This window comes from Martinezella lusitana, assembly GCF_014207095.1.
GTDB classification, from domain to species: domain Bacteria; phylum Pseudomonadota; class Alphaproteobacteria; order Rhizobiales; family Rhizobiaceae; genus Rhizobium; species Rhizobium lusitanum_B.
The window spans coordinates 170,760-401,445 of the sequence record NZ_JACHBG010000003.1 but is presented as its reverse complement, the minus strand read 5'-3'; the positions used below and the strand labels follow the sequence as shown (position 1 = coordinate 401,445).

General features: G+C 59.7%; 199 protein-coding genes, 2 pseudogenes and 2 riboswitches (2 of these 203 only partly in view). Of the genes and pseudogenes, 85 read left to right on the top strand and 116 right to left on the bottom strand.

What is annotated here, in order from left to right:
• A protein-coding gene (locus GGD46_RS09900; protein WP_184703574.1) for an ROK family protein crosses the window boundary here: on the top strand, window positions 1–277 show its 3' portion. It extends 443 nt beyond the left edge of the window; the window shows 277 of its 720 coding nt (coding positions 444–720); its start codon lies off the left edge, out of view; it ends in the stop codon at window positions 275–277.
• Between the two features lie 174 nt (window positions 278–451).
• Here GGD46_RS09900 and GGD46_RS09895 read toward each other — a convergent pair whose 3' ends face one another.
• From GGD46_RS09895 to GGD46_RS09835, 13 genes are all read right to left on the bottom strand, one after another.
• Window positions 452–898 carry a hypothetical protein gene (locus GGD46_RS09895; RefSeq protein WP_184703573.1) on the bottom strand — a complete coding sequence of 149 codons (447 nt, stop codon included), beginning with the start codon at window positions 896–898 and terminating at the stop codon, window positions 452–454.
• A gap of 46 nt (window positions 899–944) precedes the next feature.
• Window positions 945–2,735 carry an ABC transporter ATP-binding protein gene (locus GGD46_RS09890; RefSeq protein ID WP_184703572.1) on the bottom strand — a complete coding sequence of 597 codons (1,791 nt, stop codon included), beginning with the start codon at window positions 2,733–2,735 and terminating at the stop codon, window positions 945–947.
• Window positions 2,732–3,613 carry an ABC transporter permease gene (locus GGD46_RS09885; RefSeq protein WP_184703571.1) on the bottom strand — a complete coding sequence of 294 codons (882 nt, stop codon included), beginning with the start codon at window positions 3,611–3,613 and terminating at the stop codon, window positions 2,732–2,734. The genes GGD46_RS09890 and GGD46_RS09885 overlap by 4 nt, the downstream gene beginning before the upstream one ends.
• The gene (locus GGD46_RS09880) at window positions 3,610–4,623 is read right to left on the bottom strand and encodes an ABC transporter permease (protein WP_184703570.1); all 1,014 of its coding nucleotides are present in this window, start codon (window positions 4,621–4,623) and stop codon (window positions 3,610–3,612) included. The genes GGD46_RS09885 and GGD46_RS09880 overlap by 4 nt, the downstream gene beginning before the upstream one ends.
• A 133-nt stretch (window positions 4,624–4,756) precedes the next feature.
• Window positions 4,757–6,253 (bottom strand): ABC transporter substrate-binding protein, encoded by a 1,497-nt coding sequence (locus GGD46_RS09875; RefSeq protein WP_184703569.1) that lies wholly within the window; start codon window positions 6,251–6,253, stop codon window positions 4,757–4,759.
• A 266-nt stretch (window positions 6,254–6,519) separates the two neighbouring features.
• Complete coding sequence (locus GGD46_RS09870; RefSeq protein ID WP_184703568.1) at window positions 6,520–7,503, bottom strand: helix-turn-helix domain-containing protein; 984 nt, start codon at window positions 7,501–7,503, stop codon at window positions 6,520–6,522.
• 285 nt (window positions 7,504–7,788) lie between these two features.
• A complete protein-coding gene (locus GGD46_RS09865; RefSeq protein WP_184703567.1) occupies window positions 7,789–8,391 on the bottom strand; it encodes an alkylhydroperoxidase domain protein in 603 nt (200 codons plus the stop codon).
• 19 nt (window positions 8,392–8,410) lie between these two features.
• Complete coding sequence (locus GGD46_RS09860) at window positions 8,411–9,034, bottom strand: CMD domain protein (RefSeq protein ID WP_184703566.1); 624 nt, start codon at window positions 9,032–9,034, stop codon at window positions 8,411–8,413.
• A gap of 30 nt (window positions 9,035–9,064) precedes the next feature.
• Window positions 9,065–10,114 (bottom strand): putative FMN-dependent luciferase-like monooxygenase, encoded by a 1,050-nt coding sequence (locus GGD46_RS09855; protein WP_184703565.1) that lies wholly within the window; start codon window positions 10,112–10,114, stop codon window positions 9,065–9,067.
• 4 nt (window positions 10,115–10,118) lie between these two features.
• Window positions 10,119–11,804, bottom strand: a complete 1,686-nt coding sequence (locus GGD46_RS09850; protein WP_184703564.1) for an ABC transporter ATP-binding protein — start codon at window positions 11,802–11,804, stop codon at window positions 10,119–10,121.
• Window positions 11,801–12,712, bottom strand: coding sequence for an ABC transporter permease (locus tag GGD46_RS09845; RefSeq protein ID WP_184703563.1), 912 nt, complete (start codon window positions 12,710–12,712; stop codon window positions 11,801–11,803). The genes GGD46_RS09850 and GGD46_RS09845 overlap by 4 nt, the downstream gene beginning before the upstream one ends.
• A complete protein-coding gene (locus GGD46_RS09840; protein ID WP_184703562.1) occupies window positions 12,712–13,653 on the bottom strand; it encodes an ABC transporter permease in 942 nt (313 codons plus the stop codon). Before GGD46_RS09840 ends, GGD46_RS09845 begins: the two co-directional genes overlap by 1 nt.
• Before the next feature lie 59 nt (window positions 13,654–13,712).
• Complete coding sequence (locus tag GGD46_RS09835; RefSeq protein WP_184703561.1) at window positions 13,713–15,347, bottom strand: TIGR04028 family ABC transporter substrate-binding protein; 1,635 nt, start codon at window positions 15,345–15,347, stop codon at window positions 13,713–13,715.
• Window positions 15,348–15,826: 479 nt separating this feature from the next.
• Between GGD46_RS09835 and GGD46_RS09830 the strand changes: the two genes are divergently transcribed.
• From GGD46_RS09830 to GGD46_RS09805, 6 genes are all read left to right on the top strand, one after another.
• A complete protein-coding gene (locus GGD46_RS09830) occupies window positions 15,827–16,621 on the top strand; it encodes an MBL fold metallo-hydrolase (RefSeq protein WP_184703560.1) in 795 nt (264 codons plus the stop codon).
• Entirely contained in the window at window positions 16,615–17,469 is an 855-nt protein-coding gene (locus GGD46_RS09825; RefSeq protein ID WP_184703559.1) for an ABC transporter permease subunit, read from the top strand. Before GGD46_RS09830 ends, GGD46_RS09825 begins: the two co-directional genes overlap by 7 nt.
• Window positions 17,466–18,314: an ABC transporter permease gene (locus GGD46_RS09820; protein ID WP_184703558.1), complete on the top strand. Its 849-nt coding sequence runs from the start codon at window positions 17,466–17,468 to the stop codon at window positions 18,312–18,314. Before GGD46_RS09825 ends, GGD46_RS09820 begins: the two co-directional genes overlap by 4 nt.
• Window position 18,315: 1 nt before the next feature.
• The gene (locus tag GGD46_RS09815) at window positions 18,316–19,365 is read left to right on the top strand and encodes an extracellular solute-binding protein (RefSeq protein WP_184703557.1); all 1,050 of its coding nucleotides are present in this window, start codon (window positions 18,316–18,318) and stop codon (window positions 19,363–19,365) included.
• A 246-nt stretch (window positions 19,366–19,611) separates the two neighbouring features.
• Entirely contained in the window at window positions 19,612–19,992 is a 381-nt protein-coding gene (locus GGD46_RS09810; RefSeq protein WP_184703556.1) for a pore-forming ESAT-6 family protein, read from the top strand.
• 591 nt (window positions 19,993–20,583) lie between these two features.
• Window positions 20,584–22,755 carry a methyl-accepting chemotaxis protein gene (locus tag GGD46_RS09805; protein ID WP_246806255.1) on the top strand — a complete coding sequence of 724 codons (2,172 nt, stop codon included), beginning with the start codon at window positions 20,584–20,586 and terminating at the stop codon, window positions 22,753–22,755.
• A 393-nt stretch (window positions 22,756–23,148) separates the two neighbouring features.
• On the opposite strand, the gene GGD46_RS09800 is transcribed toward GGD46_RS09805, so the two are convergent.
• Complete coding sequence (locus GGD46_RS09800; protein ID WP_246806254.1) at window positions 23,149–24,051, bottom strand: LysR family transcriptional regulator; 903 nt, start codon at window positions 24,049–24,051, stop codon at window positions 23,149–23,151.
• Between the two features lie 110 nt (window positions 24,052–24,161).
• Here GGD46_RS09800 and GGD46_RS09795 point away from each other — a divergent pair, with 110 nt between their 5' ends.
• Together GGD46_RS09795 and GGD46_RS09790 are read left to right on the top strand one after the other, a co-directional pair.
• A complete protein-coding gene (locus GGD46_RS09795; RefSeq protein WP_184703555.1) occupies window positions 24,162–24,914 on the top strand; it encodes an SDR family NAD(P)-dependent oxidoreductase in 753 nt (250 codons plus the stop codon).
• Window positions 24,915–24,942: 28 nt separating this feature from the next.
• Window positions 24,943–25,317 (top strand): nuclear transport factor 2 family protein, encoded by a 375-nt coding sequence (locus GGD46_RS09790; protein WP_184703554.1) that lies wholly within the window; start codon window positions 24,943–24,945, stop codon window positions 25,315–25,317.
• A gap of 129 nt (window positions 25,318–25,446) precedes the next feature.
• Here GGD46_RS09790 and GGD46_RS09785 read toward each other — a convergent pair whose 3' ends face one another.
• From GGD46_RS09785 to GGD46_RS09770, 4 genes are all read right to left on the bottom strand, one after another.
• Window positions 25,447–26,334: a branched-chain amino acid ABC transporter permease gene (locus tag GGD46_RS09785; RefSeq protein WP_184703553.1), complete on the bottom strand. Its 888-nt coding sequence runs from the start codon at window positions 26,332–26,334 to the stop codon at window positions 25,447–25,449.
• Window positions 26,335–26,355: 21 nt separating this feature from the next.
• Window positions 26,356–27,093, bottom strand: coding sequence for an ABC transporter ATP-binding protein (locus tag GGD46_RS09780; RefSeq protein ID WP_246806253.1), 738 nt, complete (start codon window positions 27,091–27,093; stop codon window positions 26,356–26,358).
• A 97-nt stretch (window positions 27,094–27,190) separates the two neighbouring features.
• On the bottom strand, window positions 27,191–28,345 hold the full coding sequence (locus tag GGD46_RS09775; RefSeq protein WP_184703552.1) for an ABC transporter substrate-binding protein: 1,155 nt from the start codon (window positions 28,343–28,345) through the stop codon (window positions 27,191–27,193).
• A 20-nt stretch (window positions 28,346–28,365) separates the two neighbouring features.
• Complete coding sequence (locus tag GGD46_RS09770; protein WP_184703551.1) at window positions 28,366–30,246, bottom strand: branched-chain amino acid ABC transporter ATP-binding protein/permease; 1,881 nt, start codon at window positions 30,244–30,246, stop codon at window positions 28,366–28,368.
• Window positions 30,247–30,414: 168 nt separating this feature from the next.
• Between GGD46_RS09770 and GGD46_RS34395 the strand changes: the two genes are divergently transcribed.
• The 11 genes from GGD46_RS34395 (at window position 30,415) to GGD46_RS09715 (ending at window position 42,917) form a co-directional block, all read left to right on the top strand.
• Window positions 30,415–31,296: a MurR/RpiR family transcriptional regulator gene (locus GGD46_RS34395; RefSeq protein WP_184703550.1), complete on the top strand. Its 882-nt coding sequence runs from the start codon at window positions 30,415–30,417 to the stop codon at window positions 31,294–31,296.
• A 45-nt stretch (window positions 31,297–31,341) separates the two neighbouring features.
• Window positions 31,342–32,004: an isochorismatase family cysteine hydrolase gene (locus tag GGD46_RS09760; RefSeq protein ID WP_184703549.1), complete on the top strand. Its 663-nt coding sequence runs from the start codon at window positions 31,342–31,344 to the stop codon at window positions 32,002–32,004.
• A gap of 47 nt (window positions 32,005–32,051) precedes the next feature.
• Entirely contained in the window at window positions 32,052–33,398 is a 1,347-nt protein-coding gene (locus GGD46_RS09755; RefSeq protein WP_184703548.1) for a glutamine synthetase family protein, read from the top strand.
• 10 nt (window positions 33,399–33,408) lie between these two features.
• Complete coding sequence (locus GGD46_RS09750) at window positions 33,409–34,230, top strand: N-formylglutamate amidohydrolase (RefSeq protein ID WP_184703547.1); 822 nt, start codon at window positions 33,409–33,411, stop codon at window positions 34,228–34,230.
• Window positions 34,227–35,543, top strand: coding sequence for an aspartate aminotransferase family protein (locus GGD46_RS09745; RefSeq protein ID WP_184703546.1), 1,317 nt, complete (start codon window positions 34,227–34,229; stop codon window positions 35,541–35,543). The genes GGD46_RS09750 and GGD46_RS09745 overlap by 4 nt, the downstream gene beginning before the upstream one ends.
• Before the next feature lie 440 nt (window positions 35,544–35,983).
• On the top strand, window positions 35,984–40,003 hold the full coding sequence (locus GGD46_RS09740) for a Pls/PosA family non-ribosomal peptide synthetase (RefSeq protein ID WP_184703545.1): 4,020 nt from the start codon (window positions 35,984–35,986) through the stop codon (window positions 40,001–40,003).
• Window positions 40,000–40,650 (top strand): 4'-phosphopantetheinyl transferase, encoded by a 651-nt coding sequence (locus tag GGD46_RS09735; RefSeq protein WP_184703544.1) that lies wholly within the window; start codon window positions 40,000–40,002, stop codon window positions 40,648–40,650. The genes GGD46_RS09740 and GGD46_RS09735 overlap by 4 nt, the downstream gene beginning before the upstream one ends.
• A gap of 306 nt (window positions 40,651–40,956) precedes the next feature.
• Entirely contained in the window at window positions 40,957–41,442 is a 486-nt protein-coding gene (locus tag GGD46_RS09730) for a GNAT family N-acetyltransferase (protein WP_184703543.1), read from the top strand.
• 183 nt (window positions 41,443–41,625) lie between these two features.
• Complete coding sequence (locus tag GGD46_RS09725) at window positions 41,626–42,138, top strand: SRPBCC family protein (RefSeq protein ID WP_184703542.1); 513 nt, start codon at window positions 41,626–41,628, stop codon at window positions 42,136–42,138.
• The gene (locus GGD46_RS09720; RefSeq protein WP_184703541.1) at window positions 42,122–42,451 is read left to right on the top strand and encodes a helix-turn-helix transcriptional regulator; all 330 of its coding nucleotides are present in this window, start codon (window positions 42,122–42,124) and stop codon (window positions 42,449–42,451) included. The genes GGD46_RS09725 and GGD46_RS09720 overlap by 17 nt, the downstream gene beginning before the upstream one ends.
• A 61-nt stretch (window positions 42,452–42,512) precedes the next feature.
• Window positions 42,513–42,917, top strand: a complete 405-nt coding sequence (locus tag GGD46_RS09715; protein ID WP_184703540.1) for a VOC family protein — start codon at window positions 42,513–42,515, stop codon at window positions 42,915–42,917.
• A gap of 131 nt (window positions 42,918–43,048) precedes the next feature.
• Here GGD46_RS09715 and metE read toward each other — a convergent pair whose 3' ends face one another.
• The 6 genes from metE to GGD46_RS09685 all read right to left on the bottom strand — a co-directional run bounded on the left by metE (window position 43,049) and on the right by GGD46_RS09685 (window position 50,963).
• Window positions 43,049–45,394, bottom strand: coding sequence for a 5-methyltetrahydropteroyltriglutamate--homocysteine S-methyltransferase (gene metE / locus GGD46_RS09710; RefSeq protein ID WP_184703539.1), 2,346 nt, complete (start codon window positions 45,392–45,394; stop codon window positions 43,049–43,051).
• Between the two features lie 94 nt (window positions 45,395–45,488).
• A riboswitch (cobalamin riboswitch) is annotated at window positions 45,489–45,705 on the bottom strand.
• A gap of 54 nt (window positions 45,706–45,759) precedes the next feature.
• Window positions 45,760–46,539, bottom strand: coding sequence for a class I SAM-dependent methyltransferase (locus GGD46_RS09705; RefSeq protein WP_184703675.1), 780 nt, complete (start codon window positions 46,537–46,539; stop codon window positions 45,760–45,762).
• Window positions 46,540–46,543: 4 nt separating this feature from the next.
• Complete coding sequence (locus GGD46_RS09700; RefSeq protein WP_184703538.1) at window positions 46,544–47,308, bottom strand: ABC transporter ATP-binding protein; 765 nt, start codon at window positions 47,306–47,308, stop codon at window positions 46,544–46,546.
• Window positions 47,305–48,342, bottom strand: a complete 1,038-nt coding sequence (locus GGD46_RS09695; protein ID WP_184703537.1) for a FecCD family ABC transporter permease — start codon at window positions 48,340–48,342, stop codon at window positions 47,305–47,307. The genes GGD46_RS09700 and GGD46_RS09695 overlap by 4 nt, the downstream gene beginning before the upstream one ends.
• A gap of 2 nt (window positions 48,343–48,344) precedes the next feature.
• Window positions 48,345–49,361 carry an ABC transporter substrate-binding protein gene (locus GGD46_RS09690; RefSeq protein ID WP_184703536.1) on the bottom strand — a complete coding sequence of 339 codons (1,017 nt, stop codon included), beginning with the start codon at window positions 49,359–49,361 and terminating at the stop codon, window positions 48,345–48,347.
• A 159-nt stretch (window positions 49,362–49,520) separates the two neighbouring features.
• A riboswitch (cobalamin riboswitch) is annotated at window positions 49,521–49,778 on the bottom strand.
• Window positions 49,779–49,868: 90 nt separating this feature from the next.
• Window positions 49,869–50,963, bottom strand: a complete 1,095-nt coding sequence (locus GGD46_RS09685; RefSeq protein ID WP_184703535.1) for a GGDEF domain-containing protein — start codon at window positions 50,961–50,963, stop codon at window positions 49,869–49,871.
• Window positions 50,964–51,660: 697 nt separating this feature from the next.
• On the opposite strand from GGD46_RS09685, the gene GGD46_RS09680 reads away from it, so the two are divergent.
• From GGD46_RS09680 to GGD46_RS09660, 5 genes are all read left to right on the top strand, one after another.
• Window positions 51,661–52,641 carry an HlyD family secretion protein gene (locus GGD46_RS09680; protein ID WP_184703534.1) on the top strand — a complete coding sequence of 327 codons (981 nt, stop codon included), beginning with the start codon at window positions 51,661–51,663 and terminating at the stop codon, window positions 52,639–52,641.
• Between the two features lies 1 nt (window position 52,642).
• Complete coding sequence (locus GGD46_RS09675; protein WP_184703533.1) at window positions 52,643–53,875, top strand: ABC transporter permease; 1,233 nt, start codon at window positions 52,643–52,645, stop codon at window positions 53,873–53,875.
• Complete coding sequence (locus GGD46_RS09670) at window positions 53,872–55,026, top strand: ABC transporter permease (RefSeq protein ID WP_184703532.1); 1,155 nt, start codon at window positions 53,872–53,874, stop codon at window positions 55,024–55,026. The genes GGD46_RS09675 and GGD46_RS09670 overlap by 4 nt, the downstream gene beginning before the upstream one ends.
• A gap of 130 nt (window positions 55,027–55,156) precedes the next feature.
• Window positions 55,157–55,480 (top strand): TOBE domain-containing protein, encoded by a 324-nt coding sequence (locus GGD46_RS09665; RefSeq protein WP_210325508.1) that lies wholly within the window; start codon window positions 55,157–55,159, stop codon window positions 55,478–55,480.
• 37 nt (window positions 55,481–55,517) lie between these two features.
• Window positions 55,518–56,210: a bifunctional 2-polyprenyl-6-hydroxyphenol methylase/3-demethylubiquinol 3-O-methyltransferase UbiG gene (locus GGD46_RS09660; protein WP_184703531.1), complete on the top strand. Its 693-nt coding sequence runs from the start codon at window positions 55,518–55,520 to the stop codon at window positions 56,208–56,210.
• Here GGD46_RS09660 and GGD46_RS09655 read toward each other — a convergent pair.
• The 12 genes from GGD46_RS09655 to hppD all read right to left on the bottom strand — a co-directional run bounded on the left by GGD46_RS09655 (window position 56,191) and on the right by hppD (window position 68,916).
• On the bottom strand, window positions 56,191–56,988 hold the full coding sequence (locus GGD46_RS09655; RefSeq protein WP_184703530.1) for an ABC transporter ATP-binding protein: 798 nt from the start codon (window positions 56,986–56,988) through the stop codon (window positions 56,191–56,193). The two genes, GGD46_RS09660 and GGD46_RS09655, sit on opposite strands and share 20 nt — an antisense overlap.
• Before the next feature lie 8 nt (window positions 56,989–56,996).
• A complete protein-coding gene (locus GGD46_RS09650) occupies window positions 56,997–58,004 on the bottom strand; it encodes a FecCD family ABC transporter permease (RefSeq protein ID WP_246806268.1) in 1,008 nt (335 codons plus the stop codon).
• 23 nt (window positions 58,005–58,027) lie between these two features.
• Window positions 58,028–59,032, bottom strand: coding sequence for a FecCD family ABC transporter permease (locus GGD46_RS09645; RefSeq protein WP_184703673.1), 1,005 nt, complete (start codon window positions 59,030–59,032; stop codon window positions 58,028–58,030).
• Window positions 59,033–59,054: 22 nt separating this feature from the next.
• On the bottom strand, window positions 59,055–60,023 hold the full coding sequence (locus GGD46_RS09640; RefSeq protein ID WP_184703528.1) for an ABC transporter substrate-binding protein: 969 nt from the start codon (window positions 60,021–60,023) through the stop codon (window positions 59,055–59,057).
• 114 nt (window positions 60,024–60,137) lie between these two features.
• Complete coding sequence (locus GGD46_RS09635; RefSeq protein WP_184703527.1) at window positions 60,138–61,415, bottom strand: ABC transporter permease; 1,278 nt, start codon at window positions 61,413–61,415, stop codon at window positions 60,138–60,140.
• The gene (locus tag GGD46_RS09630; RefSeq protein WP_184703526.1) at window positions 61,412–62,098 is read right to left on the bottom strand and encodes an ABC transporter ATP-binding protein; all 687 of its coding nucleotides are present in this window, start codon (window positions 62,096–62,098) and stop codon (window positions 61,412–61,414) included. Before GGD46_RS09630 ends, GGD46_RS09635 begins: the two co-directional genes overlap by 4 nt.
• A gap of 5 nt (window positions 62,099–62,103) precedes the next feature.
• Entirely contained in the window at window positions 62,104–62,568 is a 465-nt protein-coding gene (locus GGD46_RS09625; protein WP_409527670.1) for a hypothetical protein, read from the bottom strand.
• Window positions 62,569–62,641: 73 nt separating this feature from the next.
• Window positions 62,642–64,399 carry an alkaline phosphatase gene (locus GGD46_RS09620; protein ID WP_184703524.1) on the bottom strand — a complete coding sequence of 586 codons (1,758 nt, stop codon included), beginning with the start codon at window positions 64,397–64,399 and terminating at the stop codon, window positions 62,642–62,644.
• Window positions 64,400–64,606: 207 nt separating this feature from the next.
• The gene (gene maiA / locus GGD46_RS09615; protein ID WP_184703523.1) at window positions 64,607–65,242 is read right to left on the bottom strand and encodes a maleylacetoacetate isomerase; all 636 of its coding nucleotides are present in this window, start codon (window positions 65,240–65,242) and stop codon (window positions 64,607–64,609) included.
• Window positions 65,239–66,264 carry a fumarylacetoacetate hydrolase family protein gene (locus GGD46_RS09610; protein WP_184703522.1) on the bottom strand — a complete coding sequence of 342 codons (1,026 nt, stop codon included), beginning with the start codon at window positions 66,262–66,264 and terminating at the stop codon, window positions 65,239–65,241. The genes maiA and GGD46_RS09610 overlap by 4 nt, the downstream gene beginning before the upstream one ends.
• A gap of 122 nt (window positions 66,265–66,386) precedes the next feature.
• Window positions 66,387–67,748 (bottom strand): homogentisate 1,2-dioxygenase, encoded by a 1,362-nt coding sequence (gene hmgA, locus GGD46_RS09605; protein WP_184703521.1) that lies wholly within the window; start codon window positions 67,746–67,748, stop codon window positions 66,387–66,389.
• 58 nt (window positions 67,749–67,806) lie between these two features.
• A complete protein-coding gene (hppD, locus tag GGD46_RS09600) occupies window positions 67,807–68,916 on the bottom strand; it encodes a 4-hydroxyphenylpyruvate dioxygenase (protein WP_184703520.1) in 1,110 nt (369 codons plus the stop codon).
• A gap of 130 nt (window positions 68,917–69,046) precedes the next feature.
• Here hppD and GGD46_RS09595 point away from each other — a divergent pair, with 130 nt between their 5' ends.
• From GGD46_RS09595 to GGD46_RS09575, 5 genes are all read left to right on the top strand, one after another.
• Window positions 69,047–69,550, top strand: a complete 504-nt coding sequence (locus GGD46_RS09595) for an Lrp/AsnC family transcriptional regulator (RefSeq protein WP_184703519.1) — start codon at window positions 69,047–69,049, stop codon at window positions 69,548–69,550.
• A gap of 234 nt (window positions 69,551–69,784) precedes the next feature.
• Window positions 69,785–70,435 carry a methyltransferase domain-containing protein gene (locus tag GGD46_RS09590; protein ID WP_313206293.1) on the top strand — a complete coding sequence of 217 codons (651 nt, stop codon included), beginning with the start codon at window positions 69,785–69,787 and terminating at the stop codon, window positions 70,433–70,435.
• A 235-nt stretch (window positions 70,436–70,670) separates the two neighbouring features.
• A complete protein-coding gene (locus GGD46_RS09585; protein ID WP_184703517.1) occupies window positions 70,671–71,384 on the top strand; it encodes a hypothetical protein in 714 nt (237 codons plus the stop codon).
• 156 nt (window positions 71,385–71,540) lie between these two features.
• Window positions 71,541–72,845: a flagellar hook protein FlgE gene (locus GGD46_RS09580; protein ID WP_184703516.1), complete on the top strand. Its 1,305-nt coding sequence runs from the start codon at window positions 71,541–71,543 to the stop codon at window positions 72,843–72,845.
• 1,011 nt (window positions 72,846–73,856) lie between these two features.
• On the top strand, window positions 73,857–74,849 hold the full coding sequence (locus GGD46_RS09575) for a murein L,D-transpeptidase catalytic domain family protein (RefSeq protein ID WP_184703515.1): 993 nt from the start codon (window positions 73,857–73,859) through the stop codon (window positions 74,847–74,849).
• Between the two features lie 498 nt (window positions 74,850–75,347).
• On the opposite strand, the gene GGD46_RS09570 is transcribed toward GGD46_RS09575, so the two are convergent.
• Window positions 75,348–75,683 carry a hypothetical protein gene (locus GGD46_RS09570; protein WP_184703514.1) on the bottom strand — a complete coding sequence of 112 codons (336 nt, stop codon included), beginning with the start codon at window positions 75,681–75,683 and terminating at the stop codon, window positions 75,348–75,350.
• Between the two features lie 103 nt (window positions 75,684–75,786).
• Between GGD46_RS09570 and GGD46_RS09565 the strand changes: the two are divergent.
• Window positions 75,787–76,598, top strand: a pseudogene (locus tag GGD46_RS09565) (IS5 family transposase).
• Here GGD46_RS09565 and repC read toward each other — a convergent pair.
• The 4 genes from repC to GGD46_RS09545 all read right to left on the bottom strand — a co-directional run bounded on the left by repC (window position 76,595) and on the right by GGD46_RS09545 (window position 81,159).
• The gene (gene repC, locus GGD46_RS09560) at window positions 76,595–77,908 is read right to left on the bottom strand and encodes a plasmid replication protein RepC (protein ID WP_184703513.1); all 1,314 of its coding nucleotides are present in this window, start codon (window positions 77,906–77,908) and stop codon (window positions 76,595–76,597) included. The pseudogene GGD46_RS09565 and the gene repC sit on opposite strands and share 4 nt — an antisense overlap.
• Before the next feature lie 154 nt (window positions 77,909–78,062).
• Complete coding sequence (repB, locus tag GGD46_RS09555) at window positions 78,063–79,064, bottom strand: plasmid partitioning protein RepB (protein ID WP_184703512.1); 1,002 nt, start codon at window positions 79,062–79,064, stop codon at window positions 78,063–78,065.
• Window positions 79,065–79,069: 5 nt separating this feature from the next.
• On the bottom strand, window positions 79,070–80,263 hold the full coding sequence (repA, locus tag GGD46_RS09550; protein ID WP_184703511.1) for a plasmid partitioning protein RepA: 1,194 nt from the start codon (window positions 80,261–80,263) through the stop codon (window positions 79,070–79,072).
• 407 nt (window positions 80,264–80,670) lie between these two features.
• Window positions 80,671–81,159, bottom strand: coding sequence for a ProQ/FINO family protein (locus tag GGD46_RS09545; protein WP_184703510.1), 489 nt, complete (start codon window positions 81,157–81,159; stop codon window positions 80,671–80,673).
• Window positions 81,160–81,870: 711 nt separating this feature from the next.
• Here GGD46_RS09545 and GGD46_RS09540 point away from each other — a divergent pair.
• Window positions 81,871–82,401 (top strand): hypothetical protein, encoded by a 531-nt coding sequence (locus GGD46_RS09540; protein WP_184703509.1) that lies wholly within the window; start codon window positions 81,871–81,873, stop codon window positions 82,399–82,401.
• Between the two features lie 478 nt (window positions 82,402–82,879).
• Here the strand turns inward: GGD46_RS09540 and GGD46_RS09535 are convergent, their stop codons facing one another.
• The 15 genes and pseudogenes from GGD46_RS09535 to GGD46_RS09470 all read right to left on the bottom strand — a co-directional run bounded on the left by GGD46_RS09535 (window position 82,880) and on the right by GGD46_RS09470 (window position 99,440).
• The gene (locus tag GGD46_RS09535; protein ID WP_184703508.1) at window positions 82,880–83,893 is read right to left on the bottom strand and encodes a methyltransferase; all 1,014 of its coding nucleotides are present in this window, start codon (window positions 83,891–83,893) and stop codon (window positions 82,880–82,882) included.
• 156 nt (window positions 83,894–84,049) lie between these two features.
• Window positions 84,050–84,222, bottom strand: a pseudogene (locus GGD46_RS33745) (GNAT family N-acetyltransferase); the annotation flags it as partial.
• A gap of 617 nt (window positions 84,223–84,839) precedes the next feature.
• Window positions 84,840–85,028 carry a hypothetical protein gene (locus GGD46_RS09530; RefSeq protein WP_184703507.1) on the bottom strand — a complete coding sequence of 63 codons (189 nt, stop codon included), beginning with the start codon at window positions 85,026–85,028 and terminating at the stop codon, window positions 84,840–84,842.
• A 38-nt stretch (window positions 85,029–85,066) separates the two neighbouring features.
• A complete protein-coding gene (locus GGD46_RS09525; RefSeq protein ID WP_184703506.1) occupies window positions 85,067–85,864 on the bottom strand; it encodes a class I SAM-dependent methyltransferase in 798 nt (265 codons plus the stop codon).
• A 209-nt stretch (window positions 85,865–86,073) separates the two neighbouring features.
• Window positions 86,074–86,946: an NAD(P)H-binding protein gene (locus GGD46_RS09520; RefSeq protein WP_184703505.1), complete on the bottom strand. Its 873-nt coding sequence runs from the start codon at window positions 86,944–86,946 to the stop codon at window positions 86,074–86,076.
• A 100-nt stretch (window positions 86,947–87,046) separates the two neighbouring features.
• Complete coding sequence (locus tag GGD46_RS09515; protein ID WP_184703504.1) at window positions 87,047–87,904, bottom strand: AraC family transcriptional regulator; 858 nt, start codon at window positions 87,902–87,904, stop codon at window positions 87,047–87,049.
• Window positions 87,905–88,168: 264 nt separating this feature from the next.
• Window positions 88,169–90,289, bottom strand: a complete 2,121-nt coding sequence (locus tag GGD46_RS09510) for a carboxy terminal-processing peptidase (protein ID WP_184703503.1) — start codon at window positions 90,287–90,289, stop codon at window positions 88,169–88,171.
• 494 nt (window positions 90,290–90,783) lie between these two features.
• Window positions 90,784–92,016, bottom strand: a complete 1,233-nt coding sequence (locus GGD46_RS09505) for a cyanate transporter (RefSeq protein ID WP_184703502.1) — start codon at window positions 92,014–92,016, stop codon at window positions 90,784–90,786.
• 3 nt (window positions 92,017–92,019) lie between these two features.
• Complete coding sequence (locus tag GGD46_RS09500) at window positions 92,020–92,493, bottom strand: nucleoside deaminase (RefSeq protein ID WP_184703501.1); 474 nt, start codon at window positions 92,491–92,493, stop codon at window positions 92,020–92,022.
• Window positions 92,494–92,519: 26 nt separating this feature from the next.
• Window positions 92,520–93,164: a flavin reductase family protein gene (locus tag GGD46_RS09495; RefSeq protein WP_184703500.1), complete on the bottom strand. Its 645-nt coding sequence runs from the start codon at window positions 93,162–93,164 to the stop codon at window positions 92,520–92,522.
• Between the two features lie 10 nt (window positions 93,165–93,174).
• Window positions 93,175–94,329: a M24 family metallopeptidase gene (locus GGD46_RS09490; RefSeq protein WP_184703499.1), complete on the bottom strand. Its 1,155-nt coding sequence runs from the start codon at window positions 94,327–94,329 to the stop codon at window positions 93,175–93,177.
• Between the two features lie 68 nt (window positions 94,330–94,397).
• Window positions 94,398–95,987: an ABC transporter substrate-binding protein gene (locus GGD46_RS09485; protein WP_184703498.1), complete on the bottom strand. Its 1,590-nt coding sequence runs from the start codon at window positions 95,985–95,987 to the stop codon at window positions 94,398–94,400.
• Between the two features lie 31 nt (window positions 95,988–96,018).
• Complete coding sequence (locus GGD46_RS09480; RefSeq protein ID WP_246806252.1) at window positions 96,019–97,623, bottom strand: dipeptide ABC transporter ATP-binding protein; 1,605 nt, start codon at window positions 97,621–97,623, stop codon at window positions 96,019–96,021.
• 3 nt (window positions 97,624–97,626) lie between these two features.
• Window positions 97,627–98,499, bottom strand: a complete 873-nt coding sequence (locus tag GGD46_RS09475) for an ABC transporter permease (protein ID WP_184703497.1) — start codon at window positions 98,497–98,499, stop codon at window positions 97,627–97,629.
• Window positions 98,499–99,440: an ABC transporter permease gene (locus GGD46_RS09470; protein ID WP_184703496.1), complete on the bottom strand. Its 942-nt coding sequence runs from the start codon at window positions 99,438–99,440 to the stop codon at window positions 98,499–98,501. The genes GGD46_RS09475 and GGD46_RS09470 overlap by 1 nt, the downstream gene beginning before the upstream one ends.
• A 228-nt stretch (window positions 99,441–99,668) precedes the next feature.
• On the opposite strand from GGD46_RS09470, the gene GGD46_RS09465 reads away from it, so the two are divergent.
• Window positions 99,669–100,367, top strand: coding sequence for a GntR family transcriptional regulator (locus GGD46_RS09465; RefSeq protein ID WP_184703495.1), 699 nt, complete (start codon window positions 99,669–99,671; stop codon window positions 100,365–100,367).
• Window positions 100,368–100,399: 32 nt separating this feature from the next.
• On the opposite strand, the gene GGD46_RS09460 is transcribed toward GGD46_RS09465, so the two are convergent.
• Window positions 100,400–101,164, bottom strand: coding sequence for an AraC family transcriptional regulator (locus GGD46_RS09460; protein WP_184703494.1), 765 nt, complete (start codon window positions 101,162–101,164; stop codon window positions 100,400–100,402).
• A gap of 96 nt (window positions 101,165–101,260) precedes the next feature.
• Here GGD46_RS09460 and GGD46_RS09455 point away from each other — a divergent pair, with 96 nt between their 5' ends.
• The 4 genes from GGD46_RS09455 (at window position 101,261) to GGD46_RS09440 (ending at window position 108,173) form a co-directional block, all read left to right on the top strand.
• Window positions 101,261–102,391: an MFS transporter gene (locus GGD46_RS09455; RefSeq protein ID WP_184703493.1), complete on the top strand. Its 1,131-nt coding sequence runs from the start codon at window positions 101,261–101,263 to the stop codon at window positions 102,389–102,391.
• 437 nt (window positions 102,392–102,828) lie between these two features.
• Complete coding sequence (locus GGD46_RS09450; RefSeq protein ID WP_246806251.1) at window positions 102,829–104,847, top strand: methyl-accepting chemotaxis protein; 2,019 nt, start codon at window positions 102,829–102,831, stop codon at window positions 104,845–104,847.
• A gap of 311 nt (window positions 104,848–105,158) precedes the next feature.
• Window positions 105,159–106,337: a M20 aminoacylase family protein gene (locus GGD46_RS09445; protein ID WP_184703670.1), complete on the top strand. Its 1,179-nt coding sequence runs from the start codon at window positions 105,159–105,161 to the stop codon at window positions 106,335–106,337.
• Between the two features lie 1,080 nt (window positions 106,338–107,417).
• Entirely contained in the window at window positions 107,418–108,173 is a 756-nt protein-coding gene (locus tag GGD46_RS09440) for a BPL-N domain-containing protein (RefSeq protein ID WP_184703492.1), read from the top strand.
• Window positions 108,174–108,267: 94 nt separating this feature from the next.
• On the opposite strand, the gene GGD46_RS09435 is transcribed toward GGD46_RS09440, so the two are convergent.
• The 14 genes from GGD46_RS09435 to GGD46_RS09370 all read right to left on the bottom strand — a co-directional run bounded on the left by GGD46_RS09435 (window position 108,268) and on the right by GGD46_RS09370 (window position 122,389).
• Window positions 108,268–109,068: an ABC transporter permease gene (locus GGD46_RS09435; RefSeq protein WP_184703491.1), complete on the bottom strand. Its 801-nt coding sequence runs from the start codon at window positions 109,066–109,068 to the stop codon at window positions 108,268–108,270.
• A complete protein-coding gene (locus GGD46_RS09430; protein ID WP_184703490.1) occupies window positions 109,065–109,919 on the bottom strand; it encodes an ABC transporter permease in 855 nt (284 codons plus the stop codon). Before GGD46_RS09430 ends, GGD46_RS09435 begins: the two co-directional genes overlap by 4 nt.
• The gene (locus tag GGD46_RS09425) at window positions 109,916–111,007 is read right to left on the bottom strand and encodes an ABC transporter ATP-binding protein (protein WP_184703489.1); all 1,092 of its coding nucleotides are present in this window, start codon (window positions 111,005–111,007) and stop codon (window positions 109,916–109,918) included. Before GGD46_RS09425 ends, GGD46_RS09430 begins: the two co-directional genes overlap by 4 nt.
• 74 nt (window positions 111,008–111,081) lie before the next feature.
• Window positions 111,082–112,107 carry an ABC transporter substrate-binding protein gene (locus tag GGD46_RS09420; RefSeq protein ID WP_184703488.1) on the bottom strand — a complete coding sequence of 342 codons (1,026 nt, stop codon included), beginning with the start codon at window positions 112,105–112,107 and terminating at the stop codon, window positions 111,082–111,084.
• A gap of 51 nt (window positions 112,108–112,158) precedes the next feature.
• A complete protein-coding gene (araD1, locus tag GGD46_RS09415) occupies window positions 112,159–113,157 on the bottom strand; it encodes an AraD1 family protein (RefSeq protein ID WP_184703669.1) in 999 nt (332 codons plus the stop codon).
• A gap of 32 nt (window positions 113,158–113,189) precedes the next feature.
• A complete protein-coding gene (locus GGD46_RS09410; protein ID WP_184703487.1) occupies window positions 113,190–113,969 on the bottom strand; it encodes an SDR family NAD(P)-dependent oxidoreductase in 780 nt (259 codons plus the stop codon).
• 12 nt (window positions 113,970–113,981) lie between these two features.
• Window positions 113,982–115,709 (bottom strand): IlvD/Edd family dehydratase, encoded by a 1,728-nt coding sequence (locus tag GGD46_RS09405; protein ID WP_184703486.1) that lies wholly within the window; start codon window positions 115,707–115,709, stop codon window positions 113,982–113,984.
• Window positions 115,706–116,422, bottom strand: coding sequence for a FadR/GntR family transcriptional regulator (locus GGD46_RS09400; protein ID WP_246806250.1), 717 nt, complete (start codon window positions 116,420–116,422; stop codon window positions 115,706–115,708). The genes GGD46_RS09405 and GGD46_RS09400 overlap by 4 nt, the downstream gene beginning before the upstream one ends.
• A gap of 489 nt (window positions 116,423–116,911) precedes the next feature.
• Window positions 116,912–117,838, bottom strand: a complete 927-nt coding sequence (locus GGD46_RS09395; RefSeq protein WP_184703484.1) for an HlyD family secretion protein — start codon at window positions 117,836–117,838, stop codon at window positions 116,912–116,914.
• Complete coding sequence (locus GGD46_RS09390; protein ID WP_184703483.1) at window positions 117,831–118,559, bottom strand: ABC transporter ATP-binding protein; 729 nt, start codon at window positions 118,557–118,559, stop codon at window positions 117,831–117,833. The genes GGD46_RS09395 and GGD46_RS09390 overlap by 8 nt, the downstream gene beginning before the upstream one ends.
• Window positions 118,560–118,563: 4 nt before the next feature.
• The gene (locus tag GGD46_RS09385; RefSeq protein ID WP_184703482.1) at window positions 118,564–119,700 is read right to left on the bottom strand and encodes an FtsX-like permease family protein; all 1,137 of its coding nucleotides are present in this window, start codon (window positions 119,698–119,700) and stop codon (window positions 118,564–118,566) included.
• Window positions 119,701–119,702: 2 nt separating this feature from the next.
• Entirely contained in the window at window positions 119,703–120,968 is a 1,266-nt protein-coding gene (locus tag GGD46_RS09380) for a TolC family protein (protein WP_246806249.1), read from the bottom strand.
• Window positions 120,969–121,350: 382 nt separating this feature from the next.
• Window positions 121,351–121,761, bottom strand: a complete 411-nt coding sequence (locus GGD46_RS09375; protein WP_184703481.1) for an SH3 domain-containing protein — start codon at window positions 121,759–121,761, stop codon at window positions 121,351–121,353.
• Window positions 121,762–122,218: 457 nt separating this feature from the next.
• Window positions 122,219–122,389 (bottom strand): hypothetical protein, encoded by a 171-nt coding sequence (locus GGD46_RS09370; protein WP_184703480.1) that lies wholly within the window; start codon window positions 122,387–122,389, stop codon window positions 122,219–122,221.
• A 450-nt stretch (window positions 122,390–122,839) separates the two neighbouring features.
• Between GGD46_RS09370 and GGD46_RS09365 the strand changes: the two genes are divergently transcribed.
• The 3 genes from GGD46_RS09365 (at window position 122,840) to GGD46_RS34480 (ending at window position 125,337) form a co-directional block, all read left to right on the top strand.
• Window positions 122,840–123,745 carry a LysR substrate-binding domain-containing protein gene (locus GGD46_RS09365; protein ID WP_184703479.1) on the top strand — a complete coding sequence of 302 codons (906 nt, stop codon included), beginning with the start codon at window positions 122,840–122,842 and terminating at the stop codon, window positions 123,743–123,745.
• Between the two features lie 54 nt (window positions 123,746–123,799).
• Entirely contained in the window at window positions 123,800–124,912 is a 1,113-nt protein-coding gene (locus GGD46_RS09360; protein WP_184703478.1) for an HPP family protein, read from the top strand.
• A gap of 122 nt (window positions 124,913–125,034) precedes the next feature.
• On the top strand, window positions 125,035–125,337 hold the full coding sequence (locus tag GGD46_RS34480) for a hypothetical protein (RefSeq protein WP_409527669.1): 303 nt from the start codon (window positions 125,035–125,037) through the stop codon (window positions 125,335–125,337).
• A gap of 96 nt (window positions 125,338–125,433) precedes the next feature.
• Here the strand turns inward: GGD46_RS34480 and GGD46_RS09350 are convergent, their stop codons facing one another.
• Window positions 125,434–126,354 (bottom strand): LysR family transcriptional regulator, encoded by a 921-nt coding sequence (locus tag GGD46_RS09350; protein ID WP_184703477.1) that lies wholly within the window; start codon window positions 126,352–126,354, stop codon window positions 125,434–125,436.
• 115 nt (window positions 126,355–126,469) lie between these two features.
• On the opposite strand from GGD46_RS09350, the gene lysA reads away from it, so the two are divergent.
• The 8 genes from lysA to GGD46_RS09310 all read left to right on the top strand — a co-directional run bounded on the left by lysA (window position 126,470) and on the right by GGD46_RS09310 (window position 135,568).
• A complete protein-coding gene (gene lysA, locus GGD46_RS09345) occupies window positions 126,470–127,801 on the top strand; it encodes a diaminopimelate decarboxylase (protein ID WP_184703476.1) in 1,332 nt (443 codons plus the stop codon).
• Window positions 127,802–127,933: 132 nt separating this feature from the next.
• On the top strand, window positions 127,934–129,505 hold the full coding sequence (locus tag GGD46_RS09340) for an ABC transporter substrate-binding protein (protein ID WP_210325507.1): 1,572 nt from the start codon (window positions 127,934–127,936) through the stop codon (window positions 129,503–129,505).
• Between the two features lie 158 nt (window positions 129,506–129,663).
• On the top strand, window positions 129,664–130,599 hold the full coding sequence (locus GGD46_RS09335) for an ABC transporter permease (protein ID WP_184703474.1): 936 nt from the start codon (window positions 129,664–129,666) through the stop codon (window positions 130,597–130,599).
• Window positions 130,599–131,495, top strand: coding sequence for an ABC transporter permease (locus GGD46_RS09330; protein WP_184703473.1), 897 nt, complete (start codon window positions 130,599–130,601; stop codon window positions 131,493–131,495). Before GGD46_RS09335 ends, GGD46_RS09330 begins: the two co-directional genes overlap by 1 nt.
• 4 nt (window positions 131,496–131,499) lie before the next feature.
• Window positions 131,500–132,513 (top strand): ABC transporter ATP-binding protein, encoded by a 1,014-nt coding sequence (locus GGD46_RS09325; RefSeq protein WP_184703472.1) that lies wholly within the window; start codon window positions 131,500–131,502, stop codon window positions 132,511–132,513.
• The gene (locus GGD46_RS09320; RefSeq protein ID WP_184703471.1) at window positions 132,510–133,484 is read left to right on the top strand and encodes an ABC transporter ATP-binding protein; all 975 of its coding nucleotides are present in this window, start codon (window positions 132,510–132,512) and stop codon (window positions 133,482–133,484) included. The genes GGD46_RS09325 and GGD46_RS09320 overlap by 4 nt, the downstream gene beginning before the upstream one ends.
• A gap of 11 nt (window positions 133,485–133,495) precedes the next feature.
• Complete coding sequence (locus GGD46_RS09315) at window positions 133,496–134,005, top strand: L,D-transpeptidase (RefSeq protein WP_184703470.1); 510 nt, start codon at window positions 133,496–133,498, stop codon at window positions 134,003–134,005.
• Window positions 134,006–134,008: 3 nt separating this feature from the next.
• Window positions 134,009–135,568, top strand: a complete 1,560-nt coding sequence (locus tag GGD46_RS09310) for a D-aminopeptidase (protein WP_184703469.1) — start codon at window positions 134,009–134,011, stop codon at window positions 135,566–135,568.
• A 96-nt stretch (window positions 135,569–135,664) separates the two neighbouring features.
• Here GGD46_RS09310 and GGD46_RS09305 read toward each other — a convergent pair whose 3' ends face one another.
• The 4 genes from GGD46_RS09305 to GGD46_RS09290 form a co-directional block, all read right to left on the bottom strand.
• Window positions 135,665–137,116: a HAMP domain-containing sensor histidine kinase gene (locus tag GGD46_RS09305; RefSeq protein WP_184703468.1), complete on the bottom strand. Its 1,452-nt coding sequence runs from the start codon at window positions 137,114–137,116 to the stop codon at window positions 135,665–135,667.
• The gene (locus GGD46_RS09300) at window positions 137,113–137,787 is read right to left on the bottom strand and encodes a response regulator transcription factor (protein WP_184703467.1); all 675 of its coding nucleotides are present in this window, start codon (window positions 137,785–137,787) and stop codon (window positions 137,113–137,115) included. Before GGD46_RS09300 ends, GGD46_RS09305 begins: the two co-directional genes overlap by 4 nt.
• A 68-nt stretch (window positions 137,788–137,855) precedes the next feature.
• Complete coding sequence (locus GGD46_RS09295) at window positions 137,856–138,203, bottom strand: hypothetical protein (RefSeq protein WP_184703466.1); 348 nt, start codon at window positions 138,201–138,203, stop codon at window positions 137,856–137,858.
• 203 nt (window positions 138,204–138,406) lie between these two features.
• A complete protein-coding gene (locus GGD46_RS09290) occupies window positions 138,407–139,711 on the bottom strand; it encodes a DUF882 domain-containing protein (protein ID WP_184703667.1) in 1,305 nt (434 codons plus the stop codon).
• A gap of 446 nt (window positions 139,712–140,157) precedes the next feature.
• On the opposite strand from GGD46_RS09290, the gene GGD46_RS09285 reads away from it, so the two are divergent.
• From GGD46_RS09285 to GGD46_RS09235, 11 genes are all read left to right on the top strand, one after another.
• Window positions 140,158–142,758, top strand: coding sequence for a LuxR C-terminal-related transcriptional regulator (locus tag GGD46_RS09285; protein WP_246806248.1), 2,601 nt, complete (start codon window positions 140,158–140,160; stop codon window positions 142,756–142,758).
• Between the two features lie 112 nt (window positions 142,759–142,870).
• Entirely contained in the window at window positions 142,871–144,550 is a 1,680-nt protein-coding gene (locus GGD46_RS09280; protein ID WP_184703464.1) for a hydantoinase B/oxoprolinase family protein, read from the top strand.
• Entirely contained in the window at window positions 144,547–146,610 is a 2,064-nt protein-coding gene (locus GGD46_RS09275) for a hydantoinase/oxoprolinase family protein (protein ID WP_184703463.1), read from the top strand. The genes GGD46_RS09280 and GGD46_RS09275 overlap by 4 nt, the downstream gene beginning before the upstream one ends.
• Window position 146,611: 1 nt before the next feature.
• Window positions 146,612–147,709, top strand: coding sequence for an ABC transporter ATP-binding protein (locus tag GGD46_RS09270; protein ID WP_184703462.1), 1,098 nt, complete (start codon window positions 146,612–146,614; stop codon window positions 147,707–147,709).
• A gap of 47 nt (window positions 147,710–147,756) precedes the next feature.
• A complete protein-coding gene (locus GGD46_RS09265) occupies window positions 147,757–148,929 on the top strand; it encodes a PotD/PotF family extracellular solute-binding protein (protein WP_184703461.1) in 1,173 nt (390 codons plus the stop codon).
• 92 nt (window positions 148,930–149,021) lie between these two features.
• A complete protein-coding gene (locus tag GGD46_RS09260; protein WP_184703460.1) occupies window positions 149,022–149,876 on the top strand; it encodes an ABC transporter permease in 855 nt (284 codons plus the stop codon).
• Window positions 149,873–150,673, top strand: coding sequence for an ABC transporter permease (locus GGD46_RS09255; protein ID WP_184703459.1), 801 nt, complete (start codon window positions 149,873–149,875; stop codon window positions 150,671–150,673). Before GGD46_RS09260 ends, GGD46_RS09255 begins: the two co-directional genes overlap by 4 nt.
• 73 nt (window positions 150,674–150,746) lie before the next feature.
• The gene (locus tag GGD46_RS09250; RefSeq protein ID WP_184703458.1) at window positions 150,747–150,956 is read left to right on the top strand and encodes a hypothetical protein; all 210 of its coding nucleotides are present in this window, start codon (window positions 150,747–150,749) and stop codon (window positions 150,954–150,956) included.
• A gap of 580 nt (window positions 150,957–151,536) precedes the next feature.
• A complete protein-coding gene (locus tag GGD46_RS09245) occupies window positions 151,537–151,959 on the top strand; it encodes a TadE/TadG family type IV pilus assembly protein (RefSeq protein WP_184703457.1) in 423 nt (140 codons plus the stop codon).
• Complete coding sequence (locus tag GGD46_RS09240; RefSeq protein WP_184703456.1) at window positions 151,959–153,695, top strand: pilus assembly protein TadG-related protein; 1,737 nt, start codon at window positions 151,959–151,961, stop codon at window positions 153,693–153,695. Before GGD46_RS09245 ends, GGD46_RS09240 begins: the two co-directional genes overlap by 1 nt.
• Window positions 153,696–153,910: 215 nt before the next feature.
• Entirely contained in the window at window positions 153,911–156,115 is a 2,205-nt protein-coding gene (locus GGD46_RS09235; protein ID WP_184703455.1) for a DUF1217 domain-containing protein, read from the top strand.
• Window positions 156,116–156,190: 75 nt separating this feature from the next.
• Here GGD46_RS09235 and GGD46_RS09230 read toward each other — a convergent pair whose 3' ends face one another.
• Complete coding sequence (locus GGD46_RS09230) at window positions 156,191–156,964, bottom strand: SDR family oxidoreductase (protein WP_184703454.1); 774 nt, start codon at window positions 156,962–156,964, stop codon at window positions 156,191–156,193.
• A gap of 135 nt (window positions 156,965–157,099) precedes the next feature.
• Between GGD46_RS09230 and GGD46_RS09225 the strand changes: the two genes are divergently transcribed.
• A complete protein-coding gene (locus tag GGD46_RS09225; protein WP_184703453.1) occupies window positions 157,100–158,038 on the top strand; it encodes a LysR family transcriptional regulator in 939 nt (312 codons plus the stop codon).
• A 106-nt stretch (window positions 158,039–158,144) separates the two neighbouring features.
• On the opposite strand, the gene GGD46_RS09220 is transcribed toward GGD46_RS09225, so the two are convergent.
• The 4 genes from GGD46_RS09220 to GGD46_RS09205 are packed head-to-tail and all read right to left on the bottom strand — an operon-like array spanning window position 158,145 to window position 162,126.
• Window positions 158,145–159,290 carry a P1 family peptidase gene (locus tag GGD46_RS09220; protein WP_184703452.1) on the bottom strand — a complete coding sequence of 382 codons (1,146 nt, stop codon included), beginning with the start codon at window positions 159,288–159,290 and terminating at the stop codon, window positions 158,145–158,147.
• Window position 159,291: 1 nt separating this feature from the next.
• Entirely contained in the window at window positions 159,292–160,122 is an 831-nt protein-coding gene (locus GGD46_RS09215) for an ABC transporter permease (protein WP_184703451.1), read from the bottom strand.
• Window positions 160,123–160,132: 10 nt separating this feature from the next.
• A complete protein-coding gene (locus tag GGD46_RS09210; protein ID WP_184703450.1) occupies window positions 160,133–161,032 on the bottom strand; it encodes an ABC transporter permease in 900 nt (299 codons plus the stop codon).
• Window positions 161,032–162,126: an ABC transporter ATP-binding protein gene (locus GGD46_RS09205; protein WP_184703449.1), complete on the bottom strand. Its 1,095-nt coding sequence runs from the start codon at window positions 162,124–162,126 to the stop codon at window positions 161,032–161,034. The genes GGD46_RS09210 and GGD46_RS09205 overlap by 1 nt, the downstream gene beginning before the upstream one ends.
• A gap of 163 nt (window positions 162,127–162,289) precedes the next feature.
• Between GGD46_RS09205 and GGD46_RS09200 the strand changes: the two genes are divergently transcribed.
• A complete protein-coding gene (locus GGD46_RS09200; protein ID WP_184703448.1) occupies window positions 162,290–163,333 on the top strand; it encodes a spermidine/putrescine ABC transporter substrate-binding protein in 1,044 nt (347 codons plus the stop codon).
• A 54-nt stretch (window positions 163,334–163,387) separates the two neighbouring features.
• Window positions 163,388–164,245 (top strand): MurR/RpiR family transcriptional regulator, encoded by an 858-nt coding sequence (locus GGD46_RS09195; RefSeq protein ID WP_184703447.1) that lies wholly within the window; start codon window positions 163,388–163,390, stop codon window positions 164,243–164,245.
• Between the two features lie 221 nt (window positions 164,246–164,466).
• Here GGD46_RS09195 and GGD46_RS09190 read toward each other — a convergent pair whose 3' ends face one another.
• The 3 genes from GGD46_RS09190 to GGD46_RS09180 form a co-directional block, all read right to left on the bottom strand.
• Window positions 164,467–165,750, bottom strand: a complete 1,284-nt coding sequence (locus tag GGD46_RS09190) for a cystathionine gamma-synthase family protein (RefSeq protein ID WP_184703446.1) — start codon at window positions 165,748–165,750, stop codon at window positions 164,467–164,469.
• Between the two features lie 126 nt (window positions 165,751–165,876).
• Entirely contained in the window at window positions 165,877–166,791 is a 915-nt protein-coding gene (ppk2, locus tag GGD46_RS09185; RefSeq protein WP_184703445.1) for a polyphosphate kinase 2, read from the bottom strand.
• A 99-nt stretch (window positions 166,792–166,890) separates the two neighbouring features.
• Window positions 166,891–167,679: a 3-hydroxybutyrate dehydrogenase gene (locus GGD46_RS09180; RefSeq protein ID WP_184703444.1), complete on the bottom strand. Its 789-nt coding sequence runs from the start codon at window positions 167,677–167,679 to the stop codon at window positions 166,891–166,893.
• A 317-nt stretch (window positions 167,680–167,996) separates the two neighbouring features.
• Between GGD46_RS09180 and GGD46_RS09175 the strand changes: the two genes are divergently transcribed.
• Window positions 167,997–168,743: an acetoacetate decarboxylase gene (locus GGD46_RS09175; protein ID WP_184703443.1), complete on the top strand. Its 747-nt coding sequence runs from the start codon at window positions 167,997–167,999 to the stop codon at window positions 168,741–168,743.
• A gap of 35 nt (window positions 168,744–168,778) precedes the next feature.
• The gene (locus GGD46_RS09170; RefSeq protein WP_184703442.1) at window positions 168,779–169,936 is read left to right on the top strand and encodes a patatin-like phospholipase family protein; all 1,158 of its coding nucleotides are present in this window, start codon (window positions 168,779–168,781) and stop codon (window positions 169,934–169,936) included.
• A 99-nt stretch (window positions 169,937–170,035) separates the two neighbouring features.
• Here the strand turns inward: GGD46_RS09170 and GGD46_RS09165 are convergent, their stop codons facing one another.
• From GGD46_RS09165 to GGD46_RS09105, 13 genes are all read right to left on the bottom strand, one after another.
• Window positions 170,036–170,929 (bottom strand): hypothetical protein, encoded by an 894-nt coding sequence (locus tag GGD46_RS09165; RefSeq protein WP_184703441.1) that lies wholly within the window; start codon window positions 170,927–170,929, stop codon window positions 170,036–170,038.
• A gap of 131 nt (window positions 170,930–171,060) precedes the next feature.
• Window positions 171,061–171,780, bottom strand: coding sequence for a ParA family protein (locus GGD46_RS09160; protein ID WP_184703440.1), 720 nt, complete (start codon window positions 171,778–171,780; stop codon window positions 171,061–171,063).
• Between the two features lie 143 nt (window positions 171,781–171,923).
• Window positions 171,924–173,006 (bottom strand): chemotaxis response regulator protein-glutamate methylesterase, encoded by a 1,083-nt coding sequence (locus GGD46_RS09155; protein WP_184703439.1) that lies wholly within the window; start codon window positions 173,004–173,006, stop codon window positions 171,924–171,926.
• 5 nt (window positions 173,007–173,011) lie between these two features.
• Window positions 173,012–173,875 carry a protein-glutamate O-methyltransferase CheR gene (locus GGD46_RS09150; protein WP_210325506.1) on the bottom strand — a complete coding sequence of 288 codons (864 nt, stop codon included), beginning with the start codon at window positions 173,873–173,875 and terminating at the stop codon, window positions 173,012–173,014.
• Window positions 173,876–174,385, bottom strand: coding sequence for a chemotaxis protein CheW (locus GGD46_RS09145; RefSeq protein WP_184703438.1), 510 nt, complete (start codon window positions 174,383–174,385; stop codon window positions 173,876–173,878).
• The gene (locus GGD46_RS09140; RefSeq protein ID WP_184703437.1) at window positions 174,386–176,218 is read right to left on the bottom strand and encodes a methyl-accepting chemotaxis protein; all 1,833 of its coding nucleotides are present in this window, start codon (window positions 176,216–176,218) and stop codon (window positions 174,386–174,388) included. It abuts the gene before it with no gap.
• Between the two features lie 199 nt (window positions 176,219–176,417).
• The gene (locus GGD46_RS09135; RefSeq protein ID WP_184703436.1) at window positions 176,418–178,130 is read right to left on the bottom strand and encodes a methyl-accepting chemotaxis protein; all 1,713 of its coding nucleotides are present in this window, start codon (window positions 178,128–178,130) and stop codon (window positions 176,418–176,420) included.
• A gap of 25 nt (window positions 178,131–178,155) precedes the next feature.
• Entirely contained in the window at window positions 178,156–178,668 is a 513-nt protein-coding gene (locus tag GGD46_RS09130) for a chemotaxis protein CheW (protein WP_184703435.1), read from the bottom strand.
• Window positions 178,665–180,689, bottom strand: a complete 2,025-nt coding sequence (locus GGD46_RS09125) for a chemotaxis protein CheA (protein WP_184703434.1) — start codon at window positions 180,687–180,689, stop codon at window positions 178,665–178,667. The genes GGD46_RS09130 and GGD46_RS09125 overlap by 4 nt, the downstream gene beginning before the upstream one ends.
• A complete protein-coding gene (locus GGD46_RS09120) occupies window positions 180,686–181,054 on the bottom strand; it encodes a response regulator (protein ID WP_184703433.1) in 369 nt (122 codons plus the stop codon). The genes GGD46_RS09125 and GGD46_RS09120 overlap by 4 nt, the downstream gene beginning before the upstream one ends.
• On the bottom strand, window positions 181,051–181,377 hold the full coding sequence (locus tag GGD46_RS09115; protein ID WP_184703432.1) for an STAS domain-containing protein: 327 nt from the start codon (window positions 181,375–181,377) through the stop codon (window positions 181,051–181,053). Before GGD46_RS09115 ends, GGD46_RS09120 begins: the two co-directional genes overlap by 4 nt.
• Window positions 181,374–182,453, bottom strand: a complete 1,080-nt coding sequence (locus GGD46_RS09110) for an HD domain-containing phosphohydrolase (RefSeq protein ID WP_184703431.1) — start codon at window positions 182,451–182,453, stop codon at window positions 181,374–181,376. Before GGD46_RS09110 ends, GGD46_RS09115 begins: the two co-directional genes overlap by 4 nt.
• A gap of 224 nt (window positions 182,454–182,677) precedes the next feature.
• Window positions 182,678–183,661 carry a helix-turn-helix domain-containing protein gene (locus GGD46_RS09105; RefSeq protein WP_246806265.1) on the bottom strand — a complete coding sequence of 328 codons (984 nt, stop codon included), beginning with the start codon at window positions 183,659–183,661 and terminating at the stop codon, window positions 182,678–182,680.
• A gap of 246 nt (window positions 183,662–183,907) precedes the next feature.
• Between GGD46_RS09105 and GGD46_RS09100 the strand changes: the two genes are divergently transcribed.
• Complete coding sequence (locus tag GGD46_RS09100; RefSeq protein WP_184703429.1) at window positions 183,908–185,641, top strand: hypothetical protein; 1,734 nt, start codon at window positions 183,908–183,910, stop codon at window positions 185,639–185,641.
• A 289-nt stretch (window positions 185,642–185,930) separates the two neighbouring features.
• Entirely contained in the window at window positions 185,931–186,881 is a 951-nt protein-coding gene (locus tag GGD46_RS09095; RefSeq protein ID WP_184703428.1) for a DUF535 family protein, read from the top strand.
• Between the two features lie 148 nt (window positions 186,882–187,029).
• Here GGD46_RS09095 and GGD46_RS09090 read toward each other — a convergent pair whose 3' ends face one another.
• Together GGD46_RS09090 and GGD46_RS09085 are read right to left on the bottom strand one after the other, a co-directional pair.
• The gene (locus GGD46_RS09090; protein ID WP_184703427.1) at window positions 187,030–188,202 is read right to left on the bottom strand and encodes an ATP-binding protein; all 1,173 of its coding nucleotides are present in this window, start codon (window positions 188,200–188,202) and stop codon (window positions 187,030–187,032) included.
• The gene (locus GGD46_RS09085) at window positions 188,199–188,891 is read right to left on the bottom strand and encodes a response regulator (RefSeq protein WP_184703426.1); all 693 of its coding nucleotides are present in this window, start codon (window positions 188,889–188,891) and stop codon (window positions 188,199–188,201) included. Before GGD46_RS09085 ends, GGD46_RS09090 begins: the two co-directional genes overlap by 4 nt.
• Window positions 188,892–189,198: 307 nt before the next feature.
• Here GGD46_RS09085 and GGD46_RS09080 point away from each other — a divergent pair, with 307 nt between their 5' ends.
• The 3 genes from GGD46_RS09080 to GGD46_RS09070 all read left to right on the top strand — a co-directional run bounded on the left by GGD46_RS09080 (window position 189,199) and on the right by GGD46_RS09070 (window position 192,431).
• On the top strand, window positions 189,199–189,861 hold the full coding sequence (locus tag GGD46_RS09080) for a phosphatase PAP2 family protein (protein ID WP_246806247.1): 663 nt from the start codon (window positions 189,199–189,201) through the stop codon (window positions 189,859–189,861).
• A gap of 519 nt (window positions 189,862–190,380) precedes the next feature.
• Window positions 190,381–191,010 (top strand): ParB-like protein, encoded by a 630-nt coding sequence (locus GGD46_RS09075; RefSeq protein WP_184703424.1) that lies wholly within the window; start codon window positions 190,381–190,383, stop codon window positions 191,008–191,010.
• A gap of 233 nt (window positions 191,011–191,243) precedes the next feature.
• On the top strand, window positions 191,244–192,431 hold the full coding sequence (locus GGD46_RS09070; RefSeq protein ID WP_184703423.1) for an arabinose transporter: 1,188 nt from the start codon (window positions 191,244–191,246) through the stop codon (window positions 192,429–192,431).
• A gap of 48 nt (window positions 192,432–192,479) precedes the next feature.
• On the opposite strand, the gene GGD46_RS09065 is transcribed toward GGD46_RS09070, so the two are convergent.
• From GGD46_RS09065 to GGD46_RS09055, 3 genes are all read right to left on the bottom strand, one after another.
• Window positions 192,480–193,130, bottom strand: a complete 651-nt coding sequence (locus tag GGD46_RS09065) for a hypothetical protein (protein ID WP_184703422.1) — start codon at window positions 193,128–193,130, stop codon at window positions 192,480–192,482.
• A gap of 244 nt (window positions 193,131–193,374) precedes the next feature.
• On the bottom strand, window positions 193,375–194,742 hold the full coding sequence (locus GGD46_RS09060; protein WP_184703421.1) for a HAMP domain-containing sensor histidine kinase: 1,368 nt from the start codon (window positions 194,740–194,742) through the stop codon (window positions 193,375–193,377).
• The gene (locus GGD46_RS09055; RefSeq protein WP_184703420.1) at window positions 194,729–195,406 is read right to left on the bottom strand and encodes a winged helix-turn-helix domain-containing protein; all 678 of its coding nucleotides are present in this window, start codon (window positions 195,404–195,406) and stop codon (window positions 194,729–194,731) included. The genes GGD46_RS09060 and GGD46_RS09055 overlap by 14 nt, the downstream gene beginning before the upstream one ends.
• A 248-nt stretch (window positions 195,407–195,654) precedes the next feature.
• Here GGD46_RS09055 and GGD46_RS09050 point away from each other — a divergent pair, with 248 nt between their 5' ends.
• Entirely contained in the window at window positions 195,655–195,924 is a 270-nt protein-coding gene (locus tag GGD46_RS09050) for a hypothetical protein (protein WP_184703419.1), read from the top strand.
• Window positions 195,925–195,949: 25 nt separating this feature from the next.
• Window positions 195,950–196,729, top strand: a complete 780-nt coding sequence (locus GGD46_RS09045) for a hypothetical protein (RefSeq protein WP_184703418.1) — start codon at window positions 195,950–195,952, stop codon at window positions 196,727–196,729.
• 47 nt (window positions 196,730–196,776) lie between these two features.
• On the opposite strand, the gene GGD46_RS09040 is transcribed toward GGD46_RS09045, so the two are convergent.
• The gene (locus tag GGD46_RS09040) at window positions 196,777–198,177 is read right to left on the bottom strand and encodes a M20/M25/M40 family metallo-hydrolase (protein ID WP_184703417.1); all 1,401 of its coding nucleotides are present in this window, start codon (window positions 198,175–198,177) and stop codon (window positions 196,777–196,779) included.
• 107 nt (window positions 198,178–198,284) lie between these two features.
• The gene (locus GGD46_RS09035; RefSeq protein ID WP_184703416.1) at window positions 198,285–199,004 is read right to left on the bottom strand and encodes a CDP-diacylglycerol diphosphatase; all 720 of its coding nucleotides are present in this window, start codon (window positions 199,002–199,004) and stop codon (window positions 198,285–198,287) included.
• A gap of 342 nt (window positions 199,005–199,346) precedes the next feature.
• On the opposite strand from GGD46_RS09035, the gene GGD46_RS09030 reads away from it, so the two are divergent.
• Window positions 199,347–199,550: a hypothetical protein gene (locus GGD46_RS09030; RefSeq protein WP_184703415.1), complete on the top strand. Its 204-nt coding sequence runs from the start codon at window positions 199,347–199,349 to the stop codon at window positions 199,548–199,550.
• A 91-nt stretch (window positions 199,551–199,641) separates the two neighbouring features.
• Here GGD46_RS09030 and GGD46_RS09025 read toward each other — a convergent pair whose 3' ends face one another.
• Window positions 199,642–200,310, bottom strand: a complete 669-nt coding sequence (locus GGD46_RS09025; protein WP_184703414.1) for a Type 1 glutamine amidotransferase-like domain-containing protein — start codon at window positions 200,308–200,310, stop codon at window positions 199,642–199,644.
• 420 nt (window positions 200,311–200,730) lie between these two features.
• Between GGD46_RS09025 and GGD46_RS09020 the strand changes: the two genes are divergently transcribed.
• Genes GGD46_RS09020 through GGD46_RS09010 form a run of 3 tightly spaced genes read left to right on the top strand, consistent with a single transcriptional unit; the run spans window position 200,731 to window position 204,472 of the window.
• Window positions 200,731–201,204: a (2Fe-2S)-binding protein gene (locus tag GGD46_RS09020; protein ID WP_184703413.1), complete on the top strand. Its 474-nt coding sequence runs from the start codon at window positions 200,731–200,733 to the stop codon at window positions 201,202–201,204.
• A complete protein-coding gene (locus GGD46_RS09015; RefSeq protein WP_184703412.1) occupies window positions 201,204–202,187 on the top strand; it encodes a xanthine dehydrogenase family protein subunit M in 984 nt (327 codons plus the stop codon). Before GGD46_RS09020 ends, GGD46_RS09015 begins: the two co-directional genes overlap by 1 nt.
• The gene (locus tag GGD46_RS09010) at window positions 202,184–204,472 is read left to right on the top strand and encodes a xanthine dehydrogenase family protein molybdopterin-binding subunit (protein ID WP_184703411.1); all 2,289 of its coding nucleotides are present in this window, start codon (window positions 202,184–202,186) and stop codon (window positions 204,470–204,472) included. Before GGD46_RS09015 ends, GGD46_RS09010 begins: the two co-directional genes overlap by 4 nt.
• A gap of 89 nt (window positions 204,473–204,561) precedes the next feature.
• Here the strand turns inward: GGD46_RS09010 and GGD46_RS09005 are convergent, their stop codons facing one another.
• The gene (locus GGD46_RS09005) at window positions 204,562–205,647 is read right to left on the bottom strand and encodes a DJ-1/PfpI family protein (RefSeq protein WP_184703410.1); all 1,086 of its coding nucleotides are present in this window, start codon (window positions 205,645–205,647) and stop codon (window positions 204,562–204,564) included.
• Between the two features lie 63 nt (window positions 205,648–205,710).
• On the opposite strand from GGD46_RS09005, the gene GGD46_RS09000 reads away from it, so the two are divergent.
• Together GGD46_RS09000 and mgrA are read left to right on the top strand one after the other, a co-directional pair.
• Window positions 205,711–206,736: a GlxA family transcriptional regulator gene (locus GGD46_RS09000; protein ID WP_246806246.1), complete on the top strand. Its 1,026-nt coding sequence runs from the start codon at window positions 205,711–205,713 to the stop codon at window positions 206,734–206,736.
• A gap of 235 nt (window positions 206,737–206,971) precedes the next feature.
• Window positions 206,972–208,015: an L-glyceraldehyde 3-phosphate reductase gene (mgrA, locus tag GGD46_RS08995; RefSeq protein ID WP_184703409.1), complete on the top strand. Its 1,044-nt coding sequence runs from the start codon at window positions 206,972–206,974 to the stop codon at window positions 208,013–208,015.
• Between the two features lie 63 nt (window positions 208,016–208,078).
• On the opposite strand, the gene GGD46_RS08990 is transcribed toward mgrA, so the two are convergent.
• The 6 genes from GGD46_RS08990 to GGD46_RS08965 form a co-directional block, all read right to left on the bottom strand.
• Window positions 208,079–209,332 carry an LVIVD repeat-containing protein gene (locus GGD46_RS08990; protein WP_184703408.1) on the bottom strand — a complete coding sequence of 418 codons (1,254 nt, stop codon included), beginning with the start codon at window positions 209,330–209,332 and terminating at the stop codon, window positions 208,079–208,081.
• 82 nt (window positions 209,333–209,414) lie between these two features.
• The gene (locus tag GGD46_RS08985; RefSeq protein ID WP_184703407.1) at window positions 209,415–210,458 is read right to left on the bottom strand and encodes a substrate-binding domain-containing protein; all 1,044 of its coding nucleotides are present in this window, start codon (window positions 210,456–210,458) and stop codon (window positions 209,415–209,417) included.
• Between the two features lie 46 nt (window positions 210,459–210,504).
• Entirely contained in the window at window positions 210,505–211,539 is a 1,035-nt protein-coding gene (locus GGD46_RS08980) for an ABC transporter permease (RefSeq protein ID WP_184703406.1), read from the bottom strand.
• The gene (locus GGD46_RS08975; RefSeq protein WP_184703664.1) at window positions 211,536–213,020 is read right to left on the bottom strand and encodes a sugar ABC transporter ATP-binding protein; all 1,485 of its coding nucleotides are present in this window, start codon (window positions 213,018–213,020) and stop codon (window positions 211,536–211,538) included. The genes GGD46_RS08980 and GGD46_RS08975 overlap by 4 nt, the downstream gene beginning before the upstream one ends.
• Window positions 213,021–213,315: 295 nt before the next feature.
• Window positions 213,316–215,199 carry an MFS transporter gene (locus GGD46_RS08970; RefSeq protein WP_184703405.1) on the bottom strand — a complete coding sequence of 628 codons (1,884 nt, stop codon included), beginning with the start codon at window positions 215,197–215,199 and terminating at the stop codon, window positions 213,316–213,318.
• A gap of 369 nt (window positions 215,200–215,568) precedes the next feature.
• On the bottom strand, window positions 215,569–216,768 hold the full coding sequence (locus GGD46_RS08965; RefSeq protein WP_184703404.1) for an MFS transporter: 1,200 nt from the start codon (window positions 216,766–216,768) through the stop codon (window positions 215,569–215,571).
• Between the two features lie 317 nt (window positions 216,769–217,085).
• Here GGD46_RS08965 and GGD46_RS08960 point away from each other — a divergent pair, with 317 nt between their 5' ends.
• The 6 genes from GGD46_RS08960 to GGD46_RS08935 all read left to right on the top strand — a co-directional run bounded on the left by GGD46_RS08960 (window position 217,086) and on the right by GGD46_RS08935 (window position 223,013).
• Window positions 217,086–218,645 carry a DUF4070 domain-containing protein gene (locus GGD46_RS08960; protein WP_184703403.1) on the top strand — a complete coding sequence of 520 codons (1,560 nt, stop codon included), beginning with the start codon at window positions 217,086–217,088 and terminating at the stop codon, window positions 218,643–218,645.
• Window positions 218,646–219,102: 457 nt separating this feature from the next.
• Entirely contained in the window at window positions 219,103–219,345 is a 243-nt protein-coding gene (locus tag GGD46_RS08955) for a DUF1127 domain-containing protein (RefSeq protein ID WP_184703402.1), read from the top strand.
• A gap of 326 nt (window positions 219,346–219,671) precedes the next feature.
• Window positions 219,672–220,346: a response regulator transcription factor gene (locus GGD46_RS08950; protein WP_184703401.1), complete on the top strand. Its 675-nt coding sequence runs from the start codon at window positions 219,672–219,674 to the stop codon at window positions 220,344–220,346.
• A complete protein-coding gene (locus GGD46_RS08945) occupies window positions 220,343–221,698 on the top strand; it encodes a HAMP domain-containing sensor histidine kinase (protein ID WP_184703400.1) in 1,356 nt (451 codons plus the stop codon). The genes GGD46_RS08950 and GGD46_RS08945 overlap by 4 nt, the downstream gene beginning before the upstream one ends.
• Before the next feature lie 101 nt (window positions 221,699–221,799).
• On the top strand, window positions 221,800–222,390 hold the full coding sequence (locus tag GGD46_RS08940; protein WP_184703399.1) for a class I SAM-dependent methyltransferase: 591 nt from the start codon (window positions 221,800–221,802) through the stop codon (window positions 222,388–222,390).
• Window positions 222,387–223,013 carry a DedA family protein gene (locus GGD46_RS08935; protein ID WP_184703398.1) on the top strand — a complete coding sequence of 209 codons (627 nt, stop codon included), beginning with the start codon at window positions 222,387–222,389 and terminating at the stop codon, window positions 223,011–223,013. The genes GGD46_RS08940 and GGD46_RS08935 overlap by 4 nt, the downstream gene beginning before the upstream one ends.
• 17 nt (window positions 223,014–223,030) lie before the next feature.
• Here GGD46_RS08935 and GGD46_RS08930 read toward each other — a convergent pair whose 3' ends face one another.
• Window positions 223,031–224,062: a class I SAM-dependent methyltransferase gene (locus GGD46_RS08930; RefSeq protein WP_184703397.1), complete on the bottom strand. Its 1,032-nt coding sequence runs from the start codon at window positions 224,060–224,062 to the stop codon at window positions 223,031–223,033.
• 274 nt (window positions 224,063–224,336) lie between these two features.
• Between GGD46_RS08930 and GGD46_RS08925 the strand changes: the two genes are divergently transcribed.
• Both GGD46_RS08925 and GGD46_RS08920 read left to right on the top strand, forming a co-directional pair.
• The gene (locus GGD46_RS08925; protein ID WP_246806245.1) at window positions 224,337–226,259 is read left to right on the top strand and encodes a putative bifunctional diguanylate cyclase/phosphodiesterase; all 1,923 of its coding nucleotides are present in this window, start codon (window positions 224,337–224,339) and stop codon (window positions 226,257–226,259) included.
• 39 nt (window positions 226,260–226,298) lie between these two features.
• Window positions 226,299–226,694, top strand: a complete 396-nt coding sequence (locus tag GGD46_RS08920) for an ester cyclase (RefSeq protein WP_184703395.1) — start codon at window positions 226,299–226,301, stop codon at window positions 226,692–226,694.
• A 65-nt stretch (window positions 226,695–226,759) separates the two neighbouring features.
• On the opposite strand, the gene GGD46_RS08915 is transcribed toward GGD46_RS08920, so the two are convergent.
• The 3 genes from GGD46_RS08915 to GGD46_RS08905 form a co-directional block, all read right to left on the bottom strand.
• Window positions 226,760–229,099 carry a cation:proton antiporter gene (locus tag GGD46_RS08915; protein WP_184703394.1) on the bottom strand — a complete coding sequence of 780 codons (2,340 nt, stop codon included), beginning with the start codon at window positions 229,097–229,099 and terminating at the stop codon, window positions 226,760–226,762.
• A 155-nt stretch (window positions 229,100–229,254) separates the two neighbouring features.
• Window positions 229,255–230,460, bottom strand: coding sequence for a 3-oxoadipyl-CoA thiolase (gene pcaF, locus GGD46_RS08910; RefSeq protein ID WP_184703393.1), 1,206 nt, complete (start codon window positions 230,458–230,460; stop codon window positions 229,255–229,257).
• A protein-coding gene (locus tag GGD46_RS08905; RefSeq protein ID WP_184703392.1) for a CoA-transferase subunit beta crosses the window boundary here: on the bottom strand, window positions 230,460–230,686 show its 3' portion. Its footprint extends 544 nt past the window's final position; 227 of the gene's 771 nt are visible here — the last part of the coding sequence; the start codon falls outside the window, past its right edge; it ends in the stop codon at window positions 230,460–230,462. Before GGD46_RS08905 ends, pcaF begins: the two co-directional genes overlap by 1 nt.

Sequence of the window (230,686 nt, the reverse complement as noted above, 5' to 3'; positions counted from 1 at the left end):
CATGGAGCTTGCGCATCTGCCCTACAAGAAGGATGGCACGTTCGAGGATTATGTCGGCGAGCGCGGCCTGGAAAAATACGGCAAGAAGAAATGGCGCAAGTCGGTCGAGAAAGTGGTGGCCAAATTGCAGGCGGCGCTACTGCCGCATGAGATCGTCATCGGTGGCGGCAATGTCGACAAGTTGGATGAGTTGCCCGATGGCTGCCGCGCCGGCGACAACGAGAATGCGTTTCTCGGCGGCTTCCGTCTCTGGAAGGATGAAGACCTACGGTTCTAGAGCATGATGCCGAAAAGTGTAAGCGGTTTTCGGACGACATCATGCTCTACCTCTTTGATTCTAGAGCGGATTCAAATTTTAGGTCGACTCGACCTAAAATCATCCGGCTCTAGGTCAATGCGGAAGGCCCCGTCGGCAGAAGCACCACCGACGGAAGCTTATGCTTGATGCCGATCAAACTTTCGCCTTGTAGGTCGAGGCCAGCGACAGGGCATGGAAGGTAAACGGCCGCCAGACGCGATTGATGCCGAGCGGGCAATGCTTGACGCCGGCCGGAATGAAGATCGAGCCGGAGGCGGTGATCGTGCGCCGCTCCCCCTCGATGTCGATATAGATTTCGGCGCCCAGATCGCGCGGATTGTTCGGGTCGCTGCCGGTCCAGATCAGAACCTCATCATAGTCATGGACGTGTTCCGAGACCCAATGGATCGGCTGTTCGGTTTCAGTAATCCAGATATGCGTCATATGGATCGGAGACTTCGGTTGCACGAGGCTGCCGACGAGTTCGAAGCCGCCTGTATTCGGCGGATCCTGCAGATCGGCCAGCGCCCCTTCGGCCGTGAAATCGACTTCCAGCAGCGGCATCGTTTCGTTCAATAGTCCGTCAAAGTGACTTGCCATCGTTTTCTCCTCTTGTTGGATGGACAGTGTGTGAACTGATCGCGGCCTATCTTGCCGCAGCGGGCTTCATGCTCGGGCAGCCGGCATCGGTCGGCAGCTGCAAGGTGTTTGCGAGCAGAGAGCGTGTGTAGGGATGTTGCGGCGCCTGCAGCACGGCGCTCGTCGCGCCACGCTCGACCACCCGGCCGCCGGCCAGAACGACGACCTCGTCGGCAATGTTGCGAACCACGGCCAGGTCGTGCGTGACGAACAGCATGCCGAGACCATCGTCGAGCAGACTGCGGAGCAATTCGATGACGGACGCCTGTACCGAAACGTCGAGCGAGGAGGTCACCTCATCGCATAAGAGCACGGCTGGTTTGGCGACGAGGGCACGGGCAATCGCAACGCGCTGCCGCTGGCCCCCGGACAGTTCGGACGGGAAACGCGATGCGAGGTCGACGGAGATGCCCACGCGGTCGAGCGCCTCGGCGATGATGGCCTTGGCCCTGCCGCTCCGCCTGTCGACATCGTCGAAAATCGCCGCTTCCAGGCTCCCGCCGATCGTGCGGCGGGGGTTCAGAGAGGCATTCGGGTTCTGAAAGATATATTGCAGCTGCCGCCGGGCATTCTGGTCACGCTTGCCCACCGTTATAGGCAAGGATGCGCCGTCGAGGCTCAATTGCCCGGTTGCATTGTCGTGCAACCCGATCAGGCAGCGCGACAGGGTCGTCTTGCCGCTTCCGGACTCGCCGACCACGGCGAGACAGCGACCCGGCTCCACGCGAAGATCGACGTCATGCAACACCTGCCAACTACCGTAGAAGGCATTAAGTCCCGTCGCCGTCAGCATAGGCGGAGCTTTAACAACCGTTGCCTTCTCCAGGTGGTCGGAACCTCTTGAAAGTCCGGTGAGGCAGTGCGCCAGTTCGGGGCGCCAACAGCGCACGAGACTACCGCCCGCCAATTTCAGCCCAGGCCGAACCCGGCATTCCTCGATCGCATGATCGCACCTGTCCGAGAAAATGCAGCCGCTCGGCCCTTCGCCGACGGCCGGCACGCGCCCTCGGATCGGGCGCAGCGCCTGCCGCAACTGGACTGAGGGAACGGCATCGAGCAGTGCGCGAGTATAGGGGTGGCGTGGGGTCGCCAGAACATCTCGCATCCGTCCCTGTTCGACGACCTGGCCGCCATACATGACTGTCACGTGATCGGCCACATTGGCAATGACGGCAAGATCGTGGCTGACGTAGATCGCCGTCAGATTGTCGGAGACACAAAGCTGCCGGATCAGCTCCAGCACCTTGCTCCGCGTCAGGACGTCGAGGCCCGTTGTGGGTTCGTCTAGGATGATGAGCTTGGGTCTGGCAATCACCGCCATTGCGATTGCAATGCGCTGCTGCTGGCCGCCCGACAATTGGCGAGGTCGCCGCTCAAGGAACTTGTCGTCGCCGGGTAAGCCGACCTTGCGCAATATTTCCCGCGCCCGTTCGGTCTTCTCCGCGCTGGTGCCGCTCAAACCCTCCGTCAGCAGCGTGCCGAGCTTTAGCATCGGATTGAGCGCCGCACCCGGATCCTGGGCGACATAGGCGACGAGGCCACTGCGCGCCGTGCGTAGCGCGGCCTTATCCAGCTCCAGCATTTCCGTATCCGCTATGCGCACCGAACCCGCTCCGATACGGACGCCATGGCGCGCATGGCCGAGAAGCGCCAGCGCCAAAGTCGACTTTCCAGAGCCGGATTCGCCGACGACACCCATCACCTCGCCGACTTCAAGGGCAAGCGAAACATCTTCGATGATCGACGCGCCGTCGCTGCGCTCTACGGTCAATCCAGAAACATTCAGTACCGGCATCATGCTTTGCCTTCAGTTCGGGCGACCACGCGAGCGGCGCCTTCGGCAACGAGAGCGCCGCCAATGGTGTAGAGAACGATCATCGCGATGGGAGCGAGTGCTGCGAAGGGTTGGGTGCCGAGGCCTCCGCCGTTTTCGTTGACCATCAGCCCCCAATCGGCAGCCGGCGGCTGAATGCCGTAGCCGATGAAGCTCATCGACGAGAGAATCCCGACTGACCAGCTGAGCCTCAACCCAAGCTCGACGAGCAAGGGCGAGGACACATTGGGTAAGAGCTCCCGCAGGATGATATTGTGTGCGGGTTTGCCTACGGCCTTCGCCCACAGCACATATTCCTGATTGAGAAGCGGTAGGGCAGCACCGCGGATGACTCGTGCCACGCCTGGCATCAAGCTCAGTGTCACCAGCCCAACCAGCAGAGCCGGCTCAGGCCCGAATACCGAAACGCAGAGAAGCGTCAGCAGAACGCCCGGGAATGCGAGCAGGACATCCAGGGAGCGCATCAGCAGAAGGTCCGTCCAACCGCCGTAATAGGCTGTGACAAGTGCGATGGCGGCACCGACCGCAACACTCAGTAACGCCGAAATCGGCGCCATCCAGGCCAGATAGGTGCCCCCCGAAAGCACGCGGGAGAAAACGTCACGCCCGAGATTGTCCGTGCCCAAAAAGGCCATAGCAGACGGCATGGCATAGGGTTTGCCGACAGGTGCCGCCGGATCGTACGGCGCCAGAAGCGGGCCGATTGCGATCAACACCGTCATGGCAACCAGCAGCGTGACGCCCCATCGCACCTGTGCCGATGTCCAGAGACGCCGCCAACCAGCCGGACGAGGGCGAGATCGACGCGGTGTCGCAGCATTTAGGTCCACATCGATACTCATGCGCTGAGCCTCCTTTGCCGGTCCGGTGCGCCATTTCTGCGGGCGAGTGTATCGGCGACGAGATTGAGGATAAAATAGGCCGATGCGATCACGAGGACATTCGCCTGAATGACGGGCAGATCGCGGTTGGTGACGGCATCGACCAAAGCGCTTCCGACACCGGGATAGGCAAACAGGTATTCGACCACGACCACGCCGCCGACGGTAAACGCCGCCACCATGCTTGCTGCCGGAATGATCGGAGCCACGGCATTCGGCAAGGCATGGCGAAAGAGGATTCGGCTCGGAGACAGTCCCTTCAGAATCGCCGTCTGAATGTATTCGGTCGCCATCACATCGATCACGGCGACGCGGACCAGCCTTGAGAGATACATGACGCCGGGGATGATGACTGTCGATGCCGGCAGCACCAGCGCAATTGGATAGGAGAAGGGCGAGCCGCCAGGCGGAATGAAGGAGACCGCCGGCAGGACATGCAGCACAGTTGTCGCAAAGAGCGCCACCAGCACAGTCCCGGTGACGAAATCCGGAACAGCATTGGCAATCATCGACATGCCGAGAAAAAGCTTGTCCATGAAGCCGTCGCGAAACTGCGCGGCCAGCACCCCGAGCAGCACAGATAGCGGCAACATCACCGCAAGCGCAACGCCGCTCAGGGCTGCGGAATTGCGTACCGCAAGCGCGAGGATATCGGCGACCGGCTGTCCATTTGCAAGCGAGACACCCCAGTCTCCGCGCAGGATACCGCCGAGCCACGACAGATATTGCCACCACAGCGGCTGATCGAGACCTAGATCCGAGCGAAGTGAAACGAGCTGTTCCGGCGTCGCGCTCTGGCCGAGGATCATATTGGCGACATCACCGGGCAACGCTCTCGCAGCGAGAAAGATCAGGAGTGATACGGCAAGTAGGGTAAGGATGCCCTGCAACAGCATTGCGAACAAAGGCTGTAGCCTGGAAAGCCACCCGATCACAATAGGGTCATTATGGTTCTGGCTATCGGCAGTCATGGAAATACTTCTTCCTGCTATGCGGCCTGCTAGGGCGCTTCCGCTTTCCTTCGGATCGCGGAAAGCGCCCTATTTTCTTGTTCAGTTCCGCATTCCGGGCGGAAAGTCGCTCCGCACTTTTCCCGGAATTGCTCTATTTCTTGACGGTAACGCCGGCATATTGGATCGGCGTACGGCCATAGAAATCCGGCTTCAATCCGCTGACGGTATCCCGATAGACGGTGATGTTCTCCGGATAGGCCGGCACGATGTGGCCGCTGCGCTTGTATTCGACTTCCTGCATCTGCGTGACCAGCTTGCACTGCGCGGCTAGATCACTCGTGCTTTCCAGGCGCTTGGCGAGATCGTTATACTCGGCATCGTCGAAATGCGTCGCGTTCTCGCCCTGATCCGGCAGCAGGGCTGCAAGAGTCCCGGTTTCATAGGGTCCGCTCGCCAGACTGACGAGGAACGGCCATTCCCGCCAGCGGTTGAGGAAGGTTGCAGGATCGAGGCGGCGCACCTTGACCGTAATGCCGGCTTGTGCAGCCTGCTGGGCGAAAAGCTGCGCCATTTCCATCATGCCGGAATAGGCGCCGTCGGTCACGACTTCGAGGCGAAGATTGGCTTTCCCGGCCTCGGCCAGCAGCTGTTTCGCCTTGGCAATATCCTGCACGCGCTGCGCCACGGATGGAACCGGGCAGGCTGTGTTGTTACCGAGATAATCGTTGGCGATCGTCGCGTAACCGCTGAATGCATTGTCGACAATCTGCTGACGATCAACGACCAGCTTCAGCGCCTCAAGGACCCGAGGATCCTTGAAGGGCTCTGTGTCCACCCTGACGGCCAGCATGGGATAGGTCGTCGTACCGCTCATCACGGTCTTCAGCTTCGGATCCTTCGTCAGCGCCGGTACGTCCGTATAGGGCACCGAATAGGCGATATCGATCTGGCCGCCGCGCAAAGCATTGGTGACCGCCTGCTGATCGCGGAAACCGATGATGCGAAGCTTGTCGAAACCGGGCTTCTCGCCCCAATAGTCTTCGAACCGGGTCATACGGGTTTCCTGACCAGGCGTGAAGGAATCGAGTGTGAACGGCCCCGTGCCGACCACGGAGCCATCGGCGGCGATAGCGCGCATCCTGAAGTGGTCGTCTGCGAAGGCATTGGCAAACAGACCGAAGGGACGATTGAGTGTGAACTCCACAGTCAGATCGTCGACCTTGCGGATCTTGGCGGGATCGACGAAGTCGATCTGGCTGGAGACGACGAAATGATTGGCCTTGTCCAACATGTAACGGATGCTTGCGATCACATCATCTGCGGTAAACGGCTTTCCGTCGTGGCGCTTGACGTTCGGACGAAGCTTGACGGTCCAGACATCCATGGCCGCATTCGGGGTCATGGACTCCGCAAGGCGCATGACGACGCCACCCTTGGAATCGTGGCTGGTTAGGCCGTCATACAGCTGATCGTACATGGAATCTGCGGATACAGAGTCCGTGGGTGAGTATGGCTGCACCATATCCTTACTGTTGCCGATGACCCCGAGGACAAGCTCCTGCGCCTGTGCAACGGAAAAGCCGACCAGAGCCGTTGTCGCCGTCAGCAGGCCGAACGCCACTACGCGCCTGAAGTTCACTGAATTCATAGTCTTCGTTCCTCCTCCAATACGCCGGCCTGCGTTCCGTCCTCGAGAAACTCGGGCGGATTTTCTTTTGCGACCGCGTCTGCACAAACGAACACGCGCCATGAAAGCCTGTCTTGGAGCGAAACGAATCTGAGATGAAGTCGAGCCGATTCCATTTGCTCGACCGACTAACGACCAATTGGATTAGGTCTGTTGCCGCTCGGTGGGCGACCACCGCAGCTCAACGGACGCAGCGAACATGTAGGAAGGTAAGCGCCGGGGCTGATCTAGTTTGCGAGGCTGCGATCTGTCGATCTCAGAAGATCGGTCGGCGTGCAGGCAAAGAGGTCTTTAAAACAGCGATTGAAATAGGACAAATCATTGAAGCCGACCGAATAAGCCACATCCGCTATGGTCTGCGCATCGTGCTGAAACCGGAGCTGTTTGATCTTTTCCCGTGCGAAACGCAGACGCTTGTCGCGAATGAGGGTGGTGCAGGTCATTCCCATATCCTGAAAATGCAGCTGAAGCACCCGCATCGACACACCGATACGCTTTGCCAGCCATTTCGCTGACAGGTAGGACCGGGTCAGATGCTGATCGATCAGAACGTCGACCATCTGCAGCCGGCTGGATCCCAGATCATTCAGAGAATCGAAGGACATCAAGCTCTCGAGATCGGATACAAACGCCTGTCGGGTTGCATCGAGCATCGTCTGTCGCAGGTCCGGCGCCTGGGCGTCGCTCTCTGAGGTCGAAAGGATCTTGGCAACCAGTGCCCGCAGGGTCACGGCCATTGGATTTGCGGCTTCCAATGTGCGCGCCACGTTGAGCTTGTCACTGTCATGGAAATAGATGAGCTGTCCCGGGACGTTGAGGGACAGATGGTTGCTGTATTTCCCATGGAAATGAAACGTCGTGGGTTTGGTGGAGTCCACCAGTATGCAATCGCCGACATTCAGTGCGCTTTGCCGGCCAGAGTGCTCCACGCCGCAAGAGCCTTCCAACTGAACGATCAGAAAGAGCTGCTCGACCGCGTCACGGCGCACGTCGTCCCAGTCGCGATGAATGCGATCGAGATCGTTCGAGATATGGGAAAATTCCATGCCACATGCATTGATGCGCCGGGCCTCACCGTGAATGTCGAGACTTGTATCCATGCTACTGGGACGGAAACTACCGCAAATGTCGTGCAGATCGTCGACCCAGCGATTGAAGGGCGTCCGTATGCGGTCCTTGCGGAGCAGATCCAGAGAGCTCAACAGTTCCAACGTTGCCTCACATCCATGCACGACACTTAGCTTGTTAAGTATCAAACTTTGGCTGCCGTAGCAAGCGCGGGCACCTCGTTCGCAGCCGAGACCCGTACCGTGTCGGCTCGGTTCCGGGCATGGTTCAAAGACCGCGTTTTCGGGTGGTTTTCATGGCCACGACAACAGAAGCGTTTCGGAAAATATCAAGCAAGAATTTACCCTGGCGCACCCCATGCTTTGGAGTGCGCCGGGCAAGATATGAAGGTCCCCCGCGCATCGACATCTAGGGCCGGCTCGGCCAGATCACTGGGCCGGCAAAGGTTCGCCAAGCGACAGCATCAAGCGGTTTGCCCAATTAAAGAAAGCCGCACCATGGATGACGTCGGCGATCTCAAGATCGCTCAAGCCTTCCTTGCGCAGCTCTGCGATTTCGCTGGCCCCAAATTCCGACGGCGTCGTCGTCAACGCGACCGATGATGCCACAATGGCATTCCAGCGGCTGCCGAGATCGGTGCCGGTGCCTTCATCGAGCAGGCGCTGGACGTCGTCGTTGCGCTTCGAATGATGCGAGGCAAAGCGGGAGTGAACCGAAGCGCAGAAAATGCAGCCGTTGGTGCGCGACGCTGCCGTTGCGGCAAGCTCGCGGTCGGCGCGCGGCAACCCGCCCTCGACATTGTAGAAGATGTCCTTGTCGGTTTTCGTCCGCGCCTCGAGGATTTCCGGATCGCGGGCCAGCAGCATGAAATAGGGCGACTTGGCGCGCGACGCGTCGACAAGTCCTCGCCAGTGACGCTCGGTCAGCTCTTCTTCGGGAAGCGGGTTTAACCAGGGCGTCCAGCCGATTTCCTTCTGCGTAAAGACATTCGGCCGATCTTCGATCGTGGGATGGATAACGGTCTCGGTCATGGGAACTGTCCTTCTGCAGTTAGGCGGAGACGGTCTGCTGGGCGCTGGCGGCATTCAATGCGCTCAGCCCGGCGACCACCCGGATTTGGAACGAAAGAAAGGCAACGATCTGAGACAGCGTCACCACGCCCGTCGTCGTCCAACCGGCATTCAAGAGCCGCTGCAGCGCCTCGGCACTCGCTTCGCGCGGGCGATAGACGAGAAGGTGGGCATGTTCCAATGCCGCCGAAAGTTTGCTGCCAAGAACCGGCCGCCCCGCTTCGGAGACATGATAGACAAGTCCATCGCGATCTTCGGCGGAAAGCGATCCTGCCGGATAATGCCCATAGGGGCCGACGGTACGGCCGCCATTGGTCTCGGTCTTGACGGCATCGATGAGCCCACGCTCGCTTTCCGCCTTCTCCAGTGCAGCCAGATAAAACTGGGTGACGTTATCGGCCGCATGCAGGCCCGCCACGAACGATGCCAAGGCAAAGCGTTCGCCGCGGCTTACCTCACCCTCATGCGCAGGCTCGAACAGAGCTTCATAGCTTCTTTGAGCATTGTCCCGCGTTTGTGGCCTTGCCGCTCTCAAGGCATGCAGCGAAGATCCCTCGCGGATGCCGGCCAGCAGATCGATGACGTCAGTTGTCGACGAGGTCATGGATATACCTTCTCTTTCTCTGTTCTTGTTTCAGGCCGAGGCAGCAAGTTGCGGACCTTTGTTGGCGAATATCTGCTTCGACCAGCCGAGTGCCGGCGCAACCTTCTGCGAAATCAGCTCGAGGGAGCGCAGGATGTAGTCGTGCGGCGGGTCGATGGAATGCACCTGAAAGACCAGATCCGTCACCCGTTCGAGAGCCGTATCTGCGCGCAGTGAGGCGATGACATCTTCGGGTGTACCGACATGCACATCGAATGCCTTGATGAGATCAGCCGTCGTTTCGCCGCGAACCTTGAAACCGCTGACGGCAAAGCGCTCGGCACTCCGACGCAGGCCGATATCGGCAAGGCGAAGCGCCTCCTTGCGATCATCGGCAACGAAAAGGCTGCGTGATCCCAGTATCCGCGGTGCTCGGCCCTTCGGCAGAGCCGCGAAATAGGCATCGATAATGGGATTTTGCAGATCCCAAAGCTCGGCATCCGGCGTCTCGTCCGGGCGCGGCTGCGTGCGAGACAGCATCAGGCCGTCACCATCCTTGCCAGCGCGTTCGCCGCCGCCCACGGAGAAGGTTGCCTGCCAAATCCTGTCTATGAGGTGTGGCGCAACCGGGTAAAGATGGTTGCCACCGGCAAGCTCCCGCCCGGCCCACGCATCGCGAATAAGCGCCAAATACTTGCCGTAGATCGGGCCGCGATCGGCGCTTTCTATGCCGAAGGGGAGAAAGGCCTGTGGTGTGCCGCCTGTGCCAAAGCCAACCTCCAAACGACCTTGCAGGAGAAGGTCGAGCACAGCGGTATCTTCCGCGACGCGCACCGGGTTTTCCATCGGCAGCGTGATGACGCCCGTCCCCAATCGAATGCGCGACGTGCGCGGGGCAAGACCGGCGAGGAAAACCAGCGGCGCCGGCAGACCGCCCTCATCGCCATTGAAATGATGCTGCGCCACCCAGGCACTGTCAAAACCCTGCGCTTCCGCGTGAATGATCTGCTCGCTCACGAGCCGATAGCGCTCGGCAGCGTCTGCCTGATCGAGGACACGGCTGAAAAAGCCCAGTCGTTTGGGAGAAACTGACGTGCTCATGGAATTATCCTGCATTGCTTTGGGGCTGATGGTGAGCGATCGAGTATTTCTTGCCGGGAATGGCGTCGATCAGCTCGCGTGTATAGTCGCTGCTGGGATTGCCAAAGACCTCTTCGACCGGGCCGTCTTCGACCAGCTTGCCGTTATGAAGAACCGAGACCGTGTCGGCGATCTGACGGACCACGGCGAGATCATGCGACACGAACAGATAGGTCAGGCCGAGCTCGCGCTGGAGACTGTCGAGCAGTGAGAGGATCTGCGCCTGAACCGTTACGTCGAGCGCCGAAACGGCTTCATCCAGCACCAGGATCTGCGGATCGAGCACCAGCGCGCGGGCGATAGCGACACGCTGACGCTGACCGCCGGAAAGCGCATGCGGCCGCCGCTGCAGGACATCGGCAGGCAGGCCGACCTTCTCGATGACAGCAGCGACTTTTTTCAATCGCTGCGCCCTCGGCAGCGGATCGAAGTTCAGCAACGGCTCCTCGACAATAGTAGAAATCGTCTGGCGCGGATCGAGCGAGCCGAAAGGATTTTGATAGACAAGCTGGATCTTCTTGCGGAAGAGCCGCAGCGTTTCGCCGCGCAACGACGCCAGATCAAGCCCGTCGATAATGACCCTTCCTGCCGTCGGGCGCTGGAACGCGGAGACAATGCGGATGGTCGTCGTCTTGCCGGAACCGGACTCGCCGACGATCGCATGGGTCGTGCCGCGCTTGACGCGAAACGATAAGTCATCGACCGCCTTCAGTCCACCGTCCTTGCCGCCGATCCCGAACTCCTGCACCAACCCTTCGACCACGACAATATCATCGCCCGGCTCGACCTTCGCATCGACGGGATGCGCGGGAGAGTGCGACTGAGCGACATTCAGCGACGGGGCGTCGGCCAGCAGCCGGCGCGTATAGGCGCTTTGCGGGTTCTTCAAAAGCTCTGCGGTCCGCCCTTGCTCCTGAATGCGGCCATTCTGCAGGACAACCAGCCTGTCAGCACGATCGGCAGCGACACCGAGATCATGCGTGACCAGCAGAACGGCTGCCCCATATTCCCGTCTGAGATCGTCGATCAAATCGAGAATGTGCCTCTGCACAGTCACGTCAAGCGCACTGGTCGGCTCGTCTGCGATGATCAACGAAGGCTTGAGCGCAATGGCGATGGCGATCAGCACGCGCTGCCGCATTCCTCCCGAAAGCTCGTGCGGATATTGGCGCGCACGAAGCTCGGGTTGACTAAGGCCGACGCGGCCCAGCAGCTCGACCGCCTGCGGATAGGCCGCCGCACGAGGCGCCCTGCGGTGAATGACCAGAACCTCGGCGACCTGCTCGCCGATCGTCCTGACAGGATTGAGGGAATTGCCGGGGTCCTGCGGCACCAAGCTGATGACGGAGCCGCGGATCGCGTCCAGCCGCTTCTGCGGCCAGCCGGCAATATCCTGGCCATTGAGCCTGATCCGGCCGCCTTCGAGATGGCCGTTCTGCGGGAGCAAGCCGATAATGGCCTGAGCCGTCGAGCTCTTGCCCGAGCCTGATTCACCGACGAGCGCGACGACCTCGCCGGCATTCACGGTGAAGTCGATGCCATGAACCGCCGTGCGAGAGCCGCTGCGATCGCGATAGGCGATCTTCAGGCCGGAAACATCCAGCACCGGCACGGCAGACCCGTTTGCTTTGTCGGATGTCGTATGGCTCATTTGCCAATCTCCGCAATCGAACGGCTGATGCGGTTGATCGAGATCACCACGAGCACGACGACGAGGCCGGGCGCCGTCGTCAGCCACCAGGCAGTCGCGATGTAGTTGCGCCCCTCCGCGATCAGCAGACCCCATTCCGGTGTCGGCGGCGGCGCCCCATAGCCAAGAAATCCGAGCGTCGACAGCTGGAGGATGGCCCAGCCGGATTGCAGTGCGGCGAAGGCGATCACTGACGTCAGCGAGTTCGGAAGAATATGGCGCCACAGCACGCGGACAAACGTGCCGCCGCTGCCGAACGCAGCCTCGACATAGTCGCTTCGCCGAATCGTGACGACTTCCGAGCGAACCAGGCGCGCAAACTTGGCAATCAGGGTGCAGCCGACGGCGATGGCGGCATTGACGGTACCGAAGCCGAGAAGAACGATGATGCTGAGCGACAACAGCAGATCGGGGATCGACAGCATCACATCGACGATGCGCATGATCACCGTTTCGATCCGGCCGTCGAGCGATCCCGCCAGTACGCCCAGCACCGTACCGATGACGAGCGCGATGCCCACAGCCGCGAGTGCTCCGGACAGGGAGTGGATGGAGCCATAGACGATGCGAGCAAATAGATCGCGGCCAAGCGCATCGGTACCGAGAATATGGGCGGCGCTTGGCGCCTTCAGATGTTGGCCGGGCAGGCCTTCCACCGGACTGTAACTCGTGAAGACGCCGGGAAAAAGCGCCCACAGGACGGCCACAGTCAATATGAATATGGCAAGAAGCAAGCTCGGCCGGAAAGGAAGCGAAAAGCGGCGCGCAAGCGGCCGGGCGTCTTCGCGGGCCGGCTGCGCCGACAGGCTTTCCAGAGCATCGGCATGTTCGAGCGGGCGATGGAGATCCGCTGTATAGAAATTCGTCATCAGTTGGCTCCAAGCCTTGCTTTCAGGCGCGGATCGAGGATCGGATATAGCAAGTCGACGATCAGGTTGATCGTGACGAAGGCGGCCGCCGAAATCACAACGATCGCCTGCAGCACAGCGACGTCCTGTGCATCGACCGCATGTTTTGTCAGATTGCCGATGCCGTTCAGCCCGAAGACCGTTTCGGTAACGACCGCCCCAGCGATCAGCTCGCCGAACAACAGGCCCGCGACCGTTAGCACCGGAAGCAGCGTATTCTTGGCGACATGACGCCACAGCACCTGTCCATGCGAAGCACCTTTGGCACGCGCCACGGAAATAAACGGGCGCGTCAGAACCTCATCAATGTTTCGCAGGATGATCTGCGCAAGCGGCGCGGAGATCGGCACGGCAACCGTCAAGATCGGCAGGATCAGTCCCTGCCATGGACCGGGATCGATAACCGGCACCAGCCTTAGGCGAAACGAAAAGATCTGAATGAACATGATGCCGAGCCAGAATGTCGGCACGGATATGAACAGTGACGGCAGTGATTGCATGAAACCACGCAGCCAGCCGAAGCCCGATAGATTGGCCAGGATGGCGATGACGACGGCAAGGACTGCAGCGAGCAGAAAGCTGAAGCCGGCAAGCAGCAAGGTGGACGGCAGGCTGACGGCAAGCTGCGAACTTACGGAAACACCCGCCTGCAACGAGTAGCCGAAGTTTCCAGACAGGAAGCTCCACACCGTATGGATATATTGCTGCAGCATAGATCCATCGGCTCCATAGGCAGCCCTGATGTCGGCAAGCTGCTCGGGGCTCAGCCCATAGTCGGGACTCTGAAACTTGATCAGGATCGCATCGCCCGGCATCGATTGCAGCAGCACGAACGAAACGGTGAAGGCCGCCCACAAAACCAGTAGCGACTGTCCGATCCTTGTTAAGATGTATTTCGTCATGCGAGTGGCCTGTCGTTACGAAAATGCAGCCCGGCCTGTGGACGGGCTGCAGGAGATACTCAGTGTGCGGCAAGCCAGACATTGTAGAAGGACGGCCGGCCGACGGCTTCGAAGGCCACACCCTTGACGTAGGGAGCACCGGCAAAAACCTGCGGCTCCTCGAAGAAGGGGATGACATAGGCGGCATCCAGCAGATAGGCTTGCGCGGCCTTCGCCGCCGCCAGACGCTTGTCGCTATCCGTCTCCGAGGCGATGGCTTCCAGAAGGCCGTTCAGCTTGTCGTCAGAGAAGGTTGCCTTGGCGTTGAGGCCGCCTTTCTGGAGAAGCGCGTCGCGGTTCTTCGGATAGAACTGGCTCTTGATGACGTCGGGATCGGCGCGGCCGACTTCGGCGACGACCAGCGGCGTCTTTGCCGGATCGACATTGTCCGTGACCAGATTGCCCGAGGTGCCGGCAAGCACCTGAAGCTTGACGCCAACCTTGGCCCATTGCTGGGCGACGAGCTGCAGGACCGCCTTGTTTTGCGGCTGCGGCAGCGATTCATAGACGGCGAGCGACAGCGGCTTTCCGTCCTTCTGTCGCACACCGCCTGTACCCTTCGTCCAGCCTGCTTCATCGAGCAGCTTCTCGGCGAGCGCCTGGTCGTGCGTCAGCTTGGAGGACAGATCTTCGTATCCGGCAGCTGCCGACGATATCACCGACTTCGCCTGCGGATAATTGGCCGAAAACAGCGTGTCGACGATCTCCTTGCTGTCGGTGGCGTGCAGCAGTGCCTGACGCACCTTGAGGTCGGCAACAAGCGGATTATCCGGCCGAAAAGCAACGCTATCGTTCACCCCGCGCGTGGGCGCGGCATAGATTGCAAAGCTCTGATCGCTGACCTGCTTTTCGTCATAGGCCTGAAGCTGGCGGATGAAATCGGCCTGGCCGGAAAGCAACGCACCAATACGTACGCTGTCTTCGCCGGTGATGATATATTTGATGCCGTCGAGATAGGCGCGGCCCTGATGCTCGAACCTGGCTGGACCCCAGTTGTAGTCGGCGCGCGCCTTCAGCGAGAGCTGCTTGCCGAGCGTCTCGCTCTCGACAACGAAGGGACCGGAGCCGATGATTTTCGTCGCATCGCCCAGCTGGTCGAAAGGCAAGGCAAGCGTTTTCAACGAGACGAGCCCAGAACCGATGACCGACGTTCCCTGAAGGAAGCCGGGCGACGACTTCTTGAAGTAGAACTTGACGGTGTATGGGTCGACGACCTCGCTGCGATCGTAATTGTTGATCACCTCGGAAACCGGCTGCTTCAGATCCTTGTTGCCGAGACCGAACGTATCGTAGTTCTTGGCGACGGCATTGGCATCGACGGGTGTTCCATCGGAAAAGGTCACGCCCTTGCGGATCTTGAAGGTATATTCCGTGGCCCTGTCGTTTACAGTCCAGGATTCGGCAACCCAGGGCTCGATCTGCAGCGTCTTCGGGTTCTGATAGGTCAGCTTGTCAGTGATCTGGTTCAGAATGCCGCCGTTCGGGTAGAAGCCGCCGGCTGGCGGATAGAGATTGGTATGGGCCTGCTGCTCCAGGTAAATCAGCGTGCCGCCCTGTACCGGCTTGCTCTCATCGGCAGAAAACGCGACCGATGAGGCAAGCAAGGAAAGGCCGGCAGCCAGAGTAAACGCCTTGAAATTGGCTGCGATCGTCATTGAAATCCCTCGAAAACCGAATGCCGCTCAAGGCTATAGAAGCCACCCGACCAATCCAATATAGACTATGGAATTAGTCTTCTATTTTTCGCGAGACCGTTGAAATAACATCCGCAAACTTTCGTTTAGTCAGCAACTTGATGTCTCGCCGGCCTAACACCTGATCCAGCCACCTCGCCGGCTAAGTGACCTGGCCCGTACGTGGGATCACACGAATATGCGGCGCCCGGAATGCCCCCATACCCGATCGCGATTGAGAAGCGGCGATGCGCTCTTGCGCCGGGTTTCGCGCGTTGCATCGGGTAGATCGACCCGCTGACTTCCGTCATTTTTCAAGGGTCTCCGATGTTCGCCTCAAGCGGACACGCGCATCGGCGATGTTCTAAAACCTAAATAGTATGAATAATATTATTATTGTCACCTGCCTGTCACTCTCGCGTGGTTAAACGCCCCTGCTTTCAAAAATGGGTTGAAGAGGCATGACAGAGACAAGCCACGCGAGCGTATCGCGCAACGATCACACATTGAAGCTTACTGTCGCTGGAGCGGGAACAATTCTGCCGGCGCGCGGGCTGAGCACGTCCTGCCACGCGCTTGAGATCGCGGACAGAACTGTCGTGTTCGATATGGGTCCGGGTGCGCTTGCTCGTCTCGCCTTGGCCGGACTGGATTATCGCGACCTACAGACGATCTTTATTTCGCATCTGCATCCGGACCACACGCTCGATCTTGTGACGCTGTTGCAGGCGCTTGAGGCAACACCGGGATGGAGCCGCACGCAAACGCTGACCATCGCCGGCTGCCGCGGCCTGAAAGCCTTCATCACCGAGTTGCTTGCGATCTTCAGAGACGCCGTGCCGCAAACCTATGCGGTCGAGGTTATCGAGCTTGAGGTCGGCCGGCACGAGATTGCCGGACTGACGGTGGAAACCTGCCTCACTGGACACACGTCAAACAGCCTGGCCTTCCGCCTCGAAACCGAGAACGGCGTATTCGTCTATTCCGGCGATGCCGCCGATATGGATGCGATGATCAAGATCGCGCGTCAGGCGGACATGTTCCTTTGCGAATGCTCCTTCGAAAAGGGATACCCTACGACAGACCACTTCACCTCGGATGCGGTCGGGCGCATTGCCGCAGCGGCAGGTGTCAGGCACCTCATTGTCACACACACCTATCCCACGACAGATCATGACAGGATCCGAGCTGATATCGGCGCGCATTATGCCGGCCTGGTGACCATCGCCGTCGACGGAACGGTGGCGCAATGCTGAGGTCGGGCGGCGACCGGCGGCTATCCTGGGCATGGCTTGGGCTGGCACCCTTTCTGGCTTTCATAGTTGCCTTCGAAATCGCTCCGCTGATGATGCTGGTGAAATCGGCGCTGACGACGAAGGATGTCATCTCGCTCGACAATTTCGCCAGGGCCTTGAACCCGGCCATTGTCGCCGCCTTCGTCAACAGCATCGGGCTGTCGCTCGCAACGGCTGCGGCCGGTACGATCGCTGGCGCCGTTGTTGCCCATCTGATCGTCAACAGCCGCAGCCCGCTGGTGAAGAACAGCCTTACCGCGCTTGCCGATGTAACTGCCAATTTCGGCGGGGCGCCGCTTGCCTTCGCGTTCGTCATAACGCTCGGCTCGACTGGGATTGTCACGCTGCTGCTGAAGCAGATCGGCATCGACCTTTATCCCGGCTTCCGCATCTATTCGCTGGGCGGCCTCGTCGTCGCCTATCTCTATTTTCAGATACCGCTGGCGATCCTGTTGCTGATCCCTTCCTTCCAGGGCTTGCGCCAGGAATGGGCGGAGGCTGCGGCCATTCTCGGAGCCAAACCTATTCTCTACTGGCGCATGGTCGCGCTTCCGATCTTGTCGCCAAGCCTCGTCAGCAGCTTCTTTCTGCTCTTTGCCAATGCGTTCGGCGCCTATGCGACGGCGTGGACCCTGACCGGCTCGTCGATCAATCTCGTCACCATCCAGATTGCTGCGCTCATTCGCGGAGAAGTGCAGCTGGAGCCGGCGCTGGCTGACGCCATTGCCGTTCTTTCGCTACTGATCATGGCGCTGTGCGTCGCTGCCCACCAGCTTCTGGTGCGCAATGCGAGGAAGATCGCATCATGAGCACGCCGAACGCGACCAACAGGGTCAGTGCGTCGTCGCTGGCGCAGATCACCGTGATCACCCTCTTCCTGCTGTTCATGATCGTGCCGATCCTGGCAACAGCCCTGTTTTCGATTTCCGTGCGCTGGGATCGCTCGATCTGGCCGGAAGGCTTCACCCTGGATTGGTGGAGCAAAGTCACGGCAAAGACGGCTTTCAGAACCTCCCTGTTCAACTCGGTCTATATCTCCGGCGCCAGCGTTCTAGCTTCCCTCGCCCTCGTGGTCCCTACCGCCTACTGGGTTCACGCGAAGCTGCCGCGCGCAAAGGCTCTGATGGAAATATTGACCATCATCCCGTTCGGCTTCCCGGCGGCAGTCCTTGCCTTAGGTCTGATCAGGCTCTATGGCGCAGCACCCCTGTCGCTTGCCAGCTCGCCTGTTCTTCTGGTCTTCGCCTATGTCGTGATCACTCTGCCCTTCATGTACCGGCCAGTCATGAATGCCCTTGAGGCGATCGATACCCGCACGCTTTCGGAAGCGGCAAACAGCCTGGGCGCCGGCCAGACCTGGACATTTCTGTCCGTTATTCTGCCGAATATCCGCAGCGGCGTGGTCAACGGAAGCCTGCTGGTCTTTTCCGCGGCCTTTGTCGAGTTCGCGCTTGCCAGTCTGCTCATCGGCACGCGGTTCAAGACATTCCCGATCTACCTCGTCGAATTCACCCGCTTCGACGCGCGCCAGGCGAGCGCGCTGGCCCTCATCAGTTTCGCATGTGCCTGGCTCATCTCGCTCGGCATTCTCACGACGTCCGCTCATCGCTCGGAACGTCCCCGTCTCACTACCTCCAAAGCAAAGGACCAATAGCGTGATTGCAAAAGCCGTAAAATATACTCTCAGCGTCGCCCTGCTCTGCACCAGCGCAAGCTTCGCTCTCGCCGAGAGCGCGCCAGCCGTCGTTGCCGGTGCCAAACAGGAAGGCAAGCTCGTCTCCTATGGAATGTCGGACGATTGGGTCAACCTGGGCACCATCTTCACGGAAATCGAAAAGAAGTATGGCGTCGAACATGTCGATACCGACATGACATCGGGCGAACAGATCACCCATCTGCTGGCTGAAAAGAGCGCTCCCGTCATGGATATCGCCGATATCGGCTATGATTTCGTCGGTCGGCTGCTCGATGAGAAGCTGGCAGGCAGCTACAAGAACGCCAATTGGGATCGCATCAAGCCGCAGTTCAAGGATCCGGAAGGTCATTGGGCTGCATCCTACTGGGGCGCGATCGCATTTCTCGTCAATACCGATCAGGTCAAGACGGCGCCGGCATCGTGGAATGACCTGCTGAAGCCCGAATACAAGGACATGGTTTGCAGCCGCGATCCGCGCGTCTCCACCTATGCAACGGCCTCGGTTCTTGCTGCAGCACTCGCCAATGGCGGCAGCGAAGCGAATATTCAGCCCGGTCTCGACTGGTTCAAGCAGCTGCGCGACAGCGGCAACCTGCGCAAGGGCGTCGTCCTCAACGTCGCATCGATCCAGAAGGGCGAATGCCCGATATCGCTGGTTTACGATTTCGACGGCCAGGCCAAGCGCGACGCAACCGGCTTGCCGCTGAAGGTCATCATCCCGACAGACGGAACGGTCGGCATGCTCTTCGCCCAATATATGAGCGCCGTCGCCCCGCACCCGAACGCCGCCAAGGGCGCGCTCGACTTCCTGTTCTCCGATGAAGGTCAGATCCTGCTTGCCAAGGGCCATGCACATCCGACCCGCGATGTCGAACTGCCCAAGGACGTCGCGGGCGCGATGCTGCCGAAGGAGAGCTATGCCAAGGTGCATTTCCCGACGGACGTGAAGAGCTTCTCGACTGCCATCAAGGCCATCGTCGACGGCTGGAATGTGATCGAAACCAAGTAAAACCGCAACGAAGCGAGGAGGCCTGCCCTCCTCGCTTCCGGCACCACGTATGACGCCGTGCAAGCCGAACCGCTCGCGAACGCCAATGCAACCTCAGTGGGGTGTCCGATCTCGCCAAGATCCGATCCGAGTATCCTCAAAAAAACGCACAGGTTGCTGAAAGCGGAACTTTTTTGTTCGTGGGTGCCTTGCCTTCGGGGTGATCGAGGATAAATCCCCGCATATTGAAGCAATCAGGAGTTTTATATGCGAAAGATCATTCTGACCGGCATTGCAACCCTTGGATTTGCCGCGCCGGTATTTGCGCAGGCGACAAGCGACCAGATGGAAATGGCGTACAATTCCGCACGCAACCAGCTCGGCATCCTGAAATATTGCCAGACCAGCGGCCATATAGATGGCTCAGCGATCGCGATCCAGACAAAGATGGTCGCCCTCATCCCCGCACCTTCGGACACGGCGAAGGGCGATGCAGCAGAAGCAGAGGGTGCAAAGGGCAAGATTTCCGCCATGGGCATAAGTCAGGATCTCCCCGCCTCGGCGAAGGCGCAGAACGTGACCGAAAAGCAGTTCTGCGAAACCATCGCGAACGCTGTGAACCAGGCCGGCGCGCAGCTTCCGAAATAACGGACAAAGCCGTGGCCGCTCTGGCTGCCACGGCTTCGTCGACATGGCAGCATAACATGCTCTGCCAGACCGGCGGTCGGCTTCGCTATCCAGCCTCAGCCCGATAAAAGCCCACTTATCTTCCTGGAGCAACGAGATGTGTTGTTCCTGTCCAGCGACAAATCCAGCATAGTTCTCCACAACGGCTTGCCCGGGATCGGCCAATAGTTTTGTGAGATTGATTCCAGTGCGAAGGCGTCTATCTCGCGCCGACGACATGCTGCCCCTCCAATACCATCGCATCGGGTTATGCCCGGCTTGAAGACCTGGCCCAAGTCTTTCCTGATGAAGCATCGATCTCGCGTCACTGGCGCTCAGACATCGGGGTGACCAAAGCGGCACCATCGGTCACCGATGAAGATAGATCGTCTTCGCCAGAGTGCAGCAAATGCAATTTCCTGCCAAATGCAATGGTTCGCGATGGATTGTGACGATCTAAATGTTATCACAATACCATATTAGCCAATTGTTACTTTCGATAACGCACAATTAAGGATGTTCTTCTATCGATACATTATTCTCCAATAGGTAGTAAGCAGAAAGTGGTTCGGAATGTCCAAGTTCTCGTTGCAACAACTCCTTTACCTCATCGCCGCCGCGCCGCTTCTCGCCTTCCTTTGGCTGGGCATGCAGGTCGTGTCGCAGGCCTATGACAAATACTCCGTCATCGAGCGCCAGACGGTGGTGCAGCATCTGGCGGAAGCCGGCCGCAAGATTGCGCAGGCACTGCCGGCCGAAGATTTTTCGACGCCAGAAACGCGAGCGCGCCAGCGGGCCGTGACGGATGAGGCGCTTGGCAGCCTTCTTGCGGCTTTCGGAGCTTGGAGATCCGCAGGCAACACCGACAAGACGATCGAAAACGACATCGGGATCATCCGCTCGAAATTGGCGGGACTTCCGGAATACCGCCGTCACGTGGACGCGAACGGTGAAGTGGACAGCAGCGAGGCGCTGACCGTGTTGCAGCCAGCCTCCGCCGCCGGGCTCGACCTCGTGCGCCGCTCCGCCGCGACCATCGACGACCTTGGGCTTGCCCGGCTGATCGACGGCTATCACGCCCTGTTGCAGGTGGGCGACGCCGGTCAGATCGAGATCAATTTTGGCAAGCAGTTCCTCGGCGGAACGCCGTTGACACAGGATGACCTTGCCTTCCTGCTGCATGCGCGCAACTTGCGCGACACCTACAGCCAGAAGATCGAAGAATTTCTTCCACGGACCCAGGTGGAAAAACTCTCCGCCTTCCATGCTGGCCCGCAAGGTCTCTTCCTGGAAAAGACGATGCAGGCCATGTACAGGAACGAGACCGTGACGGCGGATGCCAGGGCAGTCGCTGAATGGCTTTCGGCCACCAATGCGCAGACAGATATTGTGAACACCGTTGTCGACGAGACCTCGGCTCTTCTCGAACGCCTGACCAGCGAACGGATCGCCCATCTCAAGTGGCAGCTGGAATCCGTATTGATGCTTTCAATAGGCATCTTCCTCGCCGCGATGGCCCTTTGCCTGTCGACCGCTCGCGTCGTTTCGAAGATGGTGCGCTCCATCTGCCATCGCATGATGCGCCTTGCGCAGGGCGAAACGGCAGAATCGGTTCCCTTCGTGCAGCGCCGCGATCTCGTCGGGGAGATGGCTCGTTGCGTCGATGTCTTCCGTGACGCCGCGAAGCGCAATGCAGCATTGGAAACGGAGGCAGAGGAAAGCCGCCGCAACGCCGACATGGAGCGCCAGCGCATCGAGCGCGAGGCCGCCGAACAAGCGGAAAGCCGCCTGCAGGCGGCAACGGGCTCGCTCGCCGCCGGCCTCAATCGTCTCGCCTCCGGCGATCTCCTATGCGAAATCTCCGATAGATTTGCTCCGCAATTCGAGCCGCTGCGCCACGATTTCAATGGTTCCGTTCGTCAGTTGCGGACAGCGTTGTCGACCGTGGGCCAAGCGGTGAAAGTCGTGCATAGTGGCAGCAGCGAGATTTCCGCCGCTTCCGACAATCTTGCCAAGCGCACCGAGGCACAGGCCGCCTCGCTGGAGGAGACAGCAGCCGCACTGGAGGAAATCAGCGCCAATGTCCGCGCCACCTCGCAGCGCACCGGCGAGGTTCGCGACCTCGTCAGCGAGACCCGCGGCAATGCCCGTAAATTCAGCACGGTGGCTGAAGATGCGATCCGGGCAATGCAGGGCATCGAAACCTCGTCGCAGCAGATCGGCCAGATCATCGCCGTCATCGACGAGATCGCCTTTCAGACCAACCTCCTCGCCCTCAATGCCGGCGTGGAAGCGGCGCGGGCGGGCGATGCAGGCAGAGGCTTCGCAGTCGTTGCCCATGAGGTTCGCGAGCTGGCGCAGCGCGCCGCAACCGCCGCCAAGGAGATCAAGACGCTGATCAACGCCTCGCGCGAGCGGGTGGTGGATGGCGTAAAGCTCGTTGGCGCGACCGGTGAAGGCCTGGGCGCAATTTCCGAACTCGTCCAATCTATCCATGACCACATGGATGCCATCGCGATGGCCGCCAAGGAACAATCCAGCGGGCTGCAGCAGGTCAACACCGCGGTCAACATCATGGACCAGGCCACGCAAAGCAACGCAGCAATGGTTGAAGAGATGACGGCTTCTGCCACATGTCTCGTTCAGGAGGCTCAAGGCCTGTCGTCGATGCTGGAGAAGTTCGTGACGGCTGCCGATACCGGCCGGGATCACCGTATCGCAAATCGGAGCACACGCGCAGCCTAAAGCGTTTCCGGGAAGAGTGCGTAACGGCCCTCCATCCGCAATGCACAAGAAATCAGGATGCGGAGCGCTTCTGCGATTCAAGGGAAAAGCGGAAGCGCTCAACTTACGACTGCTGAGCGTTCAACGGGGGCCGACAGATCCTCATTATGGGTGCTTCCACTCGGTTGATGTTCAAACTCCAGTAAGCGATTGCCCTAGCCCAAGCCAAAAACTTCGCGGCTACAAGCATGGACGGGCCTCGACAATCACTTTCGATCAAGGCTGCCTATACTGTACCACTCTGCCCGGCGATGAAGGACGCTGGTCAGACTAATGTACCTTCAGAGGTATGTCGGAGGCGGCGAAATCCTCCAATCAGCGCCACCAGCGAGTTTCAAAGAGGATGACGAAGATCTACCGCGTCAAGGCATCGCGCGGAAATCCGGCGGCGAGGCAGTCGATGAACTTTCGAACGGCAGGGGGAAGGCCGCGTCGCGTGGTGAAGACCAGATGCACCTGGCCCCGCATTCCCCTCCATGCAGGTAGCACCCGGACCAACGAACCTGCCTCAAGCGCCTGCCGGCATGTGTGGTCCGGGAGGAGCGCGACACCCAGCCCTGCGACCGCCGCGGACCGCACCGCCGAAAAATCGGCACAGCCAACCCGCGGCGCATGGCGAAGAACATGTGCGCGGCCGTCATCCGTCGCCAGATGCCAATCGATATCCGCGTGATCGTCGCTGGTCGCCAGCGTCGGAAAACGCCCGAGATCCTCGACATCGGCGATCCTGCTGGCAAGCTGCGGCGTGGCCACGAGAATACGAATGGATTCTCCGAGCGAACGCATGGTGAGCGATGCATCGCTGTCGAGCGAGGTCCGAACACGCAACGCTACGTCGATCCGTTCTTCGATGAGATCGACCGGCCGATCGATAGCTACAAGTTGCAGGCGAACCTTGGGATAACGATCCAGAAACTGTGCGACAAGCGTTGAGATCGCCTCGATGAGCCCCGTTGGGCAACTCATACGCACGACGCCGTACGGCTCCGATTGCGCCTCGGCCACCAGTGCTTCCGCACGATCTGCCTCCATCTGCATGGCCTTGCAGCGCTCATAGAAACTTTGACCGATGTCCGTCACCCTGAAACGGCGGCTCGATCGCTCGATCAGACGGACGCCAAGCCGCGCCTCCAGCGCGGCGACGCGGCGGCTCAGCTTCGATTTTGGCTCGCGCAGCGCGCGGCCCGCCGCGGCAAAGCCGCCATGCGCAACCACTTCGGCAAAGTAAGCCAGATCATTCAAGTCAGCCCGCATCATCGTTCCTTTTTCAGAACGCTAAGTATCATGATTGCCGGCTGTTTGCATCATCGTTCTACTGGCATGCTCTTTTTCGACGGCCGAACACGCCGCTACAAAGGAGAAACGCAATGACAAACAGGTTCGTAAACAAAGTTGTGGTGATATCGGGCGGTACGAGCGGCATCGGTCTCGCCACCGCGAAAGCTTTTTCTGCCGAAGGCGCCTCGGTTTTCATCACCGGTCGCCGTAAGGAAACGCTAGACGCCGCCGTCCGGGAAATCGGCGGCCGCATCACCGGCATACAGGGCGACATGAGTCGTCTCGCCGATATCGATCGCCTCTACGACGCCGTACAGCAGAAGCATTCCAGCATCGACATTGTTTTTGCCAATGCGGGGGGCGGCGAATTCGCTCCGCTCGGGGCAATCTCGGAAGACCACTATCAGAAGACCTTCGACACCAACGTGAAGGGAACCCTGTTCACCGTTCAGAAGGCGCTGCCGTTGTTACGCGACGGCGCATCAATCATCCTTACCTCCTCGACAACAAGCATCTCCGGCACTCCGGCGTTCAGCGTTTATTCCGCGACCAAGGCAGCGATCCGCAGCTTCGCCCGCAACTGGATCCTCGACCTGAAAGACCGCCGCATCCGGGTCAATGCGATCAGCCCCGGCGTCACAGAAACCGCGGGCCTCAATGAACTCTTCGGCGGCGGCGATCAGGCTGAGGGGACGAAGAACTATCTCGCCGGGCAAATCCCCATCGGCCGCATCGGTAAGCCCGAAGAAATTGCCAAGGCAGTGCTCTTCTTGGCCTCCGAAGACGCAAGCTTCATCAACGGCATCGAACTCTTCGTCGATGGCGGCCACGCGCAGATCTGACCGCCCATTCTTTCATTGGAGAAAAACCATGTCCTATGATATCGCCACTCTGCTTACCCGCAATCTCCACGAGATTTTCGGCGAAGGTGACGACGCCCGTCGTCGTGCGGCGGCACAAGAAATCTTCACGGGAGATGCCGTATTCTACGAACCAAACGGCGTCACGCGCGGACGCGACGAGATTGTGCGCATTGCCGGCGTGATCCGTGCCATGCATCCGGACTTTCAGTACACAGTCTTGCGAGCCCCCGAAGTTCTTCACGGGCGATCCGGGCGCGTCCAATGGGTTTCCGGCCCGCCCGGCGCGCCGCCGGCATATGCTGGCACGGATGTCGTTATCGCGACCGATGGCAGAATTGCCGAAATCCACCTATTCTTTGACGCATTGCCGGCGACTCCGTGAATAGGGACCTCAGCCGTTCGTAAGGTATGCGCCTCATCGGCTGAGGAAGAAGAACACGAGGTTGGCGGCGCACCGCCTTCGACGGCGCGCGGAGCGGCCTATCGGCGAAGCGAAGCTCCGATCTTTCGATCAGAGCTTCACAATCGTCTTGCGGGCAAGCAGCCCCTGCGGCGCGAACAGCAGAACCGCGATCACGAGCAGGATGGTGAGAGCATCGCGATAACTCAGCAGACTATCGGGCAGATAGGCCTGGAGAAACACCTCGATAAAACCGAGTAGGAAGCCACCTGCAACAGCACCCGAAAGGCTGCCAAGGCCGCCGATGATCGCGGCGATGAAGGCCTTGAGCACCGGCAGGAAGCCCATCAGCGGATCGACGCTGCCGCGCTGCGCCACCCAGAGAATGCCGGCAACGCCGGCCAGAAGACCCGAAATCGCAAAGGCAGTGGCGACGACCGCATTGGCGCGGATACCCATGAGCCGCACGATGGCGAAATCCTCAGAGGCCGCGCGCATGGCCCGGCCAAGCACAGTGGTCCGCAAGAAAAGGTTCAGCCCCGCCAACATGATGAAGGTCACCAGGATCGAAATGCCCTGGATGATACCGATATGCAGCCCGGCAATCTCGATCGTACCGGAAAGGCTCATCGGCATCGGAACCGGCTTCGGGCGAGCCGAAACGAAATTCTGGAAGAGCACGCGCAGGATGGCGCTGACCGCAAAGCTGGTCAGAAGCAGGGTGGTGCCGCTCGCCCCGCGAACCGGCCGAAAGGCTGCGCGCTCCATGAGGAGCACAAGCACGATCGCGACCGCCAGGGCCACAATGATTGCCACGCCGAAAGGTAGGCCGACGATCAACGCAAAGCAGAGACCATACCCGGCTGCCGTCATAAGCTCGCCATGGGCGAAGTTGATCAGGCCCATGATCGAGAAGACGACGGCAAGACCCAGTGCCAGAAGCGCATAAGTGCCGCCGAGGCTGAGCGCGTTGACCAGCTGCTGCAGAAACATGTCCATGAGATGAAGTCCCTTTGCCGGTCAGGCGCCCAGGTAGGCGCCCTGGATTTCAGTGGAATTGCGAAGGTCGGCCGCAGAGCCCGATAGTACGATCCTGCCATTGGCCATCACGTAACCGGCATCGGCGATCTCGAGCGAGAGAGAGACGTTCTGCTCCACAAGCAGGATCGTCAGCCCGCGCTCGCGCAGGCCCGAGATGAGTTCGAAGATCTGGTCGACGATCTGCGGGGCAAGACCGAGCGACGGCTCGTCCAGCAGCAGAAGATCAGGCGAAGACATCATCGAGCGGGCAATGGCCAGCATCTGCTGCTCGCCGCCGGACAGCGAGCCCGCCTTCTGATGCAAACGCTCTTTCAGGATCGGGAAACGCGACAGCATGTCTTCGCGCACGGCATCGATGGCCCCTCGCCCCTTATGCATGGCGCCGCCGAGAAGAAGATGCTCGTCGACGCTGAGGCTTGGAAAGATGCGTCGGCCTTCCGGCGTCAGCGTCATGCCCATACGGACGATCGTCTCAGGCGGAAGTGCGGAAATGTCCTTGCCGCCGAATGTCACCTTGCCGGCCTTCTTGGCGGCGAGGCCAACAAGCGCATTGAGGGTCGAACTCTTGCCGGCGCCGTTTGCGCCAAGCAAGGTTACGATCTGCCCTTTACGGACCTGGAGATCGACACTCTTCAGAGCCTCGACGGGGCCATAGGCAACCTTCAGCCCGCTCACTTCAAGCAAGGGGTCCTGGTCGGAAATTCTACTCATCATCATCGGGCAAATCCTTGCCGCAGCCGCTGCGCCTGAGCCGTTGAACGAATTCGTTTCGGTGACGTGCCCCCGGCAAAACTCCGAGGACACGTCATCCAGATCACGGGGAAGGAACGTCCGCGGCGTTCGGAACACCCTGGCTCACCAGCGAACGCTTGCCGCCATCGATGCGGACCAGCGAGACCGAGCGCAGCGGCATTCCCTTGGTGCCGACATAGGTAATAGCGCCGGTCACGCCCTTTACGCCTTCGAGAGAGGCGACCGCATCGCGGATTGCCGTCGGCTCGACGCTGCCGGCCTTGGTAACGGCCGCTTCGATGACCTTGCCCAGATCATAGCCATTGGCGATGTAGACCGTATCCGGGTCCTGTCCGAACTTCGCCTTGTATTTCGCGTTGAAGGCGGCGAGCGGACTGCCGTCGACAGCAAAGCCGGCGGTGGTGAAGACGACACCGTCGACAAGTGCGCCAAGGCCGAATGTCGTAGGTGAATCGATTCCATCGCTGCCGAGGATCGGCGTGTTGACGCCTGCACCACGCAGCTGACGGATGAAGGCCGGGAAATCTGGCTCATAGGCAGCCGTCATGATGACGTCGGGTGCCGGGTTCAGAGCCTTGATCTTCGTCACCTCGGCGCTGAAGTCCTGCTGGCCCATGGCGAAAGTGCCCTCGCCAACCAGCTCGCCACCCTTTGCCTTGAAGCTCGTGGCGAAATATTCCGGCAGTTTCAGCGTATAGGCAGTGTCGGGAGACTTCAGAATATAGGCCTTCTTGAAGCCCTTATCCTTGGCGTAGCCGGCGAGAACGGCGGCCTGCACGTTATCCGCGGGATAGTTTCCGAACATGTAGTCGCCGACCGCCAGCGGCATGGTCGGTGTCGTCGCACAGAACGAGAAGGCTGGGATATGTGCCGCCTGGGTGATCTGGCCGGCTGCGATCGAAGGATCGGCATCGCAAGGCGTGATCAGGATGCCGATGCCCTGATCGACAAGTTCCTGCGCAACGAGAGCGGTCTGCCCGGCATCCGAGCGTGTGTCCTTGGCGACGAGCTTGATCGGAAACTTGCCCGCGATACCGCCCGCCGCATTGATCTCGTCAACCGCCATCTGCAGACCCTTGAGCGACGGCTGGTCGTAAGGGGCGAGAGTGCCGGTCTGCGCCGTAGCCAGGCCGACCACGAGATCGTCTGCCAAAGCCGGAACAGCCATGGCGCCAAGCGCGCTTGACAGGAAAAGAACCTTCAATGTCGACTTCATTATTATTCTCCTCTGGATTGTTATGCTGTCTTGCCGCTCGTATGCGGATCGAGATTGAGTAAAGGTGCCTCGGCTTTGGGTAGCTCGTGCTTTGCCGTTGAGCGGCGGCGGCCGATATAGGCCTCGATGACAGCGGGATTCGACTGGATCTCGGCTGGCGTACCGATGGCGATCTGCTGCCCCTTGTTCAGGACCACGACGACATCGCACAGGCGCATGATGAGCTTGAGGTCGTGCTCGACCACGAGGAGGCCGAGGCGATATTTCGTGCGGATCCGGTCCAGCACAGCCATCAATTCCATCGTCTCCGCAGGGTTCATGCCGGCGGCCGGCTCGTCGAGCAGCAGATAGCGGGGCTTCAGCGCCAGGGCGCGGGCGATTTCGAGACGGCGCTGCGCACCATAAGAGAGTGTCCCCGCCAGCTGGTCGGCGACGTCGCCGAGGCCAACCTCGAAAAGCGCATCGCGGGCAAGATCGACGGGATCCGCGCCATCGCGCGCGACAGCGCTTGCGGCAACCGTGACATTTTCCAGCGCCGTCAGGTTCTTGAAGAGGCGGATATTCTGGAAGGTACGCGCAAGGCCGGCGATCGGCACGCGATGAACCGGCAGCGAGGCGACATCGACGCCGCCGACGGTCACCCGTCCGGTCGATGGCGGCACGACGCCAGAGATGCTGTTGATCAGTGTCGATTTGCCGGCGCCGTTCGGGCCGATCAGGCCGGTGACGAGGCCCGGACGAACTTCGAAATTGGCATCCTCGAGCGCAACGAGCCCGGAAAACCGCTTGCCGACATTTTCCACCCGCAGCACGTCGCCTTCAATGCTGGCTGCTTCCGTTGTGTCGGGCTTCGCAGACGACTGCGCCTTCCCGGCAGCCAGGCGTTTTAAGAACGGCAGCTGCTCGTCGATCTCGCGCACCCCGAGAAGACCGTCCTGCAGGCGATACATCACAAGCAGGATCGCCAAACCAATGCCGATATCGGTCAGGCCGAAGACAGTCGGCAAGGAAAAGAAGCCAAGATCGACACCGCCTTCGAGCTTCCTGAGCAATTCGACGATCACCATGATGACCGCAGTACCGATGACAGCACCGGAAACGGTGGTGATGCCGCCGAGGATCAACATGGCGAGCAACAGGAAGGTCAGGTTGAAGTAGAAATCTTTCGGCGAGAAGGCACCGATGAAATGACCGAGCAGCACCCCGGCCGCGCCGGACAGAACGGCGCCGAGAACCCAGGCAAGGAAACGATGCAGCCGCACATTCACGCCGACAGCGGTGGAGGCGATTTCGTCTTCACGCGAAGCGCGCAGCTTCATGCCCGCACTTGAATCGCGGTAGATGCGCGCAATCGCCACGGCAACGATCGCAAAGGGCAACGCCATCCAGATATTTACCGCACGCGGTATGCCGAAGAAGGTCTGGCTGCCGCGGGTGAAATCGCTCGACGCGACAAGCACGACATGGACGATCACCAGAAAGCCGAGCGTGCAGATCGAGGCAGACGATCCGGCAAGCCGCGCCACTGGAATACCAATCGCAATCGCCACCAGCGCCACGACGACGAGAGCGACGAGAAGGGCTGGAATGAACGGTAGACCCCATCCCGTCAGCCAAACCGGCAGATGCGGCAGGGCCGTTTTCTGTATGATCGGGCTGATGGTCAGTAGCCCGGCAGCATAGGCGCCTATCGCCATGAAGCCGGTATTGCCGAACGAGATGATACCGGAATTGCCGCTATAGACGGATGTACCAATCACGGCGACGACGTAGATCAGGAACAGCGTTACCAGCCGTTCGCCGCCTCCCGGAAAGAGGCCTGCCGCCACGAGGGTCGCAATGACCAGAGGGAGCACCGTCGCAATGATCCCGGCGACGGTCCCACGCCTTATGCGCACCATCAGAATTCTCCCGATTTTTTAGACCCAGGTTTTTTGGGCCGTTCCCGCAACAAACGTTAGTCGAGAAAATCAATATGTCAATCTTGTTTCAATTTCTGTTGACTGATAGCAATAATGTAACAAAATGAAGATCAGCGGACCAACGCCGATCGCAGGGGGAGATAGGAAGTGACCATTCGAGATCGCCTCACCGAAGGGGGCATCGATTTTACCCGCGCCGAACTCAAGATCGTCCGGCAGCTGCTGTCGAACTATCCGGCGGCGGCCCTCAACACCGTGGCCAATCTCGCCACGGCAGCCGACGTCAGCAACCCGACGGTTGTGCGTTTCGCCAACAAGCTGGGGTATGAGGGCTATGCGGAATTCCAGGCCGCGTTGCTCGACGAAGTGCAGGAACGCATGAGTTCGCCGCTGTCCATGCTCGACACCCGCAAGCCCTCGCTCGAACAGGAAAATTTCTATCAGTATTTCTTGCGCGCCAGCGTTCACGCGCTGGAATCCTCGATGCATATGCTGCCGCCTGACGATTTCGAGGCAGCAATCGATGCCGCCGCCGATCTCAATCTCAGGGTTCACTGTCTCGGCGGCCGCTTCAGCGGCTTCATGGCCGGCCTTCTCTGGTCCCACATGAAGCAACTACGTCCGGACACTCGCTGGATCAACGGTTCACAGGCCGATCAGGTCGACCACCTGGTCGACTTCGGCAAGCGCGACGTCCTCTTCGTTTACGACTATCGGCGCTATCAGAACGATACGATCCGTTTTGCCCGGCAGGCGGCAAAACAGGGTGCAAAGATCGTGCTGTTCACCGATCGATGGCTCTCGCCCATTGGGCAGTTCGCCTCCGTCACTCTGACGTCGACCGTCGACACGGTGTCGCCCTACGACACGATGGTCCCGGCTATCGCGCAGACCGAAGCCTTGATTGCCGGCCTTACCGCGCGGCTTGCAACGCAATCCCGCCAGCGGATCGAACGCATGGAAGAGTTGCGCCGCAGCTACGCCATTACCGAAGACGCCTACACCACAGCAGTCGGCAGCGGGACGTGAGATCCCGCGACAACGACGAAACGAGATTTCCTCTGGAGGACAGACATGGGCATGATTGAAGTACAGTACGGCAAGGATCTGCTGCGGCGCGACAGCGCCTACGAACCCGGCACGACTAGCGTGCTTTTTGTCGATATGCAGCGCATCTGGTGCGAGCCGAACCTTGATCCGACGCATCCACAGGATGCCGACAGCTACTATCACCGTCGCCTGCGCGATACGGTGATCCCGAACCAGGTTCGTATCCTCGAAGCAGCGCGCACGGCCGGCTGCAACGTACTGCATACGATCATCGAGAGCCTGACGCTCGACGGCCGCGACCGTTCGCTCGATCACAAGCTTTCCGACATGCACGTACCGAAGGGCTCGCCGGAAGGCCAGGTAATCGACGCACTGAAGCCGATCGACAACGAGATCATCCTGCCGAAGACATCCTCCGGTGTCTTCAATTCGACCAACATCGACTACGTGCTGCGCAACCTCAACACCCGCTATCTTATCATTGCCGGCGTCGTGACAGATCAGTGCGTCGACATGGCCGTGCGCGATGCTGCCGACCGCGGCTATCTGGTGACCGTGGTCGCGGATGCCTGCGCCACCTACAGCCAGGAACGCCATGAAGGCGCTCTTCGCGCCTATTCCGGCTATTGCTGGACCACAGATACCGAAACCGTTGTCGACCGCCTGAAAGGCCTCGCCGCAGCGTGATCTCCGCCGGCGCAGCTCCATAGGCAGACACGAAACAAGGGGAACTCATGAGCGACAACAGCAACGGCAAGGCAACCTCCGACCTGATGGAGCTTGCCACCTTCGTCACAACCGATATCGCCGGCATCACAAGAGGCCGCAGCTTCGCCGCATCCGAAATCGACAGCTACCTGCGCAAAGGGGTCGGCTGGGTGCCCGCCAACCTGGCACTGACGCCATTCGACCTGATTGCCGATCCCAACCCATGGGGCTCATCCGGCGACCTCAGGCTGATAGCGGATCCCGACAGCAAGGCGCGCGTCACCTGCCTGCCCGACGTCACACCGTTGCATTTTTATCACTCCGATATCACCAATCTGAAGGGCGAGCCCTGGGAATGCTGCGTGCGCAGTTTCCTCAAGGCAACGATTTCGGAATTCGAACGCGAGGCGGGGCTCAAGGTCGTCGCGGCAGTCGAACAGGAGTTCCAGCTTCTTGGCGTCGACTGGCCGGCCGCTCCCTCCTTCGGTCTGCGCGCGCAGCGCCGCGCCGAACCCTTCGGCCCGCTGCTGATGACAGCGCTGAAGGAAGCCGGCGCGGAGCCGGAAATGTTCCTGCCGGAATATGGCAAGGATCAATTCGAAATCACCTGCCGCCCTGCACCCGCGCTCGCCGCCGCCGACAGGGGCGCGACCATTCGCGCCGTCACCAAGGAAGTGGCAGCGCTCTTCGGCTGGAATGCGAGCTTCGCGCCGAAAACCGACCCGAACGGCGTCGGCAACGGCGTGCACCTGCATGTGAGCTTCACCGACCTTGAGGGCAAGCCTGTCACTTTCGATGCGTCACGACCTGGCCGGCTTTCCAAGGTGGCCGGCTCGTTTGCCGCCGGCGTCATCAAGCATCTGCCGGCACTTGCGGCATTTACGGCGCCCTCAGTGCTCTCCTATATGCGCCTCGTGCCGCATCACTGGAGCGCCGCCTTTACCTGCCTCGGCGAAAAGAACCGCGAGGCCACCCTGCGCATCTGCCCGACACTGGACCTGCCGGGAAGCGATCCGGCCAGGCAATTCAACATGGAGTATCGCGCCGCAGACGCCTGCGCCAGTCCGCACCTATCCCTGGCCGTCGTCCTCAAGGCCGGCCTCGAGGGCATAAGGGCGGGGCTCGAGCAGCCGCCATTGATCAATTCGGACCCTTCGAACTTCTCGGCGGAAGAACAGGTAAAACTTGGTGTTCACCGCCTGCCGTCGAGCCTTTCCGAGGCCCTCGACACGCTTGCCGCGGACAAAACCGTGACAGGCTGGTTCTCCAAGGACTTCCTCGATTGCTACTTTGCCATGAAGCGCAAGGAGATCGAGATCGTCGCAGACCTTTCTCCCGAAGTGCTCTGCGCCCGTTACGCCTCCGTATATTGATGGATGGATCATGACTTCGACCACAGCCATCAAACGCCCGGAAAACCGGTGGCGACACGACCCGCAGCTGCCATTGCTTGCGATCGACGAGCCGCCGCCTTATGCGGTCGTCAACCCTGACGGCCGCTCGCCCTACCTGCTTTTGTGCGAACACGCATCCAATCGCATCCCCCGGGCGCTCGGTGACCTCGGCCTGCCGGAAAGCGAGCGCCGGCGTCATATTGCCTGGGACATCGGCGTCTCAGCTCTTGCTCAATATTTGAGCCGGAGACTCGACGCCCCCCTGTTCATGGCCAACTACTCGCGCCTTGTGATCGATTGCAATCGCCCCCTGGGCGCACCCACCGCCATTCCGGAGGTCAGCGAGACCACCATGGTGCCGGGCAATCTCGATCTGAGCGACGCCGAGAAGGCAAATCGCGTCGACAGCCTGTTCAAGCCCTTCGCCGATGCGATTTCCAGGCGGCTGGATCTGAGGCAGGCCGAAGGCAGGCGCACCCTGGTCGTCGGCATCCACAGCTTCACGCCGGTCTACTTCGGCAACACGCGCCCCTGGCAGGCTGGTATCCTCTATCGGGATGCCGAAGCCTTCGCCCGGTCGCTGATCCGCTCGCTGAGCGCGGATCCCGATCTCACCATCGGCGACAATGAGCCCTATAACATTCATCCGGACGAAGACTACACGGTGCCGGTGCATGCGGATGGGCGGGGGCTCCCCGGAGCTTTGATCGAAGTGCGCCACGATCTGATCGACACGCTCGCCGGCGTAAATCATTGGGGAGCCTGCCTCACCCGCTGCCTTGAAACCGCGCTGGAGGAGTGCCCGGAATGACGGAAGCGCTCTACGAGCGCGATGGCAAGGCCATCGGCTCCTTGCAGAAGCTACGCTTTTTTCCTCTCGCTGTCGCGGGCGGCAAAGGCGCGACGCTGATCGAGGAAAGCGGTCGGGAACTCATCGATTTTTCCGGAGCATGGGGCGCAGCAAGTCTTGGTTACGGTCACCCTGCGATTGTCGAAGCGGTCTCCCGCGCAGTTGCCAATCCCGCAGGCGCCAGCATTCTGTCGGCTTCGAACGAGCCGGCTGTGGCGCTGGCCGAAAAGCTGCTGGCGTCCTTTCCTGGCAAGGGCACACATAAGATTTGGTTCGGCCACTCCGGTTCGGACGCCAACGAAGCAGTCTCTCGGGCCGTGATGGAGGCGACCGGCCGCACCGGCCTCGTCTCCTTCACCGGTGCCTATCACGGCTGCACCATCGGCTCTATGGCATTTTCCGGCCATACCGTGCAGGCGGGAGCCGCAAAGGCAGAAGGTTTGCTGCAGCTTCCTTACCCTGATCCCTATCGCCCCTACCGCGACGACCCGAGCGGTGATGCGGTTCTCAAGCTTTTCCGAGCGAAGCTGAGGGAGGCCGAGCCCAAATCCTTTGCTGCGGCCTTCATCGAACCGATCCTCTCGGATGGCGGCGTGATCGTGCCGCCCGAGGGCTTCCTCCAAAAATTTGCAGCCCTATGCCGGGAACACGATATCCTCGTTGTCTGCGACGAGGTGAAGGTCGGCCTCGGCCGCAGCGGCAAGCTGCATTGCTTCGAGCATGAGGGCTTCGTTCCGGACATTCTGGTCCTTGGCAAAGGTCTGGGTGGAGGTCTGCCGCTATCGGCGGTGATCGCTCCAAAAAGGATCCTGGACTGTGCAAGCGCCTTTGCCATGCAGACCCTGCAAGGAAATCCCATCTGCGCGGCGGCCGGTCTTGCCGTCCTCGACACGATCGAGAAAGAAGGCCTTTCCGACGCGGCCGGGCAGAAGGGGCAAGTCCTGCACCGAAAATTGTTGCAGCTTGCCGACAAGCACGCTCTCATCGGTGATGTTCGGGGCCGCGGGCTCGCCTGCGGCGTCGAGCTCGTTAAGCAGGGAGGAAGCCGCGTTCCGGTAAAGCGCGAAACGGCAAAGCTCATCTATCGCGCCTACGAGCTGGGGCTCGTGCTCTACTACGTCGGGATGAGCGGCAATGTTCTCGAAATCACGCCGCCGCTGACGATTACCGAAGACGAAATCGACCGGGCGATCAATATCCTCGATCAGGCTTTTGCCGACATCTCCAATGGACTCGTCCCGGATTCGATCACCGAGGGCTTTGCCGCCTGGTAGTTCCCGATGGGATTGCAAAATCCAAACATTTTGCGTAGCGCGCGTCGGAAAAGCGATCGCGTTCTCGTTTTGCTTGACGATGGGCCGAAAACGCCAGATTGTATCGGGTGCCTGCACGATCCCAATCTAAGTTAGGTTGCGGTGGGGAAAGTATCGTCGCGGGCACTAGGATCCGGGAACCTGAACGATGAGCGACATGGTCCTCAGCGGTAGATTTATACCCACGCGATGGCCGCAAAGAGCCGGTCCTGCGCGCCTGCCCGAAGCGTTCGCGCCACTACACGGCACAAAAGGTTACTTTTTTTTAATATGCCGCAAAATCCACTTTCCTTTTGCCTGGGTAGCTCGTAAGCCGCCTGCGCGGCAACTGCAGCTGCCTTTGGCACCGCCGAAAACGGCAAGCAGACGCAATTTTGGAAATCAGTGAATCAGGGACCGAAATGCACGGCCAGGCTCAGGACGTTATTGAAATAGTCGGGAAAGGCCGCGCGCCGCAGATCCTGCGCGGCCCCGATTCAATCCTTAAAGGCCGCCCCGACGAGCGGCTCTCCCGCGTCTTCGAAATGCTGGTCGATGTCCATGGCCCTTCTCCTGCCGTCATCGACAATGGCCGCGTCTGGACCTATCGGGAAATGGACGCTCAAGCCAACCGTTTCGCTCGACTGATCATCGAACGTGGCGTCAAGCCGGGCGACCGCGTGGCGCTGCTTCTCGATCGTTCCGCCGAGACCTATATTACCATCCTGGCCGTAATGAAGGCCGGCGCCGCCTTCGTGCCGCTTGCGCCCGCCTTCCCGGAAGAGCGCATGGCGCTGATCGTCGAGGATGCAGGCGTCAGCCTCGTCATCACCGTTCCCGACTATGCAACGCGCGCGGCGGGACTTTCCGTGCCGCACGTCGTCATCGACGGGAACTATTCCGAGATCGCCGGATATGCCGACACGTTACCGGACGTGGCAGCGACGGACGACGAAACCTGCTATATCCTCTATACCTCGGGTACGACCGGCCGGCCGAAGGGCGTTGCCGTACGCCACCAGAGCATCTGCAACTTCGTGCGCATCGCCGCAGAGGCCTATGGCTACCGTCCGGGTGACCGTGTCTATCAGGGCATGACCATCGCCTTCGACTTCTCGACCGAGGAGATATGGGTACCTTTCGCCGCAGGCGCTACCGTGGTGCCTGCGCCTGGTCGCATGACCCTGGTTGGCGAGGAGCTGGGAGATTTCCTGCGCGCAAATGCCATCACCTGCATGGCCTGTTCGCCAACGCTGCTGTCTTCGATCGAAAGCGACGTGCCGACGCTCCGCGCCATCCTCGTGGGTGGTGAGGCCTGTCCGCACAATCTCGTGACGCGCTGGTCGAAAGAAGGGCGGCAGATCCTCAACACCTATGGCCCGACGGAAGCAACCGTTACTGCGACCATGGGATACCTGACGCCGGAGCGCCCGGTGACCATCGGCGCGCCATTGCCGACCTACTCCATCGTCATTCTCGACGCGCAGTCGCCAAAGCTTTCGGAACCAGGTGAACTCGGCGAGATCGGCATCGCCGGCATCGGCCTTGCCGTCGGCTATCTCAACCGCCCCGATCTGACCGAACAGAAATTCATCCCTGACTTCGTCGGCCTGCCCAACAATCCCTCGCAGCGGATCTACCGCACCGGTGATCTCGGCCGTATCAACAGCGACGGGGAAATCGAATATCACGGCCGCATCGACACGCAGGTCAAGATCCGCGGCTACCGCATCGAGCTCGGCGAGATCGAGGCGGTTCTGCTCGACCAGCCCGGCATTGCCCAGGCCGCAGTCACCACGTGGGAGATCGAGCCCGGTCGCGTTGAGCTCGTCGGCTACTATGCGCTGAAGATCGGCGCCGATGCGATCGCCCGCGGCGATCTTGCCAGGGAACTGCGCCGCCGCCTGCCCGACTATATGGTCCCTTCGTTCCTGGAAGAGTTGCCGGCGCTGCCGATGACGGTTTCCGACAAGGTGGACACGCGCAAGCTTCCGAAGCCCGCCAGCCTGAGGCTCGGCACGGAACGCAATGAAATTCTGCCGTCAACCGACGACCAGCGTTTCATGACGGACGCGCTTCGAGAAGTTCTGAAGATAGACGACATCTATGTCGAAGATCACTTCTTCGACGATCTCGGCGCCAATTCGCTGCTGATGGCCCGCTTCTGCGCCAAATTGCGCACGCGCAAGGAGTGGGCAACCACCTCGATGCGCGACATCTATATGCATCCAACTGTCGCGGCCCTCGCGCAGCATCTGCACGGGCCCGAGGAAGAAGTGGTGGCCGTCGAAGAGACATGCCTCACGCATCGCGCCTCGAACTTCGCCTATTGGACCTGCGGCATAGGGCAGCTCGCCTTCTATGGCCTCTACAGCTATTTCAGCCTTTGGCTGCTGAATTACGGTCTCAACTGGGTCTACGAGATGCTCGACGATCCGGTGCAACTCTATCTGCGCTGCGCGATCCTATCGGCTGCCGTCTTCTTCGGCATGTCCGGCTTTGCCGTGCTCATGAAATGGCTGCTGATCGGGCGCTGGAAGGCGGAGAGCTTCCCGATCTGGGGCTTGCGCTATTATCGCTTCTGGGTGGTACAGACGCTTATCCGCACGGCACCGGTGGTGCTGTTCCGCGGCAGCCCGCTCTACAGCCTCTATCTGCGTATGCTCGGCGCGCGGCTGGGCCGCAACACCACCATCGAATGCCGCACCATTCCGGTTTGCACCGACCTGATCTCGGTCGGCGAGAACTCGATCCTGCGCAAGGAATCGACGCTTCTCGGCTACCACGCCCAAGCCGGCTATATCCACACCGGTTCGATCGCCATCGGCCGCGATGCTTTCGTCGGCCTCGGCTGCGTCATCGATATCGACACGTCGATCGGTGATCGTGCCCAGCTCGGTCACGCCTCGTCGCTGCGGCGCGGCCAGCATATTCCCGACGACGACCACTGGCACGGCTCGCCCGCGGTCTCGACCTCGGCGGACTATTGCAAGGTTCATGGCGTCACGCTTTCGAGAACGCGTCGTATTCTCTACGATACCGTGCAGCTCATCACCATGTTCGCGCTCGTCACGCCATTTCCGTTGCTGTTCCAGACCTATTGGCAGAATGTCAGCGACGACTACCAGGAAACGATCGGTATCGTCGCCATCGGCACGACCATCACGCTCTTCGGCGCCATCGCGCTGGCAATCATAGCCGCGCTGGCTGTGCCGCGTCTGTTCAGCCTCGTCCTTAAGCCCGGACGCACCTACAGGCTCTATGGCTTCCATTTCTGGCTGCAGTCGATCGTCGAAGTGTGCACCAACATACGCCTCGTCAACTTGCTGTTCGGCGACAGTTCGGCTGTCGTCCACTATATCCGGGCGCTCGGCTGGAATCTCAATGAAGTCGTGCAGACAGGCTCGAACTTCGGCAGCAACCAGCAGCAGGACAATCCGTTGATGTGCGAGATCGGTAGCGGCACGATGGTGTCGGACGGCCTCTACATGATCAACATCCACAAATCGGCCTCCACGTTCCGGCTGGAACACACCAAGGTCGGCGAACGCAACTATTTCGGCAACAATATCTTCTATCCGCCGGATGGCAAGACCGGCGAGAACTGCCTGCTCGGCACGAAGGTCATGGTGCCCGTCGACGGCGTGCTGCGCGAAAATGTCGGCCTGCTCGGCTCCCCGCCCTTCGAGATTCCGCGTATGGTCAAGCGCGATATGGAACTGATCCAGGGGGTCAGTGACGAGGATCGCCGCGCTCGTCTGCCCCACAAGAATCGCCACAATTTCGCGACCGCGCTGATGTTCGTCGCCACCCAGTGGGTAGCGCTGTTTGTGACGCTGACGATCTGGGACCGGGCGCTGAATTACTATACGGAATGGGCACAGACGGCGCTCTTCGTCGCAGTCGTGCTGACGGCGAGCCTGACGATACCCTTCTATATTTTTGTGGAATGGGCGAGCCTTGGCTTCCGTCGCCTTCGGCCGCAGATGACGACCATCTATGACATCACCTTCTGGCGGCACGAGCGCCATTGGAAGCTGGCCGATTCCCCGATCGTGCGCCTGTTTGCCGGCACGCCTTTCCGCCCGATGATCCTGCGCGCGCTCGGCGTCAAGGTCGGCCGGCGCGTCTATGACGGCGGCTCAAACCTGACGGAACGCTCGCTGGTGGAAATCGGCGACGATGCGACGCTCAACGAAGGCTGCGTCATCCAGGCGCATTCCTTGGAGGAAGGCGCCTTCAAGTCGGACTACATCCGCATCGGCAACGGCTGCACGCTCAGCCCCGCCGCCTTCATCCACTATGGCGTGACCATGGGTGACGGCTCGATCGCCGATGTCGACTGCTTCGTCATGAAGGGCGAAATCCTCGAGCCGTACTCGATCTGGCGCGGCAACCCTGCCAAGCTGCATTCCTTCGTCAGGCCGGTCGCCGACGCATGAGCGGCGAAGCGCCCCTCCGCGCGGCGGAAGTGGCGCTGCTCGTAGAACTGACGAAGCTGGCACCATCTGGCGTCAGCATCGGTTGCCGTTCGATCCGAAACGGCGATGAAAATCTGCTGCTGCCGGAGGAGTCGCGCAGCATCCTGTCGCGCCAACTTGAAGCGCGACGTGCGAGCGGCGCTGCACGCGTGATTGCCCGACAATTGCTGGCGCAAGAGGGGATCGAGAACGCCGTCATCAAGCGCGCGACTTCGGGCGCGCCCCTCTGGCCGCCCGGTTTCGTCGGCTCCCTCGCCCATGACGACGTGATTGCCGTCGCTGCAGTGGGGCGAAGGACCGAGGTTCTCTCGCTTGGGATCGATGTCGAGCCCGCAGAACCCCTGCCCGAGGAGGTCGCCGCGATCGTGCAGACCGCTGATGACGCCCTTGTCGGCGTCGATGAGCGCCTTGCGTCTCGCCTGCTGTTCAGTGTCAAGGAGGCCGTCTACAAAGCCAGCTATCCGCTTGATCGCATCGTTCTCGGCTATGAGCATATCGCCGTCGACCTCAAGGCCCGCAATGCGGTCACCACGAGCGGCCGCAAGGTGCGGTTTTCGTTCTGCCTTTTCCCCCGGATCGTCGTTCTTGCCGACGTGCCGCTTCCATAGCAGGAGCCGACGATCGCTCCATTCCCGATGTCATGAACTGGCAGCACTGGGATGGCATGATCGCCAGAACATTGAATAGGATTGGAGAGGCTTGGGGCTCGGCTCGGAAAGCCGCCACCTACTGCGGAGAGGTTGAACTTTTGGATCGGCCCAATATAGCGCCGCAATTTCGCCTTACGGTTTTATTTCAATAATGATGCTCGCTAGCGCGATTGTCGGGTCCCGGAAGTGGCTCTCAGATCGCCAGCGAACGAGACGAACTACGGCGCTATTGCCGGATCAGCTATCGCAAATTGGAAAACGATCATGACCGAACAGCCAACTTCGGCCTCAGAAATCTCCCTGCGCCGCGTTACCATGGCAACCGTCGGCGATATCTGCGACTTGAGCCTGACGCTGACTGCAGTCCAGCGCGACAAGGTCGCGGACAACAGCGTCTCCATCGCTGAAGCGCATTTCTCCGAAAATGCCTGGTTCCGCGCAATCTACGCGGATGACACGCCGGTGGGCTTCGTGATGCTGCATATCGGCTCGGACTACGATGTCATCGATTGTCCAGGCGCTTTCCTTTGGCGCCTGATGATCGCCGGACCTTATCAGCGCATGGGCTTCGGCGAAAAGGCGATCGCACTTGTCGTGCGCGAGATGAAAGCGCGCGGATTTGCCGAATTGTTCACCTGTTATGTCGTCGGCGAAGACAGCCCTGAAGGCTTCTACAAGCGTCTCGGCTTCGTGCCGACAGGCGAGGTTTTTGAAGATGAGATCGAATTGGTGCTGAAATTCGCTGCATAAGCCATGCGCCGCCTTGTATCCGCGAAGGTGATCAGCTCGATGCTTGGCGGCACGCCCCCATCAGAAGGGCAGCGACTTTCCGCAGACGCTTTTGAAGACACAACGTGCAACTGAATTGTTGCACGTTGTGTCTTCTCAATGTTATGCTGTCTCCGACAATTGCCCAAAAGGAGACATGTCAGCATGTTTGACCGCATCGAGAAACAGGTCGTGCTGCGTGCGCCGATCGAGCGTGTCTGGCGCGCCATCACCGATATCGAAGAATTTTCGCAATGGTTCGGCGTCAAGCTGAACGAGCCCTTTGTTCCCGGACGGGCCATAACGGGCACCTTCGAAGGAGAGTTCGACGAGCAGGCCCTGCGGCAATATCAGGCCTCGCTTGGCCTAGAACCTACCGGCATCCGGCAGATGCCGCGGAATATCGTCTTCTGCACCGTCGAACAAATGGAGGTACCCCGATCCTTCAGCTTCCGCTGGATCCCCTACGGTATCGATATCGACTGCGATCCGGCAAAGGAAACGCCGACGCTGGTTGAGTTCCGGCTGGAGCCCGTAACTGAAGGAACCCGGCTGACGATCACCGAATCCGGCTTCGAGGGCATACCAGCCCATCGGCGCCAACGCGCCTTCCTGATGAACGACGGAGGCTGGGCCGCACAGGCCGAAAACCTGAAGCGCCATGTCGAACGGGCGTGAGCGCGAACTGGCCGATGTCTTTGCTGCATTGGGGGATACCACACGGCTCGCCCTCGTGATGCATCTTCTCGCCGTCGGCGCGCTGTCGGCCACCAATCTGGCGGAAGGACAGGCGATCAGCCGGCAGGCGATCGTGAAGCATCTGCAGGTGCTGGAAGCAGCCGCGCTGGTGATGCACCAACGCCGGGGCAAGGAAGTGCTTTACGCACTCGATGGCAGCCGTATCGCCGAGGCGCGAGCGTTCCTCGATGCGATTTCGTCCGGTTGGGACCAGGCGCTCGGCCGCCTCAAGTCACTAGTCGAGTCAACATGAGCTCGCCTCCCCGGACCACATGAAAGACTGAAAACCGTACACCAGCTAATGGAGACCGACCTTGAAGGATATCCTTACCTTCCTCATGTTTTCGGGTGACAATCACGGTCAGGCGAGGGCGGCGATCGATTTCTATGTTTCGCTCTTTCCCCAATCCCACATCGAGCGGCTCGACCTCTACGGTCCGGGCAAAGGCCAGCCGGAAGGCGCGGTCAAGACCGTGTGGTTCACCCTGAATGGACGCCGCTACATGGCGATCGATAGCGCTGCGCCGCATGCCTTCAATTTCACGCCGTCGATGTCGCTCTTCGTCGAATGCGAGACGGAGCAGGAAATCGACCAGTTGCACGCCGCCTTGTCGGACGGTGGGCAGGAGTTGATGCCGCCTGGCGACTATGGCTTCAGCCGCCGCTTCTGCTGGTTGAACGACCGCTACGGCGTCTCCTGGCAGATCAATCTCGCCTGAGAGGCCATTTGAAACCGTACGCCGAGAGCCAGCTCCAGGAAGCCGGCTCTCAACGTCTTGGCGATGGCATGCCGCATAGGCGGGATCGAAGACCCACCCTGCAGAGCGGGTCTTGGAGATCGCGACACGGCTTAGGCCTTGACGTGCTCCCGTCGCAAGCTGCGAGCAGCTTCGACCATGTTGACGAGCGCCGGCTTCACCTCTTCCCACTTGCGGGTTTTCAATCCGCAATCCGGGTTGACCCAGATCTGCCGATCTTGCAACCGCTGACGTGCCAGCGACAGAAGGTCCATCATCTCCTTGACCTCGGGAACACGCGGCGAATGAATATCGTAGACACCGGGGCCGATCTCGTTCGGGTACTTGAAGTGCCGGAAAGCATCCAGCAGCTCCATCTTCGATCTGGATGTCTCGATCGAGATGACGTCGGCATCCATCGCGGCAATGGCATCGATGATCTGATTGAACTCCGAGTAGCACATATGGGTGTGCACCTGCGTCCTGTCGCCAACGCCGCTTGAGCAAATGCGGAAGCTTTCCACGGCCCAATCGAGATAGTGCTTCCAATCCTTGTGCTTGAGCGGCAACCCCTCACGAAGGGCGGCTTCGTCGATCTGAATCATCTTTGCACCTGCCGCCTCGAGATCGTTCACCTCATCGCGAATGGCGAGCGCAATCTGCCGGCATGCCTCGCTGCGCGGGATATCGTCGCGGACGAACGACCAGTTGAGAATCGTCACCGGTCCCGTCAGCATGCCCTTGACCGGCTTGTCGGTGAGCGACTGCGAATATTCCCACCAGCGCACGGTCATCGGCTTCGGGCGCGACACGTCGCCGAAGATGATCGGCGGACGGACATAACGCGAACCGTAGCTCTGCACCCAGGCATGCTGGGTGAAGGCGAAGCCGCACAGCTGCTCGCCGAAAAACTGCACCATGTCGTTACGCTCGAACTCGCCGTGAACAAGCACGTCGAGGCCGATTTCTTCCTGCCAGCGAATGGCGGCTTCGGTTTCTTGTCTCAGGAAGGCTTCATACTGCGCGTCCGTCAGCGCGCCCTTCGAATGCGCCGAGCGAGCCTTGCGGACCTCGGAAGTCTGCGGGAAGGAGCCAATTGTTGTCGTTGGGAACAGCGGGAGCTTGATTGCTTCCGACTGGATCTTCTGGCGATCGGCAAACGCGCTGGCGCGCTTCTTTTGATCGTTGCCGATCGTTGTAATTCGGCTCTGCACCGACGCATTCGTCACCTTCGACGAGGAGGCCCGGGCTGCGATCGCCTTCGATACGGCTTCGATTTCCGAAGCCACCACAGCCTTGTCACCTCCAAGCGCCTTGCCAAGCACGGAAAGTTCGGAAAGCTTCTGCGTGGCGAAGGCTAGCCAACTCTTCAGATCCGCATCAAGACCCGTCTCCAGCTCCAGATCGATCGGAACATGTAGCAGGGACGAGGACGACGCAATTTCGATACCGTCCGCGCCGCGCACGGCAACAATCGGCGCAAGCTTGTCGACAATCGCGGCAAGATCAGCGCGCCATATGTTACGTCCGTCGATGATGCCGAGCGACAACACCTGATCCTTGCGAACGGCCTTTGCGACATCATCGAGCTGGCCGGGTGCGCGGGTCAGATCGACATGAAGTCCGGCCACCGGCAGATCGGCGAGCGCGGTGAGATTATCCGCAAGAGCGCCGAAATAGGTGGTCAGCATGATCTTCAGATCCGGCACGGCCTTCGTAAGCGCCTTGTAGGCAACCGAGAAGGCATGGCGCTCGCCTTCGGTCAGGTCGAGGACGGCGATCGGCTCGTCGAGCTGGACCCAATCGGCGCCGGCAGCTACAAGGCGGCGAAGCAACTCTTCATAGACCGGCAGCAGTTTTGACAGCAAGCCAAGCGGCTTGAATGTTCCGTGGCGAGCCTTAGCGAGCTTCAGGAAGGTAACGGGACCGAGAATGACGGGGCGCGTGTGAATACCGAGCGCCTTTGCCTCGAGAAAATGATCGACGGGCTTCTGCGACGTCAGCGCGAAGTCCTGCTCCTCCGAAACCTCGGGCACCATGAAGTGATAGTTGGTATCGAACCACTTGGTCATTTCGAGCGCCGGCATGCCTTGGCCGTCATGGGTGTGGCCGCAATCGGCTGGGCCGTCGCCCTCACTGCCGCGCGCCATCGCGAAATAGGTCGACAGGGGAACATCGCCGCCCCTCCAGCCGTAGATGGACGGGATCGCTCCGACCATGACCGCCGTGTCGAGCACGTGGTCGTAGAAAGAGAAATCGTTGGAAGGGATGCGGCTGATGCCGCGATCGCGCTGGAGCAACCAATTGCTCGCCCGGAGCTTCCTGGCGGTCTCAAGCAGCTCGGATTCGGGAATCTTTCCAGACCAGAAGCCTTCGAGCGCGAACTTGAGTTCACGATGAAGACCAATCCTTGGAAAGCCAAGTGATGCGACTGGAATGCTGTTCTGTGACACTGTCATACCCCATTTGGTTGGTGGGGGCATGGGTTAAGCGGACGCGTGCGGGTACAGTCCCTTCGAGACCTCCGCAGCAACCACCGGGACACCCCGCCCGTGGACGTTATTTTGTCCTGGCAGGTCTCCTGGCTCACGGGTCGTCGCCCTTGTCCGTCTTCCCAAGGCTCATCGCCTTAGTGACATCGGTGGACAGTAGCTCGCCGTTTACAGTTGCGGGGGCAGCCCCGGTATTGCCGAACTCTCGGCGCACCGGATTCCCTCTTAGCTCTGAAGCGGGCAAGCCACCCCAGAGAACCATGACACGCCAATACTCAACAATGGCGCCTCAAAGTCAAGAGACATAAACAAATCTTTATATGTTTATCTGACTAGGTCGTCGGGCGCGTGCAAACAAGGATAAACCTGCCGTAGACGAAGGTCCGCAGCTTGTTTCTCAGATTTGCGTTCTTCCGCTGTGCCTTCGCGATGGGTGAATGCGACTGCAATTCAATCTCGGCAAAGCCAACAGTTTCCAAAATCGGCGCAAGCACGTCTGCATGCAGGCCGTCGCCAAAGGGCAGTGCCTCCATGATACGTGCATGGCGGCTGCTGAGTGCGCCGTCGTAATTCCTGTCGGCGCCGCAGATGCGATCGATCAGCGCAATCAACATCATGGCGATCCGGCCGCCCGGTTTCGGCTGCGCCCAATCGCCATCGAAAATGACCAGATGCCCTCCCGGCTTCAACAATCGGAACCATTCTCTGAACGTCTCTTCCGGCCGCGTCAGCGTCCAGACAAGGTGGCGACAGACGATTGCATCATAGGCCTCATCCGGCTCCATCGTATGCTCTGCATCGGCCAGCAGAAAGCGAAGGCGCGCCTTGCCCGCGTGTTTCCTGCGCGCAACAGCAAGCATCGCCTCGGAAAAATCCAATGCGGTCACGTCATGGCCGAGATCGTGGATAAGCTGTGTTACCTCGCCGGTGCCGCAGGCAAGCTCCAGGACCTGCTTTGGCTGCAAGCCGAGGGCCGCACGGATGGGCTTCTGCCAGGCGTCGGCCTCCGCGCCGGGAGCGATCTTGTGGCCGAAGGCGAGGTCGAAGGTCTTCGATCGCTTCGACCAATAATCGCGGATTTCTTCCTTGAGATCGAAATTTGCGCCATCCATGAGGTCAGCCTGCCATATATTGAATGTTGCAGCGGCCATGGACCGACGATTTCTGAACATGCGCGCGCACGCCGAAAACCCGTTCGATCAGCTCTTGCGTCAGCACCTCTTCCGGTGAACCGGCCGCGACCACCTCACCCTTCTGCAGAACCGCCAGACTGTCGCAGAACATCGCCGCCAAATTGAGATCGTGCAGGGCGACGACCGATGTGACATCGAGCTTGGAAATCAGGCCGAGAATGTCCAGCTGATGCTGGATATCGAGATGGTTCGTCGGTTCGTCGAGCAGCAATTCGCTCGGTGTCTGCGCCAGTGCTCTCGCGATGTGGACACGCTGCCGCTCGCCGCCGGATAAAGTCTGCCATAGCTGCCCCGCCCGATCCTGCATGCCGACACGGGTGAGCGCATCCAGAACCGCCGCATCATCGCGGACACTCCAGGACGAGAGCGGACCGCGATGCGGAGTGCGCCCAAGGCGAACAACATCAATGACGGTCACCTGTGTATCAGTCGTTGCCTGCTGTTCCACCAATGCGATGCGGCGGGCAATATCACCGCGCGAGATCAACGCAATGTCGCTGCCGCCAAGCCTGACAACGCCACTCCTCACCTTTCGCAGCCGGCAGATCAGCCGCAACAGGCTCGACTTGCCGGAACCATTCGGCCCCAGCAGACCGAGCACCTTGCCCTTTTCCACCGAGAGGCTGATGCCGTTGACGATGAGCGTATTGCCGGCAGCAAAGGTGACGTTGTCGACCGCGATGCTCATGCCGTCCTCCGGGCGCGATAGAGAATGATTGCGAAGGCCGGAGCCCCGAACAGTGCGGTCACCACGCCGATCGGCAGGATCTGCTGGGGAATGATGATCCGGGAGATGATATCGGCGGCGACCATGAAGATCGCGCCGCCAAGCGCCGACGCCGGCAACAGCCGGTCATGATTAGGACCGACCATGAAACGGGCTGCATGCGGAATGACGAGCCCAACGAAGCCGATCGAGCCGACGACGCTGACGACTGCAGCAGTCATGAAAGCCGTCGTCCCCAGAAGAACGATCTGAGCACGACGCACCGCAATACCGAGCGATGCCGCAGCATCGGTCCCAAAAACGAAGGCATCGAGCACGCGGACATGCGCCATGCAGACTATGAAGCCGATAATGGCGATCGGCCCGGAGAGATAGACATCCGACCAGCGCACGCCGCTCATCGAGCCGAGAAGCCAGAACATGACACCCCTCGCCTGCTCCGCGTTCGCGGACGTCGTGACGATGTAGGATGTGAGTGCATTGAAGAGCTGCGAGCCTGCAACTCCGCACAGGATGATACGCTCACTTGTTCCGCCGACACCGGCTGCGAGCAAGCCGACAAACAGGAACGCGGCAACAGCGCCAATGAAGGCGCCGCCTGAAAGCCCCAAAACGCCGTAGCCGAGCCCGAGGATCATGATGCAGACCGCGCCGGTGGAGGCGCCTGCGGAAATGCCAAGCACATAGGGTTCCGCAAGCGGATTGCGCAGCAGGGCCTGCAGGATCACACCGCTCAGCGCCAGCGACGCCCCGGCGCTTGCCGCAACGAGCGCACGGCTGAGCCGATAGTCCCAAACGATGCCCTGATGTATCAGGCTCAGCTCGAATGCCGTCCCGAACAACCGGTTCGATACGACCTTGGCCGTCGTCGACAGCGGAATGGAAATCTCGCCGATCGAGACCGCAAGGCTGATCATGAAGGCCAAAAGGAAGAATGCAGCCATGGTGAGCGCCGATAGCGCCCACCTGTCTCGCCGCTCCGCGATCAGACGCATGTTTAACGCGCCAGACCGAAGGACTTGATGCCCTTGGCCAGTATCTCAATGCCGTCGATGGTCCGGATGGTCGGGTTCATCGATTGCGCATCCATCATGACGAAATGCTTGTTCTTGACGGCGTCGAGCTGGCTTGTGACCGGGTCCTTCTCAAGGAAGGCGAGCTTGACTTTCGGATCGTCGGCGGCATAGCGGCGACGGTCCATCGTCGCGATGACGATCACGGCAGGATTGGCCTGTGTGATGGTTTCCCACCCGACCAGTGGCCATTCCTCTTCCGTCGTCACGACATTCTTCGCGCCGAGCGTTTTGAGGATGTAGGCGGGTGCGCTGTTCTTGCCGGCGATATAGGCATCGCCGCTGACTTCCTTGCTGGAGAACCAGAACACGATCGGAAGGTCCTTGGCCTTGGCGCCGGCAATCGATGCGGCAGCATCCGCCTCGCGCTTCTTCAGATCGGCAATCAACGCGTCGCCGCGATCCTTGACGTCGAAGATCTGCGCGAGTTCGTTGATCTCCTGATAGACGAGATCCATCGTGAACAGCTCCTTGCGGACACCGTCGCCGCCATCGGTGTTGACCTTGGCGGCGCAATCGGTTGGCGCAACATAAGTATTGATGCCAAGCTTGGAGAATTGATCGCGCTTGCCGACAGAGCCCTGTGCGCCGACATGCCATTCGAATTCGGCAGCGACAAGGTCCGGCTCCTTGCCGACGACGGATTCGAAACTAGGGTCATTATCCGCAAGACGCGGGATCTTGCCGTTGGCCTCCGCATATTGCGGCAACACAGGACCGACCCATACGGCGGTTCCGGCGATCTTGTCAGCAAGGCCAAGCGACAGCAGGATCTCGGTCATGCCCTGACCGATGGATACGAGCTTGGCGGGGGCTTTCTGAAAGGTAACTTGCTGGCCGCAATTGGCGAGCGTGAGCGGATATTGGGTAGCCGCCAAGCCGGAGGCGGCAAAGCCGGTCAATCCAAGTGCAAAAATAAAGGTCGTCAAAAAATGGCGCATGAAAGGTCTCGATCGGAATGGGAAATTGGCGGCGGCGGCGCGATTGCGCTCAGACGGACCGCCCGTTGGGGAGATTCCAATCAAGGCCGAAAAACGCCTGGTAATGTCGAGGGTTCAGGTCAATCATTCTCTGTCCTTTCCGGGCATCCCCGCCCGGGTGATTGGATCGTGATCGACGGCAGGTCTCCTGGCTTGCGAATATCTGACGATCATCTGCCTTCCCGCGATTGTGGTCGCAGTGGCACGGCCCTCAAGCCTTCGAAGATGAACAGAACCCTGTTCACGTCCGGATGATCGGCAATCCGCTTACAGTTGCGGGGGCAGCCACGGTCTAGGTCCCTTTTGGGTCGTCCTCACCGTGTTCCCTATTAATCCCCGCGGAGTCTTCCTTGGGGAACCGTCGTGTCCAGTTAAGCCGGACGACCAGTTCCGTCAAGAAGACAGCGGTAGAAACAAAGCCGGGAACGCGACACGGCGAAGTTGGCGGAAGGACGCTCAGATACAGCCCTATGCGGTTTCCGCGAGTTCAACGCGGTTTCTTCCACCGGCCTTTGCGCGGTAAAGCGCTTTGTCGGCTGCTTCGAGAACATATTTGAAATCCGTCGATGGCTCAAAGGAGCAGGCAATGCCGATGCTGGCGGTGACATGGACAGTCTCCTGCCCGAACATCAGAACCGTTGCCTCGATATCGTTGCGGATCTTCTCGGCAACGATGCCGGCGGCGCGCATATCCGTATTCGGCAGCAGCACGACAATTTCCTCGCCGCCATAGCGGGCGGCTATGTCGGTCTTGCGCACCGTCCGCCGGATCACGTCCGCCACCCGGGCCAGGACGGTATCGCCGAAAGTGTGGCCCCAATTGTCGTTGATCTTCTTGAAATGATCGATGTCGAGCATGATGATCGAAAAAGGAACCCGCCGCATCCCGGCTTCCTTGCTGCAGCGATCGCCTTCCCGCTGCAGGACACGGCGGTTCGGAAGTTGCGTCAGCGGATCGAGCGTGGCTTCGTTTTCGAGCGCGCGCTGAATACCGATGCGGTAGCTTTCTTTCTCAAGCAAGTCCGACAGCAACATGACGCCGAGAATGTTGACGATCGTCACCGGCAGCGCCGCCGAGATCAAAAGTTCGCGCGCGACGGACCATGGCAGGAAAACGAGAACGACGAGAGACGTCGTCGTCGCAAGGCCGAACAGAGCCGAGCGCCTCCATCCGGTGCCGGTCAACTGTCGCGGCAGAAGCGTCAGAACATATCCTGCGGTCGCGACGATCAAAATGCCGGCAACCCCGCTTACGGCTCCCAGACCACCGACCAAATAGCGAAAGATGGCCATCATGAAGGCGGCAACGACAGTGCCGACGATACCGCCATAAATAGGCGTGAGAACGAGCAGGATCGAACGCCCATCCTGAATAACACCGGGCATGAATCGAATGGGATCGCTCATCGATAGAATACCGCCGAGACCGAAGAGCAGTCCGACAGCGACAGATTTCAGAATGCCGCGCTCAATAGTCCGGGTAACCAAAGAATAGGCGTAGACGATGATCGCTACCTGCCCCAGAACACGCACCAGGGAAGGCAAGTGCGTTTGAATTTCCATCAACGTTCCCAATCCTCGCGCGGGGCCAAAGCGAACGGCCCGGCCACGCCATAGTCGAAGTCAGAATGAAATACCAAAAAATCTCTACGAGATGGTTTATCACGCCTCTCGCCTGCCCAAGAAACGGCTGAGCCTTTTGGATTGCTACAGGAAATGATGATCATCGCGATGACAGAATTTTCAAAAGGAGCACCTCCGGTATCCCGGCAATCAGCGCGTGCGACCTGTAGCACCCAAGGCCACGGATTTCCCAGACACGGCGCCTAGAAAGAACAAACAAGCTTATGGAAAACAGACGAAGAGTTGGTTGAGGTGGATGATTGACCTTTTTGAAAGCGGCGGCGACCAAGCCTATCTGGAGTTTTACGCAGGATGGTCAAGCACCCCCGCTCAATTAAGAGGTCGAACGACACGATCCGCGCTCGACGGGAACGGGTGGCTGGCAATTCAAGGGCGGAGAGGCGTTAAGTTGCTTGGCGGTAAGTGCTTTTGTTATTTTCCTCTGCTACAGTCCGCATGGAAACATGGCAATCGCCGGCACAGGGACGGTCGGCCGACGCAGCGACGATGACGCGGACTGGCGCGGATACGCATCTTGTCTCGCTATCGCCGCAACCCCGGCCAGTTCATGAGCCATGCGCCTGCCGTCAGCTGTTGGGAGGCGCAAGCCTCCAAGGGGAACTCAGGAGGCGACTGTATGTTGCGAACGCTTCGTGTTGTGATTGGCATCGTGATCGTTGGAGTACTCGGTGTCCTGTTATGGTTTGCCACGAAGCCTCCGCCACTTATTGTACAGGGTGAAGTTTCAGCCAATCGTGTTGATATCAGCCCGCGGGTTTCGGGGCGGGTTACCAAACTCAATGCCGATGTCGGCGACAATGTCGAGCGCGGCGCCGTCATCGCCGAGCTGGAGAGCCCGCAGCTGACCGCCGCCCTTCACATGTCCGAGGCGGCACTGTCGGTCGCTGAGGCCGATCTCGTCAGGGTCAACAGCACCCGGCCGGAGACGATCGCAGCCCGTAAGGCAGAGCTGGCCGCTGCGGATGCGGATGTGACACTCTATCAGGAGGATGCTGGCCGTCAGGGCAGGTTGATCACGACAGGGGCGTCGACCCAGGCGCGCGTCGACGAAACGGCCCGCAACCTCGAGGCCGCCATCCGCAAGCGCGAGTCGGCTGAAGCCAATCTCCAGCTGGCCGTCGCCGGCGCGAGCAAGGAGGAAAAGGCCCTCGCCGCCGCGCAGGTGGAGCAGGCGAAGGCCTCGCTTGGCCAGCAGCAGACCAACGTCCATGAGCTGACCATCGTCGCGCCGATTTCCGGCCAGGTGACGACGCGCGTCGCAGAGCTCGGCGAGAACTTTTCCGCAGGCGCCCCGATCTTCTCGCTGATCGACCTGCAGAACCCGTGGTTCACTTTCAATCTTCGCGAAGATCTGCTGAAAGGCCTGAAGGTCGGTGACGGTTTCGACGTCACCGTGCCCGCACTCGGCGAAGACAAGATCCCGGTGAAGGTGACCATGATCAATGCCCAGGGGCAGTATGCCACCTGGCGGGCGACACGGGCGACGGGCGATTTCGATCTGCGCACCTTCGAGGTCCGCGCTACCCCGGTAAAGCCGGTTCAAGGTCTGCGTCCCGGCATGAGCGTCATTGCATCCTGGCCGCCGGCAGGGCACTGAGATGATGGCGAAAGGGCGGTTACGCCCCGGTTTCCTGACAGTCTTCAGACGGGAATTCGACCATTTCCGGCGGCGCCCGTTCCTGCTGTTCCTGACGACCGTGCTGCCGCTCCTGCTCATGGCCGTGCTTGCCGCCGTCTTCAGCGCCGGCCTTGCCACGAAGCTGCCGATCGCCGTCCTCGACCTCGACAACACCGATCTGTCAAGGACGATCATCCGGACGGTCGACGCCACGCCGGATGCAGCCGTCGCCCGCAATGTCAGCGATCTCGCCGAAGGGCGGCAGCTGATCCTGTCCGGCAGCGTCCACGGGCTTTTGATGCTGCCGCGCAACCTTGAGCGTGACGTCTTTTCAGGGCGCCGCCCCGAGGTCGTCTTCTTCTACAATACCCAGACGATGACGACGGGCAATCTGACGCTGCGCGGCGTCAGCGCTGCCGTCCAGACCGTCGCCGCCGGCGTCCGGCTGTCGTTGCGCACCTCGCAGGGCCAGCCTCTCGACGAGGCCGAAGAGCAGCTGGCGCCGATCCCGGTGCAGGTCAATCCCCTGTTCAACCCGACGCTCAACTATGCGCATTTCCTGCTCGCCGCCCTTTTGCCGAGCGTGCTGCAGGTCATCATCGTCACCACCATGGCCTATGCAGTCGGCCTCGACGTCGAAACCGGCCATCGACTGCGCATCTTGAGACGCCTCGGCGGCGGATTGTGGCCGGCGATTGCGGGAAAGATCCTCCCCTATACGCTGCTGTTCCTGGTGGTGCTCGGCATTGCCGACTGGGTTCTCTTCAGCCTCTTGGGCATGCCGCTTCGCGGCGACCGCTACCTGCTGCTGGCGTGCGGCATCCTGTTCGTGCTGGCCAACCAGCTTATCGGCACGCTGCTGGCACTGCTGCTGAAGCCGATGGCCAGCGCCATCAGCATCGGCACGCTGTTGATGGCGCCCGCCTTCGGCTTCATGGGGATCGGCTTTCCGAGGATCGGCATGAATGCCTTTGCCTATTCCTGGGGTGAGATTATCCCCGGCACCTGGTACATGACGGCGCGCATCGATCAGACACTGCGCGGCACACCCGTCTATCTGTCCCTAAAGCCGGTTGCCGTGTTGCTGTTCATGGTTGTGCTGTTGGCAGGCCTGACGGCCTTGCGGCTGGAGGCGATGCGGGCGCGGCGGCTACGCGAACGCGAGCAGCCGACCGCACCTGAACCGAACACGTCTGGGAGAGCGGCCGGATGAAGGATATATTGACGATCTGCCGCATCGAACTGAAGCGCGTGCTGACCCTGAAGCCAGCCTTTTCCGTGCTTTTTGTCGCGGCGATCATCTATGCCGTGCTCTACCCGCAACCTTATCGCACCGAGGCCCTGCGCCACGTGCCGGTCGCCATCGTCGATCTCGATGGCACGGATAGCAGCCGGGATCTTGCACGCCGGATCGATGCATCGCCCGATGTCGCAGTCGGCGGCGTCTTTCCCGACCGACCAAGCGCCGAGCGCGAGGTCTATGCCCGCAACCTCTCCGGCCTTCTCGTCATTCCCAAATATTTCGAGCGCGACCTGCTGCACGGCCGGCAGTCGCCAATCGCGCTCTATGCCGACGCCAGCTACTTCCTGATCTATCAACGCATCTCCGGCGGCGTTTCCGCGGTCGCAAAGACCATGGGCGCGACGGTCGAGACGGCCCGGCTCGTCGCCGCCGATGTCGATCCCCGCATGGCGGCGGCCGCCGCGGATCCGATGCCTTTCACGGCGGTGCCGCTGTTCAATCCGCAGGGTGGCTATGCGACCTATATCCTGCCCGCCGCCTTCATCCTGATCATGCAGCAGACGCTGCTCATCGGTGTCGGCCTGCTCGGCACCTACAAGAACGATGCGATCGGGACCGGGCCTGCAGCCTCGATCGGGCCGGTGGCTGTCGTCATGGGAAAGCTGCTCGCCTATCTGATTATGGAAGTCGTCATCGCGCCGTTCTATCTGATCGTCGTTCCCTATCTCTACAACATCCCCCGCCTCGGCACGCCGCTGTCGATATTCATATTCGCTCTGCCGTTCGTACTGGCCGTCAGTGCTCTGGGGCTGGTGATAGCCAGCCTCTTTCGCAGCCCGCTGACGGTGCAGCTCGTCTCGGCCGCACTCGGCATACCCTTCCTCTTCCTTGCTGGCTTCTCCTGGCCGACCGAAGCAATACCACCCTTCCTGCACGCCATCGCGACCGTTCTGCCCAGCACGTCTGCCATCAATGGCATTGTCGCAACCGCACAGCTCGGCGCGCCGCTCTACGATGTGCGGCTGCCCTTCCTCACCCTCTGGATCCTGGCCGCGCTCTACACAATCATCGCGATCCTTCTCGAAAGCCGAAGCAGACGCCGGCTCGCTCAGCGGGCGTGACCATCTCTCACAGCCGGCTTGCCGCGGCTGCAAGAGACGAGAGCGAGGAGCTAAATCCGCCGACAGGAATTGCCGGGGACGAATTTCGGCGTCAGCACAAAATCTTGCGGCGGCGCCCAGGCGTCAGGCCTTGCGCAAGCGGATCGGCGACGAAGCCGCCGGCGTGCGGGCCAACGTCATCATTATAGAACCGACGGATTCGGAGACGCATCTGCAATTGCAGGCCGGCGATCAATCGATCGTGGCTGCCGTCAGGGATCGCCCACCGGTGTCCGCCGGTCAGCCGATCCAGTTCAGGATCGACCCCGCGAAGGCGCATCTGTGGATCGATTGGAAGGAGAGCGTCTGCATTGACCGCAGGCTTTTACTCCTAGCGCAACCGCCTCAGATAAAATCCTCTATCGGCACGGCTTTTGGGTTTCAAAACCTAGTCACGGTTCGGAGTCCGCTTTAAAGACAGGGCGCGTTTGCTTAGCCTGGAGAGAAAGCTGATGAGCCAAGAAGGCCAGAAGACGATTGCCACCTGGTATGTGGATCCGGACGCGGAGGACAGAATGTCGGATGGTCATGCGCCGATCTGGAGACATCTGATCGACCTGATCGTCGAGCGCGATCTCTCCGCCAAGAGCGTGGTCGACTTCGGCTGCAATCAGGGAGGCCTTCTGCGTCATCTCTATGCCATCAGACCCTTTCACAAGGCTCTAGGCATCGATATCGCCGAGCAATCAATCGCCAAGGCCGAAGCCTTCAAGGGCAACCTGCCGGTCCAGCATGCGGTGGGTGGAACGCTCGAGGGCTGGGCGGAAGAGTTCGATCTGGCCATCAGCCACGAGGTCATCTATCTCGTCGAGAATATCGATGCGCATGCCGCGGATATCTGGAAGGCGTTGAAGCCCGGCGGTGTCTATTACGCCGTCACCGGCTGCCACACGGATAATCCGCTTTGGCCGAAGTGGCGCGATCTCGTCGCCAAGCGCACGAACACCGTCGTCCAGGATCGCTCGATTTCCGATTACGGACGCGCCTTTGCCAAGGCAGGTTTCGCGGTCTCCGGCCGCAAGCTTGAGTATGACGGCTTCATACCCTTCGTTGAAGATGGCTGGACCCCCGACTTCGCGGATGCGCTCGACTATTACACGCAGACGAAAATTGTCTTCCGGCTCATCAAGCCTCTGGCTGGCTGAGCCGCGTCAGCTCGACATCGAAATGCGGCGGCGCGTCCGGGCTCACCTGGACAAACCGCCCCTTCACCCGGAAAGTCCTTTCGATCAGTCCGCTTTCGGCGAGTGCTCTCGGCTCGCCATCGAAACGCAGCTCGCCTTTTTCCAGCAGTGAGATGCGATCGCTGACGGCAATCGCCTGATTGATGTCGTGGATCGCCATGATGATGGTGACACCCCTCTCCCGGCTCAAGCTATGGACGAGATCCAGAACCTCGACCTGGTAGCCGATATCGAGGAACGAGGTCGGCTCGTCGAGCAGCAATATGCCAGCTTCCTGTGCAAGTGCTGCTGAGATCCAGGCTCGCTGCCGCTCGCCACCGGAAAGTTCCCGCAGAATTCGGTCGGCAAGGCTTGAGAGCCCGGTGCTTTCCAGCGCCCAATCAATCGCCTCTTCGTCCCGCCGATCATAGCGGCTGAACAGTCCGACATGGGCGAAGCGGCCCTGCCGCACCAGCTGCGCAATCGTCATCTCATCGGGTGCCGACGGCTGCTGCGGCAGGAAGGCAAGCTTCTTGGCGATCGCGCGCCGCGACATGGATGCGATTAAGACTTCCTCGATCGCCACCTGTCCCTCTGACGGGACAATCAGGCCGGCAAGTGCCTGCAAGGCCGTGCTCTTGCCCGAACCGTTCGGGCCGATCAACGCCCGGATCTCTCCTGTTTTCATCGAGAGCCTGAAGCCGTCGAGAGCTTTGCGACGACCATAGAAGACTGAGAGTTGCGAACAAGACAGCGGCATCGGCGACCTCAGGGAATTTTTCTTAAGAGGACAAGCAGCACGGGCACACCGACAATCGCGGTAACCACGCCGATCGGCACTTCCTCCGCCCGCCCAACGAGACGGCCGATCAGGTCGCCCAGAGTGACGAAGATGGCACCGAGGACGACCGTCAAAGGCAGAACCAACGGAAAATGCCGGCCGGCAAGGAACCGGGCGAGATGTGGAACGACAAGCCCGACGAAGACGATCGGCCCGACGGCACCGACCGCGCTTGCCGCAAGGGCGCAGGAAACCAACAAGACAGCGGAGAACTGCCGGCGATAGGCAAGGCCGAACGAACGGGCGACCTGCGCATCGAATTGCAGCATGACTACGGGCCGATAGATCACCGGCAGAACAAGCAGGCCTGCAATGGTGAATGGCAGTAGAAACAGCGCATGATCCCAAGTGCGTGCGTAAAGACTGCCCGAAAGCCATTCGAGAATGATCTCGATGCGGGCCGATCCCCAGCCGGCGATAAGGCCGACGGCAAGCGCATGCAGGACCGCGCCGATGGCAATGCCGCAGAGCGTGATCCGCAGGGGGCTGAGTTCAAGCCGGAAGGCGAGCAGATAGATGATGCCGCCGGCGATCATTCCGCCAGCAAGCCCCGCAACCGGAAGCCACGCGATCGGCAGCTCCGCCACCGTGTTCTCGCCAGGATTGAAGATATAGACCGTAAACAGCAGGAACAACGTGACGGTCAACGTCGCACCTTGAGACACCCCCATCAACGAGGGATCAGCGAGCGGATTTCGCGTAATTGTCTGCAAGAGCAGACCGGCGACGCCGAACTGAACGCCGGCAAGGATACCGGTGACGATGCGTGGCAGCCGGATATCGAGAATGATCGATTGTGCCTCGGGCGAGCCCCTGCCGCTCAAGACAGCAAGCACATCGGCCGCCGGCAGATCGACGACACCGAGGAAGGTCGCGGCAATCAGGGACAGAAGCGCGATGATGATGACGACCGGCAGTATGCCTCTTCGCGGCATATGGGGGAGGTGAGCGTCAACAGTCATAGACCATGCCCCCTGACTTGCAGGCGGCCGCGCTGGATGAGGTAGATGAAAACAGGGCCGCCGATCAGCGCGGTAATGATGCCGACGGGCAGTTCCTTCGGGATGGCGACCGTGCGGGCGATGAGGTCGGCGACCGTCACGATCAGCGCTCCGATGGCGGCGCAAAGCACGATTTCCCATGCCGCACCGCGCGGCTTCAGCATACGCGCGATATGCGGCGCCGAAAGCCCGACGAAGGCGACCGGCCCGGCAACCGGTGCAACGCCGGCGACGGGACAGATGCCGAGCACGAGCAGCACCGGTTTCCAGAGAGTGAGCTGCACACCCATGCTGGCGGCGGCGTGATCGCTGAGTGCGAACATGCCGATCACACGATGCAGCGCCAAGGCGCCCCCAACGCCGATGACAACCCAGGGAAGCATATAGCTAAGATGCGACCAGGAGCGTCCCTGAAAACCGCCGGAGAGCCAAAACAGAAGCGATGACGATTGCGGCCCGGTCAGAAGCAGCACGTAGATCGTGATTGCACCGAGGAACAGCGAGAGGCTGACGCCGCCGAGCGCCAAATGCAATGGCCGCCCCTGCCCGCCCTTGGAGACCCAGAAGGTGACGGCCGCTGCCGCCAAGCCGCCCGCAAGGCCGACGAAGGGATAGAGGGCGGAGGACAGCCAGGGGAGGAAAACGAAACAGCAGACGATCGGGGTAATCGCGCCGGCCGTGACGCCGGTAATTCCGGGATCGGCAAGGGGATTTCGGGTCAAGGTCTGCAGGAGATAGCCCGAGACCGCAAGCCCGGCGCCGGCAACGGCTGCGGCAAGACTTCGCGGCAGCCGCAGTGTCCAGACAAGAATGGAATCGACCTTGCCATCCGGGTTTAGAAGAACGCGAATGGCATCCGAACCCGTCAGGACTTTCGCGCCGGGCAGCAGGCCGATGAAGACGATGAGCAGGGTCGCGGCAGCGAGGAGTGCGATCACCACCAGTGATTTGCGGGTATCCATCGCCGCCACGGCCCGAAGCATTTTACTTCTGAATTTCGGCAGGAATGATCTTGGCGGCTTCCGCCCTTACATCGACGGCCGGGAAAGCATCCGGATAGAGATAATGCGCGGCCTCGCGCAGCACGATTTCGCGTGCGATCGGACCATTGGTCTCGACCCACTGATCCCCGACATAGAAAACCCGCTTGTTCTTGACGGCGGTCAGCTCATGCCAGATCGGGTTGTTCTCATGCGGGCGATCCGGACCGGAGTCGTAGATGAACAGGACTTCGGGGTCCTTTTCCAGCATGGTTTCGAGGCTCAAATCGATGCCGAAGGGGCCGCTTGGCGTCTTTGGCCCGGCAATGTTGTCGCCGCCGATGGCGGCAACGATCGAGGCAGCGGTGTTCTCCGTATGGAAGGCGAAGGGCGTCTCGCCGCCCCACATGATCGCAAAGCGTGGATGCACATTCTTCGGCGCCTTGGCCGAGATCTCATCGAGGTGCTTGTGGAAATCGGCGTTGAGCTGCAACCCACGCTCTGGCTTGCCGAGGATCTTCGAGAATTCGGCGATTTCCTTATCGCTCTCGGTCAGGAGCTCCATGTTGTAGGCAACATAAGACGCGATCTTTTCCAGCTGTGGCGCGTTGCCGACCGTATAGCGGCGGATCGCGACGATGAGATCCGGTTTGGCCTGCGACAGCAGTTCCAGATTGGGTTTGGCACGCTGGCCGATCTGCGCCATCTGCGAAGTCAGGCCGAGGAGGAAATCCGGCTGCCGGCCCGCCGTCATATAGGTGCTGGCGACCGGCTTGATGCCAAGGGCGAGCGCAACATCATCGGCAAAATAGGAGATTGCGGCGATCCGCTTCGGCTGTGCAGGCACCTCGACCTTGACACCGCGATCGTCCGTCACCGAAACGGTTTTTTCATCCTCTGCTACAGCGGAACTGGCTGCCATTACGGCGAGCAGACCGAAAATTGTTGCGATTTTACGGGCGCTGTTCGCCATCACGGGATCCTCTATCAGATGCGCGAGATGGCTTTAGTCAATAAAGAAGAGTTTTGCAATCCAGTTTATTTTCGCTACTCTTCATGAAGCCGCGGCACGCGACGCGCTTGGTCGTCATGCGCGCAACGCAGCGGCGGGGCTGGCGCGCAAGGCGCTGAAAGCAGGCACAATGGAGATGAGGGCGGCAACCGCCAGAAAGCCGCCGATGAGCCACACATCGTCAAGCGCGAAGCAGACCGGCAAGCGGACAGCAGTCGAGGCAGCCAGCCGCGCCGAGATAGCCAGTGCTGCGACGTAGCCAAGCGCGATTCCCAATGCGATACCTGCCGTAAACAGAATGAACAGTTCGCCCCAAACGATTCCCACGATCGAACGGACAGGCGCGCCGAGCGCGCGCAATGCGCCGATCTGTCGCCGCCGTGCACCGACATGCATGACCGTGACCAGCACGATGGCGGCGATCACGATCCCCTGCGTACCAAGCGCGATTGCCAGCAACAGGCTACGGGCATCGCCCAATGTCGCATAGAGCCTTGTCAGTACTTCGCCAGGAAAGACACCGAGCGTGGCTCCCGTTCGATATTCCTGCCGAAGCCGGTAAGCGTCGGCAATCGTTTTCGGTTTGACGAGAACGGCCGGCACACCGGGCGCCCGCGCATCGAAATGCTCGTCAAGCGGCGCATCGGCATCCACATGGCCGTGGGCATGGTCGTGACCGTGACCTTGCTCCTGCGATACAGCTCCATGCTGCTCAGCCTCGTCATGCTCGTGGTCATGATGCTCCTGCGCATGCATGCCGTGCAATTGCCAGACGGCGCGGATCGGCACGAGGATCGCCCGATCCCAGGCTGTGCCCGTCGGCCCCATGCGGCCGGTAACCTTGTAGGCAATCGCCGTATGGGTTTCGCCGCCGGTTTCGGCCGTGCCATGCATTGGCTTGATTGCAGCCCCGACCGGCAAGCTAACATCCGAACCGACGACCGCCTCGCCGAGACGCGCGAAAAGCACGCCCTGCGTCAGAGACGGTGACAGCGCTGAAATCAGCTTCGTCGTGGTGCCGACGATCGGGAAGCCATAGGCGGAATCGCCGAAGCCAACGGGCGCCGCCAGTTCGACACGCGGATCACCGGCGAGGCGCGCGAGAACGGCGCCCTCCATCAGCGGCAACGGCGCAGGCTGCAGAAACACGGCAGAGAGCGCCAGCTGGATCTCGCTTCCGGCCGCTCCGATAAGCAGGTCGAACTTCTCGGCGGCCCGCGCACTTCCAAGACGGACGGCGCGTTCCTGGAGTGTCACGGTAACGCTCAGCGCAATCGACAAGGCGATCAGCACCACGACGGCAAGTGCCCCGCTCCAGAAGCGGCGCAGATCGGCGAGAATGAAAGTCATCATTGCGCGGCAACCTCTCGGCTGTCTTCCTCGATGCGACCACTTGTCAGTTTGATCCGGCGTCCCAGACGCTCTGCAAGCGCGTCGTCATGCGTAACGACGATGAGTGTCGCTCCCTCTTCGGCGGCAAGCTTCAGCAGAAGCTCCGCAACCTCGCCCCCCGCCTGGCGATCGAGACTAGCCGTCGGCTCGTCCGCAATCACGACGCCCGGACGCTGCAAAAGGGCGCGCGCAACGGCAACGCGCTGCATCTCTCCCCGCGACATGGTTTCAATCCTCTGCGACGAACGGACAATGCCTGTCGCAGCCAGCAGATAGGAGGCGCGGTCGCGCTCGGCCGATGTCAGACGGTGGGAGAGGCGAATCGGAAGCACCACATTCTCGAAAGCGGAAAGGCCTGGGAACAGATGAAAATCCTGCATTACGAGGCCGATGTTGCGGGCGCGGAACGCATCGCGCTTTCCGGAGGAAAGACGCGCCATCTCATGGTCGTTCCAGCGAATATTCCCCCGCGTGATGGTCTCGAGGCCGGTTATGGCATTGACGAAGGTACTCTTGCCGGAGCCCGAAGCGCCGGTGATCGCAAGCCGGCCACCCGCCGGCAGGTGAAACCTTTCGATGGCCAGCACCGGCTCGGCCAAGCCTGGAAACTGCATTTCAAGCGCGGAAATATCGAGTGCAAGCATAGGCGTCAGACAGTCCTGAAAGATGCTTCCCTGAGGCGCAATTGGCTGATGAAGCCGGTCTCCGGATCCGTCCACGAGCCGAACTCCAACACGCCCCGCGCCACGATCGGCGCGTTGTATTGTACGAAGGTCTGCTTGGCCGAGAGATAGACCACCATGATATTGTCGGGCCAATCGGCATCGGACGAGCAGAATGGGCAAAGCGACATCGGAATTTCCGTCAGCACGAAGAAGGCAGCCTCCGCCTTCAACGGCGGCGCCATGAAGCCGCTGATCGCGACATCCTTGCCTTTCAACTGCTTCACCTTGTCGGAGAATTCGAGACCAAGCGGTCCGAAGCTTTTGTAGAGCTCGCCAAAGCCCAGCTTCTCGGCGGCCTTCAGGCTGATGGCAGGTCCCATCATCGGCAGCGCGGCAGCGGCGGTCAGCAACGCCCGGCGGCTGATGCCTACGGTCTTTTTCTGAGACAAGAGACCCCCCATAAACTGTCGAGGGACAGGCGGCCTTTGCGCCGCCTGTCCCAATTCGCCGATATCGGCAGGCTTACATCTTCTTCTCGGCGCCGAACGCGAAGGTGTCGGCCAGCACGCGATAGACGTCGCTCTGTTCCATGTAGCCGCGGAAACCGTCGGCACCGGGGCCGGCAGCCTGCAGAACGATATCGTCTACAGCGTGAACGCCGCTATCTTCATCCTTCGGAAGGTTGCCCTGAACGAAGACGGCACCGGGCACGTCCTTGTAAGCCTCGTTCGCAACATATTCCTTCTTCTCGTTCTGGATCGCCGGAACGAACGGGCCGTCGAGCTTCGGACGGAAGGTCTCGTAGTGATCCGGGCCGTTGTTGGCGGCGAGGAACAGGCGGCGGGAAACGTCGACGCGATCCGGATAGCCATCGCCATCCTTGTCTTCGTAGTTGGGGAAACCGGCGGCAGCATAAGTGCCGACCTTCTCGCGCATTTCCGTACCCGGCTTGTTATCGTCGACGGTGCCGATGATGGAGACGCCATGCGTATGATCGCCGGTGACGACGACGAGCGTATCCGGGTTCTTGGCCTGGAATTCGCGCGCAACAGCTACGGCCTTGTCGAACTCGATCGTGTCAAACAAGGCGCGATCCCAATCGAGCGGATGGCTCATCTTGTCGATGGATGCGCCTTCGACCATCAGGAGGAAGCCTTCCGGGTTCTTGGCGAGCTTGTCGAGCGCAACCTTGGTCATGTCGACGAGGCCCGGCTGGTTCGGGAACTTGTCGACGGTGCCCTTCTTGAGGAACTCGCGGTCAAGCGTCACGTCGAGGTTGCCGGTGTGGAAAAGACCGAGCAGCTTGTCCTGGTTGGAGCCTGCGGCGGCAGCCAGTTCGTTCTTGTCGGTGGCAATGGCGTAGCCGGCATCCTTGAAGAGCGCGATGTAGTCCTTGTCGTCCTTACGCTTGGAACCGGGTACGCTCTTGGCCAGGAAGTAGGCCGAGCCGCCGCCGAGCAGGACGTCCGGCTTGACGTCGTACATCATGCCAACGATCTCAGCCTTGTCGCCGCGCTTGCGGGTGTGGGAGACGAGCGCTGCCGGCGTCGCGTCTTCGACTTCGGCAGTGGTTACGATGCCGAGCGACTTCTTGCCGGTGCGGCGCAGTGCTTCGCCGATAGTTTCGACCTTCGGATCGTCAAGGCTCGCCGGCGTACGGTCGGCATAGACGCCGAGCGCGTTTACGGCGGACTTGTGACCGGTCATGTAGGCCGACATGGTGTTGGCGCTGTCGGTCGCGATGGCGGACGTCGAGGAGGTGCCGATGAAGGCGACCGGCGGAACGTCGTCCATGGCGAGACGGCCGTTGGCCTTGCCTTCGGTCATGCCCTTGGACATGATGCGGGCGCCGGTGCGATGCGCAACCGACAGACCGTCGCCGAGCAGGAAGATGATGTTTTTGGCCTTGGGCGCGGCCGACGTGCCGTAGACTTCCCAGTTGACCGACTTCTTCTCGTCGCCGGCTGTAACCTCAACCTTGTACTGGCCAGGCTTGGCGATCTTGATGCCACGCAGGATCAGTGCCGATCCGAGGACCTTGTCCTCCGCACCCTTTTCCTCGACGACGAAATTGGCCGTCTTGCCGAGTACGGCGTCGTAGCTCTCGCCGTTGATCGTGACTTTCACGTCTTCCGGCTTGACGACCTTGCTGAATTCAACCTTGAAATCAAAGGGCGAGCCGACCAGTACCGTTGCCCGGTCCAACGGATAGATCGTCGTGGCATTGGCCGCCCCCGACAGCACGGTCGCCGCCAGCATGGAAAGAAGAAGTCTACGCATTGAATACCCCCGCGTCTTGGTTACTTCCTCCTCTCCCTTATAAAAGCCGTATGACAATCGCATAAAAAACGGGCGACTTTCTGCAACCAGCAATTCCAAATGGAAACTTGCTAAGGAATGCTGATTGTATGGGCAGCACCCAAAATGGTGGAATGAATCGACAGTTGCTGCCGACCATGGGACGGCAGCAGATATGCCCGAGATCCTTCACTCAGGCTTGGCGCGGTCCGGATGCGCCGCCTGAAAGCCAGACAGTTTGGCGCATCTGCCGTCGATCTCGACGATGCGCCCGAGGTCGGTCAGATCAACTCCCCAGCGGCGAGCATTATAGACTTGAGGGACGAGGCAGATATCCGCCATGGTCGGCGTATCACCATAACTGAAGGCACCGTCAAACTTGCTCAACATATGCTCGAGCTTGCGAAGTCCATCGGCGATGAAATGCCTCATCCATTCTTCGCGAGCCTCTGCCTTTTCCGTCAAAGTCGCGACATAGGCTGCGACGTGCATATTGCAGATGGGATGAATGTCCATGGCAACAGCATAGGCAAGCGCCCGCACATGCTGGCGGTCTGCAATACCTGCCGGCAACAGCCTGCGCTCCGGCCGAAGCTCCGCAAGATACTCAATGATGGAGAGCGACTGCGTCATCACCTGCCCATCGATCACCAGCGTCGGAACAAAGCCCTGCGGGTTAAGCTCCAGATATTCGGCGCTCGTTTGCTTGCCTTCCAGCAGGTTGATCGGCACCGTCCTGTAGCCGATCCCGAGCATGTTGAGCGCGATGCGAACACGATAGCTCGCCGATGACCTCCAGTAGTCGTAAAGAACGACGTCGTTCATCTCGGCGAAGACCCTTCGTATTTCTGCACGGTCTGTTCGATCGCACCGAAGATCGAATGGCCGGCGCGATCGAGCATTTCGATGCGAACTTGATCGCCGAAGCGCATGAAGGGCGTCTTCGCAGCTCCGGTCTCGATCGTCTCGATCATGCGGATCTCGGCTATGCAGGAATAGCCGTCGCCACCATTTTCGACCGGTTTGCCCGGCCCGCCATCAAGCTTGTTGGACACAGTCCCCGAGCCGATGATCGTACCGGCAACAAGGTTGCGGGTCTTGGCCGCATGCGCAACCAGTTGCCCGAAATCGAATGTCATGTCGACGCCGGCATTCGCCCTGCCGAAGAGCTTGTCGTTCAACACGACGCGCAGCGGCAGGTGCAGCTTGCCGCCATCCCATGCGTCTCCCAACTCGTTGGGCGTAACCGCGACCGGGGAGAAAGTTGAAGCCGGCTTCGACTGGAAGAAGCCGAAACCCTTTGCCAGTTCCTGCGGGATCAGGCCGCGCAGCGACACGTCGTTGACGAGCATCACCAAGCGGATTGCCCGTCGGGCAACTTCGGGGCTGGAGCCCATGGCGACATCGCCGACGATGACAGCCACCTCGCCTTCCATGTCGATCCCATAGGCTTCGTCGGCAGCGGCAATCGGATCGCGCGGCGCAAGGAAGCCATCCGAGCCGCCTTGATACATTAGCGGATCGACCCAGAAACTCTCGGGCATCTCGGCGTTACGTGCTTTGCGCACCAGTTCCACATGGTTGACGTAGGCCGAGCCGTCGGCCCATTGATAGGCGCGCGGCAGCGGCGATGCGGCATCGTGCTCATGAAACCGGATCGTCGGCTGGGCACCCGTTTCGATCCCTTCGGCAACACGCGCGAGCCTCGGCGCCACATGCTCCCAGTCATCGAGCGCTGCTTGCAGGGTGCGGGCGATATGACCGACCTCGGAGCAGAGGGTGAGATCGCGCGAGACGACGACGAGCCGGCCGTCTCTGGTGGAGTCTTTCAAAGTCGCAAGCTTCATGTTCCGGTTCCACTGTCAGAGAATGCGGCAGGCCTAAAGAGCCAAACGCGCTTTAGGCCCCTAATTTTTCGCATGTCGTTGCCGCAAGACCGCTTCACACTTTTGCGCGACATGCTCTGTCTTCACTTGATACCCGGCGTGCCGTCAAATCTCCGCTCCAGCTTGTCCCAGCACTCCAGATAATCGTCCTGCAGCGTTTCGAGCTCGGCCGCGTATTTTGTCAGCTGCTGCGGAAACCGGGTCTCGAACATGAAGGCCATGGTGTGATCCAGCTTCACGGGCTTCAGCTCCGAATTGGATGCTTTTTCGAAGCCGAAAGCGTCCGGTCCATGCGGAAGCATCATATTATGCAGGCTCATACCACCAGGCACGAAGCCCTTTTCCTTCGCATCATACTGGCCATGGATAAGGCCCATGAACTCGCTCATGATGTTGCGATGATACCAGGGCGGACGGAATGTATGTTCGGCCACCAGCCAGCGCGGCGGGAAGATGACGAAATCGACATTCGCCGTGCCGACACTTTCGGTCGGAGCCGTCAGCACGGTGAAGATCGACGGATCCGGATGGTCAAACAGGATGGCACCCACGGGAGAGAAGGTCTGCAGGTCGTATTTATAAGGTGTGTAGTTGCCGTGCCACGCCACCACATCGAGTGGCGAGTGGCCGATCTCGGTGACATAGAATTTTCCACACCATTTGACGTGCACGCGGCAAGCCGTCTCCTTGTCTTCGAAGGCGGCAACGGGCGTCTTGAAATCACGCGGATTGGCCAGGCAGTTCGCGCCGATCGGCCCGCGATCCGGCAATGTGAACTTGGCTCCGTAGTTCTCGCATATATAGCCGCGCCAGACCTTTTCATCGCCGAGGCGCGAGACCTTGAACATCATCCCGCGCGGGACGATGCAGATTTCAGAGGGTTCGACGTCGATGATGCCCATCTCGGTGAACACCCTGATGGCGCCGACTTGGGGAACGACGAGCAGCTCGCCGTCTGCATTGAAGAAATAATCGTCGACCATGTCCTCATTGAAGACATAAGCGTGGGCAGCCATGCCGGTCTGCGTCAACACATCGCCGGCAGTCGTGATCGTACGGATCCCTTCAAGGAAGGTCAGCCGCTCTGCGGGTGCCGGCAGCGGATCCCAGCGAAGCTGGCCGAGCGGAAGCGAGTGGTCGTCGAGGCAGGGCGCGGTTTTCCAAAGCGGATAGGAGGCGTTCGAAAAGCGTCGTGTGTGGCGCACGCTGGGACGGATGCGATAGAGCCAGGAACGTTCGTTCGTTCCGCGCGGTGCCGTGAACGGCGAGCCGGAGAGCTGTTCGGCATAAAGACCATAATTGCACTTCTGCGGGCTGTTCTGACCCTGCGGCAGTGCACCGGGCAGCGACTCCGTCTCGAAGTCATTGCCGAAGCCGGGCATGTATTGCAGCTTTTCCGTCGCCGTTGCCTGGCGGTCGGAAGCCTTCGGTATCGTTTGGTCCATCGCTCAACTCCTCCCGGAAATGCTGGCGACCCGGTGCACGCACCGGGTCGCATAAGGATCACTCGGCCGCAGTGCCGATGACGCCGCGCTTGATCTGGTCGGCTTCGATCGACTCGAAGAGAGCCCGGAAATTGCCTTCGCCGAAGCCTTCGTCGCCCTTGCGCTGAATGAACTCGAAGAAGATGGGGCCGATGACGGTCTTGGAGAAGATCTGCAACAGGATCTTCGTCATGCCGCCATTCACCACGCCTTCGCCGTCGATCAGAATACCATGCTTCTTCATGCGTTCGATGGGTTCTTCGTGCCCATTCACGCGCGCAAAGGACATATCGTAATAGGTCTCCGGCGGGCCGGGCATGAAACGCAGACCATTGTCGGCAAGTGTATCGGTCGCCTGATAGATATCGTCAGTGCCAACGGCGATGTGCTGGATGCCCTCGCCCTTGTATTTCTTCAGGAATTCCTCGATCTGGCTGGTATCGTCCTTCGATTCATTCAGCGGAATACGGATCTTGCCGCAGGGCGAGGTGATCGCGCGGCTGACCAGACCGGTAATGCGGCCGTCGATGTCGAAGAAGTGGATCTGCTTGAAATTGAACAGATCGCGGTAGAAGTCCCACCACTTGTCCATATTGCCGCGGAAGACATTGTGCGTGAGATGGTCGAGATAATAGAAGCCGACGCCTTCGGGACGCGGATCGTGCTCGCCGATCCAATCGAATTCGGCTTCGTAGGCCGAGCCCTTCTTGCCGTAGGTCTCGACGAAATAAAGCAGCGAGCCGCCAATGCCGACGATTGCCGGAACATCAAGTGCCTTGTCGCTTCCTTCATAGGGAACGGCACCCTTCGAGACGGCATGGTCGAAGGCGTGCTTTGCGTCGACGACGCGCCAGGCCATAGAAGGGGCGGCCGGACCATGGTCTGCGATGAAGCAAGCCGCATGGCTGCCAGGCTCGGCATTCAGGATGTAGTTGATGTCGCCCTGACGCCAGACAGTGATGTCCTTGGTCTTGTGCTTGGCGACCGGAGCATATCCCATGCGCGTGAAGAGTTCGCGCAGCTTCTCGGGCTCGGGATGAGCGAATTCGACGAACTCGAAACCGTCGGTGCCTGCCGGGTTGTCGGCGGTGATTTCGGACGGCGGTGCGTCATGCGGGAAAGGACCCATCTTTTCCTCCTCGGAAGGCCAAACCTTGATGATGCAAAGTATGGCTCCAAACGCGCGCAATGTGCTTGCATTCTTGGTGCGAGGCGCAAATATTATACACGATCTGTGAGAGTTTTGGAAGTTTTACGCAATGGATGAACAACTCGACAAACTGGATCTGCGGCTGCTGGAGGAACTCCAGAAAGATGGCAGACTGACCAACAATGAACTGGGCGATCGCATCGCCCTCTCTCCGTCGCAATGTTCCCGGCGACGCACGCGGTTGGAGGCCGAAGGCTATATCCGCAGCTATCAGGCCAACCTCGACCGTCAGAAGCTGGGCCTGGACATGCTTGTGGTCATATCGGTGACGCTTGCCACTCACAATAGAGACAATGCCCGCCGTTTTTCCCAGCTGATCAACGGGCTGCCTGAGGTGCTGGAAGCCTACGCGCTGACGGGCGAGATGGACTATCATCTGAAGGTCGCAACCCGCGGGCTCGCCGGTCTGTCGAGGTTCGTCAACGATGTGCTGTTGCCTCACGAGTCCGTACAGCATGTCAAGACATCGATCGTCCTCGATACGCTCAAGACCTTCGAAGGTTTTCCGGTGCCGGCCTCACACGGCTGGCACGGCGATGGCGTGCGATCATAGTCGCAAGCGGCTCGATGTCGGGCCTGCATTGGACATCAACGCCGGCGGCCACATGACTTTTTTAGACCCTGCGCCGGCCACCATGGAGGCGTATCCCTACCAATCCCTCTTCAATCGTGCTTGAAGGAAGCCTTCCTTCGCACGGACGGGTGAGGATGGGATCTCATGGCATATGCAGAAGAACGGATACGATATTTTGACGGATTTGCCGACGTCTTGCTCCGATGCCACCACGTGTATCGCCCAAGTATGGCGTCCATCGCGCTACGCAATGCGGTCGAAAGCCGGCGTCAGATCGAGGTGTTCGACTACGTCAATTCGGCGGATGCATTCACGCGCGCTTTCGGAATGCGAAATACGCTGAAATGTCTCCGGGCACTGGCCAATCTTGGAGGCAGAATCCACGGCTATCGCAGAGTATGTGACCTTGGCTGCGGCTCAGGTGCATTCAGCCTCGCCTTTGCCTATCTCGCAGACAATCCCAATCTTGAGCTTCACGGATTGGACGCGTCGGAAATCCAACTCTCGCTCGGTGAGCAACTCATGTCAGCCGCGAGGCTTCCTGGACGGATCGAGTTCGAACGGCGGAACCTGCCCACACAGATCGGCTACCTTCCCGATCTCACGATCTCCTCCTACTGGTTTTGTGAGAACGAGCACGTCATTCTCGATCCCGTGCTGTTCGATCTCATGGTCGGCAGAGAAATGCTTGTTGTCGACTATGAGAAGATCATCGACCGCGTCGCCAACTGCCTTCCGCGAGGCTTTCGCATTCTCGGACGACACAGCTCGAGCGTTGATATTCCTTCGGCGCTCACCGAATTCGTCGCCCAGGAGAAAGCAAGCGTCCACAGCATCCATATCGGCCGGATGGAAAATTGGTAACGGCATAGGTGAGCAGTTTCCTGGCAAGGAGTGCTCGAAAACCCATCCAGCTCGCCGACGGCAACACATTACATCAAGCCCAATTGCCACTTAGGTGTGTGAGAGGAGCGATCCGGGCTTGCCGTCCGCCAGGTTTTCTCCATTTTGATCATCGACATGGCCGACAGAGACTCCGCAAGACCGGAGCCTCGCATCCTGCTTCCATAGAGCTTCCCGCACAAAGGACTTATCGCTCATGACCTTCCGCGCTTCGACACTCATTCGAGCTATAACTCTTACCAGCGTGGCGGGAGTGGCGCTGGGTGCGCAGCCTTCGATGGCACAGGATCTGCCTGCTGCCTCACAATGGCCCGATACCGCGACGGCACGCGTCGAAGCCCTTGCCGTTCTCCAGACGCTGAATGCCGACCTTCTCAGCAATGCCAGCGCCACGCTAACGCTCGACCGTTGGTGCGCGACCCACAAGCTGGCACCAGCTGGAGCGAAGATAGTGGCGCAGCGCGTGCGCGGACAGGACAAACCGGCCGACGCCCAAATTCGTGAAACTCTGGCGGTCAAACCCGATGAGCCGGTCGCTTATCGCCGCGTTCGCCTCGCCTGCGGCGACCGTGTCCTGTCGGAAGCAGACAACTGGTATGTGCCGTCCAGATTGACTGCCGACATGAACGAGGCGCTGAACTCAAGCGACGTCGCCTTTGGGCGGGCAGTACAATCTCTTAACTTTACCCGCACGAATCTGTCGGCCAAACTGCTCTGGCATCCGCTTCCGGAGGGTTGGGAGATGGCAACGGACTTTTCGGCATCCACGACAGCATCCCTCGCCTTGCCGCCGCTCCTTCTTGAACATCACGCGGTGCTGAAGTTGCCGGACGGCACGCCCTTCAGTACATTGGTCGAGAGCTACACGCGAAGCGTGCTGGATTTTCCGGCGCCTACGCTGCGGCAATAGGGTTGTCTTCAGATCCTGACGGCAGGAGCCGTCTCGCCACAACGCACGCCATGGCTGTGCGAGATTGCCTCAAGCTTGCGCCGCACCGGGAAAAAAACCAGCTTCACACAAGTCACTCCGGTTATCGTGGCGGCATCAGCAACGTGCGAGGAACCAATGAGCATCTTTGGTAGCATGAAAACGGCGATTTCAGGCATGAATGCGCAGGCGAATCGCCTCAGCACCGTGTCCGACAACATCGCCAACGTCAACACAACGGGCTATAAGTCGGCGAGCGCCAGTTTTTCGTCATTGATTCTGCCCTCGGGCGGCGGCAACTACAATTCCGGCAGCGTAGAGACGAATATCAGCTATTCCGTGTCGAAGCAGGGCGATACCATATCGAGCTCGTCGAACAGCAATCTGTCTATCCAGGGTGCTGGTTTCTTTGTGGTGCAGGGTGCCGACGGCAAAACCGTTTTGACGCGTGCGGGCGACTTCACCCCCGATGCGAACGGCAATCTCAAGAATTCCTCCGGTTACACGCTGATGGGCTATTCCTATGCGTCGGGTGCACCGGCAGTCGTGGTCAACGGTTTCGATGGCCTTATTCCGATCAACGTCAACCAAAGCGGCCTTGCCAATTCTCCGTCGACATCGGGCAGCTTTACCGGCAACCTCAACTCGAATGCGACGGTTGTGTCCTCGGGACTGCCGAGCGCGAACACCGCGCCGGTGACCGCCAATACCCAAAAGAGCTCGGTTGTCGGCTATGATAAGCTCGGCAACACCGTTATGTATGACATCTATTATACCAAGACCTCGGCTGCCAGCCCCGGCAACCCCAGTGCCACCCCACCGGTCCCGGCAACACAGGACAAGTGGGAAGTTGCCGTCTACCGCAATGCCGACGCGGCGACGGGTACCGGCTCGTCCTTCCCCTACTCGTCTGGCCCCGTTGCCACCAGCACGCTGACGTTCGATGCAAACGGCAACATGACGGGTGGTGGCAACTTCACGATCACCGATCCGAAGACCGCCGGATCGATCGCGATGGATCTGACCAAGATGACGCAGAAGGCCAGCGACTTCAGCTCGAAGGGCTCGACCAACGGCCAGGCGGCAAGCCCGGTCACCGGCGTTACCATCGACAAGAACGGCGTCGTCTACGCCAACTACAAGACCGGCGATCCGAAGGCGATCTACCAGATCCCGCTGGCAACCGTCTCAAGCCCGGACAAGCTCGAACCTCTCAGCGGCAACGTCTATCAGCCAAGCGCCGAATCCGGCGTCACGGTTACGAGCTTCGCCAACAGCAACGGCCTTGGCTACATCCAGTCCAATTCGCTGGAAGCCTCCAACGTCGACCTCGCCGGCCAGCTTACTGATATGATCCAGGCGCAGAAGAGCTACACGGCCAATTCCAAGGTCTTCCAGTCGGGCGCCGACCTGCTGGACGTCCTCGTGAACCTTGCACGCTGATCTTTCCATCGATCAAGAAGAGAGGGCCCCGAGGGGCCCTTTTTTGTTTTGCACTATAGCGGGCGTTCGCCAATGGCTTGCTCGCCGGTCAACATGCCTCGCAGTTGTTGCCGCCACGGGCGCAAAGGACAATAACCAATCATTCGGACGGAATATGTCAACGTCGCGCAGACTCCGGGGCTGTGCTTCTCGCCATCTTGCTTGCACAGATCGGTTTCGTCGCAATGCTGGCTATCCGGGCTCTCAAACCCAATCGGTACGGTCCCGCTATCAAGACAATCGAAGAGCGGCCGCTCTTCACGCGCAGACGGCTCATCGTTTACATCGTACGGTCAGCCATATTTCTCGTGGTCTCGGCGGTATGCGCCCATCTGCGAACAACAACGGCCGTTTTTCCGGGTTCCACCTCGATCGTTGAAACCAGTTGCATCAGTCCTTTTCCAGGCAAGTATCGGCTCGATCGCCACCAACTGAAAACGGTCCTCGGTCACGATTCCTCATGGTCTGGCAAACGTCCGCTGGAGTCGACTTATCTGACGATCACGCAAGCCAAGGCCGATTTTCATTCACCCTGCCGGACGCCCTGCTTCTCAGGAACTCCTCGAACTGGTTCCGGAGGCAATGGCCGACTGCGCTCGCTGCAGGGTTAGTCTTCGCGGCCGATAGGTTTGGAACTCTCATGGCTATCTGGAGGGCCGGTATTGCCGTTTAAAGCTGTAACGCGGCCATACGAACATCAATCGCCTTTCTGGTCGAGAGTTAGCCACATTTGCGCCGCTATGCGCTCGGAATTGTTGGCAGGGAAACTGGACGCGACCTGATGACAAACACACGATGTCTATCGTGGCCGTCGACATTTTCCATGGCCGTTAGGATCTCGTTCAGCAAAACAGAGCACAACTATGATTTCTGGATACGGCCACACGACAGCCGAGCTTGTGGGGCAAGCATACCGTCGACCGCCGTTCTTTGCGGCACCGGTCCCAAGCGTCTAACAGGAGATCGAATTCCGTGCGGTTGAAATATGCCCCTCTAAGCATCGTCAGGATGCTCAGCCTTTGCTCTGTCGCCATCATCGTCGCAAACGCGCCCCCTGCCCTTGCCACAGAGCAGCTGCCGGATATTCCGACATGGCTCACGACACATGTCGGCCAGGCAGACGGTCAGATTGCGCGCCCGGTTCTGCAAAGAGCCCGTTCCCTCTACATGCGGAAGGTGAGCGAGGGCACAGTCAGAAACCCCTGTTACTTTGCGATGGATGCGACGCGCCCGAATGATCCGGCTGACGGAGGCAGGTTCTACATCGTCTGCGAGGCCACGCAGACATTCCGCGTTGTCTCGTCTGGCCACGGCAGCGGCCGCGATCTCAAGGGCGTCGCCGACTTCGGCAACGGTCGGATGTGCGCCAAGAATTTCGGCAATGCGATGGATTCAAACCTGACGACAGGCGGCTCCTATCTGACCGAGGAAACGAAAACGACCTTCAAGGGCTATTATCGGGGCTCACAAACGAAGGATACGGCCTATCTTCGGACCTTCTTACAGTTCGATGGCGAGGGCGAGACCGCGAACGCGCGCCAACGTGCGATCGGCGGCCATGCGGCAGCGAAAGTTGCCGGTGTGTGCATGAAGAAGGACCCACAAAGCCCCTATGCCAATCGCGAGGGGTATGTTCCCCTGGGCAAGCTGGTGGAATATGCCGGGGGGCGCAGCGATGGTTGCACCAGCTGGTCGGCCTCCGACGCCAATCAGATCATCTCCATGGTCAAGGACAATCCGACGACGCTCTACATTTATCCGGAGTCCAAGGACATCAGTGCCGTCGCAAAGGCTGCCGCTGCTGGCCGGTCGCCGTCGCAGGCTGGTTTGTACTGGAACGATACCTGCATGAAGCAAATCCGGGCGCCGAAGTTCTGGTCGAAGGAAACGCTGGAGCCGGTCATCGTGCAATATAAGAAGGATCACCCGGCGCCACCTGCCCGTCCCATACCGATTTGCGAATAGGAACTGTGGCAACCGCATCGGATCTATTTATTGGATGCCGCTGCAAAGCGGCGACGTTATCTTCGGATGATCCGCGGGCAAGCGACAGCGTTACGCAAACCCCCATGATCAAATGCGCGTCCTCGCATGGACTTTCTGACGTAAATCTGCGATAAGAATGCAAGATTTACAGAGGGATAAGGGGTTTTTCACCTCTGTTTTGCGCCTTTCTGGCGAATTTTAGCCATCCTCCATCTGATTGATTTTCTTACAGTAACATTCCTAAGCGGAAGTTATTCGATACTTCTCTTCCATCAGGTCTATGCAAGGTGCGGACGCTCGTTCGCCAAACAACTATTTTGTCGTATGAGCGGTCATACATCGCTGTGTACCAAACCTAATCGGTCCGCCAGGTTAAGGCTGAGGCTTACTCTGTTACGAAGCCGCAAAAACCTGGAATACGAGTGGACTAGGCGGCGTGGACAAATTCCGATGAGGGGCGAGACCCACCGGTGACGCTCAAGCCGATGGGGCCTCTGCTGCCTTCTCGATGATCTTTCGTGTCAAATACTCGTAGATGCCACGCTGCCGACTGTCGTTCTCGACGATCTCGGCGGCTTTAATGACATAGTTTGCTTTCAGAGCGGCATTGGCGTCGGCAAGGCCGGCTTGGATTGCGGGTATGACCTCTTCAGCAGTCAAGCGCTCGTGATGCCGACACTCGCCAACCGGAGGAAGCACAGTGACCGCAAATTCCTGCGGGCTTCCCCGCCCAACAGTCAGGCGAAGCATGTTGTGTGTTGGGCCGGTGATATGCTGCGCGGTGAAGGTGCCGTCTCGTTCAGTGATGTGCATATGAACCCCTTGGGACGAATATAGCACACTGGGCCGCCTGATCCATCGCACGGCACCCGACCCAGTAGAAAAGAGACCCCATCATTGACGCACCCGAAAAGGGTTGATTCAAGGCTATCTTTTGGAGGCAGGATTGAGCCGGGGCGATCTCACCGAAGCAGAATGGCGCATTTTGAAAAGCTTGCTGCCAATCGAGCCCGAGAACCGTGGCCGAGGCAGGCGCCCGGAGCAGAACCGCGCTGTCATCAACGGAATCCTTTGGCGCCTCCGGTGCGGAGCGCCATGGCGCGACGTTCCGCCCAAGTATGGGAGCTGGAATACCATCTACCGGCGGTTCCGGCGATGGTGTGAGGCTGGGGTCTGGGAGACCGTTGCCGTGACGCTGGCCGAGATCATGGCGGACAGCGGCCACTACAGCATCGACAGCACCACCGTTCGCGCCCACGTCTCGGCAGCGGGCGGAAAAGGGGGACTCATCAACGCGCTCTTGGCCGCTCGCGGGGCGGGTTCACCAGTAAGCTTCACTGCCTGGCTGATGCACTCGGAAGACCACTCGCTTTCCAACTGACGGTCGGCGAAGCGGCAGCTTGCAAAGCCTATAGCGCCCTGATCGGCCTGCCCGAGCGTGCACCTGACGCTTTGCTCGCCGACAAGGGCTATGACGCCGACGCAATCCGTGCCGACCTTGCCGAGCGGAATATCGAGGCCGTCATTCCTGGCCGGTCAAACCGCCGCGTGAAAATCGAGCATAATCGGACGCTATACAAGCAGCGCAACCGCATCGAACGCATGTTTGGCCACCTCAAGATCAACCGCGCCATCGCCACTCGCTATGATCAACTGGCCAACAGCTTCCTCGGCATGGTCCATCTCGCCACCGCCAGATATTGGCTCAAATTTGTCCACGCGGCCTAGGCTGATTTTCTTGTGTCGGCCTCTGCGTTAGCCCGCAGAAGAGACATCAACATGGGTCCAATCGCGAACTCTCCTTTCTTCGTCCGCCGCGTCAGATCGCGAAGATAGGCGCCGGCAGATTTGATCTGTGAGGTTCGTTGCAGGATACAGGCGATCACCGTTGCCGTGTTCTCGACGCCCATCACCTCACACGCTTTCTGGTGCGCTCCAGGGCCAATCTCAAGCATGGTTCGGACAATGATCGAAGCAGCCGTAAGGTCGCGCCAATTGGTGATCTGGCCGCTGGGACTGTAGGCGGTGATTTCCGGGCAAGCGCGGATGACAAGATCCAGGGGGAAGGTTTTTAGCGACGAGTACCCTTCGCTTACATCTTTTCCACGGACTTGGTTGCCTGGCTCCTGCTCTCCATTCCGCTGAATGAGCTTGTTTTCGGATGGATGGATTACTTGGGTTTTGCTCGGTCTGTCGGCCGTGGACAACGTTGCGTGTTGTTCTACCGGTTGGGCTTCAGATTCAATTATGGATTCGGAGTCTGAATTCTGTATGTGCCGCTCATTTTGATAGTGATTGGCGCTCAGAAATTTTGTTTTTGCGTGCTTTTCCAGTCGGTTGACGATTTCGAGATGCAGCAGATCCAGCTTTTGGAGCAAGAGCTCGAGTTCGGCCATGCTGGGTGAACGTGGAAGGCTGTCGATGAGATGACGGAAACCGCAATGAACAGCGTTCCAGTCGCCGGTGACGGCTTCGATGATCGCAGTTTCGATAAGCTTGGCGACATCCCGCCGGAGCAGGCTGATGCGTTCGCGAAGCGCCTGGACGTGCAGGCGTTCGGCCACCACCTCAGCAGCGAGATGTTCGATCTCGTCGGCGCGCGAAAGAAGAGGTGCAAGCGAGAAGCCGTACGCCTGGTGAAGATCCCCTGCCCGGGTTCTGCGCGCATAACGCTTGCCGTTGGGACTGTCGCGACGGACGATGAGTCCAGCCTCGACAAGAGCCGCAAGGTGGCGCCGGATGGTTTGCTCCGCCATGCCGTGCGCGCGAAGAGACAATTGCGCGTTCGAAGGGAACACGACGAGGTTAGCATCATCCGAAAGCTCTATCTTCGGATAGAAGCTCAAAAGCGCGTTGAGAACGGCAAGCGCTCGATCAGTGATACCGAGATGAGGCTTGGCTTCGCAGAGCGCACGATAAATCTTCCACTTGTCGACCGATTTGACTGGCTCATCATGCCGGGCCCTTCTTTGAGCTACCAACATGGCAAGCGTCATCGGCCGCCGCCCGAAGGGCGTCGTCACATATTCAGCTTCCATTTTCTTTCACCTACGTTGAGGCAAAAGAAATCTGCTCACCAAAACGATGCCAAAGACTCTTGACTGTGATTCGTGGAAATGCGATTCTGGATGTGCTTAAGATCGAGAAGGGCTTCCACGACGACGTCGCTTGGGGGCCTTTTTCTTTTGCTGCTTACGTTTCCTTTCCTTGTTGGAATTCGTTGAAGAGAGATTGCAGTCTCTCCTGCACAAACTGATCGAAGCCAGGAGCCGCCTTACTGTCGAAGACAAAGGTGGCACGAGCCGGCGTTCTCTTAAATGTCACAGGCACGCCAGATATGGTCGACGGAACGGTCTCAGGCTTCACTGAAGCGGGCTTGCCGATCGCCAGAACCATGGCCTGCTGGAAGCGCTCATCGCTCGACAGCTTACGGCTGTTGTCCGCGGACAACTCGACGATGATCGGCTCATGGGCGACGCCTTCGAGGCGTTCTCCCAATTCAAGCCAACGCCTGCGACCGATATCCGGAGCCGGGCCAATTGCGCTGATCAGCGCCAATGGCACCTGTCTCATCACGATAAGCATTTTCGACAGTGCAGCCTTATCGACACCCAGCGATGCCATGATGATATCCCGGCCGAAATCACGCTGCTCCAGCCGCAACGCGAAAAGCGCTCGCTCGATGTACGAAAGGTTCGTACGTGCGCTGTTTTCCTGCCCCTGGCTTACGACAAGCTGATCATCGGTCAGCTGCCGAATGACGGCACGAACCTTGATGCCAAGCTCTTTCGTGGCAGCGAGACGGCGATGGCCGTAGGCAACCTGATAACGCCCCTTGGTTTCCGGATGCGGTCGCACCAGAATGGGAACCTGCTGACCATGCTCGCGGATCTGCTCGACAAGTTGGCCAAGCTCGACGGGATCGATCTCAAGGCGATCGGTAACGAAGGATCCATCAATCAGATCGGTGTCGAGTTCAACGATGGTCTGGCCCTCGGCCAGCTGTCGTTCAAGATCGTTTGCCCGCTCCATCTTCTCGGTGATGTTGCCAAGTGTTCTAGTGATCCCGCCCACGGGGCCGCCGGCCCTCGCTTGCGGCAGAAAGCCGGCTATGGGGCGGTTATCCTTCGATGCAGAAGCATCTGTGCGCACCGTATTCGGAGCGGAGATTTCAAGCAGGTTTTTGCGCGCCATCTATTCTATTTCCTTCCCCACGTTGTGCGGATATGCGTCTCGATCTCGCTATTCACGAGATTGAGCGAATCCAAAGCGCGGTCGTAGGTGCCCCTGGTGAATTGGGCACGTTCTACCTCGTAGAGGGTCTGTTTGGTAACGCCGGCATCGGCAACGGCCGTGGACTTGACCATCGCATTTTGAAGCATGCGATTGCCGAAGATGGCTCGCATGAAACCTGTCATCTGGCTCTGCGGCCCGTCATTCGGCTCAAAGCGCGTGACGAGGTAGCGCATCCAATCGTAACTGGTACGTCCTCCGGCATTCTCGACCACGGTCATGAGCTCGCTCGTCATGGTCAAAAACTGCGACATCGACATGACGTCTAGCATTTGCGGATGGACGGTAATCAGAATGGATGTTGCTGCACACAGCGCCGACATTGTCAGGAAGCCGAGCTGCGGTGGGCAATCGATAACGACGATATCATAGAAGCCCTCGATCTCGGTCAAGGCTTCGCCGATGCGGGCGAAAAACATGGTTTCGGCTCTACCGGCGGCCATCACCCTTGGCGTCTCATGCTCGAACTCCATGAGCTCGAGATTTCCAGGAATGAGATGCAGGTTCGGCGTATAGGTCGAACGAACGATGTCGGAGATCGGCCGCGGCGCATCGTAGCGAATGGCGCCGTAGAGCGTTTCGCCCTCCCCGACATCAAGTTCCGGCTGATGTCCGAACAGAGCGGACAAGGAAGCCTGCGGGTCGAGATCGACGGCCAGCACCCGGTATCCCCTGAGCGCCAAGTATTGGGCCAGATGGGCAGATGTCGTGGTCTTGCCGGAGCCGCCTTTAAAGTTCATCACCGAGATGATCTGCAGCTTCTCAGAGCCCCTGCGCCCAGGCACGTATTTGGGTGTACCGTTTCGTTCGTCGAGAACCCGGCGGATGCGGTCCATATCTTCGGCCGAATAAAGTCGGCGTCCGTTGGAAAGCGGATCCGGGCCGTGACCTTCAGCTGCGATCTGGCGGAGGTAGCCCTCGCCTATACCAATGAAGGCAGCAGCTTCGGCCGGCGAAAACATCCGCATCGTCTTTTGAGACTGAGGCGGGAAGAGCTTTGCCTGATGTTGCTGCAGCTGATATGACAGCTCTTGCGCGTCTGTTGCCAGAAGCGTCGGAAGATGCTCTTGATCGTCCTTGAGTGCGAGACTCGGTTGCATAGTCGTTTTCCCAATTAACTGCGCAATTGTGACGGAATACCGCGGAACTACGCAGTTATAATATGCTCCGATTCGTTGCCGTTTTACAAATGCTTAAACATTCGGCAGATTTTAGCGGGTTTTGCTCGAGAAATGCACGAGGCTCGCTGAGAGGGATCGCCGCGTTGTGCAACGTGATGGCTGTGGATCAGGGAGGGGGTCGTGTCCGCCGTGATCGCTCATGGAGAGGGTAGTCCGCGGACTACCGCATGAAGGGTCGCCTCACGGGATAGGACTAGTCACAGCGCTTCGAGCGAGGCCGTCACTTGCTAAGGCTCCGCATTCCGCGTTTTCTTCGTATCGGAGCTTACGCGCGGGCCCGCAGCAGTGCGAACGCTGCCTTGCAGACGATCAAGCCGTCTCGGATTTTAACGGGCCACGCGGTCAGAGAGTTTGCGGCCGCCGAGAAGTGAAGCCCGGATCAACTCAGCCTTGTTGAGGGCAGGCGGCGGTGGCGATTTCGGTTCAGCAACGGGTGCAGCAGGCTTGGCTTGCACCTGCCGCAATGCCGTAAGGCGCTTTTGGGCCGCAAGCCTGTCCTCGTCCGACAATTGTTCAATCGGATTGCCGGCGATGTCATGACGCATGGAATCCGGCTGGGCGCAGGCAAAGTAATATTGCTTGGAGTGGAGAAAGGAACTCGTAGCGCGGCGAAGCGACATCACGGACATGTCAGGCTTCAGAAGCGGCCGAATTTCGTTCCAGAGACCGAGCGCGAAAGGGCGAATGATATCGCCGGGTTTCGATGGCAGAATATCGATGGCGTGAACCAGAAGTGAATTGATTGCCTCTGCCTTCTTGACGTCGAGCGCCGTTGCCACGATTGGCCCGCGATTGGTCGTCCAGGGTTCTTCCATGAAATCGTTCCTCTGCCTTGAAATCCATTACGAACTGATTGTGAAGCGATTTTGACGGAACGGCAAAGAATCCGTCTTCGGCTGCTGATGGGTTCGACAAGTCGTTGTCGATATATGCAACCGCGGCACCAACAGCAAGTTTTGGTTAACCAGATTTTTATAGTTGGCGCATAGCTTGCGTCTGGCCGCGAAAGGTATCGAGTGCGCGGCGCCTCTCCTTCTCCGACGACGTCGACTGATCTGTGCCTCATCGAGCGGCGCCGCGAAATGCTCGGTTGTTGCGCTCTATATTCCGACCGGAAACCTCGTGATCCTTCATTCCGTCTCGGCGGTGATATCGGGTTGTCCGGCTTCGCGACGAACGGCCTCGGCCGATCCGGCTACTGGGGTAGGGAGGATTGCGTAGCGATGTCATGTCTCGCGGCCGCGTCCTCCCGCACCGGCTCATCCGATTAAACAATAGAGGAGCGCCTTGCCATATCGGTTGAAGGCTGAGCCTCCCAAGCCGTCTTGTTTCGTTATCGGAAGTGCCACTCAGCTCAACCTGGTTCGCGTTAAGTGCTATTTCGGCGTAGCCCTCGAAGACCTGCAAATATCTGTTCAAGCCTTAACAAAGTAGGGTTGGCGCATTGGCGGCTTGGCGATACATACGTGGTGAATACAAGTGCCAACCTGAATTCGAATCGATTGCCTGCTTTCCGGAGATCTGCCTTGAACGTTAAGACATTCCTGTCGCTGAGCATCGTCCTCTCACTCTCGCTTGGCTCGAATGCGTTTGCTTTCGACAAGGCTGCCTTCTTCGATGCAGCACTTTGCAAGCCGGCCTATTCCACGAAGTCGGCAACGAAGATGTACAATGAAGCCGAGAAGCTTGCGAAGGCGGATACATCGTTGCTGGCGGCTGCCGTCTATAAATTGCCTGCCGACTTTGGCCATCGGGGTTTCAAGACAAGCGAGCTTATGTTTGCCGGCACCAGCTTCGGTGTCCTGGTGGAAGGCTTGCGCGCCGATGACCTTGCCAAAGCCTATCAATTGAAGTCGGACGGCCTCGGCAATGTGCTCGGGACGGCGACAAAGTCCTATGGCCGTGCGTTACCGAAGGCCGAGCAGCCCGCCGCTGACATGGGGGTGGTCTCTGTGGTTGCCCGCGAGTCCTCCGCCTTTCCGGGTAAAACCCTTCTCGCCTGCGAATTCGTCAGCAACGAGGATCTTGAGGCGATGAAACAGTTGCAGACGAAGTGATGTCAACCATACATGCGATGAGTACCTGCATTGATATGCGGACGCGCGAAAACTAGCGCGCCGCCGCCTCGGCCGAATATTAAAAGTCGCTGGTTGTCCGCGGACAACTGATGCGGCTCGGCAATGACTGAAGAGGCATTGCCGAGCCTTGCGGAAGTAAGACGTAAAATAGCTTCATTATGACTTATTGCCGGCATGATTCCAGAGGGATAGTCATCGCGCGATCAGGCGATGTCGACGGCGATTGGGGGTAAGTGGGGCAGATTGTGTGGCACTGCCGGTTCGTTGGACAACGTCGCTGAATGCGGCCAAGCCGGCGTCCAGTTGCTATGCGCTGGCGGCCCGCTTGGTATCCCTTCATCGAGAGCTTTGTTCAATTCAAGAGCGAAGCGGCGCCATCGACCATATAGGCACCAGGCGATCGACATTGCATCCTCGGTCGATCTTGCGGAACACCGGCCGCTGTCGCGGTTTCGGCTCAGTCGGGCTTGAAGCCTATCACCATCGAGTCTGGCCCCACCAACGGTTCGACGCGCGTGGCCACGAACCCGGCGTCGCGCATCCAAGCCTGGCAGTCGCCGCCGGTGTAGTCGAACCCGCCGCGGGTCTCGATCAGCATATTCAGGCTCATCAGCAGGCCGAAAGCGTTCAAGCGGCGCTCGTCATCGATGACGGCATCGTAGACGATCACGGCCCCGCCGTTCGGCAGCGCGGCAAAGGCCTTCTCCAGTAGCATCCTCTTCTCGGCAAGATCCCAGTCGTGCAGGATGTGCCCCATCAAGATCACATCCGCATTCGGCATCGGGCCGTCAAAGAAGTTGCCGCTTTGGAAGCGGATACGGTCAGAGAGACCCTGCCGAGCGACGAACTCGTCGAATATTGGCTGCACCGCGGGCAGATCGAAGCCGATGGCCTGAAGATGCGGATGCGCTTGCGCGATAACCACCGGCACCATGCCCTGCGCCGCGCCCACATCGACGAAGGTCGTGTATTTCGACCAGTCGAACCGGGCGGCGATCGCCTGCGCAGCACCGGCGCTGATCCCGCTCATCGCCTCGAGGAACCCGCGCAGGCGCGCCGGCTCCGCATAGATCGCGGCGAAGAAGTCTTCGCTGTGCTTAGCTTCATTCTGCGGCTCCCCGGTGCGCAGGGCTTCGGTCAGCGAGCCCCAGAAACCGTAGAGCCGGGCATTGGCCATTTCAAGCATGCCGCCGATATAGGAGGGCTTGCCTTTGTCGAGGAAGAGATCTGTATCAGGGGCATTGCGATAGCGGCCGTCCTCGCGTTCGAGCAGTTTAAGAGCCACTAGGGTGTCGAAGAAGTCGCGGGCAGAGCGGGGATGCAGTTGCAGCCTTGCCTGCAGGTCGGTCAGGTTGGCCGGGCCGGCTGCGAGCGCGGTGAAGACGCCGAGCTCGACCGCGCTGAGCATGGTTTTGGAGGCCCAGAACCCCATGCCGAGCTGCATGATATTGTCCGGCGTCGTTTCGCTCATCGTACGTCTCCTCCTGGATCGTATCGTCGAACGACAATCTGGGATTGATGCGGAAACCGAAGTGGTCCGGCCTGGCAAGCCCAGTCCCATCTCGTCTCGTCGAGGCACCCTGCAAGGGAAAATAGAGCTCTTTGCGATGTCCTGCAATTAATCAATAAGCACTACGTGAACTAGCGAATCCTCGTGCATCTGACGAGCCATGCCTCGACCACTTGCCCCGCCGTGTCCGTCAGGTAGGCGCAGTTGCAAACATGTTTTCCTCCGCCCGTCCGATTAACGCGGATGTAGTACATCCCTACAATCACACCGTCGTCTTCAACGACAAACGTGCTGCCACCGGCTTGCCCCGCTTGCCCCCCGGCGTAAGCGCGACAGATTTTCTGGCAATGTAGAACCGCCTGGCATTGCGCAAGCGGCTTTCAATTGCGATGGACAGTGAAACCTGTTTATCTAATCAGATAGTTGCAAGTGGCTGGACAGCAAAAGGCTGCGTTTGAGATGGCCCCCTATCTGCTATTATTTCTCATCTTCGTCATATGCGGCCTCGTCAATATGACACGCCCTCGAAACTCTATTAGACCAGTGAGTGATCGAGACACCAAAAACGCTTACAAAGCGGCTTTCGAAATTGAATCCAAGGAGACGGTAGAGCGGCGAAAGCTCATAAGCCTCCTTCTGGTGATTGTATTGCTAATAGACATGCTCCTCATAGTGTGGATAGTTCACTTTGCCTAATAGGTAGAGTTGCTAAACGCGAAGAGGCATTCTGAATGCGCGGGGTGGCTCCGTCTTACGAGTTATGTGGAATAATCTGGAACACGCGTTTGTGCCTCCAAATTTGCCCACTTACCCACTTGCGGATCCGGCGTCACTCCAGTTCAGAACCCGCCGATGACAATGAGGCCGACCTTTGCGAACCGACCTCCGCCACGTGTTCTAGTCGCAACTAGATTGCACCGAACAACCAAGCTAGAAGCACGAGGATGGAGACGAGCGCCAGCCACAACCACAAGCGCTCCTGGAAGGCGCGCTTGGCGTCCTCTTTGGAAATGACTTGATACGCTCCTGTCCGAATCTTCTCCGCGTCTCCATCAAGATCGCGTGTCCTGAAATGCTGTTCGGTTTCTTTCTGCAATATTGGGTCTCCGGTTTCTCCTCGGAAAGGCGAACTGTTCACGCAACCTTTCGGCTGACGAAAAGGGCGGTTTGCTTTTCGATTTCCAGCACGCCGTTGCCGGCTCGAAATGCGTCGGCTATCGCCGTGTGGAACTCGGAGAGCTGTGCTTCGCTGGCGCCTTCGCCCGGAGGGTAGGAGGTGAGGGCGAGGAATATGTCTTCGGGCTCGGTCACTCGCACGCGCGCCGGGTATTCGGTCATGGCGACATTTCCGAATTGGGCTTGCATCAGCCGTTTCGCAGCGTCGTAGCCGAAGGCGGCGCCGGCGGGATCGTGGGGAGGGCTGCCGAATACGGCGGTCAGCTCATACATCTTACGCATGTTGTCAGCGCCATTGGTCGTCACCGCAAGAAAGCCGCCCGGCTTCAAGACGCGATACATTTCCGCCGCGCACTTAGCCGGTTCCGGTAGGTGATAGAACATATGCATCGCGACGACGGCGTCCAGGGAGCCATCGGCGTAGGGCAAAGCCGCGGCATCCGCCTGTCGGCCCGCGATGCTGCCAAAGAGCAGGGGGCTGCATCGTTCAATGGCTTCCTGAACCATGCCTGGGGAAAGATCGCAAAGCATCAGGCTCAGTTTGTCTGGCAACGACGCTGCAGCCGCTACCCAGAACCAGCCGGGGCCGCAGCCGATATCAAGAATGTGATCGCCTGATTTCAGTGGTAGCTGTTGCGCCACCCATGGAAACCAGCCGATTTCGGCAATAGTATATTCGCTGTTGAGACGAGCTCGGGCGGCGAGCTTTTTGCTATCCGCGTACTGCTTGTCATTGCCTGAGGTTATGGACGACATGACCGGCTGCCTCCAGATCTGCAGCGCTCCCGATCTCCCGTCGATTGCCGCACTGCAGTTCAATTGCGCCCGATAATAGAGGTTTCGCCCGTCATTGCAATGATAGCTTGTATGACAAGCCGCCTCGCCCCCCTGGGCCGCGATGTGGACGACTTGCCCGGCCATAATGCCTGCAATGGAAGCAGTCTTTCAGATAACTTGGCACTTGCTCATGCGAGAAGAAGCGGCCTCAATGCATCTACCAGCTCAGTGCCGCCGCGGCGGAGTTCACCCACATCGCTTTCTACATCTATCCTGCCGGCATTGTGAGCGGTGTAGAGCTCCACCAGCAGTCGCGCATAGTCTTCCGAAAGACCTGCGCGCAACAGCACGTTCTGCCATTCCGTTTCGGGCAAGGGGAGGGCGGTGACGTTTCGACCGGCGAGCAGGCCTATGGCTGCGGCAATGTCGTTCGGTGTGTAGCGCTGCGGACCCTCGGCATGGACGATACGCAGCTTTGCATCATTGCTCTCCAAAAGCAGTTCGGCTGCAATTGAGCCGACATCGAAAGCGGAGATGATGGGAAGCAGCTTAGCCTGATTGTGATAGAAGCTTGGCAACTGGCCGGTTTCGGCTGCCACCTTGGTCAATCGTGCCCAGTTTTGCATATGCTCGGCCGACCGCAGGAAGATCAGTTTCGAGTCCAGCTTGCGCAGACGCGCCTCCAAAGCATGAAAAATCAAGGTAACGCCGGTTCCGGAACTATGCTGGGCGCCATAGTCGGAGATGGCGAGGACTTGCCGTGGATTGGCAGCCGTCAAAGCTTCGGCGATCGTTTCAATCGTTTGCAGCATGTTCGCTTGCGCCCGCTCGGCGCGAACGTTGACCGGGCAGATGACCTGGACGGCGCGGGCACCGCTCATTGCTTCAACGAGGGTGCCGCGATCGTTCAGGTCGGCGATGGCAATCTCGCAGCCGAGGTCTGAAAATGCCTGCGCCTTCGTCGGGTCGCGAAGCACAGCGCGTACCGGTATCCCCTGTTTACGCAGGGCGTTGATGGTGGTGCGACCAACCTTCCCGCTGGCGCCTAGAATGACATGCATCGTCTCTTCTCCTGTTCGTCTGCCCGCAACGTTAGCCGTCGGCGTGCAGCGGTTCGCACAGGTTTGGACGATTGATCGCAGGTTCGGACGATAATCGATGTCAGGAATGCATTCGCATGATCATGCCGGGCGTGAGCCCGAGAAGCCGCCGCATCCAATGCGTCATATGGCTTTGATGAGCAAAACCGGCGGCCAGCGCGATCTGGGCGAGCGGCATATCCGCCGTCAGGAGGAGCGCTTTGGCGCGCTCGACACGGCGCGTCAGGACATATTTGTGAACCGGCATACCGAAGGTGGTATGAAACAGCGGCTTTAGGTGCGAGACGCTAAGGCCGGCGACGATGGCAAGATCGGCCAGTGACAGGGATTGATCGATATGATCCTCAATGAAGTCGGTCAGACGACGCTGTTGCCGGCTGCTCAGCGCCGCACGATCATTGTTGGTGGCCGACAGCCTCTGCCCATTATTATCGACCAGACGGATTGCCAGGGCCATGCCCAAGGTCTCGGCATAGGTGATGTCGGATGGTACGGTTGCCTCGATTTCCGCCTTGATGGCCCAGGCGATCGACTCGAGCCGGGCATCGCGGAGCTGGAACCGCGGAGCAAGAGAAACGGTTTCGGGGTCTTGCCCAAGCTCCCGGGCGGCTGCCTGCAGGAGTTCCGGCCGGACGGTCAGTCGCAGAATGGTGCAATCGCGATCGTCTTCCCACCAGCCATCCATTCCGGCTGGAACGATGTCGATATCGCCGTGCTTTTGCTGACGGCGAAGATCCCGGCCATCGCATTGGCAATGCGCGTTTACGGCGCGACCGAAATGGATACCCAGGCGATGGCTTTCCGTTCCAGGGACATGCGTGCGGCCGGCACGGATATGAAGAAACTCGGCGCCCAAGCCCTTCCAGCCGCGATCCCTGCTGGAAAGGAGAGTGGCGGTCGAACTGCTGAGATGATCCATGACTTCCCGTTCCAACCAAGCCCATCCCTCAAGGTCTGAGGTGATCAGGATGCCGAAACTATAAGGAAATTCGCCTGGCCGGTCGAGGTGCCCGCAGATCGTCCGTCCAGCGGCGGCGGCAGCAGGGGCGCCCCGCAGGAACCGGTGCCGTCGAACTTTGGCAGCGGCGCTTCAATCAACCATACGGTTCCGCGACGCTACGCCCAAACAAGACGGCCCTGGTTGGTGGACCGGGGCCGCGCAAGTAGAAATTCCGAGGAAAGGTTATTTTCCGTCGCTAGCGCCTGATCGCTGTGCAGCGGTCTTCGGCACGCTCGACTGCAGATTTGCCTCGTCGGCAACGATGGCGGCAGCCTCGTTCAAAAGGACGTCCTTGGCGTTCTTGCGTGCCTTTTCCAGAGCGATATCGTCACTCAGGCTGCGCTCGTTCGCCTGCAGGCCGTCGTCTTCGTTGTTATCAACGCCGTCGTTTATCTGTTCGCGCGACTTCAAGCGTTTCGCTTGAGCATTCATTTCATCGCGGCGCTCGGTTTCATTGAGGGAGAGAGACTGCTTTTCGCGCTGTTGTTTGAGTACTGCAACGTCCTCAACGAAACGCTGGAAATCGCGGTCACCCTTCACGCGAGCATCGTGGAGCTTCTGCAGTTCCGGTAGCAACGCCGGGAGGTTGGCTGAGGGTGTATACTTAGCCGGCTTGACCTCCGTCCATGGCAGGGCATTGTCGAAGCTTGCTTCCCCGAAAGTCTTCGGATCCGAAAGGCCCGGCAGGTTGATATCGGGGGTCACGCCGCGCAGCTGCGTCGTGCCGCCATTCACGCGGAAAAACTGGGCAACCGTCAGTTTCAGCTCACCGAACTTCGGTTTGCTGTTATGGGCGATCTGATCGAGATTGACCACGGTCTGGACGCTGCCTTTGCCAAAGCTCGGCTCACCGATGATCACGCCGCGACCATAATCCTGGATCGCCGCGGCGAAAATCTCGGAGGCAGATGCGGAGCCGCGATTGATCAGTACGCCGACCGGGCCAGTCCAGGCAGGCGTGGAAAGGTCATCGCTTTCGACTTCCACCTTGCCGCCCGCGTCGCGCTGCTGAACGACAGGGCCCTTGCCGACAAAGAGACCCGTCATGTCGATCGCTTCGGAGAGCGAGCCGCCGCCATTGTTGCGCAAGTCGACGAGAACGCCGTCGACCTTATCCTGCTTCAGCTCGCTCAGCAGTTTTGCGACATCGCGGCTCGCGCTTCGATAATCCTTGTCGCCCTTGCGCCGCCCCTCGAAGTCTTCATAGAAGGCCGGCAGCGTGATCACGCCGATCTTGCGCGTGGCCTCGCCGTCCTTCACGGAAAGGAGGGTTTTCTTGGCCGCCTGCTTATCGAGGCTGATCTTGTCGCGCACCAGGCTGATGATCTTATGTTTGCCATCTGGTCCGGCATCGGCCGGTAGAATGTCGAGACGCACGACGGAGCCTTTGGTGCCTCGTATCATCTGCACGACTTCATCGAGGCGGGTTCCCACAACTTCCTTGATGGGGCCTTCGGCGTCCTGGCCGACGCCGGCGATGCGGTCGCCGACGGCAAGCTTGCCGGAAGACTGCGCCGGGCCGCCCGGCACGAGTTCGCGGATGGTCGTGTAGTCGTCTCTTTCCTGCAGAACCGCGCCGATACCGACGAGTGACAGCTTCATGGAAATATCGAATTCGGCTGAAGCGCGCGTACCGAAATAGTCGGTGTGAGGGTCGATCGACTTCGTGTAGGCGTCCATGAACGTCTCGAACACGTCGTCGTTCTTGTATTTGTAGGCGCGTTCCAGCGAATTCTGGTAGCGCTTGTCGAGCGTCGTGCGGATGGCGTCGTCGGTCTTGCCCGCCAGCTTCAGCCGCAGCCAATCGCTCTTGACGCGCTTGCGCCACAGATCGTTGCTTTCCGCGTCGGTTTGCGGCCAAGGTGCCTTGTCGCGCTGGAGCGAGTAGCTTTCCTTCACATTGAAATCGAAGTTCTGCTTGAGCAGGCTCCGGGCATAGGTCATGCGATCGACAACGCGCTGCTCATACACGTTGAAAATCGAAAACGGGATCCGCAAGTCTTCCTTGTTGATGGCGTCGTCGATCTTGGTGTTGTCAGCCATGAACTTGTCGATATCCGACTGCATGAAGAGTACGCGATCCGGATCCAGCGATTTGATAAACCGGTCCATGACCTTGACCGACAGGGCATCGTCGAGCGGGAGCGGCCTATAGTGGAAACGCTCGAGAAACTGCGCGCTCAAATGCGCTGCCTGCGCCTGCTGCTGCAGCGGCGCCAGAACTGGCGGTGCGGCTGCTTCCAGAGCATATGCCGAGGGGGCAATTGCCAGGAAGATGCCGAGGAAACCAAGTTGTATACGCATTAAGCTCTGATCCGATTCTCAACGTTGAGTGTTTGATGTGTGATGTTCGTGGAACAATTATGGTTCTTTGGCAACTGGATCGTTCCAGAAAAGCATGAGACGGCTTTTTGTTCAAAATGAGCACCAGCACACTTCCGTGAACTCGTTTGACATACGAAAGGTCAATTTGGGGATAATGGTTCCGGAATATCACCGGTTGTATTGGCCCGGAGGGCAGGATAGTGCCGTTAGCCCAGCCTTGACCGCGTCGGCGGGTGGAGCATTCCCCGCAAATGAGCTGGCCGGCACGCTTTATTTGCGTAGAAATCTTGCTGCGAAGCAGCGCGGGCGCGGGGAATGGATTTCGGAGTTCATCCCGGCTCTGACAATATAATTGGCGACGCCCGAGGATTTCGGACGTCGCCTTCAGTCTGGTGCAGTTGATCGAGAATTGTGCTGTCTCATGTGTCAGCTGCCGTCATGGGATATATCCACAACCGCGAGGCTGCGTGACATTAAGCGCTGGAGCGCGCGGAGGCATCCTGATCTGCCAGCGGTGCGTGATGCATCGGTGGCATCGCCTTGTGGTAGTTGTGGGAAGCGAGACGCTGCGCCAGGGCTACGACGATGACCACGCATGTCAGGTGAAGCAGCCAGCCGGCCTGAAAACCACCCGTCAGGTCGTGCAGGACGGCGACGATCCATGGCGGAACGGCAGCGATCAGGAAGCCTCCGCCCTGCATTAGTGCCGACAGCGCACCGGCGTGTCCGGCATCGGACAGATGATCGAGCGCCACCACCAGCGACAAGGCAAAGCAGCCTCCCAATCCGGCGCCCACCAGCCCGGCCCAGGCAAAGGGAGCGAGCAGCGGCCAGAAGGCGAGACCGGCAAAGCCTGCCGCTTGAAAGAGCAGCGTCAACCATAGCCAGGCTCGGCGATCGCCCTCGCGACCGATCAACAGCGGCAGGACAAGGGCGAATGTCGCCTGACAGATAGCCATGACGGCGAGAAGGTCCCCCGTTGCCGCCCCGCTCCATCCCTGTCCCTGATAATAGGGTGACAACCAGGCGACCGCGGAAGAATAACCGCCATTGACGAGGCCGAAACAGGCCATCAGCAACCAGGCACGTGGCCGTCTCAACAAATGGGTTGTTACATTGCCGCCCGATGTCCGTCGATCGTCTGCCGGTAAGTAGATCGAGGCAAGCACGAGGGCGATGACGGCCGGTATGGAAAGCCACGCAAGCCCCGCTTGCCATGCCCCCGCTGCGCCCGCGACGACGGGCGCGGCCTTCGCGCCGAGCGCGCCGCCGCCCATCAGCATCGAAGAATAAAGGCCCATCACCGCTGCGACGCGCCTTGGGAATATCCGCTTGATGACACCGGGAAATACAGCCTGAACGATCGCAACCCCGAATCCGATGACGGCTGCCGTTCCTATGAGCTGCCAGCCGGTGGCCGAAAAGAAGCGCAGCAGCGATCCGAAGCCCAGTATCGCCAGAGCTCCGAGGATCAATCGGCGCGCACCCAGGGCGTTTTGAAGGGACGGTCCGACGAAGGCGACGATCCCCATCAAGACCATCGGCACCATGGTCAGAAGCGACATGCCCTGAAGGCCGAGACCGGTTTGCGTGTGAATGTCTCCCGCAAGCGGCCCGACGGCGGTAATGAATGGCCTCAGATTGAGCCCGACGATGGCAACGACGCACAACAGCGGAAGCAAGGAACGGGAAGCGGCATTCTTCATGATTCAGGACCGCTTGTCCTGACGCCGCTTCCAATCGGCATAGAGGTCGGGTTGGTTTTCAAGGCGCGTGCGAACATAGCGGATCGTCATCGACTGCTCGGCAAAGGGCTTCGCCAGATCCTCATAGATTGCCGCGGTCGACAGCCCGAATGGCGCACCGTCATCGTTGGAATAGGCGTAGGAGACTGCTTTCACGCCGGCGAGACGCATCGCCGCCATGCACATGGGGCAGGGGTGACCGCTGGTATAGACCGTGCAGCCCTGCAGGTTGGGTGACTTCAGCTTCTGGCTGGCAAGGCGGAGCGCCGTCATCTCGGCGTGGGCGGTCGGATCGTTCGTGGTGAGGATCTCGTTCACGCCGGTTGCGATCACCTCGCCATCCTTGACGACAACGGCACCGAACGGACGGCCGCCATTTTGGGAATTGGTACGCGCAAGCTCGATAGCTTCGCAGAGGAAGTGGGTTTCATTGTCCATGATGTTCTCTCTTGTTTTCGCCTCCGTCACGCCAGCTTCGGCGTCAGCATTTCGAACCTGTCACGGATCGTGGAGCAGGTATCGCCGCCGAGCCGAGCGATTGAATCGATGATGTTCGGATCGACATGCAGGCTCTCATCGACGGCGCCTGGGTGATAGTGGGCAAAGATGATCTCGCCCATGATGATCTGACGCGATTTGCCAAGCTCCAGCGTCAGATGCCGGCGGCATTCGAAGGAGGCCGGGGCCTCTCTTATCCAGGGCGCGGCAACCTTTTCGCCGGGCATGGCAGTCAGGCCGGCCTCCTTCATTTCGTCGACCCCGCGCGGATATTTCGTGCCGCAGACATGCATCGCTTCGGCAATGGCATGCGAGACAATGTTGACGGTAAAGACTTCCGTCATCCGGATGTTGTGGCCGGTATCCTTGAAGGAGACGTCGGGATTGTTCTCGACGCCGATCGCCACGATGGGCGGATCGGCCGAAAGACAATTGAAGAAACTGAATGGGGCCGCGTTGAAGCGGCCATGTTCGTCGACTGTCGTTACCAGCGCGATCGGGCGGGGAATGATCGTACCGATCATCAGCTTGTAGCGCTCGCGAGCGCTAAGCCTGGTGAAATCGAAGGCGGTCCTGTTGTCTGAGGCGTCGCTGTTTGCGCTCATATCCATGGTGTCTCCTTCACTTCACGCCAAAAATGGCTTCGTCGCCGCTTAAGGATTCAAATCCGCTCATGGTCAAAACTGCCGGCATGCTAGCGCCGACGCAGCCGATCCCATCCTCGTAAAGGCAGGGGGTTACGTGGAAGCACATGCCCTCTTCGAGAACGACATCGTGATGGCGGCGGATCGCCATGACATCGTCCTCGCCCCAGCCGGGTGGGAAGGACGCGCCGATGCTGTAGGCCGGCCGCGTGACCATCCATTCTGCAAAGCCGCGGCCCTCGATCACGCCTTCGAATATGCGGGCGGCCTCATGCGAGGTCATGCCGGGGCGAACGCGGGCAAAGCCCTCGTCGAGCGCTTCCTTGCATACCTCGAACATGCGCCGCACTCGGTCCACCGGCTCTCCGATTGAATAGAACCGGAAGATCGGCGTGTGGTAGTCGTGGATCGATGCGGCAGGTTCGATATTGACCAATTCTCCGCGGGAAATCGGCGCGCCGCACCAGGTGACGTGGGCGCGGGCGGTGCGAGGGCCGGCGCAGACATTTGCCATCTTGACCGGCCGGTGGCTGCCATTCGCAAGCATACTGTTGGTGACGACTGCGGCAAGTGCGGTGTCGGTCATGCCCTCGTGCAATGTCTCGAAGCCATCGCGGCAAGATTGCGCCGCGATCCGACCTGCCTTGCGCAGAAGTTCGATTTCCGCGGGGCTCTTGATGCGGCGCAGCTGCTCGACGAGGCCGGACGCGTTGAGAATAGCGTCGTCCTTCAGCCGAACGAAGCCCCGCAAGGCCGTCTGAACGGTCGCGTATTCGACGGCGATCGTGGCCTTTGCGGGGGCAAAATCGGCAAGTGTGCGCTCGAGAATGGCCGTATAGTCCTGTCCGTCCCGGACGCCGACGCCTTCATCCGCCCAGATCTTGCCCTTCAGCGCACGGATATTGCTGAGTTCGGTCAGCCGCATCACCCAGATCGCGTTGCCGTCTGCTCGAACGATCAGGGAGGTCGCGCCATAAGCGAGCGATCCGAAGCCGGTCAGGTAGTACATGTTCTCGGCCGAATTGAACACGCAGGCATCGATGCCGCGTTCGGCCATGAGTTTTCTTAAAGCATCCCTGCGTGCGAGATATTCGTGAGGTTCGAAGGGTAAACGGTCGTAATCGGTCGACATGTTATCTGCTCACTATTCTAGGGAAGTCGGATGAAAGGCGCGTCGAGGCGCCTTTCCTTTAGATCGTGTCAATCGCTCTTCTTGATGTTCCAGAACACCGGCACGTCCTGCGTCGTCAGCACGCCCGACAGCCTGTTCGAGAACGCGACAAAGGTGTTCCATTGGCCGAGAGGGATATGATGGCCGGTTTCGAAAGCGCGCTTCGAATACTCGGCCGCGACCGCCTTCTGTGCGTCAAGGCCATCGGCAAGCGCCCACTTCAGGCGCAGATCCTCAAGCGTCTTGTCGCATGGCCAGCCGAAGATGCCTTTCTCGCATGCAGCCGAGAAGGTGATGCTCCAGACCGGATTGGCGACCACCTGTCCGCCGACATAGGAATGAAGCAGGTTCCAGCCGCCCTTGCCGGCCGGTTCCTTGGAATTGCGGCGCTTCAGGACGGTCGCCCAGTCCATTGCCTGCACATCGACGGTCAGACCGATATCCCGCATCGCTTGAACGGTGACGACGGTTTCCGGATGCACGATGCTTTCATCGGTCGGATCGAGAATGACGATCGGCCTGGAGAAATCCCAGCCAGCCTCCTGGAAAAGCGCCTTGGCTTTCACCGGATCGGGCGCTTTCAGCGCGTCCAGTCCGGCTTCGGTTTCCATCGGGCTGCCGCAGATGAAGAAGGAGGCGCAGGTCTTGAAGTAGTCGGGGTTGCCGTTGACCGCCTGCAGATAGGCCTGCTGGTTGGTCAGGTAGAACATGGCCTGACGCGCCTTCGGATTGTCGAAGGGCGGCTGGGTGTGATTGAAGAAAAGCGTGCCTTGGGTACCGGTCTGGTTGATGACCTTGGTTTGCAGATTGCCCGCGGCTTCGATAACCGGAAGGAGGTCCAGCGAGGGGTTCTGCCAGAAGTCGATCTCGCCGCTTATCAGCGCCGATAACGCCGTCTGCTGGTCCTTGATGATATCCCATTCGACGCCGTCGAACTGCGCCACCTTGCCGCCGGCCAGGCCACTTGCCGGTTCCTTGCGCGGAACGTAGTCGGCGAACTTCTCATAGACCACCTTGCTGCCGGGGATCCACTTGTCCTTGGCGAATTTGTAGGGGCCAGAACCTGTATAATCGGTGATTTCCTTGTAGGGATCGGTCTCGGCGATCCGCTTCGGCATCATGAAGGGCACGTTCGAGGCGACCTTGCTGAGACTTTCCAGCACGATGCCGTAGGGCTCCTTGAATTCGAGCTCGAAGGTCTTGTCGTCGATAACACGCATTTCCTTCAGCTCGCGCGCCATCAGCTGCCCGGCTGCATCGCGGGCCTGCCAGCGCTTCAATGAGGCCACGCAATCCTCCGCCTTGACCGGCTGGCCGTCATGCCATTTCAGCCCGTCGCGCAGCGTGAAGCGATAGGTCTTCTTGTCGGCAGAAAGCTGCATGTCCTGCACCATTTCCGGCTGCGGCTTGAAATGCTCATCGAGCGCATAGAGCGTGTCGTAGATCATGAAGCCGTGCATCTTCACGATGTCGGCGGTCGAGCCCATCGGATCGAGCACCTGGAGATCGGCGCTCGGCACGATCTTGAGGGTGCTTTCCGCCCAGGCGGTCCCGAAGCACGTTAGCAAGACGGCCGAGGCGAACAGGGCCCGGCGAGTGGCTTTCATCGGATCAAACATGGTCATTCCCCTTATTATTCGAGAGATTTCCTCAGGCCGGAACCTTTTGTTCCGCCCGGCCGGGTATCGATGCGAGCAGTTCGCGCGTGTATCGGTGGGACGGCGCTGCAAAGACGGTCGATACAGCTCCCTGCTCAACGATTTCCCCGCGATGCGTGACGATCAGCCGGTCGCAGATCTGCGCTGCGACGCGCAGATCATGCGTGATGAAAAGAATGGCCAGATCGAAGCGCTTCTGGATGTCGTCGATCAGACGCAGGACCTGAGCCTGGACCGAGACGTCGAGAGCAGACACGGCCTCGTCCGCGACCAGAATGTCAGGCTCCATCGCCAACGCCCGCGCAATCGAGATGCGCTGCCGCTGGCCGCCGGAAAACTGATGCGGAAAGCGATCGACGGCATGGGGCTCAAGTCCGACGAGTTGCATCAGCTCGCGTGCCCGCTCCAAAGCCTCGCCCTTGCTTTGGCCGAAATTCATAGGCCCTTCGATGATCGATTGCCCGACCGTGCGGCGTGGATTGAGCGATCTGTAGGGATCCTGGAAGACCATTTGCATGCGCTGCCGCAACGTGCGGCCATCCCCGGCATCAGGCAACTCAATGCTGCCGGATGACGGCTCGATCAGCTGCATGACGCAGCGTGCGAGTGTCGACTTGCCGGAGCCGGATTCGCCGATAATGCCGAGCGTCTCTCCGCGCCTAACGGAAAGCGAGGCTTCCCGCAGGGCTTGGACGGTGCGGCGGTCGCGGAACAGACCGCCGCTGTGATAAGTCTTTGTCACTGCCGTCACCTCAAGCGCGACGGCACCGTTGACGACATGGCCGCTTCGCTTCGGCTCCAGAGTTGGAACCGAGGCGATCAGCATGCGCGTATAGTCCGAGACCGGTGCATTGAGCACCTGATCAGCGGCGCCTTGCTCGATCAGCTTACCGGCTTTCATCACGACGACGCGGTCGGCAATCTCGCGCACGACGCCGATATCATGGGTGATGAACAGCACGCCCATGCCGCGCTCGCGTTGCAGCTCGCGAATTTGCGACAGGATCTGCGCCTGGGTCGTTACATCGAGCGCCGTCGTCGGTTCGTCGGCGATCAGCAGTTTCGGCTGGAGGATCAGCGCGGCCGCGATGAGAACACGCTGGCGCTGGCCGCCTGAGAGCTGGTGCGGAAAGGCGTGATAGAGTTTTTCCGGATCGGGCAGGCGAACTTCCGCCATGGCGGCGATGGCCTTGTCGAAGCGCTCTCTGCGCGACAGGGACAGATGCGTCCGCAATACCTCGTCGATTTGCTTGCCGACCGCCTGCACCGGGTTCAATGCGGTCATCGGCTCCTGGAAGATCATGCCGATGCCGCGGCCGCGCAGATCCCGCATCTCGGCGGGAGTTGCCTCGGTGATGTTCTTGCCCTCGAACAGAATGCGGCCGGCGGGCTTCGGAAACACCTTCGGCAGCAAGCCCATGATGGATTGCGCGGTGACCGATTTGCCCGAGCCGGACTCGCCCACGACGCAGACGATTTCACCCGGCGCGACGGAAAGAGAGATGTGATCGACCGCAAAGCCGCGATCGCCGCGACCCGGAAGAGGAATAGCGAGGTCCTGGACCTCAATGACAGGTATTGCCGTCTTCATCAGCATTCCTCACATCCTCTTTGCAATTCGAGGGTCGAGCGCATCGCGCAACCCGTCGCCGAGCAGATTGATCCCAAGCACGGTGAGAGCCAGGAAAAGGCTAGGCAAGAAGACCAGGCGCGGTGCGACCTGGAAAAAGGTGCGGCCTTCCGAAATCATGTTGCCCCAGCTGGGGATTTCCGGCGGCAGGCCCGTTCCAAGGAAGCTGAGGCCGGCTTCGATCAGGATGGCGGATGCGCAGATATAGGTGCCAAGCACCATGAGGGGCGCATAGGTGCTGGGAAGCAGATGGCGGAAGAGTATGGCCGGTGTCGATGTCCCGACGGAGATGGCCGCTTCGACATAGGGTTCCTCACGCACGGTCAGCACGACGCTGCGCACAAGCCGCACGACACGAGGAATTTCGGGAACGGTGAGGGCGACGACAACAGTTGCGATGCTGGCACGGGTGAGCGAGACAAGTGCAATCGCGAGCAAGAATGTCGGGATCGCCATCAGGCCGTCCATGATGCGCATGACCACGGCATCGACCCAACGGAAGTAGCCACCCACCAGACCGATCGTGACGCCGATGACCAGTGCTGCCGTGGCGACGCAGATCCCGATGAGCATGGAGCTGCGCGCGCCATAGATGGCGCGGCTATAGACGTCGCGGCCGAACAGATCGGTGCCGAACCAGGCAAGCTCCGATGGCGGCTTCAGGCGCATGCCGGGGTTGATGCGACCCGGATCGACCGTGCCGAGATAGGGAGCGAAGATCGCCACCAGAACGATCGTCGCGATGAGCAGCCCGCCGACGAGAACGGACGGATGAAGCAGGAACGGCGGTAGCGAGCGCTTGGTCATTGCCGGCGCCGTGGGGAGAGAAGCTGTAGAGTTCATCAGTACCGCACCCTTGGATCGAGGAACGCATAGGCGATGTCGATGATCAGATTGATCAGGACATAGACCCCGGAAAACATGAGGATGACGCCCTGGATCACCGGGTAATCCCGTTTCAGGATCGCATCCACCACGAGGCGCCCGACGCCGGGAATGTTGAACACCGTCTCGATCACTACGACGCCGCTGATCAGCAGCGCGACGCCGATGCCGATAACGGTCAGGATCGGGATCGCGGAATTGCGCAAGGCGTGTCTTGTGACGACGATGCGCTCCTTGACGCCCTTGGCGCGCGCTGTCCGGATAAAGTCCTCGCCCATCATTTCGAGAACGCTTGCCCGGGTGATGCGCGCGATCAGCACGAGATAGGCAAGCCCCAGGGTGATTGTCGGCAAAGCGATGCTCGACAGGAAGGGAAGGATGCCATTGCGGATGCTGGAAAAGCCCTGAACCGGCAAAAGATGAAGATGCAGCGAGAAGACGTAGATCAGGCAGTATCCCAGCACGAAGACGGGGATGGAGAAGCCGAGAACGGAGACGAGCATCAGTGTCCGATCCAGCCAGCTTCCGGCGGTGGCGCCGGCGATCGTGCCGAGGGGGATCGCGACCACGATCGAGAAAATGAGTGTCGTCAGAGCAAGCGAGGCCGTTGGTTCCAGGCGCTGCAGAATGAGCTGGGTAACGGGAATGTTCGAGAAAACCGACACGCCCAGATCGCCGTGCAGGAGCGAGCCGGCCCATATGATGAACTGGCTCGTCAAGGGCTGATTGAGCCCGAGGGTCGCGCGGATCCGTTCGATTGTTGCAGCATCCGCATTGTCGCCGGCGATAACGACCGCTGGGTCGCCCGGGCTCAGTCGCAGCAGCAGAAAGACGACGATCGAGACGACCAGGATCACTGGCACAAGGCCGAGCATTCGTTTGATGACGAAGGCGAGCATGTGATTGTTCCCAATTTTTGAATTCTATTATTGTATGCAATTTCGCCTAATTAATGCATGCATTTTGAGTTCCGTAAAGCATCTTTTGCTGCCATAACGCAAAATGTGATCTCGCCTATCCCAGGTCTTGGCGCAGGTTTCAGCGGTTCAGGGTAATAAATGGCTGGACACATACGAACTTCGTATGCAATTCGATGTGTCAAATCGATTGAACATTGGGAGTCTGGAATGGCGAAGAAGATGAGCGATGCAGGCGGTGGTCGCTCTCAGGCCGTTCATCGCGCATTGAAGCGAGCGATTATCGACCAGGCACTGCCGCCCGGCTCAAAACTGCCGGAGGATTCGATTGGCGAGCGTTTGGGCGTCAGCCGGACGCTGGTTAGGGAAGCGCTGGTTCGTTTGAGCCAGGAAGGGCTGGTGGAATTGCGCCCGAACAAGGGGGCTGCGGTTGCACGCCCGAGCCTAGAGGAGGGACGAAACCTCTTTCTCACGCGGATGGCATTGGAGCGTCTTGTCGTCGAAACGCTTTCGGGAAACCTGACGCGAGAGCAGATCGATACTCTGTCAGCGCATATTGCTGGTGAAGAGGCGGCCAGGACCGAGCATGCCGCTTCGATCCGCCTGGCCGGCGAATTCCATACACTTCTCGCTCAGATGACCAACAATGCCAGCCTCATCCGTTACGTGAATGAACTGGTCGCCAGAAGCTCGCTGATCCTGGCCCTTTACGGCCGCCCCCACTCTTCGGAGTGCGCCGTGTCGGAGCATCGGGAACTGCTGGATAAGCTGATCGCCGGCAAGACCGACGAGGCGGCTGCACTCATGGCACATCATCTCGATTCCATTACGGCCCGTGCGCTGCTTCCAACGGAAAACAGCATCCAGGATGTTCTTGCGACCTATGCGGTCGCGGAAGGCTTGGCCTAAAGGAACTGCTCTCTCTGAAGACGCAGAGCCTTCTATTGCTGCAGGATGTAGCGCCGCGGCGTCTGTCCGGCCATCTGACGAAAGAATGCGATGAATGCGCTGTCGCTTGCAAAGTCGAGCTCGAAGGCGACGGATGTGACGCTTTGGCCTGATGCCAGAAGGTCTACCGCACGCAGCAGGCGCCAGTTCTGCCGCCAGGCCTGATAGCCCATGCCGGTCTCCCGGCGGAAAATGCGCGTGAGCGTACGGGCGCTGACCGCGAGCCGCCGGGAGAGCTCCTCGAGTTCGGGGGGCAGTTCTTCGAGATCGAGCCGGGTCAGCCGAGGATCGGTCGGCACCGGCAAAAGCATAGGCTCACGCCGGGCGCTGCGCAGTTCATCCAAGCAGACCGCAAACAGATTATGCGCCGCACCTTGCGACCAGTCGGTATCGAAGGGCTCGTGGCTGATCCGCTCGAACACCTCGCGCAAAAGCGGTGTCATGGACAGAATGACGGGCTCTTGCGCGATTGGCGCCACGCGCGCGGGATCGAGATAGATCGAGCGATATTCGACCTCCCCTTGAATTTGCACGCGATGCTCGATCCCGGGCGGGATCCACATCAGCCGGATTGGGGGCAGCATCGAGATCAGCTTCGGCATGGTGATCCTGATCGATCCCGCATAGGCAAACAGCAACTGTCCCTGAGCGTGCCGATGAAAGAGGGAATCGTGCTGCACAAGCCGCGATGCGATACCGATGATCGGCTCTGCCATCACATCGGGATCAAAGATTGCGTCCGGAGCGATCCAAGCCATTGTCCGATTTCCAATGTTTTTTGTCTTTTTGTTTGTAACCGGCATAGCGGCTTATGGCTAGAAGGCGGAAAACTGTCTTTCATCGTCGGAACTCCCATGTCCTCTCGCCCACCGCTTGCGCTTGTCATTCTGTTGCTCAGCTTTCCCCAGATCGTCGAAACGATCTACAGTCCGGCCCTCCCGCTGATCGCCAACCGCTATCGGGTTGCTCCGGAGGAGGTTGCCCAGACCCTGTCGCTCTGGTTTCTGGGCTTTGCGCTTGGTGTCGTCGTCTGGGGAAGGCTTTGCGATGTTTGGGGGCGCCGGCCGTCCTTGCTTGCCGGCTTGGTCCTTTACGCGATCGGCGCGGGTTGGGCTCTGATCGTCCCGGATTTCAACCATTTGCTCGCAGCGAGACTTCTGTCTGCATTCGGTGCGGCAGTCGGCTCGATCGTCACGCAGACGGCCTTGCGCGACAGTTACAGCGGCCCAAGCCTGGGGCGCGTATTCTCGCTTCTTGGCATGGCGTTGGCGATAAGCCCCGCAGTCGGCATGTTCACCGGCGAAGAGATCGCCGCCATAGCCGGTCATGAAGGCATCTTTGCAGTGCTCGGCCTATTGGCTGTAGCGCTTCTCGTCATCAGCCTTATTCGCTGGCCGGAAACGTTGCCGGCTTCCATCCCGGTCGTGTCATTCCGACTGACGCTCTGGCAAATGTTGTTCGACAAGGCTATCTGGCCGAGCGCCATGCTGATCTGCTGCTTCAATCTGGCGATCTTCGGCTATTATCAGCTAGGCCCATTTCTCTTTGCGCGGTTGGAGAACGTGTGGATCGATTTCGGTCATAGCGGTATCGTGCTGGGAGCCGCGTCGCTTGCCGCAGCCATCGTGAATTCCCGACTGCTGCGGCAAGGATGGAACTCGGAGAAACTCACGCGTCTGGGTATTGTTTTGCTGGTTCTCGGCGCCGGCTTCGTTGGGCTTTTTGTGCGCAGCCCAGCCTTTCTACTTGGCATGGCCGTGATTGCCGCCGCTTACGCGATCGCGATACCGAACATCCTGTCCCAGGCGCTCAGAGCCTATGCCGATCGCCGCGGCACCGCCGGCGCGATCCTGAGCCTGTTCTATTACAATTTGCTGGGAGGCGGGCTTGTGCTGGCAGGTCTTGTCCAGAGGCTGGACTTTGTCCTTATCGCGTGCGCCGGTCTTGCGGTTTTGGCTCTCTTCCTGTCCGGAAGATGGCGGTGACCTCGAAAGGGTCATCGATGCGATGAGGATGCTTCGGGAAGGTGGCGGCAGGAACAGCCGAGGAATGATGACCGCGGCCGGCGACAGGCCTGGAATGCCTATGCACGAGGTACACCAGACGCTGGGTCTTATGCCGCATGACAAGCAAAAATTGTATCACACAAAATACATTGCCGAACAATGATGCAACGCAAATCGCGTAACAGGATACCCATCTTTGGCTGATGAAGCTGATCTTCAATTTACGCGAGTAAAAGACGTTTTTATTCAGAGAAAAACTTTAGAATTATCAATTCGCTAACCAAACTAAGCAACTCTCGAAAACATTCCGACGATGCCGTCGGGCCAAATAGACATAGATGTGTGGCATGACTTCTTGACGTCAGAAATGACTTCGGCGCGGCAACAGAGAGATGCACACCCAGGACATTTCGACCATGAGAATAAAGACGCAGTTCATCGTCCTCGCTGCAGCCGCGGGTGTCGCGATTGCAGGACTTGTCGGCAGCCTGTGGGGTTATGCCGGTGCCGTCGGCGAAGTCGCCAGTGCCTATGATCAGAAATACAAATCCTATCTGCTGGCCGAGAACTTCCGCCGTTCGTCGGACGAGCTGACCCGGATGGCGCGAACCTATGCCGAGACCGGCGATCCGTCCTTCAAAAGCCAGTACAATGCCGTCATCGAAATCCGCAACGGGACGCGCCCGCGTCCACAGGACTATAATCGCATCTATTGGGATTTCGTCGCTGGCGGCGATCCCAAGCCCCGTCCGGACGGGCCAGCCGTTTCGCTTCAGGACTTGATGAGACAGACCGGCTTCACCGATGACGAGTTCGCGCTTCTCGCCGAAGCGGGCAAACGCTCGGACGCGCTGGTGAAGATGGAAACCGAGGCGATGAGCCTGGTGGACAATGCAGCTACCTTGGGGCCGCAGGCCAAGGCAAAAGCAGCCACCATGCTTAATTCCCCCGATTACCATAAGTTCAAAGCCGAGATCATGAAGCCGGTCGATGCCTTCTTCGTGAAGCTCGAAGACCGAACCCAGGGAGCTGTCGATCGGGCGAATGCCAGCGCCTCCTTCTATTGGACGCTGACCCTTGCTGCGATGTCGGCGCTGGCCTTGATGCTGATGATCATCGGCTTCGTGACATTCAAGCGCATCATCGGGGGCATGAACAAGCTCGGCGATTCCATGAAGCAGGTGGCCGAAGGCCAGCTTGATCTCGACATCGGCCTTGCCAGGAATAATGACGAGATCGGCGACATGGGCAAAGCGCTCGAAGTCTTCCGCCAGGGTGCCATCGCTAACCGCCGGCTGGAGCGCGAGGCTGAGGAAGGTCGCAAGCGTGCGGAAGTCGAGCGTATCGCCATGCAGGAGAAGGCAGAGGCGGATGCCGCGGAGCGGCTGCGCATCGCAACCTCCGGCCTTGCTGCCGGCCTGAAGCGCCTTGCCGGCGGCGATCTTGCCGTCCAACTCAACGAGGCCTTCGCCCAGGACTTTGAAGCACTGCGTCACGACTTCAACCGTTCCGTAGCCCAGCTCGGCTCCACGCTTTCCGAAATCTCGAACTCGATTTCGACCATGGACACCGGTACACGCGAAATTGCGTCGGGCACGGACAATCTGTCCAAACGTACCGAGCAGCAGGCAGCCTCGTTGGAGGAAACGGCAGCAGCGCTCGACGAGATCACCGTAAACGTCGCCAATTCGAGCAAGCGCACTGAAGAAGCCAAGGATGTCGCCGGCCGTGCCAATCGCGCCGCTGCCGAATCCGCCGAAGTCGTCTCCCATGCTGAAGAGGCCATGCGCAAGATCGAGGAAAGCTCGCAGCAGATTTCCAACATCATCGGTGTCATCGATGAGATCGCGTTCCAGACGAATCTGCTGGCGCTCAACGCCGGCGTTGAGGCCGCTCGCGCCGGGGAGGCTGGCAAGGGCTTTGCCGTCGTGGCGCAGGAAGTTCGCGAACTCGCCCAGCGCTCGGCTCAGGCTGCCAAGGAAATCAAGGGACTGATCCAGAATTCGTCCACGGAAGTCGAAAGCGGCGTCAAGCTGGTGCGAGATGCCGGTTCGGCGTTGAAGACTATCAGCGGCTTTATTGTCGAGATCAACAAGCATATGGAATCGATTGCCACCTCCGCCAAGGAGCAATCGGTCGGCCTTGCCGAAGTCAACACCGCCGTCAATGCGATGGATCAGACGACCCAGCAGAACGCCGCCATGGTCGAGCAGTCCAACGCGGCGTCCAATACGCTTGCGAGCGAAGCCGTGCGACTGCGTGAACTCGTCACCCAGTTCCGGCTTGAAGGCGCAGGTGCGACCGGCTCCGTACGGGCGGCAAGACCGAGCGATGCCGCTCGCACGTCCCCTGCGCGGGCGCTCAACCGGAAGCTTGCCACCGCCTTCAACGGCAATGCCGCCCTTGATGCGAAGAACGAGTGGGAAGAATTCTAAGCGCAGCCCGTATTCCGATATTTGAGCGCTCCTATCGACCATGGACCCACTCGCGGCTCTCGCGAGTGGGTTCAATCATTTGAAGCATTGTTCTCTGCGCGGATTTTCTGGTGTGCTCCAACGACCGCGATCTTGGCCTCATCCACGACATCTGCGATGATGCTTTCGTTACCTATCGTAGCAGCTTGGTGCGGACCGGTGCCGTTGTCGATATTTCCGAACGGCCGCAAAGCGACTATAGCCTACGCTTCCTGAAACCTGTCCGATCCGGATCGCTCGCCGCTCCATCGGATGCCGCAAGAGTAATTCTCATGACCTTCGATCCCACCCTTGCCGACCTTGCCGAAGAGGCAAAAGGCTGGCGCCGGACTATTCACCAGCATCCCGAGCTTCTCTTCGATCTCCCGAAGACATCGGCCCTGGTCATCGAGAAGCTCAAGGCCTTCGGCTGTGATGAAGTGGTCACCGGCCTCGCCAAGTCGGGCGTCGTTGCCGTGATCAACGGCAAACTCGGCAGCGGCAAGACGATCGCGCTTCGTTGCGATATGGACGCATTGCCGATGTCTGAGCAGACCAATCTGCCACATGCTTCGAAGGTGCCGAACATGATGCATGCCTGCGGGCATGACGGCCACACCGCCATGCTGCTTGCCACTGCCAAGCACCTTGCCGCCAACCGCGATTTTACCGGCAAGGTCGCGTTGATCTTCCAGCCGGCCGAAGAGGGTGGCGGCGGTGGCCGCGTCATGATCGAGGAAGGCGTGCTGGAGCGGTTCGGCATTGAAGAAGTCTACGGCATGCATAACGAGCCCGGTCTTGCCGTGGGCTCCTTTGCGATCCGCAGCGGTCCGATCATGGCAGGCGGCGACCGGTTCGTCATCACGATCAACGGCAAGGGTGGGCACGCGGCATCACCGCATCTGAGCCACGATCCCGTCGTCGTCATGGCCCACATGATCACAGCGCTGCAGTCGATCGCCTCGCGCTTCATCGATCCCTTCGACCCGGTCGTGGTCTCGATCACCTATGTCAACGGCGGTAACGACAAGGCGCTGAACGTAATCCCGGCCGCAGTCCAGATCGGCGGTACGATCCGTACGATGCAACCGAAAACGCGCAAGGCGGTGGAAGCTCGTTTCCGCGAGGTGGTCACCATGACTGCCAAGGCGTTTTCCGCTGAAGCCGAAATCGACTGGCGTCCTGGCTATCCGGTCACCGTGAACGATGCGGAAAAGACCAAGGTCGCGGTTGCTGCCGCCCGGTGCGTTGCGGGCGACGAGCGCGTCAATGACAACTACCCGCCGACCATGGGTTCGGAAGATTTCTCCTATATGTTGGAAAAGCGGCCCGGCGCCTTCATCTGGCTCGGCAATGGCGACAGCGCCGATCTGCACAACCCAGCTTATGACTTCAATGACGACGCCATCATCCATGGCGTCAACTATTGGCTGGCCGTGGTCGATCAACAGTTGAGCGCGGCGCAGAGATAATCCGCCAGCCGGCAAAAGACAGGAATTGGGAGGACGGGCGCTTTTGACGAGCTTGCCCGTCATCCATATGCTGCCCTTCATGCACGCTATCACGCGCCGGCACGTAGGGCCTCGACTCATTGCAATCGCAGCACATTGCGCCCATTCAAATGGGCGCTGATCGACGCTGCCGGATAAGCAACTGCACCAGATAAAACGCAGAACTGCGGCGATGACACAGTCACCACCGCTCCCTGATAGATTCATTCCAAGTTATTCTAACGGTAATGCCCACGTAACGTGCCGTCGTCAGGCTCTCAGCATACAACACAAGTAGTGGAACTTGATGATGACGGTAAATTGGAAAGTCGTCGCCGCAGTCGCGTTCACAACGATATCGATCAGTTCGTGTGACGACACCGGCGGCCATAGCAGACACTGGCATGACGATGATGGCTATAGGCCACGGTGGCATAGACCCTATTATGACACAGACGTATGGGATGGTTCGAACCGCCCCAACAGGCCAAACTCGCCGCACAGGCCAAATAGACCTAACAACCTCAATAACCCGAACACATATTGACCATTATTCCATTCTAGCAATTGGACTGCGAGCGGATAGCGGATGTTTCCTTGATCTCCGGCGGCCTGCTGCTGGTATATCCAAGCCCAAAAGGAGGGCGACATATGAGCGACCTTCACATTGGTAAAGCGATGTCGGCCATGCCCGGCATAGTCGAGTTCAGACGCGTGTTCAACGCACCGGCAGTCAACCATCTCCCTATAGATCTTTTTGCTTGTAGAAGCTGGCTCTAACCAATCGACGGCTCGGGCGGGCTCTTTCCGTCAGCTGCCTGTTGAACAGCTCCGCTGCGCGCTGTCGCGGCGCCAGTTCGGAACAGCAACCCGTATCACCTCGGCATGAATCGCTGGGCATCGAACCGATCGCGTAGACGGGTAAGGTGGCTCTCACATTTCAGCGTCGGATACCCCGCAGCCAGGCGATCATACTGCTCTTCCTGCTCCGCAGACGAACAGAGCGATGCGTGTCGAACCAGCGCGTCGGCGTCCAAATTGCAACAACGAGGTAATATTGATATGCGCCATTTACGCCTTTTCGCAACGATCTTTATCTCTGCGGCATCACTGCTGCTTGGCTCGCAGCCTAGCTGGTCGCAGCAGGCCGAGCCGGATGCGACCAAGCAACGTCCGCTTGCTCTGATTTATCGGGGACCGGCCGGTTGTGACGGTTGCTCGGAAACGGTGGCCGAGGTTCTGAAGGGATCTCGCTACGATTTTCGTATAGAGTATGTCGGCCCGAAGGATAAGCCGATCAACGCGGACACCCTTTCCCGGGCAACACTTTATATTCAGCCCGGCGGGGGCGACGATGTTGAGGCCGCCGCCAAGGATATCGGCCAGGACTCCGTAGCTGCTGTACGGAGTTTCGTGCAGAAGGGCGGCCGCTACCTCGGCATCTGCATGGGTGCCTATCTTGCGGGATCTCCGGGGTTTGAGCTGATAGAAGGCTCGCTTGACTCTTATGTTGGGCGTCCGGGCTCTTTGGTGAAGGATGATAAGGATACGGTTACGCCCGTCATTTGGCGGGACAAGAAGCGTTGGGTCTACTATCAGGATGGCAACATTCTACCTAAAAAGGGCGCGACGGTTCTTGCAGTCTACCCCAATCACGATATTGCGGCTGCGGTCTACAGTTTCGGCAAGGGGCGCGTCGGCCTCGTAGGTCCTCATCCCGAGGCGGATCAGAGCTGGTACGACGAATTCGATCTAAAGGATCCCGATGGTCTCGATACCGACCTTGCACTGGATCTGCTCGATACGACCATGAAATAGGTCGTGCTGTACATCGATGAATGCCGCGACACTGATGGCGCGGCATTTTCCAAGGCAGGCTTCAGTCTGATCGCGGATAATCGAGGCCGCTGGTTTAGGCGTGATGGCGTGCCATCTGCCGCGGGATCAGAAGCCTTGCCGTTAGGGTGCATAGGAGCACTGCGAACAGCAAAATGAGCGCGACCAGAGCGTTGATATCGGGAGAAAAGCCCAATCGCATCATTGCCCAGAGGCGCACCGGCAGCGTGCTTTCTGTTCCTGTGACGAGGATCGTGATCATCGTCTCGTCAAAGGACAGGGCAAATGCAAGTACGGCGCCGCCGGCCATGGCGCTCGACAGGTTCGGAAGGATCACCCGCCAGAAGGTCTGCCAGCCATTTGCTCCCAGGTCATAGGAGGCCTCGACGAGCGTGCTGCTCATCGACTGCAGCCGGGTCAGGATTGTTCGATAGACGATCGCGAGCACGAAGACTGTATGCCCGATGATCACTGTCACCAGAGAACGATCGAAGTTGATCTCCCGGAAGAAAATCAACAGTGCAAGACCGCTGATGACGGGCGGCATCAGGAAGGGGAGGAAAATGATGAACTGGAGTGCTCCCCGGCCGGCATGCCGGCCATGATAGTAGAGTGCCAGAAGCGTGCCTGACACGACGGATAGGACCACAGTGCAGATGCCGACGACCAGCGTCGCCCTCAAAGCGGCCAGCACATCGCCATTTTCAGCAAGCGCCTTGTAGGCCGATAGCGTCGGTTGAGACCAGTCGACCTGGCCATGGTTGAGGTCAAAAAACGAGGACAGGATGGGAACGAAAAGCGGGCTGTAGAGCAGTAGCGCGACTAGGGCCGTGACGGTTGCCAGCAAGATCGTCGGAAGGTGGCTGCGGCCAATCATCGTGATAGCCCCCGCTGCCGGCCGGCTTGTTCCCCAAAAAGGATCGCCGCGATCACGACCACCGCCAGCACCACGGAAAGTGCGGCGCCGAAGGGCCAGTTGTAAGCCGTGCCGAACTGGCTGTAGAGGATGCGGCCGAATGTGAAGCCGCTGACTCCGCCGACCATCTGTGGCGTCAGAAAGTCGCCGATCGCCAAAACGAAGACGAAGCTCGCCGCAGAGGTGACTCCCGGAAGGCTCAGCGGCAGCGTGATGCGCAGGAATGTTTGGAACCGGCTGGCGCCGAGATCATCGGAGGCACGCAGCAGCACCTGCGGAATGCGCTCGAGTGTGAGGAAGATCGGCAGGATGGCGAAGGGAATGAGCAGAAGCGTCAACGTCAGCAGGATCGCATTCATGTTGAAGACGAAAAGCGTGGAAGGTTGATCGAGGATACCCAAACCGACCAACATCGAATTTAGAACGCCGTTTTGGCCGAGGATGCTGCGGATGGCATATATCTTGATCACATAGCTCATCAGCAGCGGTACCAGCATCAGCATCAGCATGATGTAGCGCCATCTTCCCTGAAGCGTGGTGAGGAAATAAGCCGCCGGATAGCCGAGAGCTACGCAGATGACCGCCACCGACAGACAGAGGATACAGGTACTCCAGAAGACCGGTAGGAATACTGGATCTGTGAGGAAGCGTATGTAATTGGTGAGGGTAACAGTGTAGTTGATGGTGCCGTGATCGACGCTCAGGAAGCTGTAACCAAGGAAAAGGATCAGCGGCAATAGAATGAAGAGGACTGGTATCGCAAATGCAAACAGCGTCACGAGGACGGAATAGCCGGCGCCACGTTGGTTCATGATAGCACCAGATAGGAATCGGCAGGCGCAAAGGATAGGTCCATTGCTTCACCCGGTCGCAGCGTGCTTCCTGTTATGCGGCTCGGCTGGCGAAGACGCAGGCGCTCTCCGCTCGAATTGATATGGGCAACTGTCGAGGATCCAGCGAAGGCGAGTTCTTCGACGGAGCCGGAGAAGCGATTGAGATCATCCCCTGCTTCGGCGGCGCGCAGCGCTTCCGGCCGGAAAACAGCAAAGGCGGCAGTTCCGTTCGGTGCGGACCGCAAGTCCGGCTGACCCTCGATCGAGCAATGGAGGCGCCCAAGATCGGTATCGATGGCGCGCATGGTTCCGTCGCTCTCGGCCAGCCTGCCGGACACCAGATTGTTTTCGCCAAAGAACTTGGCGACGAACTTGCAGCTCGGCCGGTAGTAGAGGTCATGCGGCGTTCCCAGTTGGCGAATGCGGCCCGATTGCATGACGCAGATACGGTCGGCCATGCCGATGGCCTCTTCCTGGTCGTGCGTGACGAACAGGAAGGTCGTCTTGACCTCGCGCTGGATCGATTTCAGGAATTCCTGCATCTGGCGGCGAAGCTCGAGATCGAGCGCTGCCAGCGGCTCATCCAGCAGGACAAGGCGCGGCTGGCAGATCAGAGCGCGGGCAAGCGCCACACGCTGGCGCTGACCACCGGACAATTGCGCGGGGTAACGATCGGCAAATTTGCCAAGCTGCACGAGATCAAGGGCTTCGCCGACGCGTTGCCTGATTTCCTGGCGGGGCCTATGGCGAATGGAGAGGCCGTAGCCGACATTGGCCGCGACCGACATATGCGGAAAAAGCGCGTAGTCCTGGAAGACGGTATTGAACGGACGGCGATTGATCGGCATGCGGCTGATGTCGTCGCCGTCAAGAACGATCTTTCCCGAGGTTACGGCTTCAAGCCCGCCGATGAGGCGCAGCACCGTCGTCTTGCCGGAGCCGGAAGGGCCGAGCACGGTCAAAAATTCTCCATCTCGGATCGAAAGATCGATGTCGTGAAGGACGGGCACCGCTCCATACGACTTCGAGACGGACTGCAGGCTAAGCAGGTCCAGCGATTGGGTCATTGTGTCACTCGATATGGTTCGGACGCGGCCCGAAAGACGGTCGGGCCGCAGCATGAAGACAATCCGGCTTGCGATCAAGGCGTAGCCTTGATCTCGTTCCAGAGATCCGAGCGCTTAAGCGGATCCTCGACATTGTCGAGCCAGATCAGCTTATCGTCGCCATGGGCGCTCGCGCTTTCCGTGACCGTATTGCCGAAACCCGTTCGTTCGGAGAGCTGAGAGCTTACGGTCTTGGAGATCATGAAGTTGATCCATTTCTCCGCAGCAGCCTTGTCATGCACGCCCTTGGAGATCACCCAGTTGTCGAGCCAAGCAAGCGCGCCTTCGCTTGGGTTGACATAAGCTACATGCGCGCCTGCATCCTTGAGCGCTTTCATCTGCTGCTGGCCATAGTTCGCCCAGATAAGGGCGACATCGTTGTTCTTGTATATCTGCTGTGCTTCATCGGCAGTTGTGTAGAAGCTCAGCACATTGTGCTTGAAGTCGATCAGCTTGGCCTTTACCGCGGCAATCTGATCATCGCTCAGGTGGAACGGGTCCTTGTAGCCGAGCGTCAGCGCAGTGAAGGAGACGTTGTGTTCGCCGTTGTCGTAGGCGAGCACCTTGCCGCGGTATGCCGGATCCCAAAGCACCGACATGGAGGTCGGCGCCGCCTTGACCTTGTCGGTATCATAGATCAGCCCGATGGAATCGAAGCAGAACGGAATGCCGTAGACCTTGCCGTCCTTGGTATCGCCGCGGATCACGGTCAGATCGCGGAACCGCGGCAGCACGTTCTTCTGGTTCGGCAGGTTGGCGGCATCGATGGGCGTAACGAGATCAGCGGCGATGTAGCGTTGCAGCTGGGCCGTATTGACCGCGAACACGTCAAAATCCTTGCCTTCGCTACCCTTGATCTTTGCCCAGGCTTCGTCATCACTGCCGATGAAGACCACATCGACGCCGATGCCGGTCGATGCGGTGAAGTCCTTGACCCAGTCCTTGTCCGCGTAGCCGTCCCAGGCCAGCACGCGAAGATTTTCAGCAAGTGTCGATGATGCCATCATCGACACTATGAAGCCGGCGGTCGCCATGGCTGTCAGAAGTTTTTTCAATCCCATTTCCGTTCCCTTTATTGTTGGTGTTGTCAATGTGATCGGTGCGGATGTCAGCTAGAGTTGTGTGACGGTCACCAGTCCTTCGTCGGGAGAAAGCTCCACCCGATTGCGCAGCGGCTTGCCGAATACATCCGCTTCGATTTCGTATTCATCCCCCGGGCCTGTCTGAACGCCGAAGGCATAGCTCATCACCGCCGCACCGAAGAAATAGGCATGCAGGTCTCCCGGCCTGCGATGCATGGGGTAGCGGAAGTGATAGTGTTCGAGATTGGCGATCGAGTGAGACATATGCGTCTCGCCGGACAGGAATTCTTCTTCCCAGATCACCTTTCCGTCGCGGCGGATGCGGGAACGGCCGCGGACCTCGTCGGGCAGGTCGCCCACCAGCAGTTCCGGTCCGATAGAGCAGGAACGCAGCTTGGAGTGAGCGAGATAAAGGTAGTTTTCGGCTTCGGTGACGTGATCCGAATACTCGTTTCCGAGCGCGTAACCGATCCGGAAGGGGCTGCCGTCCGGTCCGATGATATAGAGTCCGACGATCTCGGCCTCTTCGGCGCCGGCAAGGGCGAAGGCCGGCATCGGCAGGGGAGCACCCGGTGCGACGACGCATGTGCCGACACCCTTGAAGAACCATTCCGGCTGCACGCCCGGCGGACCGCCGGCCGGCTTGCCGCCCTCAAGACCCATGCGGAAGATCTTCAGCGAGTCGGACTCCGCCGCGCCTTCGCCATGGGTAAGCACATGCATCTTGTCGCGTGCATTGGCGCTTCCGGTGTGCGTGAGCCCCGTACCGGTTACGAGGAAACGGCTGGGCTCCTCATGATCGAGCGGTGCCAGCACCTGATGTTCGCGCAGCAGGCGATCGTAATCCACCAATTCCGCCGTCGCGCGCTCTTCGACCAGCGTGGCGATTGGAGCGCCGCGTGCGATTGCCGCTTCGGCAAGTTCGCGGACGGAGCGCGTGTTCTTGAGCGGATGAAGGTGATTGCCATCGGTCGAGACGCGGCCGACCTTGCGCTCGCCCTCAGGCGTTTTGAATTGAACGAGACGCATAGCTGCACCTTCCCCTGTCGTAAGTTGATTTGTCATACCCAGCCACCGTCGACGATGAATTGCTGGCTTGTGCACATGGCGCTGTCGTCGGCCGCGAGGAAAAGCGCCATGCGGGCGATATCGGATGGCTGAAGCCGATCCGGCAGGCATTGTCGCTCCTCGATCTGCTTTTCGCCGGCGGGCGTGAGCCAGAGACGCATCTGCCGCTCTGTCATCACCCAGCCAGGGACCATGCAGTTAACGCGGATACGCTCCGGCCCCAGTTCGCGAGCGAGCGCCCGCGTCATGCCGTAGACCGCCGCCTTGCTCGTGACATAGGCTGGACAGTCGGGGTCGCCGACCATCCAGGTGATCGAGCCGAAATTGATGATGGAGCCGCCGCCAAGTGCCTTCATATAAGGTCTAGCAGTCTGTGCGGCGAAGAACTGGTGGCGGAGATTGACCGCCATACGGTCATCCCAATAGGCAACCGTCACATCTTCGGTCTGATGGCGATCGTCGCTCCCGGCATTGTTGCAGAGAACCTGAATCGGCCCGTTTCGGGCGGCAGCCCTCTCGAGCGCAGCGCGCAGCGCCTCGATGTCGCGCAGATCGCAGGGAATGAAAAGCGGCGGCTCGATGCCCTCTGCGGCGATGGCGGCCACGAGCTGGCGAGACGGCTCCTCGGCAATATCGACGAAAGCGACGCGGCTGCCCTGGGCGCAAAAGTGCCGGACAAGGCTTTCGCCGATACCGCTGCCGCCGCCTGTTATGAAGACACTTCGTCCCTTGAGGCTGGGGTATACAGCGAAATTGTCTGGTTGGCTGGTCATCACGTAAACCGTCTAGTGGGAGTGGCGTGGGATGCCGGCATCGCGGCGTCCCACGAGAAAATCGAAGTCGCAACCGGCATCGGCCTGCGTGACGCGCTCGACATAGAGGCTTTGATAACCGCCTTGCGGCGGTTGCGGTGGCTGCCATTCGGCGCGCCTTTGCGCCAATTCGTCCTCCGAAACCATCAGCTCCAGCCTGCGCCCGGCCACGTCGAGTTCGATCATGTCGCCGTCCCGAACCAGAGCCAGAACGCCGCCTGCGGCTGCTTCCGGCGCGACGTGAAGGACGACAGTGCCATAGGCGGTGCCGCTCATGCGAGCATCGGAGATGCGCACCATGTCGGAGACGCCCTGCTTCAGGAGTTTCGCCGGCAGCGGCATGTTACCGACTTCGGCCATGCCCGGATAGCCGCGCGGACCGCAATTCTTCAGCACCATGACCGAGGTCGCATCGATATCGAGATCGGGATCGTCGATGCGCTCGTAGTAGTGCTCGATATTCTCGAAGACGACTGCCTTGCCGCGATGCTGCATCAGATCCGGCGTCGCGGCGGACGGCTTGATCACGGCGCCGCTCGGCGCAAGATTGCCCCGCAACACGGCAATGCCGCCTTCCTTGGTGAGCGGATTGTCAACCGGCCGAATAACCTCTTCGTTGTAGTTCGGCGCATTCGCGATGATGTCGCCCATTGTCTTGCCGCTCACGGTCACTGCGTCGCGATGCAGAAGGCCGGCCTCATCAAGCGCCGCCATCACGGTCGAAAGACCGCCGGCATAATAGAAGTCTTCCATCAGGAAGCGCCCGGACGGCATCAGGTCGACGATCGTCGGCACACCGCGTCCGAGCCTGTCCCAATCGTCGAGGCTAAGCTCGACGCCGACGCGGCGGGCAATGGCGATCAGATGAAGGACCGCGTTGGTGGAGCCGCCGATCGCACCATTCACGCGGATCGCGTTTTCGAACGCGGTCTTCGTGAGGATGTCAGAGACCTTGATATCCTGATTGACCAGTTCGACGACGCGTCGGCCAGCCATGTGAGCGAGAACGCCTCGGCGCGCATCGACGGCCGGGATGGCGGCATTGTCGGGCATGCCGATCCCGAGCGCTTCGACCATGCTGGCCATGGTGGAGGCCGTGCCCATCGTCATGCAGCTTCCGGCGGAGCGGCTCTGGCCCTGTTCGGCGGACAGGAAGTCGTTGACGGCCATCCGGCCGGCTTTGACGTCTTCCGCGAATTTCCACACATGCGTGCCGGAACCAATGTCCTGACCCCGGAATTTGCCGTTCAGCATCGGCCCGCCGGACACGACGATCGCGGGTAGATTGGCTGATGCGGCTCCCATCAGCAGCGCCGGTGTGGTCTTGTCGCAGCCGGCGAGAAGGATGACGCCGTCAATGGGATTGCTGCGGATCGATTCCTCGACATCCATGCTGGCCAGATTGCGAAAGAGCATTGCCGTCGGGCGCATATTGCTTTCACCGAGCGACATGACGGGGAATTCCAGCGGAAAGCCGCCGGCCTCGTAGACGCCGCGTTTCACATGTTCCGCTATGCCGCGAAGATGCGCATTGCAGGGGGTAAGCTCCGACCACGTATTGCAGATGCCGATGACAGGGCGACCGTCGAAAACATGGTCTGGCAGCCCCTGGTTCTTCATCCAGCTGCGATGCATGAAGGCGTTTTTCCCGTCCCCGCCAAACCATGCGGACGAGCGCAACCTGCGCTTGGGCTGGTTCATGTCTTCTGCTCCTGTGATTTGCGGCGTTGATTGCGGTTTTCGACGGCGCGTCTTACGTCGTCCTCGGCATGATCGAGGAGAACCAGAAGCGCCTGTTGCGCGCCCTGTCCATCTCCCGCCGCGATCCGTTCGGCAACCTCGCGATGCAAGGGCAGTGAGGGGCGCTGTCCCGTCGGATTGTCGTTCGACAGGCGGAAACTCATCACCAGGGCGGTCTGTATGAGGGCGGCCAGCGAGCCGATCAGCTCATTGCCGGTCATTCGCAGGATCGTCTGATGGAAGATGAGATCGGGCTCGGCAAAGCGCTCGCCGTCGTCGCCAAAGGCTTCCATCTCGGCAAGGGCATTGTTGAGTTCTGCGAGTTGGCCCGGCGTTGCGCGCTGCGCGGCCAGTGCCGCAGACATCGGCTCGATGGCGCGACGCAGCTCGAACAGTGCCTTGACGTCTTCATGGTTCACTGCGCCGGAATAGCGCCAGGACAGCACGTCGGGATCGAGGAAATTCCATTCTGAGCGCGGGCGGACGCGGGTGCCGGTCTTCGGCCGGGATTCGACAAGCCCCTTGCCCGCCAGAACCTTGATTGCCTCGCGCAGCACGGATCGGCTGATTCCGAGCGTATCCTTGGATCCATCGGCATTGGGAAGCGCCTCGCCGGGGAGCAAGCGCCCCTGCAGGATCCAGCTTCCGATCTGCTCGACAGCAGCCGCGTGCATGCTGCTGTTGAGGTTCTGAAAGCCAACGGATGTCGGCGAGGGAAGCCTCGATACGACCGATCTTTTTTTATTAATGCTATTATTCATACTATTTACATTATTAGGAAGCGTTGCCTTGTCAAGACGGAATCGGCTGTAAAATCCAGCCGGCTAACTTTGTGCCGAAGGATGGGGATGATGGGATATCGGAGAGAGAGGAGCCTCATTGCAATGAGACGAAAAACCCAAGGCACCCAGGCATCCGCCGACGCCACCGGCAGGCGGCGATCACGCAGCCGTCAAGCAAACATGGTCGCCCGCCATTCGGGGCGTCGGGCATCAGCAAGTGGAGAAAGCGCTGGCGAGAGGAGCGGCCGATAAGTCGGGCGCTCTGAGGTCCATTTAGATAGGAGCCGGTATCTTACTTGTCCGAGAAGCACCGGAGCGCCTCTCCCAAGATGGAGGCGCTCAGAAACCCGTCTGCGAACAGGCTCTATTGTCGGATGGTATCTATTTGAGCACGCGGACAACGACGCGCTGCCCGATCGCCAAGGGCGCGTCGCGGGCAATGGTGATGATGCAGTTCGCCGCTCTCACATCGCTGCGCTCGCCGGTATTTTCTGCCGATTTCGGACGCGACAAAACCTTGGAAATTCGCGTGATCTTGCCCGAGATCGATTGCGTCGTCCGCCCTTCGGCGGCGATTTCGACAGCCATGCCCGGGCCGACGGAGCCAAGATATTCCTCGGGGATGTCTGCGCGCACGATCTTCGGTCCGTCCGGCAGCAGGACGAACATCTCGGTCATTGCCTGGACGGAAACCGCTTCCCCAACCTTCACCGCCTGACGGACGATAACGCCATCGGCCGGCGCCTTCATCGACCGCACGTTGACCTCCCGCTTGGCGATTTCAAGCCGTTCGCGCGCGACCGACAAGGCTGAGGATGCAGAGTTCGTTTCGATCGTCTGAGTTTCGTAAGCATCGCGCGCATCGCTCAAGGCCTGATCGGAAACGGCCTTGCCGGCTGCGGCACGCTGCATTCTCTCAAGCGTTTTCCCGAGGTTCTTCGACTTGAGCTGAAGAAGCTTGAAGCGGTCTTCCGCCTGGGATAGCTCGGATTCGGCGATGCGTACCGAGGCTTCCTCCTGCTGGCTGTCGAGCACGGCGAGAACATCGCCCTTGCGGACATAGGCGCCTTCAGCTGCCTCAACCGAGGCAACGACGCCGTCGCGCACCGCGGTTATGCGATAGAGCCCGCCTTCCACATCGACGGTCCCGCGCGCGGCTGCCGCAATTGCTGGCGATGCTGCCTCAGCTGCCTCAGCACTTTCGCCAGCTTTCGGCATGCCGACGGTCAACCAAAGGACACATAGGGTCACGGATGTCCCTAATATTGCGGTCGCGAAAACGCGATGGGAACGCTTGAACTTATCCATGCCAGTCCTCTCGTACATCGATGCCGCGCCCGGAACCGGGCCGCTGGTCAGACAGCAGTCGTCCGTCCTCCATCTTGAGAACGCGGTCTGCCTTTGAAAAGAGACGGGTGTCGTGGGAAACGCACAGAACTGCCGTTCCCAATTGCCTTGCCGTCTCTTGCAGGATCTCGACGATCCTCAGTCCATTGGTACTATCCAGAGCGCTCGTCGGCTCGTCGGCAAACAGGATGGCCGGGTCCTTGACGATCGCCCTTGCGATCGCAACGCGCTGCTTTTCGCCACCGGATAGATGTGAAGGCCGCAAATGCTGGCGTTCGAGCAGCCCGACGCGCTCAAGCGCATCGCGCGCTCTGAGGCGGGCCTCTTCCTCGGGCACGTGCAGATAATCGAGCGGCACTTGCACCTGCTCGAGAGCTGTAAGGGCCGGAAAGAGATTGAAGCCCTGGAAGATGAAGCCGCAATTATGCAGGCGAAAGGCATCCCGCTCGTTGTCGGACGAGGCGGACAGCACCGTATTGCCAGCCCGGATGCTGCCGCTATCCGGCTCCGTCATGCCGCCAAGTGTCGCGAGAAGTGTGCTCTTTCCGCATCCGGAAGGGCCGCTGAGTACCGTGAATTCGCCGCTAAAGATATCGACGGACATGTCGACGAGCGCGTTCGTCCGCATGCCTTGCACGGTGAACGACTTATAGAGGTTCGAGGCTGATATGGCTGGCTGCATCACATCACCTCAACAAAGTTGCGGGATCGGCTTGGCGTAGCCGGTGTACGGCCAGAAGGCAAGCCAAAATGGCAACCACGAGCACGACAAGCGATGCCGACACGATGACGGCGCTGTCAAGCTCGAACGGTACCTTGTAGATCATGGCGATGAAACCGATGGCGACGCTCAGCACGCCGTTGATGACCAATCCTGACAATCCGACCCAGGCGGCCTGCTCAATGACGATCTTCCTCAGTCCGCTGAAGGGCACGCCCAGCGCGCGCAGCGTGGCATATTGCGGGATCGTGCCCGCAACGGCGGCCATCAGGGTCTGGCTGGTAATGAGCGCGCCGATGGTCGCGGCGATCAGCGTCGCGAAGACGAAAGCGATACCGGCACCGGAATCGAAGAGCATGTAGCTGGTCGACATATCCGCGAGTTTTTTCGCGGGCCAGATTTCGAAACGCTCGATCGGGGCGCGTTGATTGAGGTGGCGCAGAACGCGTGCCTGTTCGCTCTCCTTGGCGACGTTGAACAGGAAATAGGTCGCGCCGCCATCGGCCGGTAAGGATTGATCGAGGATGCGTGCAGTATCAAGCGAGCCGACGACGTTGACCCCACCAAGACCGCGCAAGCCATCGATGAAACCTACGACATGCACCGTGCGGCCATTCACTTCGGCGAGGCCGCCCGGTCCGATCGAAAGCTTGTCGCTGTCGGCCGTGTCGACAACGACCGCTGCCGGCTCTCGGAGGCGATTGCGCAGTTTGGCCGGCACGACCCGCGCCAGCCCGATGCTATCAGACTGTACGTCGATGCCGACGACCGTAACGCTGACGCCGCCGCCGCCGTGAATGCCACGCCAATCCCCAGAGCCCAGAAGAAACGGTTCGACATGGGAGATGGCCGGCTCAGCATAGAGGTTCGTCAGCACGCTGGCAGGTATGGTTCGGCCCAGTTCAACGCTTTGTGTGCCGGGAAAGCCGAGCCAATAGTCGGCGTCCGACTGGGTGACATAGAGCGAATTCGCGCTGACGATGCCGAGCAGCAGCGCCCCCTGGGCCGTCATCAGCAGGCCGGAAAACGCGACCGCCGCGACGGCCGGCAGAAACCGCCGCCATTCGTAGAGAAGCGTCTTGCGTGCGATCGCCACAGCCATGGTTATTTGCGTCCTTCCATCTTGGCAGGACGCCTCGCATCGTCACCGGAGACGGCAGGCTGCATGCCGCGCGTCGCCTTGTAGAAGGCGATCGTGGCTCTGGCCTCGGCTTCGATACTTTCGGTCAGAGACGAGCGTAGATCAAGAAGGTCGATAGAGCCGGCAATGGACTTCGATTTTTCGGCAAGACCCTCCCGGACGAGGATCTCGGTGCTGGACTTGAGTTTCGACACGCGCTGCAGCCGCGAGCGTAAAAGAGCCGTGCGAGCCCGTGCTGCGTTGAGCTCGTGCAGTGCCCGCGAGGCTTCCTCATAGGCGGTGAGTACGGTCTGCCTGTAGACGAGGACCGACTGCTGGAACTCGGCTTCACGAGCTGCAACCGCATCCTTGCGTCGACCATAGTCGAATATGGGCAACTGTATGGACGGCCCCGCAAACGCTCCCAGAATCGAGTTCGATACAGGGGTTCCGATCCCGATGGTGCCGTTCAGGCGCAGCTTCGGATAGAGATCGGCCTTGGCAAGACCCACTTGCGCGGCAGCCTGCCCGACTGCGTATTCGGCGCGCAGCACATCAGGCCGTGCGCGCAGCAGATCGGCCGGGCGCCCCTCGGCCATGCCGGCGGCGGCGACGGGCTGCGGTTCGTATCTCATAAGCGCGGGATCGGGGGTGGCAGTCCCCAGGAGTGTCGCAATCTGCTGGCGCGTATTGGCGATCTCGCTGTCGAGCAGCAGCAGAGTCGACTTCGCGGTGTCTAGGCCCGCCCGCATGGGTTCGTTTTCGACCGAGGTCGCGAGCCCCGCCTGCTCCTTCACGCCGGCGATCTTTGCGTTGTTCTCCAGGAGGCCGACCAGCTCTGCCGTGTCGAGCCGACGTTTCTGAAGTGCGCGCAAATGCACATAATTGCTGGCTATCTCGGCCGTCACTGCCACCTTTGCTGCGGCGACATCTTCGGTTGCCATCGCCACGCTGAGGTCGGACATCTTCTGCGCCTGCTTATCCTGCCCGAAAAGGGGGATTTCCCAGCTGGCATCCAGATTGAGCTGGACCGGCCTGCGCGTGAAATCGTCCTTGATCCGCGAACCCGTCGCGGCATTGGCCATTCCGGATACCGACGCGTCCAGCTGATAGCCTGCCGTTGCAGAATTGGCGAGCGCTCTGGCAGCTGTGAGGCTCTGATGCGCCATGGCGACCGTCAGGTTCATGCTCTCGGCGCGCGATACAAGCGACGACAGCGTCCTGTCGTGGAAGCCGTCCCACCACGCCATGGTATTTGCCCTTGCCGGTGCAGCCCTGTAAGGCGCCCCATCATAAGCTTTGGGCAAAGGCGGAGCCGTTACCCCCTGCGCCAAATCCGTGGATTGGCAGGCGGACAGAGCAAGGGACAGACATGCCACGGACAGGTACATCCTTCGGGATGTCCGGCGGATGATCGAACAGGCAGTATTGCTTATGTGACCCATTTCGCGTGAGCGGCACTCGATACTATTTACTTTATTCGTCATAGCGTCATCACTGAGCAATCCATCTCGCAGCCGTCGGCGCGAACATGGGTACGTTGTTGTTTTCGCACCACTGTTGGCTCCATGCGTTCAACGGCTGCGACCCTGCCCGGACGGACAAGGCAAGAAACGGCTTAAGTTCTCGGCGCTATTCATCGCGAACCCAGTCAACGTTGCGCCAAGTGCCGATCTCGTCATAGAAATAAAAGCCTGAGTAATTTCTCGACCAATAGCTATCGATGTTGAAGGGGACAACAGCGATATCCGGCTTCTGCGTCATTTGCACATAGGTCGGCAGCAGCACCATCGAGTTACGATAGGCAATGGTAACATAGTGGGACGACATCCAGCCTCGCCGACCCGCAACCCTAACGTCGCACCATTTATATCCGCTTTCGCATCCGTAGAGATGAACGCGGGAACCGGCCATCACCATGCCCACGGCCGGAACTTGCACACTCGGCCCAGCGCGAAGCACGACGTTGGTCCTGACAAATCCTGCTGCAGCCGGGTAGGCGAGCAGGAGCGACACCATCGTCAGCGCGATCGCAAGGAGCACTTTTTGAGTCCTGGACTGGCGGTTCATGTTAGGCGACGTCCTTCTCGATCGATCGAAGATCGCTTACCTTCATGTGCAGCGCGCCACAAGCCCCGTGATTCCGCCCGGAGATCAGCCCGCCCGTTCCAAAAGCTATCATTGCCCTGGAAACAATATGATAATGGTCCCTGCAAATCGTCATGCTCCGGCGAGGCCCGAAATGATATGCGACCTCCCACCGCTGGACGCATAGCCTCTTTCTGTGTGGATTTCGTGGAGACTTTGCACAGGATCTATGAAGGTGAACAGCCTATTGATGATTGCCGCAGGTTGTAGAGTGGCTGCAAATTCGATCTGTGGCAAGAGGCTTTGAAGGAGCTAGGGTAATATTAGAGCCCTTCGAGACGCATTTGTCATTGCGCTCGTGAGCAGACGCCGCCTTTCGGAACGGCGTCCGCTTCTTTCGTGGCATGGTGTCTCAAGACTGTTCGCTTAGCGCGAATCCCACCGCGACGACAGTCGCGACAAGGATGGCTACGGGAACGGCCAGTCGAATCCAGGCTCCGGTCAGCGCTGCCGTCGCGCCCATCAACAGGAGCGCAGTCAACAGCATTGCAGCCAGTACCGCCAGCATCAGAAATCTGAACATTCGGGCGTCCTTTTCGGCTCGAATTGGATAGCTTCGAACCTGTATTGACGAAGCAACGGCGGCAGCACTCTAGCCGCAGGACGTTGGGCTATGCTCTTTGTCGGCATCGAAGTATCCCGTTGAATGTCCGGCAGGGAGCGTTACTCGTCGCTCCTGCGGTCTCTCATGTGAACGCTCGTCGGGCAGACCGCGGGACGAAGCGCCGATGTCGATAAGACACCTAGCGTGTTGCAATCCTATCGATGCTGCGTGGAGGTTTCGTGGAGGGCTGGGAGCGAGTGGCGAATATCAGTGCCTCCACGCCTTTTAGGGAAATGGAATGGTGGAGCGCATCGGTCTTTTCGATATCAAGACCACTCCTGCCACCACACGGAAACAGACTTGAGCTGTGATAATGGTTTTTATATAGGGAACGATATGTCAATATAATTCGCAATTCGAGATTTTCTGTTGGACCTTTCATCGATCGAAATCTTCCTTGCAGTCGCGAGTGACAATAGTGTGACAAAGGCTGCCAAGGTGCTTGGCCGCGCACCGTCGAATGTGACGACGCGGATCCAGCTGCTGGAAGAATACCTCGGCGTCCTGCTCTTCAGCCGTGACGGCAAGAAGATGACGCTGACCCAGGAGGGCGAGACGTTTCGGACCTATGCCAACCAGCTTGCAGCGCTCGCGCTAGAGGCACGGCAAGCGGTTAGGTCCCTTCGTCCGTCGGGGAGCCTGCGTTTGGGAGCAATGGAAAGTACGGCAGCGAGCCGGCTGCCGGCCGCCCTCAACCAATTCAAGCAGATGTGGCCGGATGTATCGCTTAAACTCTCTCTCGGCGCTTCCCGGGATCTGACCAGAGATGTTCTTGACGGTGCTTTGGACTGCGCACTGATCGCCCGGCTGCCCGATGAAATGCTGGACGAAGGCTCAGGTTTCGAAACCGAACTCGAAGAGCTCGAAGCGGAGCCGGTATTCGTCGAGCATCTGCTGCTTGTCCTGCCATCAGGCCACCCGCCGATCCATTCGGCAGCAGACTTGAGGATCGAGACAATCGCCGCGCTGGAACCCGGTTGCACCTATCGCAGGATCGCCGAAAGATGGGCAAGCAGGTCGAGCGCCTTACAGACGGCCGAAGTCGGCTCCTATCACGCTATCCTGGCAAGCGTTGCCGCCGGCAACGCCGCGGGTGTCATGCCGAAGTCGGTCCTCGATCTCATGCATTGGCCGATGGTTTCGTCGACGCACCAGCTTGCCACCGTCGATACCATGCTCATCTCTCGCCGGCAGGACCGTCCGAACGCATTCAATGCGTTTCGCGAGGTGCTCGTCACCGCCAAAGCCAGCGGCTCACGACGGGTGGCGCATTAGTTGGGTTTCGTCATTCATTCAATCACGCCATATCTCTTCTAGACTGGTTTCATCATGCAGCGTCCAGCCCCCCAGAAGGCGAGAACCAGCCGGTTCCGCCTGTTTTCCCCGATCCTAGCCGGCGCGACGCTTCGCGAGCGGTTGATGGCCTGTCTCGGCGCGCTGATCAGTATCGGACTTACCGGCGTCATCAGCGGCTATTTCTTCGGGCAGGGGCCGCATCTTCCACTCATCGTCGCACCGATGGGCGCGTCCGCAGTGCTGCTTTTCGCTGTCCCTGCAAGTCCGCTTGCCCAGCCGTGGTCGATCATCGGCGGCAATACGATTTCCGCCATGATGGGTATCATTGCGGCCTATCTCATTCATGATCCGGTGATCGCAATCGGGGTCGGCGTTTCGTTGGCGATAGCCGCAATGTCGCTTACCCGGTGCCTTCATCCGCCGGGTGGTGCAGCGGCGCTGACGGCAGTTCTCGGCGGCCCGGTTGTTGCAGGTTGGGGTTTCCTGTTTCCCTTCATACCGGTCGCCTTGAATTCGTGCCTTCTCGTCGGCCTCGGACTAGTGTTCCATAAACTTGGTAAGCGCAACTATCCGCATGTCGCGGCCAGGCCGGTGGAAAATACCCATCAGACGAACGATCTGCCGCCGCCGTTGCGCGTTGGCTTTCGTGAGGAAGATGTCGATTCCGCCTTGGAAGTATTTGACGAGACTTTCGATATCGACCGTGCCGACCTCAGCCGCCTCTTGCGCCAGGTCGAGTTGCAGGCGGCGGTGCGATCGCACGGAGATATTCGTTGCGCCGACATCATGTCGCGCGATGTCATTGCCATCGGCGAGGACGCCGAGCCGGATCATGCCCGGCATCTCTTGCTAAAGCACAACATCCGCACGCTGCCCGTAAAGGATAGGGAAGGGCGGTTGATCGGGACGGTCGGTCTGCGTGAGCTTTCGGAAGGCATCGGCAGCATCGAGCGGGCACTGTCAAATCCGGAGACTGCCGATGCCACCGATCCCGCCCTGTCGCTTTTGCCTGTCCTGACCGATGGGCGCACCCATGCTGTTATCGTCGTGGATGCCGAGCGGCGGGTGCTTGGCCTGATCTCGCAGACAGATCTATTGAGCGCCATGGCCCGGCTTCTGCCCGCTGGAGATGCAACCGTCGCATGAGACGAGAACCTGCCTCTGTTCAGAATCTATAAGCTGTAGGCTCTACGTTTAAGGGAGTTTCTTTACCTTTCGTTCATCCTACGGTTACTAAGGTTCCCTTGTTAATAACGAGGAAGCCTATGATGAAGAAGATTTTTCTTGCCGTCGTTGCCGCAGCAACGCTTGCCGCGCCGCTTGCCAATGCCCAGGAGTGGCCGCGCCGGCACCACGATCGTCACGGCGAATATCGCCGCGACGTACCGCCTCGTGGACACGGCCGGCCCGGATGGGGGCCTCATCGCGGCAATGATCGGCCTGGCTACTATCACGGCTATCGCGGTTATCGCGATCGGCGGCCCGGCTATCGCCGTCACGGCGACGGTCTGTGGTATCCGGCAGCCGCTTTCGCGCTCGGTGCTATCGTCGGCGGCGCTCTGAACAACTAAGCGGAACAGCTGCAATTAATTGAACAGAGGCCGGGGCGTTCGCTCCGGCCTTCATCTATTTCAGGCCCGCGGCAGCTGTACTAAATCGCGGCGCACCTATGCATCCAGGGCCTGTTGAAGGCCGGCAGACATGTCGGCTGCGACGTCACGCAGGGCAGTCACGAATTTTTTGGCTTGGGCCGTGCGGGTGCTGCGGGCGGGCCGCCAAACCGACAGAAGATAAGGCACCGAAACCGAGAGCCGCCGGAACACGACGTTGCGCCCGGTATGGCTTGCCGCAGTCAGCGGATTGATCACCGAAATACCCACGCCGGCGGCAACCATGGCGCAGACGCTCGTTGCCGTCGTGGTTTCGGCGGCGTAGTCGCGGGCGACGTCCGCCGACTGAAACACCTCGTCGAGCTTATGGCGATAGGGGTCATTCTGGCCGAAATAGATGAAGGGCTGGCCGGTGAAATCCGTGGGCGCCAGCTCTCTTTGACCCGCCAGACGATGTCCATGCGGCAAGACGCAAACCATGTCGCCCGCAACGATGGTTTCGCTTGCTGCCCCCTCACGCTCGGCGAGGCTTTCCGTCAGGCCCAGGTCGAAGACCTGGGTCGTCATTTCGTGACGCAACGAAGGCTCCTCATGGGAATGGATCGAGAAATGCACGGGCGGGCGGGCCCGCAGCAGACACTGAATTGCCCGCGGAATGATTGATTCGGCATAGGCGGGAATGGTGGCAATGCGGAAATTGGCCGCGCTGCGGGTGCGAATGGCGGTCGCCGCACGATTGATCTCGTCCATTCCGACGAAGGAGCGCAGCACCACCTCATGCAGCAGCACCGCCTGCTCGGTCGGTGTCAGCCGCTTGCCGAAGCGTTGGAAAAGCTCGAAGCCGAGGCGCTGTTCTATCTCGCGAATTTCGCGGCTGAGCGTCGGCTGCGAGCTTCCCAGCCGTATGGCGGCGGCCGTGACGCTCTTGTTGACCATCACTGCGTTGAATACGTCGATTTGTCGCTGATTGAGTTTCAAATCAGATCCTCCTTAGCCGCCTTATATCGAAAATGAATAAAAATGGCAGAAGAAGCATTTCATAATCATGTCGCAATCTGAAATCTTCCCGTAACCGCAACTTTGAATGCACATCATGACAGACACGATTGCCCCTTCCCAAACAAGCAAGACCGAAACGCCGAGCCGCTGGCTTGCTCGCGGAGGCGACGGCCGGCTGCACGCAGAGGACGTGTCGCTCGACCGCATCGCCGGTGCCGTCGGCACGCCCTTCTATTGTTATTCCGCGGGCGCGTTGCGGCAGAATTACGTGAATTTGAAAACGGCTATCGCGGCTTCGAATGTTTCTATCTGCTTTGCCGTCAAAGCCAGCAGCAACATCCATGTGCTGGCGGAACTCGCGCGCCTCGGCGCCGGCATGGATATCGTTTCGGGCGGGGAAATGGCACGAGCGCTGGCTGCGGGAACGCCGCCGGAACGCATCATCTTTTCTGGCGTCGGCAAGACGCGGGCCGAGATCTGCGCCGCCCTGGAGGCCGGTCTGCATCAACTCAATGTCGAGAGCTCGGCCGAGCTGGAAATCGTAGCAGAGGTGGCCCGCGAAACGGGCATCCGCGCGCCGGTTGCTCTACGCGTCAATCCGGATGTGGACGCGCGCACCCATGCCAAAATCACGACGGCAAAGAAGGACAGCAAGTTCGGCATTGCCATTGGCGAGGTTCCGGCCATTTACGCGGAAGCCTCTATGCGGCCCGAGTTGAACATGGTTGGCCTTGCCGTGCATATCGGCTCGCAGATCCTCGATCTCTCTCCCTTCCGCGACGCTTGGGCGGCGCTGGCCGATCTTGTGCGGCAGTTGCGTGTAGCAGGGCTTGCCGTCGAGAGACTGGATCTGGGTGGCGGACTGGGGATTGGCGACGACGCGCAGGCCGGCCCCGACCTTGTGGAATATGCCTCGATCATCGCGGAGACAGTCGGCGACCTTGGCTGTGCGCTGAATGTGGAGCCGGGCCGCTGGCTGGCGGGGCGCACTGGCATCCTGGTCAGCGAAGTCCTCTATCTGAAGGAAAGCGCCGGTGTACCGATTGCCGTGATCGACGCGGCCATGAACGATCTCATGCGCCCGGCTCTTTATGGTGCGCAGCATCCTCTGTTGACGGTGGAGGCGCCGCGCTTAGTCGAAAGCGACGATGTCTGCCGGATCGTCGGTCCCATCTGCGAAAGTTCGGACGATTTCGGAAGATATCATGGGTTGGGCACAATCGTCGCCGGCGATCTCGTTGTTTTCGACAATGCGGGGGCCTATGGCGCCGCGATGTCGTCGACCTACAATTCACGCGATCTCGTTCCCGAAGTCTTGGTCAACGGCGCGCAATTCCGCGTCATTCGGCGCAGGACGAACATTGCCGATGCGCTGGAACTCGAACAGGCCGGATCATGGCTGGCTGGTGAAAATTCCGCCGGCTGAATGGTAGTATTAATCGTGGGATTGTGCGACAGGCCCCGCGAGACAGAAATCAAGTCGCTGGTGCAGAGGCCGTGTTCGCGGCCGCTGCCGGGAAACCGAAAAACCGCCAAGAGGTGAAATGTGAATACAAAAATGAAATTGCTGCTGGCGACCGGTCTGGTCGGCCTTACCCTGTTCTCACCAGTTCTGGCAGAGAACATGTTGCGCGTGTCCTACACGGAAGATCCGAAGACCGCTGACGGCCAGATGACGTCGGATGACTACACGCTTCCGCTCAACATCTTCGACCGCCTTATCGAAGCTGAAACCACCAAGCCCGGCGAATCCGCCCTGATGCCTGGCCTTGCCGAGAAATGGGAGATTTCCAGCGACGGCCTGACCTACACTTTCCATCTGCGTCAGGGTGTGAAGTTTCACAATGGCGCCGAACTGACCGCCGACGATGTGGTCTATACCTTCGATCGGATGCTCAACCCGGCAACCAAGGCGCTCGGCACGGATATCCTCACCTTCGTTGCAGGTTCGAAGGACCGGCTCGACGGCAAGGCCAATAGCGTTTCGGGCTTGAAGGCGGTGGATAAATACACCGTCCAGATCCAGCTTAGCCAGCCTTACGCCGCCTTTCTTGCACTGCTCGCAAGTCCGCAGGCTTCGATCTACAACCGCGCCTTCACCGAGGCCGCAGGCGACAAGTTCGGTCTGACGCCGGAAACCACCAACGGCACCGGCCCCTTCATTCTGCGCGATTATACGCTGAACGACAGCCAGACGCTTGAGGCCAACGACAACTATTTCCGTGGTCGGCCGAAGCTCGACAAGCTACTCATCCGCGTTGTTTCCGATTCCGAGACGCTGCGGATGCTGTTCGAATCCGATGAAATTGATGTGTTCGATCTCGACTACGCTCCGACACAGACGCCTTATTTCTACGGAAGCGACCAGTGGAAGTCGCTGATCCGCTCCGGGCCGCGCGTCGGACTTTACTACTATAACATCAATCAGAAAAAGAAGCCGTTCGACGATCCGCGCGTCCGCCGCGCCTTCCAGATGTCGATCGACCGGCAGGCCATCCTCGACAAGAATTTCTACGGCAAGGGCAAGCTGGAAGACGGCGTCATGCCGCGTGGCCTGACCTGTTATGCGGCCGCCACGCCGATCGAGCACAACCCAGCCAAGGCGAAGGAACTGCTCGCCGAGGCCGGCTATCCGAATGGCGTGGACGTGAACCTGCAACAGGTATCGAGCTGGTCGCCCAAATGGTCCGACATGAACCAGATCATCCAGGCGCAGGTGGCGGAGGCAGGCTTTAAGGCCAATATCGTCACGACCGACGAGGCTGCCTGGCTGGCCGCTCGCAAGGTGGGGGATTCGGACGCCTATACCCAGGTCTGGTCGGCCGATTTCAACGATCCGGACAACTTCTTCTACACGTTCTTCTCGGAGAGCGGCAGCAAGGTCCGCGCCTACAACAACAATGATCCGGAAGTGTTCGCATCGGTCGAGAAGGCGCGCAGCCTGACGGACCCGGCAGCCCGCTGCAAGCTCTATCAGGATCTGACCGCGCAAATCGTCGGCAAGGACGCCGCCTGGGTGCCGCTGTTCAGCCTCGACCACAGCTTCGTCGTGCAGAAGCGCGTGAAGAACTTCGTCGTTCCGTGGAACGGTTGGAGCGATATGAGCTACTACAAGGTCGAGGTCGAATAAGACCAGGCCCCGACACGCCATGCCGGCCGCATAGTTCCATGCCTGGAAAGATCTCGGGCCGCGGGACTATGCGGTGGGGCGCGTGCGGCTACGCTCGCGTCCCTCGCTACCGTCCATTCGCCCTTTCGCGCGGGCGCCGCTGAAAGAACACTTCCCCGATGCTGATGTTTGCGATCCGACGCATTCTCGTTTCGATTCCGGTGCTCATCGGGATCACTGCCATTCTTTTCGTCATGCTGAACGTGGTGCCGGGCGATCCGGTGGCACTGATGATGAAGGAGCACGCCAGTGCTGATGTCATCGCGCGTATTCGTGCGCAGATGCATCTCGATGATCCTCTGCTTACCCGCTATCTGCGTTTTCTCTGGGATGCGCTGCACGGGGATCTCGGCACGTCGATCAAGCTCAATCGTAGCGTCACGACCCTGATCCTGACCGCATTTCCGGCGACGTTGCTGCTGGCTGGTTGTGCCGCCGTCGTTTCGTGGATCATCGGCATTCCGGCTGGTATTCTGTCAGCGGTGCGGCGCGACAGTCTGCTCGATCACTTCTTCATGGGGTTTTCGCTGCTTGGCGTATCGATGCCGATCTTCTGGTCGGCACTGCTTCTGCAGTATATTTTCGCGCTGAAACTCAAATGGCTGCCGGTTTCAGGCTTCTACGGCTGGAAATATCTGATCCTGCCGGCCATCGTTCTGGGTTGGAGCTCGGCCGGCGTCATCGCCCGTCTCACCCGGTCGAGCCTTCTGGAAGTCATGCGCCATGATTATATCCGCACCGCCCGCGCAAAGGGCCTGCGAGAACTTCGGGTCATCTCGCGCCATGCACTGAAGAATGCTTTGATCCCCGTGGTGACCATCATGGCTATCCAGGTGGCGACGCTTCTGTCCGGCGCGGTCATCACCGAAGCGATCTTCGGCATCCCCGGGGTCGGCCGCATCTCGGTCAATGCGATCCAGTCGCGCGACATGCCGCTGCTGCAAGGTTCGGTGCTTTTTGCCACCGCTTTGGTGATCCTTGGAAATCTGATCGCCGACATTCTCTATTCCGTCCTGGATCCCCGTATTCGCTCCGAGATGAAGAAGGACGCCTGATGAGCCTCCCTGCCGAAGTCATCACTGGGGAGAACGCTCCCGAAATCATCGAGGAAGCGAGCCTTGTGGGCGATAGCTTGCGCGCTTTCCGCAAGAACCGCATGGCTATGGCGGGACTCGTCTTCGTTCTGCTGCTGGTTCTTTTGACAATCTTCGCTCCATGGATCAGTCCTCACGATCCCTATCGCGTGGCACTGAACGAGCAATTGCTACCGGCTTCCACGACCTATTGGCTCGGAACCGACAATTTCGGCCGGGATGTTCTGACGCGCATTCTTTATGGCGCGCGCATCTCGCTGATAGTCGGTATCGTACCGAGCCTGATCTCGCTGACGATCGGCACCGTTCTCGGCATCCTCAGCGGCTATTTCGGCAATCGCACGGATTTCATCGTTATGCGGCTCGCCGACATGATGATCGCCTTTCCCTCGCTGCTCCTCGCCATGGTGGTGATGTATACAATGGGCGCGAACCTGCTCAACATCTTCCTTGCCCTCGCGCTGGTCGGCTGGGCCGGCGTGGCGCGCGTAGTGCGTGCGCAGACGCTGGCTTTGAAGCAGAAGGAATTTATCGAAGCGGCGCGGGCGGGCGGCACCGGCCGGGCGACCATCATGTTCCGCCACATTTTTCCGAATGTGATCCCGACTTTGATCGTGTTGTTTTCGCTCTCGATCCCGGAAGCGATCATGTGGGAATCGAGCCTGAGCTTCCTTGGCGTCGGTGTGCAGCCACCGGAGGCAAGCTGGGGTCTGCTGGTCGCCAAGGGCAAGGAATATCTGTTTCAGGCGCCGCTTGTGGCGATTTCTCCTGGCGTAGCGATTCTGCTTACGGTGCTTGCCTTCAACTTTATCGGCGACGGGCTGCGCGATGCGCTCGATCCCTCCATGAAGGACTGAACCGATGGCATCCGCATCCGATACAGTACTCAGCGTGCGCGAATTGCGCACCGAATTCCGCGGCGATCGCGGCAACGTCCGCGTGCTCGACGACATTTCCTTCGATGTGGGACGTGGACGCATCGTCGGGCTGGTGGGCGAGTCCGGCTCCGGCAAGAGCATGACCGCGCTGTCTCTCATGGGGCTTGTGCCCAAGCCGCAGGGTCAGGTCAGTGCGAAGAGCATCATGCTCGACGGCACCGACCTCGCGACGTTGACGCCGGATGGAATGCGCCGCGTTCGCGGCAGCGAGATTTCCATGGTGTTTCAGGAGCCGATGACGTCACTCAATCCGGTGCGCAAGATCTGGGATCAGGTCGGCGAGCCGTTGGCGATCCATCATGGGCTTAAGCGCAAGGAGATCCGCGACCGCGTGCTGGAGATGTTCGAACTGGTAGGCATCCCCGAGCCGAAGGCGCGACTGGATGCCTATCCGCACGAGCTTTCGGGAGGACTGCGCCAGCGCGCCATGATCGCCATGGGGCTGATTTGCGAGCCAAAGCTGCTGATCGCCGACGAGCCGACGACAGCGCTCGATGTGACGACGCAGTCGCAGATCCTGAAGCTGATGCTGGACCTGCGCGACCGTGTCGGCACGGCGATCATTATGATCACGCATGACCTCGGCATCATTGCCGAAATGTGCGACGAGGTGAATGTCATGTATGCCGGCCAGATTGTCGAGCAGGCCGATGTATTCGACCTCTTCGAGCGCCCGTCCCATCCCTATACGCGCGGACTTCTGGCATCGATCCCCAAGGCAGGTGCCGCGCGGATCTCCAAACGGATGCCCAGCATTCCGGGCATGGTGCCCAATCTCGCCAAGTTGCCGCCCGGCTGTCGTTTCGGCCCGCGCTGCGGCGACGCAATGCCGATCTGTCAGCAACCGCCCAATCTTGCAGACCTTGGGCAGGGGCACGTCGCGCGCTGTTGGCTACATGCGCAACAGGAAACGAGCGGGCAAGGAGCGGCATCGTGAACGACATCGTACTTTCAGCCCGTGATCTCAATAAGCACTATCCGGTGGGCGGTGGATTTTTCGGCAGCGGCGCTCGCATGGTGCGTGCCGTCGACGGCGTCTCTCTCGACATTTACGAGCGGGAGACCTTCGCGCTCGTCGGCGAATCCGGCTGCGGCAAGAGCACCCTCGGTCGAGTGATGCTGCGCCTGCTGGAGGCAACGTCCGGCACGATCCGCTATCGCGGTCAGGAACTGACCGAGCTGAACGAGAGCGGCATGCGCAGCCTGCGCAAGAAGCTGCAGATCGTGTTCCAGGACCCCTACGCCTCGCTCAATCCGCGCATGCGCATCGAGGAAATCCTGAGCGAGCCGCTGCGCACCCATGGCTATGGTTCCTCAGAGGCGATCCGTGAGCGCTGCGCCGAGCTTCTCGACATGGTGGGGCTGCGGCGGCAATATCTGCGCAACTATCCGCACCAGTTTTCCGGCGGGCAGCGTCAGCGCATCGGCATTGCCCGTGCCCTTGCCAACGGCCCGGATTTCGTGGTTTGCGACGAGTCCGTTTCCGCGCTCGATGTTTCGATCCAGGCGCAGGTGCTGAACTTGCTCTCGGATCTTCAGGAAGAGTTGGGTCTGACCTACTTCTTTATCACACATGACTTGAGCGTCGTTCGGCAATTTGCAGATCGCGTGGGTGTGATGTTCCTCGGCCGTCTGGTGGAGGTTGGACGGACGGAAGAAATCTTCGCCAAGCCGCTGCATCCCTATACGATGTTCCTGATCTCGGCGGTGCCACTTGCCGACCCGCGTCAGCGCGGCCGGGAAAAGCTCGTGTTGAAGGGCGAAATTCCGAGCCCGATGAATCTGCCATCGGGCTGCCGTTTTCACACACGCTGTCCTTTTGCCAAGGATATTTGTCGGGTAGAAGACCCTGCCCCACAGCAGCGGGACGGCCGGATGGTCGCCTGTCATTTTCCGTTAGAGGGTTGAAGGAGGTGGACTTGGATCTGATCGTGAAACGCGCCGGCGAAGGCTGGCAGGCGAGCTATGGCGATAAGGTCTGGCGTGCAGCGGTGGGCAAGAGCGGTATCCGTGCCGAAAAGACCGAGGGCGATAATGTGAGTCCGATCGGCTGCTGGCCGATCCGTCGGGTGCTCTACCGCGCCGACAAGCTTAAGGCGGCTCCAGTCTCTGTGTTCGAAACCGCCATTATCGATCCGCAGGACGGCTGGTGCGATGCCGCCGACCATCCCGACTACAATCGCCCGGTGCGCCTGCCCTTTGCCGCCAGCCATGAGGAGATGTGGCGTAAGGATGATCTCTACGACATCGTCGTGGTGCTCGGCCAGAACGACGATCCGGTGATCCCCGGTGGCGGAAGCGCCATCTTTCTGCATGTCGCCAGCGATGGTTATGGCCCGACTGCCGGCTGCGCCGCGCTGACGCTTGAGCATCTTCAGGAGTTTCTGGCCATGGCCGAGCCCGGCACGCGGCTCTGCTTTCAGGGATAAGAGATGAGCGGAATTAATCATAAGGCGCTGGAACATGCGCTGAACGTGCTGCCGGATCGTTATCGCGGCCCGGCCGGTGTTGTCGGCGTGGTGAAGGACGGCGAAGTGATTGCCCGCCGCGCCTGGGGATTTGCCGATATGGAGCGCCGCCTGCCGATGACCACGGCAAGCCGCCTGCCGATTTGCTCGATCTCGAAACATATGACCTGCGCATTGCTGCTGGATATGTTCGACGGTCCGGAGGCGCTCGATCCGCTGCTGCCGGAGCTTCTGCCGAATTTCCAAGGTCCGTTGCCGAGGGTGGCCGATCTCTGCCACAACCAGTCCGGCCTGCGCGATTATTGGGCTCTGACGGTTCTGCAGGGGGCTGTGCCTGAAGCCGTGTTCACCGAGGAGGACGGCTTGCGTCTGCTCTCGCAGGCACGATCGGGACATTTCGCGCCGGGCATGGCCTACTCCTACAGCAACGGAAATTTCCGCCTTCTGGCAGAGCTGATCCGCCGCGCGAGCGGTCGGGATTTCGGCGAATTGTTGCGCGAGCGTATCTTCGGGCCGGCTGGCATGACCGGTGCGGTCCTTGCGCCCGATACCCGCGAGAGGCTGGATGGCGTCATCGGCTTTGAGGGCAATGATACCGTTGGCTTCCTGCCCGCCAAGAGCGGTATCTTCTGGTTCGGAGATGCTGGCATCTCGGCTTCGCTTGACGACATGCTGGCTTGGGAGCGCCACATCGACGCGACTCGTAATGACCCGAAAAGCCTCTATAATCGGATCAGCGTTCCCGTTTGCTTCGCCGACGGCAAGCCTGCCTCCTATGGCTATGGAATTCGCCGCGAGCCGCTTGCCGGCTATGACATAACGTCCCATGGCGGCGGCCTGCGCGGCTTCTGCTCCTATCGAATGCATATTGCCTCCGAGCGGCTGTCGATTGTGGTCATCTTCAATCACGAAGCGAGCGCCATGCGAGCAGCCTGGTCGTTGATGGAAGCTGCTCTTGGCTGCCGTATCGGCGAGGATGCCGTTCCGGCCGAGGGCTGGTCCGGCCTCTGGCTGGACGATGCGCAAGGGCTTTATCTTCGCACCGAAGAGCAAAAGGATGGCGTGCGGCTCAACTACGCGACGGCCCCCAGCCTGTGTACGCCCGTGGCGGATGGGGTTCTGCGCGCACGTGACATAGTGCTGCGGCGCGATGGAGAACGTCTGCTTATGGAGCGGCCGGGAGAAAATCTCTCCGTCGAGGCAAAGCCGGTTGCGCCGGTGGAATGGGCCGATGGGGCCGGAATTGCCGGCTCCTATGTTTCGGACGAGATTGGCGCGAAGCTGGAAATCGAAGCGCGGGATGGCGCAGCCTATGTCGGCTTCGAAGGCATGCTCGGCCAGGGGCCGGTGGAGCGCATGTATCCGCTGGCGGATGATCTCTGGGTCATCACGACGCGCCGTTCCATGGACGCAGCCCCGCCGGGCGACTGGACCGTGCAGATCAGGCGCGGTTCCTCCGGTGAGGTGTCCGGTCTGACGCTCGGATGCTGGCTGGCCCGCAACATCGAATACCGCCGGATCTGACCCAGCCCCAGTTTCGAGCCGTTCGAACCGACTTTCAGGGCACCGATCAGATGCCTACTACCCGCTATGATGGCCGCTGTCGGTGAAAGCAGCGGTTCAAGCTGTTTGACGGTGCAATGGCAAGTGAACTCGGACGCGAGCGCCTTGCCACGGACCGTTCAGGATCGCAATGCTGCCGCCGTGCAACTGCGCGATCTGGCGGGCGAGATTGAGCCCGAGACCGGCGCCGTGAGAGTGGGGATGTACGCGGTAAAATGGCTCGAAGACGTTCTTGTGTTCTTCGACCGGAATTCCCGGGCCTTCGTCGTGAACCTCCAGGCCACCCGCCCGATCGACCAGGACGGTGATGGTGCCCTTGCCGCCGCCATGTTCGATGGCGTTGCGAACGATGTTGGCAAGCAACTGCTCGATCTGCAGCGCGTTGACCTCGACTTCGACCTTGCCGTCCGGGGGCTCGAAGGCGAAATCATAGCCAGCCTCGATCGCAAGGGGTGCCAGATCGGCCGCGACCCGACCGGCAAATTCCGCAAGGTCGACGACCCGGCGATGCTCGTTGGGGCGATCCAGGGATTGATGATCCAGCAGCTGCTGGGCGAGGTGCGAGAGGCGCTCGATGTCCTGTCGCAGCCGCAATGTCTCCGGCTCGTCCGTCAGTAATTCGGCGCGTGTGCGCAGAATGGCGATCGGGGTGCGCAATTCATGCGCGGCATCCGTCAGGAAGCGGTTGTGGCTGTCGATGCCTTGGGCAAGCCGGCTGAGGGCCTGGTTGAAGGCGTTGACAAGCGGGACGACTTCCTGGGGGACGTTCTTGACAGGCAATTGCATGGCGCGTGTATCGAAATCGATGTGTGCTGCCTGATTGGCCGTGCCGATCAGTCCCGTGAGCGAGCGACGCACGACGGCGGGCGTCGTTACCAGCGTCGTCACGCCCATGGCCAGAATGATCGGCAGGAGGACGATGCCGAGGGAGGCCAGCAGGCCGGGGAGGACCCGAGGCCAATCGGCGGTGCCGTCAGGCTTACGCGCCATGTCGACAATGGCGGTAATACTGATGTCGAAACCTTCAGAGTCCGATCGCGAATGAAAGGTCGATGTGACGACCTGGACAGGTCCGGCCTTGGTATCCACCTTCTGAACGAAGGCCTCCGGCCGCATCTCCTTCCCGTCACGTTTGCCGGCGAAGCCGATGCTAGCGTGGTCGACCGAACTTAAAAGACTGCCGAGATCACGGTCATAGTCGGGCGGCGCCATGCCCACACGCGCCGTCTGGCCCGTTGTGTCGTGAATAATGTACCAGACCTTCGGATGCTCTGCACGAAACTGCGTGAGCTCGTCGGTATCGTGAACGATGAGCTTGCCGTCCTTGTCGCGATCGACCGCGCCGGTTACGGCGGTCACCGCTGCCTCATTGTCGATCATCAGCCTCGGCTTCACCACCGACAGCACGACTATCAGCAGGACAATGAAGAAAAGCAGCATTCCGGCCTGCAGCAGGATCAAACGTCGCACCAGAAGCCATTGCAGCGAGCGGGCGCGCTCCGGCTTCATGGAACGGCTCGCAGCAGATAACCCAGATTGCGAACGGCGCGAATTTCGATACCGGCGGACACATCGTCCAGCTTGCGGCGCAGGCGGGAAATATGAGCGTCCAGCGCATTGGAGCCGATCTCGTCGTCGAGGGCGTAGACCGCTTCCTCGAGCATGCCGCGCATGACGGTGCGGCCGGGCCGACGGATCAGCGTTTCGAGAACCAGTCGTTCTCGGCGTGGCAGCTCTAACGCCTGATCATTGATCAGCGCTTCGCGGTAGCGAAAATCATAGGTCAGACGGCCGACAATGGCCTGATCTGCGCGCAGGACGTAGGGGCGTCGATGCAAGGCCTTCAGCCTGGCCACAAGCTCTTCGGTCGCGAAGGGTTTGCCCAAATAGTCGTCGGCGCCTGCATCGAGCCCGATGATGCGATCGCGCAGATCGCTCATGGCAGTCAGGGCAATTACCGGAGCCTCGATATGCAGCGCTCGCAGGCGCGGGATCAGAGTAAGTCCTTCACCGTCAGGCAGGCGCCTGTCGAGCACGATGGCGTCATAGGTGCCGAAGCGCGCCATCGCTTCGGCATCGGCGAGGTTGGAGGCATGGTCGACCACGACATCCTGGCGTTTCAATGCTGTCATCAGCACCGACGCCATTTCCGGTTCGTCCTCGACTAGCAGTATGTGCATAAGATCTTTACCCGACTTCGATTCGCGGCATTTTCGCAAAGGCTGCTTACTTTTATTCCGGATCAGGCTCACGACGTCTGGTCATAAGGCAATGATCGCCAATGGCGAGAGCGTATGAGGTATAGGAGCATTTTGGCGCGCTTGATATATCCTTCCTTTGGCTCGGTATCCGTGTCGCGCCGATCCGGGAAAACCTGACGATTCGGCGCCGCCGGTGCAGCATTGGCGGCAACCTTGCGCCATCCATGGACATGCTGACCAAAGTCGAGCGCGCGTAAGCTAACCGGCGGGCTGTAGTGCAGGATTACGATCTGGGCGGGCGGTGGCTCATAGGTCTTCATCATCGCAGAAACGCAACCCGTCAGCGCCAAGGCGCCGATGGCAAACAGAACGGGAAGGAAGCGACGAAGCAGCATAGCTGAATCCAGTTTGGAAGCAGCCTCTAGGATTGGAAGATTACGTCGACATTACAAAAGCCGGCTTGTTTTCGTTGCGGGCCGGGTGTCCGATGTCAATCGGATATCCGGCAGCCACCATCTCGCGCGTGAGCGATGCTTTGCCGCAAACCGAACGCCGTTTGCAAGGACATCCGCGGCGGCAATACGCCGCGCGCTGAGGTTCAGCCTTCGAAGCCGAACCTCTCAACATCGAAATCATCATCCTCTGTTACGATGATCCCGTCTCGAATATTGCCGGCGGCCTGATCCAGGGGGATAGGAGCGCCAACCAGACCTGGAAGCGTCATGTCCATTGCGATGCCTGGAGGTTGCAATGCCCAGGCGACGATTGCGCCTGTGGACATGGCGCCGACGCCGCCCGAAACGTCCTGTGTAGCCGAGGCTGGCAGCTTCGCCATGGGCTGCAGTTTTTCCATCGCGTTGTCGTTCGAATTCTTCGGAGGTTCCGCAACGAGCAGCTTGCCGGCATCGTTCCGTCCGACCACCAGGCTTGCAAATACAGTCGGGGCCGGCCTCTCGGGCGCAGCCGCCGGGATCACGGCAATGCTCACCGGTCGCGTCGTCGGCAGCGGGACGGCATAGGATGTCAGGTCGGTGAAGGGCTGAACCGCATTTTCTTCGGCGACCCGTTTGCCAAGCTGGGCTTCCAGCCCGTTCACGGCTCGGCTCTGCGGAATGGGCAACATGCTCGTCATAAGGGGTGAGCTGACGGCCTTCGGTATGGAGGCCGTTACGATCGGAGCAGGCGCCGGCGAAGGTGCATCGTCATCATCATCGTCGGCGGCAACGGCCATGATCTTGCTCGGCCGCTTCTTCGATTGCGCAAGCGCCAGCTCATAGCCTGGAAGCGGCCTGCCATCGGCAGGCACGTGCAGAGTTCGCCCGTTCGGGAAGAGCCTCGCAAGCTCCGGGCGCGACATTCTGGGCCAGGCGCGAACTCGGCCGACATCCAGATGAACGAAGGGCGAGCCGGAATTGGGGTAGAAGCCCACGCCGCCGATCTGCATCTGCATGGCTATTCCGCGCAGGGTCGCGAGCTTCACGCCGGGAATATAGAAATCCATCGCCTTGCCGAGGGTGTGCTGGCTGTGTTTTGCGACGCCGGAGCTGCGCGAGCGGTTGCGCAACATGCTGTTGGTGGATGGCGAGCGATAGGCGGAGACGACGTGGATGGGTTCGCGCGCGCCGCTGCGACTATAGACCTCCCAGACCAGGTCGAGCAAACCCGGATCGATCTTGGTCGGCTCGTTCTTGCGCCAGTCACGCAGGAAGCGGTTGATCTGCGCAAGGCCACGCGGATCGTATTTTCCACCGCGCTTGAAGACGATCGTCGCTCTTTCTCCGGTATGGGTGAAGAACAGCTTGAGCGCCCGGTCATCGGTTGCGGCTTTGGCGGATCCCGCCAGGGCACCGAAAACCAGCATCGCAACCAGTGCCACCCGGCAAGCGACAAACGAGAAGCTCATGGCGAGGGTTGCCGCCGGAATGGAAAAGATCGCGTGATGCACGGATACGACTTTCGCCCTTGTTACAGACATACAGATCAGAGGCGCCGCGCCTGCGGCATCGATTTACCTGGCATTATGGTCAATAAATTCCTAACGGACCGTTTATGGCTCAAAATGGAGCGGCACGAGGCGTTTTCCTGATGGTTTTGCGCGGCAATTTTGCGGCAACTTTCGACTCGTTAAGGATCCGGCAGGCGAATTTTAGCGTCGTTGCACGCATGAACAGGTGCTGTCGCCAACAGCTCGTTAAGTGACATAAAAAAATAACGATTTAAGAGCTTTGCAAATGTTTTCTCTCGGGTTGCCAACTGCCTGCCAAGACAGCATCATCCCGCCCCATGAGCGGACAGAATCGATTTGCTCCCCCTTCCAGCGGGCAGCAAACCATTAAACGAAGCGACCTGTTGCGGCAGCTCCGGCGAGCCGGGCTGCGCCGGTTGACGACCATCGTCGCGCCTGCCGGCTACGGCAAAACTTCTCTTGCCGTTCAATGGTTTGAGCAACTCAAGGAAGATGGCGTCAATCTTTGCTGGGTATCGCTCGATGCGGAACATACAAGCCAGGAAACCTTTCTGCTCGCTCTCATCGATGCGTTGCAGACACTTCTGGACGAGGATGGCGGCGATGCCGGCAATCTGCCGGCAACGGCTCTTCTCTCCGTGCTGGCAACGCGGCTGCGCAAGATCGCCGGGCCTCTGGTTATCTTTCTCGACGACTATCATTTCGCCCAGACAGATGCCGTCGAAGCGCTGATGGCAAAGATCCTCGCCGATGCCTCTCTCGAACATGTCAAACTGGTGCTCGTGAGCCGCAGCCCGCCGCGGTTTCCTTTGTCGGCCCTGCGCCTTCGCGGCGAGTTCAAACAATTCGGTGCCGGCGAACTCGGCTTTTCCGACGCCGAAGCGCGCGAACTGTTCCTTGGCAAGGGGACGCATCTGACTGAGGAGCAAGTCGGCTCCTTCAATCGTCGTACCGAAGGCTGGGCGGTGGCGCTGCAGATGGTGAGCCTGCTCGTATCGGAGTCCGAGCAGGGCGACACCATTCTCGCCTCTTTCGACGGCGGTAGCGCCGACATGGGCGCCTATCTCTCGGAGCAGGTGTTTGAACATCTGCCGGAGGAAATTCGCCAGTTTCTGATTGAGACCGCCGCTCTGCCGGCCTTCAACCGCTCGCTCCTCGAGGCCGTTCTCGACAGTAGCGAAAGGGTAGGGCTGATCGAGAGGCTCAATGATTATGCTCTTCCCGTCACCCTGCTTGCCGGTCCCGGGAATTGGATGCGCTACCATCCGGTCTTCAACGAATTCCTCAAGCAAACCGCCAGCCGGCGAGGCGTCGATACCAAACGCATCCTCAATCGCGCGGCGCATTGGTTCGAGGCTAAGGGCGATATCGAGCGGGCTGTGCAACATGCGCTTTCGGCCGACGATGCCAACCTTGCCGCGCGCATCGTCGAAACTGCAGGCGGCTGGCGGCGCGTTTATGCCACCACGCGCGGCGGTACAACGCTATTTCAGGCATTAAGCGGGCGGGCCTCGGAAATAGATCTCGGCCGTTTTCCGCTTTCGACACTGGGACTATCGATTTTCAATGCCAAGGCAGCGCAACTTGCGGCCGCCAATCACTATCTGGTCATAGCCGAACGTGCCGCCGCCGGTGACGAGGTCTTGGCGAAAGATCTGCGGGTCGTGCGGATTCTTCTGGCGCTCTACACCGACCATTGGGCGAGCGCGGCCGATCTGTCCGCATTGGAGAACGATCTGCAGCAGCCTGATGGCATGGAGCTCATCCATCGTGCGCTGGCGCTCAACATGCTCTCCTACAATTTCCTGATCCGCAGCGAGCTCGACCGGGCGCTGCATTATGGTCACCTCGCCTTTCGCGCCTTTCGTGACGGCGGCGCGGACTTCGGCGCCATGCACCTTTACACACACATCGGCCAAGCCTTCTTTTTCTCCGGCGATTGCGCGAGCGCCTTGTCCGCCTATGACGAGCTAATCCGCGAGGCGCAGACCAACATCGCGGCCGGCAGCGATCTTGACGCCGTTGGCCAAGTGTTGAAGGCGGAAATTCTCTCTATGCGGGGCGAGACGGAGGCCGCGGCCGAGATGCTCGGCTGGGCCTTGCCGCATCTTGAACGGCACGACACGTGGTTCGATCTTCTCGCAGCCGGCTTCATGGCAGAGCAGCGGACCTTGCGGATGGGGGATGACTCAATCGCCGCTCACGTAGCCATGGACCGTATCCGCGCAGTGGCCAGACGTCGCGGTTTTGACCGGCTCACACGCCTGATTGATCGTGAACGGGCGATGCTACTGATGGCGTCGGGAGATCTCGATCAGGCGATCCGTCATGCGGAAGCTAGCGGCTTCGGCATGCAAACGATCAGTTCCGATCGCGCCAATATGTTGTCCATTCATTTGCGTGGCGCGACACCGGCTATTTTTTGGATGCGGGCCTATCTGGCGCTTGGTGAAGCTACGAAGGCGCGCGAGGTTTTCGATCAGCTGACGATGCGGCAGGCTCAGCGCCCGCATATTCCGCGTCGAATCGAACTTGCGCTTATCGAAATGCAGATCTTGATAGCCGAAGGACGTGCAGATGTGGCGGCCGCCCGTCTTTCCGATCTCGTTCTGACGATGCCGCTCAGCGACTATCGCGCGCTGCTCTATCTCGATCACGCGGCGGGGCTCGGGGAGCTTCGCCTGCTTGCCAACCATCCGACCATTGCGAACGTGACGCGCAAGCGCCTTCAGTCGCTGCTGAACAGCGTCGATACCACGCAGCAAGCAGCCGGCAGTGATGACCTGTCGCTGTTTACGGGACGCGAGCGAATGGTAATGGAGCTGCTAAGCGCCGGGCTTTCCAACAAGGAAATCGGTAGAACGCTTTCTCTGTCCGACAACACCATTAAGTTCCATCTGCGGAACATCTTCACCAAGCTCAATGTCTCGACGCGGACGGCGGCGGTAACGGCGGCGCGCAAAAAGGGCATGCTCAATCGATAACCTACCCGAACGGGTGGGTTGGGGCATTTCCGCCCACCCATCGGGAAGGCTTTCGGCGGCGCGAAAAACACCTAATCTGAACCGGTATGAATACAATGATGAGGGTAGATTCGTGATCGTTGTCGACCCGGTGACTCAGGAAATCATCGAAGGCAAGCTCGCCGCCACCGTCGACGAGATGGGTGTGGTGATGGCCCGGACCTCGATGAGCCCCGTTATTTATGAAGTGCTGGACTTTGCCTGTGGTCTCCTCACGCTCAAGGGCGAGCTTGTGGCGCAGATGAACGGCATCACTTTGTTCACCGGCACCTTCGGCACTCAGGTCAAATCGCTGATCGCACTTTATGGCGACGATCTCGAAGACGGCGATATCCTGCTCACGAACGATCCGTACTCAGGCGGTACGCATGCCTGCGATTTCGCCATCGTCAAGCCGATTTTCTTCGACGGCCGTATCATGGCTTATGCCATCAACGTTGCTCACTATCTCGATGTCGGCGGCTCCGTCCCCGGCTCGCTTGCGCCAAATGCCATCTCCGTTTTTCAGGAGGGATTGAGGCTGCCGGGCGTCAAGGTCGTGCACAACGATCGCTTCTCGGGCGAGGTCCTGCGCATCATCCGCGAAAATGTTCGCCTGCCGGATATCGCCATTGGCGATCTCACTGCACAGGTGGCCACCGTTCGCGTTGCCGCGCGGCGGATGGGCGAGCTTTGCCGCAAATATGGTATCGACATCGTCGAGGCCGCATTTAACCATCTGCTTGCGACCAGCGAGAAGCAGGCGCGCGCCGCCATCGCCGCCTTGCCGGATGGCATCTACCAGGCACAGGACATCATCGATGGTGATGGCGTCACCACAGATCCGATCGTGGTGAACGTCGCCATCACGATCGCCGGAGATCGACTGACCGCTGATTTCACCGGCTGCCCGCCAGCGGTGCAGGGACCGATCAATTGTGCCGCTGGGGCTTTGCAATCGGCGGTGCGCACCATATTCAAGGCGTTGGTGGCGCCACAGGCACCTTCCAACGAAGGATGGTTTCGGCCGCTTACCGTGATTGCACCGCAGGGATCCGTTTTCACCGCCGAAAAGCCTTCTCCGACGGGCTGGTACTATGAGGGTTCGGTCCATGCGTCCGAGCTGGTTTGGAAAGCGCTTGCCAAGCTGATGCCGGAACGGTTCTCGGCCGGATCCTATACGAGTCTCTGTGTCGTCTATATCTCGGGCAAGGATGCTGCCGGCCAACCCTTCATCCATATCGAGCCGCAGCATGGTGGTTGGGGCGCAAGCAAGGATGCGGATGGCGCGAACGCACTGATCGCGCTCACGGATGGCGACACCTACAACTATTCGGTCGAGGTGATCGAAGCGCGATTCCCGCTGATCGTTCGCCGCTATGCGCTCAATGTCGAGGGCGGTTCGGGTGCCGGTCGCCGGCGCGGCGGTTTCGGGGTTATCCGCGATTACGAGATTCTCGAGGATGGGGCTTCGGCCTATTGCAGTTTCGGGCGGACTGAAACTGCTCCCTGGGGGATTGAAGGGGGGAAGTCCGGTACGCTCAACCTGCTGCAGGTAGAAGATTCCGCCGGTCGGGTGACGAGCTTTGGCCGCGAGCCGCATATCGCGCTGAAGCGAGGTGATCTCGTGCGCATCATTACCGGCGGCGGCGGAGGATGGGGCGAGGCGCGTGCGCGCGAGGCCGAGCATGTCCGCCGCGATGTTGAAGATGGCTATATTTCGGAGGAGACGGCGCGGACGCTTTATGGACTGGAAGAGAGGATGACGGGATGATCAGGCTAGCGACGGATGTGGGCGGTACGTTTACCGATCTCGTCGGCTACGACGAGCGTACCGGTGAGGTTTTTACCGCCAAGAGCCTGACGACCGTTCATGACCAATCCGAAGGCGTGCTTTCGGCCATCGAGCTTGCCGAAGAGAAAGACGGTCTTTCGACGCGCGATGTCATCTTCTTTGCACATGGTGGGACGACCGTTATCAACGCGATCACCGAGCGCAAGGGCGTCAAGACGGCGCTCGTCACGACAGCAGGGTTCCGCGACGTACTTGAAATCGGTCGCGGCAATCGCCCCGATCTCTATAATCTCCAGTTCAAGAGCCCTGAGCCTTTCGTGCCACGCAGTCTCCGTTTCGAGGTCCGCGAGCGTATGGACGCCAGGGGTGGCGTTCTGACACCCATCGAACTTGCCGATATCGACGAGATCATCCAGGAGTGCCGGGCGCGCAATGTCGAGGCCGTGGCCGTCGTCTTCCTCCATAGTTACGTCAATCCCGAGCACGAAATTGCCTGTGCAAAGGCGCTCGCCGAAGCCCTTCCCGACGTTACGGTCTGCGCCAGCCATGAGGTTTCGCGGCAATGGCGCGAATATGAGCGTTCGAACACCGCTGTGCTGAACGCCTATGTGCAGCCGATTATCAAGCGCTATTTTGCGCGTCTCGAGAGCGCGCTCATGGAGCGCGACCTGACCTGCCCTTACTACGCGATGCAGTCCAACGGCGGCATTTCGACGTTCGACCAGGCGCAGATGAGCCCGCTGACTTTGGTCGAGTCCGGTCCTGCCGGCGGCGTAGCCGGTGCGGCGCGCATCGGTGCGCTGCTCGGTCAATCGGAAGTGCTGTCGCTCGATGTCGGCGGCACGACTGCGAAATGCTCGCTGATCCATGACAGCAGCCCAACGCTCGACAGCGAATACAAGCTCGAACATACCCGCATCGCCCCCGGCTATCCTGTGCAGGTGCCTGTGGTCGATATTGTCGAAATCGGGGCTGGCGGCGGTTCAATCGCCCGCATCGACGAACGCGGCGCGCTTCGCGTCGGGCCTGAAAGCGCCGGTTCGACGCCCGGGCCTGCCTGTTATGGACGCGGCGGCAGCAAGCCCACGCTCTCGGATGCTTTGCTGACCCTCGGTATTTTCGATCCCGCCAGCTTTGCCGGCGGTCAGATGCAGCTCGACAAGAGCAAGGCTTTCGCGGCGATCGCAACCGTCGCAGATCCGCTTGGACTATCCGTTGAGGATGCAGCACTTGCCATCGTCGAGATTGCCCATGCATCCATGATCAATGCGCTGAAGCTCGTGACCGTTCAGCGCGGCCACGATCCGCGCGACGCTGCTTTCGTGATTTCCGGTGGCGCCGGGCCTGCTCTTGCCGCGCGTCTCGGCCGCGATCTCGGCGTGAAGACGACGGTCGTGCCGCTGCATCCCGGTATCTTCTCGGCCTGGGGGATGTTGGCTGCCGAGCCGCGTGCCGATTTCCGCAGCACCTGGTTCTCCGCCCTCATGCCGGAGGCAGTGAGCGATCTGAAAGGCCGGTTCGACGAATTGAAGCACGAAGCCATTACCTATTTTGCCAAGGGCAATGGTGCCGACATTCATTATGCCTGCCGTGTGGAAGCCCGGTATCAGGGTCAGGAGCACGGCGTCTTTGCGCGCTTTGAGCTCGACGACGATGTCGAGAGCTTTGCCGAGCGCTTTCATACGGTCCATGAGCGGGCTTACGCATTTTGCCTGCGGGCCTCGCCGATCGAGATCACCATGATTCATCTCGAAGCGATCTTGCACGGGCCGGTCATAGCCATACCGAAATTGTCCTCTGCCAATCGGTCTCTGGATGTGGCTTCGAAGGGCAGCCGCGAAGTTTATTTTGGTGGCGAGGCAGGTTGGCTATCATGCTCGGTCTACGAGCGTGCAAAACTGCCTCCCTTGAAGGGTATTGCCGGTCCGCTCATCATCGAGGAGGCAACGGCGACGTCGTTGGTCGTTGCCGGGCAGGAGCTTGAAATAACCGAAGAGGGTCTGCTGCTTATTCGTGAATCAGATGGGAGAGACGTCTGATATGGCGATAGCGATCGGCCTCGACCATATCGTCAGAAGCTATGGGCCTGTGCGGGCGGTGGATGATGTGACGCTCGATATAAGGGCGGGGGAGTTTTTCACACTTCTCGGTTCCTCGGGTTGTGGCAAGAGTTCGCTTTTGAAGCTCATCGGCGGCTTTGATAAGCCCACGGCGGGTCGGGTGCAGTTCGACGGCAAGGATATGGCCGGCGTTCCGGCCAATCGCCGGCCGGTCAATACCGTTTTCCAGTCGCTCGGGCTCTTCCCGCATATGAACGTCGCTCAGAATGTCGGCTACGGATTGAAGTTGCGGGGTCTCTCCGGTGGCTCATTGAAGGCGAAGGTTGAGGACGCGCTCGAACTCGTCGAGCTTTCCGGCTTTGCCGAGCGCGATGTCAATATTCTCTCTGGCGGTCAACGCCAGCGTGTCGCGCTCGCCCGGGCGCTCGTCATGGAGCCGGGCATCCTTCTGCTTGACGAACCATTGACCGGTTTGGACGAGCGGCTGCGCCAGCAGATGCGCGACGAATTCGGACGGCTCCACAAACGCACGGGAGCGACTTTCATTCTGGTCACTCACAATCAGGACGAGGCGCTTAGCCTGTCCGATCGTATGGCTGTCATGCACAAAGGACGCATCGAGCAAACCGATGTGCCGGCACGCTTTTTCGACGCGCCGGCCAATGCTTTCGTCGCCCGTTTCGTCGGCATCGATACGCTCCTGAAGCCCGAAAGTGTCGCGGTGTCCGCTCACACCGCCGTTGCGACAATTGCCGGCCAACGGGTGACGGCGACCTTTTCGGGGACCACACCGCCATCGGACGCTCTCGTCGCTATCCGTCCCGATCGGATGGAACTCGTGCCAGGTGGTGAAGATGCGGCAGAAATAATTGAACTTAAGGTTGTCGAAAGCATCTATCGCGGATTGAGCCACAACGTTACGCTTGCTTTTGCCGACAGCCAGCGTGTGGTGTTGACGACTAGCGCGGACGCAACTCCGCCCTCGCCGGGCGAAAACGTGCGCGTGTATCTGAAGCCGGGTGCTGCGCTCCTGATTGATCGTTTCGGAATGCTGCCCCTGGCTGGAGGCGACGAGTAGAATCCGATTAGCCGATACAAGCAAAAATGAGGGAAGGGAATGACACGATGAACAAGCACAATGATCTCGTCTCCTCTGCCTTGAGGAGCAATATACAGCGTCGCGACATGCTGAAGCTTATGGGGGCGGGGGCAGCCGCTCTTTCCGTGGGCGGGCTTGGGGCAACGCGCGCAATGGCCGATGATGCGACGGTTGCGTTCTGGGCAACGGCGACCCTCGATATCGGCGAGAAATGGCAAGAATTTGCGCGCCAGAGTGGCGTTTCGCCAGAATTCACCGACAATGGCAACGATGTCGGTCCGGTCGTCGCTCGTCTGGCTGCCGGTAATGCCAATGACCTTTTTGACGTCGGCGGCTTCCAAGGCGGTGCCGAGCGCGAACTGGCCAAACAAGGGCTGATTGCGCCTTGGGATGTCTCGAAGATTCCGAACTTTGGCGGCATCTGGCAGTGGGCCAAGGATATCCCGACCTTGACCTACGAAGGTAAGCAATACGGCATTCCGACTGTCGTCAACGCCGACTCCATCATCTATCGCCCCGACAAGCTCGGCAAGGTCGACAGCTACGGCGTCATCTTCGATTCGAAGCTCAAGGGCCGCGTTGCGATGGAAGATGCCTGGATCAACAGCGCCATCTTCACCGCCATCTATCTCAAGGGCGCCGAGAACCAGCCGATCAAGGATCCAGGCAATCTTTCCGAGTCCGAACTTGGCCTCGTCATGGAGTTCCTGATCAAGCACAAGAAGGACGGCCAGTTCCGTACCTTCTGGAATGGCTGGGAGCAGGGCGTTCAGCTTGTCGCCAACGAAGAAGTCGACGCCATGACCGGCTGGGAGCCGATCGTTTACGAAGGCCGCAAGCGCGGGCTTCAGGTCGAATACGCTGCTCCTGTCGAAGGCTATGAGGGCTGGGGCAACAATACGGTGCTGCTCAAGGGCGCGGCCGAGCGCGGCAAGGCAGATGCGGCCCACAAGTTTGTCGATGCTCTGCTTGCCGGTCTTTATGGTTGCGAGCTTGGCAAGGCGCGGGGTTATCTTGTGCCGACCGACAACAATCTCGCCTATGCCAAGGCTCATCCGGATGAATACAGGGCCGACGACGTCGCCAAGCTCGCCGACCATGTGAAGGCGAAGTTCTCCGGCAAGGTCTATTGGCAGAATTGCCGCCCGGACAACTTCCAGCTCTACGAAGAATGGTGGCAGAAGCTGCGCAACGCCTGATGTGACGGGGTGGAGCGGGGCTGGCTCGTTTGTCCAAGGACAGACCGGCCCCGCGCCGATGGGATCAACGCCGAGAGGAAAGGAACGAGACAATGAAGACATCAGTCCTGTTGATGACTGTTCCGCTTGCGGCGATCCTCCTGCTTGGCCTCGCGCCGTTGGTTCTCGTCGTGGTCTGGAGCTTCTGCGCCTGGGATCCTACGACTTATTGGATCAAGCACGAACTCAGTTTCGCTGCCTATGGCGCGATCCTGGAGGCAGGGCGCTGGAGCGTCTTTCTGTCCACACTCGGCAAGGCGTTTCTAACGGCGAGCGTTTGTCTCATCATCGCCTATCCCACCGCCTATGCGATGTACTTCCTTGCGGGGCGTCGGCTGTCGGTTCTGCTTGCGGCGCTTCTGACGATCCCGTTCTTCACCTCCTATCTCATTCGCTCGTTCTCCTGGCGATTGTTGCTTGGGCGCACCGGCGTGATCAACACGCTGCTTCAGCAGGCTGGTATCACGGATGCGCCGCTCGACTGGTTGCTGTTCAGCGATTTCGCCGTAATCGTTGGGCTTGTCGCCTCCTATCTGCCATTTGCAACCTTCCCGGTGCTGCTCTCCATGCGTCGCGTGGATCCTATCGCGCTCGCGGCATCGCGGGATCTCGGCGCCGGCTTCTGGACCATGGTGCGCACCGTTTTGCTGCCCTTGACCTACTCCGGTGTCTTCGCAGGGTTTCTGTTTGTCTTCGTCATGGTTGCGGGCTCTTCGACGGAGGTGCAGATGCTCGGAGGTGCCGGTGCGTCGATCGTGTCGGTGATGATCAACGACGTCATGCGGGTCGCGAACTTCCCGCTGGCCTTCGCGATTTCGACCTTGATGCTCGCGATAGTCTTCGGACTCGTGCTGCTCGGCGACGCGGTATTTGGGCTCTCCTCCCTGTTCGAGGATCGTAGCCAATGATCGTCAGGGAAGGAACGAACCCACGTATCATCATCTGGGCACTGACAATTTTCGGTCTGGCGGCGATCTATGCGCCGCCGCTCTATCTGCTCGGCGTCTCGTTCAATCCTTCGCTGCAGCCGGGGCTACCGCATTTTTCGGACCTGACCCTGAAATGGTACATGGCGCTCGGAGGAGAAAACGCGCTTGTTGCCGCTCTCGTCCAGTCGCTCATTATTGCTCTTGCTACTGCCGTCATCGCGACGGCGCTGTCGCTCGGTGCCGCCTTGGCTTATCGAGAGCTTCACCGCGGCCGAAGCATATGGTTCCTGACCGTGCTGTTGCCGATGTTCGTGCCGGGTGTCATTCAGGGCTTGGCGCTTTCAACCGTTATCAGCCGCATCGGCATGAAGGCTTCGGCTCTGACCGTCATTGCCGGTCATCTGCTATGGGCAATGCCCTTCGCCTTCATCGTGATCCTCACGAGTTTTGCGGCCGTAAAGCGAACCTATCTGATGGCGGCGGATGATCTTGGCGCCAGCCGGTTCCGGCAATTCTACGACATCACGTTGCCGCTCATCCGGCCGGGTCTGATCAGCGCCTTCATTTTTTCGTTCCTGCTGTCGCTCAATGAGTTCACGCGGGCATTCTACCTGGCGGGGCGGCAGAACACGTTGCCAGTGGTGCTGTTCGGCAAGATGAATGCCGGTGCCTCGCCGACAATTTATGCGATGTCGGGCGCAATCTTTCTTGTTTCCAGCGTTTGCGTGGTGGCCGTGGCCTTGCGCTCGCTGCTCATGCAACGCCGAGTGAGATGATCGATATGCAGTTACGAACGACGAGCCGCAAATTCCGTCCGCCCCTAATCCTCGATGAACGGGAGTACAGAGGATGAAACAGGAATCCAAGCTGATGACGTTGATCCGTGCCGGAAAACGACAGGAGGCATTCGATATGATCGAACGCTTGAAGTCGGCCGCGCAACTGCTGCCGACGGCGGTCAAGGTGGGTCGAACGGGTGCAGTCTCCTACTACAAGGGCAATCATCGCTTTGTGCGGAATACGCAGGGCGGCTGGGATCTGGTGCCGAAGAAGAAATAGATTCTTTGGTGCACACGATGGTCTGCGTGTTGTTCCAACACCCGTGACCGATCATGTGTGCCTTGCTGGCGGGACCAGGCCGCAACCGAAGTCCCTGAGCGCGTTTCTGCATTTTTCCGAGAGAGGTGGCCCTCTATCCTCCCGATTCCTCTCTCTTTCTGGCAGTGGGTCGGTGCTCTTTGCCAGCTTCGATTTCTCTGCGGTCGAATAGTCGGGTAACATTTCCCAGCATCCCACCATCAACAATGGGCCGGACTGCACCAAGGCGGTGGGTTGAGCGCTGGCGGTCGCGCCTCAGTCGGCTGTTACGGCGTTGAGTGAGATATGGTTGCGTAAGATATTTATGCAATCTATGCAATCAAATTCCTTGATTGCTTCAATAGGAAAATCTTTCGATCAATTTACCGAAGATACTGCGATGGCGGCAATTTACATCAACTTTTACCAATCAAACCTGTATGATTTAGTTATATAAACATTAGAAAATAGTATATTTAGAAATATAAAATTAACGCCCGCAATCTAAGGTTTCCGTGATCGTCATCGTCATGGATGAACGTCGATTGAGGGAGATAGAATCATGACACGCGCTTCTGATTTCAGGAGGGCCGAGGGGGGCGCAGCCGCCGTCGAATTTGCACTTATCGCGCCGCTTTTCCTCCTCATGCTTCTCACTTTTATTGCTTTCGCCATCTATCTAACCGCGGCCCACTCACTGCAGCAGCTTACGGCCGATGCCGCGCGGACGGCGATCGCGGGCATTTCCGCCGATGAGCGGACGCAGCTCGTTCAGGACTTCGTCAATCGCTCGACGATCAACGATGCATTTCTGACGAAGGACAAGCTCACCGTCACGGTTGCGACCGATCCGGCCAATGCCAACCAGTTTACGGTCAGCGCCAGCTACGACGCATCAGCCCTTCCGGTCTGGAATCTCTATACATTCGCGATGCCGGATCAGACGATCCGTCGCTATTCTACCATCAGGATCGGGGGAATGTAATGAATGAGCTTCTCAGGCGTCTTGCCTTCTGCCGCGACAGGCGAGGGAATGTTGCCATCACCACTGCGCTCATCTCGCCCCTGATCCTCTACTGCCTTGGTCTGGGTATCGACTACGGCATGATGACCCTGCAACAGCAACGCCTTCAGCAGCTCAGCGATATCGGTGCGATCACGGCCGCTTCCAATATTGCGAACGCCAATACCGCGCTTTTGAACAATCTCCAGTCGAACGGAACGACGGCAGCGCTTGCGGCGGGCAGCAGCTATCTGACTTCCAACGGTACCATTACGGCGAGTGCGGCCAATTCGGGCCAGTATGAGACGCTCGCCAACATGGTTCTCGGAACCTACACGGCGGATGCGACGATCGCCCCTCAGAACCGCTTTTCTTCCTCGGGGAGTTCTCCCTATGACGCTGTAAAGGTGACGCTCACGCAAAAAGCCGTGATGCCCTTTGCGTCGTCCTTCGCCGCCTCGCCGACGCTTAGCGCTACCGGTACCGCAGCGAGCGATACAGTGGCGGCATTTTCCATCGGATCGCGGCTTGCGAGCCTCAATGGCGGCATCCTCAATCAGCTGTTGGGATCCCTTCTTGGAACGCAGATATCCCTCAAGCTCGTCGACTACCAATCGCTGGTCGGGGCCAAGGTCAACCTACTGAGCTTCCTCAACCTGCTGGCGACTGATCTCAATCTTACGGCGGGGAGCTACAACGATCTTTTGGCAACCAGCGTTCCCTACGACAAGGTTCTGGGTACGCTCGGTAAGATGACGAGCCTCTCGCCTGCTGTTGTTAGCATCGTCAACGGCCTCGGCAAGTCACTCGGCACCACCAAGCTTACCGTCAAACTCGAGGATATCCTGAACCTCGGTCCCGAGGGCAAGAATATCATCGGCACTGGTCCGAACCTGAACTCCAATATCAGCCTGATGAGCTTTCTGTCTTTGACTGCGATGGCGGCCAACCAGCAGAAGCAGATCGCCGTCGACCTGGGAGTTGCACTGCCCGATCTTGCGACGGCCAAATTGACGTTGGCGATCGGCGAAATGGCAAAGCAAACGCCGTCCGCGGCCGTGGGCGCACCAGGCACCACTGTTCGTACGCCGCAGGTTCGGGCTGCCATCGAGGTTTCGGTCACCGGCTTGTCCTTGATCGCCGGATTGAAGCTCAGAGTGCCGCTCTATGTCGAGCTTGCCCCCGCCGAAGCTCGGCTGGCATCCATTACCTGTGTCGGCGGTAACATGCCGAATGCCGTGGTTGGAATTGATGCCGTGCCGGGTATCGCCGAGATCGCGTTGGGCGATGTTGATACTTCGGCCTTCGTGAACTTCGGCACGAAGCCACGCGTCACTCAGGCTGCCATCATCGATTCCCTGCTGCTGAGAATTCTTGCAAGCGCGCAAATCGATATAGCCAACATGAGCCCGACGCGGCTGACCTTTCAGCCCTCGGAGATTTCCGCCGGCACCGTAAAGACGGTTTCGACCAAGGATGTCACGACCTCCCTGGTCACATCTCTCTTGAAGAACGCCAATATCAGCATACAGCTGCTGATCATCACCATCGGAACGCCGAGCGGCGTGCTGTCGTCACTCGCCGACACGCTTTCCCTCGTCACCGCGCCCGTCGACCAGCTTCTCTACAATCTTCTCGGGCTTCTCGGCATCGGTATCGGACAGGCCGACATACAGGTCACCGATGCGCGATGCATGCAGCCGGTGCTGGTGCAATAACAGCCGAGATTAAAGACGCACGGATAATCTGCGCTGGCTCCGCCGGAACCATGGCGGGCAAGCAACCCGTGAGACGATGTCGTTTCCGCATCCCTGTCCTCAAACGGGAGGCGGAAGCCGGCCTGGGGATTGCCGATCTAGCTTCGCGCAAGGTCTGGTTGCGATTGTGCGCGCCGGGGCTAATGTTGGTGAATTGCGCGCTGTGGGGGCGATCCATGATTTCAACCTATCTCGGCTACGTGACTGCGACAAAGGATATGGCGTCGACGCTTGCGCGCATCGCCAAGCAGGCCACTGTCAAAAGCGATCAACAGTATTATGATACTCACATCGGCAAGATCAAAAATGTCGATGAATTCCTCGCGGACCATAAGCTCTACAGCTATGCGATGAAGGCCTATGGCCTCGAGGATATGACCTATGCCAAAGCTTTCATGAAGAAGGTGCTGACGAGCGATCTCAGCAACGGCACGAGCTTTGCGAACAAGCTGACCGATAATCGCTATCGGCAATTTGCGGCCGCCTTCAATTTCACTGCCAATTCCACCAAGCCAACGGCTCAAAGTGACGCGCAGAAGAATGATACGATTGGCCTTTACGAGCGCTCCTTTGCCAATGAAACGACGTTGGCCAAGAAGGAAAGCGCATTTTACAGCAAGTGGATCGACCAGGCGACGAATGTCGATGACATCGTCAACAACACCAGGATGCGGGAATACCTTCTGACCGCTCACGGCCTCGATGCGACCCACATTTCGAAGAGCTTCCTGAAGTCTGTCTTGACCAGCGATGTCAATGATCCCAACAGCTTCGTCAATACAGCAAGCAATTTCGCGTCGGGCTCCGCCCAGGCAACATACAAGCTTATCGCATCGGAATTCGGCTTTAAGCCGGATGGCACACTCTCCGGTGCCAGTGCACAGACTGCCGCGCAGAAAGAGGCGCTGATATCGCGTTACGACAACACGGTGCCGACCCTGATCCTCTCGGCCTCGGCCACCAGCAACGACGACTATTATCGACAGCACATCGGCAATGTCCGGTCGGCTGATGACCTCACCGGCGATAACAGGCTGTTCTCCTATATCAAGACGGCGTTCGGGCTCAGCCAGAAGATCACGGCGAAGCAGTTTAATCTGGCGGTTTCCGACAAAATCTACGCCTCGGTCATGGGAATGGGCGAGATGATCGCCGCGTTCAAGTTCTCACCGGACGGATCGCTTCCAGCCGGCGAACCGGCACAGACAGCCGATAGCATCAAGGCGACGTCTGAGAAGTACATGGCGCACTACACGGATAATCGGCAGGCCTTGTTCAAGGACGCCGAAGCCAACTACAAGACGCGGGTCGGCAAGATAAAGACGATCGCCGACTTCTTTGCCGCCAACGAGAGCAAGTACGCGGATCTTCCGACGCTGCAGGATATGGCGCTTCGAGCTTTCGGGATCGACAAGAGTGAGGTAACAAGAGAGAAGCTCCGGAAAGTACTGGAGAGCGACCCTTACGACAGCAAGAGCTACGTCTCAACCCTCAAGGATCCCAGATTCCTGGAGCTCGCAAAGGCATTCAACTTCGACAACAAGGGCAATCTGCGTTCTCCTGTCGAGGCCTTGCCGCTGGCCTCGATGAACAGCTTCATCTCATCCTATTCCAAGGTGAAAACCTTCGGATTGACCGGCCAGATGCGAGAAAAAGCCGTCAAGGACGTGAAGGACGACGCCAACGAGTTCATCAAGTCGATCGGCAAGGTCAAATCCGTGGACGATCTTCTGGCGGACAAGAAGCTGACGAATTTCATCCTTGTGGCCAACAACATCGATCCTAAGACGGTCGATAAAGCTACCCTGAAAAAGGCTTTTGCGTCCGATCCCGAGGATGCGAAGGGCTTCTTGAATACGCCGGCCGGTCAGCAGTTCAAAACGATGGTGAGCGTCTTCAACTTCGATTCCAAGGGAAATCTGACGACGACCAAGATCGAGGCGAGCCAGAACAAGGGCGCGCGTCTTGCTACGGACACCCTCTATCTTCACCAGACGCTGGAATCTCAGCAGGGGGAATCGAACGATGGCGTCCGGCTTGCGCTTTATTTCCAGCGTAAGGCGCCGCAGATCAATTCCGTCTACGATATCATGGCGGATCCCGCGCTCTACAACGTCATCAAGACCACATTTTCCTTGCCGCCTTCCATGTCCAATATGGATGTGACCCGGCAGGCAAAGATGCTGGAAAAGATGGTTTCGGTAAAGGATCTGCACGACGCAGGCAAGGTCAACAACCTCCTGAAGCGCTTTGCCGCGGTTTATGACGCGGCGAACGGCGTGAACACGAGTTCACTCGCTTCCTCGATCCTGACTCGTGGCTCCGCTGGCGGCATAAGCGGTGACCTGATGCTGTCGATTGCTCAGCTCAAGTCGCGGTAGCGATATCGGCTTCATCCATCCAGGCGATTGGATCGGGCCGGCTCCATCCTGCGGGAGGAAGCCGGCTCGATCTCTCTACTTGGTAGTATAGCCGCCATTGACGAGGATGGTCTGGCCTGTCATCCACCAACCGTCGGAGACGAGGAAGCGGATATAGGGAACGATGTCATGGATGTCGGTGAGCCCGGTCTTCGTAAACTTCGAAAGTGCGGCGGCTCCCATGTGATAGGCCTGTGCGTCAGCGCTTTCCGCCGGATAGAAGAACGGTGTGTCCATCGGGCCGGGGCCGATCGCGGTCACCGAGATGCCGCGGTCGCCGAATTCCTTGGCGGCGGCACGGGTAAAGTGCTCGACCGGCGCTTTCGTGCCGGCATAGGCTGCATAGAAGGGCGTAAAGGCCCCAAGCAATGAGGTGACGAGCGTGCAGACCTTGCCGTTGTCGTTGAGCGTCCTGCCGGCTTCTTTCAGGAAGAAAAATGCCGACTTGGCATTGACGGCGCTCATTTCGTCGTACTCTGTCTCCGAGATATCGACGATCGGCTTCTTCAGCACTTTGCCGACGGTGTTGATTGCGATGTCGGGCCGGCCAAAAGCGGCGGTGGCATCGGCGAACAGCTTTTCGACCGCACCAGCGGTGGTGAGGTTGGCCTGAAAAGCTGCGGCTTCGGCACCTGCTGCCTTGATTGCCGCCACGGTCGCATCGGCGTCGGCCTTCGTCGCGGCGCTGTTATAATGGACGGCAATGGCCTTTGCACCGTGAGCGGCAAGATCCCGGGCGATCAGGCCGCCCAGATTCTTGGCACCTCCGGCGATGATGACGGTCTTTCCCTTGATGGAATGGTCGGTCATGGATGAGCCTCCTTGGGCGATGCGGCAACACCGTGCTGCCGTTCATGAGGCCAATCTATCGTCTGGATTTCGCTGATAAAGCGGGCTAGTTTGACATCATCTGTCAGAATTCACGGACAATGGGCGGCTTTAGGCTTGGACCGGATTGACCTTTTCAGGATTTTCACCCGCGTCGTGGAATGCAGCAGTTTTACCCGCGCGGCCGACACTCTTGGCCTGCCCCGGTCCTCCGTGTCGGCAGCGGTTATTGAGCTGGAGGGCCGTATCGGTGCGCGGCTGCTCCACCGCAGCACACGCAAAGTATCGCCCACGCAGGATGGCACTGCCTTCTACGAGCGTTGCCTCAGGGTGATTGCCGACGTCGAGGAAACGGAAAACCTGTTTCGCCAGAGTGGCGCGAAGCCCTCCGGCAAGCTGCGGGCCGATGTACCGGGCCGGATTGGACGGTTGATCATCGCTCCGGCGCTGCCGTCTTTCCTCGATCGGTTCCCCGATATCGAGATCGACCTCGGCATCACCGACCGCGCCGTCAATCTGGTTGAGGACAGCGTCGACTGCGTGCTGCGCGTCGGGCCGTTAAGCGACTCAGGTCTGATTGCCCGGTCGATCGGTCGGCTACCGCTCATCAATGTCGCCAGTCCGGACTATCTTTCTCGCCACGGTATCCCGCAGAGGCCGGAGGATCTTACCCACCACTGGGCTGTCAACTACGCCTCGCCCTCGTCAGGGCGGATCGAACCCTGGGAATGGATCCATGAAGGCTCGCTGCAGAGCGTACCAATGCGAGGCCGCGTCACCGTCAACAGCGCCGAAGCCTATATTGCCTGTTGCATTGCCGGTTTGGGGCTGATCCAGAATCCCGCCTATGATCTCCAGCAACATCTGCAGGCGGGTGAACTCGCGGAGGTCATGCCGGATTTTCGCGCAGAACCCTTGCAAATGACGCTGCTTTATCCGCACCGCCGACATCTTTCACTTCGTGTCCAGGTTTTTTCCGATTGGTTGCAAGCCCTGATGAGGGACGCGATCCTGCGCCAATCGACAGCACCTGAACACAAGACTGCACACCCATAGGCGAGTTTCAACGCCACGAGATGCGGCGGGGCTTGCCGCATCATTGCCGAAAGCGCGCCGGCACCGGACGAACCAGCGTGCCGGCGGCCCATTTCAACCCATCGAACTAGGATTGGATACCTTCCGGCTCCATCCTTCCATATTGCTGCACCAGTTCCGCGAGCCGATCATGGGAGATCGCCCGAATGAGAAAACGGTCGTGGGGCGTGCCACCCATGTCGTCGGCCGCAAGCATCGCATTGACCACAGCTTCTTCGACGCTGTCGACCGCTGCCATGTAGATGGGGTCGAGCGGTTCGTCGTTGACGATTTGCAGGGGAAGGTGCCCACTGGCCTTATGTGCCATGGGGTGCGCATTGGCGGTGGAGAACGCCAGGAAGATGTCGCCTGAATTATTGCCGCCCGGCGTGCCATTGCGGCCGATGCCTATGGCGGCGCGGCGCGCGAGACGCTTGAGCTGATGCGGTGCAAGCGGCAGGTCGGTAGCGATGACGACGATGATCGAACCGCGCTCCTGAAGCTGGCTCTGCGGCGTGCCGTCCCGCATGTGCTTGCCGACCGGCACGCCTGCGATCGTCAGCCAGTCGCGTTGGCCGTGATTGGCCTGCACCAGCGTTCCGATCGTATAGCTCCGCCCGTCGAACTCGACAACGCGGGACGAGGTGCCCGTGCCGCCCTTGAAACCGTAGGTGATCATGCCTGTGCCGCCGCCGCAACTACCCTCCTGTACCGGGCCTGCCGCAACGTTGTCGAGGGCGGCGCGCACGTCAGCCTCGCTAACATGCATTCCGTTGATGTCGTTCAACGCACCGTCATAGGTCTCGGCGATAACAGGCATGATCCAGAGGAAATCGTCAGTCTGATAGGTCGAGGCGTAATGGTCGATCATCCACTTGATAGTAGCGTGGTGCGCCATGCCGACGCCATGCGTGTTGGTGATGACGACAGGTCCGAGGAAGTAGCCGCCGTCTTCGATCCAGTGCGTACCGGTCATTTCGCCATTGCCGTTGAAGCGGTGGACGCCGGCATAGACGGGAACCGGCGTTTCGGACCCCATGTGCGGCAGGATCGCGGTCACGCCGGTGCGCGTCGGCCGCCTGCGGCCGGGGCGTGGTTCGTTCTCGATGATCGTTTGAAAGCCTACGCCGACGCCGGCCACATCCGTTATGGCATTGTTTGCGCCGGTGCGACCGGTAAAGGGCAGGCCTAGCTGGCGGCCGCGGAGTTTGCGGGTATTTGTTTTTGTTGTCATGTCATTTCTGCCGGGAGCGAAGATAAAGGCCAAGGGAGGCCACGAGGAAGGAGAAGGTCAGCATCATCACTGCGATCGCATTGATCTCTGGTTTGATGCCGCGACGGAGCATGGCGAAAATGAACATCGGCAGGGTCGTGACGTCGACACCGGCGATGAAATAGGTGATCACCAGATCATCCATCGAGATGATGAAGGCAAGCAGCGCCCCGCCGAGGATGCCCGGCATGAGCTGTGGCAGCACCACGCGGCGGAACGTCATCCACTCGTTGGCGCCGAGATCGGCCGATGCATTTTCGAGCGTCCGATCCATGCCGGCCAGTCGCGCCGAGACGACGATGAAAACATAGGACGTCAGGAAGGTGCATTGACCGATGATGATCGTCATGAGGCCGAGCTTTATGCCGGCGCTGACGAAGAAGATGAGCAGTGCGATGCCAAGGACGATATCGGGCATCAGCATCGGCATGAACATGGCGACTTGGTAGAAGCGCTTGCCGAGGAAGTTGAACCGGTGCAGCGCGATCGCCATGGCCGTGCCGAGCACGGTCGAGATCGCTGTGGTGGAGATTGCGATCTTGAGACTATTGAAGACGGCGGCGATTAATTGATCGGTCGATTCTATGTAGAGCGCGCTTTCGGAAGAGGCTGTCTTGAAACCGAAGACTTGGGCGTACCAGTCTGTCGTGAAACCGCTCCAGCTCATCATGTTGACCGGGTTCGAATTGAACGAATAGACGGCGATCAGGACGAGCGGGATATAGATGAAGGCAAAGAACAGGATGGTGTAAAGCGCCAGACCGCCGTTGAAGAGGGTGCGTGCAATTTTCATGATTCCCTCCTCAGACCGTCAGTGCTGCGGTCGCATTGCGGCGGCCGGAGACGATGACATAGGCGACGAGCAGCACCAGCATGACGGCCATGACCATCATCGCGAGCGCCGAACCGAACGGCCAGTTGCGGGCGGAGAGGAACTGCGCCTCGATGAGATTGCCCAGCATCATGACCTTGGCCCCGCCAAGAACGGCCGGCACGACAAAATTGCCGAGAGCTGGGATGAAGACGATGATCGAGCCGCCGATGATCCCTGGGGTCGTCAGCGGCAGAATGATACGGAAGAAGGTGCGGATCGGGCCGGCCCCAAGATCGAGCGACGCCTGAATAAGCCTCCAATCGAGCTTTTCGATGCTGGCATAGACCGGCATGAACATGAATGGCACGAAGACATAGACCATGCCGAGGATGATCGCGCCGTCCGTGTAGATCATCTCCAGTGGTGCGGAGGTCACGCCCGTTACCATCAGAGCATTGTTGATCAGGCCCGTCGGGCGCAGGATCATCACCCAGACGAAGAGCCGTACGATGAGGCTGGAAAAGAACGGCAAAGTGATCAGGAAGAGGCAAAAATTCTTCCATTTGTCCGGCAGCTGGCTGACGTAGAAGGCGGCCGGGTAGCATACGATCAGCGTCGCCACCACAGTCACGGCGGCAATTCGGAGCGAACGCAGGAAGATGCCGATATAGACCGGATCGTATTCCTCAAATTCCGGATTGGCGAAGCCGAGGATGCGGCCGAAATTGTCGGGATAGAATCCCCATTCGACGCCGCCATAGAGGCCTGGCGTCAGAAAGCTCGTTACCATCATGATGCCGAGGGGAATGATAAAAAAGATCAGGAGAAAGAGCGTGACCGGACCGAGCAGTAGCCCGAGCTGGAAACGCCGGCGTGCGGCAATCGTCATCAGGCTTCCCCTCTCGAGGCGATCAGGTGGACACTGTCGGGATCATAGTGCCAGCGCGCCGATTGGCCCGCGGCAAGCTGGCCGACCGCCACGCGCTGGGCGGCTGGAACATGGGCCAGAAGCTTGCGGCCGCCTGCCGTTCTGCCGAAGACTTCGAAGGACGAACCGACATAGACGATTTGCTCCACTGTAACGTCGATAGCCGGGCAAGTGCTGGAGGAGGTGGCCAAGAAGAAATTCTCCGGGCGGATCAGCGCCACAGCCGGCTCCTTATCCGCAATTGCCGCAATCGGCGCGTGGCGGATCGCCGTACCTTCGCCGGTGACGAAATCCTGGCCGTCGCTGCGGCCTTCGAACAGGTTGCTCGCCCCGATGAAGCTTGCGACGAAGGTGTTGGCGGGGTGGTCGTAGATCTGCCGCGGCGAGTCGAGTTGCTGGATCCGGCCGCCGTTCAGCACGGCAACGCGGTCGGACATGGTCAGCGCTTCCTGCTGATCGTGCGTCACGAAGATGAAGGTGATGCCAAGTTCATGCTGCAGGTTCTTCAATTCCAGCTGCATGGCTTCGCGCAGGTGGCGGTCGAGGGCCGAAAGCGGTTCGTCGAGCAGCAGCACCTTGGGGCGCGCGACGATGGCACGGGCAAGGGCCACACGCTGTTGCTGGCCGCCCGACAATTGCCGCGGCAGCCGTCCTTCCATATCTTCGAGCCCGACCATCTTCAGCACGGCGTGAACCCGTTCGATCCGTTCGGCCTTGCCAACACCAGCGGCTTCAAGCGCATAGCCTGTATTCTCGCCCACGCTCATGTGCGGGAAGAGCGCATAATTCTGGAAGACGGTGTTGACCGGGCGGCGATAGGGAGGCCGATCGGTCATGTCCTCTCCATCGATGACGATGCGCCCGGCATCAAGCTCGACGAAGCCGCTGATCGCCTGTAGCAACGTGGTTTTACCGCAACCGGATGGTCCCAGAAGTGTAATGAACTCGTTGCGGCCGATCTCCAGATCGATACCGTCAAGCGCCTTGACCTGCCGACCCTCAGGAGTCGAAAAGGCCTTTGCGGCTGAAGCCAGCCGCACGATTGCATCTCGCATGCTTCGTTCCCCGAAATGTTATTAAATTAACTCTTGCGTGATTTCGATATGTTGATATCATTTTTTCGTCGAAGTCAACGCCCTCAACGCGGTCGGTTTTAGCTTCCACAGAGGCCGAGCCTAGCGCGCCGAAGGGATAATAATCCTATTAAGGGGAACCAAAATGACGATTTTGAAGGGCGCGTTCCGGCGCCTGGGCCTTGTTGCGCTTACGGCATTGCTGCCAACAGCGGTTCTCGCCGAAGAGCTCAATATTTATAACTGGGGCGAATACATCAATCCGGCTGTCCTCCAGAAGTTTGAGGAGGAGACCAAGATCAAGGTCAATCTGTCGACCTACTCTTCCAACGAGGAAATGCTTGCCAAGATCCAGGGTGGCGCGACCGGCTACGACATCGTCTTTCCGTCCATTCATATGCAGGAGATCATGGCCAAGCTGAACCTCTTGGAAAAGACCGACATCGACACCTACGAGGGCTTCAAGAACATCGATCCTCAGTTCCTGCGGGCCAAGAGCGATCCGAAGGGTGAATATTGCCTGCCTTACGCCTTCGGTACGGTCGGGATTCTCTACAACCGTCGGGTTCTCGGCAAGGACATTACCGGCTGGAAGGACCTGGTCGCAACCGTCAAGGAGAAGCACCTGAAGTTCACGCTGCTCGACGACATGCGCGAAGTGCTTGGGATGGGCCTGATCCTCAACGGGCACTCGGTCAATTCGATCAAGGCGGAGGACCTCCAGCAGGCAGCGGACACGGTCATCGAGATGAAGCCCTATGTGGCGGCCTTCACCTACGACTCGCGCCCGATGGTGGAGTCCGGTGATATCGCCGCTGCTCACTTCTTCGTCGGCTCGATGATCAACGTTTTCGGCAATCCGAAGGATCTAGGCTATGTCATCCCGCAGGAGGGCGCGACCATGTATCAGGAAGACATGTGCGTGCTGAAAACCGCGCCCAACAAGACGAACGCGACCAAGTTCCTGCAGTTCTATACCCGCCCGGACGTTGCAGCGCTGAATGTTGCGCAGCAGACCAACGGCACGCCCAATGTACCAGCTCGCCAATTGACGCCGGAAAACATCAAGAATAGCAAGGAAATCAACCCGACTGACGAAACCATGAAACGTCTGCAGATCTTCGAGAATCTCGGACCGGGTCTCCGTCAATTCGATCGCGTATGGACGAAAGTCAAGACAGCGCAGTAACGTCATAATGCGATACTCCGTCCGGTCCCGGGCGGAGCTTCATCGGAGGGAAGATTGTCGAAGGATATATTGAAGCTTGTGCAGAGCGCTGACATGCGCAAGTCGAAATCCGACAAGCTGATCGCCAGCTATATCGAGCGCAACATCGCCGAACTTCCCTTCGAGACAGCGAAATCCATTGCAGCCAGGCTGGAGATCTCGCAGATGACCGTCGGTCGCTATCTGCGACGGCTTGGCTTCGATGGTCTCGACGAGCTCAAGACGGCTTTGCGGCGCGGTGGCCGCTCGAATCCCGCCTGGCAGATCAAGGGGTCTCTCGATCGCTTCCAGGATGATCTACGCGACGGCAAATTCCTCGCGGGTCTGCTGCAGCAGCAGGTCGAAAATCTCGGCATGATCTATGAGCTGACGACCGCGCCGCAATGGCAGCAGACGATCGATGCGCTGATCGCGGCAAGCGAAGTCTATGTCGCCGCCTACCAGAATGTGCGTGGCATTGCTCAGTATTTCGCCGCCCAGCTTTCCTACACGAGGTCACGCGTCTCCTTCATGGATGGATTGAATGGCACCTATGCCGAACTGCTCGACGGAGCGGTCGAAGGTCGCGTGCTCTTCCTCCATGATGTCCGCCGCTTTGCAGCCAAAGCGAGGCCGCTCGCCGAAGAGGCGCGCCGCGCCGGCGTAAAGGTCATTCTCTTGACGGATGAGTTCTGCCCCTGGGCCGAAGACGTGTCGGACATCTCGCTGGTCATTCCCGGTTCGCACGGTCCTCTCTGGGATGGCGCCGCGACCATGACGGCCGTGATGGACCTCCTTCTCAGCAACATCATTGTCGTACTCAGTGGTAAGGTGGGTGAGCGTGTCGAATTGCTGACCCGCTTGCAGGACGTATTCGGCGATTTCGAGAGCTGACTGCCGGCACGAGCGTCTTGCTCCCGTAACGAACCGTGGCGTAGTTTGAACGCTCGACCATGTTCCGTTCCGAACAATGGATTCAAGAACTTGCCTTCTCGTCTCTTTCTTTCCGCCTGCGCTCTCGCAGTAGGCGTCAATTTGGCTCCGGTTCAAACGTGTGCCGCGTCCGACGACGCCCTGGTATCGTCGGCACATAGCTTCGGCAAATGAACATGTCGTCAGGCGGTTTCGAGAGCTGTCGCCAGATCGGCGATCAGATCGTCGGGGTGCTCTATCCCGATCGACAGGCGGATCGTCGATTCCAGAACGCCGATCCGGTGGCGGACGTCCACAGGCACGCCGGAATGTGTCGTCGTCGCCGGATGTGAGGCAAGCGATTCCGTGCCGCCCAGACTGACGGCCAGCTTGAAGATCTGCAGCGCATTCAGGAATTTGAACGAAGCCGGCTGGCCGCCCTTGATGTCGAAGGAGAAGGTGGAGCCCGCTCCGCTGCATTGCTTGGCGAAGGTCCGGCCGGTGGCCGATGCCGGATCCGCATAGGCGAGATAGTGAATTTGCTCGACCTTTGGGTGGTCGCGCAGGAAATCGGCGACGGCACGCGCATTGCTGTTTGCCCGTTCCATGCGGATCTGCAGCGTTTCCAGCGAACGGCCGAGCATCCAGCAGGAATGCGGATCAAGCTGTGTGCCGATCGCCCCGCGCAACGCCTTGACCTGCTTCATCACAACTTTCGAGCCGAGTGCGGCACCGGCGATCAGGTCGGAATGGCCGCCGACATATTTCGTCAGAGAATAGAGGGAAATATCGGCACCATGCTCGATCGGCCGCTGGAAGACAGGCCCCAACAGAGTGTTATCGCAGGCGACAATCGGCGTATGGCCCTGCTTTTCGCCGATGGCATCGGCGACGCGGCGGATCATGGCGATATCGACGAGGCTATTGGTCGGATTGGCGGGCGTTTCCACGAGAATGAGCGAGACACGGCCTTTTGCCATTGCCTCTTCCGCGCCCGCCGTCACCGAGGCTTCGTTGACGCCATCTGCGAAACCGACTGCCGAAACGCCGAGATTGAGAAATGTCCTGGCAAGCAGCGTTTCCGTGCCGCCATAAAGCGGCTGCGAATGCAGAATTGCGTCGCCGGGACGAACGAAGGCAAGCAGCGTCGTGGCAATTGCCGACATGCCCGATGAGAACAGCGCGCAGCTCTCCGCGCGCTCGTAAACGGCAAGGCGATCCTCGACGATCTCACTGTTTGGGTGGTTGAAGCGGGAATAGACGAGACCGACGCCGGTGCCCTTTGGCGGCTCGATGCGGCCGGATATGTAGTTGAAGAAGTCGCGCCCATCTTCGGCGGATTTGAAGACGAAGGTGGATGTCAGGAAAACGGGTGGCTTGACCGCGCCCTCGGAAAGCTCCGGGTCGTAGCCGTAGTTCAACATCTGGGTTTCGGGGTGAAGCGCGTGGTTGCCGATATGCGTTTTCGAGGGATGCGGCGCAGTCATGATGGTCTCCTCAACCGACGACACGAACATTAGATTCGTATTATATCATCACTCGAGGTGGTTGCATGCCATAGTCTTTGGCTGATTGACGAGTCCGCCGTGGGCGGACCCGTCCGGTGGATATCGTCAGTAAATTTCCGGCACGTACATTTCCGGCGGCACCGGCGTGCGATGATAGTCGGCGTTGCGCATGCGCTCCGGTAGGATGATTTCCGGCTTCGGCACGTTTTCATAGGGAATCTGTGTCAGCAGATGCGCGATGCAGTTGAGGCGTGCCCGCTTCTTGTCGACGGCGTGGACGACCCACCACGGCGCTTCCGGAATATGGGTGCGATCGAGCATCTCTTCCTTGGCCTTCGTGTATTCTTCCCAGTGCACGCGGCTCTGCAGGTCCATCGGCGATAGTTTCCACTGCTTCAGCGGATCCTGGATACGCATGTTGAAACGGAATTCCTGCTCTTCATCGGTGATCGAGAACCAATACTTGATCAGGATGATACCGGAGCGCACCAGCATGCGCTCGAAATCCGGCACCGAGCGGAAGAATTCTTCCAGCTCCTCCGACGAGCAGAAGCCCATGACGCGTTCGACGCCGGCGCGATTGTACCAGCTACGGTCGAACAGCACCATTTCGCCTGCTGTCGGCAGGTGCGCGGTGTAGCGCTGGAAATACCACTGGTGCCGTTCGCGCTCGGTCGGTGCCGGCAGCGCGACGACCCGGCAGACGCGCGGGTTGAGACGCTGCGTCACGCGCTTGATGGCGCCGCCCTTACCGGCGGAATCGCGGCCCTCGAACAGCACGACGACCTTGAGCTTCTTGTACTGAACCCAGTCCTGCAAGCGCACCAGCTCATGCTGAAGGCGGAAGAGTTCGCGGAAATAGGCCCGGCGCTCGAGCGTTGCCTCGCCTTCGCTGATCAGGCCCTCGGCAACCAGCTCGTCGAGGCGATCCTCTTCGAGCTGCATCTCCAGCTCTTCATCGAAACTATCGACGATTTCATCCTTGATGCGGCTGAGCGGATCCTGGGTTTCGTCGGTCATTGAGCGTCTCCTGCCCTGTTTTCATGTTGATGTCGCAATCGGCGACCGAGGGATGATCGGCAAATATGCGTTCTGCATCCACCGGCCACGATCTGATTATTACTCAGCGGTCCAACCGCCGTCGACGGACAGCGTCGTGCCGGTGATCTGCTTGGCGGCGTCGCCGCACAGGAAAACGGCGATGGCGGCCACCTCGTCGACGGTCACGAATTCCTTCGTCGGCTGGGCGGCCAGCAGCACGTCGTGCTTGACCTGCTCTTCCGTCATGTTGCGCGCCTTCATGGTTTCGGGAATCTGCTTTTCGACGAGCGGCGTCCAGACATAGCCGGGCGCGATGGAATTGACGGTGACGCCGTCCCGTGCGGCTTCGAGAGCGATGGTCTTGGTCAGGCCGGTAATGCCGTGCTTAGCCGAAACATAGGCCGATTTGAACGGCGAGGCGACCAGGGCATGTGCCGAGGACGTGTTGATGATGCGGCCCCATTTACGCGCCTTCATGCCGGGGATGGCCGCCTTGATGGCGTAGAAGGCGGCAAGCAGGTTGATGCGGATGATCGCTTCCCACTTGTCGTCGGGAAACTCCTCGATCGGCGCAACGAACTGGATGCCGGCATTGTTGACGAGCACGTCGAGGCTGCCGAAGGCATCTTCCGCCTCGCGCACCATGGCGGTGACTTCCTCGCCATTCATCATGTTGGCGCCAGAATAGCGGCACTTCACGCCGAAGTCGGCTTCGATGGCGGCACGTTCCTTTTCGATCGCGTCGGCGTCGCCGAGGCCGTTGATGGTGACATTCGCGCCTTCAGCAGCAAAGGCACGCGCAATCGCAAGCCCGATACCGCTCGTCGAACCGGTGACCAGCGCATTCTTCGAAGTCAACGAACCCATGATGCAACTCCCGCAATCTCTATGACAAGGTTGAGTAAATTGAAAATGCCGAGGTGAGCGCACACTGCCAGCGTCGTATGTCGCTTTGATAACAGGCGCGACCGGGCATTCGAGCGTGATGCCGAAAAGTGTAGGCGGTTTTCGGGCCACATCATGCTCTACTTCTTTGATTCTGGAGCCGAATGATTTTGGGTCGAACGGACCTGAAATCATCCGGCTCCGACGACAACCATCCGGCAACTGACACTTCGCTGTCATGCAACCGTGCAAGTTTTCGCCGCGGCGCACAGCTATTTTCTCTAACGACGGAAAATGCGATGAAGGTCGAAGACATACTCAAGCATGCCTATGCAATGCCGCTGACGAACCCCTCCTACCCGCCAGGACCCTACCGGTTCTTCGATCGCGAATACATCATCATCACCTATCGCACCACGCGTGAGGCTCTTGAGGCGGTCGTGCCCGAGCCCCTCGAAATCGACGAGCCGCTGGTGAAATACGAATTCATCCGCATGCCCGATTCCACCGGATTCGGCGACTATACCGAGACAGGACAGGTCATTCCCGTGCGATATCGCGGGCAGGCCGGCGGTTATGTTCATTCGATGTATCTCGACGATGATGCGCCGATCACTGGCGGTCGCGAGATCTGGGGCTTTCCGAAGAAACTCGCCAACCCGAAGATCGTCAACGAAGGCGAAGTCATCGTCGGCACGCTACACTATGGCAGCGTCCTCTGCGCAACGGGAACAATGGGCTACAAGCACAAGCCGGTCGATCAGGGGCCGCTTCTCGCCGCCTTGTCGGAGCCCAACTACCTCATCAAGATCGTGCCTCATGTCGACGCCACGCCGCGTATCTGCGAGCTGGTGCGCTACTACCTTACCGATATCACCATCAAGGAGGCCTGGACCTCGCCCGCCGCCCTCGACCTCAGGCCGCATGTCATGGCCGATGTCGCCCGGCTACCGGTTCTGGAGGTGGTCTCCGCTGTGCACTTCACCGCCAATCTGACGCTCGGATTGGGTGAAGTCGTTCACGACTACCTCGCCGAACGCCGGTAACAGAGCCCCATTTTTCCCTTTGCTGGAGACCAACCGTGCTCGATCGAAACCTCAAGGCCGCAGCGCCGACAATTCCGGAAATTGCCACGCAATATGATCGCGTCGCCCTGGTATTTCAGGGCGGCGGCGCACTCGGCGCCTATCAGGCCGGCGTCTATCAGGCGCTTGCCGAGGCTGGATGCGAACCTACATGGCTTTCCGGCGTCTCCATCGGAGCCGTCAACGCCGCGATCATCGCCGGCAACGAGCCGAGCCGCCGCCTGCAGCGTCTCGAGCAATTCTGGCAGATCATCTCCGGCCGCAAGATCTGGGCTTACACGCCGGAAGGCGATGTCTTCCGCGATATCCGCAATCGCACGAGTTCATGGATGACCATGACGATGGGCCAGCCCGGCTTCTTCAAGCCGCGTTTTCCCAATCCCTGGTTCGAACTGCCAGGTGCCGAAGGAGCTACCAGCTTCTACGATTCGGCGGAATTGAAGAAGACGCTTGAGATGCTGATCGATTTCGACGTGCTCAACGACGGCAAGAAGCGCTTCAGTGTCGGCGCGGTCAATGTCCGCACGGGCAACTTCGTCTATTTCGACACCGACCATATCCGCATCGGCCCCGAGCACATCATGGCGAGCGGCGCCTTGCCGCCCGCTTTGCCGGCCATCCGCATCGAAGGCGAATATTATTGGGATGGCGGCATCGTCTCCAACACGCCGTTGCAATATCTGCTCGATCAGGAAGAGGATCGCAGCTCACTGGTATTCCAGGTCGATCTTTTTAGCGCCCGTGGCGTCCTGCCACGCAGCATGCCGGACGTGCTGTCGCGTCACAAGGACATCATGTATTCCAGCCGCACGCGGCAGAACACCGACAACTTCAAGCGCATCCACGGCCTCAAGATGAAGTTGCTGAATGCGCTGAAGCGTGTGTCGAAAGATCAGCTGACACAGGAAGAAGAAGCACTGATTGCTGACTATTCCGACGCCGGTGTCGTCAACATCGTACACCTGATCTATCAGCATAAGAACTACGAAGGCCACGCCAAGGACTACGAGTTTTCCGGCACCTCGATGCGCGAACATTGGGATATGGGTCTTGAGGACACCAAGCGCACGCTGCGCCACACCGAATGGCTGCTGCCGCCGCTGACGGACGACGCGGTCGCGATCCATGATCTGCACCGCGAAGATCCGGTCTGAGGCTGCTATTAGGAGCAATGGGTGCCGCTTGGCGCCCATTGGTGGTCACGTTCGCATCGTGCCAAGCGTAGCGAGGTGAAGTCTATTCAAGACTTTTTATCAGCGAGCCTTGTAGGTGACGGAAATCTTCGCATTGGCCAAGGCAGTCTGTGCCAGCTGCGCGGCATCAAGCCCGAGCGTCCCGATCTGAAGAGGCTTGGAGAAGGCAAGATCGAGTGTGAAGAAGCCGGCGGGGTGGGGAATATCCTGCAAGAACTTCAGAAGCGCCTTCTTGGATTCCGCATCGATCTGGCTGTCCGGAACCATCTGCAGCGCCGTTGAGGCGTTGTTACGCAATTGGTTGATACCCTGCGCAGGATCATCCGACCCTGTAATCTGCTGGAGGAACGAAGCAAGCGACGGCACCGCCATTCCCTCGAACAGTCCCTGATTGTCGAGCCGGAAACGCAGATGCGTCAGGCCGGCAGAGCCGCCTTCCGCGAAAGACTGCACATTCGTGTTTTTGGGCAGGATAAATTCGGCTGACAGCGCTGCCTTGCCGAGGCGCAGATTGGTCAGCTGCACGTCCTGAATATCGAGGTAGCCGTCCTTGGCATCGAAGTGAAACGAGCTGGAAACATCCATCGGCCATTGCTGGACAGAGGCGATGTAGTTCGCAAAGGCATTGTCCATCATCGGGGCGAAACGTATGCCCTCGACGGAGAAACGCCCCCAGCTGGGCAAATGATCGGGCTTGGCCGAAATGGATTTGAGGAAGGCGACGAGATCGTCACCCTTCAACTCGGCACGATCGAACGACCATCCTAAGCGGCTACCGGATTTGAAAAGCCCGTTCGTCACTGCACAGCCATCGTGGAGTTCGGACACGGCAAAGCCATCCACATGCTGAATGATGTCGCTGCCATTGACGAGATCGGCGCAAGGCGTTTCGGCCGCTGCCACGGAAAGAGGGGCGAGCGACAGCAGAAGGGGAAACAGGAGGAAGGGGCGCATTGTTCACGTCCATCTGTTTGAGGAGATCGGCAAATAGCCGCCTCATGTTTCTGCCCGAGCGGCGTATGTCAAGTCACGATGCCCCGTCCACGGGCTTTCCCGCCTCGGTTGACTTGGCGGATGGGCAAAGGTCAGGCCGAGAGCTTCAACTGATCGGATTTTGTCCGTTCGCCGCGACCACTGTAGGGCAGGATGCGGCGTAGAACCTCTTGCGCAAGCGCCTGGGCGTTCTGTTGCGCCTTGTCGAGATTGCTGACGCTATCCGTGTCGATCGTATAGAGCGTCTGGCCATAGCCGAAGACTTCACGATAGGCGGCGCGTTCGATGATCGGCGTGGAGAGAACATGGACGCGACGGCTGGACAGCAGCTCCTTTACCGACTGCAGCGCGCGCGTCGTCACCATCGGATTGACGCGTGTGAGTACGACCGAGTGGGGAATGCGGATATCGGCGCGATCTTCGAGATATTGCAGCAACTCGATGACATTGGTGGCGCCTTCCGCGTCCATGGCCGAGCCCTGCACGGGAATGAGCACATAGTTGGAATAGCCGAGTGCCTGGGCCAGCAACGGGCTGCGCGCGCCCGGCAGGTCGATGAGCAGGAAATCCACTTCGTCGCGCAGCTTGCGCGCATGCTGGCCGAGATTGGCTGCCGTTACATAGGGAACGACGGAGAGAGAGGCCGGTGCCCTTTCGCCCAGCCGCTCATGCCATTTGGAGATCCAGAGCTGCGGGTCCGCATCGAGAACGGCCACGGAAAAGCCCATTCTGGCAAGCTCGCAGGCAACGATGACGACGGCGGTGGTCTTGCCGGCGCCACCCTTGGTGTTGGCAAAGGTCAGAACGGCCATAGGTGCTTCCTGGGCTGGTGGGTGTGGCAACTCAATGGGGTAGGCGAAGGGCTGTCATGGCGCGCGGAGATGGTTACGCATTTATGGTTAACAAACCATTTTAAGTGGGGCTGCGGGCGGCCAGCCTGCACCTTGGTGATCGGTCAATGCCGCTTGTCGGCGGCCAGGATTTCGCGGGCGATATGATCCAGCGCCACCGTCCGGTCGACGCCGCCATGGGCGATCGCTTCCTTGGGCATGCCGAAGACGACGGATGTTTCCTCGTCCTGGGCGACGGTGAAGGCGCCTGCGTCATGCATCTCCTTCATGCCGCGTGCGCCATCGTCGCCCATTCCGGTCATGATGACGCCCATGGCGTTGCCGGCCGCAGATCGTGCGGCGGAACGGAAGAGCACGTCGACAGAGGGCCGATGCCTGGAAACGAGCGGGCCGTCCTTGATCGCGACGACATAGCGCGCGCCCTGCCGCTCGAGTAGCATATGCTTGCCGCCGGGAGCGATGAGCACATGGCCGCGCAGCACGGCATCGCCGTGTTCGGCTTCCTTGACCTCCACTTCGCACAGGCTATTCAGGCGCTTTGCGAAAGCCGCGGTGAATTTTTCCGGCATGTGCTGCACGATGACCATTCCGGGCGTGTTGGCCGGCAGGGCAGTAAGCAATTCGCGAAGCGCTTCCGTGCCACCCGTGGAGGCCCCCACACAGACAACCATTTCAGTGGTTTTCGCCATGGCCCGGCCGGTGGGCGGGGGAAGTACGACATCGGCCGTCAGCTTGGCCGTCGGCTCCGTCGACGCGATCACGCGTTTGCGTGCCGTTCCCAGCCGGGCTGCGGCAGCACCTTTCACCGCTTCCCGGATCATTGCCCCCGTCTCCGCCAGATGGTCGGCGGCGGCGATCTTGGGCTTCAGGATGATATCGACGGCGCCGGCTTCCAAAGCCTGCATCAGCGTCTCCGAACCGGCCTCGGTCAAGGAGGAGCACATGACGACCGGAATAGGGCGCTGCGTCATCAGCTTTCGCAGGAAGGTGATGCCATCCATGCGCGGCATTTCGACATCGAGCGTGATGACGTCGGGAATTTCCTCCTGGATCTTCTTCGCAGCCATGAAGGGATCGGCCGCGGCACCCATCACCTCGATATCCGGATCTGCCGACAATACCTGTGTCATGACCTGCCGCACGCTGGCGGAATCGTCGACGATGAGCACGCGGATCTTCTTGGCCATGTGCCTCAGACCTTTCGGAAAACGGTGTTGGCGACCTGTTTCACCGGCAGATTGAGCCCGCTGATCGTCTCGGAGTGGCCGACATAGAGGAAGCCCCCCGTCACCAGCTTGTCGCAGAGCCTCGCCAGCACCTTTTCCTGCGTCGGCTTGTCGAAATAGATCAGGACGTTACGGCAGAAGACGATATGAACCTTGTCGCCGATCTCGTAGGCGCGGTCCATCAGGTTGAGACGGCCAAAGCCGATCTTCGCGCGCAGCTTCGGATGGATGCGAACTTCGCCGCGCTGCGGATCGCGCGGCTCCATGACGTAGCGGATACGCTTCTGATGGTCGACCGGATCGATCATCCCAACTGGATAGATGCCCTTGCGCGCTGCCTTAAGAACGTCGGTAGACAGGTCCGTGGCGAGGATGCTGTAGTCCGGAGCACCGCGAGCCTCGCGATAATCCTCCAGCACCATGGCGATCGTATAGGGTTCGGCACCGACGGAGCAGGCGGCGCTCCAGATGCGCAGGCGATTGTGGCCAGCCGCCATGAGTTCGGGCAATGCGGACCGTTCGAGGTGTTCGAAGTGCTTCGGCTCGCGGAAGAAGTCCGTCTTGTTGGTGGTAACGGCATCGATGAGGTGAATGGCCTCCCGGTCGATGCCGCCGTGCTTGAAGAGATAGTCGCAGTAGTCGTCGAGGTCGACGATGCCGGTCGCCCTCAGCCGCCGTCTCAAGCGGCCCTCCAGCATAGTGCGCTTGGCCGGGGGCATCTTGATGCCGCTGTAATCATATATATAGCGGGCGAGCTGATCGAAGTTCCGCCGGCTCAGCCCGTTGTCCATGTAGTTTCTCGCATCCTGCGTTGGCACGTTACGTCTCATTCAAACGGCGGCAAGTTCTGAAGCGTTTCGACCCACGCCGACACCCATCAACGACACCTTGTCTGAAAACGAGAACAGCTTGGCGAGGTCGATGATGACGACGAAACCGTTGTCACGGCGCACCACGCCTGCGATATATTCGGAAGGCCAGCGCACCCCAATGTCGGGGGCGCTTTCGATTGCCTGGTGCTTGAACGAAGTCACTTCGAAGACGCGATCGGCGACCAGGCCGAGCGTCAGCACCTTCTCCGCGATCGGAATATCGATCACGAGGATGCGCGTATGCGGCGTCTGGGCGGTGGCCGACATGCCGAGCCGAAGGCGCAGGTCGATGACCGGCACGCCCTGACCGCGCACGTCTCGCAGGCCGAGCAGATAGTCCGGTCCGTGTGGAATCCGGAAGGCATCTTGATGGTCCAGGATTTCCCTGACCACTTCGACCGGAACGGCGAAGCACTCATCGCCGAGGCCGAACGTCACATACTGAGCTTCGGTGCTGGTCGCGACCATTTATGCGCTCTCCTTGAAGTCGTTGTCGTCGGCGTCAGGTCCGCCCATGGACATGTCGAGGGTAAAGCCCTTGAGACGCGCCTGCTGAGCGGCGACGCTGTTGTCTGTGCGCGCGGCAGGTGCCCTGGTAGCCGGTGCCTTGACCGCTGGCTTGGCCTTGACCGCACCCATCGCATGATGGATGGGATTGTGCGCCGGCTGGGCCTTGCTGCGGGCGTTGGCCTGGTCGACCTTGAAGAAGGCGATGGAAGCCTGCAGCTCCTCGGCCTGGGCGGCGAGTTCTTCCGATGTTGCAGACATCTCTTCGGAAGCGCCGGCATTCTGCTGCGTCACCTTGTCGAGCTGCTGGATCGCCTCGTTGATCTGCGATGCGCCGATATCCTGCTCGCGGCAGGCGGCCGAGATTTCTGCGACCAGCTCGGCTGTCTTGCGGATATCGGGCACGAGGCGCGAGAGCATGTCGCCGGCCTCGGTGGCGACCGAGACGGTCTCGCCGGAAAGGCTGGAGATTTCGGCTGCCGCCGCCTGGCTGCGTTCTGCAAGCTTGCGTACTTCGGAGGCGACGACGGCAAAGCCGCGGCCATGTTCGCCGGCACGAGCTGCCTCGACAGCGGCATTGAGGGCGAGCAGGTCGGTCTGGCGCGCGATTTCCTGAACGATGGAGATCTTCTCGGCAATGGTGCGCATGGCGTTGACGGCGCGATCGACGGCCTGACCGCTGATCTCGGCATCCTTGGCGGATTGACGGGCGATCTTTTCCGTCTGGGCGGCATTGTCGGCATTTTGCTTGATATTGGCGGCCATCTCTTCCATCGAGGCGGAGGCCTCTTCGGCTGAGGAGGCCTGCTCGGTGGCGCCCTGCGAAAGCTGCTCGGAGCCGGCTGACAGTTGCTGGCTGCCGGAGGAAACATTGTCCGAGGCCGACAGCGCATCCGCAACAACGCCGCGAAGCCGCTCGACCATCGACAGCAGCGAAACGCCGAGCGTGTCCTTGTCCGACATCGGCTTCGGCTTCACCGTCAGGTCGCCATTGGCGATCTGGTCGGCGATGGTTGCGGTGTTGCGCAGATTGCCAGTCATGACGTTGATGGTGTTGACAAGATCCTTGATCTCATCGTTGGTCTTGATTTCGATGTTCTGGTTGAGATCGCCGATCGCCACGCCTTCGGCGACCGTCTGGATCTTCTTCAGCCCGCGATTGATGCCGAGCGCGATCCAGATGGCGACGGCGGTCGACAGTGCGAACATGACGGCCAGCGATGTCAGCAACAAATTGCGCGCAAAGGCATATTGCGCATCGGTTGCCTGGTCGGTCGCATGCAAGTCGGCGATGATGGCTTTGTTGACGGTATCGAGAGCACCCAGCAGGGCGATGCTGGCTTTGCGCCCGTCACCCATGGAGAGTTCTCCGGCCCGGCGATTGCTTTCTGCCGTATTCTCGACCGCCAGCTTCAGGATCTGGTCGTCGATCTGCTTCCAGGCTGGATATTGCTTCGAGAATTCGGCAACCCTTTCTGAGATCGCGGGGTCCTGTCCAAGCTTTGCTGCGAGCTGCTCTGCCTTTGTCGTGTTCGCACGGACCTCATCGACATAGCCGGTAATTGCCTGCGGATCGGTATTGAGAACGGCGTTCTTTTCGTTGGCGATCGCGTTCATCACAGCAGATGAAAGATCAGCGGAGTTGCGCTGGTTTTCAGCCGGACCCTGAACGATGTCGGTGATGGCAGAGTTGAGGGAAGACAGGCTCATGATCGCAAGGGCCGACATGCCGGTCGACATCAGGATCAGCAGGCCGAATGCGAGGGTCAATTTCAGTTTGATGGTAAAGCGCATCTCTAAAGAATTCCTGGAAAGGGAAGGGTTCTGTGATCGAAGTTTGATGAGGTCAGACGGAGACCGTCTGGATGCGCGAAGACCGATACATTCACCCTTCCGCGAACCGGAGACCGGCTCTTGAGGCCCGCGGTAGCATTCGCCGGCCTTTGATCTGGCGCCTGGTGGCGCCAGATCCTCTCAATATCGAGCCAGGTGCTCAGGCGCTCTGGCGAAAATCGTTGTCGTCTGAGTCCGGTCCGCCCATGGACATGTCGAGGGTGAAGCCCTTGAGACGCGCCTGCTGAGCGGCGACGCTGTTGTCTGTGCGCGCGGCAGGTGCCCTGGTAGCCGGTGCCTTGACCGCTGGCTTGGCCTTGACCGCACCCATCGCATGATGGATGGGATTGTGCGCCGGCTGGGCCTTGCTGCGGGCGTTGGCCTGGTCGACCTTGAAGAAGGCGATGGAAGCCTGCAGCTCCTCGGCCTGGGCGGCGAGTTCTTCCGATGTTGCAGACATCTCTTCGGAAGCGCCGGCATTCTGCTGCGTCACCTTGTCGAGCTGCTGGATCGCCTCGTTGATCTGCGATGCGCCGATATCCTGCTCGCGGCAGGCGGCCGAGATTTCTGCGACCAGCTCGGCTGTCTTGCGGATATCGGGCACGAGGCGCGAGAGCATGTCGCCGGCCTCGGTGGCGACCGAGACGGTCTCGCCGGAAAGGCTGGAGATTTCGGCTGCCGCCGCCTGGCTGCGTTCTGCAAGCTTGCGTACTTCGGAGGCGACGACGGCAAAGCCGCGGCCATGTTCGCCGGCACGAGCTGCCTCGACAGCGGCATTGAGGGCGAGCAGGTCGGTCTGGCGCGCGATTTCCTGAACGATGGAGATCTTCTCGGCAATGGTGCGCATGGCGTTGACGGCGCGATCGACGGCCTGACCGCTGATCTCGGCATCCTTGGCGGATTGACGGGCGATCTTCTCGGTCTGCGCGGCATTGTCGGCATTCTGCTTGATGTTGGCCGCCATCTCTTCCATCGAGGCGGAGGCCTCTTCGGCTGAGGAGGCCTGCTCGGTGGCGCCCTGCGAAAGCTGCTCGGAGCCGGCCGACAGTTGCTGGCTGCCGGAGGAAACATTGTCCGAGGCCGACAGCGCATCCGCAACAACGCCGCGAAGCCGCTCGATCATCGAATTGACGTGGCCAAGCAGATCGCCGACTTCATCCCGGGTGGTGATTGCAGCGAATTCCGTGAGATCGCCTTCTGCGACCGTTTGAACGGTCTTGACGGCGCGGTTGATGCCCTTGTTGATCGAGACAATGATCCAGATCGCTGAGACGAGTGCGAGGATCGATGCTACCGAAGCGATGATGATCAGAATAGAGCGTGCATGCGTGTAGGCATTGGCTGCGTCCTCATCTGCCTGCTTCAAACGCCCACGCTCGGCTTCGAATACCTGTGCCAGCACATTGTCGATCTTAGTGCTTGTTTCGCGCGCTTCGGTCGACGAGATCTGAAGCGCACCAGCGCTGTTGCCTGCCAGCATCATGCTGCGAATACGATCATCAGCAGTGCGCCAATTGACCGAGAGATCCTTGATTTGCGACCAATGGGCCATGTCCTGATCGGTCGTATTGGCGAGGATCTTCGCGAGATCGGCATCGAATTCGGCTCGTGCCGCGTCGCTCTTTGCGATGTAGCCCTTGGTTTCGTCGGCCGATGTTGTCAGCAGCATGTTCTTTTGCTGCCGCAACTGTTGCAGGACGGCGATGTCGAGGTTCTGTGCAAGGCGCAGCCTTTCGGCTGGTCCCGTCAATGTCTCGGACCAATTGTCGTTGACCTGGCCGAGTGTGGTGACGCTGTAGATAGCTGTGCCAAGAAGCATGGCGATCACGACAGCAAATGTTAGAAGCAGCTTGAGCTTTATAGTAAAGCGCATCTTGTAGCCCCCTTGCCTTGAAGATTCATGCTGTTGCTCGGACCGCGCCTGCGCGTTGCGAAGAAAAGATCGCCTGCAGGTTCGGGATGATGATGAATTCGCCGCCGCGTTTCACGAGGGCTTGGACATAGTCCGGTCGCCAGCGCATGCCGACGATCGGCGGCGGTTCGCTCGCCGATCGCAATAGCTGCGTGACCTCGTAGACCTTGTCCGTTCGAATGCCGATCAGCGTCGTCTCGCCATCGAGTTCCAGCGCGGTCACGACGATGCGGCTGTCGATCGTCACGTTGCCCGGCTCCATGCCGAAGGCAACGCGGATGTCTGCAAGCGGAATGACCTTGCCGCGGAAATTGATGACGCTGCCGACAAAAGGCAGGCTGCCGGGAACATTGGTTTCAGGCAGCAGATCCAGGATTTCCTGAACGATGACGGCCTCAATGGCGAAGGTCTCGCCATTGAGGCTGAATGTTAGAACGGAGAGCTCCTCCGCGTCCTTCCAGATGGCGCGATAGTCGGATTTCACGTCTGTTTCCATCATCCTGCAGCTCGCAATTGCGCCTCCTGATGTTGTCCGGCGGCGATCAGGTGCACGACATCGAGGATCAGTGCCACGTTGCCGTCCCCGAGAATGGTCGCCCCCGAGAAGGTCGAGACGTGATCATGCAGTTTCGACATTGATTTGATGACCGTCTGGTGGTCGCCGATGATCTGATCGACAACGAGGCCGACCCGTTGGCTGCCGGTAGAGATCACCACGACCTTCTGATAGGGGTCTGGCTCGGTGCCGGTGCGGAACAGCTCGCGCAGCCGCAGGAAGGGCACCAGGTCGTCGCGCAGCGAGATGAAGCTACGGCCGCGCGAGCGCAGGTCCTGCTCGACCGAAAGCTCCAGGCATTCCTCGACTGCCGCAAGCGGGATCACATAACGGCCGTTGCCGACCCGCACCAGAAGCCCGTCGATGATGGCGAGCGTCAATGGAATGCGTAGCGCAATGTCGGAGCCCTTGCCGAAATCGCTTGCGATGTCGATCGATCCGCGAAGCGTCTCGATGGTCTTCTTCACCACATCCATGCCGACGCCGCGGCCCGAAAGGTTGGTGACTTTCTCGGCGGTCGAGAAGCCGGGCTGGAAAATGAGCTGCAGCAGTTCCTTGTCCGTGAGCTGGGCACCTGGCTGGATCAGGCCGTTCGCTTCCGCCTTGGCGCGCACTCGCTGCCTGTCGATGCCACGTCCGTCATCCTTGATGGAGATGATCACTTCGCTGCCTGTCTGATGGGCGGAGAGAATAACGCGTCCGACAGATGGCTTTCCGGCTGCGATGCGATCGTCCGGGCTTTCCAGACCGTGATCGATGGAATTGCGCACGAGATGAACGAGGGGATCGGCGAGCCGGTCGATAACCGTCTTGCCGACTTCGGTGCTTTCGCCCTCGGTAATGAGCTCGATATCCTTGCCGGTCTCGCGAGCGAGATCATGGACCAGCCGGCGGAAGCGGCTGAAGAGACTGGCGACCGGCATCATGCGCAGGACCATCATCGTGTCCCGTAACTCGCCGGCGAGCCGTTCGATCTCTTCCGAGACCGAGCGCAGGCCGAGATCGGCAGCCGAATTCGCCATCTGGCTCAGTCGCGACTGGGCAATGACCAGTTCCCCGACCCGGTCCATCATCTCGTCGAGGCGGAGCGCTGGAATGCGGACATTGTCGGCCTGCTTCTGCGATTTGGCATCCGCGGGATGGGCCTTAGCCGCGTCTGACTGCTGGGTCGGTGCTTTTGACGGTGCTTCTGCAACGCTTGCCGGCGGGATCGCGACGACGGGTGCAGGGGCTTGTTGTTGGTCGGCCTGAATTTCGCGAAGCTCCATCGTCATGTCGTCCATGACGAAGATGAAAACATCCTCGATGTCGGATCGAGACTTTTCCGTCGTCAGATGGACTGTCCAGCCGATATGGAGGTAGCGTGGATCGAGATCCGGAAGCGGGGGGACAGCATCAATATCGGCTTCGATACGGCACTCGCCGAGATCGCGAAGTTCATCGAGAAGACCGAGCGGATTGGTGCCGTTGGCCATGGAATTGGCTGGCAGGGTGAACTTTAGATACCATGTCTTTGAGTTGCCGGCGCTTGAGCTGGAATTGCCGGAGGCGGCGGCTATCGGCGCAGCAACAGGTGTGGCTGTTGCACTATTCGCGCCGACCGCAAGCCGCAGCTTGTCCAGCAGAACCGAACTCATGGCCTCGTGGTCGCCATTCGGGTTTTCGAGCAGCGCCTGCATATGGCCCTGCGCGTCGAGAACGGCGCCGACCAGCTCTTTCGTAGCGGGCGCTTCGCCCTTGCGAACCCGGTCGAAGGCGGTTTCGCAATGATGGGTGAAAGCGGCCAATTGATCGAACCCGAACATGGAGCCGGATCCCTTGAGGGTGTGCAGCCCCCTGAAGACCGCATCGATCTGAGCTCTGTCGCTCAGATCGCGCATCAGATCGAGGAGGCCGGCCTCGATCAGTTCGAGCTGCTCGGCGGCCTCCGTCCTGAAAACGGCGATCGGATCGAGTTCGTTCATCTGCCCAAAACCTTGCGCACGATCTTGATGAGATTTTCAGGGTCGAAAGGCTTCGTCAGCCATCCCGTCGCGCCCGCGGCCTTTGCCTGCTGCTTGAGATCGCCGTCCGATTCTGTGGTCAGGAAGATAACCGGCGTCCCCATATAGGCCGGCAATTGACGCAGGCCGCGGATCATCGCCAGCCCGTCCATGTTCGGCATGTTGAGATCGGTGACGATCAGGTCGAAGTTGCCGCCCTTCATCTTGTTGAGGCCATCGGCGCCGTCGACAGCTTCAGTGACCGTATATCCAGCGTTGGTAAGGGCAATGCGCGTGGTCAGCCGAATGCTGGCGGAATCGTCGACGGTGAGAATATTTGCGCTCATGCTGCTTTTCCTTTTAGCCAGAAGCTATCTTCTTGCTGATCTCCGCCAAGGAGACCTGCTCGCTGCAGGACGGTCAGAAAATTGCCGTCCGCGGGTTTGTTCAATGCAATGGTCACGCCTGTCTGGTCGGCGGTATGCCGTGCTGACAGGAGCAATTGAGGGAGGGTAAGGTCGATATCCTCATTGCCATCAATATCGATGACCAGGGAGCGCCGAAGTGCGGCCGCCTCCTGAAGGTAAACCTGAATGATGTCTCGCACATTGGCGATGGTCTTGATGGTCAGAGGGCCATGAAGGTGCAGGATTTCCGCTTGTCCGCTCATGCCGAACCTCGAGATAGCTGAAGTGTGGGAACAGTGATTGTGGAGTCGTCTTGTGCTTTTTCGAAGAGGCTCTTGATGTCGATCCAGCGCCGGCAGAAAGCCGCCACGCAGCCGGGATCGAAATGCGTACCGCTGCTGTTGACGATCTCCCGAAATGCGTCGGCGATCGGCCAGGCCGACTTGTAGGATCGTTTGGAGCACAAGGCATCGAAGACGTCGGCTATGGCGACCACGCGCGCTTCGATCGGAATCGACGCCCCAGCGATGCCTTTCGGATATCCAGTGCCATCCCATTTCTCGTGATGGCTTTCGGCGATCTTGCCGGCGACCTGGATCAGTTCGCTAGAGCTCTCGCTCAATATTTCCGCGCCGAAATCCGTGTGCCGCTGCATCTGCCTGCGTTCCTCGGCAGTCAATGGACCGGGCTTGGACAGAATGGCGTCCGGCAACCCGATCTTGCCGACATCATGCAAGGCGCTGGCGAGAAAGATCGTGCGGCAGTGACCTTCGTCCAGCCCGATCTCCTCGGCAATCATGCGGGCGATGATCGCAACCCGGTCGAGATGGTCTGCCGTCTCGCCATGGCGGCAGGCGATCGCCTTGGAGAGGCGCCAGATGATCTCTTCTTCATGTCGTTCGATCCGCTGCATTGCAGCATTGAAGTCGCGCTGCAGCGCGGCGGCCTTGTTCGCAAGCGCCAACCGCTCCTCTCCAATGCTGAGGATATTGCGCACGCGGATCGTCAGCTCCGCCTCATCGATCGGCTTATTCAGAAATTCGGTAGCGCCCGCCTCCATCGCGGCCATCTTGATATCGGCTTCCTTGCGGGAGGTGATCATGATGGCGGGAACGTGGGCCGTAAGCGGATTCTTACGCATGCGGGAGATAACTTCGATGCCGGTCATGTCGGGCATCATGTAGTCGACGAGAATGAGATCCGGCGCCTGCTCTTCCAGCCGATCGAGAGCCTCGGCGGGATGCAGGAATGACAGGACTCTGCTGCCACTGATAGCTTCGACGGCTCGGCGAAGCGTGGCTACAACGGAAGGACTGTCATCGATGACGAAGACGCGCATAATTACCCCGCGGAGCGTCCGCAGCTCATAGGCGGCTCCACTCACGATTGTCGGTTTGGATGTTTGGAGACCTTTCGAACGAAAGGGCCGCGTCACAATGATTGTGAGTCTTGGCTGGAGTAACGAAATCGTTAAATGGCTAACGGTGTATTAAATCCACCTTCAACTTGTGGTCTATTATGAAATTAACTGCGATATAGTGATAGAATTGCGTTTTTCTGATATTAGATACTCTCGGTCGTGCCCATTCGGTTGCGGCTGTTCCGCGTCGACGACGGCGACACTCCATAGACGGCACGATAGCGGGCGGCAAAATATCCCATGTGGCTGAAGCCCCAGCGTGCAGCGATCTCGGAGATATTCTCGTCGGCATCGCCGTTAAGCAAGTCCTGATGGATCTGCTGGAGCCGCAGGCGCTGAACATAGTTCAACGGATTCATGCCCACATTCTGCTGAAACGACAGCTGCAGACTGCGCACGCTCTGCCCCGCATTCCTGGCGATATCCGATACGCTGAATTCTTCTGCGAGATGCGCCTGGATCCAATCCAGCGCCCGCTTCAGATTGCGTGGCCGGGCGGTCTGGATCATCGCCCTTTGTCCCGATCTCGGCCACGATTGCACGAAAGCGGTGATCAGTGCCTCCTGGAAAAGCGAAGCGCCAAGCGGGGAGCCGGCAAAGGGATGGTCGCCAGATTCCACCAGCAGCGCCGCCATGCGGTGAATGGTACGCACGCCGTTTTCCTCTATGTCGGCCGTCGGGTCGAAGCGTCGGAGGAATGCATCGAGATCGTCGTTTCCAAGATGGATCAGCGGCAGGCAAAGCATGCGCGGTATTGCAAGTGCGATCTTGCGAGCGCCTCGAGAAGCTTTGACGCTTGTGGCGCCTGAGGACAGCAGTACGAAGCTTGTCCCCGCCGTTGCGGTGAATTCCTGATTCTCCGTTTCAATGTGGAATGTGCCGCTCTCGACGAAATGCAACTCTATGCGATCGGATGGGCGAAACAGATATTGGATTTCATAGCCTGTTTCCGAGAATATCTTCCATGCCGCCATTTCCCGGATCATCGCTACCGTGACGTCGATATGAAAATGCGGGTTTTCCGGCTTTCTGTCGAAGATGACGGATATGTCGGCAGCACTTAGTTTCTCCTGCAGCTCCGTGGGCTCGCAGGACGACCATGCATACTTGTCGACGGCAATATTCATCTTCTTCAATCAGCTTCAGCGGGCTCACGGCAATTTAAATCGTAAGTAGAGCCTTTAGTCTGCAAAGGGACGCTGATGCGCGTCTGACTATGCATATAGGGATCCGGCCTTGCCTAGAGCTTTACGCAACGATTGATCGAAGGCATTGGGGCAAGACAACGGCCGGTTTCGCCTTTCGCGTTAACTTCGTATTTTTTAGTTCGCCTTAGTTTTCCCGGGACGGTTTTAGGTGGGGTCCAAAATAGTATGGCGTATGCAGCAGCGATCCGAACAGTTGCAACTTCTGCGGATAGCTTCGTCGATCGACTGGAAGGTGCCCGATTGCAGATCGAGCAACGCTTTCTCGATGGTGGCGCGGTTCTGATTACGGTCACGGAGGCACTGGCTAAGCTGATCGGCTTGCTGGAGCACATCGGCAACTCCCTGAAGGAGGAAAACGCAGCCGAAGCGACGGGCCGTCTGCTTCAGACCGTCGAGCTATTGCACAAGCTGCCGCCGGCAGAGGCTCGTCGCCAGGAATGCGTCGCAACCATCGGCCAGGCCGGCCGGTCGCTTGGCGAACATGTCCAGTCGATGGAAGAGACGCTGCGTTATCTGCGCACCTTTGCGGCGACGGCAAAAATTGCAGGCGCAAGGATCCCCGATTTCTCCAGTTTCGCCAGCGAGATCGTGGAGCGTATAGAATTCGCTGCCAAGGAGGTCAGGGCGCTGTCGGTACAAATTCATTCGCTCGAGGCGCAGATCGAATCTGCCGCCGCCAGCGAAGACAGCTCGCTTGGCCAATATCTTGCCGGCATCCCATCGATCGCGACGCGCCTTGTATCGAATGCCGATGAAATCCAGGTGCAGCGCCGCAACCTGTCGGAGCTGGCCGACACCGTTTCCGTCCTTGCGCGGAAAATCCAGAACAAGGTCGCCCATACGCTTTCCGCCATGCAGATTGGCGATATCACGCGTCAGCGGGTTGAGCATTGCCAGGCCGCGCATTCGATCCTAGAATCCTATCTCGCCGGCGAAGCCATGGGGCTTGCGGCCGCCGATCGCCAGCGCCTTTCGGGGCTGGTGATGACCCTCATCTTCGAACTGCTCGATGAGACGACGGGAGGGTTCAACCGCGAGACTGCGAAAATCGTCGATAATATCCGCAGTTTTAGCGGCGATATCAGGACATTGCTCGATCTTTATCAGACGATGATGGCGCAGAGCGGCGAAGACGGGAAAAGCCCGATCAACTCGTTGCGCGGCGATCTTTCCGCCGCTCGCAGCGTCGTCGATCGCATCGAAGCAGCTGCCGCCGGAGCCAACCGGCTGAGCGAAAAGACGTCGGAAATGGTCAAGGAGCTGACGACGAGCATCCAGACCATTCAGCTTGTGCGCCGCGATATCCAGTACATGGCCCTCAACACTAATTTGCGCTGCGGCAAGCTTGGAGAGGAAGGGCGCGCGATCAATGTCGTCGCCGGCGAGCTGCGCTCCTTCGCATCCCTGCTCGACGACGATGCGGAGAAGATTCTGAGCGGGCTGGGCAAGCTCGAAACGGAGGCGACTGGCTTGAAGGGCTGGCGGCAGACCAACGAGCCGGACAACGCCTCCGGCCTCGGCGCGCATATAGATGCCGCGCTGCTACATATCACCGAAGCCGGCGTTTCCATGGATACGAATGTGAAGGAGCTTCGCCGCTGCGGCGACGATATGACGTCTCAGGTCGCCGAGATCGTCGGCAGCCTGGATTTTCGCGCCGGAATTGGCGAAACGCTGGCGTCATGCGAGCGGGAAGCCGGTCTTGAGCGCCGCACGATCATGGACAAGAGCGGGCTTGAGGCATCCCTGGCGACCATTTCCGAGCGCATTTTCCAGACCTATACGATGGCCGCCGAACGCGAGATACATGCTGCTGTCTTCGGCACCGAAAGCCCGGTTGTCGAGAGCAGCTCCGTTTCGGTGAGTGAAGAAGAGCTGTTTGCTGACGCTCTGTTCTAAAGCACGTCGGCGGGTCGTGACCTTTCAGCTTCGCGTCCTGCACTCCAGATTCTTGATCTTGTGTGCGCCGCAATCGTAAAGCGGTTCAATACGCCTGCGCGACGAGATTTAGGTCGCGCAGCCTTTGCTGGGACGCGCGAGCGCGGGGCTAAGACCATGTCTTTCCCTCGTTTTTTGTAGTTTTATGCCTCTCTGCCAGATGCCCCATAGAAGGCTGACGGTGTCTTGACGTTCCCTTGACAATCCCAAGGCAGATGTGCGGCGCAACAAGATCCGCCGAGCATTGGGCATGAATCAAAAGACATCGATCATTACCGCGCCGGAAGGCACCTTACCCAGCGTTCCACTCCGCGGTACGGTGCCGCCGAAGTCGAGTGACGTTCCGCAGCCCCGGTACGTGCTGTTGTCGAGGATCCTGACCTTTGGCCTTCGGGCGCGCTGGAAGCGCACGGTTCTCTTTTGGTTTCGCTTCGCCGCCAATCCTTTTTTGACGACCCGGTGGTGGCGTTTTCTTTCGACCTTTACGGCGACGCGAGAATTTCCGCCACCGCATGATGAGTTGCTGCAGAAGCCGCTCTCGAAGTTCCTTGTCTATGGCTTGAGTAGTTCCAAGCGGCTCTCGCTGCTTATAGAACACTTTTCGATTGCTGAGCGGATCTTGTCCCGCGAGAGCATGATCAGTCTCTGGCGTGGCGAGTGGCTCGATATGGGTACGGTTCGGGGCCGCGCCGAAGCATATTCATGTCATATCGCGCTTGCCGATCGTGCCGGCGGCCGCCACGAAGGCGCTTTTGCCATCAAGCTTGTCCGCGTGCGGGACAAGGCTGTTCTCTGCACGTCGCGCTTTATGTTTGTCCGGCGTGGGACAGAAGGGCGCTACACTTTCGTCGTTGGCAGCATGCAGGGACCGCGCAATGCAAAGCAGCGCATGGTTGAGGTGACGCGTGACCTTTCCGGTCTGCGACCGAAAGAGGCGCTTCTGGTCGTTCTACAGGGCCTGACCGTCGAAGGCGGCACGCAGCAATTCCTGGCAATTTCGCAGGCCAAGCACCCGATCCATTATCGCCGCAGCAGGCGGCAATCGATGATGCTGTCCAATATCGACGCCTTCTGGGCGGAACGTTCCGCTGAGCCGGAAGAGACCTTCGGCTTCCGCGTGCCGCATTCGAGAGTCTATGGAGCGGACAAGCGTAGCCGCAGCAAACTGTGGTTCTTCAATCTAGGCGAACTTTTTCATTGAGAGGCAGAGGTTGCCCCATGTGGCGGCCCATTGGACCTCGGCGGCGGCTGCTATGAGCGTCGGAGGCTGCGGCTTGCTCAAAGGGCAAATCCCCGCCGCCTGACCATCAAAACCGGCCCCCTTAGACAAAGGATCCGACGCCGGCTTGTCAGGCATGGTTCTCCGTCAAGTGAATTGCGACCATCGCGCCGCCTTCCGGCCGGTTTGCGAATTCCAGCCGGCCACCATGGGCAACTGCGATCGCCTGCACGACGGAGAGCCCAAGTCCAGTGCCACCGGTCGCCCGTGAGCGCGAGACTTCGCCGCGCCAGAAGGGGTTGGCGGCCACGGAATCCATATCCTCGGGAAAGCCCGGGCCACGGTCGAGAATGCGAATTACGATGCTTTCGCCCGACAATTGTTCGGTTTCGCATCGCAGCCAGCCGCCATCAGCCGCATAGCGGCAGGCGTTTTCCAACAGGGCCAACACAGCTTGACGGATCCTGGGAGAATCCGCCGAAATGCGGGAGGGCCGCAGGTCCGTTTCGATCTGCAGTTTGCTGGCGTCCAGCATCGGCTTAGCCGACGCGAGCACGGCTCCCACGACATCGGATGCGTCGATCTGCTGGCGTTCCATCACGAGCTTCTGGCCGATGGCCAGCGAAAGGGTGCGTAGGTCCTCGACGATCCGTCCGAGGCCTTCGACCTGGAGAAGAAGGTCGGATATGATCTTCCGATCCATCGGAAAGACCCCGTCGAGCATGCTTTGCAACGACCCTTGCAGGATGGTCAGCGGGGTGCGCAGCTCGTGAGCAACGGCCATGTTGTTGAAGCGCAGTCTCTTCTCCATGGTTTCAAGGCTGGTCGCCAGCGCATTGAAGGTGGTGACGAGGCTCGCGACTTCACGCGTGCTGCGATAGGGCTCGGTGACGCGCACGGAAAAGTCACCCGATTTGAGGCCTTCGGCCGCAGAGGTCAACGCTCCGAGGGGGCTGGCGAGCCGCCGTGCCAGATAGATGCCGATAAGGGCGCAGATCAGGGCCGAGAGCAGGCCGCATACCAGGACGGAAAGCTGAACCTTCAGATCCGTTGGTCCCGTCAGGGCGTTGAGGTGCTCGAAAAGCAGCGTCAGGGATTCGCCGTCGGGAACCTTGCCTTCGGCCAGCATCGTGTAGGCGGTCGAGGCCTTCGGCGGCAGCGTCTGGGTGATGCTCTCTTCCAGATAAGAAGCATACCAGCTGACGCCTATGTAGGTCAGGCCGACGCTGAGAAGGAGCATAATGGTCGTAACGACTGCGGTGAGCGTGGCGAGTGGTAGGCAGGGGAAGCTTAGTTTCTTCATCTCGGATCCGAAAAGCGATAGCCAATGCCGCGCACTGCAGGGAAAAAGCCGTCCTGCCCCATCTCCTCCAGCTTGCGCCGGAGATTGGAGATGTGCGTATCGACAGTGCGCACCAGGGCATCGCTCTCAGGCAGGCAGGCGTCGAGAATGTCCGCGCGCGCGAAAGCTTGGGTCGGATGACGGATCATGTAAGCCAGAATTCGAAATTCGCTGAGTGTCAGGGTCAGCGGAATGCGGTTGCCGCTCCGGTTGATGAAGACGGAATAGCTGCCGAAATCGACTTCAAGATCGCCAAAGCGGCGGATGGTTTCGGCCCGATCTCCTTGCGTGCGGCGCAGTACGGCGCGGACGCGGGCGACGACTTCCTGCGGATTGAACGGCTTGACGACGTAATCATCAGCACCGAGCCGCAGGCCGCTTAGCCGATCTATGTCGTCTGCGACTGCCGTGACCATGATGATCGGCGTCGAGCCGATCTGACGGAGGCGACCCAATACTCCGAAACCGTCCAGTTTCGGCAGCCGTACATCCAGAAGCACGATGTCCGGTTTCAGAAGCGCGTGATGCTGGAGCGCGGTCTCGCCATCGGCGGCCCGAACGGTGCGAAAGCCGTCGCGCGTCAAGTAACCTTCCAGTATCTGTGCTATTGCCGGTTCATCCTCCACGATGAGAACGAGACTATTGTCCACCCTAGTGCCCTGCGCCTTCCTTGTTTACCTTTGGCTCTGCCGCCGCCGAGCCGCACTATCGCGGACAAAACCGACTTCTGCAAATTCCAAACAGCTCCTCGACCGCCCAAAGGCCGATTCTGAACACGGCCTTCATCCAATCTTCGCCATTTCTTGACAATCGGGTTTCACCTTGCCGCCATCCAGTTTCAGGAGATACGGCATGTGGAAATTTGCATTGCAACCTTGGAGTTCCGTTTCGGGTGGAGCGCGTCTGCGCCAACCCGAAACAAACTTCAATGCGGACGGCGGTCTGGCCGTCCTTGGCATGCTGATCGTCTGGACCAGCTTTATCTTCGTGGTTTTTCCCAAGCTAGACCTCGCTGTCGCGCGCCTTTTCGTCCAAGGGCACTGGTTCTGGCTCGCGGAAAACCCTTTCCTGAAGGCTGTAAGAGATGTCAGCCGCCAGAGCCAACCCTACATCCTTGTCGTCATGGCGCTGATCATCGCGATGCATGTTTTCCTGCCAAAGCGGTTGCGATTTTGCGCCCCGCATAAGCCCTTGTTCGTGCTCCTGAGCTTTGCTGCCGGGCCATTCGCGGTGGTGCAGTTCCTGAAGGTCATGATCGGGCGCGTGCGTCCGCGCGACATCGTGGAGTTCGGCGGCAATGCGGATTTTACCCCGGTATGGCAGTTTTCCGCAGCATGCAGCCGCAATTGCTCTTTTCCTTCCGGCGAGGCGGCCGTCGCCGCGGCGGCATTGTCGCTGCTGGTGTTTTTACCCGAGAAATACCGGTGGGGGGCGTCCGTGGTTGTGACGCCGTGCCTGATGTTCGTCGCGTTCAACCGGGTCATATTCGGTGCGCATTTCCTGTCGGATGTGATGCTTGGTTGGCTTCTCACGGTGTTCGTCATGGCCTGGATCTGGCGCTGGGTTGACGTAAATTCGCGGACGATCGATCGTTTCTTCGCGCGCCTCGCGTCTCGGTAGATCCGTTTGGTCGCAGCGTGTCTCCCCGGGGAGCGGGAGCACCGGCCGAACGCGTGTTACCGATCTTAACACAACGTTTCTTCACCTTTCCTTCGATTGGGAGTTACCTATCTCCCATGGGTCGTCGGGCATGCGCGCGTGCAGCGGACGATAGAGGGGCTTTGGGCAAAGGGGGTCGGGTGAGGTTGGTGGATTGGGCACTACGCGGTTTCGCTGGCATGGATGGCCGACATCGAGCGCGCGCGAGCACGAGCCCCTATGAGCCCTGGATCATGTTTGCGATGGAGAGTTTCGAGCGGGAGATGTTGGTTTTTTACCGGCGTTCCCAGTTCAAGCTCGTGTGCAGCACAACCACCACCTAGGCAGTTGCTGAGGGCCGACGCCTGGCCAATGCGTCGGTGGAAATCCTTCCGCCGGTGGCAATATATGTCCCAACTAAAATAATACCTGCGAGTGCGCTTGCCGGCTCAGGCCGTTGTGTTAGTCTGCCGCGACATTTCCTAAATGGAGCGTCTTCAAATGGTTACCTTGCGCGAACCGATCCTGAAACCCGTCCCAATCGAGGAGTTGAGGCCTACCCAAATCACCGTCGGTATGCGCGAGGTCAGGGCCAAGCGAAAGGCGTGGCGGGCGAAAGCAGAAGCCGCGGGCGACAAAGCTGGCGAATTCCTCGGAAATCACATGATCCCGGCCATACGCGGTCCGCGCGGGCGCTACTATGTCATCGACCATCATCATCTGTCCCTGGCGCTCCACGAGGAGGGCGTGAAGGATGTGCTGGTGACGACGGTCGCGGACCTCTCCCGGCTTGATCGCGAATCCTTCTGGTTCGTCATGGATTGTCACGATTGGATGCATCCCTTTGACGCGGAAGGAAAGCGGCGCAGTTATGAGGATATTCCGAAAAGTATCGAGGGCTTGATCGACGATCCCTATCGGTCGCTTGCGGGTGAGCTGCGCCGTGTCGGCGGCTACGCCAAGGATACAACTCCATTCAGCGAATTCCTGTGGGCGGATTTCCTGCGCCGCTGCGTGAAGCGGAAGGACCTGGATCGGGATTTCGAAACTGCATTGGCAAAGGCGCTTGAATTTGCCAAGGGCAGGGATGCGGATTATTTGCCCGGCTGGTGTGGCCCGGTTGCCGAGTAGTTTCCGTTCAAAAGTGGCGACCCGGAAGGGTACGCGGGCACGACGCCTTGTCGCCAAACCGGCCGGCGGCGGTTGCCGCCGTGTTGACAGCTGTTCGTCTAATGCCTATTGGAACGTCAGCCAGTCCATCTGGCCGTAAGCGTTTGACGTCAAGCAACGCACTCAACGATCCTCGCCGGTCGGAGTGCGTTTTTTTTGTGCCTCCGCCGATCGAGGAAAGCCTGGAGATCATCATGGCTTTCCAATCGACAAGTGACCCGGCGCGCGGCCGCCTTCTGCTGCTGAGCGCCATTCTGTTCATTTCCTATCTTTGCGTCGGCATGTCGCTTCCCGTCGTGCCGATCTACGTAACGAGCCAGCTCGGGCTCGGCAACGCCTGGGCCGGGCTCGCCGTCGGCATCGCTTTCCTTGCGACTATCCTCACGCGCAGCTATGCCGGCGGTCTGTCGGATCATCGTGGCCCGAAGAGCGCGGTTGCGCGCGGGCTCACCTTTTACGTCGCAGGCGCGCTTGCCTCGTTGGGGGCTGGCCTCTTGGCTCAAGCGCCCTGGACCTCCTATGCGCTGCTCATTGGTGGGCGCCTGCTGATCGGGCTTGGTGAAAGCCTGGTCGCCGTTGGGGTGATCGCCTGGGGGATCGGGCTGGTGGGGCCGGCGCGATCCGGGAAGGTTCTAGCTTTGGTCGGTGCGGCGATCTACGGCGCCCTAGCCGTCGGAGGCCCCATAGGGCTTGCGCTGCTCGACCGATTTGGCTTTGCCGGCGCCATGGCGATCGGCGCCGTCCTGCCGTGCCTCGGCCTGTTGGCGATCTGGCGGCTTCCCGCCGTCGCAGCTCATCCGGGTGCTGATCGTCCGCCGTTCTGGAGCGTTGTCGGCAGAGTCTGGCAGCACGGGTTCATCGTGTGCCTCCAAGGCATAGGCTTCGCGGCAATCGGCGCCTTTTTTACCCTCTATTTCCTCGATCGCGGCTGGAACTATGCCGGTCTGGGTCTGACGGCCTTCGGCGGCGGCTTCGTACTGGTGCGTCTGCTCTTCGGCCATCTTCCCGATCGAATCGGAGGTCTTCCCGTCGCCGCCGGATCGCTCGCCATCGAAACCGTGGGGCAGTTCCTGATATGGAATGCGAGCGATCCGGGTCTTGCTCTGGTCGGCGCGTTTTTGACGGGTCTCGGGTGCTCGATGATCTTTCCCGCCATGGGTCGCGAAGTGGTGCGTCTGGTCGAACCGCATCTGCGCGGCACGGCGCTGGGCGGCTTTTCGGCATTTCAGGATCTTGCCTATGGGTTGACGGGGCCACTGGCCGGGTTGCTTGCCGACCGGGCGGGTTATAACAGCGTGTTCCTGGTCGGCATGGTTGCCGCAGCAGTCGGTCTGCTGATCGCCCTTTCGCTTCTTCGGACAGGCGCTACAGCATTCAGCTGATCGAAAGCATGATCCCCGCCGTTTGGTCGGGGATCATTGTGTTTCGTTTTACGCGGATGCCGGTTTTCCACTCGCCGTCACTTCCGCTGGCCAGGTAACAAAGTAGTATTTGCCGTTGAGGTTGCCGAAGAAGGCGTACTGTCCGGTTGGCTTATCGATATAGCTTCCGTCGCTCGTCCTGGTCAGGCCGCTGCCACCGTCGCCACGCTTCAGATGGTCCTTCAGGAAGTCATTCCAGTTGGCCTGAGCGATCTTTTCGGTTTTTCCGGCCTTGCTGGTCTTGTCGTCAGGATTCCAGGCATGGGTCGTGACACCCTTGGTCGGGTCGGATACGGAAAGCGTTCCGTTCTTGATGGCCGTCAGCATCGCCTGTGCCTGTTTGCCGTTGACAGGGTCGTTGACGGAAGCTTTTAGCTTTGCCGTAAGCGCCTTCATGAAGTCATTCGAGGTAACGTCGTTGACGACTTTGGGTGTGGCCGGCTGTACGGCAGCTTTCGTCGTGCCGTTGTTCCGCGAAAGGCCTTCGAGAAGGACGCTGAGCTTGCTGTTTGCGCGGGACGAGCCGCTCGAACCGCCCGTAAGCAGGCTCGAAGCCCGCGATGTTCGCGACGTGTCTTCGTCCGTCGCGTTTCCGACACGCAGTGTCCGCAGCGCCAGCTGCGTATTGTGAAGCCGCAGCGAATTGATATTGTTCACCATGCCGATCTCCTAGCCCGTGCTGATGGCTACCAGTATACGTCTGGCTCATGGTGGTAGCTTCTCTGGCTTGCACGAAGCTAGCGTTATAGACCCTGCGTTGTATTTGTCCGGGCGATTGTTCTCAGTCCGGAGCGAAGCGCTCCGCGTCACATTAAACCATTGATATTCAGTTATTTTATGCGCGACTATCATCCGGCCGCAACTTGACGTCTCGCAGCCGGGCGGCCAAATGGGACGGCGACGGCTATTGATTTCCAGTTTTTGGAAAAGACAGACAGACCCGGAGCCCAGGCCCGCCGTCTTCCAGCGTAATTGCCGCCGAGTGCAGATCTGCTATCGCCTTGACCAGGCTCAACCCCAAGCCGTTGCCGGGCGTCGTACGGCTCTTGTCAAGTCGGTAGAGGCGTCTGAACACCAGCTCGCGTTCCTCCTCCGGGATCCCCGGCCCGTTGTCCGAGATGCAAGCGAGATAGGATTGCTCCGTCGCTGCGAGCGTCATCACCATCTTGGTCCCGGCCGGGCAATGGGTGATCGCATTCTCGATCAGGTTGACGAAGAGCTGGGTCAAAAGCTCGTGGTCGCCTTGGATGGCGGCTGGCGCCGGTGCCTGTAGGTTCAGTTCCAGTTTCTGAGCGTTGTCCTCGGCGACATGCTCGTAGATTTCCGCCACCGAACCCATGACCTCGCGCAGATCCAGAGGCTTGAAGCGGCCCTTGCCGGCGCCTGCTTCGATTTGCGAAATGCGCAGCAGCGCGCCGAAAGTCGCGTCGATCCTGTCGCACTCCTCACGAGCGTCGAGGAGTAGGCTCTCGACGGTTTCAGTCTGTCCTTGCTGCTGCAAAGCCTGTTCGATCGTCATCCTAAGGCGGTTGAGCGGCGTCTTCAGGTCGTGCGCGATATCCGCGCTCACCTGGCGCATGCTTTCCACAAGGCCTGAGAGCCGGCCAAGTGCCTGGTTCATGTGGGTGGAAACGACGTCGATATCGTCACCGTTACCGCGGACCGGAATCCGGCAGGCGAGATTGCCGCCCGAGACCTTGATCATGGTGCGCTCGATGGATTCCAGCCGCCGTGTCGCCCGTCTGGCGAGCAGCGCGCCTCCGACAATTGCTACGGCCACGATCAGGCCGGAGGCCCACAGGAAGCTTGCCAGGACAATATGTTCGATGGCGTCGGTCTCTCTGTAGCTCTGGCCGACAAAAAGGAGATTGCCATCGACACCGCCCACCATGACCCTGATCGGGTCTTTGCCGCTCAGCCCGAGGTCGGCTGCCGCCACGGTCGAAAGTCCCGGCTTGAATTGCGCTGTTCTGATGTTGCCTGCGAGCCTCTCTCCCCGCTTGTTCAAGAGAAGGAAGGCCTGATCCCCCGCACTCTTGAGCGCGGAATAGGTATCGACCGCGGCGATGAGGTCTTCGAGATCGTTGGACGAATAGGTCGAGGCAACGACTGAGTAGGTGTCGCCCACGGACCGATCGATGGCCCGGGCAAGCTCGCGCTCCATCAGGCCGTAAGCAATCGTGCCCGCCACCAGAAGAGCGACGATGAAGAAGAGCCCGAAGGATAGGGCGAGCCTGAAGGGCGTGCTGCGCAGCAACCTAGCGCGGTACATGCATGCAGTATCCGGTGTTTCGGACCGTATGGACGAGTTGGGCACCGAACGGTTTGTCGATCTTCGTTCGCAAGCGGCTGATATGCGTCTCCACCACGCTCGTCTTCGGATCGAAATGGAAGTCCCAGACCCGCTCAAGCAACATGGTTCGCGTCAACACTCGCCCTTCGGCCCGCATCAGCACCTCCAGAAGCGTGAATTCCCGGGGCTGAAGATCGATCGTTGTGCCGCGCCTGCTGACTTGCCGCTTGACGACATCGAGCTCGAGGTCGGCGATCCGCAGCACGGTCTTGCGATCCTGTACGGGCGGCCGTCGGGCCAACGCATTCAGCCGTGCGAGCAGTTCGGAAAAGGCAAAGGGTTTGGTCAGGTAGTCGTCCCCACCGGCTTCGAGCCCCTCGACCCGGTCATCGACGCCGCTCATGGACGTCAGGAATATGGCCGGCGTTTCGACCTTGGCCGCTCTTGCGGCCTTTAAGAGGGAGAGGCCGTCCAGCCCTGGTATCATGCGATCGACAATAAGGACGTCGTACTGTTCGCGCGTTGCGTGGAACAAGGCATCCGTACCGTCGCGGATCACATCGCTCACATGCCCCGCTTCGCTCAGGCCGCGGGAGATGTAGTCGGCGGTCTTCCGGTCGTCCTCGACGACAAGTATTTTCATGTTTCGACTGTGCTCCGTTGGCCGCGATGCGCGCGCGAATATGACTTCGGAAGGTGTCAGCAGCCTGAACGAGTGCTTACGGATCCGTAAGAAACGCATCTGCCCTGCGTCTGCATTTCTTACGAAACAGTATGGTCCCGGCAAAGGCCATGTATGAGCTGCTCTTTAGAAGGAATGGTGTCGGCATCGCAGCGAATGCGGTCCGTTGATCAAACTGAGACTGCAAGTTTCGAACAGGAGCCATTCCTATGAACACTTTTAAAACCGCTCGACGTGCCAGCCTTGCCGCCCTCCTCGCCCTTGCGATACCGCCCATCGCCGCTAACGCTGCAGCACCTCGCCCTTGCGAGGATGTCCTCAAAGAAATGCGCGCAGCAAAAGTGGCGGCCAAGCTCAGCGCCGACGACAAGGCGAAGGTCGATGCGCTGGAGGCAAAGGCAGTCGAACGCTGCAATGCCGACGATGACAGGCGCGCCGACGGTTTCCTCGACGACGCCATGAAGCTGATGAAAAAGTGATCCTGGTCAGCGAGGCACACGCAACATGACCCAGCAATTTCTAGCAAGCGCGGAGCCACGCCTGAACAGGGTTCCGCGAGTCACGATCGATTTCTGGCTGATCAAACTGTTGGCGGTGACGATGGGTGAAACCGCGGCGGATTATCTCGCCGTCAATATAGGGCTTGGCCTTACGCTGACCTCCCTCATCATGGCCGTGGTGCTGGTCGGCGTGCTCGCCGTCCAGCTCCTGCAGGAGCGCTATGTCCCTTGGGCCTATTGGATCGCAGTAGTGATGATCAGTGTTGTCGGAACGCTGCTGACCGATAATCTCTCGGACAATCTCGGCGTACCGCTGGCGGCCTCGACTGTTGGCTTCAGTGTTGCGCTAGCCCTTACCTTCTTCGTCTGGTGGAGGATGGAAGGGACTTTGTCCATTCATTCGATTTACACGGCCAGGCGCGAGCAATTCTATTGGCTGGCCATTCTCTTCACTTTCGCGCTCGGGACGGCGGTTGGCGATCTGATCGCGGAACAATTCGGCTTCGGCTACATCACGACCGGCCTGCTCTTTGCCGGTGTGATCATCGCGGTCGCGATCGCCTATTTCGGCTTCAGGCTCAATGCCATCCTGGCATTCTGGGTGGCCTATATCTTCACACGGCCGCTCGGCGCCTCATTCGGCGACTACCTCTCGCAACCCGCAGAATATGGTGGCCTCGGCTTCGGTACCATCTACACAAGCTGCCTGTTCCTGATCGCCATCGCGGCGACCGTCATCTACATGACGGCCAACTATCAGCCGGAAACATCGATCGAAGGCTAGGCGATTTTCCGTGAGGTGGGTATCCATCCCGATCTCACGGAGCCGCATCATATATCGCCGAATGCCGCAAGAATGCGCACCCAGGACCGAATTCCCTTTTGAAAGCTCGACAGGTCGTATTTTTCATTCGGGCTGTGGACGCGGTTGTCGAAGCGGGCAAAGCCGACCAAAAGTGCATCGCAGCCGAGGCGGCGCTTGAACTCTCCTATGATCGGGATCGACCCGCCGGTTCCGGCCAGCGCCGTCTCGCGTTGCCACTCGGTCGTCAAGGCTTCCAATGTCTTGCGCAGAAATGGGCTGTCGAGTGGCATTGTCGTTGCCGGTGACAGGCCGTGATCCTTGAAGCTGACCGAGCAGTCAGCCGGGATGCGAGCACGCACATGGGCCTGAAAGGCGTCGCGGATGGCGATCGGGTCCTGGCCCTCGACCAGGCGGAAGGAAATCTTGGCGCTCGCCTTGGCCGGGATGACCGTCTTGAAACCCGTGCCTGCATAGCCGCCGCTCATTCCATTGATTTCGCAGGTCGGGCGCGCCCAGATTTGTTCAAGGATAGAGCGATCCTTCTCACCTGCAGGAATGCTGAGGCCGACGTCGCGCAGGAAACCGTCCTCATCGAAGGGCAGCGCCTGCCATTGCCGGTGAACCGCCTCAGGCAGCTCGCACGTGCCCTCATAGAAGCCGGCAATGGCGACACCGCCGTCCGGCGTGCGCAGGCTGGAAACGATATCGGCAAGGACTTGCAGCGGATTGCGGGCGGCATTGCCGAACATGCCGGAATGCAGGTCGCGATTGGCACAGCTGATTTCGATCTCCTGGCCGACCATGCCGCGCAGCATGGTGGTGACGGCCGGCGTATCGCGATCCCACATGTCGGTATCGCAGACGAGAACCGTATCCGCCTTGAGTTCCGCCGCCGTCTTGTCGAGAAAGGGAGCAAGGCTCGGGCTGCTCGCTTCTTCCTCGCCCTCGAACAGCATGCTGACCTGGATTGGCAGGCTGCCCGTCACCGTCTTCCAGGCGCGGCAGGCCTCCACGAAGGTCAGTAGCTGCCCTTTGTCATCTGATGCGCCGCGGGCAACGATGGCGGTGTCGCCGTTTTCCAGCGGCTGTAATGTCGGTTCGAAGGGATCGGTATTCCAAAGAGCCAGCGGATCGACGGGCTGCACATCGTAGTGACCATAGAAGAGCACGTGTGCTCCCGACGCCGCCTTATCATGGCCGACGACCATCGGATGGCCGGTCGTGTCACGCACCGAGGCGTCGAAACCGATGGCGGCCAGCTCCGCGGAAAGCCATTCTGCGGCCCGGCGGCAATGATCGCCATAGGCAGGGTCCGTTGAAATGCTGGGAATGCGAATAAGCTCGAACAGCCGCTCCAGGCTTTCGCCGATGGTGCGGTCGACATGAGCCAGAACGGCGTTGATCTGATCGGTCGCAGGCTTCGGCATCGGTCGTTTCCCGTTTTATATTTCGCTTCCTGTCAGGAGCAGGCAGCGGATCATGCAAGGAAACGACCTCCATTTCAAATGTTTAGAGTGATCGTCCGCAATCGGAATCAATGGCTGATTGTGCAACTGTGATCCTGCACGTCCTCGCCCCCCATACCCGGCCGGGCGACGTCCGTGAGCACGATAAAGCCCGGGCCATCGGCAAAATCGGCGCCGACAACGACGAGGTTGTGGTCACCCATTTCCTTGGCGGGATCCCTCAATGTCTTTGCGAGCGCCAGGAACGGATTGAAATCGCCCAATGTCTCGCCCTTGACCCGCAGCGCCGTGAACTGATGTCCGGCGATGGTATCGGGAAGGGGCGCCCAATCCGTGCCGACACGGTCCGCATCCGCCTTCAAGGCAGCTCGGGCATCGGCGCTGAGGCAGTCGACGTGGATGTGCAGCTGGTTCTGCGAGCGAGCCTGTTGGGCGTTGACGGCAAGGCTCAAGCCATCCCGCGGGACAGCGTGTGGTAGGCGGGCATTGACATTGGCCCGTTCGGTCCACGCATCGGCGAAGAAATTATGCGTCGCGGGATCGAGGAGGGCGGCACTTTCCATGCCGGTGAGTTTGTCGGTAGGGATCAGAAGAACCTGCGCGATGCCTCTCAGGTCCTTGAGGATCGCATAGTGTTCGCCCGTGTTCACTGAGAGGCAGGGCGCGGTCTGGACGACGCATTTGTCATGCACGATCTTCCACAATACATCGGAATCGGCAAAGGCGGGAGCGAAGAGGAGGGGGAGAAAAGAGGCGGTAAGGGCCGTCACGCGGCGGGAGATTGTCATGCACAAAGGTTCCCTTGTTCAAATAGCTTGGGCGTTCCTCAAGATTCCCTGAAACATAATCAGGACCTGTGAGGCGGTTATGACGGTACGACAGGCGAGACGCCAGAGCGGATGATGATATCGTTCCGCAAATGGCTGATTTCATTTTCGCATCACTCTGGCTTAAGGGCGCATTCAGCTTGGTTGCCTAAATGGCGAGAGCCGGGGAGAGCCATGCCTTGCCTCAGGACGGAAAGGTTGCCTTCATGTGGAAGTCTGTGACCTTTCAAATGCCGGGGACGAGGTGTTCATAACGCTCGAACGCCGCAATCCAGCAGCAGAGCGAAAAAACAGGAGCTTAAAGTGGGTATCGGAAAGCTGATTGAAGAAGTAGCTGGCGCCGTTGCCGCTGAAGACGCCGTAGACGCTGTCGATCCGAATGCAGGCATTCTGACGAAGGCTGCCGCTGCGGTCGCGGGTTTTGAGGGCGTGAACAAGCTGACGGACGTGCTGAAGGAAAAAGAAGAACAGCCGGCCGCCGACAATAGTGGCGATCAAAACGGCTAAACGCCGAGAGCTGCCTTTCCGCTGCGCGGATTTCCAAAATGGAGTCGAGAGCCGGGCCTGTGTCCCGGCTTTCTGCTTCCATGGGTTTGCTTCAGCGCTCGAAGAGCCTCCAGTGCCCTTCGGAAATCACCTCGACGCCACCGTCCACCACCTTGATAGCGGTCTCGTCGTCGACTGCGTAGCCCGGCACCGGCAGGCGCGCAGCCCACTTCTCGGCGTCGTCCATAGTGTTCTCCGGGCACGCGGGATTGTCCAGATGCGGGAAGATCGAGAAGCCGACCATGCCAAGCGCGCTGTCCCCGCCGGCGGCCGGTTTCCAGCCCACGAACTCGTCGCCGACGTGCGGAGCCATTGCCATGCTGCCTGCGCTCAATCCCACATAGACCGTCCTGCTGAGCGATGGGAACAGATCCGCCAGGCCGGACTGAAGCATCCAATGGTGCAGATAAAGGACGTCGCCGCCGCATACCAGCAGGGCATCGGTCTCCCGGACCAAGGGGATCCAGTTATTCTCGTCGATGCTCGGCAATGCGGTCAGCTCGAGCATTCCTACGGACTTCCATCCCAACTCGACCATGGGCGTTGACGTCTGCCCGGCGATCTGCCGCCACGTCATGACCGCGGTTCTCGGCAGCATGCCGTACATCGCGGTGGGGATGCACAGGGCGGTGGATTCGGCGATTGGCTTGCCCAGCATGTCGATGAGGGCGTTGCGGATGCTCTGGTTGCTGACGCCGCCGGAGGTGAGGAGAAGCTTCATCGCGCCTTCCTTGGCCATTGAGAGCCGGGGTGAGTCACGGCTAGGTGTGGAAGCTTTCAAACGCCGTCGCGTTCTTCGCGGCTGAGTTAATCACGGTGCACTGCCCCCCACAAGGGGCGGTGCGCTGATAAAGGCCGGTTGTCACATCCTCTCTTAACCGCGCCAAACCGTTCGGAAAGCCGGAAAAACGCGCAGGAGCCGATCAGGGCTTGACGAAACAGCGCCAGGCATTAATTTAAACGGAGGCGCCTCCGTTTATCTGCGGCGTCTTTCGTTCCCTAGTTCTGACGAGCGCTGTGTTCGCGAAGCAAGCCACCGGCCTCGTCTTCCTGAAAATATCCTATAGCAACCGGTAGACCGTCGAATAGATTATTCTAGATCTCGTACGGCTGATCTTCGTGACGATGGCAGGAGCTTATCATGACACGAACCATTCATATTGCACTTGATATCAACGGACAGCGCCACGAACTCGATCTCGAGCCACGCGTGACCTTGCTGGATGCGCTGCGCGAGCATCTTTCGCTGACCGGCACCAAGAAAGGGTGCGATCAGGGCCAATGCGGCGCCTGCACCTGCCATGTTGACGGCAAGCGCGTGCTTTCCTGTCTGACGCTTGCCGCGCAAGTCGAAGGGCGTGCCATCACAACGATCGAGGGAATCGTCGGCGAGACGGGGGATCTGCATCCAGTGCAAGCGGCATTCATCGAGCATGACGCCTTCCAGTGCGGCTATTGCACGCCGGGCCAGATCATGTCGGCGGTCGCCTGTATTCGCGAGGGACATGCCGGTTCCGATACGGAGATCCGTGAATATATGTCCGGCAATCTCTGTCGGTGCGGGGCCTATAACAGCATCGTTGCGGCGGTGCGCCAGGCCGCGGAGGTAGCGTAATGCGAAACTTCTCGTATGTGCGCGCCACATCGACAGCCGAAGCCGCCCAGGCGGCGCAACAGGCCGGCGCCATGCTGCTTGCAGGCGGCACGACTTTGCTCGACCTCGCCAAATGCGGGGTGACTGAGCCAGAGACGGTCATCGACATCACGCATCTTTCCGGCATGGGCGACATCACCATCGAGGCCGCCGGCGCCACGATCGGTGCCCTTGCGAGGATGAGCGAGGTTGCAGATCACCAGGATGTACGTGCGGCTTTCCCGGCAGTCTCGGAATCGCTGTCACTTGCTGCCTCCGCCCAGCTGCGCAATATGGCGACCATCGGCGGCAATCTCCTGCAGCGGACGCGCTGTGCTTATTTCCGCGATCCCGGTGCCTTTCCCGCCTGCAACAAACGCAGTCCCGGCTCCGGCTGCTCGGCGATCGGCGGCGTGACGCGCAATCATGCCGTACTCGGAACGAGCGAGGCTTGCATCGCCTCTTATCCCGGCGATCTGGCAGTGGCTCTTGTCGCATTCGATGCGGCGGTCGAAACGAATAGTCGTAAGATCGCCATCGAAGATTTCTTCCTCATTCCCGGCAACACGCCGAACAAGGAAACGGTTCTCCAGCCCGGCGAGATCATCACCGCTGTCACTATCCCGGTGTCCGCTTCAGCTCGGAACTCCACCTACATCAAGGTTCGGGATCGGCAGTCCTATGAATTCGCCGCGGCAGGCGCCGCTGTCGGCCTTGAGCTGGAAGCGGATGGCAGGACTGTCCGCGATATTCGCATCGCGCTCGGCGGCGTCGCCACCAAGCCCTGGCGCGCGCGCGATGTTGAGCAGGCGCTTGTCGGTAAGGGACTGAGCGCCGAGCTCGTGGAAAAAGCCAGCCGTCTCGCCATGGAAGGCGCCGTTTCTCACGGCGGCAACCGCTACAAGATCGAACTTGCGCCGCGCGTTGTCGCCCGCGCCATTCTCAAGATGGGAGGCCTGGCATGACCATGATGGAACCACGCAAACATGGCGATGCTTCCGACGGTACGGTCGGTGGCCGCCAGTCGCGCTTTGAAGGCAATATGAAGGTGACGGGGAAGGCGACCTATGCGCTGGAATACCCTGTCGAAAACCTCGCCTACGCCGTCCTTGTGCAGAGCACGATCCCGGCCGGCCGTGTTCTGGAGGTCGACGTCTCGGCAGCGCTCGCCATGCCAGGGGTGCTGCTGGCTTTGACTCCGGACGACGATCTCGGTCTCAAGCTTTCGGCTGACTGGGGCGGCAACAAGCCGGTCGATGGACCCTATTATCCGCTGCCGCGCGACGTGCAGTTCAACGGTCAATCGATCGCCGCTGTCGTGGCGGAAAACCGCGAGCAGGCGACAGAAGCGGCCAGACTGGTGCGCGTCACCTATGAGGCGAGCGAGCATGTCGCCGATCTCAACGATCCGAAAGCCGGTGAGGGCAAGCTCGTGGAGCCGCTTTCGATCGCCTGGGGTGATGCCGAGGCGGCGCTTGCGGCATCCCCGGTTAGGATCGAGGCCGAATATTCCACGCCTCGCGAATATCACGTCGCGATGGAGCCGCATGGCCTGACGGCGAAATGGGACGGCGATCAGCTGACGATCTGGGAGCCAAGCCAATGGTCGCATGGCATGGCGCGCATGTATTCCGAATGGTTCGATATGCCCTATGAGAATGTCCGGATCATCTCACCCTTCATCGGCGGCGGCTTCGGATCGAAGGGGCAGCCGCTCGCTTATGGTGCTGTTGCGATTGTGGCCGCAAGAAAGCTTGGCCGGCCAGTGAAGCTTGCGGTCACCCGGCCGCAAAACTTCACGAGCTATGGCGGTCGCGCCGGAACCAGACAGAAGATTGCGCTCGGCGCGACGGAGGACGGCATCCTGCAGGCGATCGTCCACCGCGGCGCCAGCGAGACCTCGGTCTATGCCGACTGGCCGGAGCAGACGGGTGCGGCAACGTCCATCCTCTACAAGGTCGAGAACTTCTCGTCACAGCATCGCGTCGTGCCTGTGAACAGTGTCACGCCCGGCGCCCTGCGTGGTCCGGGCAAGAACCCGAGCGCCTACGGTATCGAATGCGCCATCGAGGAACTCGCCTACAGGCTCGGCATGGATCCGCTCGAGCTCAGGCTGAAGAACTATGCCGATCACGACTACCAGTCCGGCAAGCCGTGGTCGACGCGCCGGCTCCGCGAAGCCTTGGCCGAGGGCGCCGAGGCCTTCGGCTGGTCGCGGCGCAGCCACACGCCGCGCTCGATGCGCGACGGCAAGACGCTGATCGGCTGGGGTATCGGCTGCGGCACCTTCCCGGTCATCCGGGCGCCGAGCGAGGCCATGATCCGCATTCTCGCCAATGGCCGCGTGGAAGTCGTCAGCGGTGCCATCGACATGGGGCAGGGGACTTATACCATCCTTGCCCAGAGTGCTGCGGAGGTCTTCGGCATTCCAGTGGATCAGGTCGAAGTCCATCTCGGCGATTCGCGCCTGCCCGGTTCGGCGATCGCCGGCGGTTCGATGCTCGCCGGCTCGATTATGGGGGCCGTTCATAAGGCAGCAGTCGCCGCCCGCGACGAGCTTATCGGCCTTGCGCTCAGCGATGCCAACTCGCCGTTCCGCGATACGGGTGCGAACACGCTGAACTTTGCCGAGGGGCGCGTCGCTGCTCCCCGCGGCGAAGCGCCGTCACTGACGCTCGCGGAACTGATGTCCGCCCTCAAGCGTGAGGAGATCGAAGTCCGGCGCAATACCTTGCCGGATGGCGCTAACGCGCAGGAGCAGCTTCAGGCCTGGACGACGATGGCCAGGGTTCAAGGCCCGACCATGGGCGATTTCTCCATGCACAGCTGGTGCGCTCATTTTGCCGAAGTGCGGGTCGACGAGGATTTCGGCACAGTGCGCGTCTCCCGCATGGTCTCCGCCTTCGATTGCGGCCGCCTCTACAATCCAAAGCTGGTCGAAAGCCAGTGGCGAGGCGGCATCATCATGGGCATCGGTCAGGCGCTTCTTGAAGAGGGCTTGATCGATCAGCGCAACGGACGAACCGTCAACAACAATGTTGGCGACTATCTCGTGCCGACCAATTCGGACATTCCGGATATCCAGGTGATCTCCGTCGGCGTGCCCGATCACAATGCCTCGGCGCTCGGGGGCAAGGGCGTCGGCGAAGTTGGTATTGTCGGCGTGGCGCCAGCCATCGCCAATGCCGTGTTCCATGCGACTGGCAAGCGCATCCGCGACTTGCCGATTGCACTGGAAAAACTGCTCTAGCGGCAGACAGGTTTGAGCCGCACCGCGCAAGCATGCGGCTCAAACCTTGGCCCGACCCCACGACAGATCTTTCGTCGCTTGCGCCTGGCTCAATGCCTTGTCGGATATTCCAGCTGCAATGCGACGATATCGGATGTTCGCGAGCCGTAGCGCGCGGCGATTTGAGATAGCGCGTCGTCGAGAATTCTCGCGGGCGGAAGCAGGGGAATTTCCATGCTGGAAGCGCTGTTTTCCGCGGAAACATCGGGCACCAGCACAAGGCCATTGCGCGAGCGGATAGATGCCGCCTTTTCGACAACGAGCGCCTGCGAACGGAAGGTTCTGGACCATGCATCAGCGGCCAGTGCCAGAGCGATCTCGTCGAAGCCATCCTGGACCGGCATGCGGATAGTCTCATGGCCCCAGAAGGCGAGATAGTTGGCAGCGAAGCGCCAGAGCCGGCCCGTGGTCATGCGAAACGGCGTCGCGTCATGAGCTGCACTCCATCCGTCGACACCAAGGCCGGCTGCGACTGATTGCGCCTTTGCCTGTCCGCCGATCGCCTCAACGAGCGCAAGTGAAGCCGGGATCGAGGCCGTGACGCCTGTCGTGCTCACCACATTGCCGTCGACGACATAGCGCTGGTTGCGAACCCAATTCGCCCGGGGAAAGGTGCGCTTCATCTTGTCGAAAGCGTACCAGTGGGTCGTGGCGCGCCTACCGTCAAAAACACCGGCCCGTGCCGCAAGCCATGCGCCTTCGCAAATCGAGACGACCATTGCGCGTTTCGAGAATTGTTGACGGATCCAGGCGGTGACATTGCGGTTGCGATCGTCATGCATGGCCGGGACAATGACAATGTCGGCACCTTCCGGATGTTCCCGATCGAAATCCGACATGGTCGTGTCCGGTCGGATTTTCAGTGCAGGCATCAGATCCACGACGCCCGCATGGGTCGAAACCACGAGTAGGTCGGCGATGCCGGCGCTGCGGATAATGCCATGAGGGACGACGAGATCCGTCGTCTCGGTGCCCTTGTTGTCCGCGACGATGACGATGAGGGGTCGTGTTCGGTGCGCTTTGAGTGGTGGGATTTGGATCGGGTTTTGGCTCGCCGCGAAGGTAATCGAAGCCCAGCCGATGGTGCCGAATGCGAGCAGGAAAAGGAGGAAGGGTCTGAGATAGAGGCGATACATGAGGATAGTCCAAAGTTGCGATGTTCTCGACTGGAGAAATATTCGCGGAGCCGACTGGCGGAAATGTCAAAGATATCGCAATTTACGCCAATGCAGGAACCCGCCCTTCATCCCAAACGTATCGCCGTCATCGGCTATGATGGCGTCCAGGCGCTCGATATTGTCGGCCCGATGGAAGTGTTTGCGATGGCGAACTTTTATCTGCCGCCGGGAGTGCCTCCCTATGAGGTTGTCCTTGCCTCTCCGGCGGGTGGGGCTGTGAAGAGCAGTTCGGCCGGAGGACTGGTGTTCGGCGAGACAACGGCGCTGGAGCAACTGCCCGTCGATCTCGATAGCATCATACTGGCCGGTGGAAGCGAAACCGGCCTGCGGCAAGTGATATTCGGCTCGGCTCTGTTGGACTGGCTGCATTCGCGCAAAGCCGTCACCCGACGCATGGCGAGTGTTTGCACCGGCGCCTTCATACTTGCCGCCGGCGGATTTCTCGACGGCAGACGTGCCACCACCCATTGGAGCTCCTGCGCTCTTCTGAAGGAGTTGCGGCCGCAAATCGAAATCGAGCCGGATGCGATCTTCGTTGCCGCACCGCCGGTCTACACTTCGGCGGGCATTACCGCCGGCATCGATTTGTGCCTGGCACTTGTCGAGGCTGATTGCGGCCCGCAGACGGCTCTGGCCGTCGCGCGCCAAATGGTCTTGTTCATGCGCCGGCCAGGCGGGCAATCCCAGTTCAGCACCAGCCTCTCCATTCAGACAAATGCGACACCGAAGCTGCGCAAGCTTTTGAACGAGATTATTGAGGCGCCGGCGGACGATTTGTCTATCCCGGCATTGGCAAGCCGGGCAGGGATGAGTGAACGCACGTTTTCGCGCAGTTTCCGCAAGGAAACGGGCACGACCCCGGCGCAATTCGTGGAAACCGCGAGACTGAATCGCGCCAAGGCGCTGCTTGAAACCTCGGATTGGTCGCTTGCACGGATTGCCGAGCGTTCCGGTTTCAAAAGCCTGGATACTTTACATCGGGCATTTCTCAAGCATCTTGGAGTGACCCCCGGCTTTTATCGGGCGCGTTTTGGTTCGGATGCATAAGCGAGATGGCGGGCGCCTTGGCATGATGATCGCATCGGCCGCTCTATGCCAGTCATACGCGTCGGATGCATTTCGCTCTGGAAAAAACATCTCCGAATGACGAGATAAAAAACATGGAATGGCTTTTTATTCGATTGGACTCTGCCATTCTCGGGGTGCTGTAAGGGCGAGCGCGACAGGCTTTTGGCCAGCCCCCGCTGGTGTCGGCACAATATGACCAACAGGAAGAGAATTCATGACCTACCATCCCGATCCGGAACGCTACGACTCGGCACATTTCCGCCGGGTCGGCCGAAGCGGCCTCAAGCTGCCGGCAATTTCCTTTGGCCTTTGGCACAATTTCGGCGATGCGACGCCTCTCGATACTCAGAGGTCAATCCTCTTCAAGGCCTTCGATCTCGGCATCACGCATTTCGATCTCGCCAATAATTATGGTCCGCCCGCGGGAAGCGCCGAGATCAATTTCGGCCATATCCTGAAACAGGACCTGGCCGGGTATCGCGATGAACTCATCATTTCGTCCAAGGCAGGCTGGGACATGTGGCCCGGTCCCTATGGTCGTGGCGGCGGGTCGAAGAAAGCACTGCTTTCCAGCCTCGACCAGAGTCTTACCCGACTTGGCCTCGACTATGTCGATATTTTCTACTCTCATCGCTTCGATGCTGAGACGCCTCTCGAAGAGACGGCCGATGCGCTTGCGCAGGCGGTCCGGCAGGGCAAGGCGCTCTATGTCGGCGTGTCCTCCTATTCCGGCAACAAGACGCGCGAAATCGCCGCGTTGCTGAAGGAGCGGCAGGTGCCGCTGCTGATCAATCAGCCGTCCTACAACCTGTTCAATCGCTGGGTCGAGAAGGATCTGCTGGCGGCCTCGGACGAGGTAGGGGCGGGTATCATTGCCTTCACGCCGCTTGCTCAAGGCCTGCTGACGAACAAATATCTGAATGGCGTCCCGCAGGATTCCCGCGTCAATCGACCTGGTGGCGACCCGCTGCGGCCGGAGCATCTGAAAGAAGAAAATATCGAGCGTGCCCGTGCGCTGAATGAGATCGCCAAGCGCCGCGGCCAGTCGCTTGCCCAGCTCGCCATCGCCTGGGTTCTCCGGGATCCGCGCGTGACGTCGGCATTGATCGGTGCAAGCTCGGCGCGGCAGGTAGAAGAAAACGTGGCCGCTCTCAACGACCTGAGCTTCAGCCCCGAGGAGCTTGCCGAGATCGATCGTTACGCCGTCGAAGGCGGCATCAATCTCTGGGAAAAGCCCTCGCATGAGGAACTGGTCTAAGAGGCTTTGACGATCTGCCCGATATGTCGGGCAGATCACCTTGCGACAGGCAGAGCAGTTTGCTCAGCCGCCATATTCGATGATTTCGAGACCGGCATTGTAGTCTGTTGCGTAGATCAGACCGTTGGCGTCGACGAAGACGTCTGCGGATTGGATGACCTTTGGCCGGCCGGCACGACGGTCTGTCATGATAGTCGGGCCTGCTGGGACGAGCGCGCCTGTTTCAACCGGATGATACGGGTCGGAAATGTCGAAGGCGCGAATGCCGGCGTTCTGCCAGGTCGCAAAGATCAGCGTTTCAGAGATGAAAGATCCCGGCCGGTTTTCGTGCAGATTGTGTGGGCCGAAATGGCCACCTTTCTTGGTATAGTCGATCTCGGCGGGGATAGGGAAAGTCGAGATACTGATCGGGTTTTCCGGCACGCGGATGTCGAAGATCCAGGTGTGCTTGCGGCCGTCCTCCTCATTGTCCAGCACGGCTTCATCGGCCACCACCAGCAGCTCGCGGCCCGGAAGCGGCAGCGGCGAGTGTGTGCCGCCGCCATAGGGTGGGCACCAGTTATGGTGCTTGATGAGCTTGGGTACGGAATGATCCTTGATGTCGAGAAGCGTCAAGCCTCCGTCCCGCCAGCAGGCAAAGGCCGCATCGCCGTGGACGAGCGCGTGGTGCAAGGCATAGCGCTTGCCGTCACCCCAGTCGGGCGTCTCTCCCGCCGCCCGGTTCATGCCGGGGAGCCACCATTGACCGACGAGAACAGGTTTGGTCGGATCGGCAATGTCGATGGTGACGAAGATGTAGTCGGTGAAGCCGTCGAGCAGCGCCGAGGCATAGGCATAGCGGCCGCCGACATACCAGAGCCGGTGGAAACCGACGCCTTCGACATCAAGCTGGCCGATCTTGCGCGGCCTGTCCGGAATGGAGATGTCGAACACGCTCATGCCCGCCGTCCAGGCGCGCTCGCGCTTTCTTGAGGCAACAGTCTCGCCGACCGATTGCGTGTAGTAGATCTTCTCGTCGGTGAACGTCTCCACATCTGCGAACAGGTCGAGAGCGTTGATGACCAGCAGTAGGTCGTCATGGGTTTGCAGATGGATGTTCCAGGTGTTTGCCGGTGCCGCCACATAGTTCACCGTCTGTGGGTTCTTCGGATCGCGAACGTCGACGATTGAAAAGCCTTGCGACCAGGGGTGGGCGACATAGGCGTAACCGCGGTGAACCATCAGCTGCAGTCCATCGCCGCGGCCGCCGATATCGCTATGGCCGATGAGCTTCATGTTGCGGGCAAAATCCGGCTTTGGCAGCTCGGTCGATGGCATGGATCTTCCTCATACGTCTTCTGAAAACAAGAAATGCCGCTCCGGAAGGTGGAGCGGCACATTTGGCCAATGGTGGCGCGAATTAGTTTTTCGCAGCCGGAATCCAGGATGCCGTTGCCGCATCGCTCTTGAGGAAAGCGGGGAACTTCTGCTGCAGCTCCTCAATCGTGCCGATCTTGTTGCTGATCAGATCGTCGCGGGTGATGAGCGTCGGCTGGAGGAGAACGGAACGCCCCGGGGATTGGCCGGCGATGGCGAGCGAAACGGCACGGACCGAGACTTCGCCGACGACGGCAGCGTTGGTTGCGGCGGTTGCGACCCAGGCACTGTCCGGCTCGACCATCAGTTGGATGTCAGCGGTCGAGGTGTCGACGCCATAGATCTTCACTTGGCTTGAGAGACCGAGTTCGTCGATGGCGAGCTTTGCACCCTTTGCGAATTCATCCCAGGGTGTGAAAATCACCGAAATATCCGGATTGGCGCGCAGCACCGCCTTGGTCTGGTCGGCGACGGAGGCCGGAACGGTGTCGTTGACGACGCCCCAGACGGCCTTTTCCTTCAAGTTGTGCTTGGCAATGAAATCTTTCCAGACGGCATAGCGGCGGTCGAGCGGCGCAAAACCGGCGACATAGACGACACCGCCGGTAAAGCCTTCGCCCTTGTCCTTGACGGCTTGATCGAGCGCCAGCTTGGCCATGTCCTTGTCGCTCTGTTCGATCTGCGGCACCTGCGGATTGTTGAGATCGACGTCATAGGCGACGACCTTGATGCCCTTATCGAGAGCCTTTTGCGCGACGTCCTTGAGGACTTCAGGGCGGCCATTGTTGATGATGATACCGTCGACGCCGAGGTTGATCGCCTGCTCGATGAGATTGCGCTGCGTGTCGTTGTCGTTGCGGGCCTGCGAAACAGTGAGATTGACGCCAAGGGCATCGGCCTGTCGCTTGACGCCGGCCTCGAAGGCCTGCAGCCAGTCGCCGCTGCCGAGGAAGCTGACGACGGCGATGTTGACCGCCTTCTTGTCGAAGGGGGCAGGCGCGCCGGGTAGGCCCGCAGCCGATGCGACTGTTGTCAGAAGCGAACCGGCGACGACGGCGACTGCGATTGTGCTGAGCAATTTCATCATTGAAAATCCATTGAGCTTTAGGTTGGAGTGAGTGTTCCCGCGGCCTTTATGTCTTGCTGCGGCTGATGCCATAGGTAAGTGCAAGCGCACCAACGAGCACGGCGCCCTTGATGAAGTCCTGCGTGTAATAGGGCGCATTCAACATGGTCAGGCCATTGAGGAGAATGCCGACGAAGACTGCGCCAATCGTCGTTCCCAGCACGTTCGGCCGTCGCAGACCGAGGACCGCAAAGCCGATGAGCGAAGCGGCAACGGAATCCATCAGCAATGATGCGCCGGACGAAACGTCGCCGCGTCCGACGCGCGCGGCAACGATGATGCCGCCGAGCGATGCAAGAACGCCCGACATCACATAGGCGAAGGTCTTCAGACGGGGCACGTTTGCTCCCGCAAGCCGCGTCGCGGCTTCGTTGCCGCCGGTTGCATAAAGGAGGCGCCCAAGACGGGTGCGCTCGGTCAAGACGTAGAGCACGAACGCGACGACCAGCATGAAGATGACAGGCAGGGGAATGGTTCCGAAGAGGCTCGACCTGCCGATGGTCAGGAATGCCGGGTCGACCTTGCCGGTCGCGGTGGCCCCGCTCGGAAGGATCAAGCCTACGGAGATCGAGCGCCCGGCCGTCGGGATCAGTTGGAGACCGGTCAGGAGAAACATGGTGGCAAGGGTGGCTAGCAGATCCGGCACCTTCAGGCGCACGATCAGAAAGGAATTGACGAACCCAACGAGCGCGCCGAACACAAGCACCAACGGCACAGTCTGATAGGCATTGAGATTGAGCACGATCATCGCGTAGCTGGCGGCCATGACGCTCGAGGCGGCAACTGCACCCACAGACAGATCGAAGCCACCAATGGCAAGCGTGATGGTGACACCGGCGCCGATGATGGCGACGACGGAGACTGCCTGCAGGATGCTCATCAGATTGTTGATGTTGATGAAGGCCGGCTGGGCAAAGCTGAAGACGACGATCAGGGCAAAGAGCAGGAAAAACACCGCGCCGCGCCGGACAAGTTCCTTGAGCGAGAACGCTTCGCGTGCCGACTTTCCTTTTTCCCCGATTTGGACGCTACCGTCGGTCATCTGGCGTATTCCTCGCTTTGCTTGATATCAGCGGTCGTCGGTGTGACGTCCTTCAGGCTATGATGTTCCATGACCAACACCCTGTCGGCGACTTCAAGCGCCTCCTCCGGATCTGACGTCGCAATCAACGTAGCGCGATCGCTGTGGGCACGTATGGCTGCGATGATGTCCTGGCGGGCGCCGACATCCACACCCTGAAACGGCTCATCGAGAAGCAACAGCCGGCTTGGTTCGGCCTCCCAGCGCGCCAACACGACCTTTTGCTGGTTACCGCCCGAAAGCGACCAGACCGATGCATCCGGTCCCGATGCCTTGATGCCAAGTCGGCCGATGGCCTCTTCTCCCTCGCGGGTTTCCCGCCCGGAAAAAAGGAAGCCGGATGCATACCATTGCTTCAGGTGCGGCAGACTGATCGTGGCTGCAATGCTCTCGCCCGGCCAGTCTGGTGGCATTAGTGAAGAGCGGTGACGGTCCGCGGCCGCCAAGACAACACCGCGTGCGATGGCCTCGGCCGGCGAGCGCGGCCCGTAGGGCTTGCCGTCTAGTAGCGCCTCGCCGGTCGCAAAACGTTCTATGCCGAAAAGCGCCGAGAGCAGCCGGCTCTTGCCTGCGCCGAGCACCCCGGTTACGGCCACGACTTCGCCCGCATGCAACGAAAGGTCAAAGGATGGGCTGTCGGGAAATAGCCTTATGCCCTGAAGTTGGAGCACTGTCCGGTCGAACTGTTCGCGCCGATGCGGGCGTGCGGCTTTCATCGACCGGCCGATCATGGTCTCGATGGCTGCGTCGAAATCGATCGGCCGGGCAAAGGCGCCGACATTGCGTCCACCGCGCAGGATGACGACGCGATCGGCGAGCGCGTCGAGATCGGCGGTGCGGTGAGAGATGTAGAGAATGCCGATCCCGCGTGCCTTCAGCTGGCGGACGATTTCATAGAGCCGGGTTGCCTCTCTTGCAGAAAGGCTTGCTGTGGGTTCGTCGAGGATCAGCAGTTGCGCCTTGTTCGATAGGGCGCGGGCGATGGCGACCATTTGCCGGTCGGCGGTTCCAAGATCGCCGAAATCCCGGTCAAGCGGAAGGGCAAAACCTGCCTCCTCCAATATCGTGGCGGCTCTCTTTCGGACCGAACGGCGCGATAGGAAGAACGGTTGCCGCCCGTCGACGAACTGATTGAGCAGCAGCGCATCCGCGACGGAAAGGCCAGCGACGCCGACAACATCAGTGGACTGGTGCACGGTGACGATGCCTTGAGCCACTGCCTGCGCCGGGCTATCGGCACGATACTCCCTGCCGTTCCACAGGATGCTGCCCGCATCGGCCGAATGAATACCGGACAGGATCTTTACCAGCGTCGATTTACCGGCGCCGTTGGCGCCCATCAGCGCGACGATCTCGCCCTTGTCGATTGTCAGAGATGCATTCGCCAGGGCTTGCGTCGAGCCGAAAGCACGGGACAGATTTTGGATGGTCAGCAGGGTCATGGAGGCAGGTTCGATGAAAGTCTGCCACACTCGTAAGCTTCTGCTATCCGATCACAAGGGCGATCTTCCTTTCATCACTTATTCTATGGAAATAATTTTCTATTTCCGCCATTGGTGGCGCGTGCGGGTGCAAGGCGAGCCGCCTATACGGGTATTTTTCAACCGCAAGGACGTTGCTATCGAAACATACAATACGGAGATCATGGGAGGAGAAAGGGGCTTCTGCCGCGCGTGATGCGGGCGCCGGAATGGAACGAGAACCCGGCGCAGTTTGCTGCGCCGGGCCACATTGTCGTTAGTTGATCGAGTCGAGATTGACGCCCTTGGTCTCGCGCACGAAGATCAGGCCGATGACCAGTGTCATTGCGGCGATCGCGATGGGATACCAAAGGCCATAGTAGATATCGCCCTTGGCTGCGCTCATGGCAAAAACGGTTGCCGGAAGCAGACCGCCGAACCAGCCGTTGCCGATATGATAAGGCAGCGACATGCCGGTATAGCGGATGCGCGTCGGGAACATCTCCACCAGAATGGCGGCGATCGGACCGTAAACCATGGTCACATAGATGACGAGGATCGTCAGAATGAGGATGGTCAGCGGCCAATTGATGCCTGCGGGGTCGGCAACCATCTTAAAGGCACCGCCTTTGGCAATCGTATAGACAGGCATGTCCGTCGCGCCGCCTGCCTGCTCCGCCGTCAAAAGCTTGGCCTTGACGAGATCGGCGATCGGCGTGACGGTCTTTTCGCCAGCTCGAACCGTGGCTGCGTTGAGCCCGAGCTCAGGGTTTGCTGCGATGAAGGCATCGAGTTTTGCGTCGGGAACCTTGGCTGGATCGCGCGCCAGCGGGAAGCCGGATTTTTGCAGCGCAAGGTTCATGTCATGCGTGAAAGCGACGCCCTTGGCTGCGGCGTCCTTTCCGGCGGCGGTCGCATCATAGGATGTTATCGTCGCGTCGCCGACCTTGACCGTTGCCGGCTGACCCGCAGGGCCATCGGCAATCGTATAGGGAACGGATGATTTCGACAGAAACGAGGTCGCGATATCGCAGGAATTATTGAACTTCGCCGTTCCCACAGGGTTGAACTGGAATGTGCAGTCGCCAGGTGCTGCCGTAACAGTGGCATGGATGGTCTGCTCCGCCTGGGCAAGAGCCGGATTGGCGGCCCGTGTCAGCGCGTTAAACAGAGTGGAATAGGTGAGGATTGCGAGCGCAAGGCCTGCCATGATGATGGGCTTGCGGCCGATTTTGTCGGAAAGCCAGCCGAAGAACACGAAGAATCCGCTGCCGATGAACAGCGCGATCGCGATCATGATATTGACCGACTGGCCATCGACTTTCAGTACGTTCTGCAGGAAGAACAGCGAATAGAACTGACCGGTATACCAGACGACAGCCTGACCGGCGGTGAGGCCAAGCAGCGCGATAAGCGCGATTCTGGCATTTTTCCATTGGCCGAAGGCCTCAGAGAGCGGCGCCTTGGATCCCTTGCCTTCTTCCTTCATCTTTTTGAAGGCCGGGGATTCGCTAAGCGACATGCGGATCCAGACCGAGATGGCGAGCAGAAGGCAGGATACGAGGAAAGGAATGCGCCAGCCCCAGGTGGCGAAGGCATCCTTACCCATGGCGTTTTGAACGACCAGGATGACGATCAGCGACAGGAAAAGCCCGAGGGTCGCCGTCGTCTGGATCCATGACGTATAATAGCCGCGTTTGTCGTCCGGCGCATGCTCGGCGACATAGGTGGCGGCCCCGCCATATTCGCCGCCGAGCGCAAGGCCCTGCAGCATACGCAGGATGATAAGGATGACAGGGGCGGCGATGCCCCAGCTTGCCGATCCCGGAAGAACGCCAACCAGGAAGGTCGAAAGACCCATGATCAGGATCGTGACGAGAAAGGTGTACTTGCGTCCAACAAGGTCGCCGATGCGTCCGAAGACCAGGGCGCCGAATGGCCGGACGAGGAAGCCTGCCGCAAAGGCGAGCAGGGCGAAGATGTTTCGGGTTGCCTCCGGATAATCACTGAAGAAGGTTGTGCCGATGAAGGCAGCCAGGGATCCGTAAAGATAGAAGTCATACCATTCGAACACTGTTCCGAGGGATGAGGCGAAGATGACCTTCTTCTCTTCCCTCGTCATGCCTCGACCCGTTGTCTCGGCCATGGACGTGGTTGCCATTGCTCAATCCTCCCAATTGCACCAGGGACATCGTCAATCGATCTGTCTCGTGTCCCCCATGATGAATTACGCAGAACTTTCCGGCCGAATAAGCGCGGAATTTCGCGCCAGTGGGTGCTCTCCCGATTTCCTCCCCGAGGAGATCACGCGCCTGATGCAGCCGCGAGTTTTGGCTAAAAATTGAAAATTGCAATGCCTGCAACTGCCGGCGCTTATGAATAACTGTGTGTAAGCATCAAGAAATGCGAATATATCACCATCCGGCATGACTGTGCTTGATTTATTCGCAAAGATGGAAGCCGGGCGCATCGAAAGTTGACGCACCCGGACGGGCAAAAGCGTGGGAATTCCTGTCGCTTCAGGTAGGGACTATGCCGCCTGCAGCCGCAGGCGCTGCATGGGCGGAAATGCGAGCGCAACGGCGGCTGCGCCCAACCCCACCATCGAGGATCCGAGAAAGAGCCAGGAGTAATTGCCGAAGTTATCGAATATCCAGCCACCAATCAGCGGGCCGGCCGCCATGCCGATGCTCGACAGCATCGATGCGGCGCCGAAGACGGTGCCGATGACCCGCGGTCCGAAGTATTCGCGGGCAAGCACCGCATATAGGGGCATGACACCGCCATAGGCGCTGCCGAAGACAACGGCCAGGGCATAGAATTCGCCAAGTTCGCTGACACGCAAATAGGTGGCGAGCGCGATGGCCTGAACCAGGAGCCCTGCAATCAGCACAGGCTTGACGCCCAGCCGATCCGCAAGCGTGCCGTAGAACAGGCGTCCGCCAAGACCAGCCAGACCCTCGACGCTGTAGATGCTCACGGCGGCCATAGGTCCCACGCCGCAGATCGTCGCGTAGCTGACCATGTGAAAGATCGGGCCGGAATGCGCCGCGCAGCAGGCAAAGAAGGTGGCGCCCAGAACAAGGAACTGCGGAGAGCGGAAAATTCGCCGAAGCGGCAGATTCTGCTCAGCCATTTGCCCGTTGGCCCCAGGCTCTTCGGCGAGGACCGGCGCACGGCGCACCAGCAACGCCGCCGGTATCAGAAGGACCCACGCCATGATCCCGATCAGCAGCATGGCGAAACGCCAATCATAGGCGGAAATCAGGTAACGGGCGAAAGGCGATACGGTCATCGGGGCGACGCCCATGCCCGCCGACACCAGCGATACGGCAAGGCTTCTGCCCTTCTCGAACCAAGCGGTTGTTGCTGCGATCATCGGCGCGAAAAAGGCGCTGGCTGCAAGCCCGACCAAAATGCCGTACGTCAGCTGGAACTGCAGGAGCGAGGTGGCGCGGCTCGCCAGCACCAGTGCAAGCCCGAGCAGCAACGCGCCAATGACGACAACGATACGGATGCCGAAGCGATCGCTCGCAGCGCCCCATGCAAACGCCCCGAGCCCCATCACGAGGAAGTTCAATGTCATAGCGGCTGCGATGCCGGCATGTGACCAGCCGGTATCGGTGGCGATAGGCACCTGAAAGATGGCGAGAGAAAACATTGCACCAAGTGCGACACAGGTCATCAGCGCGCCTGCGCCGACAATCACCCAACGATACGACGAACTCATCTCCCAGCTCCTCTTCAATGGTTCGACCCGCGACGGGAAGCACCCGGTGTCCGCGTTTCGCAACCCGTCTCAGTAAAGACGGTCGTGCCTTCCACGTTTCGACATTACCGTCTGAAAAATTTCTCGACAGCCGAAAACACCGCATCGCCATTGCACGCTTTGCCAAGCCAATTTAATCTTCGGCTCATATAGGGCTGCTAAGGGTGCCGCCTCTATATCGGAGACCTGCTTCGTTGTTGCAGCGCAAGCGGGGGAATGGCATGCAAGCTTGACATGATACAGAAGCAGATCTTCACAGTCATGAGGCGGCATATTCAATGGCTCATATCGTCATCATCAATCCGCGTTTCGAAACCTCCTACTGGGGCATGGAACATGCGCTGCCGCTGTTCGATGTGAAGGCCAACCTTCCGGTGGCCTGCCTGCCGTTGCTTGCAGCGCTTACACCCTCGGAACATACCGTCACCCTTGTGGACGAGAACATCGAACCGATAGACTTCGACCTGTGCGCGAAGGCAGATATTGTCGCGTTGACGGGGATGATCGTCCAGCGCTTCCGCATGACGGAAATATTGACCGAGCTCAAAGGGCGCAATTGCTTCACCGTGGTCGGCGGGCCTTGGATCACGGTCAAGGAAGATTATTTCGGCAATCTGGTCGATGTCTCCTTCATCGGCGAAGCGGAAGAGACCTGGCCGAAGTTCCTGCTCGAATGGGAGGAAGGCAGCCACGCACGGCGCTATGAGCAGTCCGACAAGACGGATATGAGTAAAGTGCCGGTGCCGCGCTTCGATCTCCTGAAAATGGACGAATATGCCGTCGGCAGCGTTCAGTTCTCTCGCGGCTGTCCGTTCACCTGCGATTTCTGCGATATTATCGTCGTCTTCGGGCGCAAGCCACGCATCAAACAGAGCGCCCAGGTCATCGCCGAAATGGAGGCGTTGCTGGCGTCCGGCATGGATACGGCCTTCATCGTCGACGACAATCTGATCGGCAACAAGAAGGCGATCAAGGAGGTGCTGCGCGACGTCGTCGCCTGGCAGGAAAGCCGCCACTATCCCATGACCTTCCTGACGGAAGCGTCGATCGATTTGGCGGACGATGCCGAACTGATGCAGCTGATGGTCGACGCCAATATTCGCGTCGTCTTCATCGGCATCGAGACGCCGAACGAGGAGGCGCTGCGCGAAACCAAGAAGCTGCAGAATCTTCGCAAAGGCGGCACGATGCTGGAGAAGATCCACTCCATCCAGCAGACCGGCATGGAAGTCTGGTGCGGCATGATCCTCGGCTTCGACAGCGACGACGCCACGATCTTCGACGCACAGCGCGTCTTCATCAAGGATGCACGCATCGTCAACGCTATGATCGGCATGCTGGCCGCTATTCCGAAGACGCCGCTCTACACGCGCCTCGCTAAGGAGGGGCGGCTCGATCATGACGATCCGCCGGCATACGGCACCAACGTCATTCCGCTCAATCTCTCCCGCGAAATGCTCCGGGATGGGTATCTTTCGGTGCTGAGCGACCTGCATCAGCCGTCTGCCTATTTCGACCGGCTCGATGCCCTCTATATCGATGGCAACATCAAACCGGAAAGCACCCGCTTACGCCATCTACGTCGTCATCCGCTGCGGCTCCTCGCCCTCAACGCGACATGGGCCTTGGAAGCGGTCGGCATTTTCGTCCGATTGATGCGCAGAGTGAAGGAGGCGGATCTGCGGGCCGTGTATCGCCAGCGCTTTTTCAAGCTCTTGCGGCATCGGCGATCTCCGGTCATTTTGCAGATCTACGCAATCAAGTGCGCCATGCACTATCACGCCCATATCATGGTCCAGCAAATGCGGACCGGTGGCGGCATCGTCAATTCGTTTTGACGAATTCTGGCGTACAGGAGTCCGGCCGATAACGGACCCTCCTGTGCGCTATGATCTCTGTGGTCGTGCCGTGGCGCGGGAAAGTCACTGTTGCATTGGGGCAACAGATTGAGCAAGATCTCTGCAATTCGAAATTGTGGGGTTGCCGAATATCGGATCTCGCGTATTATACGCTCGTCCGCAAATCAAACACAGGAGGCGTGAAATGCATCATCATCAAATGTTTATAAACGCCACTGGCGGAATGATCTCGATGACCTTGGTGTGCACCGCACCAAATTCTCGACGACTCTATAATTAAAGCTTCAAACGCTTTATCTGCCGCCATTTAGGCGAATTCCCACTAAACCTATATGACTTGCTACGGGAATAATTTGGTGCGTCGCAGACGTGTCAGCTCCTGAGGCCAGTCGAGCTTCAAGAGGACCGGGCGGCTTAATTGCGCCTGGAAAATATAATGACGACTTCACAATTAATGGTTGCCGAAAGCTTAACGGCAACGGTCGATGAACTGTACCAGAAATTCGGTGCATGGAGGACTGCTGGTGCCCTGCTGTTTGTCATTTGGCGGCAGCGTCAGACGCGCATGCAGGTGGCTGATCTCTCGGACCACCAGCTTCGCGATATCGGTCTTTCCGACCGGTTGACCAGGTCGAGTTCACCGTATTTCATGCCGCCGCATCTGCGTCGCTTCGATTGATCCGGAGTGGATGCCGGTGGGTGTTTTCCGGCAAAAGGCCGGCCAAAGGGACTGGGTTCGAGCAGCGTCCCTTGCTCGCAAGCCAGCCATGCGCCTTCGTGCGCCATGGCTTACAATTCTTGCGCGTTCGCGTCTGAATCCCGACAGGGGAAGGCAAGCGATGCCTTCCCCTGTCGGCGCGCAGCTATTGATCCACGACCCAAATGCCAGCCCTATCGCCTTGATCCTCCCGCCTCCGCAGCAGCGACGGGGCGACAAGATCGGGGTCGCAATGTTCTTGCAATGCGCCTATGCAATGCAGGCATTCTTTGCGCAGAGGTGGGACATTGCGAATACTGCTGCTTGAGGACGAGCCGGAGATGGCGTCCGCGCTGTGTAGTGCGTTGCGCTCCCGCGATGCCGTTGTCGATCACATGGTAACGCTTGCCGATGCGGAAGAGGCAACAAAGGCCGTCATATACGATGTCATCCTTCTCGACCGACAGGTGCCTGACGGCGATGGCCTGTCGCTCATTCCAAGACTCCGTGCCAATGGCGTGAGTGCTCCCGTCATCATACTGACGGCGCGGGGGCAGCTCGACGACCGCATAGATGGCCTCGATACCGGGGCCGACGACTATCTCGTCAAGCCTTTTGCAATCGAGGAGCTTCTTGCGCGATTGCGTGCCGTCATGCGCCGGCCGGGCGATGTTCGCGCCGAAGTGGTCAATCTAGGGCGAATGTCCTACGATTTCGGTTGCCGGGAGGCGCATGTGGCCGGTCACCGGCTCGAATTGCCGCGCCGGGAACTGCTGGTGTTCGAAACGCTGGCCCGCCGGATCGGCCGTACAGTTCAGCGGCACATGCTCGAAGAGGCCGTCTATGGTTTCGAGGACGATATCCAGTCCAACTCGCTGGATGCGCATATATCCCGCTTGCGGCGGAAGCTCATCGCTGCGGATGCCGGCCTCGAGATCCACCCGGTGCGGGGTGTCGGCTATCTCATGAAGCAGACCTCATGAGTAGAAGCCAGCCCTCATTGCGATGGCGCCTGGTGCTGCGGCTCGCCTCGCTGCAGGCGGTTCTTCTGAGTATTCTTGCCATCCTGATCGTTGGCGCCCTCTGGATGACCGGAAGCGTCATCTCGCTTCAGCCGGAAGATGAGACCATCGATGCGATTGCGCAGTCGATCGAGCGCGCCAAGGACGGCACACTTGCCGTCAAAAGCACACCGGCGCTTGCGGCACGCCGCGCCGAGCTACCCGATCTCTGGTTCGTGGTAAGAGACCGCGCCGGCTCGACGGTCACGGACGGGAAGGTGCCGAAGGCCTATGCCGGCATCGGCGGTACGCTCGATGGCATAGGGCAGGCCCGCTTCGGCAGCAATTTCGGTGGAAATATCGTCCCGGTCGCGCGGCTCCAATGGGTCGGGTCGCCGGTCGGCGAGATACAGGTTCTGACGGGTGTTGAAGGCAGCGTATCGCCATCGAGGGCCATGGCCGCGACCGGCCTCGTCTTTTTCAGCACTCTTTTGCCGCTGCTCATCGTTACTGCCGTCGCGACGATGGTGGCGGCGCCGCTGGTGGTTCGCCGCGCTTTTTCCTCGCTCGATTCTGCCGTTACCCGTGCCGGCCAGATCGATGTCGATCGGCAGGGGACGCGGCTGCCCGTCGAAGATGTTCCCCAAGAGATCCTGCCGTTGGTTGAAGCGATCAACGACGCGTTGAGCCGATTGGATGAGGGCCACGAGCGCCAGAGGCGGCTCTTTGCTCACCTGGCGCATGAGTGGCGCACGCCTGTCGCGATCCTGCAGGCACGTCTCGATGGCCTTCCCCCCGGACCGCTGAAGGAGAGGATCTTCGAGGATACCGTACGGCTTGCGACGTTGGCCGAGCAGTTCCTCGATCTGCAGCGGCTCAATCACCGATTTGAACCCGCACCGGTCAACCTCGTTGATGTGGCGCGTCACGTCGTGTCCGAATTGGCTCCGCTCGCGATCGCCGCCAACTACGAACCCTGTTTCCATGCGGATGAGGATGAAGTCGAAATCATCGGCGATCGCGTCGCCCTCGAGCGTGCAGTTGCCAATCTCGTGCAGAATGCGATCCAGCATGGCGGCCGGAAGGGCACCATTACTGTCGATGTCAGTCGAGCGACCGGTATCACCGTGACGGATGAGGGCAAGGGAATTCCGGCCGACGAACGTGGGCGTATTTTTGAGCCGTTTCATCGGCTTGCCGGCTACGGCAAGGGGTTCGGCCTCGGCCTCAACCTCGTGCAGGAGATTGCGAGACTCCATGGCGGACAGGTCTCGGTATTGGAAGGCTCGAGCGGCGGCGCAGCCTTCCGGCTGACTTTCCCGTCGGCCGCTTAAGGCCAGTTCATGACCAATTGATGCAATGTTCTCGCAATCGGCCCGACGTTAGGACTGTCGGACAACAACCGAATCTCCAGGACCGCACGGGACGGGAACAGATGTCCAACACCTCACTATTCATGCGAACTCTTTTGACCAACCCACGCATGGTGGGTGCAATCGCACCATCCGGCCCGATATTGGCCGACCTTATCACCAGCGAGGTGAACCCATCTTCCGGGCCTATTCTTGAGCTTGGGCCTGGCACCGGCGTTTTCACCGAGGCGCTGCTTGCTCGCGGCGTCAGGGAAAGCGATCTCACCCTGGTGGAATTCAGTGCCGATTTTGCCGTCATGCTGCAAAGGCGCTTTCCGGACGCCCGCGTCCTATGTGCCAATGCCGCAAGGCTCAGTGCTCATATCCCGCCGGAAGGACCTTTGTTTGGTTGCGTGATCAGCGGTCTGCCGCTCTTGAACATGTCTCCAAAGGCAGTCGTTGCGATTCTCGATGGCGCGTTATCGCGGTTGCGGGAGGGCGGTGCGCTCTATCAGTTCACTTACGGGATGCGCTGTCCCGTGCCACATCGCCTGCTCGATCGCTTTGGCTTCAAGGCGACGTTGCACGGGCGGGTGCTGCGCAACTTTCCGCCCGCGCGTGTCTATAAAATCGTGCGACGAAAGCCGTTGAGGCAGTCGGTGGTCGGGGCATGATCAATCAAACCGACGTCCTCGACTTCCTGCCGGCTTTGGCTGCATGGGGCCTGCTTGGCCTTGCTCTCTGTTCCACCGTAGAGAAGTTGATCCCCATCGTTCCCTCTGGCGGCATGCTCATCATGCTCGGGATGTTCGGCGTATCCAGCCTGAGCGATATGCCGGGCGTCGTTGCGGTTACGGCCGCAGGATCAACTGCGGGTTCGTTGTTCTGGTATATCCTGGGTCGATGGTTCGGCCCCAAACGCGGTGACGCTCTTATCTTGCAGATGGAGAAACGTCTTGGTGTGGGAAGCGGTTGGTATTGGCGACTGAAAGACGGGTATCGTGATCACCGGTTTGGCGTCACCTTTGTCGGCCAGATCATTCCGGTTGCGAGGGTCTATCTCGCATTTCCCGCCGGAGCGCTTGCCTTACCCGCCATGCGCTTTGCGATCGCAACCTTTTTGGGCGCGGCTCTCTGGAACACGCCTTATCTCGTATCGGGCTATATGCTGCGCAGGCACATGTTCGATCAGGACATTGCCCTGCCTGCAGCTTTCGCCGCAATCATGCTGGCTTATCCGCTATTGTTCATGGGGTATCGTCTCAGCCGGCCAAGCCGCAACGCGGCTCGGCCGTGAGCTGCCCATCACAGGCATCAAACGGTCAGCATCGCATAGATAACGCCGCCGTTTTCGCCGCGCGTAACGGTGCTGTCGGCGATCGGGTGCTTGACCTTATCCACGATCGATTGGACATCCCGGTCGGTTCGCCAGATCAGCGGCCAATTCATGAAGGTTTCCATGTAACCCTCAACGCCGATATCCTGGGCAAAGTTCGCGAGAAGAAACTTTCCGCCCGGCTTTAGCATCTGCAGGCACCGCTCCGTCAATTTCACGGCGACGCTTTCTGCCAGATAGTCATAGAGGCCCGCTGCGTAGATGAAATCGAAAGTTCCGAGCTTCTGCGCTCGTCCGAGAATGGTGCGAACGGATCCGTTGACCGCTTCGATGCAGCTGCCGTGGAAGGCCGAACTGACGGAGCCGACACTGATCGGATCCTGATCGAGCGCGACCCAGCGTCCGAGCTTGCCGCTCTTAAAGGCATCCGAGCGCTCCGCTTCGCGCAGGTGTCCGGCGGCGATCGCTAGAACCTCTGCATTCGGCTTCTCGCTGGCAACGGCATCGACATGCCCCGCAAGAAGATCACGCCTTTCGCGCACGGCGACCGCCGACGCTGCCTGTCGCGTGAAATCGTAGATTTCGGTTCCAAGCGGCGACGCTTCTTTCACCTGGGAGGCGACGGCCGGGTGCTCGTAGATGAAATCCAGCAATTGGGCATCACCGCTGTATCCGCGTGGCTTTTCGAACGACCACCGGGTCAGGGGATCCTGAAGCAGGTAGGACGAGACCGGATGCATCTGTGCCAGCGCAGCAAGGTGCGTCCAGGTCAGCGGCGTTACCTTGTTCTTCAGCGTCTGTAACCGTTCGGTCAGGGCTTTCATGATGCCGTGAACGGGTGCGTTGGTCTCAAATGCCTGTTGCGTCAATGATAGAATGAGGGCGAGTTCTGCTTCGCCCTCCTTAGTCTGGTCGATTGTAAAATTGTTAACCGTAGATCTCGCGTGCTCCGAGATCGATTGTGCGGTTACAAGGCTGTAGCCGTCGAGAGCAGTTTGAAATTGTTTCAATTTTAAATGATTCCGTGAAGACTATGAAAACCATATCTCACATAAAATGTGAGCGCTATGGTTTTGTTAATGTCACTGTTGCAACGCTGTCGTTATCAAACGAAGCAAATTAGCAGCCCGGTGAAGCAAGCATTTTGTTCGGTTGAGCGACGCAAAGCGAACTGCGGTGGACATGAAGTCTCGGCTAACTCGGGTGATGGTGAACATGCGTCGATTGTCGAGAGGAAGCGATTCTGGCCGGGGAGGGCCACGCCGGACGAGCGACCCCGTCGGGTTGCGCGCTCTTTATAAGGATTACAGTGACGAGACGCGCCGTGCCGTGGCACGCAGCGGCCTATGGCTTGCCGTGCCGGTCTATGTTCTGTTCCTGGTAACGGACCTAATCTTCATTCCCGACGTTTCGCATGTGACGATTCCGGCGCGTTTCCTGATTGGCATCATCTCGCTGCTGGTTCTGGAAATCCAGTTTGCTCACCAGCGCCGTGCTGGCGAACTTGAGGCTACATGCGCAGCCGCGGTGGTCCTCGGATATATCGTATGGCTGGTACCGGCGTTGCAGACCGCAAATGCCGAGGCCTTCTCCTATTATGCTGCTTTCGGCGCTATCTTCATGATGGGCGTCAATTTGTTCTTCAGCCTCGAATTCAGCCTCGCAGTTGTCTCATCGGGGCTGATCTTCGTTTCCTTTCTGCTGTCGCTCACTCAGTTCCACTACAGCCTGGCCTATTGCCTGGCGTTCACGACCTTTTATTCCTGCTGCTTCATTTTCACGTCCTACGTGAACTGGAAGCTGAACAAGGAGCGCTTCAACGTCTTTCTCAATGCGAGGGAAGCCGAGTTGCAGCAGCGCCAGGCGACGGAGCGCGGCGAAGCTCTTCTGCGCCTGTCGATCACGGACTCCCTGACGGGGATGGAAAATCGAAGAGCCGCCGATATCCGCCTTAAGCAGTTCTGGGAACGCTGGCGTCAGGATGCGGTTGCATTCGCGGTGCTATTGGTCGACGTCGATTTCTTCAAGAAGTACAACGATTATTATGGCCATCAGGAAGGCGACCATTGTCTCGTCACGGTCGCAAACGCCCTGTCGGATATTGTGGCCCCTCTGGGCGCGACCGTGGGGCGATACGGCGGCGAGGAGTTCATCGTCATTATCGATCTTGATCGCAGTGCGGATGCGCTGGCTTTGGCCCAAGCCATCTGCGAGGGGATCGAAGCGCTCGATATCGTCCATGCGCAGCGACTGGATGGCTTCAGGCACGTCACGGTGAGTGTCGGGGCGACCATCACCAGGGACATCGTCGGCACGAAGCTGGAAAACGTCATCAACGAGGCCGATCGTGCGCTTTATTCGGCGAAAGCGAGCGGCCGCAACTGCGCGAGGATATTCGATCCGAACGAGCTTCCCGGCGGGGATGCGAGCGAGAATATCGCAGCGATATTGAAGATCGCCATCCAACAGAACCTCGTTTCGCTGGTTTATCAGCCGATCCAATCTCTGGAGACGGGAGAGATCGGCGCCTATGAAGCCCTGATGCGGCTGCAACTGCTCGATGGGTCGAACTCGTCTCCGGCGGTGTTCATCCCGGTAGCAGAACGCACTGGCGCGATCATCGAGCTTGGTTACTGGGCGATCAGAAGAGCATGTTGCGATTTGCTTTCGCGTGATCTCGTTGAAACGGTCAGCGTCAATGTATCCCCGATCCAGCTTCGCGCGCCGGGCTTTGCCGCGCAGGTCGCGGCAATCCTGGCGGAAACGGGTATCTCGGGACACAGGGTCGCCTTCGAAATCACCGAAGGCGTCGAGATGGAAATACGCCCGGACGTGCTCGAAAGTATTCAGGACCTGAAGAGGCTCGGCATCAAGTTCTGGCTCGACGATTTCGGCACCGGATTTGCGGGGCTCTCCTGGCTTCGCCTGATGGAATTCGAGACCGTCAAGATCGACAAGTCGTTCCTTCACGATGCGGTAAAAAGCGAAGGTGCGAAGGTTCTTCTTGAGGACATTATCGGCCTGGTGCGCAACCGCGGCCATCGCATCCTGGTCGAGGGTGTTGAAGATGAGGAGCAGCTCGACCTCGTCAAATCCTTTGGTATCGACGCTGTTCAAGGCTACCATATCGGCCGTCCGGCACCGCCGCTCAAGCATCCGATTGCGATGAGGCAGGCAGGGCGCCGGCGGTGGCAGGCATCGGCTTAAGCGATCAGCCGGTGCTGGGAGAACTGCAAAGGCAACAAGATGTCCAGCGCCGGCCTTTCCGAGATCTATCGAGGTTATATTGCCTGCCTGAATCAGCAGGACTGGGCGAATTTGGCCGATTTCGTCCACGATGATGTCTGCTACAATGGCAACCATGTCGGATTATTAGGATATCGCGAGATGCTCGAAGGGGATTTTCGTGCGATATCCGATCTTCATTTCGACATCGGCATGTTGGTTTGCGAGCCGCCGCGTGTTGCCAGCCGCTTGCGTTTTGACTGTACACCGAAGGGCATGCTGTTCGGCTCGCCGGTGAACGGCAAAAGAGTGCAGTTTTCGGAAAACGTCTTTTACGAATTTTCGCAAGGGCGAATCCATGAGGTCTGGTCGATCATAGACAAAGCGGCCATCTCCGCTCAGCTTGAACGACGATGAGTGCGGCCGCCCGTCCAAGCAAGCAGATTGCAGCCTTGATGACGCAGCCGGATATCAAAGAGCGATCAAGACTGGTTTGGCAGCACCGCGTTGGGCGCCAGATCGGTTTCGATGAATATGCATGACCGGTCGGCGGTCTGCAGAAGCGTATCAGCGACGCTTCCATAGGAAAGGCCGCCGCTTGCCCGCTTGCTCACCCCCAGCACGACTAGATTGTACCTGCCGCTGCGAGCGTGACGCAGGATCGACAGCTCCGGAGAGGGGCCTTCCTGGATGACCTTCTCGACTTCCACACCGTAATAATCGGCGATTTCACCGACGATCTTCAGGACATCCTGATGGTCGCTACCGCGATCGCTGATGCGCGGGATGGCCCTGACCTGTCGCGGTTCCACGATCAATAGCAGTGCGCAATGGGCACCGGCTGCCTTGGCAATGGCAAGCCCGAATTCGGCCGCCCGTATAGAGCGCTCGGTACCGCTCACGGGCAGCAGAATCCGCAAGTCCCGCGGGCGTTCGGGGAGCGGGCCTCGGGCCGAGACGATGGCCGAGGTGCCCTTGAAGGCGGATGTCATGATTTGAAGTGGCCGGCTGAAGCGGCCATCCTGGCCCATGGAAGGTTCCACCCCGGTAAGGAGAAGGTCGTGACCGGTGCTGGAAATATCGCTAAGCACGGTCTCGAGCTCACCATTCCTATCCCGGACGGTTATGTGGATGTCGCTCGCAGCGGTCAGGCCGGCATCTGGAGCGGCTGCCGAGAGCAGATCGGTCGCGAACTCGCGCAGTTCTTGCGCAATCGTTCTGCTCTGGGGTGGCACTTGCTGACCGTTTGCGCTTGCCATCTCCCGTTCTTCGCTCTCATCAATCGGTGCGCGGACATCGAGTACGGTGATTGGCATCCTGCGGGTTACCGTGAAGAAGGCGGCGATCCAGGCGGCAAGGCGGCTACTTTGCGAGCCGTCGACGGTTAACAGGATGCGTTCGAAATTGCCGAGGAAGCTTTCGCTTTCGAATTCTTCGCGCTCCAGCCGGTCGCGCTCCTCTTTCCGCAATGGCAGGCGTGCCAGCGCCCAGCGAAGCGTCGGCGGCATGGCCATCGTCGTGATGACGGCCATGGCGACAACGACGGAGAACAGCTTTTCGTCGAGGACGCCGACGGAAAGACCGATGGTCGCGACGATAACCTCCGTCGACCCTCTGGCATTCATGCCGCAACCCAGCGCCAGGGCTTCGGATCCCGAATAACCGCTGATCTTGGCAGCCGCGAAGGCGCCACCGAATTTGCCGACACTTGCGATGATCACGACGGCTGCCGTCAGCAGAAGGATCGAGGGATCGGCGAGCACCGTGAGATCTGTCTGAAGGCCCGTCAATCCGAAGAAGGCGGGCATGAAGAGTGCCGTCGTCAACCCTCGAAGCTGTACATCGATCTGGCGGGTGAGGATCGGCGATTCACCGACCAGGATACCGGCGACGAAAGCTCCGAGCACAGTGTGGACGCCAATGAGGTTGGTGATGATCGCCATTGCGCCCATGATTGCGATGATGGCGCTGAGCACCGGCAGGTCGCTGCGGAAATTGTCGTTGGTCCAGCGGATGATCTCGAAGACGATCCGCCGGCCGACGGTGAAGCTGACGGCCATGAAGGCCAGCGTGCCGACGACGCTTGTTGCCAGTGTGGTCAGATCGACCATGCCCTTTTCGGCGAGGCCGAAGGTTATGGCGATGATCACCCATCCGACCGTGTCGTCGATGATGGCGGAGGCAACGATCAGCTGGCCGATGTTTCGGCGCATGAAGTCCATCTCGCGGACGACGGAGGCGACGATCTTCACCGAAGAGATCGAAAGCGCAGTGCCGAGAAAGAGCGAGGTGACCAGCCGTTTCTGAGGGTCGGGAAGCAGGGAGTCGGGAATAAGCTCTCCGAGGGCGAAGCCTGCAGCAAAAGGAATGACGATGCCCGCCAGCGATACGCCTGCCGCGGATTTGCGCAGGCGCTTCGCCAGTCCGAGATCGGTTTCCATGCCGGCGAGCAGCAGGAGAAAGAGGATGCCGAGCTGGGCCACTGCGTCAGCCATGCTCTTCTGCGCTTCATTTGATGGGAAGAGGCTCGCTTGCGCATGCGGGAAAGCCAGGCCGAAAAGGGATGGGCCGAGAATGATGCCGGCAATGATCTGTCCCATGATCGATGGTTGACCGAACCGCACCATCAATTCGCCGAGCAACCTGCCCGATACGACAAGCAGAACGATCTGGGCCAGAAACAACCCTTCCGAGGGATGGCTGGCCTTCTGCCCTTCGGCTGCCAAAGCGGTTTGCGCTATCGACAACGACAGGATGATGGCAATGGCAATGATAAGTACGTTTGACGAAAATGACTTTATGCAATTCTGGCGTGACGACATCGATCGATCCCACTGAGCAGTAGGAAAACGCATCAAAGCGTCCGCCGTTCCCGATCACTTCGGTAATTGCGGCCTTATTTGGTTTGTCATGCAGGGTGCGCTGATCTGGGAGGTCCGCCGCGATTGGGGCGACGGACCGCAAGCGATCGAAAAGATCAGACTCGTTCCAGCGCGATGGCTATGCCCTGGCCGACGCCGATGCACATGGTCGAGAGCGAGTAGCGCCCGCCGGTTTCCTTGAGTTCAAGAGCCGCCGTGCCGGTGATGCGAGCGCCGGACATGCCGAGGGGATGGCCAAGCGCGATCGCGCCGCCGTTGCGATTGACGCGAGCGTCGTCGTCGGCAATGCCGAGTTCGCGCAGCACGGCAAGCCCCTGCGAGGCGAAGGCCTCGTTGAGTTCGATGACGTCGAACTGCTCCTGGCGCATGCCGAGCCGGGCCATCAGCTTGCGTGACGCCGGAACCGGGCCGATACCCATGATACGCGGGGCGACGCCGGCAGCAGCGCCGCCGAGGATGCGTGCGATCGGCGTCAGACCGTATTTTCTAGCCGCGGCCTCGGATGCGATGATGAGTGCGGCGGCGCCATCATTGACCCCGGAAGCATTGCCGGCCGTCACCGTGCCGCCTTCCTTCTTGAAGGGTGTGCCGAGCTTGGCGAGCGCTTCCATCGTGGTCGCACGCGGATGCTCATCCTTGCCGACAACGACCGGATCGCCCTTGCGCTGCGGGATCGTGACCGAGGTGATTTCCTTGGCAAGCCGGCCGTTTTCCTGCGCTGCGGCAGCTTTGGCCTGTGAACGAACGGCAAAGGCGTCCTGATCCTCGCGGGTGACCTTATAATCTTCCGCAACGTTCTCGCCCGTCTCCGGCATGGAGTCGACGCCGTATTGCTTCTTCATGACAGGATTGATGAAGCGCCAGCCGATCGTGGTGTCGTAGATTTCGGCGTTGCGCGAAAAAGCGCTTTCGGCCTTGGGAAGCACGAAGGGTGCACGCGACATGCTTTCGACACCGCCCGCAATCATGATGTCGGCCTCTCCGGCACGGATGGCGCGGGCGGCTGCAATGATGGCGTCCATGCCCGAACCGCAAAGCCGGTTGATCGTCGTACCCGGCACTGAGATAGGCAGGCCGGCAAGCAAGATTGCCATGCGAGCGACATTGCGATTGTCCTCGCCTGCCTGGTTGGCGCAGCCGTAGATCACGTCGTCGATGGCGTCCCAGTCGACCGAGCCGTTGCGCGCGATGAGCGCCTTCAGCGGCACGGCTCCAAGATCATCGGCGCGAACGGAGGAGAGCGATCCGCCAAAGCGGCCGATCGGAGTGCGGATATAGTCACAGATAAAGGCTTCGGTCATTAGGCTGCCTCATGGGCTTTCTTGGTGCGCGCGTTGATATCGCGCAGGACGGATAGTTCGGTTTCGGTCGGTACCGGCGTCTCGATTACCTCATCGGCAAACTTGAGCGTCCAGCCGCAATTCTCAGTGATCTGCTCCCGGGTTACACCTTTGTGGATCGACACGACAGTCAATTCCTTGGTGATCGGATCAGGCTCGAGAATGCAGAGATCGGTAATAACGCGAG

Excerpts from the sequence above, each read along its gene's own strand:
- GGD46_RS09895 (WP_184703573.1), bottom strand. The coding sequence starts at position 898 with ATGGCAAGTCACTTTGACGGACTATTGAACGAAACGATGCCGCTGCTG.
- GGD46_RS09890 (WP_184703572.1), bottom strand. The coding sequence starts at position 2,735 with ATGATGCCGGTACTGAATGTTTCTGGATTGACCGTAGAGCGCAGCGAC.
- GGD46_RS09885 (WP_184703571.1), bottom strand. The coding sequence starts at position 3,613 with ATGAGTATCGATGTGGACCTAAATGCTGCGACACCGCGTCGATCTCGC.
- GGD46_RS09880 (WP_184703570.1), bottom strand. The coding sequence starts at position 4,623 with ATGACTGCCGATAGCCAGAACCATAATGACCCTATTGTGATCGGGTGG.
- GGD46_RS09875 (WP_184703569.1), bottom strand. The coding sequence starts at position 6,253 with ATGAATTCAGTGAACTTCAGGCGCGTAGTGGCGTTCGGCCTGCTGACG.
- GGD46_RS09865 (WP_184703567.1), bottom strand. The coding sequence starts at position 8,391 with ATGACCGAGACCGTTATCCATCCCACGATCGAAGATCGGCCGAATGTC.
- GGD46_RS09860 (WP_184703566.1), bottom strand. The coding sequence starts at position 9,034 with ATGACCTCGTCGACAACTGACGTCATCGATCTGCTGGCCGGCATCCGC.
- GGD46_RS09855 (WP_184703565.1), bottom strand. The coding sequence starts at position 10,114 with ATGAGCACGTCAGTTTCTCCCAAACGACTGGGCTTTTTCAGCCGTGTC.
- GGD46_RS09850 (WP_184703564.1), bottom strand. The coding sequence starts at position 11,804 with ATGAGCCATACGACATCCGACAAAGCAAACGGGTCTGCCGTGCCGGTG.
- GGD46_RS09845 (WP_184703563.1), bottom strand. The coding sequence starts at position 12,712 with ATGACGAATTTCTATACAGCGGATCTCCATCGCCCGCTCGAACATGCC.
- GGD46_RS09840 (WP_184703562.1), bottom strand. The coding sequence starts at position 13,653 with ATGACGAAATACATCTTAACAAGGATCGGACAGTCGCTACTGGTTTTG.
- GGD46_RS09835 (WP_184703561.1), bottom strand. The coding sequence starts at position 15,347 with ATGACGATCGCAGCCAATTTCAAGGCGTTTACTCTGGCTGCCGGCCTT.
- GGD46_RS09830 (WP_184703560.1), top strand. The coding sequence starts at position 15,827 with ATGACAGAGACAAGCCACGCGAGCGTATCGCGCAACGATCACACATTG.
- GGD46_RS09825 (WP_184703559.1), top strand. The coding sequence starts at position 16,615 with ATGCTGAGGTCGGGCGGCGACCGGCGGCTATCCTGGGCATGGCTTGGG.
- GGD46_RS09820 (WP_184703558.1), top strand. The coding sequence starts at position 17,466 with ATGAGCACGCCGAACGCGACCAACAGGGTCAGTGCGTCGTCGCTGGCG.
- GGD46_RS09810 (WP_184703556.1), top strand. The coding sequence starts at position 19,612 with ATGCGAAAGATCATTCTGACCGGCATTGCAACCCTTGGATTTGCCGCG.
- GGD46_RS09805 (WP_246806255.1), top strand. The coding sequence starts at position 20,584 with ATGTCCAAGTTCTCGTTGCAACAACTCCTTTACCTCATCGCCGCCGCG.
- GGD46_RS09800 (WP_246806254.1), bottom strand. The coding sequence starts at position 24,051 with ATGATGCGGGCTGACTTGAATGATCTGGCTTACTTTGCCGAAGTGGTT.
- GGD46_RS09795 (WP_184703555.1), top strand. The coding sequence starts at position 24,162 with ATGACAAACAGGTTCGTAAACAAAGTTGTGGTGATATCGGGCGGTACG.
- GGD46_RS09790 (WP_184703554.1), top strand. The coding sequence starts at position 24,943 with ATGTCCTATGATATCGCCACTCTGCTTACCCGCAATCTCCACGAGATT.
- GGD46_RS09785 (WP_184703553.1), bottom strand. The coding sequence starts at position 26,334 with ATGGACATGTTTCTGCAGCAGCTGGTCAACGCGCTCAGCCTCGGCGGC.
- GGD46_RS09780 (WP_246806253.1), bottom strand. The coding sequence starts at position 27,093 with ATGATGATGAGTAGAATTTCCGACCAGGACCCCTTGCTTGAAGTGAGC.
- GGD46_RS09775 (WP_184703552.1), bottom strand. The coding sequence starts at position 28,345 with ATGAAGTCGACATTGAAGGTTCTTTTCCTGTCAAGCGCGCTTGGCGCC.
- GGD46_RS09770 (WP_184703551.1), bottom strand. The coding sequence starts at position 30,246 with ATGGTGCGCATAAGGCGTGGGACCGTCGCCGGGATCATTGCGACGGTG.
- GGD46_RS09760 (WP_184703549.1), top strand. The coding sequence starts at position 31,342 with ATGGGCATGATTGAAGTACAGTACGGCAAGGATCTGCTGCGGCGCGAC.
- GGD46_RS09755 (WP_184703548.1), top strand. The coding sequence starts at position 32,052 with ATGAGCGACAACAGCAACGGCAAGGCAACCTCCGACCTGATGGAGCTT.
- GGD46_RS09750 (WP_184703547.1), top strand. The coding sequence starts at position 33,409 with ATGACTTCGACCACAGCCATCAAACGCCCGGAAAACCGGTGGCGACAC.
- GGD46_RS09745 (WP_184703546.1), top strand. The coding sequence starts at position 34,227 with ATGACGGAAGCGCTCTACGAGCGCGATGGCAAGGCCATCGGCTCCTTG.
- GGD46_RS09740 (WP_184703545.1), top strand. The coding sequence starts at position 35,984 with ATGCACGGCCAGGCTCAGGACGTTATTGAAATAGTCGGGAAAGGCCGC.
- GGD46_RS09735 (WP_184703544.1), top strand. The coding sequence starts at position 40,000 with ATGAGCGGCGAAGCGCCCCTCCGCGCGGCGGAAGTGGCGCTGCTCGTA.
- GGD46_RS09730 (WP_184703543.1), top strand. The coding sequence starts at position 40,957 with ATGACCGAACAGCCAACTTCGGCCTCAGAAATCTCCCTGCGCCGCGTT.
- GGD46_RS09725 (WP_184703542.1), top strand. The coding sequence starts at position 41,626 with ATGTTTGACCGCATCGAGAAACAGGTCGTGCTGCGTGCGCCGATCGAG.
- GGD46_RS09720 (WP_184703541.1), top strand. The coding sequence starts at position 42,122 with ATGTCGAACGGGCGTGAGCGCGAACTGGCCGATGTCTTTGCTGCATTG.
- metE (WP_184703539.1), bottom strand. The coding sequence starts at position 45,394 with ATGACAGTGTCACAGAACAGCATTCCAGTCGCATCACTTGGCTTTCCA.
- GGD46_RS09705 (WP_184703675.1), bottom strand. The coding sequence starts at position 46,539 with ATGGATGGCGCAAATTTCGATCTCAAGGAAGAAATCCGCGATTATTGG.
- GGD46_RS09700 (WP_184703538.1), bottom strand. The coding sequence starts at position 47,308 with ATGAGCATCGCGGTCGACAACGTCACCTTTGCTGCCGGCAATACGCTC.
- GGD46_RS09695 (WP_184703537.1), bottom strand. The coding sequence starts at position 48,342 with ATGCGTCTGATCGCGGAGCGGCGAGACAGGTGGGCGCTATCGGCGCTC.
- GGD46_RS09690 (WP_184703536.1), bottom strand. The coding sequence starts at position 49,361 with ATGCGCCATTTTTTGACGACCTTTATTTTTGCACTTGGATTGACCGGC.
- GGD46_RS09685 (WP_184703535.1), bottom strand. The coding sequence starts at position 50,963 with ATGGAAATTCAAACGCACTTGCCTTCCCTGGTGCGTGTTCTGGGGCAG.
- GGD46_RS09680 (WP_184703534.1), top strand. The coding sequence starts at position 51,661 with ATGTTGCGAACGCTTCGTGTTGTGATTGGCATCGTGATCGTTGGAGTA.
- GGD46_RS09675 (WP_184703533.1), top strand. The coding sequence starts at position 52,643 with ATGATGGCGAAAGGGCGGTTACGCCCCGGTTTCCTGACAGTCTTCAGA.
- GGD46_RS09670 (WP_184703532.1), top strand. The coding sequence starts at position 53,872 with ATGAAGGATATATTGACGATCTGCCGCATCGAACTGAAGCGCGTGCTG.
- GGD46_RS09660 (WP_184703531.1), top strand. The coding sequence starts at position 55,518 with ATGAGCCAAGAAGGCCAGAAGACGATTGCCACCTGGTATGTGGATCCG.
- GGD46_RS09655 (WP_184703530.1), bottom strand. The coding sequence starts at position 56,988 with ATGCCGCTGTCTTGTTCGCAACTCTCAGTCTTCTATGGTCGTCGCAAA.
- GGD46_RS09650 (WP_246806268.1), bottom strand. The coding sequence starts at position 58,004 with ATGCCGCGAAGAGGCATACTGCCGGTCGTCATCATCATCGCGCTTCTG.
- GGD46_RS09645 (WP_184703673.1), bottom strand. The coding sequence starts at position 59,032 with ATGGATACCCGCAAATCACTGGTGGTGATCGCACTCCTCGCTGCCGCG.
- GGD46_RS09640 (WP_184703528.1), bottom strand. The coding sequence starts at position 60,023 with ATGGCGAACAGCGCCCGTAAAATCGCAACAATTTTCGGTCTGCTCGCC.
- GGD46_RS09635 (WP_184703527.1), bottom strand. The coding sequence starts at position 61,415 with ATGATGACTTTCATTCTCGCCGATCTGCGCCGCTTCTGGAGCGGGGCA.
- GGD46_RS09630 (WP_184703526.1), bottom strand. The coding sequence starts at position 62,098 with ATGCTTGCACTCGATATTTCCGCGCTTGAAATGCAGTTTCCAGGCTTG.
- GGD46_RS09620 (WP_184703524.1), bottom strand. The coding sequence starts at position 64,399 with ATGCGTAGACTTCTTCTTTCCATGCTGGCGGCGACCGTGCTGTCGGGG.
- maiA (WP_184703523.1), bottom strand. The coding sequence starts at position 65,242 with ATGAACGACGTCGTTCTTTACGACTACTGGAGGTCATCGGCGAGCTAT.
- GGD46_RS09610 (WP_184703522.1), bottom strand. The coding sequence starts at position 66,264 with ATGAAGCTTGCGACTTTGAAAGACTCCACCAGAGACGGCCGGCTCGTC.
- hmgA (WP_184703521.1), bottom strand. The coding sequence starts at position 67,748 with ATGGACCAAACGATACCGAAGGCTTCCGACCGCCAGGCAACGGCGACG.
- hppD (WP_184703520.1), bottom strand. The coding sequence starts at position 68,916 with ATGGGTCCTTTCCCGCATGACGCACCGCCGTCCGAAATCACCGCCGAC.
- GGD46_RS09595 (WP_184703519.1), top strand. The coding sequence starts at position 69,047 with ATGGATGAACAACTCGACAAACTGGATCTGCGGCTGCTGGAGGAACTC.
- GGD46_RS09585 (WP_184703517.1), top strand. The coding sequence starts at position 70,671 with ATGACCTTCCGCGCTTCGACACTCATTCGAGCTATAACTCTTACCAGC.
- GGD46_RS09580 (WP_184703516.1), top strand. The coding sequence starts at position 71,541 with ATGAGCATCTTTGGTAGCATGAAAACGGCGATTTCAGGCATGAATGCG.
- GGD46_RS09570 (WP_184703514.1), bottom strand. The coding sequence starts at position 75,683 with ATGCACATCACTGAACGAGACGGCACCTTCACCGCGCAGCATATCACC.
- repC (WP_184703513.1), bottom strand. The coding sequence starts at position 77,908 with ATGGAAGCTGAATATGTGACGACGCCCTTCGGGCGGCGGCCGATGACG.
- repB (WP_184703512.1), bottom strand. The coding sequence starts at position 79,064 with ATGGCGCGCAAAAACCTGCTTGAAATCTCCGCTCCGAATACGGTGCGC.
- repA (WP_184703511.1), bottom strand. The coding sequence starts at position 80,263 with ATGCAACCGAGTCTCGCACTCAAGGACGATCAAGAGCATCTTCCGACG.
- GGD46_RS09545 (WP_184703510.1), bottom strand. The coding sequence starts at position 81,159 with ATGGAAGAACCCTGGACGACCAATCGCGGGCCAATCGTGGCAACGGCG.
- GGD46_RS09535 (WP_184703508.1), bottom strand. The coding sequence starts at position 83,893 with ATGAGCGAAACGACGCCGGACAATATCATGCAGCTCGGCATGGGGTTC.
- GGD46_RS09525 (WP_184703506.1), bottom strand. The coding sequence starts at position 85,864 with ATGTCGTCCATAACCTCAGGCAATGACAAGCAGTACGCGGATAGCAAA.
- GGD46_RS09520 (WP_184703505.1), bottom strand. The coding sequence starts at position 86,946 with ATGCATGTCATTCTAGGCGCCAGCGGGAAGGTTGGTCGCACCACCATC.
- GGD46_RS09515 (WP_184703504.1), bottom strand. The coding sequence starts at position 87,904 with ATGGATCATCTCAGCAGTTCGACCGCCACTCTCCTTTCCAGCAGGGAT.
- GGD46_RS09510 (WP_184703503.1), bottom strand. The coding sequence starts at position 90,289 with ATGCGTATACAACTTGGTTTCCTCGGCATCTTCCTGGCAATTGCCCCC.
- GGD46_RS09505 (WP_184703502.1), bottom strand. The coding sequence starts at position 92,016 with ATGAAGAATGCCGCTTCCCGTTCCTTGCTTCCGCTGTTGTGCGTCGTT.
- GGD46_RS09500 (WP_184703501.1), bottom strand. The coding sequence starts at position 92,493 with ATGGACAATGAAACCCACTTCCTCTGCGAAGCTATCGAGCTTGCGCGT.
- GGD46_RS09495 (WP_184703500.1), bottom strand. The coding sequence starts at position 93,164 with ATGGATATGAGCGCAAACAGCGACGCCTCAGACAACAGGACCGCCTTC.
- GGD46_RS09490 (WP_184703499.1), bottom strand. The coding sequence starts at position 94,329 with ATGTCGACCGATTACGACCGTTTACCCTTCGAACCTCACGAATATCTC.
- GGD46_RS09485 (WP_184703498.1), bottom strand. The coding sequence starts at position 95,987 with ATGTTTGATCCGATGAAAGCCACTCGCCGGGCCCTGTTCGCCTCGGCC.
- GGD46_RS09480 (WP_246806252.1), bottom strand. The coding sequence starts at position 97,623 with ATGCTGATGAAGACGGCAATACCTGTCATTGAGGTCCAGGACCTCGCT.
- GGD46_RS09475 (WP_184703497.1), bottom strand. The coding sequence starts at position 98,499 with ATGAACTCTACAGCTTCTCTCCCCACGGCGCCGGCAATGACCAAGCGC.
- GGD46_RS09470 (WP_184703496.1), bottom strand. The coding sequence starts at position 99,440 with ATGCTCGCCTTCGTCATCAAACGAATGCTCGGCCTTGTGCCAGTGATC.
- GGD46_RS09465 (WP_184703495.1), top strand. The coding sequence starts at position 99,669 with ATGGCGAAGAAGATGAGCGATGCAGGCGGTGGTCGCTCTCAGGCCGTT.
- GGD46_RS09460 (WP_184703494.1), bottom strand. The coding sequence starts at position 101,164 with ATGGCTTGGATCGCTCCGGACGCAATCTTTGATCCCGATGTGATGGCA.
- GGD46_RS09455 (WP_184703493.1), top strand. The coding sequence starts at position 101,261 with ATGTCCTCTCGCCCACCGCTTGCGCTTGTCATTCTGTTGCTCAGCTTT.
- GGD46_RS09450 (WP_246806251.1), top strand. The coding sequence starts at position 102,829 with ATGAGAATAAAGACGCAGTTCATCGTCCTCGCTGCAGCCGCGGGTGTC.
- GGD46_RS09445 (WP_184703670.1), top strand. The coding sequence starts at position 105,159 with ATGACCTTCGATCCCACCCTTGCCGACCTTGCCGAAGAGGCAAAAGGC.
- GGD46_RS09440 (WP_184703492.1), top strand. The coding sequence starts at position 107,418 with ATGCGCCATTTACGCCTTTTCGCAACGATCTTTATCTCTGCGGCATCA.
- GGD46_RS09435 (WP_184703491.1), bottom strand. The coding sequence starts at position 109,068 with ATGATTGGCCGCAGCCACCTTCCGACGATCTTGCTGGCAACCGTCACG.
- GGD46_RS09430 (WP_184703490.1), bottom strand. The coding sequence starts at position 109,919 with ATGAACCAACGTGGCGCCGGCTATTCCGTCCTCGTGACGCTGTTTGCA.
- GGD46_RS09425 (WP_184703489.1), bottom strand. The coding sequence starts at position 111,007 with ATGACCCAATCGCTGGACCTGCTTAGCCTGCAGTCCGTCTCGAAGTCG.
- GGD46_RS09420 (WP_184703488.1), bottom strand. The coding sequence starts at position 112,107 with ATGGGATTGAAAAAACTTCTGACAGCCATGGCGACCGCCGGCTTCATA.
- araD1 (WP_184703669.1), bottom strand. The coding sequence starts at position 113,157 with ATGCGTCTCGTTCAATTCAAAACGCCTGAGGGCGAGCGCAAGGTCGGC.
- GGD46_RS09410 (WP_184703487.1), bottom strand. The coding sequence starts at position 113,969 with ATGACCAGCCAACCAGACAATTTCGCTGTATACCCCAGCCTCAAGGGA.
- GGD46_RS09405 (WP_184703486.1), bottom strand. The coding sequence starts at position 115,709 with ATGAACCAGCCCAAGCGCAGGTTGCGCTCGTCCGCATGGTTTGGCGGG.
- GGD46_RS09400 (WP_246806250.1), bottom strand. The coding sequence starts at position 116,422 with ATGCACGCGGCTGCTGTCGAGCAGATCGGAAGCTGGATCCTGCAGGGG.
- GGD46_RS09395 (WP_184703484.1), bottom strand. The coding sequence starts at position 117,838 with ATGGATAAGTTCAAGCGTTCCCATCGCGTTTTCGCGACCGCAATATTA.
- GGD46_RS09390 (WP_184703483.1), bottom strand. The coding sequence starts at position 118,559 with ATGCAGCCAGCCATATCAGCCTCGAACCTCTATAAGTCGTTCACCGTG.
- GGD46_RS09385 (WP_184703482.1), bottom strand. The coding sequence starts at position 119,700 with ATGGCTGTGGCGATCGCACGCAAGACGCTTCTCTACGAATGGCGGCGG.
- GGD46_RS09380 (WP_246806249.1), bottom strand. The coding sequence starts at position 120,968 with ATGGCGTGGTGGGACGGCTTCCACGACAGGACGCTGTCGTCGCTTGTA.
- GGD46_RS09370 (WP_184703480.1), bottom strand. The coding sequence starts at position 122,389 with ATGTTCAGATTTCTGATGCTGGCGGTACTGGCTGCAATGCTGTTGACT.
- GGD46_RS09360 (WP_184703478.1), top strand. The coding sequence starts at position 123,800 with ATGCAGCGTCCAGCCCCCCAGAAGGCGAGAACCAGCCGGTTCCGCCTG.
- GGD46_RS34480 (WP_409527669.1), top strand. The coding sequence starts at position 125,035 with ATGAAGAAGATTTTTCTTGCCGTCGTTGCCGCAGCAACGCTTGCCGCG.
- lysA (WP_184703476.1), top strand. The coding sequence starts at position 126,470 with ATGACAGACACGATTGCCCCTTCCCAAACAAGCAAGACCGAAACGCCG.
- GGD46_RS09340 (WP_210325507.1), top strand. The coding sequence starts at position 127,934 with ATGAAATTGCTGCTGGCGACCGGTCTGGTCGGCCTTACCCTGTTCTCA.
- GGD46_RS09335 (WP_184703474.1), top strand. The coding sequence starts at position 129,664 with ATGCTGATGTTTGCGATCCGACGCATTCTCGTTTCGATTCCGGTGCTC.
- GGD46_RS09330 (WP_184703473.1), top strand. The coding sequence starts at position 130,599 with ATGAGCCTCCCTGCCGAAGTCATCACTGGGGAGAACGCTCCCGAAATC.
- GGD46_RS09325 (WP_184703472.1), top strand. The coding sequence starts at position 131,500 with ATGGCATCCGCATCCGATACAGTACTCAGCGTGCGCGAATTGCGCACC.
- GGD46_RS09310 (WP_184703469.1), top strand. The coding sequence starts at position 134,009 with ATGAGCGGAATTAATCATAAGGCGCTGGAACATGCGCTGAACGTGCTG.
- GGD46_RS09305 (WP_184703468.1), bottom strand. The coding sequence starts at position 137,116 with ATGAAGCCGGAGCGCGCCCGCTCGCTGCAATGGCTTCTGGTGCGACGT.
- GGD46_RS09300 (WP_184703467.1), bottom strand. The coding sequence starts at position 137,787 with ATGCACATACTGCTAGTCGAGGACGAACCGGAAATGGCGTCGGTGCTG.
- GGD46_RS09295 (WP_184703466.1), bottom strand. The coding sequence starts at position 138,203 with ATGCTGCTTCGTCGCTTCCTTCCCGTTCTGTTTGCCATCGGCGCCTTG.
- GGD46_RS09290 (WP_184703667.1), bottom strand. The coding sequence starts at position 139,711 with ATGAGCTTCTCGTTTGTCGCTTGCCGGGTGGCACTGGTTGCGATGCTG.
- GGD46_RS09275 (WP_184703463.1), top strand. The coding sequence starts at position 144,547 with ATGATCAGGCTAGCGACGGATGTGGGCGGTACGTTTACCGATCTCGTC.
- GGD46_RS09270 (WP_184703462.1), top strand. The coding sequence starts at position 146,612 with ATGGCGATAGCGATCGGCCTCGACCATATCGTCAGAAGCTATGGGCCT.
- GGD46_RS09265 (WP_184703461.1), top strand. The coding sequence starts at position 147,757 with ATGAACAAGCACAATGATCTCGTCTCCTCTGCCTTGAGGAGCAATATA.
- GGD46_RS09260 (WP_184703460.1), top strand. The coding sequence starts at position 149,022 with ATGAAGACATCAGTCCTGTTGATGACTGTTCCGCTTGCGGCGATCCTC.
- GGD46_RS09255 (WP_184703459.1), top strand. The coding sequence starts at position 149,873 with ATGATCGTCAGGGAAGGAACGAACCCACGTATCATCATCTGGGCACTG.
- GGD46_RS09250 (WP_184703458.1), top strand. The coding sequence starts at position 150,747 with ATGAAACAGGAATCCAAGCTGATGACGTTGATCCGTGCCGGAAAACGA.
- GGD46_RS09245 (WP_184703457.1), top strand. The coding sequence starts at position 151,537 with ATGACACGCGCTTCTGATTTCAGGAGGGCCGAGGGGGGCGCAGCCGCC.
- GGD46_RS09240 (WP_184703456.1), top strand. The coding sequence starts at position 151,959 with ATGAATGAGCTTCTCAGGCGTCTTGCCTTCTGCCGCGACAGGCGAGGG.
- GGD46_RS09235 (WP_184703455.1), top strand. The coding sequence starts at position 153,911 with ATGATTTCAACCTATCTCGGCTACGTGACTGCGACAAAGGATATGGCG.
- GGD46_RS09230 (WP_184703454.1), bottom strand. The coding sequence starts at position 156,964 with ATGACCGACCATTCCATCAAGGGAAAGACCGTCATCATCGCCGGAGGT.
- GGD46_RS09220 (WP_184703452.1), bottom strand. The coding sequence starts at position 159,290 with ATGACAACAAAAACAAATACCCGCAAACTCCGCGGCCGCCAGCTAGGC.
- GGD46_RS09215 (WP_184703451.1), bottom strand. The coding sequence starts at position 160,122 with ATGAAAATTGCACGCACCCTCTTCAACGGCGGTCTGGCGCTTTACACC.
- GGD46_RS09210 (WP_184703450.1), bottom strand. The coding sequence starts at position 161,032 with ATGACGATTGCCGCACGCCGGCGTTTCCAGCTCGGGCTACTGCTCGGT.
- GGD46_RS09205 (WP_184703449.1), bottom strand. The coding sequence starts at position 162,126 with ATGCGAGATGCAATCGTGCGGCTGGCTTCAGCCGCAAAGGCCTTTTCG.
- GGD46_RS09200 (WP_184703448.1), top strand. The coding sequence starts at position 162,290 with ATGACGATTTTGAAGGGCGCGTTCCGGCGCCTGGGCCTTGTTGCGCTT.
- GGD46_RS09190 (WP_184703446.1), bottom strand. The coding sequence starts at position 165,750 with ATGACTGCGCCGCATCCCTCGAAAACGCATATCGGCAACCACGCGCTT.
- ppk2 (WP_184703445.1), bottom strand. The coding sequence starts at position 166,791 with ATGACCGACGAAACCCAGGATCCGCTCAGCCGCATCAAGGATGAAATC.
- GGD46_RS09180 (WP_184703444.1), bottom strand. The coding sequence starts at position 167,679 with ATGGGTTCGTTGACTTCGAAGAATGCGCTGGTCACCGGTTCGACGAGC.
- GGD46_RS09175 (WP_184703443.1), top strand. The coding sequence starts at position 167,997 with ATGAAGGTCGAAGACATACTCAAGCATGCCTATGCAATGCCGCTGACG.
- GGD46_RS09165 (WP_184703441.1), bottom strand. The coding sequence starts at position 170,929 with ATGCGCCCCTTCCTCCTGTTTCCCCTTCTGCTGTCGCTCGCCCCTCTT.
- GGD46_RS09160 (WP_184703440.1), bottom strand. The coding sequence starts at position 171,780 with ATGGCCGTTCTGACCTTTGCCAACACCAAGGGTGGCGCCGGCAAGACC.
- GGD46_RS09155 (WP_184703439.1), bottom strand. The coding sequence starts at position 173,006 with ATGGCCAAGAAGATCCGCGTGCTCATCGTCGACGATTCCGCCAGCGTG.
- GGD46_RS09150 (WP_210325506.1), bottom strand. The coding sequence starts at position 173,875 with ATGAGACGTAACGTGCCAACGCAGGATGCGAGAAACTACATGGACAAC.
- GGD46_RS09145 (WP_184703438.1), bottom strand. The coding sequence starts at position 174,385 with ATGGTCGCGACCAGCACCGAAGCTCAGTATGTGACGTTCGGCCTCGGC.
- GGD46_RS09140 (WP_184703437.1), bottom strand. The coding sequence starts at position 176,218 with ATGCGCTTTACCATCAAACTGAAATTGACCCTCGCATTCGGCCTGCTG.
- GGD46_RS09135 (WP_184703436.1), bottom strand. The coding sequence starts at position 178,130 with ATGCGCTTTACTATAAAGCTCAAGCTGCTTCTAACATTTGCTGTCGTG.
- GGD46_RS09130 (WP_184703435.1), bottom strand. The coding sequence starts at position 178,668 with ATGATGGAAACAGACGTGAAATCCGACTATCGCGCCATCTGGAAGGAC.
- GGD46_RS09125 (WP_184703434.1), bottom strand. The coding sequence starts at position 180,689 with ATGAACGAACTCGATCCGATCGCCGTTTTCAGGACGGAGGCCGCCGAG.
- GGD46_RS09120 (WP_184703433.1), bottom strand. The coding sequence starts at position 181,054 with ATGAGCGCAAATATTCTCACCGTCGACGATTCCGCCAGCATTCGGCTG.
- GGD46_RS09115 (WP_184703432.1), bottom strand. The coding sequence starts at position 181,377 with ATGAGCGGACAAGCGGAAATCCTGCACCTTCATGGCCCTCTGACCATC.
- GGD46_RS09110 (WP_184703431.1), bottom strand. The coding sequence starts at position 182,453 with ATGCGCGTCTTCGTCATCGATGACAGTCCTTCCGTTGTAGCCACGCTT.
- GGD46_RS09105 (WP_246806265.1), bottom strand. The coding sequence starts at position 183,661 with ATGAATATTGCCGTCGACAAGTATGCATGGTCGTCCTGCGAGCCCACG.
- GGD46_RS09100 (WP_184703429.1), top strand. The coding sequence starts at position 183,908 with ATGGCGTATGCAGCAGCGATCCGAACAGTTGCAACTTCTGCGGATAGC.
- GGD46_RS09095 (WP_184703428.1), top strand. The coding sequence starts at position 185,931 with ATGAATCAAAAGACATCGATCATTACCGCGCCGGAAGGCACCTTACCC.
- GGD46_RS09090 (WP_184703427.1), bottom strand. The coding sequence starts at position 188,202 with ATGAAGAAACTAAGCTTCCCCTGCCTACCACTCGCCACGCTCACCGCA.
- GGD46_RS09080 (WP_246806247.1), top strand. The coding sequence starts at position 189,199 with ATGCTGATCGTCTGGACCAGCTTTATCTTCGTGGTTTTTCCCAAGCTA.
- GGD46_RS09075 (WP_184703424.1), top strand. The coding sequence starts at position 190,381 with ATGGTTACCTTGCGCGAACCGATCCTGAAACCCGTCCCAATCGAGGAG.
- GGD46_RS09070 (WP_184703423.1), top strand. The coding sequence starts at position 191,244 with ATGGCTTTCCAATCGACAAGTGACCCGGCGCGCGGCCGCCTTCTGCTG.
- GGD46_RS09065 (WP_184703422.1), bottom strand. The coding sequence starts at position 193,130 with ATGGTGAACAATATCAATTCGCTGCGGCTTCACAATACGCAGCTGGCG.
- GGD46_RS09060 (WP_184703421.1), bottom strand. The coding sequence starts at position 194,742 with ATGTACCGCGCTAGGTTGCTGCGCAGCACGCCCTTCAGGCTCGCCCTA.
- GGD46_RS09055 (WP_184703420.1), bottom strand. The coding sequence starts at position 195,406 with ATGAAAATACTTGTCGTCGAGGACGACCGGAAGACCGCCGACTACATC.
- GGD46_RS09050 (WP_184703419.1), top strand. The coding sequence starts at position 195,655 with ATGAACACTTTTAAAACCGCTCGACGTGCCAGCCTTGCCGCCCTCCTC.
- GGD46_RS09045 (WP_184703418.1), top strand. The coding sequence starts at position 195,950 with ATGACCCAGCAATTTCTAGCAAGCGCGGAGCCACGCCTGAACAGGGTT.
- GGD46_RS09040 (WP_184703417.1), bottom strand. The coding sequence starts at position 198,177 with ATGCCGAAGCCTGCGACCGATCAGATCAACGCCGTTCTGGCTCATGTC.
- GGD46_RS09035 (WP_184703416.1), bottom strand. The coding sequence starts at position 199,004 with ATGACAATCTCCCGCCGCGTGACGGCCCTTACCGCCTCTTTTCTCCCC.
- GGD46_RS09025 (WP_184703414.1), bottom strand. The coding sequence starts at position 200,310 with ATGAAGCTTCTCCTCACCTCCGGCGGCGTCAGCAACCAGAGCATCCGC.
- GGD46_RS09020 (WP_184703413.1), top strand. The coding sequence starts at position 200,731 with ATGACACGAACCATTCATATTGCACTTGATATCAACGGACAGCGCCAC.
- GGD46_RS09015 (WP_184703412.1), top strand. The coding sequence starts at position 201,204 with ATGCGAAACTTCTCGTATGTGCGCGCCACATCGACAGCCGAAGCCGCC.
- GGD46_RS09010 (WP_184703411.1), top strand. The coding sequence starts at position 202,184 with ATGACCATGATGGAACCACGCAAACATGGCGATGCTTCCGACGGTACG.
- GGD46_RS09005 (WP_184703410.1), bottom strand. The coding sequence starts at position 205,647 with ATGTATCGCCTCTATCTCAGACCCTTCCTCCTTTTCCTGCTCGCATTC.
- GGD46_RS09000 (WP_246806246.1), top strand. The coding sequence starts at position 205,711 with ATGTCAAAGATATCGCAATTTACGCCAATGCAGGAACCCGCCCTTCAT.
- mgrA (WP_184703409.1), top strand. The coding sequence starts at position 206,972 with ATGACCTACCATCCCGATCCGGAACGCTACGACTCGGCACATTTCCGC.
- GGD46_RS08990 (WP_184703408.1), bottom strand. The coding sequence starts at position 209,332 with ATGCCATCGACCGAGCTGCCAAAGCCGGATTTTGCCCGCAACATGAAG.
- GGD46_RS08985 (WP_184703407.1), bottom strand. The coding sequence starts at position 210,458 with ATGATGAAATTGCTCAGCACAATCGCAGTCGCCGTCGTCGCCGGTTCG.
- GGD46_RS08980 (WP_184703406.1), bottom strand. The coding sequence starts at position 211,539 with ATGACCGACGGTAGCGTCCAAATCGGGGAAAAAGGAAAGTCGGCACGC.
- GGD46_RS08975 (WP_184703664.1), bottom strand. The coding sequence starts at position 213,020 with ATGACCCTGCTGACCATCCAAAATCTGTCCCGTGCTTTCGGCTCGACG.
- GGD46_RS08970 (WP_184703405.1), bottom strand. The coding sequence starts at position 215,199 with ATGGCAACCACGTCCATGGCCGAGACAACGGGTCGAGGCATGACGAGG.
- GGD46_RS08965 (WP_184703404.1), bottom strand. The coding sequence starts at position 216,768 with ATGAGTTCGTCGTATCGTTGGGTGATTGTCGGCGCAGGCGCGCTGATG.
- GGD46_RS08960 (WP_184703403.1), top strand. The coding sequence starts at position 217,086 with ATGGCTCATATCGTCATCATCAATCCGCGTTTCGAAACCTCCTACTGG.
- GGD46_RS08955 (WP_184703402.1), top strand. The coding sequence starts at position 219,103 with ATGACGACTTCACAATTAATGGTTGCCGAAAGCTTAACGGCAACGGTC.
- GGD46_RS08945 (WP_184703400.1), top strand. The coding sequence starts at position 220,343 with ATGAGTAGAAGCCAGCCCTCATTGCGATGGCGCCTGGTGCTGCGGCTC.
- GGD46_RS08940 (WP_184703399.1), top strand. The coding sequence starts at position 221,800 with ATGTCCAACACCTCACTATTCATGCGAACTCTTTTGACCAACCCACGC.
- GGD46_RS08935 (WP_184703398.1), top strand. The coding sequence starts at position 222,387 with ATGATCAATCAAACCGACGTCCTCGACTTCCTGCCGGCTTTGGCTGCA.
- GGD46_RS08920 (WP_184703395.1), top strand. The coding sequence starts at position 226,299 with ATGTCCAGCGCCGGCCTTTCCGAGATCTATCGAGGTTATATTGCCTGC.
- GGD46_RS08915 (WP_184703394.1), bottom strand. The coding sequence starts at position 229,099 with ATGTCGTCACGCCAGAATTGCATAAAGTCATTTTCGTCAAACGTACTT.
- pcaF (WP_184703393.1), bottom strand. The coding sequence starts at position 230,460 with ATGACCGAAGCCTTTATCTGTGACTATATCCGCACTCCGATCGGCCGC.